This window comes from Bacillus sp. V2I10 (assembly GCF_030817055.1).
In the GTDB taxonomy this organism is placed as follows: Bacteria; Bacillota; Bacilli; order Bacillales; family Bacillaceae; genus Bacillus_P.
In genome coordinates this window covers 2182681-2413366 of sequence record NZ_JAUSYV010000001.1, presented here as the reverse complement: position 1 = coordinate 2413366, position 230686 = coordinate 2182681, and the positions used below count along the sequence as shown (strand labels likewise).

At 37.7% G+C, this 230686-nt stretch carries 185 protein-coding genes, 1 other RNA gene, 14 pseudogenes, 1 riboswitch and 3 other annotated features (1 of these 204 cut by a window edge); of the genes and pseudogenes, 44 read left to right on the top strand and 156 right to left on the bottom strand.

What is annotated here, in order from left to right; genetic code table 11:
• On the bottom strand, positions 1-180 hold the beginning of the coding sequence (locus QFZ72_RS12100) for a ribonuclease FAU-1 family protein (RefSeq protein WP_307439726.1). The gene continues 351 nt to the left of window position 1, outside the view; 180 of the gene's 531 nt are visible here — the first part of the coding sequence; the start codon lies at positions 178-180; its stop codon lies off the left edge, out of view.
• A gap of 834 nt (positions 181-1014) precedes the next feature.
• Entirely contained in the window at positions 1015-4236 is a 3222-nt protein-coding gene (locus QFZ72_RS12095) for a DEAD/DEAH box helicase (RefSeq protein WP_307433572.1), read from the bottom strand.
• Positions 4237-4560: 324 nt separating this feature from the next.
• On the opposite strand from QFZ72_RS12095, the pseudogene QFZ72_RS12090 reads away from it, so the two are divergent.
• Positions 4561-4902 (top strand): annotated as a pseudogene (locus QFZ72_RS12090) (DUF2690 domain-containing protein); the annotation flags it as partial.
• Between the two features lie 272 nt (positions 4903-5174).
• On the opposite strand, the pseudogene QFZ72_RS12085 reads toward QFZ72_RS12090, so the two are convergent.
• A pseudogene (locus QFZ72_RS12085) lies at positions 5175-6567 on the bottom strand (amino acid permease).
• 839 nt (positions 6568-7406) lie between these two features.
• On the opposite strand from QFZ72_RS12085, the gene QFZ72_RS12080 reads away from it, so the two are divergent.
• Entirely contained in the window at positions 7407-11144 is a 3738-nt protein-coding gene (locus tag QFZ72_RS12080; RefSeq protein WP_307433569.1) for a S8 family peptidase, read from the top strand.
• Between the two features lie 400 nt (positions 11145-11544).
• On the opposite strand, the gene QFZ72_RS12075 is transcribed toward QFZ72_RS12080, so the two are convergent.
• The 5 genes from QFZ72_RS12075 to QFZ72_RS12055 all read right to left on the bottom strand — a co-directional run bounded on the left by QFZ72_RS12075 (position 11545) and on the right by QFZ72_RS12055 (position 16837).
• On the bottom strand, positions 11545-12645 hold the full coding sequence (locus tag QFZ72_RS12075; RefSeq protein ID WP_307433566.1) for a glycerophosphodiester phosphodiesterase: 1101 nt from the start codon (positions 12643-12645) through the stop codon (positions 11545-11547).
• A gap of 166 nt (positions 12646-12811) precedes the next feature.
• On the bottom strand, positions 12812-14065 hold the full coding sequence (locus tag QFZ72_RS12070) for an efflux RND transporter periplasmic adaptor subunit (RefSeq protein WP_307433563.1): 1254 nt from the start codon (positions 14063-14065) through the stop codon (positions 12812-12814).
• Between the two features lie 8 nt (positions 14066-14073).
• Positions 14074-14742: a hypothetical protein gene (locus tag QFZ72_RS12065; RefSeq protein WP_307433560.1), complete on the bottom strand. Its 669-nt coding sequence runs from the start codon at positions 14740-14742 to the stop codon at positions 14074-14076.
• A 341-nt stretch (positions 14743-15083) separates the two neighbouring features.
• Positions 15084-16097, bottom strand: a complete 1014-nt coding sequence (locus QFZ72_RS12060; RefSeq protein WP_307433558.1) for an STAS domain-containing protein — start codon at positions 16095-16097, stop codon at positions 15084-15086.
• Between the two features lie 320 nt (positions 16098-16417).
• Positions 16418-16837: an NUDIX hydrolase gene (locus tag QFZ72_RS12055; RefSeq protein ID WP_307433556.1), complete on the bottom strand. Its 420-nt coding sequence runs from the start codon at positions 16835-16837 to the stop codon at positions 16418-16420.
• Between the two features lie 220 nt (positions 16838-17057).
• Between QFZ72_RS12055 and ppc the strand changes: the two genes are divergently transcribed.
• Together ppc and QFZ72_RS12045 are read left to right on the top strand one after the other, a co-directional pair.
• Positions 17058-19823, top strand: a complete 2766-nt coding sequence (gene ppc / locus QFZ72_RS12050; RefSeq protein ID WP_307433553.1) for a phosphoenolpyruvate carboxylase — start codon at positions 17058-17060, stop codon at positions 19821-19823.
• A gap of 312 nt (positions 19824-20135) precedes the next feature.
• The gene (locus tag QFZ72_RS12045) at positions 20136-20534 is read left to right on the top strand and encodes an SET domain-containing protein (RefSeq protein WP_252200887.1); all 399 of its coding nucleotides are present in this window, start codon (positions 20136-20138) and stop codon (positions 20532-20534) included.
• A gap of 425 nt (positions 20535-20959) precedes the next feature.
• On the opposite strand, the gene QFZ72_RS12040 is transcribed toward QFZ72_RS12045, so the two are convergent.
• The 20 genes from QFZ72_RS12040 to QFZ72_RS11945 all read right to left on the bottom strand — a co-directional run bounded on the left by QFZ72_RS12040 (position 20960) and on the right by QFZ72_RS11945 (position 65046).
• Positions 20960-21868, bottom strand: a complete 909-nt coding sequence (locus tag QFZ72_RS12040) for a nuclease-related domain-containing protein (protein WP_307439724.1) — start codon at positions 21866-21868, stop codon at positions 20960-20962.
• A 682-nt stretch (positions 21869-22550) separates the two neighbouring features.
• Positions 22551-23099 (bottom strand): 6-phospho-3-hexuloisomerase, encoded by a 549-nt coding sequence (hxlB, locus tag QFZ72_RS12035; protein WP_307433549.1) that lies wholly within the window; start codon positions 23097-23099, stop codon positions 22551-22553.
• Complete coding sequence (gene hxlA, locus QFZ72_RS12030) at positions 23086-23727, bottom strand: 3-hexulose-6-phosphate synthase (RefSeq protein WP_307433546.1); 642 nt, start codon at positions 23725-23727, stop codon at positions 23086-23088. Before hxlA ends, hxlB begins: the two co-directional genes overlap by 14 nt.
• Before the next feature lie 51 nt (positions 23728-23778).
• Positions 23779-24771, bottom strand: coding sequence for a LacI family DNA-binding transcriptional regulator (locus tag QFZ72_RS12025; protein ID WP_307433543.1), 993 nt, complete (start codon positions 24769-24771; stop codon positions 23779-23781).
• Between the two features lie 95 nt (positions 24772-24866).
• Complete coding sequence (locus tag QFZ72_RS12020) at positions 24867-25526, bottom strand: bifunctional 4-hydroxy-2-oxoglutarate aldolase/2-dehydro-3-deoxy-phosphogluconate aldolase (protein WP_307433541.1); 660 nt, start codon at positions 25524-25526, stop codon at positions 24867-24869.
• 20 nt (positions 25527-25546) lie between these two features.
• The gene (locus QFZ72_RS12015; RefSeq protein ID WP_307433538.1) at positions 25547-26833 is read right to left on the bottom strand and encodes an MFS transporter; all 1287 of its coding nucleotides are present in this window, start codon (positions 26831-26833) and stop codon (positions 25547-25549) included.
• A 12-nt stretch (positions 26834-26845) separates the two neighbouring features.
• A complete protein-coding gene (locus QFZ72_RS12010) occupies positions 26846-27793 on the bottom strand; it encodes a sugar kinase (RefSeq protein ID WP_307433535.1) in 948 nt (315 codons plus the stop codon).
• Positions 27781-28560, bottom strand: a complete 780-nt coding sequence (locus tag QFZ72_RS12005; RefSeq protein WP_307433532.1) for a sugar phosphate isomerase/epimerase family protein — start codon at positions 28558-28560, stop codon at positions 27781-27783. The genes QFZ72_RS12010 and QFZ72_RS12005 overlap by 13 nt, the downstream gene beginning before the upstream one ends.
• 153 nt (positions 28561-28713) lie before the next feature.
• Positions 28714-29010: a putative quinol monooxygenase gene (locus tag QFZ72_RS12000; RefSeq protein ID WP_307433529.1), complete on the bottom strand. Its 297-nt coding sequence runs from the start codon at positions 29008-29010 to the stop codon at positions 28714-28716.
• Positions 29011-29064: 54 nt separating this feature from the next.
• Positions 29065-29700, bottom strand: a complete 636-nt coding sequence (locus QFZ72_RS11995) for a nitroreductase family protein (protein WP_307433526.1) — start codon at positions 29698-29700, stop codon at positions 29065-29067.
• 46 nt (positions 29701-29746) lie between these two features.
• A complete protein-coding gene (locus QFZ72_RS11990; protein WP_307433524.1) occupies positions 29747-30178 on the bottom strand; it encodes a MarR family winged helix-turn-helix transcriptional regulator in 432 nt (143 codons plus the stop codon).
• Positions 30179-30745: 567 nt separating this feature from the next.
• A complete protein-coding gene (locus QFZ72_RS11985; RefSeq protein WP_307433521.1) occupies positions 30746-31309 on the bottom strand; it encodes a peptidoglycan-binding domain-containing protein in 564 nt (187 codons plus the stop codon).
• A 634-nt stretch (positions 31310-31943) separates the two neighbouring features.
• Positions 31944-44192, bottom strand: coding sequence for a non-ribosomal peptide synthetase (locus tag QFZ72_RS11980; RefSeq protein ID WP_307433516.1), 12249 nt, complete (start codon positions 44190-44192; stop codon positions 31944-31946).
• A complete protein-coding gene (locus QFZ72_RS11975; RefSeq protein ID WP_307433513.1) occupies positions 44176-47331 on the bottom strand; it encodes a cyclic peptide export ABC transporter in 3156 nt (1051 codons plus the stop codon). The genes QFZ72_RS11980 and QFZ72_RS11975 overlap by 17 nt, the downstream gene beginning before the upstream one ends.
• Before the next feature lie 23 nt (positions 47332-47354).
• The gene (locus QFZ72_RS11970; protein WP_307433511.1) at positions 47355-51836 is read right to left on the bottom strand and encodes an amino acid adenylation domain-containing protein; all 4482 of its coding nucleotides are present in this window, start codon (positions 51834-51836) and stop codon (positions 47355-47357) included.
• Positions 51837-51840: 4 nt separating this feature from the next.
• Positions 51841-56088: a type I polyketide synthase gene (locus tag QFZ72_RS11965; RefSeq protein WP_307433509.1), complete on the bottom strand. Its 4248-nt coding sequence runs from the start codon at positions 56086-56088 to the stop codon at positions 51841-51843.
• Positions 56078-61846, bottom strand: a complete 5769-nt coding sequence (locus tag QFZ72_RS11960; protein ID WP_307433506.1) for a non-ribosomal peptide synthetase — start codon at positions 61844-61846, stop codon at positions 56078-56080. The genes QFZ72_RS11965 and QFZ72_RS11960 overlap by 11 nt, the downstream gene beginning before the upstream one ends.
• Positions 61827-62555, bottom strand: coding sequence for a thioesterase II family protein (locus QFZ72_RS11955; protein WP_307433503.1), 729 nt, complete (start codon positions 62553-62555; stop codon positions 61827-61829). Before QFZ72_RS11955 ends, QFZ72_RS11960 begins: the two co-directional genes overlap by 20 nt.
• Positions 62556-62747: 192 nt before the next feature.
• The gene (locus QFZ72_RS11950; RefSeq protein WP_307433500.1) at positions 62748-63761 is read right to left on the bottom strand and encodes a fatty acid desaturase family protein; all 1014 of its coding nucleotides are present in this window, start codon (positions 63759-63761) and stop codon (positions 62748-62750) included.
• A 256-nt stretch (positions 63762-64017) separates the two neighbouring features.
• Positions 64018-65046, bottom strand: a complete 1029-nt coding sequence (locus QFZ72_RS11945; protein WP_307433497.1) for a serine hydrolase domain-containing protein — start codon at positions 65044-65046, stop codon at positions 64018-64020.
• Positions 65047-65427: 381 nt separating this feature from the next.
• Between QFZ72_RS11945 and QFZ72_RS11940 the strand changes: the two genes are divergently transcribed.
• Positions 65428-66144, top strand: a complete 717-nt coding sequence (locus QFZ72_RS11940; protein ID WP_307433495.1) for a 4'-phosphopantetheinyl transferase family protein — start codon at positions 65428-65430, stop codon at positions 66142-66144.
• 144 nt (positions 66145-66288) lie between these two features.
• Here the strand turns inward: QFZ72_RS11940 and QFZ72_RS11935 are convergent.
• The 5 genes and pseudogenes from QFZ72_RS11935 to QFZ72_RS11915 all read right to left on the bottom strand — a co-directional run.
• A pseudogene (locus tag QFZ72_RS11935) lies at positions 66289-66460 on the bottom strand (FAD-binding oxidoreductase); the annotation flags it as partial.
• A gap of 2 nt (positions 66461-66462) precedes the next feature.
• The gene (locus tag QFZ72_RS11930; protein WP_307433489.1) at positions 66463-67566 is read right to left on the bottom strand and encodes a GerAB/ArcD/ProY family transporter; all 1104 of its coding nucleotides are present in this window, start codon (positions 67564-67566) and stop codon (positions 66463-66465) included.
• Between the two features lie 77 nt (positions 67567-67643).
• On the bottom strand, positions 67644-68846 hold the full coding sequence (locus QFZ72_RS11925; RefSeq protein WP_307433486.1) for a Ger(x)C family spore germination protein: 1203 nt from the start codon (positions 68844-68846) through the stop codon (positions 67644-67646).
• A gap of 131 nt (positions 68847-68977) precedes the next feature.
• Positions 68978-69211 carry a hypothetical protein gene (locus QFZ72_RS11920; protein WP_307433484.1) on the bottom strand — a complete coding sequence of 78 codons (234 nt, stop codon included), beginning with the start codon at positions 69209-69211 and terminating at the stop codon, positions 68978-68980.
• Positions 69212-69290: 79 nt separating this feature from the next.
• Complete coding sequence (locus QFZ72_RS11915; protein WP_373464484.1) at positions 69291-70877, bottom strand: spore germination protein; 1587 nt, start codon at positions 70875-70877, stop codon at positions 69291-69293.
• A 302-nt stretch (positions 70878-71179) separates the two neighbouring features.
• On the opposite strand from QFZ72_RS11915, the gene QFZ72_RS11910 reads away from it, so the two are divergent.
• Positions 71180-72289: a GerAB/ArcD/ProY family transporter gene (locus QFZ72_RS11910; protein ID WP_307433481.1), complete on the top strand. Its 1110-nt coding sequence runs from the start codon at positions 71180-71182 to the stop codon at positions 72287-72289.
• A gap of 78 nt (positions 72290-72367) precedes the next feature.
• On the opposite strand, the gene QFZ72_RS11905 is transcribed toward QFZ72_RS11910, so the two are convergent.
• From QFZ72_RS11905 to QFZ72_RS11880, 6 genes and pseudogenes are all read right to left on the bottom strand, one after another.
• Complete coding sequence (locus QFZ72_RS11905; protein ID WP_307433480.1) at positions 72368-73081, bottom strand: metallophosphoesterase family protein; 714 nt, start codon at positions 73079-73081, stop codon at positions 72368-72370.
• Positions 73082-73342: 261 nt separating this feature from the next.
• On the bottom strand, positions 73343-73519 hold the full coding sequence (locus QFZ72_RS11900) for a hypothetical protein (protein ID WP_307433477.1): 177 nt from the start codon (positions 73517-73519) through the stop codon (positions 73343-73345).
• A gap of 314 nt (positions 73520-73833) precedes the next feature.
• Positions 73834-74574, bottom strand: a complete 741-nt coding sequence (locus QFZ72_RS11895; protein ID WP_373464685.1) for a DUF2935 domain-containing protein — start codon at positions 74572-74574, stop codon at positions 73834-73836.
• A gap of 386 nt (positions 74575-74960) precedes the next feature.
• Entirely contained in the window at positions 74961-76004 is a 1044-nt protein-coding gene (locus QFZ72_RS11890) for an SDR family oxidoreductase (RefSeq protein WP_307433472.1), read from the bottom strand.
• Between the two features lie 330 nt (positions 76005-76334).
• Positions 76335-77199: pseudogene (locus QFZ72_RS11885) on the bottom strand (pentapeptide repeat-containing protein).
• 88 nt (positions 77200-77287) lie between these two features.
• Positions 77288-77962, bottom strand: coding sequence for an HAD hydrolase-like protein (locus QFZ72_RS11880; RefSeq protein WP_373464483.1), 675 nt, complete (start codon positions 77960-77962; stop codon positions 77288-77290).
• A gap of 766 nt (positions 77963-78728) precedes the next feature.
• Here QFZ72_RS11880 and QFZ72_RS11875 point away from each other — a divergent pair.
• A complete protein-coding gene (locus QFZ72_RS11875; protein ID WP_307433468.1) occupies positions 78729-78890 on the top strand; it encodes a hypothetical protein in 162 nt (53 codons plus the stop codon).
• Between the two features lie 317 nt (positions 78891-79207).
• Here the strand turns inward: QFZ72_RS11875 and QFZ72_RS11870 are convergent, their stop codons facing one another.
• The 7 genes from QFZ72_RS11870 to QFZ72_RS11840 form a co-directional block, all read right to left on the bottom strand.
• The gene (locus QFZ72_RS11870) at positions 79208-80602 is read right to left on the bottom strand and encodes a M20/M25/M40 family metallo-hydrolase (protein WP_307433465.1); all 1395 of its coding nucleotides are present in this window, start codon (positions 80600-80602) and stop codon (positions 79208-79210) included.
• Positions 80603-81264: 662 nt separating this feature from the next.
• Positions 81265-82383 carry a chitobiase/beta-hexosaminidase C-terminal domain-containing protein gene (locus QFZ72_RS11865; protein WP_307433462.1) on the bottom strand — a complete coding sequence of 373 codons (1119 nt, stop codon included), beginning with the start codon at positions 82381-82383 and terminating at the stop codon, positions 81265-81267.
• 260 nt (positions 82384-82643) lie between these two features.
• A complete protein-coding gene (locus tag QFZ72_RS11860) occupies positions 82644-82964 on the bottom strand; it encodes an AtuA-related protein (RefSeq protein WP_307433459.1) in 321 nt (106 codons plus the stop codon).
• Positions 82945-84279: an acyclic terpene utilization AtuA family protein gene (locus QFZ72_RS11855; protein WP_307433457.1), complete on the bottom strand. Its 1335-nt coding sequence runs from the start codon at positions 84277-84279 to the stop codon at positions 82945-82947. The genes QFZ72_RS11860 and QFZ72_RS11855 overlap by 20 nt, the downstream gene beginning before the upstream one ends.
• 10 nt (positions 84280-84289) lie before the next feature.
• Positions 84290-85588: a CitMHS family transporter gene (locus tag QFZ72_RS11850; RefSeq protein ID WP_307433454.1), complete on the bottom strand. Its 1299-nt coding sequence runs from the start codon at positions 85586-85588 to the stop codon at positions 84290-84292.
• A gap of 422 nt (positions 85589-86010) precedes the next feature.
• The gene (locus QFZ72_RS11845; protein WP_307433451.1) at positions 86011-87435 is read right to left on the bottom strand and encodes a sigma-54 interaction domain-containing protein; all 1425 of its coding nucleotides are present in this window, start codon (positions 87433-87435) and stop codon (positions 86011-86013) included.
• 393 nt (positions 87436-87828) lie between these two features.
• On the bottom strand, positions 87829-88401 hold the full coding sequence (locus QFZ72_RS11840) for a GNAT family N-acetyltransferase (RefSeq protein ID WP_307433448.1): 573 nt from the start codon (positions 88399-88401) through the stop codon (positions 87829-87831).
• Positions 88402-88459: 58 nt separating this feature from the next.
• Between QFZ72_RS11840 and QFZ72_RS11835 the strand changes: the two are divergent.
• Positions 88460-88660, top strand: a pseudogene (locus QFZ72_RS11835) (GntR family transcriptional regulator); the annotation flags it as partial.
• Between the two features lie 58 nt (positions 88661-88718).
• Here the strand turns inward: QFZ72_RS11835 and QFZ72_RS11830 are convergent.
• The 13 genes and pseudogenes from QFZ72_RS11830 to QFZ72_RS11770 all read right to left on the bottom strand — a co-directional run.
• Positions 88719-88811, bottom strand: a pseudogene (locus QFZ72_RS11830) (hypothetical protein); the annotation flags it as partial.
• A gap of 69 nt (positions 88812-88880) precedes the next feature.
• Positions 88881-89180, bottom strand: a pseudogene (locus tag QFZ72_RS11825) (immunoglobulin-like domain-containing protein); the annotation flags it as partial.
• A gap of 286 nt (positions 89181-89466) precedes the next feature.
• The gene (locus QFZ72_RS11820) at positions 89467-95847 is read right to left on the bottom strand and encodes an immunoglobulin-like domain-containing protein (RefSeq protein WP_307433445.1); all 6381 of its coding nucleotides are present in this window, start codon (positions 95845-95847) and stop codon (positions 89467-89469) included.
• Between the two features lie 20 nt (positions 95848-95867).
• Entirely contained in the window at positions 95868-96863 is a 996-nt protein-coding gene (yjfF, locus tag QFZ72_RS11815) for a galactofuranose ABC transporter, permease protein YjfF (protein ID WP_307433442.1), read from the bottom strand.
• Positions 96860-97882 (bottom strand): ABC transporter permease, encoded by a 1023-nt coding sequence (locus tag QFZ72_RS11810; protein WP_307433439.1) that lies wholly within the window; start codon positions 97880-97882, stop codon positions 96860-96862. The genes yjfF and QFZ72_RS11810 overlap by 4 nt, the downstream gene beginning before the upstream one ends.
• 4 nt (positions 97883-97886) lie before the next feature.
• Complete coding sequence (locus QFZ72_RS11805) at positions 97887-99401, bottom strand: sugar ABC transporter ATP-binding protein (protein ID WP_307433436.1); 1515 nt, start codon at positions 99399-99401, stop codon at positions 97887-97889.
• A gap of 103 nt (positions 99402-99504) precedes the next feature.
• The gene (locus QFZ72_RS11800) at positions 99505-100521 is read right to left on the bottom strand and encodes an ABC transporter substrate-binding protein (protein WP_307433434.1); all 1017 of its coding nucleotides are present in this window, start codon (positions 100519-100521) and stop codon (positions 99505-99507) included.
• Between the two features lie 257 nt (positions 100522-100778).
• Positions 100779-104585, bottom strand: a complete 3807-nt coding sequence (locus QFZ72_RS11795) for an immunoglobulin-like domain-containing protein (RefSeq protein ID WP_307433431.1) — start codon at positions 104583-104585, stop codon at positions 100779-100781.
• A gap of 171 nt (positions 104586-104756) precedes the next feature.
• A complete protein-coding gene (locus QFZ72_RS11790) occupies positions 104757-109277 on the bottom strand; it encodes a family 43 glycosylhydrolase (RefSeq protein WP_307433429.1) in 4521 nt (1506 codons plus the stop codon).
• A gap of 764 nt (positions 109278-110041) precedes the next feature.
• Positions 110042-113239 carry a glycoside hydrolase gene (locus QFZ72_RS11785; protein WP_307433426.1) on the bottom strand — a complete coding sequence of 1066 codons (3198 nt, stop codon included), beginning with the start codon at positions 113237-113239 and terminating at the stop codon, positions 110042-110044.
• A 547-nt stretch (positions 113240-113786) separates the two neighbouring features.
• Positions 113787-114467, bottom strand: coding sequence for a YknW family membrane protein (yknW, locus tag QFZ72_RS11780; RefSeq protein ID WP_307433424.1), 681 nt, complete (start codon positions 114465-114467; stop codon positions 113787-113789).
• Between the two features lie 133 nt (positions 114468-114600).
• Positions 114601-119049, bottom strand: coding sequence for a beta-L-arabinofuranosidase domain-containing protein (locus QFZ72_RS11775; RefSeq protein WP_307433421.1), 4449 nt, complete (start codon positions 119047-119049; stop codon positions 114601-114603).
• A gap of 124 nt (positions 119050-119173) precedes the next feature.
• Positions 119174-120193 (bottom strand): ABC transporter substrate-binding protein, encoded by a 1020-nt coding sequence (locus tag QFZ72_RS11770; RefSeq protein WP_307433418.1) that lies wholly within the window; start codon positions 120191-120193, stop codon positions 119174-119176.
• A 250-nt stretch (positions 120194-120443) separates the two neighbouring features.
• On the opposite strand from QFZ72_RS11770, the gene QFZ72_RS11765 reads away from it, so the two are divergent.
• From QFZ72_RS11765 to QFZ72_RS11755, 3 genes are all read left to right on the top strand, one after another.
• Complete coding sequence (locus QFZ72_RS11765) at positions 120444-122144, top strand: methyl-accepting chemotaxis protein (RefSeq protein WP_307433416.1); 1701 nt, start codon at positions 120444-120446, stop codon at positions 122142-122144.
• Positions 122145-122213: 69 nt separating this feature from the next.
• A complete protein-coding gene (locus QFZ72_RS11760; protein WP_307433413.1) occupies positions 122214-123956 on the top strand; it encodes a sensor histidine kinase in 1743 nt (580 codons plus the stop codon).
• A complete protein-coding gene (locus tag QFZ72_RS11755; protein ID WP_307433411.1) occupies positions 123953-125512 on the top strand; it encodes a response regulator transcription factor in 1560 nt (519 codons plus the stop codon). The genes QFZ72_RS11760 and QFZ72_RS11755 overlap by 4 nt, the downstream gene beginning before the upstream one ends.
• A gap of 349 nt (positions 125513-125861) precedes the next feature.
• On the opposite strand, the gene QFZ72_RS11750 is transcribed toward QFZ72_RS11755, so the two are convergent.
• Complete coding sequence (locus tag QFZ72_RS11750) at positions 125862-127364, bottom strand: malate:quinone oxidoreductase (RefSeq protein ID WP_307433410.1); 1503 nt, start codon at positions 127362-127364, stop codon at positions 125862-125864.
• Between the two features lie 312 nt (positions 127365-127676).
• On the opposite strand from QFZ72_RS11750, the gene QFZ72_RS11745 reads away from it, so the two are divergent.
• Complete coding sequence (locus QFZ72_RS11745; protein WP_307433407.1) at positions 127677-127934, top strand: HPr family phosphocarrier protein; 258 nt, start codon at positions 127677-127679, stop codon at positions 127932-127934.
• 441 nt (positions 127935-128375) lie between these two features.
• Here the strand turns inward: QFZ72_RS11745 and QFZ72_RS11740 are convergent.
• Positions 128376-129251: pseudogene (locus QFZ72_RS11740) on the bottom strand (ATP-binding cassette domain-containing protein); the annotation flags it as partial.
• A 211-nt stretch (positions 129252-129462) separates the two neighbouring features.
• Positions 129463-129507, bottom strand: coding sequence for an erythromycin resistance leader peptide (locus QFZ72_RS29460; protein ID WP_152551248.1), 45 nt, complete (start codon positions 129505-129507; stop codon positions 129463-129465).
• A gap of 392 nt (positions 129508-129899) precedes the next feature.
• On the opposite strand from QFZ72_RS29460, the gene QFZ72_RS11735 reads away from it, so the two are divergent.
• Both QFZ72_RS11735 and QFZ72_RS11730 read left to right on the top strand, forming a co-directional pair.
• On the top strand, positions 129900-130820 hold the full coding sequence (locus tag QFZ72_RS11735) for a S66 peptidase family protein (protein WP_307433405.1): 921 nt from the start codon (positions 129900-129902) through the stop codon (positions 130818-130820).
• A 603-nt stretch (positions 130821-131423) separates the two neighbouring features.
• Positions 131424-131789 carry a YuzC family spore coat inner layer protein gene (locus QFZ72_RS11730; protein ID WP_307433402.1) on the top strand — a complete coding sequence of 122 codons (366 nt, stop codon included), beginning with the start codon at positions 131424-131426 and terminating at the stop codon, positions 131787-131789.
• A gap of 367 nt (positions 131790-132156) precedes the next feature.
• On the opposite strand, the gene QFZ72_RS11725 is transcribed toward QFZ72_RS11730, so the two are convergent.
• Both QFZ72_RS11725 and QFZ72_RS11720 read right to left on the bottom strand, forming a co-directional pair.
• Complete coding sequence (locus QFZ72_RS11725) at positions 132157-132447, bottom strand: cupin domain-containing protein (protein ID WP_307433400.1); 291 nt, start codon at positions 132445-132447, stop codon at positions 132157-132159.
• Between the two features lie 186 nt (positions 132448-132633).
• Positions 132634-133197: an NADPH-dependent FMN reductase gene (locus tag QFZ72_RS11720; protein ID WP_307433398.1), complete on the bottom strand. Its 564-nt coding sequence runs from the start codon at positions 133195-133197 to the stop codon at positions 132634-132636.
• 74 nt (positions 133198-133271) lie between these two features.
• Between QFZ72_RS11720 and QFZ72_RS11715 the strand changes: the two genes are divergently transcribed.
• On the top strand, positions 133272-134363 hold the full coding sequence (locus QFZ72_RS11715) for a low temperature requirement protein A (protein ID WP_307433397.1): 1092 nt from the start codon (positions 133272-133274) through the stop codon (positions 134361-134363).
• Positions 134364-135246: 883 nt separating this feature from the next.
• Here QFZ72_RS11715 and QFZ72_RS11710 read toward each other — a convergent pair.
• Both QFZ72_RS11710 and QFZ72_RS11705 read right to left on the bottom strand, forming a co-directional pair.
• Positions 135247-135657: a GNAT family N-acetyltransferase gene (locus tag QFZ72_RS11710; RefSeq protein ID WP_307433395.1), complete on the bottom strand. Its 411-nt coding sequence runs from the start codon at positions 135655-135657 to the stop codon at positions 135247-135249.
• Between the two features lie 128 nt (positions 135658-135785).
• Positions 135786-135929, bottom strand: coding sequence for a hypothetical protein (locus QFZ72_RS11705; RefSeq protein WP_307433392.1), 144 nt, complete (start codon positions 135927-135929; stop codon positions 135786-135788).
• Between the two features lie 542 nt (positions 135930-136471).
• Here QFZ72_RS11705 and QFZ72_RS11700 point away from each other — a divergent pair.
• Entirely contained in the window at positions 136472-136804 is a 333-nt protein-coding gene (locus QFZ72_RS11700) for a cupin domain-containing protein (RefSeq protein ID WP_307433389.1), read from the top strand.
• Between the two features lie 233 nt (positions 136805-137037).
• Here the strand turns inward: QFZ72_RS11700 and QFZ72_RS11695 are convergent, their stop codons facing one another.
• Both QFZ72_RS11695 and QFZ72_RS29765 read right to left on the bottom strand, forming a co-directional pair.
• On the bottom strand, positions 137038-137607 hold the full coding sequence (locus QFZ72_RS11695) for a dihydrofolate reductase family protein (RefSeq protein ID WP_307433386.1): 570 nt from the start codon (positions 137605-137607) through the stop codon (positions 137038-137040).
• Between the two features lie 314 nt (positions 137608-137921).
• Positions 137922-138116, bottom strand: coding sequence for a Rok-like winged helix domain-containing protein (locus QFZ72_RS29765; protein ID WP_483862252.1), 195 nt, complete (start codon positions 138114-138116; stop codon positions 137922-137924).
• A 342-nt stretch (positions 138117-138458) separates the two neighbouring features.
• On the opposite strand from QFZ72_RS29765, the gene QFZ72_RS11690 reads away from it, so the two are divergent.
• Together QFZ72_RS11690 and QFZ72_RS11685 are read left to right on the top strand one after the other, a co-directional pair.
• Positions 138459-139475, top strand: a complete 1017-nt coding sequence (locus tag QFZ72_RS11690; RefSeq protein ID WP_307433383.1) for a DUF3231 family protein — start codon at positions 138459-138461, stop codon at positions 139473-139475.
• Between the two features lie 2 nt (positions 139476-139477).
• Positions 139478-139942, top strand: a complete 465-nt coding sequence (locus QFZ72_RS11685) for a hypothetical protein (RefSeq protein ID WP_307433380.1) — start codon at positions 139478-139480, stop codon at positions 139940-139942.
• Between the two features lie 379 nt (positions 139943-140321).
• On the opposite strand, the gene QFZ72_RS11680 is transcribed toward QFZ72_RS11685, so the two are convergent.
• From QFZ72_RS11680 to QFZ72_RS11650, 7 genes are all read right to left on the bottom strand, one after another.
• A complete protein-coding gene (locus QFZ72_RS11680; RefSeq protein WP_307433377.1) occupies positions 140322-140825 on the bottom strand; it encodes a DUF2798 domain-containing protein in 504 nt (167 codons plus the stop codon).
• A 439-nt stretch (positions 140826-141264) separates the two neighbouring features.
• Entirely contained in the window at positions 141265-142254 is a 990-nt protein-coding gene (locus QFZ72_RS11675; RefSeq protein ID WP_307433375.1) for an ornithine cyclodeaminase family protein, read from the bottom strand.
• Between the two features lie 55 nt (positions 142255-142309).
• Entirely contained in the window at positions 142310-143623 is a 1314-nt protein-coding gene (locus QFZ72_RS11670) for an MFS transporter (RefSeq protein ID WP_307433373.1), read from the bottom strand.
• 33 nt (positions 143624-143656) lie between these two features.
• Entirely contained in the window at positions 143657-144337 is a 681-nt protein-coding gene (locus tag QFZ72_RS11665) for a FadR/GntR family transcriptional regulator (RefSeq protein ID WP_307433371.1), read from the bottom strand.
• A gap of 269 nt (positions 144338-144606) precedes the next feature.
• Positions 144607-144822 carry a hypothetical protein gene (locus QFZ72_RS11660; protein WP_307433368.1) on the bottom strand — a complete coding sequence of 72 codons (216 nt, stop codon included), beginning with the start codon at positions 144820-144822 and terminating at the stop codon, positions 144607-144609.
• Between the two features lie 2 nt (positions 144823-144824).
• Complete coding sequence (locus QFZ72_RS11655) at positions 144825-145307, bottom strand: GNAT family N-acetyltransferase (protein WP_307439720.1); 483 nt, start codon at positions 145305-145307, stop codon at positions 144825-144827.
• 99 nt (positions 145308-145406) lie between these two features.
• A complete protein-coding gene (locus QFZ72_RS11650) occupies positions 145407-145997 on the bottom strand; it encodes an MFS transporter (RefSeq protein ID WP_307433365.1) in 591 nt (196 codons plus the stop codon).
• 241 nt (positions 145998-146238) lie between these two features.
• Between QFZ72_RS11650 and QFZ72_RS11645 the strand changes: the two genes are divergently transcribed.
• Positions 146239-147009, top strand: a complete 771-nt coding sequence (locus QFZ72_RS11645; RefSeq protein ID WP_307433363.1) for a hypothetical protein — start codon at positions 146239-146241, stop codon at positions 147007-147009.
• A gap of 528 nt (positions 147010-147537) precedes the next feature.
• Positions 147538-148014, top strand: a complete 477-nt coding sequence (locus QFZ72_RS11640) for a divergent PAP2 family protein (RefSeq protein WP_307433360.1) — start codon at positions 147538-147540, stop codon at positions 148012-148014.
• Between the two features lie 324 nt (positions 148015-148338).
• Here QFZ72_RS11640 and QFZ72_RS11635 read toward each other — a convergent pair whose 3' ends face one another.
• A complete protein-coding gene (locus QFZ72_RS11635) occupies positions 148339-148965 on the bottom strand; it encodes a superoxide dismutase family protein (protein ID WP_307433357.1) in 627 nt (208 codons plus the stop codon).
• A gap of 132 nt (positions 148966-149097) precedes the next feature.
• Entirely contained in the window at positions 149098-150966 is a 1869-nt protein-coding gene (gene thrS, locus QFZ72_RS11630; RefSeq protein WP_307433354.1) for a threonine--tRNA ligase, read from the bottom strand.
• 51 nt (positions 150967-151017) lie between these two features.
• Positions 151018-151229: a binding site (T-box leader), on the bottom strand.
• Positions 151230-151260: 31 nt separating this feature from the next.
• Positions 151261-151472, bottom strand: a binding site (T-box leader).
• A gap of 31 nt (positions 151473-151503) precedes the next feature.
• Positions 151504-151723, bottom strand: a binding site (T-box leader).
• Positions 151724-151919: 196 nt separating this feature from the next.
• On the opposite strand from thrS, the gene QFZ72_RS11625 reads away from it, so the two are divergent.
• Entirely contained in the window at positions 151920-152900 is a 981-nt protein-coding gene (locus tag QFZ72_RS11625) for an HD domain-containing protein (RefSeq protein ID WP_307433352.1), read from the top strand.
• Between the two features lie 171 nt (positions 152901-153071).
• Here QFZ72_RS11625 and QFZ72_RS11620 read toward each other — a convergent pair whose 3' ends face one another.
• The 4 genes from QFZ72_RS11620 to QFZ72_RS11605 form a co-directional block, all read right to left on the bottom strand.
• Complete coding sequence (locus QFZ72_RS11620; protein WP_307433349.1) at positions 153072-153692, bottom strand: hypothetical protein; 621 nt, start codon at positions 153690-153692, stop codon at positions 153072-153074.
• A 79-nt stretch (positions 153693-153771) separates the two neighbouring features.
• A complete protein-coding gene (locus tag QFZ72_RS11615) occupies positions 153772-154581 on the bottom strand; it encodes an alpha/beta fold hydrolase (RefSeq protein WP_307433346.1) in 810 nt (269 codons plus the stop codon).
• A 50-nt stretch (positions 154582-154631) separates the two neighbouring features.
• Entirely contained in the window at positions 154632-155318 is a 687-nt protein-coding gene (locus tag QFZ72_RS11610) for a hypothetical protein (protein ID WP_307433343.1), read from the bottom strand.
• Between the two features lie 27 nt (positions 155319-155345).
• Positions 155346-156143 carry a toll/interleukin-1 receptor domain-containing protein gene (locus tag QFZ72_RS11605; RefSeq protein ID WP_307433341.1) on the bottom strand — a complete coding sequence of 266 codons (798 nt, stop codon included), beginning with the start codon at positions 156141-156143 and terminating at the stop codon, positions 155346-155348.
• A 277-nt stretch (positions 156144-156420) separates the two neighbouring features.
• On the opposite strand from QFZ72_RS11605, the gene QFZ72_RS11600 reads away from it, so the two are divergent.
• Entirely contained in the window at positions 156421-156561 is a 141-nt protein-coding gene (locus tag QFZ72_RS11600) for a hypothetical protein (protein WP_307433338.1), read from the top strand.
• Between the two features lie 880 nt (positions 156562-157441).
• On the opposite strand, the gene QFZ72_RS11595 is transcribed toward QFZ72_RS11600, so the two are convergent.
• The 4 genes from QFZ72_RS11595 to QFZ72_RS11580 form a co-directional block, all read right to left on the bottom strand.
• Positions 157442-157642 carry a cold-shock protein gene (locus QFZ72_RS11595; RefSeq protein WP_070877768.1) on the bottom strand — a complete coding sequence of 67 codons (201 nt, stop codon included), beginning with the start codon at positions 157640-157642 and terminating at the stop codon, positions 157442-157444.
• Positions 157643-157960: 318 nt separating this feature from the next.
• A complete protein-coding gene (locus QFZ72_RS11590) occupies positions 157961-158092 on the bottom strand; it encodes a YjcZ family sporulation protein (protein ID WP_307433329.1) in 132 nt (43 codons plus the stop codon).
• A 108-nt stretch (positions 158093-158200) separates the two neighbouring features.
• Positions 158201-158971, bottom strand: coding sequence for a GNAT family N-acetyltransferase (locus QFZ72_RS11585; RefSeq protein WP_307433326.1), 771 nt, complete (start codon positions 158969-158971; stop codon positions 158201-158203).
• A 4-nt stretch (positions 158972-158975) separates the two neighbouring features.
• Positions 158976-159362: a VOC family protein gene (locus tag QFZ72_RS11580; protein ID WP_307433323.1), complete on the bottom strand. Its 387-nt coding sequence runs from the start codon at positions 159360-159362 to the stop codon at positions 158976-158978.
• 112 nt (positions 159363-159474) lie between these two features.
• Between QFZ72_RS11580 and QFZ72_RS11575 the strand changes: the two genes are divergently transcribed.
• Positions 159475-159768: a hypothetical protein gene (locus QFZ72_RS11575; protein ID WP_307433319.1), complete on the top strand. Its 294-nt coding sequence runs from the start codon at positions 159475-159477 to the stop codon at positions 159766-159768.
• 112 nt (positions 159769-159880) lie between these two features.
• On the opposite strand, the gene msrB is transcribed toward QFZ72_RS11575, so the two are convergent.
• Together msrB and msrA are read right to left on the bottom strand one after the other, a co-directional pair.
• On the bottom strand, positions 159881-160291 hold the full coding sequence (gene msrB / locus QFZ72_RS29455; RefSeq protein WP_373464684.1) for a peptide-methionine (R)-S-oxide reductase MsrB: 411 nt from the start codon (positions 160289-160291) through the stop codon (positions 159881-159883).
• 72 nt (positions 160292-160363) lie between these two features.
• Positions 160364-160828 (bottom strand): annotated as a pseudogene (gene msrA, locus QFZ72_RS29450) (peptide-methionine (S)-S-oxide reductase MsrA); the annotation flags it as partial.
• Positions 160829-161009: 181 nt separating this feature from the next.
• Between msrA and QFZ72_RS11565 the strand changes: the two are divergent.
• Positions 161010-161435 (top strand): MarR family winged helix-turn-helix transcriptional regulator, encoded by a 426-nt coding sequence (locus QFZ72_RS11565; RefSeq protein WP_307433312.1) that lies wholly within the window; start codon positions 161010-161012, stop codon positions 161433-161435.
• Positions 161436-161513: 78 nt separating this feature from the next.
• The gene (locus tag QFZ72_RS11560) at positions 161514-161762 is read left to right on the top strand and encodes a DNA alkylation repair protein (RefSeq protein WP_307433309.1); all 249 of its coding nucleotides are present in this window, start codon (positions 161514-161516) and stop codon (positions 161760-161762) included.
• Between the two features lie 892 nt (positions 161763-162654).
• Here the strand turns inward: QFZ72_RS11560 and QFZ72_RS11555 are convergent.
• Positions 162655-163455 carry an alpha/beta fold hydrolase gene (locus QFZ72_RS11555; RefSeq protein WP_307433307.1) on the bottom strand — a complete coding sequence of 267 codons (801 nt, stop codon included), beginning with the start codon at positions 163453-163455 and terminating at the stop codon, positions 162655-162657.
• Positions 163456-163604: 149 nt separating this feature from the next.
• On the opposite strand from QFZ72_RS11555, the gene QFZ72_RS11550 reads away from it, so the two are divergent.
• Together QFZ72_RS11550 and QFZ72_RS11545 are read left to right on the top strand one after the other, a co-directional pair.
• Positions 163605-164366, top strand: a complete 762-nt coding sequence (locus QFZ72_RS11550; protein ID WP_307433305.1) for a DUF4397 domain-containing protein — start codon at positions 163605-163607, stop codon at positions 164364-164366.
• A 169-nt stretch (positions 164367-164535) separates the two neighbouring features.
• Positions 164536-164790 carry a hypothetical protein gene (locus QFZ72_RS11545; protein WP_307433302.1) on the top strand — a complete coding sequence of 85 codons (255 nt, stop codon included), beginning with the start codon at positions 164536-164538 and terminating at the stop codon, positions 164788-164790.
• Positions 164791-164838: 48 nt separating this feature from the next.
• Here QFZ72_RS11545 and ypmT read toward each other — a convergent pair whose 3' ends face one another.
• The 5 genes from ypmT to QFZ72_RS11520 form a co-directional block, all read right to left on the bottom strand.
• Positions 164839-165036, bottom strand: a complete 198-nt coding sequence (gene ypmT / locus QFZ72_RS11540; RefSeq protein WP_307433299.1) for a protein YpmT — start codon at positions 165034-165036, stop codon at positions 164839-164841.
• 13 nt (positions 165037-165049) lie between these two features.
• Positions 165050-166165: a S1C family serine protease gene (locus QFZ72_RS11535; RefSeq protein ID WP_307433296.1), complete on the bottom strand. Its 1116-nt coding sequence runs from the start codon at positions 166163-166165 to the stop codon at positions 165050-165052.
• A gap of 60 nt (positions 166166-166225) precedes the next feature.
• Positions 166226-167374: an FxLYD domain-containing protein gene (locus QFZ72_RS11530; RefSeq protein ID WP_307433294.1), complete on the bottom strand. Its 1149-nt coding sequence runs from the start codon at positions 167372-167374 to the stop codon at positions 166226-166228.
• A 474-nt stretch (positions 167375-167848) separates the two neighbouring features.
• A complete protein-coding gene (locus tag QFZ72_RS11525; protein ID WP_307433291.1) occupies positions 167849-168433 on the bottom strand; it encodes a YpmS family protein in 585 nt (194 codons plus the stop codon).
• A gap of 26 nt (positions 168434-168459) precedes the next feature.
• Positions 168460-169254 (bottom strand): SGNH/GDSL hydrolase family protein, encoded by a 795-nt coding sequence (locus QFZ72_RS11520; RefSeq protein WP_307433289.1) that lies wholly within the window; start codon positions 169252-169254, stop codon positions 168460-168462.
• 394 nt (positions 169255-169648) lie between these two features.
• Here QFZ72_RS11520 and QFZ72_RS11515 point away from each other — a divergent pair.
• A pseudogene (locus QFZ72_RS11515) lies at positions 169649-169993 on the top strand (cupin domain-containing protein); the annotation flags it as partial.
• Here QFZ72_RS11515 and QFZ72_RS11510 read toward each other — a convergent pair.
• From QFZ72_RS11510 to QFZ72_RS11495, 4 genes and pseudogenes are all read right to left on the bottom strand, one after another.
• Positions 169988-170179, bottom strand: a pseudogene (locus QFZ72_RS11510) (cupin domain-containing protein); the annotation flags it as partial. The pseudogenes QFZ72_RS11515 and QFZ72_RS11510 sit on opposite strands and share 6 nt — an antisense overlap.
• Positions 170180-170324: 145 nt before the next feature.
• On the bottom strand, positions 170325-170897 hold the full coding sequence (locus QFZ72_RS11505; RefSeq protein ID WP_307433286.1) for an SCO family protein: 573 nt from the start codon (positions 170895-170897) through the stop codon (positions 170325-170327).
• A 110-nt stretch (positions 170898-171007) separates the two neighbouring features.
• The gene (locus tag QFZ72_RS11500) at positions 171008-171202 is read right to left on the bottom strand and encodes a hypothetical protein (RefSeq protein WP_307433284.1); all 195 of its coding nucleotides are present in this window, start codon (positions 171200-171202) and stop codon (positions 171008-171010) included.
• 61 nt (positions 171203-171263) lie between these two features.
• Positions 171264-171959, bottom strand: a complete 696-nt coding sequence (locus QFZ72_RS11495; protein ID WP_307433281.1) for a nucleoside hydrolase — start codon at positions 171957-171959, stop codon at positions 171264-171266.
• Between the two features lie 111 nt (positions 171960-172070).
• On the opposite strand from QFZ72_RS11495, the gene QFZ72_RS11490 reads away from it, so the two are divergent.
• On the top strand, positions 172071-172577 hold the full coding sequence (locus tag QFZ72_RS11490; protein WP_373464477.1) for a PCYCGC motif-containing (lipo)protein: 507 nt from the start codon (positions 172071-172073) through the stop codon (positions 172575-172577).
• Between the two features lie 41 nt (positions 172578-172618).
• On the opposite strand, the gene QFZ72_RS11485 is transcribed toward QFZ72_RS11490, so the two are convergent.
• The 4 genes from QFZ72_RS11485 to ilvA all read right to left on the bottom strand — a co-directional run bounded on the left by QFZ72_RS11485 (position 172619) and on the right by ilvA (position 175601).
• Complete coding sequence (locus tag QFZ72_RS11485; protein WP_307433280.1) at positions 172619-172801, bottom strand: hypothetical protein; 183 nt, start codon at positions 172799-172801, stop codon at positions 172619-172621.
• A gap of 154 nt (positions 172802-172955) precedes the next feature.
• Positions 172956-173798: a DegV family protein gene (locus QFZ72_RS11480; RefSeq protein ID WP_307433276.1), complete on the bottom strand. Its 843-nt coding sequence runs from the start codon at positions 173796-173798 to the stop codon at positions 172956-172958.
• Positions 173799-173979: 181 nt separating this feature from the next.
• On the bottom strand, positions 173980-174231 hold the full coding sequence (locus QFZ72_RS11475) for a DUF2535 family protein (protein ID WP_307433274.1): 252 nt from the start codon (positions 174229-174231) through the stop codon (positions 173980-173982).
• A gap of 101 nt (positions 174232-174332) precedes the next feature.
• Positions 174333-175601, bottom strand: a complete 1269-nt coding sequence (ilvA, locus tag QFZ72_RS11470) for a threonine ammonia-lyase IlvA (RefSeq protein WP_307433271.1) — start codon at positions 175599-175601, stop codon at positions 174333-174335.
• Positions 175602-176092: 491 nt separating this feature from the next.
• Here ilvA and QFZ72_RS11465 point away from each other — a divergent pair, with 491 nt between their 5' ends.
• A complete protein-coding gene (locus QFZ72_RS11465; protein WP_307439716.1) occupies positions 176093-177202 on the top strand; it encodes a sigma 54-interacting transcriptional regulator in 1110 nt (369 codons plus the stop codon).
• Positions 177186-177827: a PAQR family membrane homeostasis protein TrhA gene (trhA, locus tag QFZ72_RS11460; RefSeq protein WP_307433269.1), complete on the top strand. Its 642-nt coding sequence runs from the start codon at positions 177186-177188 to the stop codon at positions 177825-177827. Before QFZ72_RS11465 ends, trhA begins: the two co-directional genes overlap by 17 nt.
• A gap of 57 nt (positions 177828-177884) precedes the next feature.
• On the opposite strand, the gene QFZ72_RS11455 is transcribed toward trhA, so the two are convergent.
• The 3 genes from QFZ72_RS11455 to QFZ72_RS11445 are packed head-to-tail and all read right to left on the bottom strand — an operon-like array spanning position 177885 to position 179922.
• A complete protein-coding gene (locus QFZ72_RS11455) occupies positions 177885-178367 on the bottom strand; it encodes a dihydrofolate reductase (RefSeq protein WP_307433266.1) in 483 nt (160 codons plus the stop codon).
• Positions 178364-179158, bottom strand: coding sequence for a thymidylate synthase (locus QFZ72_RS11450; protein WP_307433264.1), 795 nt, complete (start codon positions 179156-179158; stop codon positions 178364-178366). Before QFZ72_RS11450 ends, QFZ72_RS11455 begins: the two co-directional genes overlap by 4 nt.
• A 53-nt stretch (positions 179159-179211) precedes the next feature.
• Positions 179212-179922, bottom strand: a complete 711-nt coding sequence (locus QFZ72_RS11445) for an anthrax toxin lethal factor-related metalloendopeptidase (RefSeq protein ID WP_307433261.1) — start codon at positions 179920-179922, stop codon at positions 179212-179214.
• A gap of 161 nt (positions 179923-180083) precedes the next feature.
• Here QFZ72_RS11445 and QFZ72_RS11440 point away from each other — a divergent pair, with 161 nt between their 5' ends.
• Positions 180084-180245 carry a hypothetical protein gene (locus tag QFZ72_RS11440; protein WP_307433258.1) on the top strand — a complete coding sequence of 54 codons (162 nt, stop codon included), beginning with the start codon at positions 180084-180086 and terminating at the stop codon, positions 180243-180245.
• A gap of 52 nt (positions 180246-180297) precedes the next feature.
• Here QFZ72_RS11440 and QFZ72_RS11435 read toward each other — a convergent pair whose 3' ends face one another.
• The 17 genes and pseudogenes from QFZ72_RS11435 to QFZ72_RS11355 form a co-directional block, all read right to left on the bottom strand.
• Positions 180298-181074 carry a TerC family protein gene (locus QFZ72_RS11435; protein WP_307433255.1) on the bottom strand — a complete coding sequence of 259 codons (777 nt, stop codon included), beginning with the start codon at positions 181072-181074 and terminating at the stop codon, positions 180298-180300.
• A gap of 197 nt (positions 181075-181271) precedes the next feature.
• Positions 181272-181796: a phosphatidylglycerophosphatase A family protein gene (locus QFZ72_RS11430; RefSeq protein ID WP_252201136.1), complete on the bottom strand. Its 525-nt coding sequence runs from the start codon at positions 181794-181796 to the stop codon at positions 181272-181274.
• 16 nt (positions 181797-181812) lie between these two features.
• Entirely contained in the window at positions 181813-182397 is a 585-nt protein-coding gene (locus QFZ72_RS11425; RefSeq protein WP_307439714.1) for a YpjP family protein, read from the bottom strand.
• Positions 182398-182700: 303 nt separating this feature from the next.
• Positions 182701-182826, bottom strand: coding sequence for a YuzL family protein (locus QFZ72_RS11420; RefSeq protein WP_307433249.1), 126 nt, complete (start codon positions 182824-182826; stop codon positions 182701-182703).
• A 27-nt stretch (positions 182827-182853) separates the two neighbouring features.
• The gene (locus QFZ72_RS11415) at positions 182854-183636 is read right to left on the bottom strand and encodes a class I SAM-dependent methyltransferase (protein WP_307433247.1); all 783 of its coding nucleotides are present in this window, start codon (positions 183634-183636) and stop codon (positions 182854-182856) included.
• A 63-nt stretch (positions 183637-183699) separates the two neighbouring features.
• Positions 183700-184134 (bottom strand): BrxA/BrxB family bacilliredoxin, encoded by a 435-nt coding sequence (locus QFZ72_RS11410; protein WP_307433244.1) that lies wholly within the window; start codon positions 184132-184134, stop codon positions 183700-183702.
• A gap of 72 nt (positions 184135-184206) precedes the next feature.
• Entirely contained in the window at positions 184207-185919 is a 1713-nt protein-coding gene (ilvD, locus tag QFZ72_RS11405) for a dihydroxy-acid dehydratase (protein WP_307433241.1), read from the bottom strand.
• A 206-nt stretch (positions 185920-186125) separates the two neighbouring features.
• Positions 186126-186873 (bottom strand): annotated as a pseudogene (gene map / locus QFZ72_RS11400) (type I methionyl aminopeptidase).
• 23 nt (positions 186874-186896) lie between these two features.
• Positions 186897-187616, bottom strand: a complete 720-nt coding sequence (locus QFZ72_RS11395; RefSeq protein WP_307433238.1) for a class I SAM-dependent methyltransferase — start codon at positions 187614-187616, stop codon at positions 186897-186899.
• A 1070-nt stretch (positions 187617-188686) separates the two neighbouring features.
• The gene (locus tag QFZ72_RS11390) at positions 188687-189808 is read right to left on the bottom strand and encodes a conserved virulence factor C family protein (RefSeq protein ID WP_307433235.1); all 1122 of its coding nucleotides are present in this window, start codon (positions 189806-189808) and stop codon (positions 188687-188689) included.
• A gap of 78 nt (positions 189809-189886) precedes the next feature.
• Positions 189887-190537: an HD domain-containing protein gene (locus QFZ72_RS11385; protein WP_307433233.1), complete on the bottom strand. Its 651-nt coding sequence runs from the start codon at positions 190535-190537 to the stop codon at positions 189887-189889.
• Between the two features lie 11 nt (positions 190538-190548).
• On the bottom strand, positions 190549-190821 hold the full coding sequence (locus QFZ72_RS11380) for a DegV family protein (protein WP_307433230.1): 273 nt from the start codon (positions 190819-190821) through the stop codon (positions 190549-190551).
• 20 nt (positions 190822-190841) lie between these two features.
• Complete coding sequence (locus QFZ72_RS11375; RefSeq protein WP_307433227.1) at positions 190842-191396, bottom strand: DegV family protein; 555 nt, start codon at positions 191394-191396, stop codon at positions 190842-190844.
• 61 nt (positions 191397-191457) lie between these two features.
• Complete coding sequence (locus tag QFZ72_RS11370) at positions 191458-192321, bottom strand: amidohydrolase family protein (protein ID WP_307433224.1); 864 nt, start codon at positions 192319-192321, stop codon at positions 191458-191460.
• A 45-nt stretch (positions 192322-192366) separates the two neighbouring features.
• Positions 192367-192855 (bottom strand): glutathione peroxidase, encoded by a 489-nt coding sequence (locus QFZ72_RS11365; RefSeq protein ID WP_307433222.1) that lies wholly within the window; start codon positions 192853-192855, stop codon positions 192367-192369.
• Positions 192855-193355, bottom strand: coding sequence for a hypothetical protein (locus QFZ72_RS11360; RefSeq protein WP_307433220.1), 501 nt, complete (start codon positions 193353-193355; stop codon positions 192855-192857). Before QFZ72_RS11360 ends, QFZ72_RS11365 begins: the two co-directional genes overlap by 1 nt.
• On the bottom strand, positions 193355-195040 hold the full coding sequence (locus tag QFZ72_RS11355; RefSeq protein ID WP_307433217.1) for a formate--tetrahydrofolate ligase: 1686 nt from the start codon (positions 195038-195040) through the stop codon (positions 193355-193357). Before QFZ72_RS11355 ends, QFZ72_RS11360 begins: the two co-directional genes overlap by 1 nt.
• Positions 195041-195171: 131 nt before the next feature.
• On the opposite strand from QFZ72_RS11355, the gene metA reads away from it, so the two are divergent.
• The 3 genes and pseudogenes from metA (at position 195172) to QFZ72_RS11340 (ending at position 198451) form a co-directional block, all read left to right on the top strand.
• On the top strand, positions 195172-196080 hold the full coding sequence (gene metA / locus QFZ72_RS11350) for a homoserine O-acetyltransferase MetA (protein ID WP_307433214.1): 909 nt from the start codon (positions 195172-195174) through the stop codon (positions 196078-196080).
• Positions 196081-196241: 161 nt separating this feature from the next.
• Positions 196242-197388 (top strand): annotated as a pseudogene (locus tag QFZ72_RS11345) (diglucosyl diacylglycerol synthase).
• 52 nt (positions 197389-197440) lie between these two features.
• Positions 197441-198451, top strand: coding sequence for a metal-dependent hydrolase (locus QFZ72_RS11340; RefSeq protein ID WP_307433211.1), 1011 nt, complete (start codon positions 197441-197443; stop codon positions 198449-198451).
• A 56-nt stretch (positions 198452-198507) separates the two neighbouring features.
• Here the strand turns inward: QFZ72_RS11340 and QFZ72_RS11335 are convergent, their stop codons facing one another.
• The 3 genes from QFZ72_RS11335 to QFZ72_RS11325 all read right to left on the bottom strand — a co-directional run bounded on the left by QFZ72_RS11335 (position 198508) and on the right by QFZ72_RS11325 (position 200170).
• Entirely contained in the window at positions 198508-198684 is a 177-nt protein-coding gene (locus QFZ72_RS11335; protein WP_252201161.1) for a hypothetical protein, read from the bottom strand.
• A gap of 95 nt (positions 198685-198779) precedes the next feature.
• Positions 198780-199475 carry an AIM24 family protein gene (locus QFZ72_RS11330; protein ID WP_307433208.1) on the bottom strand — a complete coding sequence of 232 codons (696 nt, stop codon included), beginning with the start codon at positions 199473-199475 and terminating at the stop codon, positions 198780-198782.
• Positions 199472-200170 (bottom strand): class I SAM-dependent methyltransferase, encoded by a 699-nt coding sequence (locus QFZ72_RS11325; protein WP_307433205.1) that lies wholly within the window; start codon positions 200168-200170, stop codon positions 199472-199474. The genes QFZ72_RS11330 and QFZ72_RS11325 overlap by 4 nt, the downstream gene beginning before the upstream one ends.
• Positions 200171-200289: 119 nt before the next feature.
• On the opposite strand from QFZ72_RS11325, the gene QFZ72_RS11320 reads away from it, so the two are divergent.
• Together QFZ72_RS11320 and QFZ72_RS11315 are read left to right on the top strand one after the other, a co-directional pair.
• Complete coding sequence (locus QFZ72_RS11320; RefSeq protein ID WP_252201167.1) at positions 200290-200517, top strand: DUF3892 domain-containing protein; 228 nt, start codon at positions 200290-200292, stop codon at positions 200515-200517.
• A 12-nt stretch (positions 200518-200529) separates the two neighbouring features.
• Complete coding sequence (locus tag QFZ72_RS11315) at positions 200530-200682, top strand: hypothetical protein (RefSeq protein ID WP_252201168.1); 153 nt, start codon at positions 200530-200532, stop codon at positions 200680-200682.
• 470 nt (positions 200683-201152) lie between these two features.
• On the opposite strand, the gene QFZ72_RS11310 is transcribed toward QFZ72_RS11315, so the two are convergent.
• The 3 genes from QFZ72_RS11310 to QFZ72_RS11300 all read right to left on the bottom strand — a co-directional run bounded on the left by QFZ72_RS11310 (position 201153) and on the right by QFZ72_RS11300 (position 202017).
• Entirely contained in the window at positions 201153-201344 is a 192-nt protein-coding gene (locus tag QFZ72_RS11310) for a hypothetical protein (RefSeq protein WP_307433200.1), read from the bottom strand.
• Between the two features lie 78 nt (positions 201345-201422).
• Complete coding sequence (locus tag QFZ72_RS11305) at positions 201423-201689, bottom strand: phosphocarrier protein HPr (RefSeq protein WP_252201172.1); 267 nt, start codon at positions 201687-201689, stop codon at positions 201423-201425.
• Between the two features lie 76 nt (positions 201690-201765).
• Positions 201766-202017: a hypothetical protein gene (locus QFZ72_RS11300; protein ID WP_307433198.1), complete on the bottom strand. Its 252-nt coding sequence runs from the start codon at positions 202015-202017 to the stop codon at positions 201766-201768.
• A gap of 238 nt (positions 202018-202255) precedes the next feature.
• Between QFZ72_RS11300 and cspD the strand changes: the two genes are divergently transcribed.
• On the top strand, positions 202256-202456 hold the full coding sequence (cspD, locus tag QFZ72_RS11295; protein WP_029280415.1) for a cold-shock protein CspD: 201 nt from the start codon (positions 202256-202258) through the stop codon (positions 202454-202456).
• A gap of 56 nt (positions 202457-202512) precedes the next feature.
• Here the strand turns inward: cspD and QFZ72_RS11290 are convergent, their stop codons facing one another.
• Positions 202513-202719: a hypothetical protein gene (locus QFZ72_RS11290; RefSeq protein ID WP_307433187.1), complete on the bottom strand. Its 207-nt coding sequence runs from the start codon at positions 202717-202719 to the stop codon at positions 202513-202515.
• Positions 202720-202926: 207 nt separating this feature from the next.
• On the opposite strand from QFZ72_RS11290, the gene QFZ72_RS11285 reads away from it, so the two are divergent.
• Positions 202927-203193: a DUF2564 family protein gene (locus QFZ72_RS11285; protein WP_223436123.1), complete on the top strand. Its 267-nt coding sequence runs from the start codon at positions 202927-202929 to the stop codon at positions 203191-203193.
• 42 nt (positions 203194-203235) lie between these two features.
• On the opposite strand, the gene QFZ72_RS11280 is transcribed toward QFZ72_RS11285, so the two are convergent.
• A complete protein-coding gene (locus tag QFZ72_RS11280; RefSeq protein ID WP_373464682.1) occupies positions 203236-203421 on the bottom strand; it encodes a zinc-finger domain-containing protein in 186 nt (61 codons plus the stop codon).
• Positions 203422-203426: 5 nt separating this feature from the next.
• Entirely contained in the window at positions 203427-204092 is a 666-nt protein-coding gene (locus QFZ72_RS11275; protein ID WP_307433183.1) for a reverse transcriptase-like protein, read from the bottom strand.
• 173 nt (positions 204093-204265) lie between these two features.
• Here QFZ72_RS11275 and QFZ72_RS11270 point away from each other — a divergent pair.
• The 3 genes and pseudogenes from QFZ72_RS11270 to QFZ72_RS11260 all read left to right on the top strand — a co-directional run.
• Positions 204266-204417: pseudogene (locus QFZ72_RS11270) on the top strand (queuosine precursor transporter); the annotation flags it as partial.
• Between the two features lie 54 nt (positions 204418-204471).
• On the top strand, positions 204472-204867 hold the full coding sequence (locus QFZ72_RS11265) for a reverse transcriptase-like protein (protein WP_307433180.1): 396 nt from the start codon (positions 204472-204474) through the stop codon (positions 204865-204867).
• Positions 204868-204869: 2 nt separating this feature from the next.
• Positions 204870-205772, top strand: coding sequence for a DMT family transporter (locus tag QFZ72_RS11260; RefSeq protein WP_307433178.1), 903 nt, complete (start codon positions 204870-204872; stop codon positions 205770-205772).
• A gap of 180 nt (positions 205773-205952) precedes the next feature.
• Here the strand turns inward: QFZ72_RS11260 and QFZ72_RS11255 are convergent, their stop codons facing one another.
• The 7 genes from QFZ72_RS11255 to QFZ72_RS11225 form a co-directional block, all read right to left on the bottom strand.
• Positions 205953-206228, bottom strand: coding sequence for a DUF6123 family protein (locus QFZ72_RS11255; protein WP_307433176.1), 276 nt, complete (start codon positions 206226-206228; stop codon positions 205953-205955).
• Positions 206229-206307: 79 nt separating this feature from the next.
• The gene (locus tag QFZ72_RS11250) at positions 206308-206970 is read right to left on the bottom strand and encodes an oxidoreductase (RefSeq protein WP_307433174.1); all 663 of its coding nucleotides are present in this window, start codon (positions 206968-206970) and stop codon (positions 206308-206310) included.
• A 67-nt stretch (positions 206971-207037) separates the two neighbouring features.
• Positions 207038-207934: a 5'-3' exonuclease gene (locus tag QFZ72_RS11245; protein WP_307433171.1), complete on the bottom strand. Its 897-nt coding sequence runs from the start codon at positions 207932-207934 to the stop codon at positions 207038-207040.
• Positions 207935-208062: 128 nt separating this feature from the next.
• On the bottom strand, positions 208063-208206 hold the full coding sequence (locus QFZ72_RS11240) for a hypothetical protein (RefSeq protein WP_223436135.1): 144 nt from the start codon (positions 208204-208206) through the stop codon (positions 208063-208065).
• Positions 208207-208275: 69 nt separating this feature from the next.
• The gene (locus tag QFZ72_RS11235; RefSeq protein ID WP_307433166.1) at positions 208276-208551 is read right to left on the bottom strand and encodes a DUF2533 family protein; all 276 of its coding nucleotides are present in this window, start codon (positions 208549-208551) and stop codon (positions 208276-208278) included.
• Entirely contained in the window at positions 208535-208735 is a 201-nt protein-coding gene (locus tag QFZ72_RS11230) for a hypothetical protein (RefSeq protein WP_252201190.1), read from the bottom strand. The genes QFZ72_RS11235 and QFZ72_RS11230 overlap by 17 nt, the downstream gene beginning before the upstream one ends.
• Positions 208725-212303: a dynamin family protein gene (locus QFZ72_RS11225; protein ID WP_307433163.1), complete on the bottom strand. Its 3579-nt coding sequence runs from the start codon at positions 212301-212303 to the stop codon at positions 208725-208727. Before QFZ72_RS11225 ends, QFZ72_RS11230 begins: the two co-directional genes overlap by 11 nt.
• Before the next feature lie 177 nt (positions 212304-212480).
• Between QFZ72_RS11225 and QFZ72_RS11220 the strand changes: the two genes are divergently transcribed.
• Positions 212481-212873, top strand: a complete 393-nt coding sequence (locus QFZ72_RS11220; RefSeq protein WP_307433160.1) for a sporulation protein — start codon at positions 212481-212483, stop codon at positions 212871-212873.
• Between the two features lie 233 nt (positions 212874-213106).
• On the opposite strand, the gene QFZ72_RS11215 is transcribed toward QFZ72_RS11220, so the two are convergent.
• The 7 genes from QFZ72_RS11215 to QFZ72_RS11185 all read right to left on the bottom strand — a co-directional run bounded on the left by QFZ72_RS11215 (position 213107) and on the right by QFZ72_RS11185 (position 219077).
• The gene (locus tag QFZ72_RS11215; RefSeq protein ID WP_307433157.1) at positions 213107-213733 is read right to left on the bottom strand and encodes a metal-dependent hydrolase; all 627 of its coding nucleotides are present in this window, start codon (positions 213731-213733) and stop codon (positions 213107-213109) included.
• Positions 213734-213969: 236 nt separating this feature from the next.
• Positions 213970-214605 carry an FMN-dependent NADH-azoreductase gene (locus QFZ72_RS11210; protein WP_307433154.1) on the bottom strand — a complete coding sequence of 212 codons (636 nt, stop codon included), beginning with the start codon at positions 214603-214605 and terminating at the stop codon, positions 213970-213972.
• A 271-nt stretch (positions 214606-214876) separates the two neighbouring features.
• Positions 214877-215317, bottom strand: coding sequence for an SgcJ/EcaC family oxidoreductase (locus QFZ72_RS11205; protein WP_373464475.1), 441 nt, complete (start codon positions 215315-215317; stop codon positions 214877-214879).
• Between the two features lie 490 nt (positions 215318-215807).
• A complete protein-coding gene (locus QFZ72_RS11200) occupies positions 215808-216365 on the bottom strand; it encodes an isoprenylcysteine carboxyl methyltransferase family protein (protein WP_307439712.1) in 558 nt (185 codons plus the stop codon).
• Positions 216365-217465, bottom strand: coding sequence for a type III polyketide synthase (locus QFZ72_RS11195; RefSeq protein ID WP_307433148.1), 1101 nt, complete (start codon positions 217463-217465; stop codon positions 216365-216367). The genes QFZ72_RS11200 and QFZ72_RS11195 overlap by 1 nt, the downstream gene beginning before the upstream one ends.
• Before the next feature lie 345 nt (positions 217466-217810).
• Positions 217811-218347: a GNAT family N-acetyltransferase gene (locus QFZ72_RS11190; protein ID WP_307433145.1), complete on the bottom strand. Its 537-nt coding sequence runs from the start codon at positions 218345-218347 to the stop codon at positions 217811-217813.
• A gap of 76 nt (positions 218348-218423) precedes the next feature.
• Entirely contained in the window at positions 218424-219077 is a 654-nt protein-coding gene (locus QFZ72_RS11185) for an MtnX-like HAD-IB family phosphatase (RefSeq protein ID WP_307433142.1), read from the bottom strand.
• Positions 219078-219180: 103 nt separating this feature from the next.
• On the opposite strand from QFZ72_RS11185, the gene QFZ72_RS11180 reads away from it, so the two are divergent.
• The gene (locus tag QFZ72_RS11180) at positions 219181-219939 is read left to right on the top strand and encodes a L,D-transpeptidase family protein (protein ID WP_307433139.1); all 759 of its coding nucleotides are present in this window, start codon (positions 219181-219183) and stop codon (positions 219937-219939) included.
• Between the two features lie 28 nt (positions 219940-219967).
• Here QFZ72_RS11180 and QFZ72_RS11175 read toward each other — a convergent pair whose 3' ends face one another.
• The 12 genes from QFZ72_RS11175 to QFZ72_RS29445 form a co-directional block, all read right to left on the bottom strand.
• A complete protein-coding gene (locus QFZ72_RS11175; protein ID WP_307433137.1) occupies positions 219968-220264 on the bottom strand; it encodes a DUF3219 family protein in 297 nt (98 codons plus the stop codon).
• A 120-nt stretch (positions 220265-220384) separates the two neighbouring features.
• Positions 220385-221695, bottom strand: a complete 1311-nt coding sequence (locus QFZ72_RS11170) for a nucleobase:cation symporter-2 family protein (protein ID WP_307433134.1) — start codon at positions 221693-221695, stop codon at positions 220385-220387.
• A complete protein-coding gene (locus QFZ72_RS11165) occupies positions 221692-222285 on the bottom strand; it encodes a xanthine phosphoribosyltransferase (RefSeq protein ID WP_307433130.1) in 594 nt (197 codons plus the stop codon). The genes QFZ72_RS11170 and QFZ72_RS11165 overlap by 4 nt, the downstream gene beginning before the upstream one ends.
• Positions 222286-222512: 227 nt before the next feature.
• Positions 222513-222614: riboswitch (purine riboswitch) on the bottom strand.
• Positions 222615-222753: 139 nt separating this feature from the next.
• A complete protein-coding gene (locus tag QFZ72_RS11160; protein WP_307433127.1) occupies positions 222754-223134 on the bottom strand; it encodes a VOC family protein in 381 nt (126 codons plus the stop codon).
• A 56-nt stretch (positions 223135-223190) separates the two neighbouring features.
• Positions 223191-224660, bottom strand: coding sequence for a carboxypeptidase M32 (locus QFZ72_RS11155; protein ID WP_373464681.1), 1470 nt, complete (start codon positions 224658-224660; stop codon positions 223191-223193).
• A gap of 516 nt (positions 224661-225176) precedes the next feature.
• Entirely contained in the window at positions 225177-227114 is a 1938-nt protein-coding gene (locus QFZ72_RS11150; RefSeq protein WP_307433122.1) for an ATP-dependent DNA helicase, read from the bottom strand.
• Positions 227115-227288: 174 nt separating this feature from the next.
• Entirely contained in the window at positions 227289-227480 is a 192-nt protein-coding gene (locus QFZ72_RS11145) for a hypothetical protein (RefSeq protein WP_307433119.1), read from the bottom strand.
• Positions 227481-227539: 59 nt separating this feature from the next.
• On the bottom strand, positions 227540-228691 hold the full coding sequence (locus QFZ72_RS11140; RefSeq protein ID WP_307433117.1) for a THUMP domain-containing class I SAM-dependent RNA methyltransferase: 1152 nt from the start codon (positions 228689-228691) through the stop codon (positions 227540-227542).
• 143 nt (positions 228692-228834) lie between these two features.
• Positions 228835-229228: RNase P RNA component class B (gene rnpB / locus QFZ72_RS11135), an RNA gene on the bottom strand.
• Between the two features lie 73 nt (positions 229229-229301).
• A complete protein-coding gene (gene gpsB / locus QFZ72_RS11130; RefSeq protein ID WP_070876299.1) occupies positions 229302-229607 on the bottom strand; it encodes a cell division regulator GpsB in 306 nt (101 codons plus the stop codon).
• A 76-nt stretch (positions 229608-229683) separates the two neighbouring features.
• Positions 229684-230250, bottom strand: coding sequence for an SLOG family protein (locus QFZ72_RS11125; RefSeq protein WP_307433114.1), 567 nt, complete (start codon positions 230248-230250; stop codon positions 229684-229686).
• 67 nt (positions 230251-230317) lie between these two features.
• Positions 230318-230557, bottom strand: a complete 240-nt coding sequence (locus QFZ72_RS29445) for a CotD family spore coat protein (RefSeq protein ID WP_373464680.1) — start codon at positions 230555-230557, stop codon at positions 230318-230320.
• Between the last annotated feature and the right edge of the window lie 129 nt (positions 230558-230686).

The following is a 230686-nucleotide window of genomic DNA, read 5'->3' as shown; positions in this document are numbered from 1 at the left end:
ATAACTGCCTCTAGGAATGGTTAATTTAGTATGGTTTGCTGTCATCGTAAAGGATTCAAGTATTTTATGGAAAAGCACGACATTTTGATTTTTTGCTTTAAGCAGTATACAGCTATGTTCTACAATTTCTGAGTCGTACTTTATTTTTCTTTCTATTATTTTTACCAAGCGTTTGGCCATCGCTTTCTTTTCTCCTTTCAAATTAGTTTTCTTCTCCAGAACAAATCTTAATTAAAATTATATCATTAGGAATTTGGCCTTCCATTGTTTTAGCCGTTTAGGCAAATCACTGATTTTGGCGTCTGATAAAGCCTGCTCATTTCATATAAACGAGAATTAGCCAACCACTTCTCTATGTAAATGATCGAATACAAAAAAGACGCATTCATATAAAAGAATGCCCCGATTGTAGAAGTAGATTCACAATAATATTAGACTATTGAAGCAGGTTTAAAATATTAACAAACTTCCGATTGTTTAATAGAAAGGCAGAAGCCCTTGTTGCCAGCAGTCATTCAATAAAATACATCTTTCCATTCACTTCAAGAGACAGCTCCAACATTGCCACTCCTTTTTATTTAATAGTTTTGTAAGCAAAACAATTGTGAATTTCTATCTATGATTATAATTACAATGAATAAATTTTTCATGGTAAATTTTTACTGGATTTCAGTCTAGAAGATTCAAGGAAAGAAGCTGCCAGAAAATAATCTTCGGACTAAGTTGTTTTAAATGAATTGAGACCACTTCTTTTTACATAATAGATTTAATGTTGAACTTTATTAAAAAGGGACCTTCTTAATAAGAAGGTCCGAACTTTGAATGTGAATTATTTTTTTCTCTTGCTGTATTCATTCCAAAAATCTCATATATTTCTTCGTCATAATCATCAAAAATTCTTTTATCTTTGGAGTTATCAAAGAATTTTTTTGCTTGCATGGCAAATGAAACTACTTGGTTTATATATTCAGTTCACCATGTTTCTAAATCCGCTTAAAATCCACTTAATTCCTTCTATACCATCAATATCTCCCGTATGTCCTCTTCAGTAAGAGAGGAAGACCCTTTTTCCTCAGAATCGATGATTTCTTCAATCAGATGTTTCTTTTTCTCTTGAAGTTGATTCATTTTTTCTTCGATTGTGCCTTTGGCAACAAGCTTGATTACCTGTACACGATTTGATTGACCGATGCGATGGGCTCGGTCAGCTGCTTGTTCCTCGACTGCAGGATTCCACCAGATATCATATAAAATAACAGTATCAGCACCTGTCAGATTGAGGCCTGTACCCCCTGCTTTCAATGAAATGAGAAATAAATCATGTTCTCCTGCATTAAACCGGCGGCAAATTTCCACTCGTTCTTCAGAAGGAGTTTGTCCATCGAGATAGAAATAAGAATGCCCCTGAATCGCTAATTCTCTGCCTATAAGCTCAAGCATTTTCGTAAACTGGGAGAAAATCAGCACCCTTCTGCCAGAAAGCTTTGATTCTTCTACAATCTGCATCAGCTGTTCAAATTTCGCAGACTTCCCTTTGTAGCCTTCCACAAACAAGGCGGGGTGACAGCAAATCTGCCGTAACCTCGTTAAACCAGCGAGGATTTTGATACGATTCTTACGGAATGTATCCTTATCCAGATGCTTTAATGTATCGTGTCGCAGTTTGGCCAGATAGGCAGCATACAGCTTCTTCTGATCAGGAAGCAATTCTGCAGATTCCATCGACTCAATTTTTTCAGGCAGCTCTGGAAGGACATCCTCTTTCAGCCTTCGAAGCAAAAATGGCCTGATTCTTCGGGCTATCGTTTTTCTGGAGAGGTTACTGTATTCCTTTAATCCCATAAATAGTTCGGGAAAAACAACGTGAAAAATGGACCATAATTCCTGTAATGAATTCTCCACCGGTGTACCAGTAAGAGCGAACCGATAAGCTGCCTGGATCCTCTTCACCGATCGTGCTGTTTGTGTCATAGGATTTTTAAAGACCTGAGCTTCATCAAAAAACACAGTATGAAAGGCATGTTTTTCAAGCCGCTTTATGTCCCTGCGCAACAATGGATATGAGATAATGACTACATCCTTATCCATTAAATCCTTCTGTATCTTGAATCTTTCTGTTTTAGTGCCATCAACGACAATGGCCTGTACTTCCGGTGCAAATTTGCTGATTTCACTAAGCCAGTTATACGTCAATGATGAAGGTGAAACAATCAGGACCGGGAGCTTTTTTTTACGGATGGCAGGAAGCTCTGATAGAATAAACGCAATGCTCTGCAGCGTTTTACCCAATCCCATATCATCTGCAAGAATCCCTCCAAAACTATAGCGGGCAAGTGTTTTCATCCATTTAAAACCACGTTTTTGATAGTCCCGCAATATCGCTTCTAAACTCTTTGGCACCTCGAATTCCAGACTGTCCGGATTGCGGATGTTTTCCAAGAACTGACGGAACGATTCCTCTAACTTTAATAAAGAACGATCATTAATAGAATCAAGAAGCTGAATCCCCCGGACAATTGGTACATTCAAGCCGCTCTCCAGTTCTTCATTTTGGACCGGAAGTTCACTTAGAAAACGATTAATTTCTTCAAATTCCCTGGTCTCCAATGAAAGAAGCGAACCGTTCTGCAAACGAAAATACTTCCGTTTTTCCTCTAGAGCCCATAGAACCTCTCGTATTTGTTTTTCAGGAATGTTATCCATTTCAAATTTGAATTCCAGCCAATTAGTCCGTTCTTTATTAATCTTTACCCTAAATTGCGGACGAGAATTACCTTTGAAAAGCCGATTTCTCACTGCGGTGGTTGCATATATCTGTGCAAGCTTTTGAAGTTTGGGAACCATATGGTACAAAAACTCATATTCCAGCTCTTCATTATGCAAAAAATAGCCTCCGTCCGTCTTTGCAAACAAGCTATCCTCCATCAGCTTCAGGATGGCATCTTCCTTTTCCACATCCCTAATAAGCTTGGAGCCTGCGTGGAGATCCTTATTTTCCAATGGATTAATTATTATATTTTCATAATGAAACTCAAGTCCAGCGAGCAAGCGATTTTTCACGCGATCCAAGTAGAGCTTGGTCACTAAAGGTGTCTTCATAAACTGTTTGGATATAGCTCCGGATAACTGGACTTCGCCAAGTCTTTTCAAGCCTGGAACCACTTTTTCCATAAAAAAATCAATTTGCTCCTGAGGAATCGGAATTTGATTCGCTGCTGTAGCATCCAGCATCTGTTTTAGTTCTGAAAGACGATTACAATCTTCCATTTTCATCTGTTTTAGTTTTCCTTCAAAGAGGACTGACCTATATGAATTCATTATCACCATTCGATTAAGCCCTCTGATTTTAAGTAGATAGCCTTTACCCTCACCTGCAGCAAATTGGAAGTGTAAAGGCAATGGTTCATTTGATAAGCGAAGACCCTCATAATTATTAGAGTCATACATCACCTTTACCATTGCTGTTTTCTCAAGTAAAGGAAAAAGCCTGTCCCAAGAGGATGGAGGAATCAGGAGTATATGTTTACCGCATACATCTTCTGATTTCTCTGACATCTCGTCAATGTACGCTTTTTCATCATGGATTACTTGTATGAGCTGTTGAATCACAGCATCAGTTTCATTTTGAAAGCAATGAAGACTTGGGACGTAAATGAATGAAATGGAAAGCGAGCTTGAAAGACCTTCTTTCACATGCTTAAGAAAATCTCGTATATTTCGTACAATTGTCTGGCCAATCTTAACCTCAATTCCGAACATGTATCGTCCCTTCCCTAGATTTACAGGTTTACAAATAAACTCTGCATCAAGTACTTGTCTTTTTTCAAAGTGCAGCTGATGGCCCGTTGATCGTTTAGGCTGATCATTAAAAAGGGTCAGCAATCCTTCTGTCAGTGCTTGACTTGTTGAAGAGTCAGAGTTTTCAACTCCTAAACCAATAGGAAGTGTTCCTTGTCGCTGGTGTTCGTAAATCGACAGTAAAACGGCTGCTATATGCTGGCAATCATTTTTATATGAAGCTAGCGTAGGGCAGCTGCATTTCGTGAGCAAGCCTCCGCTCTCATCCTTCTCAATCAAGACATGAAAATCTTCCTTACCTATAACCGTGGCTTTACAGCCATCAGGACAGTAATTTTCAAATGTCACGTTATTACTTCGATTAAAAGAGTCTCCTTTCTTGAAGGAGACAGTACCGCACATTTCTTTTATGATTTTTTCATTTAATTTTATATTCAATTGCTTAGCTCCTTCTCTAGGATACATCTCTTATGGCATTAAGATGATGAAAAATATGATCATGTATGAGATTTTGCGTTCTTTCCCCTGATAAAATATGTATCACCATTGTATCATTAGGGTGAAATAATATCCTGCACCCGATTGTTTAGGATCCATGAAAGGCTGCCGCTTCTTAAAAGAAACACCCATAAAAAACGTTCCTTACAATATTGTAAAGGAACATCATTATTAATATCAAAATTTGATTTCTTCAACTAAAAATTATTTATGTAAAGAAGTTCTGTCCTTTTCTGCAGAAATGATTAAAAACATAGGCCTCCGAGTTGCGCAAGTTCTGCTGTGACAAAAGATAAAGTGTGGATTGATTCCGTTTCTTATGTAGAATTAAAATATAGTACCACTTGTAAAACTGCCTGGGCAAAAGTTACGGTTACTAGGCCGGCGGTATACAACCATGAAGCAGACGCAAGAATTATTCGAAGCACAGACGGCAAAGCTTATACGTGTAATAGCTCAGAAGGGAATGGGGTTGTAAATAAAGGTCAAACCTCTTGTTATACGCCAATGGTATATGACTTAGACCCGCGAAAAGCTCAAGCTCAGGGAATTCACGCCATTCCCAATAGTGATGCCTATAAAAAAGCAGTAACGATTTGGTATTAGGAAAATAAAGCTTATTTACCTCAAACAAGAAAAACCTCCGTTCACTTACAGAACGGAGGTTTGCGTGTTTAACAACAAAAAGAAAATAACATTTCATTAGCATGCATTTTTCATTAATATTATTGGTTGGTTCTAAACGTAATGGATTTTCGGAAATCATCCATTTTCTTTTAAAGTATGAAAATGCGTGCGAAACACTGCAGCTTCGCACGCCTTGGACCAAAAATCTGATAGATAAAATTAATTTCTTTCATTTAATCAAACAAAGTGAATTATCGGTTAGTCACTCCATCATCTGTTTGAGTATCTACTGGGACACGCTTGCTTATTCCCAAAGCGTAATAACTAATCACAACGATGCCTAGGAAAACAATCCCTACTATAAGCGATATACGCGTTTCATCATTAAACCACATACCGATTAATACCATCATTAAGAAGGCAATTGTCAAATAGTTTGTAACAGGAGCAAAAGGCATTTTAAATGGATGTTTGGCCATTTCAGCCCCTTTTTCTCTTCTGAATCGAATTTGACTAATAAGGATGACAAACCACGGGATCATACCCGGCAGAACACTTGCACTGTATACGTACACAAATATCTTTGGCGGTGCAATATAGTTTAAAACAACACCAATGGCTAATCCGATCATTACTGCAATCGTTCCATATAAAGGTACACCATTACGAGAGATTTTCGTAAAGAATTTTGGCGCTTGACCATTCACTCCCAATGTATAAAGCATGCGGCCGGCACTGAATATACCACTATTACAGCCAGACATTGCTGCTGTAATTACGACAAAGTTAATAATACCTGCTGCTGCTGTAATCCCAATTTTCGCAAAAGTTGAGACAAACGGGCTTCCAAGAGTATCAAGCTGATCCCAAGGAAAAACAGTTACAATAACAAAAATAGCACCAATATAGAAGATTAAAATACGCCAAATAATACTTTGAATCGCGCTTGTGACCGTTTTTTGCGGATTTTTTTGCTTCTCCAGCTGTAATCCCGATGAGTTCGACCCCTTGATAAGCTGCAATAACAAGAGATAGTGCAAAGAAAAATCCTGACCAGCCACCTGTAAAGAAGCCGCCATGTGCCCAAAGGTTAGATAATCCGATTGCGTCTCCTCCGTTGCCAAACCCGAAGAAAATAAGACCAATTCCTGCAATAATCATCAAGATTATTGTAACGATTTTAATCATCGCAAACCAAAATTCAAATTCACCGAATGATTTAACGGAAATTAAGTTCGCTGCACCAAGAATGACCATTGCGATGATACCTGGTATCCAAGCGGGCAGATCCGGGAACCAGTACTTCATGTATGCCCCAACCGCTATAATTTCTGACATCCCTACGACAATCCACTGGAACCAGTTACTCCATGCAGTCATATAACCTGCTAATGGATGTATGTACTTATGGCCGAATGTCGCAAATGAACCTGTACTTGGCTCTAAATAAAGCATTTCTCCCATTGCACGCATAATAAAAAATATAAATATTCCGCAGATTGCATAAGCAAGCAGTACTGACGGACCCGTCCATTGGATCGTGCTTGCCGACCCCATAAATAAACCAACACCAATAGTACCGCCCAAAGCAATCATCTGAATATGACGTGATTCCAAACCTCTCTTCAGTTCTTTGTTTGCCATTCCATTTCCTCCCCTAACATCTATTAATAACGCAAATTTTAAGCAAGATACGATCAAACTCTCACTATTCGGGATCAAATGAAGAAGCAGGCGTCACTTTTTTTTAATCTATTTTAGAAGCTTGCCCTAAAAATCATTCTTTACTTCTCGTAAATCTCCATTCCTTATAGTTTGAAAGATTCATTATCTTAATGACGATTTTTAATCACCTGATTATTTATTTTATAATAATAAATTTACTTAAAAAAAACAAATGTTTTTTTCAGGAAAACACTTTTCTACCAATAGTAAAAATCCATTATTTACAAAACAGTAAATGGAATAAAAAATATTTTAATACAATTATAATTTAATGAAATCTCTTTAAGAATATACTTTTCATTGGACTTAGTTAAGCAAGATCCATTATCTTTTTATGAAATATGACTACGCGTTCATAGAATTTCCAAATAAACAATACCGCAATTTAAACCCCAATTCAATTTCAAATAATTAGCAAATGAATAGATCTATTTACACTTTTTCCACACTTAATTTTAAATAGATAAGATTCCGCTAGAAAAATATGGGTCAAAAATCCTCTAAAATTACCCCAATTGTTATTAAATTCATCTCACTATAAAATTCTATTAAATTAAGTGCCTCTTAAAAATCATCTGATCTTCAGCTAGAATTACACACTCCCTTTCAGAATTGCTGATTAATTGGCCTAGGAGGTGTTTCTGCTCTATTTGCTGATACTAATTTCCCTTTTTTATGAACGATTTAGAAATTAATTCCCTGCACCAGAGACATTCCACATTCTAATTAACCGATTAAAGCTATTAGGAGGAAGTATATTGAAAAAATTGAATATGAAAACGGTTTTAGCTGCCTCTCTTTCCACAGCTTTACTTGCTTCACCCTTTTATAATGTAAAAGCATCCGATAAAACGAGTCTTGATAAGGCTTTAGAAAGTGCTGCCATTGTAAACAGTATAAACGGTCCTGATGTTCAAACCATCACCCTTATCACTGGGGATGTCGTTGAAATACGGACAATTGAAGGCGGAAAGAGCGTCATCAATGTAAAACCTGTTGACCGCAATGGGGCAGGCGCACAAGTCCTGACTGTTGGTGATGATACCTATGTTATTCCAAGTTCAGCCATGCCTTATCTAGCTGCTGACAAATTAGACAAGGATTTGTTTAATGTTACAGAGTTGATTAAAAATCGCTATGATGACAAAAACCTCGCTTCTTTACCAGTTATCGTAGAATATAATGAGTCAAAAACCCGATCTGATCAAGAAAAGAAATCCGCCCCTAAAGGAACACAAATAGTACGAGTATTAGAAAGCATAAATGGTGCTGCCCTTACAGCTTCCAAAAAAGAAACGGATACGTTCTGGGAAGAAATTACTCCTGAAGATTCATCAACAAAAAAAGCAAAAACAGATTCATTACAATTTGAGCAAGGTATCGAAAAGATTTGGCTCGATGGCCGTGTAGAAGCAACATTAGATAAGAGTGTGCCCCAAATAGGTGCACCGACCGTATGGGAATCAGGTTTTACAGGTAAAGGGATTAAGGTAGCGGTACTAGATTCAGGCATTGACAGGAATCACCCTGACGTTGCAGGACAGTTAGACGAGGCAGTAAGTTTTGTACCAGGAGAAACCGTGGATGATGGGAATGGTCACGGGACACATGTCGCCTCGACTGTATTAGGAAACGGAGCAGCTTCAGATGGAAAAAACAAAGGTGTTGCGCCTGAAGCTCGTCTAGTTGTAGGTAAAGTGTTAAATGATCAAGGAAGCGGCTTAGATTCTTGGATTATTGACGGGATGGAATGGGCTTCTGAGCATGCAAAAGTAGTGAATATGAGTCTTGGAACCTCAGAACCTTCTGACGGAACGGACCCTATGTCACAAGCGGTAAACAGAATCAGCAAGGAAAAGGGCACACTATTTGTTATTGCTGCAGGTAATAGAGGTGCTGACGGCAGTATCGGGTCACCTGGTGCGGCAGATTCCGCTTTAACGATTGGAGCAGTTGATAAGTCAGACAAGCTTGCTTATTTCTCATCAAAAGGACCTCGATTCGGTGATATGGGGCTTAAACCTGACTTGTCAGCACCTGGTGTTGGTATTGTCGCAGCTCGTTCCAATTTTGCACCGGGAAGCGGTTTTTATTCTAGTAAGGATGGAACATCTATGGCAACTCCACATGTAGCTGGTGCCGCTGCTATCCTTCTGCAGAAAAATCCTGACTGGACGGGTTCTCAACTAAAAGAAGCATTAATGAGCACCTCCAAGAAACTAAATTACTCTGCTTATCAAATTGGAGCTGGAAGACTGGATGTACCGGCAGCGTTAAGCGAAATAAGAGCAACAGGTTCATTGTCTTTCGGATTCTTTAAATGGCCTCATGATCAAGCTGAGCCAGTACAAAAAACAGTTACCTATACAAACGATAGCTATGAGGCAGTAACATTAGATCTCCAAGCTGATTTTACAAATACAAATGGTCAAGAAGTACCAGCTGGAATGTTAAGTGTATCTGAGAGTCAAATCACTGTTCCTGCAAACGGAAAGAAACAGATAACAGTAACCCTGAATTCAGCGCTAGGTGAATTAGGCACTCGTTATCAAGGGCATCTAACAGCAAAAGATCTTTCCGGCAAGCAAGTCGCACATACTTCAATGGGCATGGTGAAGGAAGAGGAAAAATACTCTCTTACATTCAAAGCCACTGATCGAAAAGGTGCCCCTGCCCTAACGTATGTCGGACTAGTTAACAAAGATATGGATGTTGAATTCGTTGCTGTTAACGGAATAACAGAAGTTCGTTTACGACCTGGAACGTATTCTGCTATGTCCATGATGGAAGTGGATACAGATACAGACCAACATGGCATAGCTTTGGTGGGTACTCCTGAAATCAACTTAGACGGCCCTAAAACGGTAGAACTCGATGCACGAAAAGCAAAAGAAATTACTACAGAAGTGCCGAAGAAAACAGAACCAGCCTATCAGCGTATGGAGTATTATCGTTCCATTGAGGGGAAAACTTTAAATCATATCTATTTAATGCCTGTTTGGATTGATAAAATGTACGCTGTTCCAACAAAGGAAGTAGCGACCGGAGAGTTTGAATATTTAACTAGATGGCGATTAACGAAACCAATCCTTGAAATTAATTTTAAAGGAAAAGTACTGGATGATATTCCACTCTCAGGAAGTACACCTCTGGATGGGAAATCTAACTTATCAACGGTTTATGCAGGAAAAGGTAGTTCTTCTGATTATGAGCGCCTGAAAGCGAAAGGAAAAGCAGTTGTCGTGGATCGCAACAGCGAGGTTTCAGCATCTGAACAAGCCATCGCAGCAAATGCAGCAGGTGCTAAGCTTCTTATTATCGCAAACTATGAAAATAAGGAATTTAGTACGTATGCAGGAAATTCAGATTTTACGGACTTGCCTTTGGCTGTTGCCTCAATAAGTAAAAGAGAAGGTGACAAGCTCATTACTGCTGCACGTTCAGGTAATCTTAAACTTCAAGTTGAAGGTGAAGTAAATACACCTTATGTATATGATTTAATGGATGTTCATGAAGGCAGCATTCCAAAAGATTTAACTTATGCACCTTCTAACAATGAATTAGTCAAAATTGATACTCGTTATAAATCAGACCGCGAAGCTCCTGGCGGAGAGTTCCGCTATGATTTGCGTCCGCATACAAGAGGAGCGGTAGGATTTTTATACAAATTAGCCTTGCCTTCCGTTCGGACAGAATGGGTGTCAGCAACAGAAGATACAAGATGGTATCACCAGGCAAATGTCATCGACAGCCACTGGGAAATCCGTCAGCCTGCCGTTACTTATAAAAAAGGACAAAAACTAGAGGAAGACTGGTTTTCTCCAGTAGCTAGACCTAGATTAGGTGTAGGATATTGGACTCCTTTCCGACAAGGGAATTCTTTCCAATTCAATATTCCGGCCTGGGCAGATTCAGGAAAAGGACATACTGGCGGTGCCACTTATGATATTTCCGTTAAAAATCAAACGCTCAAGCTATATAAAGGAGACACTCTTGTAAAAGAAGGAAAAGGTCAAGCTCTAAATTTATTCAGCGGAGTTTCTGAAGAACGCACACAATATCGTCTAGTAAGTGATGCAATGCGTGATGCAGAGCGCTGGTCAACATCCGTAAGCACACATACGGAATGGACGTTCTGGTCACAGGAACAGGATGAAATGCGCAACAGCCTCCCATTTTATTCACTTGATTATAACGTAGAGACAGATATGAATGGGAACGCACTGGCAGCTCCTTCCACTGTGCTGGATTTATCAGTGTCTAAACTGGATGGTGCAGAAGGCTATGGCAACATAGCAGGTGCCACTTTAGAAGTTTCGTTTAATGAAGGAAAGTCATGGAAAACAGTGAAACTTGAACAAAAAGCAAATGATCAGTGGACAGCCAAAATCAACAATCCAAAATCCAGTAAATATGTTTCCTTAAGAGCAGCAGCATGGGATGATCAAGGCAATAAAATTTCTCAAGAAGTCATCAAGGCATACGGTTTAAGATAACATATTAAATAAAGTAAGAGTTCTGAAGCATATCCACATTAGATGGGTATGCTTTTTTTAACTAGTTTTAACGCTGGTACAGCAAAAAAGAGCAAAATCACTAAAGATCCTGCTCTTACTATCACTGCTATCTTTTTAAGAAAGCCCTATCGCCCTCTGCCGGAGCCTTTTATGTATCGTAAAATCTTCTTAATTGCGTTCATGCGAATTCTCCTCACATTCGTTATTTAACATTTTATATAAATAAAATCCTTTTATTTCCTCCTAAACCATATCATATGACTCAAGAAAAATGGTTAATTATCTTTTATTTTTCTATATCCAAATAAAAAATGCAATCCCGGTCCATGGACTGCATTTTTATATTCATGAATTATTCCTTCTTGAGAACAGACTCCTATTAGTTATTTATAGTTAGGTAATTACTTTTTGGCGCTTTATATCTTTTAGGCATCTTAAAACCATGCTGAGACATGACTTCACGAAGACGGTCAGGATAATCAGTGATAATACCGTCGACCCCATCCTCTACTAGCTTGTTCATTGTTGGGGTATCATTTACTGTCCAGGGAATCACTTTCATTCCGGCTTCGTGAGCTTCTTCCACCATTTGGTTTGTTACGTATGGTTCGTAGTTTTCATCGGTGATTTTTCCATTCTGTGGAAAACCGTGTACTGGCGAGATTGCATCTGCTCCAAATGATTTGACGGCTGCCACTAAGTCTCCGTCAAAAGCGTCGATATCGATTCCACCAAGCCATGGTGATGCTCCCGGCTGTCCTGGCTGCAAAAATTGCGGACCGTTTGTCAGCGCTATGATAGGCAGACTTGGCTCAACTTCACGCATGCGCATAAGTGAACCCCAGTCAAAGCTTTGAATGGATACTCTGTCAAGCATTCCTGCCTCTCGGACCTCTCGGGCAACGATTTGAACAAATTCTTCACGCGGGGCGGTTTCATGAGGAGCACCCGCTTCTACCTTTGTTTCAATATTCATTCGGACCTTTTTTGCGTTGTAGCGTTTGACCAGATCGAAAACTTCAGTCAGCAAGGGCATCTTAGCTCCTGGACTTGTCTCCTGTCCAGGATACTGCGGCTTTGTTTTTGAACCGCAATCAAGAGTGCGGATTTGTTCAAGCGTTAGATTTTTTATGTATTTTCCGACATATGGGTACTCGGGATCACCTGAGAATACCGGAGCTGTATCCTGACAGTTTCCGCCTGAAATCTTGCGGTCATGTGTCACAACAGCTTGATGATCCTCAGTGATCTGCACATCAAGCTCAAGGGTGTTCACTCCGAGTTCAAGAGCTTTAGAGAATGATGCAATAGTAGATTCAACTGTAAGCCCCATTCCGCCGCGGTGTGCCTGGAGATCAAATTCAGTTGATCCATAGCCAGTTCTCTTTGCCGCTGAAACAGTCTGTCCATTTCCAGTTGAAACCATAGTACTCATTATCAGTGCTGCAATTGCTGCGTATAAAAACTTTTTCCTTTTCATCTGACATCTCCTTTATACTCTTAAAAGTATTGTACGAATAAAGTATAAAGAGATTTTGTTAATTCAAGTTCATACAAATAATAAGAAAATATAAAGAAAAACAGGTAGAATGACATAGTCGTATAGACCCGGCCACTCCCCCATTACATTGATCAAACTCTTTATTTTAATGAACAAATCCTCTTAAAATCAAACGAACCCTCTGTTCATTCGAAAATGTCTTTAGTGTTTTCTTCTCAACATAACGATGATTAATCGGCATGAAAATCTCCATCTTATCTTTTAAATCTTTCGATGGATGACTGACGATTCTCTCACCTTTTGCTAACCCTTGCAACACCTCATTGCGATTGTTTACCTCGAGCCCAAGATTTATTTCCCTTTTTTCCAGTCTTCCATTTTTAATAACGTAAACATTGTTTTTCCCTGCCTTTTTTTGAATAACGGAATCAGGTATGACGACAACTCCATTCCGCTCTTCGAGGACGATGTCAAGACTGATGTGATATCCGTGATGCCATGTTTCGTCAGCTTCAATCATTTCAGCTCGAAATGGATAAAAGCTTTCTTTTTCTTCAACGGATGGCACTCCGATTGGATCCATTTTCAATTCTTTTACCGTACCCTCTTTTTTCAGATCAGGCAAAACGTTTGCGGAAGCGATTACTTTTTGTCCCTCTTTCACTGTGGCTGCTTGTTTTTCTGAAAGCTTTCCTTCAATGAGAAAAGGCTGAATTGAATTAATTGAGACTACTGCTTCCTTCTCACTTTGTGGATATGGATTGATTTCAGTAACTGTCCCATCCATTTTGCTGGTAATCGTATATTTTGCTTTCTCTCCTTGCAATTGGGTGATTTTTAGATTAATCCCGTCAATCTGCAAGTTGAGATCCTCAATTTGATCCTGTTTGTCGCCTATTTGATTGCTTATCACTTCTTCACTATTATCATTATTATCATTATTATTATTATTATTATTTTCTGTATCAAATAGATCAGGTGTGGAGTCCAATTTCGCATCACTCAGCTGCTGTTCTAAAGAGGACAAATCAGATTCGGCTGAACTCAGCCTGGCAGTCAATCTGCTGATCTGCTGTTCTAGTCCCTCAATTTCAGCATCTATGTGGCCAGTTTGATATTCAATGAGAATGTCCCCTGCCAAAACCGCATCTCCCTCGGACACCTTTACTTCATTAATCGTTCCTAACGATTTATCATAATGAATGGAATAATTCGAAGAAGGAATCACGACTCCTTTAGTAGAAAGCAGGTTCTTTAAGTCCCCATTTTCAGTATTGGAATACGAGTTTAATGCTTTAGACCTCTCTATGTGATCTGTGCTCAATATGATACTTATATTTATTATGATGAATGCTAGACTTATAGTGATGATAATCCCGATCAACGTTTGCTTTTTCATATATCCCCCTACAACGAAATTCCCAGGTTTTGCGTTAATAAAACGAATGCAGCAGTAACCAAAATGAAAATGAAATAAGCAAAGAGCACGATGCCTATGATTGATTTCATTGTTTTATCAGACATCTTCTGCAAAGCTATCATTTGGATCCAAGCACTCCATACCAAAAAGATTGTGACATGACTTAGTGCATTCACAAGGAATGACTGGTTTGAAATTAACTGGATAAGGACACCTAAACCGAATGGAGAGGATTCAGAATTAATTCCTAAATAATAGAAGAGCGGGAAGTTAAGCACTTTTTCTATGAATAACAGAAATGCGGGAAACAATCCGATTGTAAAAAGCTTGGCCCACCCTATTTCATAAAAAAACACTCTAAATACTAATGTAAAAAATAGAAGAGTGAATATAGGAGTAAGTAATCCCGATAAAAGTCCGCCAATCCCAAATAGAAGCTTAGCGAATTCCAGCTTCTCCCTTCCAATCGTATCCATCAATTTCATAATTTCTTCCGTATGTATGCCTAAATAAGCGCTGCCTGCAGCAAGCAGGAGACTTAATCCAATGAGTAAAGCAATTCTTAACGAGAGACCCTTCACTTTTTCTGATTGATGAAGCTTTTCAAAATGTGTAATTGGATCTAGTAAGCCTTCAAGTATTCGAACTTGGTGCATGGTAGTCCTCCTGTCAAAAATAAAAACGGTTACTAGAAATTTATAGCATATTTTCACACTTAATAACAGTTACTTCCGGAATATAACATGAGAAAATTGAAATTAATTTTATTTAGATATATATAAAATTAAAACTATATTTAAACATTATTTTTAATGGAGAAGAAATCGGATGGATAATACCATTGGCTCAATAATAGGATATATAATATTAATCAGTTAAATAAAACCTATAAATTTAATCAATAATTTCTTAATTTAGATTTTTGGCCCCACTAATTTCACTATATGTAAAAAAAATGCGACTCTTCTTTTTTTGAAGGATCGCATTTTTTTTATGATTAAAAGATCTGACGACCGATTTGCCCTAAAGCATAAAGAATTCCGTGCTGCAGAGTTTGGAAACAATCAAATTTAGAAAAATCAATTTCCGATAGAGTGATTTGCATACTTAGCTCAGGAGAAATTCCCACAAGAACTGTTTTCGTGCCTGTAAGATTTGCTGCAGATCCGATTCTTGAGATAAAACTTGTTGTGTGCTCGCTAAGATCGTTATCTAAACCTGTCAGATCAAGGATAAGGTAATTTGCTTGATGTGATGGAAGATTCGTTAACGTTTTTTCACAAAGTTCTTCTGATCGTTCTTCATCATATTTTCCAATTAACGGAACAACCACAATACCTTCAAGTACGGGAATGATTGGAGAAGAAAGTTGTTTAACAAGTGCTTTCAATTCTCTTGTTTTATCTTCAACTAAAGCTTCTAACTGTATAATTTGTTCGGTTTCCTTTTTTCTGGCTAATTGGTGAATGTTATTTGTTATAGTAATGTCTGATGGAAAGTATTCAATCTCACTGTATGTGTATCCTTCTAGTTGATGCTGCACGACTTTGTACCATATATTTGCACCAAAAAGTCCAGTAAATATTCCTGCATAGTGTGCAGGAAGAAAATTGCCTCCCTTGGTCTTTCCTTGCTCAATATTAATCTTATGTTCCCAACTGTCTTTAAGTTCAACTGTCAGTGTTTTTAAGTCTAAATGAAAATGTTTAATTTCAGCACGGCCCCAGCCAGCTGAAGCATATGTATTAGTAATTAACTCTGTCGCTTCTAAAATACTGACATTTTTCATTTTTGCAAAGTATTCTCCAACCACTAGCCCCTGCCTGAATCCAGTAGTCTCAAAAACTAAATTAGATGCTTCCTCACCAGAAATTTCTTCAATGGTATCAAAGAACGTTTTCATTGCACTAGAGATCCAGAAGAGAACGGCATCTTGTTCCTCAAATAAAAATCGACCTTTTTCCAAGTCCCATTTAAAATCAAGACCGCCTATATTAATAGAAGAGTTCATTATTTTCCCCTTTTCGAAAAAGTACCATGTATTTATATGTAAACTATATATATAATAGCATACAACCTTTGAACAGGAGCAGAGAGTGAGTTACTTCCTTAAATTGTGAATTATCATTATCTTAGTCCCATATTTCACATCTGTGGAAAAATGCTTTTTGCTTCGTGTATTAAAAAGTTCCTTCTCTTAATTACAATACCCGACTTATCCCCGAAGCTATCTTTCTTTTTTTTTCATATTTTTTTATAGAATGTAATAATTGCAAAAAATAAAGGAAGACTCATGAATATAATGAGCCTTCTCTAATCGTTTAGTAATAATCAATTCCTTCTGAGTATATAAGGAATTTCATTACTCCATTCCAGCTGTCCTGCTGAAAGATGAAGATATTGTGCTGCCGACTCAGCATCCATCCAAGTGATTTCTTCAATTTCTTCCGGCAGTAGAATTTCTTGTTTTCCACCGGTTATTCGGCCAATAAAAGTAAAGAAAATGACATGATGCCCTCTTTCTTCAAGAAATGCTTCGCTTACACTATTGATTCCATTAACAGAAACCTCTAACCCCGTTTCTTCTTTAACCTCTCGAATTGCAGCTTGCTCAAGGGTTTCACTATTCTCAACTGCTCCACCCGGTAATGTATAATAGGAGGAAGAAGATTTCCCTTTATTTTTGACCATCAGTATACGGCTGTTCTTGTCATCGTATAAAAGAACGTACGCCACATCTACTCTTTTCATTTATTCACATCACCTTTTAATCTAGTTAATATTTATACCGGAAAAAAGCAAATATAGTAAGCATTACACTATTTTAACATGAAAATTCTTAAAATTAGAACAATATAAATGCGGATACTATGCATTTTTATACGATTCATGGTAAACTTATCATTATTTTAATTTTCAAAAAACAAATGGTAAAAAGATGGAATCCATTCCAGTAAAAGAGGTGCATAGAATGACGGTAAAATCAGAAACCATACAAGATCGCAATCATAACGCGGCACTGCGCCGCGATGTAAAGTTCCTTGGAAACATGCTGGGAGATGTGCTCGTTCACCAGGGCGGACAGCAGCTGTTAGATAAGGTCGAAAAAATCCGGGAGATGACAAAATCTCTTCGCAGTCATGCGGATGATTCTATATATGCCGATTTAAAAAGGGAAATAAGGACGCTTGAACCTCCGCTTAGAAAACAGGTTATCAGAGCCTTTGCGGTCTATTTTCATTTAGTCAATATCGCAGAGCAGAACCACCGAATCAGACGAAGACGCGATTATCAATTTCAGGAAGAGTCTGTCAAACAGCCAGGTTCATTGGAAAATGCCGTTGCTTCATTAAAAGAGAATGGCATCTCTGCGGACGTTATTCAGAATCTGCTCAAGACCCTTTCGCTGGAGCTGATTATCACAGCACATCCAACAGAAGCGACAAGACGAAGTGTCCTCGAAATTCATAAACGGATCGCTGCGCTGCTTAATAGTCTGGATCAGCCGATTCATACAAAGCGTGAACGGGCAGAGCTTGAGGACCGACTATTTAATGAAGTCGTAATTTTGTGGCAGACGGATGAGCTGCGAGACCGTAAGCCTACAGTAATGGATGAAGTCGCAAATGGGCTGTATTATTTTGATGAAACATTATTTGAAGTGCTGCCTCAAATTCATCAGGAATTGGAGGATTGTCTGCAGACTCACTATCAGGAAAGTGAGTGGCAGGTCCCTAACTTTCTCCGCTTCGGATCGTGGATCGGCGGAGACCGAGACGGAAATCCAAATGTAACGGCGGATATCACTTGGAAAACGCTGAATAAACACAGAACACTTGCTGTCCGCAAATACAAAGAATCACTGAAGCAATTGAGAAAGCGACTGAGCCAATCGACAAAGCGTGTGACTGTCAGTGATGAGCTGCTTAATTCAGTGCGCAATGAAGTTTCTCTTTTAAGCAAAAAAGAAAGATGGCAAATTGAGCATGAAGTGTATCGCTGTAAATTAACGATTATGCTAAAAAAATTAGATCCGCAGAGTGATTTTGGCTATAAAGCTTCTGATCAATTTTTAGATGATCTGAAGCTGATTCAGAAAAGTGTTAAGCTTCATCATCCTAAAGGCTATGAGCTGAAAAGTCTGCAGAAGCTGATCCGTCAGGTCGAACTGTTCGGCTTTCATCTTGCAACCCTTGATATCCGCAATCACAGCGGCGAGCATGAGGCTGCAATTAAAGAACTTTTCCATTACGTAAAGCTTGCTGAGGATTATTCGAGCCTGTCAGAAGAAGAAAAAATGAAGCTACTCGGAGATGTTCTGCAGGATCCAAGACCTCTTGTTTCCTTTAAAGAGGATTACTCAAAAGAAACTCAGGATGTTTTGGAAGTATTCCATATGATCCGCAACGCACACAAGGAATTTGGCGAGAGGTCAATTGAAGTGTACTTAGTGAGCATGACGCAATCAGCGAGTGATTTGCTTGAAGTGATGGTTCTTGCCAAGGAAGCAGGCCTTTATCGTCTGCACCCTGATGGACGGATTGAAAGCAAGCTAAATGTCGCTCCCCTGCTTGAGACGATTGATGATTTGATTGCAGGTCCTAAAATTATGGAGAAGCTTTTCCAATTGGATTTTTACCGCAAGCATCTGCAGGAGCAAAACAACCTGCAGGAAATCATGCTTGGCTACTCTGATGGAAGCAAAGATGGCGGGACACTTACAGCCAACTGGAAGCTCTACAAAGCTCAGCAGGAAATTCATGATATGGCTAAACAGTACAGCATTCGTCTGAAGTTTTTCCATGGACGCGGCGGTTCGCTTGGACGCGGCGGCGGTCCTCTTAACAGAAGTCTTCTTTCTCAGCCGGCTGAGACCCTTGGAGACGGAGTCAAAATTACCGAGCAGGGAGAGGTTCTCTCATCGCGCTATGGTTTATTTGACATAGCTTACCGCAGCCTTGAGCAGGCAGCTTCAACACTCCTTACAGCTGCAGCGCATGTTTCAAGTGAAGCGGAACAGTCAGATATCCGCACGAACGACTGGGAAGAAGCCATGGATCAGATATCTTCTGTGTCACTGAGTAAATATCAGGAGCTTGTATTTAAAGATCCAGACTTCTTAACTTATTTTAAACAAGCGACTCCGCTGCCTGAACTCGGGGCGCTCAATATCGGGTCCCGCCCGATGAGCCGTAAAGGAAGCGAGCGGTTTGAAGATTTGCGGGCCATTCCATGGGTGTTCGCATGGACACAGAGCCGTCAGCTCCTCCCTGCCTGGTATGCAGCCGGAACTGGATTACAAAGAGGGATAAAGGATGCAGCAAACCTGGACCGCCTTCAGCAAATGTACAAAAGCTGGCCGTTCTTCCGTTCAACCATCGACAATCTGCAAATGGCTTTATTAAAAGCCGATTTAATGGCAGCAAAAGAATATCTCGGCATGGTTGACGATCAGCAGGCAGCTGAACGGATCTTTAACGATATCAAGGCAGAATACAACAGAACAAAAGAAATCCTCCTCCACATTACAGAGCAGACAGAGTTAATGGATCACATTCCAAACATCCAGGAATCTGTAAGGCTCCGAAATCCTTATGTGGATCCATTAAGCTTTTTTCAGGTTGAAGTGATTTCGAAACTGCGCGAAACCGGAGATGATCGCCCTCATGAAGAACTGTTAAGCGAAGTGCTGCTGACGATAAACGGAATCGCTGCAGGACTCCGGAATACAGGCTGATGTAAGAAATCGGACATGTTATGTGTCCGATTTTTTCTGCTTTTTATATAAAGAAGATCATGATGATCAATAATCCCCCCCGCGAGTAAAGCCATTTTGAAAAGCTCCCAATTCTGTTCATTTTCATCTCCCCAGTTATTTGTTTTTCATTTAATGTACCATTTATCTGCTATTCAGCTGAACTTTAAATGTTTTTAGATTTCCAACTAAAAAAATGAGGACAAACCGTGAAAACAGTTGCTTTTCTCCCAATGAACTGTCAAGCTTATATAGGTAAAAAAACTTAACAGGAAAGATCATACAGGTGACGAAATGATTGAAATCAAAACATCTTCCCTTAGCGACGGGGAATTTAATAGAGGCGTTTTCGCTACGCGAGACATCGCAAAAGGGGAAATTATCCACGAGGCTCCGGTTATTCCATATCCAAATGCCGAGCATGTTCATATCGAAAAAACAACCCTTGCTGATTACGCATTTGAATATGGCCAGAACCACACAGCCATCCTTTTAGGCTACGGCATGCTTTTTAACCATTCCTACACTCCCAATGCCACATACGAAATCAGCTTTGAAAACCATACTTTTATCTTCAGCGCATATAAAGACATAAAAGCAGGAGAAGAAATTCTCATTAACTACAATGGCGACGAAGAAGACCAAGAGCTGCTTTGGTTTGACCGGGAAGATGAAAAAAAAGACAGCAAATAATGAAAAAACTGACTCGGGTTGAGTCAGTTTTTTTGTTGGCTGCTTAAGTATGATCCCTTTTATGGTGCGTATGAATCCCCTTTTTAGGCTCATTGCTGAATTTAGGTACTTATTGCTTGCGTATGATTCCTCTCTTTTGGCTCCATCCTGAATTTGAATACTCATTGCTTGCGTATGATTCCTCTCTTTTGGCTCAATCATAAATTTGGGTACTCATAAAGTACGATGATCCCCTTTTCTGGCTCAATGCTGAATTTTTGAGTACTCATAGAGTGCGTATGATTTCCAATTCCAGCTCACACCTGGATTTTGCGTAATTATAGTGATTATGAATATCTCGACCCCAATACTGGCTCACTCTCTGAAATCGGAAAAGTATATAAGCCAAAAGAATCGCAAAATAGTGAAATCTGAAATTACGGTATTCAAAGATTTTCAACATAATTAGCTGATTTCCCATGTCCTTCTTTTTTAAAGTTCTTAGAAAGAATTTTCCAAATGAATTTTTTATTTTTTATGATACTGCACCAATCATGTATTTGGTTTGTAGTAATTTTGGATTTTGGAAAAAGCATTCTAAATTCTTCCGTGCTCCGTAAGACAGCGCTTTGGTGCCTCTCTATCCCCTTGCAACAATCGCATATTAGTGCCGTTTTGTTTAACGACCTATAGAATGTATAGCACACTGGACAGAGAATTCCTTTTTCAAGTTGATCATAGCAATAGTTAGGTAGGCGGTAGTATGGAGACTCGGTTAGATGAAGAGATAACAATTTATGAGCTAAGGTAGTATGAACTCCTTTTAGTTTGTTCGATTTTTTCGTTATTTTTTCAGCAAAACGATTTAGCTGTGAAGGTAATATGATTGGGAGATTTAGAGGTGTTTGATAGAGTTGAAATTCGGGGTTGATAAAAATTAGATAAGCTTCAACCTGAAATATAAATTTATGCTCCTGGAGTAATCGCCGTAATAAGGATTCATTTCTTTTTAATTGATGCATGGGATTTTTAATTTCTAATTTTGAAGATAAATACCATTTATCCTCTTCGATAAAAAAATCACCCTCATAATTTTTAACTTCAAAAAGATAAATCGTGTTTGATGAAACATATAAAGAATCGATTTGAAATAAGGAATGGTTCGTTTCGAATAATAAATCATTTAAAATCACCCCCTCACCTGCAAGGTCCTTCATCCATTCGTCAAACTTCTGCTCCCCTTCAAATCCTTTTTTGAGATTGGTATAATGATTTTTATCCTTTGCAGGCAAATCTAAACGGGCATTTAAATACCTCAAAATTCTTAATTCTAATGATTCACAGCGAGGTTTCATGATCAAAGCATTTCTCCTTTCACCTGTCCCTAATGATAAAGCGCCTTAAAAATAACAGCAAATCTCAAAAAATTAATTTTATGTTGCTCTATCTTTGTTGATGAGCGCCACTTTGCCCATAATCAGGAAAATTATTAGACTTGGGTACTTATAGAGGCTGATTTATTCCTCAAAACTTGCCCTATTCCTAGACTTAGATACTCATTGAGCTGGTTAGACTCCTAAAACCGGATTATTCCTAGACTTGGATACTCATTGAGCCGGTTTGATTCCCCAAATCAGGATTATTCCTAGACTTAGATACTTATTGAGCCGGTTTGATTCCTCAATACAGGATTATTCTTAGAATTCGCTACTCATTGAGCCAGTTTGATTCCCCAAAACAGTTTTATGCATAGACTAGGATACTCATTAAGCCGGTTTGATTCCCCAAAACAGGATTATTCCTAGACTTAGCTACTCATTGAGCCGGTTTGATTCCACAAAACAGTTTAACTCCATATCATGTGTACTCATAGAGTGATCCCGCCCATCTAATCAAGACAAATCGGTTTAATGCCCGTTTCCTCTGATTTAATAATCCGCAACTTATGAAGACCTTTGATGAGCGCAGTGCCATGCTTTCATTTTAATGAGAAAAGAGCTTGGGCCAGATTGGACACAAGCTCTTAATTTTATCTTCCTACTCCATATTGCTGTGTTTCTGAAATGCCTGTTCATTGCTGATTTTTTTCTTCTCTGCATATTGCAGGCAAATGCCGTCAAATAGAAGATGGACACATTGATCAAATAAGGATCCCAATGGCTGAATCGTTGGCTGTTCACCTTCTTTTCGATATTTAGTTGCTGCTGGTACATGAAGAATATGGGTGGCAAGTGCAGCGAGCTGCGCTTCTGGATCAGCAGTTACAGCAATAACCATACAGCCGATTGATTTTGCTTTTTCTGCCGTCCAGACAACATTTTTTGTCGTACCGGACCCTGATACAGCTACTAAAATATCATTCTTAGATATACTCGGTGTGATTGTTTCGCCTACAACATAGACTTCTGCTCCCAAATGCATCAGACGCATTGCGAAGGATTTTGCCATCAATCCTGAACGGCCTTCACCGATGACGAAAATACGCTGATCATTTAAAAGCTCGCTGACAATCGGTTCAATCTGCTGGGAGCTGCTTCTTTTAATGACTGTCTTTATTTCAGATAGAATGGTTTCAAGCTGTTCCATGTGATTCCGCCTTCTTTCTCTCAATAATTTCACGTAATGCTTCAGCAGTTTTTTCAGGCTGTGGGGCTTTTGTGATTGCTGATCCAATAATGACGATTTCAGGAAGCGGTCCTGCCATATTTTGAATAGATTCTCCTGTTATACCTCCTGCAATTGCCCAATGCAAAGACGAATCAAAAGTAGCTGAAGCTGTGTTATTCAATCCTGACTTTTCTTGTACATCTTTACTGACATGATCACAAAAAATAGCCTCAGTATAAGGAAAAATAGCTGTTTTTTGTTCTTCTGTTGTGTTTAATAAATCAATCATTGTTTTTTTCTGATGCTTTGCAGCTGTTTTGAGGGACGTTTCAATTGTCTGAAGCGGGCTTACTCCCATGACAGTCGCCATGTCAGCACCAGCTTCAAAGCATAACTGGAATTCATATATAGCATTATCCATGGTTTTCATATCTGCCAATATAAGTTTATCTGGAAAGGCTTCTTTCAATCTGGAGATGCTGACGATTCCGTATTCCTTAATCAGAGAAGTTCCTACTTCTAAGATGTCTATAAATTTTTCAGCCTGACCGGCTATCTTAATGGCCTCATCAATCGATAAACGGTCCAATGCCAGTTGAATTTTCATTCCATCTCCTCCTAAACCGGTTTAGTAATGGCTTAAAAAAAAGAGAATCGCTTACGATGATTCTCTAATTATGAGTTCACAAGGGAAAACATGCTCGTGAACCTCGTTCCATTCTTTGTTAATTTGCTTCAGCAGGATTTCAGCTGCTTTTTGTCCCATTTCATAGCCTGGCTGGTCTATGGTGGTCACTTGTGTTTCAGCTAAATGAGCAAGCGGGATATTATCAAACACAATTAACGCTGCATCTTTCCCAATTTTCATCTGCTTGTCTTTAAAAAATTCAAGGATCTCAATAAAAACTAAATCGTTTCCGGCAAAAAGGGCTGTTGGCGGCTCTTTTAATGCAAAGAGCTTTTCCAATTCATGTTTCATCTGCTCCCGATCTGCATGTATCATATACTCATTGATGAGCGGAATACCCTCTTCACTCAGCGCCTGCTTGTAACCTTTCAGCCTGTCAATCCTTGGACTGATTATCAGCGGCTGCGTAGCGATTGCTATTTTAGTATGGCCGCGGGAAAGTAAATGCCTAATGGATTCTTCCGTTGCATCACGGTTCGCTGCCACTACATAATTGGCTTTTAATCCTTCAACTTTACGGTCCATAAAAACGACAGGATATTCTTCATCTATCAGCTTCTGATACAGGTCCAGGTTTTGCCCTGTCGGAAAAATAATCAGTCCGTCTACTTGCTTCGCATGAAGAACTTCAATATATTTGCGCTCTTTTTCAGGGTTGTCATCGGCATTGCATAATATGGCGTGAATATCATGCTTATGACAATAGTCCTCAATCGAACGGCTGACCTCTGTTGAGAGCCTGTGCATGATGTTTCCGACGATAATGCCGATCATCGATGTTCGTTTCTGCTTTAAGCTTCTTGCCAGGTAGTTGGGCTGATAACCAAGGAATTTGATCGCTTCATCAATTTTTTTCTTGGTATCTTCACCCATATATTCATAGCGTTTATTTATAAATTGAGAGACCGTGCTTTTAGAAACTCCGGCTTCTTTGGCTACATCAGCCATCGTCACTCTTGCCATCTTATCAACTCTTTCCAATCTGTCCGTACCAATCATTTTATCGGATAAACAGACATTAATCCACTCTCCTCTTCATTAACTAAAAACGCAGCCGCTCAAAACCGAGCGGCCATTTGGATTTCTTCTCTTGCCTTCTTTACTTCATTGATAAAATCTGCAGCTTTTTCTTTTATATTAAGAAGAGCTTCTTCCGTTAATGGTTTTTTCGTATTCACAAGGGTACTTCCTACCCCAACCGCAACAGCTCCTGCTTTCATATAATCAGCAGTGTTATGAAGATCAACCCCGCCTGTCGGCATCAGCGGGATATGCGGCAGCGGTCCTGCAATATTTTTTAAATAGGAAGGTCCAAAAGCATCAGCAGGGAAAACTTTAATTAAATCTGCTCCATATTCATAGGCAGTAAGAATTTCCGTCGGTGTAAATGCCCCTGGTACACTAATGACGCCATAGCGTTTAGCCATAGTAATTGTTTCTTTACGTACAGTTGGTGAAAAAATAAATTCTGCTCCTGAAAGTATGGCCATCCGTGCAGTTTCCGGATCGAGGACGGTCCCTGCTCCAACAAGCACTTCGTCTCCAAAGTATGCCGCTGCAGCCTCAATAACAGACGCTGCTCTTGGCGTTTCCATTGTAATTTCAAGGGCAGTGACACCGCCGTCTTTTAAAGCATTGCCAATCGAAATAATGGATTCAGGCGTTGCTCCTCTTATGACAGCTACAACCCCGCGGTTTCTGATTTCAGTTACTCCCATTTTCTCCACTCCCCAGTCTATTATGAAATATTCGTATTAATGTTGGACTGTCTTATATGCTTTACTTTTGCCTGTTTCGTTGCAATAATTGTTAAAATGGCGGACAGCAGCAACGACCCGGCCATAAAGATGTAAGAAGCCGCGAAACCCCCGGTAGAACCGTTCAAATATCCAACGACATAAGATCCGACAAATGATCCGAGCGCACCCATTGAATTGATTAAGGCCATCGCACCGCCAGCCACATTTCGCGGAAGAATCTCTGGAATGATCGCGAAAAACGGTCCATATGGAGCGTACATTGCGCCTCCAGCTATAATAAGCAAGACGAAGCTGACCCAGAAGTGATCCGGTCCAATCAAGTACGATGCATAAAAGGCAATTGCACCGATAAACAGGAACGGCCAGACAAATTCTTTCCGTTTTTGCAGCTTATCTGAAAAATGCGAAGCTGTAAGCATAAGGATGACGGCCAAAACATAAGGGACTGCTGATAGCCAACCCGTTTGAACAATGCTCATATTCGGGGCTGCTTTTATAATAGAAGGAAGCCACATGACGAATCCGTAAAGTCCAACACTCCATAGAGCGTATTGAGCAGCCAGTAAAATAACAACTTTCGATTTGAACGCTTCTCGGTAGTTTTTAACGGGTTTGATCCCTTCCTGTTCTTTTTCAAGGGCAGCCTGAAGGTCGGCTTTTTCTTTTGCGCTCAGCCATTTAGCATCTTTAGGATGATCAAACACAAGCTTCCACCATAAAAAGGCCCAAATAACCGCTGGAAGTCCCTCAATAATAAACATCCATCTCCAGCCATACGCTTCCAATAAATAACCTGAAACGATCGACATCCATAAAACAGTTACCGGATTTCCAAGGATAAGGAATGTATTGGCACGTGAACGTTCTGCTTTAGTGAACCAGTGACTTAAAAAGACAAGCATAGCCGGCATTACAGCACTTTCTACAACTCCTAGCATAAATCTGATGATAAATAAGAAATTAACATTTGAAACCATTCCTGTTGCGGTTGCAAGTGCCCCCCAAGCAATTAACGACCAGAAAATCAGGACTTTGGCACTTTTCTTTTCGGCATAATGAGCTCCGGGAACTTGGAAAAAGAAATAGCCTAAAAAGAAAAGAGATCCAAGCAATGAGGAGATGGCAGGAGTAATCTGGAGATCCTGCGCCATTCCGCCTGCAGCGCCGAACGCATAGTTCGCCCGGTCTAAGTAGGCAAGGCTGTATGTGATAAAAACAACTGGTATTAACCGGATCCATCTTTGTTTTGCCAATGTTTGCTTCATCGTAAGCCCTCCTTAAATAGGTAAATTCATATAATCGATTAGTGTCTGACGATCAGGGTATCCGTCATTGTCTCCAGGGGATTGAACGGCCAAAGAACCAATGGCATTCCCCCTGAGTACAGCTTCTTTGAGCGATAGCTCCTCAATCAGACCGCTGATCAGGCCGACCGCAAATCCATCTCCCGCTCCAACTGTATCAACCACTTTTTCAACTTCAAATGGCTTCACTGTGCCTTCTTCTGAATGGTTTTTATAAAATGCACCTTGTTCGCCAAGCTTGATCACAACAAGACTGACTCCTTTTTCTAAATAAAAGGAGGCTATATCACGCGTGCTGCTGTATCCTGTAAGTAGTTCACCTTCTGATATGCCGGGAAGGACATAGTCAGCTTTAAAAGCAAACTCGTTCACTACTTCAATCATTTCCTGCTGCGAGGCCCATAATGTCGGTCTCAGGTTAGGATCAAAACTGACAGTGCGCCCCGCTTCTTTCATATGAGTTAAAGTTTTTTGGGCAAACGAGCGAGTATGTTTTGAAATAGCGAGAGGGATTCCAGTCATATGAAGATGCCTGGCGCTGCTAAAATAGTCCTTCTGAAAATCATCAGCACTCATAAAGCTTGCAGCTGAGCCTTTGCGGAAATATTGAACCGCAGGATCTCCCTTCAATGCTTTTTCTTTGAGCTGAAATCCCGTTGGATAGCGGTCATCTTTAAAAACATGATCAACATTCACATTCTCTTCTGCAAGCCTTTTCATAATAAAAGTTCCAAAGGCATCAGCTCCAACCTTGCTTGCCCAGCCTGATTTCAGTCCGAGTCTTGCGAGCCCAATCGCAACATTGGTTTCAGCACCAGCGAGCTCCCTTGTAAAGTGCCGGACTTCATCTAACGGTCCTGGATTTTCTGCCATAAACAGTGCCATCGCTTCACCGAACGTGACTACATCTAACTTTTGCATACAGCCTCACCTTTCCTTTTTGATATTTTGGTATTGACCATTTCTATAAACTCTTTCAGACGGCTGACAGGATGAATCGGAAATTCCAGTGCTCTAGGAAGATTTTCCGGCAGCTGTTCTGCCACCTTTCGCCAATCAGCAGTTTCACTGTTTGATAGTTCAGTAGTAACTAATCCCCTGCCGGTTTGAACCACATCCTTTAAATGCAAATAGGATACATAATCTTTCAGCATTTCGAATGCTTCAATCGGTTTTTCATTCGTAAAAAACCAGTTTCCTGTATCGAATGTCATCTTAACTGGAACGCATGCAATAGAAGCGCTTTCAAAAAAGGACCTCAAGGTTTCCACATTCCCCCCATGCAGCGTCTGATCATTTTCAATCAGCAGTTCCAACGAATTAAACTGATCTAAAAATTGATTCATTTTTTCTAAGTCAGATACGCCTTTTATGTAGTGGCCGAGCGATACTTTCACCCATCTCGCACCAAGCAGCAGGGCCTCCTCTTTGATTATCTGAATCTTCTCATCATTAAGAGATCCATCCATTTTCCAGAGTTCAACAGGAGCGGAATAGACAGTAAACAAAGAACCTGCAATCTTTTCCCTCAGCTGTTTCAAGGGTATATCTTGTTCAGAAAATAATTCTCTTCTGATCTCAACGCCGTAAGCTCCCGATGCTTGGATGATGCTAATATACGAAAGCTGCCCATTCTCTAAAACTTCTTTTCTATCAAAAGCATTAAGCGGAATGATTACATGATTCAAAGAAATGCTCCTTTCTTTTTAATAAATCGGTTTAGTAAATCGGTTTATTTGAATTATAATGTTTATGAAAGCGTTTTACAACCCTTTTCAAAAAAAAGAATGAACCTCCGAAGCGGTCCATTCTTTTTTCTTATTTTGTATCTTATCAGTTATTTATTTTTCTAGCGGTTTACCATCAAACATTTTCACTTGAAGCGGAGCTGCCATAAATTGTGGAGCTTTGCTTACAAAATCAGTGAAGTGTGCGGTTGTATTATGAGCTTCCACTGCTTCACTATTTTCCCATACTTCCACCATTGTGTAGGCACAATCTTGTTCTGTATCTTTTAATAAATTATATGTTATATTGCCGCTTTCAGCTCTTGAAGCTTCAATTAAAGTGCGAGTTTCTTGCAGAAAATCATTTTCTTTCTCAGCTTGTACTTGAAGACCTGCATGTATAATAATCATCTTTTTTATTTCCCCATTTCGTTTTTATTAGTCATTCATACGCTTCTAATATAATTACTTCCATTCAGTAATGACATCAATAGGCAGGCGTACAGATTTGTAGCCCTCTTCAGCAGCTTTTCCGATTGACAGCAGCATTACAGGATAGTAACGGCTCTTATCTAAGTCAAAAGCTTCAGCAATTTTATCTTTTTCAAAACCGCCGATTGGGTTCGTGTCATAACCATGTGCACGAGCGACCAGCATCAGCTGCATCGATACTAAACCTGCATCAATCAAATTCATTTCTTTCGTTTGTTCAAATGTCATCGCTTCAATGGAAGCTTTTATTGCAGGCACTTGCTGATCTCTTACTTCTGAAGGCATGTGCCCTTCTTCCACTGCTTTATTATAAATTTCATCCAAGAATAAATCACTTTGCATATCTGCAAAAACAGCGATTACAGCTGAAGAAGTCTTAACTTGTCTTTGATTAAATTTAGCCAGTGGAGCAAGTGTTTCTTTTCCTTCATTCGTGTCAATGACAACAAAACGCCATGGCTGCAAGTTAACAGATGACGGTGCAAGCGCAGCTTCTGTCAACATTCCTGCCATTTCCTCTTTGCTGATTCTCACGCTTGGATCATAGCTGCGAATGGATCGGCGTCCAGTTACAATTTCCTTAAAATCGTTTACTAATGTTTTATTCATGGTTCATTCTCCTTTTATGTCATGTCTTGATGAGTATAGTTTTTTTCTACTGAATCTTCTCTACATTTCCTTGAATACGAGTAAGCATTTTTAAAAGAGAAGAACGTTCTTCTTCTGAAAAGTCCTTTAAAACATTTGAAATAAATCGCTGTTTTTCTTCTTTATAAGCAATCATTTTCATTCGGCCATCTTCAGTCAGCTTCACAAAAGTAACTCGGTTATCAGCAGGATTTTTTCGGCGTGTAACCATTCCTTTTTCTTCGAGCTGCTTTAAATGCCTTGTTACAGCCGCATTATCAATGTTTACTTTCTTTTGCAGGTCAGTCTGGCTGATTTCATCTGCTTCATAAAGCTCATTCAAAAGTTCCAGCCTTGATTGGCTGATCCCTGTACACCGCTCAAACTTAGGCATTGTAAGCTTATTTATTTCAAATAATCGATAGACTATTTTTTCATTCTCATTGCATGAGTAGGACAAATGCACCCTCCTCCTTTTTAAAATTAGTTGATGGGTCAATATTTGACCTATCAACTAATTTACTGGACTTTCTTTTTAAAGTCAAATAAATGAATTTTAGAGCTTGCATATTAAGTGAAAAGTAGAATAAATCAGCAAGTTAAATCCAATTTTCTTTATAAATCTTCTATGTATTTTTGAATTCTAATTGGCTTTTTTCTATAAGTTTTTTACCCCTAATTCCTTTTCAAGGCTATCGGCAAATTCCGCCTATCAATATATACGGATATACATATTGGTGATTTATAATTTTTTTCTTAAAATTATATTTAAGAGATAGATATTTCTTTTATATGGTTTTTGCATAAAAAAAAGAGGTGAAAATCACCTATTTGTGTGTATCTTTCTTTTTTTCTTTATATTTTTTTTAGCAAGGGTTTGGCATTTTTTATTCCAGACTCCTTAATCCTAGACAGGTAACCACATACCATTCTAGATAGATTAATGTTGTCATTACCTGTGATAATTTCCAAAATCAAAGGTTAGTTAGGTAAACCAGAGTTTCATGAAAGCATCTTCACAGTAAGGCTATTCTTCATAATTAAATAGAATGTCCCAGGTTTCCGGCCCAACAATTCCATCTACTTTTAGTCCGAATTTTTTTTGAAACTCCTTCACCTTTTGTTGAGTGTTTGGACCGAAAATACCATCCACTTTAATCGAACCCCCAGCGTCATTAAGACGCGCTTGGATTTTCGTTACATTTATGCCGCGATCCCCAATTTTAACGACATAACCAGGATATGGGAATTCTGTATGATAAAGCGCGGTCCAAGTTGAGGGACCTACTACCCCATCTGCTTTCAAATGTCTGCGCATTTGAAATTCTTTTACCTTTTTAAGCGTTGTTTGACCAAATATGCCATCTACATAAATTGGGACGTTGTTTTTGTTTAGCCGATCTTGTACTTTACGCACATTAGGTCCTCGATCCCCATATTTAATGACATGGCCAGGATATGGGTCGCTTACTGCTTTTATTTCATGGGTCGATTGAGTGGACTTAGATGCCTCAGCAATTGTTAATGGCAGAGTTTGAAATGCAATGATTCCAGCTGCTGACAAACAGAAAAAGGATTTTTTAAAATTCATAATAAATTTCCTCCCTTAAATTAAAAAAATAAATTTAAACAATTTAATTTCTTTATAATTATTCTTGATGCTGTTATCCTTTGCTAACGCTTAAGGACATCTCAATATCTCACTTTTTTAGGGAAATATGACCGATGTCCATCGTTTCCCCCCCCTCTATTACTTGGCGGATAATCTTATTATTTATTTTCAATTGTTTAACGCAGTGAAAAAGGAAAAAGTTTCATAATAATACTAACAATCATTATCCTTTTTGAAAGCTTCCCAATACGCAAATACGGAATTCAACAAAGCAGCGAACATCAAATTTATTAAAATTTATAAAAAATAAGTTTAATAATAGTGGTAATTTAATTTTTTGACTGATGTTAATCGCTCTTAGTATCTATTCTAAATGAACAGAGCGTTGAATTAAGATCACTCCAACATTAACTGTCTATGCGCGCCCTGCATCTTATCGAGTATTTAGCTGAGATGGCTGACTATTGACTCGTAAAATGGCTCCAGGATAGGAAAAAAAATCGTTCCTTTCGGTTAATCAGTCATGGTAATTTAATTTATTGTATAAAAAAAGAGGCCTCCAAAAAGTCATACTTTAGGGACAGCCTCAATGATAACTACTTAGTTATTAGTCTTAGAAATGAAAAGTAACATTTTCAATTTCAGTGTTTTCAACTACTAATCCTTCAATCTTAATCTCTTCTAATTTTATTTCCCTATTGAAACTAACCTTGTCCAGAATAAATAGAAAGTCATTCGCGAATTTTTTAATCGTTTCAATTTTAAACAAATTACTTGCAAATTCAAGTTCGAAAGAAATGTCTTCTTTCCCGTTTTCCACAAATAGCGATAGATCAAATTTAGAAATTTTATTTCTATATTTAATAGGAGTCAATTTTATGTTTCCAATGGTATTCTCATTGACTTGAACATCTTGAAGAGCAAGCATTGTAGAAAATATAGGGTTTCTTCCTGGCTCTCTCTTTATTTTCAATTTATCTAAGAGCATATCAAACTGATAATCCTGATTATCATACGCTTTAAGCAACTGCTCTTTAACCTCCGTTAAGAACGTTGCGAAAGATTTATTCCCATTAGGGAAACTTCTTATTGCAATAGTATTGGCAAACATGCCGATGGTATTTTTTAAATCAGAATGTGTTCGTCCTAAAATAGGCAAACCTACAATAATATCTTGCTGTGAGGAATATTTGGCTAAAAGAATACTAAAAGTTGCCGATAAAACCATAAAAAGTGTCGTATCTGTTTCCAAACACAGCTTATCTAAGCGTTGCTTTAAGTCCTTTCCTCCTTCAAAAATAAAACGATCTCCTTCAAAGCTTTGCATGAGTGGTCTAGGGAAATTCGTTGGCATATTCAATACTGGAAGATCTCCTGAAAGTATATCTAACCAATACTCTTCCTGCTTTTTTGCAGCACTAGTTTTCAAAAACTCGTTCTGCCACCCAGCAAAATCTTTATATTGGATACGATTCTTCTGTAACTGCTGTCCTTGATACAACTTTGATAACTCGTTTAACATAATACTGACTGAATACCCATCTGAAATCAAATGATGCATATCCGTCAGCAGTACATGTTTATCACTACGTAAACGAATGACCATAATTCTGGCCAAAGGTGCTTTGCTTAAGTCAAAAGGCGTTATAAATTTATCAATTAAATTAATAAATTCAGCAGCAGGTTCTCCCTTTGAATTAGGAAATAAGTCTCCGTCTAGAACAGAATATTTGATTTCAACTTCCGCATTCTCTTGAATTCGTTGTTTGGGTTCACCTTCGACTACTTCAAAAGAAGTACGCAATGCCTCATGCATCTTTACAATTTTACAAAAAGCTTTTTCTAGTTTATCCAGATCGATTTCGCCCTCTAATAAAGTTGCTCTCGGCATATTGTAACTTGTACCAATCCCCTCCATCTGATGCAGTGTATACAACCTTTTCTGCGCTGATGAAAGTTCATAGTATTCATTGTTTTCTAACGGTTGAAGCGATGAATATATATTTTCTGATGCTTTCTTTACATACATGCTCATCTCTCTAACTGTTGGTGCTTTGAATGATTCTCGCAACGGGATATTTACATTAAATTGCTTATGAATCTCCGCCGTTAATAGCATTACTTTCAATGAGTTTCCGCCCAGTTCAAAAAATGAGTCATTCATGCCAATTTTTTCAACATCAAGGACTTGTTCCCATATTTCTGAAATCTTTTGTTCAACTGAATCTCCAGGAGTTTCGTATTCAACTCTCATTAATGACTCATCCGCAATTTCTGGAAGGGCTTTAACATTTAGTTTTCCGTTAGGGGCCAATGGAATTTTATCCAATTTGATAAAGCTGGACGGCATCATGTAGTAAGGGATTTTACTAGAAAGATACTCTCTTATTCCCGATCCATTCTCACCCACTTTTAACACAATATAGGCACAAAGAACATTGTTACCCTCTTTATCTTCTTTGGCTGCTACAACTGCATCCACTACCGAATCATGCTGTAGGAGTACCGTTGTCACTTCTTCCAGCTCCACTCGATAGCCTCGAATTTTCAACTGATTATCCATTCTTCCGAGGAAAATAACTTCTCCATCACATGTGAATCTGCCTAAGTCCCCAGTTTTATACAGTTTGATTTTTTCATGGTCAAGAAATGAACCTTCAATAAACTTGTTGGTATTCAGTTCAGTTTGATTCAGATATCCTTCTGTCAATCCTACTCCGGCAATACATATTTCTCCGGTTACTCCGATTGGCACAGGTTTCTGATGCTTATCAAGGATGAATATTTTTACGTTATCGATCGGTTTTCCAATGACCGTTCCCTGAGATAATGGATTAAGTTTGGCAAAATCGACCTTTTGGGCTATAGAGCCGATAGTAGTTTCCGTTGGCCCATAATGATTCATTACTTCAGTATTAGGGTACAAACTGTTAAATTTCTCGATATCAACAGCTTTCATTTCTTCTCCACCCAAGACCACCAGCCTTAATACCATACGGTTTTGGTCTTTCTCAATCATACTGTTGTTCACTAGGTGGGTGAATAGTGAAGGAGTCAGTTTTATAAAACTTATCTTCTGATCTTTTAAATACATTAGAAGAGATTCTGGAACTGTAAAACATTTCTTTGGAGCTAAGTGCAGTTCACACCCATTCAATAATGCCGTATACAAACTAGTGTATCCTAAATCAAATGCGAAGGAAGATAACAGCATTGTTTTATCGCTATAAGTTATATTCGCTTCTCGTGTAAACCATGAAATGTAATTGACCAAGCTTTGATTTTTGATTGGTACTCCTTTCGGAGTGCCAGTAGTGCCAGAAGTATAGATGATGTATATTGGGTCATCAAATGTACTAATTTCTAATGGGTTTGAAGTATCTTCAGAAAGTAATTCTTTATTTTCCAATTCCATAACCTCACAAGCATAATCATTGGAGGTTAACAAATGAGACTGAATCAAAAGAGCAATGGAACCACTGGATTCAAGCATAAAATTTATACGTTTATCTGGAAACTCGGGATCAATGGGCAGATAAGTTGCTCCACTTTTAATAATCCCCCATAGTCCAACAACCATTTCAATAGAAGGCTCCGCCAAAAGACCAATCACAGTATTCGGTCTTGCGCCCTTCTTGATCAAGTACTTAGCCAGTTGATTCGCTTTCTCGTTTAATTCCTTATAAGTTAGCTTCCTGTGACCAAACACTACTGCAGTACGATAAGGGTGTTTTACAACCTGTTCTTCAAATATACTTTTGATGGTTTTTTCTTTTGGGAACAGGGTACCGGCTTCATTAAAATCCATTATTATCTTTTTTTCTTCTGTTGTTACTAGGTCAATCTCCCCGATTGAAATAGTGATGTCATCTGCGATAATCTCGATAATTTTAACAAAGTGTTTAGCCATTCGTTCAATTGTATCTCTGCGAAACAATCCAGTACTGTATTCAAAAACAAAGTGAAGTTTACCATTCTGTTCGGTTACTTTTAGCTCCAAGTCAAATTTAGTCGTTCGATTGGTATATTCATATGGTGTGATCTCAAAATCATCAATATGGGCCTTTGCCCCATCAACGTTTTCAAATGCAAACATGACATCAAACAAGGGATGACGGTTTAAACTCTTTCGTAATTGCAGCTTATCAACTAGCATCTCAAATGAGTATTCTTGATGTTCAAGAGCTTGAATTGTTTGATTGGCTACTTCTTTCACAAAGTTTTCAAGCGTCATTTCGGAATCGGGATAATTTCTAAGAGCAAGTGTATTTACAAACATACCCACCATATTTTCAAGTTCAGAATGCAGTCTTCCAGCTACTGGAGTTCCAACTACTATATCTTCCTGTCCGCTATATTTAGACAGCAAAACGTTGAATGCAGAGAGTAATAGCGAGTACAGAGTAACCCCTTTTTCGATTGAGATTTGGTTTAATTTAGATGTTAAACTACCCTCTAAATTAAATTGCATACCATCACCTTCAAACAGCGGTTCATCCAATCTGCGATAATCGGTTGGTAGATTTAACAGTGGGATTTCCTCTGAAAATATTTTAAGCCAGTATTCCTCCTGAGACTTTAATAAACCAGATTCTATCGCGCGGTTCTGCCAGCCTGAAAAATCTTTATATTGGATTCTTACATTCGGCAAGGTATTTCCTTGATATAGACAAACAAACTCTCTGATCAAAACCCCTATCGATAAACCATCGGATATAATATGATGCATATCATAAACAAGTAAGTATTTTGATGGTGACATTTCTACAATTGCCGCTCTGAACAAGGGACCTCGCTCTAAATCAAATGGTTGAATAAAACCTTCGACAACACTGTCCAGATTGTATTCATTCGCATACAGATGTTCCATGTTCCACTCCAAGTTCTCATGGACTTTTTGAATAATGTGCCCATTCGCCTGTGCAAATGATGTTCGTAAACTTTCATGCCGAATGATTAAAGCTTGAAATGCCCTTTCCAGCTGTAACACATTGACTTTGCCATCAAGAAATACAGCTCCAGAAATATTATAGTTGGTACTAGCACCGCTCAAGTAGCTGACGATATACATTCTCTTCTGTGCAGCGGAAACCTTATAGAAATCCTGCTGCTCTACTGGAGAAATAGTTTGATAGGTTTCTTTCTTCTCCATCGTTTCTTCAATAAGTAAAGCCAACTCTTTGATGGTAGGAGACTCAAACACTTTCCCAAGTGGAATCTCTACTTCAAATACCCTGTGAATTTCTGAAACAAGCGTAATCGCTTTTAATGATTGACCTCCGATTTCAAAGAAATGATGATTGATACCCACACCATCAGTTCCCAGTACTTTTTCCCATATACGTACGAGTTTTTGTTGTATTTCATTGTAAGGTCTTTCATATCCGCCATCTATATCCACTTTGATTATCGTATTAGTAAGCGACTTTCTATCAATTTTCCCATTTGGACTCATTGGCAGTTTTTCCAGCTGTATGAAAAAGGAAGGGATCATATACTCTGGGATATTATTTCGTAAAAACTTCCTAATACTTGATAAATCATTTGTCATATGTGTGGCTGGGACGTAGAATGCAACAAGGTACTTCTCATTCGTCTCACCATTCTTCACTACAACTACAGAATCTTTTATGTTATCGCAATGGTTTAAAACAACTTCAATTTCACCAATGTCAATTCGATGACCTCGAATTTTTGTTTGGTCGTCCTTTCGTCCTAACACCTCTATGTTTCCATCACGAAGAAATCTGCCCAGATCCCCGGTCTTATAAAGCCTGTTTCCGTAATCTTGGTAATAAGGATCTTGAATAAACTTGTCCTTTGTCATCTCAGGATTTTTCAGATAACCTCTTGCCAAAGGCAGACCACCAATAAATATTTCTCCTTTTACACCAATGGGCAGTGGCTGCATGCTTTCATCAAGGATATAAACACGTCTATTTGCAAGTGGCCTTCCAACCGGGATATACCTCAAATTGGCACTCTTAGTTCCATTACCAGATACTCTATACAAAGTGCTTGTCATTGCTGTTTCAGCAGGTCCATAAGCATTTAATAGAATTACGTGGTCTAAAGATAAGCTTTCCCATATTCCCACTTTTTCCGCTGACATTTGTTCCCCACCGACTATAACAAGTCTGAGCTTACTATCTGGGATCATTTCAGGACTTATATGCCATTCTTGTATAACTTCGCCCCAATAAGAAGTAGGAAGATTCACAACCGATAGCCCGAGTTCCACACACTTTCGAGAAAACTCGTGAGGAGTCCATATATTCTTATCACGCAGAACGAGAGAACTTCCCGCAGCAAGCGTCGTAAAAATCTGCTCAAGCGAAATATCAAAACTTATTGAAGAAAACTGAAGAACCCGATCCTCTGGTGTAAGCTCATAGCGTTTAACAATATCAATGGAGTGGCTTACAACGGCTTCATGCGGCATCATTACACCTTTTGGTCTGCCAGATGAACCCGAAGTGTAGATGATATATGCCAAATTATTAGGTTCAACCCGAGAATTTGGGTGGTCTTCAGGCTCTTTAAGCAATGAATCCCATTCCGCATCAAGGCAAATAGTGTGATATTCATAGCTTCGTATCTTTGGTCCGAGATTGGTTTGGGTAAGCAGCACAGGTACTTGAGCATCATTCAACATCATATTTACCCTATCGCCAGGATAGTCAGCGTCAATGGGCAGGAAAGCTCCTCCAGCTTTTAGAATACCTAGAATCCCTACAACCATTTTGATTGAACGTTCGACGTACAACCCAACAGGCACCTCAGGCCCAACCCCCAGCTTTATGAGTCTATGAGCTAATTTGTTTGAGAGTATATCCAACTCTTTGTAGGATAAACTTTCATCATTCTGTATAATTGCAGGCTGGTTTAACCGTGATTTCACTTGGGCTGTAAATAAATCTTGAAAACACTTTTCTTTAGGATAATCCATCGATGCAGGATGGCTGTCAATTAAAATATGTTTAAGCTCTTTCTCCGATAACATCGAAATTTCACCTAGTTGACTATCTTCACTTACGATCATATCCCATAGGATGTTAATTAAATGTGCAAGTATCTGATTTGCTTCCGTTTCATCTAAAAAGTGACTATCAAACAGAAGCTTGAAATGGAGTTCGGGTTGTAAGTTACAATAGACAACCAAAGGGTAATCCAATTGTTCCTCTACACGTATTGATTTTACGTGCAGAGAACCAATTCCATCTTTTAGAGCAGCGTCAAAAGGATAGTTTTCAACTATTACAATACTTTCATACAGATCATATAAGGCAGAATTCCTTGGTACATCACTCCAACTTCGTATATCGGCTAAAGAAGTATACTCATATTGACGCATTTCAGCTTGTTTCAATTGCAAATCCTTAAGCCATGGTATCAAATCTATGTTCGATTTTACTTTTACTCTGAAAGGGAGGGTATTCATAAAGCATCCGATCATAGCATCAGAATTTTTCAAATCAGCTGGGCGACCAGATGAGGTAACACCAAAAGTAATATCTTTTTCTTCAGAGTAGCGATTTAAAAGAATAGCCCATGCTCCCTGAACCAAGGTGTTTAGTGTGATCCGGTGCTTCCTAGCAAAGTTTTGGATCTGCTGCTTTTTCTCTTGTGTCACTTCATATACAACATCTCCAAAAGCGGATAACTCATCTGAATCTGCTTTAACAGGGAAAATGTTATCAAATCGTATGGGCGTTTTGAATCCTTTTAACGCTTTTCTCCAAAATTGTTCCGCTTTCTTCCTATCTTGTCTACGTAACCATTTGATATAATCCTTAAATGGAAGTGCATTTCCCATTTCTATTTTTTCACCAGCACAATAGGCTTTATAAAACTCTCCGATCTCCTTAAGGAGTATACTATTACACCAACCATCCAGCTGAAGATGATGATGTGTCCATATCACGTCATAGACAGAATCGCCCCTTTTAACTACCATAATTCTCATTAGCGGCGGTTTAGTAAGATCAAATCCCCTCTTACGATCATCCTTTATCAATCGTTCTAATTTCTGAAGTCCCTCAAATTCCGAAAGATTCGTCCAATCCAAGACTTGAAAAGGAACTTTTATATTTTTATGAACAATCTGAACAGGATCTTTCAGTCCCTCCTCCCAGTGGTATGAAGCCCTCAAGCTTTCATGCCGATCTAGGATCGTTTGCCATACCCTTTCAAATACCTCGATATCTAAGTTTGATTCTATCGAGAATACGGTTTGCTCTACCGTTACTGATGAATCAGGTGAGTAGATATGATGGAAAATCATGCTTTGTTGTACAGGTGAAAGTGTATAAATATCTTCTACGGTTTTATATTTCTTACCCCATTCGTCAAGCTTCTTTTGATCGATAGAAGCAAGCGGGAAATCAGATGGAGTAAAATATATATTTTCATTCGTCTGGCAATACTGGATTATATGTTTCAGATTATGAACAAAGTCGTTTGCCAATTGTTCAATTGTTTCAGGCAAATGTTTATTAGAACTATATTTCCATTCAATATATAACTTTTTATCAACAATCATACAATCGATTTCAAGTAAATGGCTCCTTATTCCACTCAAGTCGCGGCCAGGTCCCGTATTCACCTCAGAGATCTTAAATAACTGATGTTTCTTAAGTACTTGTTCAAACTGGCCTAAGTAGTTAAAGCTTACTTGTGCCCTTGTCTTAGATGCAATTTGTTCTCGTATACTCTCTTCTGCCAAGTAGTATAAAATCTCATACCCAATTCCACCTTTAGGTATACCACGATACCGTTCTTTCACTTGTTTCAATACATCTTCCACATGTTTCACAGGTTCAATATCTCCTAAGATCATCGGATATACGCAGGTAAACCAACCTACGGTTCGAGAAATATCATGCTCTTTTAATAATGGGTGTCTCCCATGTCCTTCTAGATCGACTAGGGTTGTCCCGCTCCATTTTGCTAAAGAACTAGAAAGCGCGGAAAGTAGAATGTCATCGATTCTTGTCTTGAATGATTGGTGAATATCACGCAATAAAAAATCTGTCTCATCCTTCGTCAACATAAGAGAGAATGTACGAGCCGACTCTTCCGTATTTAACCCACCTTCTATATCAACAGGTATAGGTTTGGAGGCAGGTGGCGTATTCATCTGCCAATAGGCGAGTTCACTTTTTAGCTGATCCGAATCTGCATACTCGTAAAGATACTCAGACCACTTCTTAAATGAAAGGCTTTTCAATGGGAGTTGAACAGTGTCGCTATTTTCAAGCTGTTCATAAATAGCTTGTAGATCATCTATTATGACCCGCCATGAATATCCATCTACTACAAGATGATGTGCTGTTACAAACATCCTTCCTTTTTCCTGATCTCCAAAGTCAAAATATGCTGCTCGGATTAACGGTCCATCCGTGATATTCAACCCATACTGCAGTTTTGAGAAGATTTCTTGCATTTGATCATCTCGATGGTCAAAACTATATACATCAAATAATACATGCTCGTTAGCTTCTGAATATACTTGCACCCACTCTCCGTCTCTTTGGTAATACCGGAGTCTGAAGCTATCGTGATAGCTTGTCAGGATGTGAAAACTTTGACTTAACAGTGCAGGATTTATACCGGGCTGCGTTTCCAGCAGGATTGATTGGTTCCACTGATGATAGTTTTCCAAGTCTTGTTCAAAGAACCACTTTTGAATCGGTGTAAGGAGCACTTCTCCTGTCTCTGGCGTTTTAGTCCCTTCTTCACGCTTATTCTCTTTGCCGTCCACAACACCTGCTGCGAGCTCCGCTATGGTCTGATGCTGAAACATCTGACTTACAGTAATCTCTATATCCTTTTGCAGCGCTTTACCTACTATTTGGATACTTAGAATTGAATCTCCGCCGAGCTCGAAGAAGTTATCTTCAATACTGATTGTTTCTTGTTCAATGCCCAATACAGAAGACCAAACATCTAGCAGATCTTCCTCAATCTTATTAGTAGGAGCAACATACTTTTTGTTTGTTTGGATTTTCGGTGCCGGCAGCTTCTTTCGATCAAGCTTGCCTATCGATGTTAATGGTAGTTTTTCTAGTTGGATGTAATAGGAGGGAACCATATAATCTGGCAATTCTTCAGATAAATATTCTCTTAGACTTTTCGAATCGATCTGGGCATTTGAAACAATATATGCACAAAGCACTTTTTTGCCCTTATCATTTTCCCAATCAATTACTGCTGCATCTTGAATGTGAAAATGTTTTAATAACAGATTATGAATTTCTGCAACTTCAATCCGGTATCCTCTGATTTTGATCTGGTGATCCGATCTCCCAAGAAACTCAATTTCTCCATTTTGATTCCATCTCCCTAAGTCACCTGTTTTATACATCCGCTCATTGGGTATAAAAGGATCATTCATGAATTTGTCATTTGTAGATTCGGGCAGATTCAAATATCCTCTGGCCACTCCGGCTCCCGCGATATACAGCTCGCCAGGAATACCAATTGGGCTAAGGTTTTGGTCTTTATCCAAGATGTAGCATCTCACATTTGAAATTGGTTTCCCTAAAGATACATTTTCTTCAGAACACTTTATGCTTAAGGCATCGACTGTTGTTTCTGCCGGTCCATAATTGTTATACAGTTCATAACCTCTATAAATCAGTTCATCTTTCAATGATTCTTCCAGTCTTTCACCACCGGAGATGACTGTGCGTAAACTCTTCAAGTTTCGATTTGTACATAATAATTCTTTTAAAACAGTTGGTATAAAATTAATAATATCGATTTGATGTTGGTCAACATAATCACAGAAGCTCTCACTGTTTAATATTAAATTCTTTTCGGCTATATGTAATGTCGCTCCGTATAGAAGTGTCCCAAAAAAATCTTCAATGCTCGGATCAAATACATAATTTGTTAATAGTAATAGCTTCCTATTTTCCGTCATATTAAAAGTATTTCCAAACCACTGAATAAGATTAACCACACTTTGATTCTCTATCATTACACCTTTAGGTTTTCCTGATGTGCCTGAAGTGTAAAAAACGGCAAATAAGTCAGCAGGACTGGGATTCACTCTTGGACTTAGCGTCTCACCTGAAAATAGACTGGTATCATCCAACAAAAGAATACAATCTTTATGAAATTCCTCGATCAGGTAGTTGTTTTTGTTCATTAAATTTTCATCAGTCAGTATGAACCTGGTTCCACTATCCTGTACCATAAATCTTTTCCGCGGTTCAGGATATTCCGGATCAACAGGTAAATATGCGGCTCCCGCTTTTAAAACAGCAATGATTCCCACAATCATTTCAATGGACGGTTCTGTCATTATGCCAACAATTTCACCTTTTTGTACTCCTTTCCTAAAGAGCACATTTGCCAGGCTGCTGGACATCTCTTCTAGCTCTTTATAAGTAACAGCTCTCTCTTTATATATCACTGCAATATTTTCCTGTGTTTTCATCACTTGATGTTCAAATAATTGGCTAATCGTGTACTCATTTGAATATGTTGTCCGGGTATTATTGAAATCCGAGAGGATTTGCTTTTTCTCTTCGGCAGGTATAATTTCGATTTGTTCTATCTTTTTATCAGGGTTTTTTATTACGTCATCTGTGATTAAAGTAAAGTGTTGTGCCAACCGCTTAATTGTAGATGAGTCATATAATTGTTCATTGTAGCTGAAACATACTTCAACATCATTTAACACACTTATGCTGATAGATAAGCCATAATTCGTCATTTCAGTTGCGGAGTAGGAGTTGAAAGCAATATCACTTTTTTTGTTTAAAACTGATTGATCTAGAGGATAGTTTTCAAAAACGACGATTGTGTCAAAGAGATCCGTTTTCTCATCCAACTCACCATGTCTTTTAATATCCGGTAAAGAAGTAGTTCCATACAATTCCCAGTTCTGTAATGCGCTGTTTACCGCTTTGATAAGTTCTATAGATGTTTCCCCAGAAGATCTTCTTATTCTTAATGGAATTGTATTGATAAATAATCCAACCATTTCTTCAATTCCATTAAAGACTCCTGCTCTGCCGGAAACAGTTGAGCCAAAAACAATATCATTACTATTAGTGTTCTTTTGTAGTACTATCCCCCACAAGCTATAGATAAGTGCGGCAAGGGTAATTTCATTTTTTGTTGTGAATCCTTGCAGTTCATTCTTAGAGAATCGAATCCGATAATGACGATCGTTTCGAATCGATTGATCTTTTCTCTTTTTCGACTCCAGCCTTGGTTGTGGGTCAAACCCCTTTAAATAACCTTGCCAGAATATTTTTTGCTGCTCTTTATCCTGATTTTGGATATGTTTAATAAAATCCTTATATTTCTTCTTGATAGGAAGATTGTATTTTTCTGAATTACTGAAGCATTGGTAAGCTTTTAAAAACTCTTTCAAAATGATCCCATTACTCCAGCCATCATATAAAATGTGATGATTACTGATAATCATTTCATATTTTTCTTCCGCTAATTTGCACAAGGTGATCCTGAATGGTACATCTCGAAGATCGATTTTTTTTTCTCGATCCTTGATTATTATTTCCTCAAGAAGGGCACTTTTTTCTGTGTCATCCTTATGGTGTAGATCGATTATTTCTATATAGGGCTTATGCTCTTTCAACACGATCTGAACGGGAGCTTTTAATTTTTCCCACCGAAACAATGTACGCAGCTGCTCATTTGTTTGGATAACGGATTCCCATGCTTTCATAAAGAATGACTCGTTTACGGCTCCTGAAATCTCTAGGCATATCTGTTCGAAGTACACATCGCTATGCGGATCTTTTAAATAATGGAACAAAATCCCCTCCTGTATTGGTGTCAGGCTAAGAATGTCTTCCACATTTTGTTTATCCAATTTTGCCATCAGTAAGCTCCTCCTTTAGATGATCATGTTGCGCTTCATCCACAACCTTTCCACTTTCCATCTTGATTACCTTATCTGCAAGATGGAAGTACCTGTCGTCATGAGTAATAGCAATGACACATTTTCCTTTGGCCTTTAAATCAGGCAATAGCTCCATATAGAAAAAATATCTAAATTCGGGATCCTGATCAGCTGCCCATTCATCAAATAGATAAATAGGTTTGTCTTCCAAATAAGAGATTAACAAGGCTAACCTTTTCCGCTGACCCGTAGAAAGTTTCGTTGTACTAAATTCCCCATTCTGAATTTGTATTTTTTCATCGATACGCAGTATTCTTAAATACTTTTTTATTTCTTCTTGTTTCGAGCTACAATCAATTCCATAGACTTTTGTAAACAAGTAGTAATCACTAAATATCGCCGAATATAGTTCCTTTAACTCTTTTTGGCTTATTTTTTGATTGTTGACGAATATGTCCCCGCTCTTGTTGGTATACAGACCAGTAATCAGTTTTGCAAGAGTTGATTTGCCGCTTCCATTCCCGCCTGTTATGAAAACAATCTCGCCTGATTTGAATTGGAGGTCAATTGGTCCTACCCGGAAAGATTCTCCATTCTCACTATCATATTGATATTCTAAATTTTCGAACTCTATTTTCAGTCTTCCAGGAGTTTTCAAAATACTGGTTGCTTCTTTTTTATCAGCTTCATCCGCATTTAGATTCTCAGAAAGACCTTTTATCCGCTTCCAGCTGATTTTCATCTGAATAGCGTTTGGAATTGCATTAAGTATGCTATGAATAGGACCAGTCATATAAAGAAAAACAAATACATAACTCCTTAAGAACTCGCTTTGTACCTCTTTAAACAGAATGGGAAAAAGGAATGTGACGGCCCCGATCACCATAACAAACAGCAATTCACCAATAATAAAGACATTTGCAAATTTAAGGCCGCCCTTAATCCGTTTGTCCTTATACTCACCACAGCTTTCTTTCATGTCCTCTCTAAACTCTTCTCTTTTTGACTTTCCGATACTCAATTCTTTATAACCACCAATGAGGTCGTTGATATATCTAAAAAAGGTGTTTTGAATATTCCGTGTTTGTTCCCAAAGATTATTGGCTGATCTTCCGGCTACATAATACATGCCTGCTGCAACAAGAATGACCGCAATTGAAATAAGAAGTCCAAACACATTAATTACTCCCAGATAAACCAAGCAACACAAGAGTGTGATTGAATCGGTCAGACCAGTGATAATTGTAGGAGCATGGTTACTGATTGCTTCTGTGTCATTATTTAATATGGTCTGAATTTTTTCTGACTCCATCCGTTCGATTTTCTCATATGGGTTATTTAAGATTTTGTCTAATAGAATAAGCCTTTGTTCATAAATCAGATTATTTGTAAGAGTGATTAACTGTGTTCGAACCAGCTTTTGTGCAAGTACATAAATAATGATTCCCAGCACAAAATATAAAAAGAGACTATTGTTTGAATCGTTGCTACTATTTAAAGCTTCATTGATGATAAATATGATCATCGCATTTCCAAAACCACTAGTTACGCTCAACACAAAGAGCGGGAATAAATTCTTATTTTTATATAACGGAAAGATGGTTATAAGCGACAAGTAAATTGAAAACAATACAATTCCAATTAGAGTAGCCCAAGCCGCCAAACTCATGCTGTTAGGTGCCCATACGTTTACAAAATCCCAAGTAAGCCCTGTAAAAAATACAGATGGAACTTTAAAAAGAGAATACCCGGCAAACAAAGAAAACACGACCATAATAAATGGAACTCCAATGCGTTTAACTCTATTTTCTTCCAGATTCCTCTTTTTCTGATACACCTGAATGATTATTTGAAAAATAAAATATAGGGTAAGGCACGAAAAAGGAATCATAAACAAAAGTAAGGTAAAAGAAAAAGCATCAATGCTCTTATACATATCTTTTGTATTATTTACTAATTCCTTCTCTGTGAGAATATCGATGATTCCTTGGCCAATGTTTTGAGTATAAGAGGAGTTCATGTTGGCCATGACTGCAACACCTATCTTTTCCTGAGGACGAAATACAATAAAAGACGAAAAATTAGGATTGCTTCCAGCATGGGAGATCTCGCCGGAACCGTTTTGGTATACTTCCCAACCTCCTGCATAGGATGAGCCATCCGCAGAAGGTGGAACCGAGCGGTTAGGTATATGCGTCTTTTGAATCGCCTTTTGCTGGCCATCGCTTAACATATGCGTCCCAAACTGTATACGAAGCCACTTTTCCATGTCTTCTGCATTTGAAATAAAATAACCTGCTGGTGTATTCCCGCGATAAATAGGTGCATTGAACTCTTTAGGCCTTAAAAAATTAATTTTGTAACCCTTAGACATTTCATATTTGGCAGCCTTTTCTCTGAACAAATAGGTATTATCCATTTCAAATGGGAGTAATATGTTATTTTCAATGTATTTCTCAAATGATTGGTTCGTTACTTTTTGTATAACCAAACCTAGAATGTCATAGTTAATGCTTGCGTAAGTAAATTGCTCTCCTGGGTAAGTCTCCAATTTTTTATTTATCAGATCTCTAACGGTGTTTTCCAGGGCATCACCGTCATTTGCGACTGGTATGTCTCCAATCGTTTGAAACGGAATTCCACTCGTATGATATAAAAGCTGTTCAAGTGTTATTTCAACATTCTTATTGAGCTGCTGACCTTTATACTCACCCACAAATTTCATTTGAAACCAAGGCAAATACTTTTTGACTGGTTCTTTCAAATCTATTAAGTTTTTTTCGACAAGCGTATAGATCGCTAAAGCTGTAAATGACTTACTATTCGAGCCAATTTCATATAAAGTTTGATCGGTTGCTGGTTGTTTTGTTTTTATGTCGGAATACCCAAAACCTTTTTTATATACAGCTTGGTCACCTTTAACTACTACCACTGACATCCCTGGAATTTTGCCTTCCTTCATTTGCTTTTTAATGAATGAGTCAAGCTTTTTTCCATAGTCATCGGATAAACCGGCAGATACTCTATCATTCTCTGCATTTCCTATCTGTATTCCAGCAGTCATTTGCAATTGCAATAAGACTACAAGGGCAATCAAAACGATTTTTATTCTAATCATGACTGAATCATTCCTCCCCTGCCTCATAGGTTAAATATATTTTCCAGCTCTTCACTTGAGAGGTTTGCAGTTTCGAAATCAGATGGAGTAAATTCAGTATGATTCCTTTTGCAGCAATGTTGAATCAAATCTCTTAATTGACTCGTGTAAGCTCTAACAAACTCCGATATGGTTTCACGTTTAAATTTGTTTCGGCTATACGTGATTGATATATTTAACTTTTTATCCACTGTGTATGCAACGATATCCACCAAACAATCCATGACATTTGCATTACAGTTATCTCGGCCAGAGTATTCCTCTGCAAATTCAAATATTCCATTTGAAAATGAAGCATTAAAATCACCAAGATAGTTAAATCGGACGTATTTTTGATTGTCAAACCTTAATTCATCCGAAATGTATTTCAAAACTCCATGGCTCAAACCTTTACTGGGAATACTGCGCAATTGATCCTTTAATTGCTTGATCTGCTGCGATATATCTGTATTTTCTACCTTCATCAGAATCGGATATAAGCTCGTAAACCATCCAACAGTTCTTGATACATCTATTTCATCAGATAAGTCTTCACGCCCATGCCCTTCAACTTCAATGATCACTTCATTCTTTTTGATATAGTCAGACATCACCATTGACAGTGCTATAATCATCAATTCGTCAGCTTTTGTTCGATAGGCTTCATTTGCTTTTTGAAAAAGTTGTGCCGTTTCTTCTGCTGTTAATTTTTGATCCAATGTCTCGCAAAACTCCATGCGATCAGGTCCTAAGTCAAAGTCTAAAAATGTTTCCTCCCGAGATTGATAAACATGATTCCAATATCGTTTTTCCTTGTCGGGGATTTTTTCGCTTAATTTTTCCAATTCAATTCCCCAATCTTGCACCGAATTGTCTTTTGGCGGCAATAAAGCAATCTCCTTATTCTCCATCTGACTATATAATCTGTTCATATCTTCAAAGATAATACGCCAAGATATCCCGTCTACAGCCAAATGGTGTGCTGCCATCAAAAACCTTTTACCCTGATTCCCCAGATCGAATATACACGCTTTAAGCAGAATATCGTTTTCAATATTAAAGCTCGATTTTAACATTTCTCCAATTTTTGCAATATGATCGATCTGATCTTGCACCGAATAGCATGATAAATCAAAGAATTTCAATTCAAACTTATGATCGAGATGTTTCTCGTTATAATATAACTTCTCCGTTTGGATCATATAATTCAATCGGAAAGAGTCATGATGGCAAACCAATATTTGTAGAGCAAATTCAAGCATTTGCATGTTAATATCATCTTTCACCTTCAATAATACAGACTGCGTATAATGATGGATGTTATCTAAGTTTTGTGAAAAAAACCAAGAAGCAGATGGAAGTGACTGAATACTGCCAACGCATGGTTGATTACTCCCATGCCATTTTTTACCGGTTGTTTCTAAGTGTAAAGCCATGTCTTCAATTACAGGATTAGACAAAATATCTTTTGTTTTTATTTTTAGTCCTTTCTCACTTAGCCTGGAGGCTATCTGAATTGCTTTGATTGAATCTCCACCTAGATGATAGAAGTTGTCTCGCATACGCACTTTATCTACATGTAACACCTGACGGATGATACATACTAGATCTTCTTCTATTGCAGCTTCAGCTGCTTGGCGTTTCGCAATTACAGGTTTAGGTAAAGCATCCCTATCAACTTTTGCGTTAATTGTAAGTGGAATTTCTTTCAATGGAATAAAATGCGAAGGAATCATAAATGCCGGCAAAAATTTTTTTAAAAATCTGAATAATTCAGAATCTGTAACCTCTTTTTTCTCTATGTAATAAGCACAAAGATAATTTCCATCATGGTCTTCCCGATCGACCACTACTGCATCCCTGATACTCGGATGGTTTAATAAATTTCTTTCAATTTCGCCTAGTTCTATGCGAAAACCGCGGACTTTAATTTGATTATCCGCTCTTCCCAGGAATTCAATCTTGCTCTCATCGATAAACCTGGCTAAGTCACCTGATCTATACATCCGCTCTCCTGAAGAAAATGGATTCGGTATAAATCTATCACGTGTCAAATCTAGTTTGTTTAGATAACCCCTCGTAACGCCGTCTCCAGAAATATAGATTTCCCCAACAGCACCCATTGGAACATGACGGAGATCAGAGTCTAACAAGTATATCTTCGTATTTTGTGCAGGCATGCCAATTGGTACCGATGTTCCTATATCCTTTTCGATATCGAATTGATGAATCATACACCCGACAACTGTTTCTGTAGGTCCGTATTCATTGAATATTTTGATATCTTTACCGAAGCGATTCTGAATGCTTTTAGCAAGGCTTACCGTTAAATCTTCTCCTCCAACAATAAACTTTTTGATAGAACTTACCCCTGACTCCACATCTTGTAAGAGGGATAAATGGGATGGAGTTAATTTTATAATACTTACTTTGGCTTCCCTAAATATTTTATATAGAACATGTTCGTTTTCGTCAGCGGGATAAATGACAATCCGATTCCCGCTAATTAGCGGGGTAAATATAGACGTAACCGTGAGATCAAAAGCAAGTGAAGAATAGAAAGGAAACACTTCGTCTTGACTAGATCCCACATATACGTTCTTCGCCCAACAAGTATAGTTAACCAATCCTTGATGCTCGATCATCGTACCTTTAGGAGTTCCAGTTGAGCCCGATGTGTATATGATGTATGCGAGGTCAGAGGGGTCACTCAGAGCCTTAAGATTATATGACTTACCCATATATAGATTTGCTGAATGAAGCTGAACAACTTCCACTTTGTGTGGGGAAATGTTCCATCGATTTGAAGTGTCAAAGTTAGTCAGCAGCATAGAAATACCCGAATCTTCCAGCATATAATTGATTCGTTCAGATGGATAGTCAGGATCGAGAGGTAAGTATGCTGCTCCCGCTTTCACTACCCCTAGAATTCCAATGATTGTTTCCAGTGAGTGCTTGGTTGATATTCCGACAATTGTACCTTTTTTCACATTTTTCTTTAATAGATACCTCGCCAATTGATTCGATTTTTCATTTAATTCACGATAGGTAAGTTCCTCGTTTTCCAAGCTGAGAGCAACTTTGTCAGGGGTCCTTGCTACCTGCTCTTCAAATAGCTGGTAAATAGTCTTATCCTTGGGGTAATCCGTATCCGTTGCATTGAATTCGTATATTAATTTATTCCTTACCTTTTCTGATAAAAGTTCCAGTTCCCCAAGCTTTCTATCAGGAAATTGAAGCATTTGATCTGCTAAATGGGTGAAGTAAAGATACATTTGGTCTATTTGTTTTTCTTCATATTTTTGGATCTTATAGTCGATATCTAAATTGAATCCTCCTGATTTAGACCACTCTCGAATAATCAGCTGGAGCGAATAAATCTGATTCCTGTTGTAGAATTCTTCATTTTCTACTGGAATACCATCAAGTTCATTCGGAAGGTTTGTGTTGTAATAATTAATACATGTATCAAACAAATCACCATAGCCTTTTTTCTTCAATTCCAAATCTTGTACAAGTAAATCGTAAGGATATTTTTGATGGTAATAACAGCGAATTAATTCACGGTTAATATCCTTGATAAATTCTCGAACCGTCATTTCCACATCGACATAGTGTCGGAAGGGCATAGTACTCGTTAACATCCCTACGATATTTTTTTCTATTTTCCCGGATCGATTAAGTACTGGCATTCCAACAATCAAATCCTCCTGCTTCGTTAATTTTTGAAGGTAGATATAATACAAACCAACAAAAAAAGCATAGACAGAAACATTGTGGTCAGCAGCAAATTGTTTGATTCCATTAGATTGTCTATTCGGAAAACAATATGTCTTTCTATTCCCCTCTGCACATTCTAACTCCCTCTTCTGGATTGGAATTGGAAGTGTGTTGAATTTCTCATTCCAAAATTGTTTATTCTTCACAAATCGCTCAGATGCTAAGTATGTTTGTTCTTTTTTGAGACAGAGAGTATAAGAGTCTCTGTATTGATCGGTTATTTTTTCACCTTTCAAAAGCCTCATATACGTATCGAAAATCTGTTCCGTTAAAAGATTCATAGACCATCCATCAGAAATTATATGATGAACCTTAACAAAGTAACCGCCATCGTTGGTATCTCGCACTTTAAACATTGCAAAATCGAATAGGTCGCAATCATGAATAGAGAAAGGTTTCCCCGCCTCTTGTTGAACCCAGGCGTCCAAATCCTCCCGACAATTAAAAACAACATTAAGCACGTCTTTCTTATGGTATTTCTCCACATATTGGCGTACTTCCCCATTTGTTTCTATAAAACGATGTCTGATTCCGTCGTTATTTTTCACAAAACAATGAATTGCTTTCTCCAGGAAGATAAAATCCAGCTCCCCTTTTATCGTTACTACTCCACCAATATTATGCAATGGCTGATGAGGGTTGATTTTCTCCATATACCAAATTCTTTTTTGGGGATGAGTTAGCGAAAAATACTCTGGACGATTCATATAATCACCACTTTATTTTTTTTGATTTAGAGAAGAAGTTCACCTGCTGACCATACTCTATCATTTTTCTTACCAATTGATCATTTATATCATTCCATATAAAACCAGTTCTGCTTAGCAGCATATTTGTTTTATCAGCAGTGATATGGAAAACTGTTTGCTCAGCATCTTCAACTATTTCCAATTCTTCTCCTATGGTATGTAGCTGTAAGTTATAAATAGCTGATGCATGTCGATCGACTTGCTTTTCATCAAAGATAAAATCTATAAATTTGTCAATTGACGTTTCTTTCACATCAATATTCAATTCAGGAGTAGTTAGAAGATCCGATAAACTCATATGATTGGGATTAAAGATATGGTGAGTTTCATTCATTAATTCTTCTTTATCAAACAGTCTGATAATTGCTCGACTAACATCATCAACGCAAGAAAAATCTGTATCTCTTTCCATTTCTGGAACCAGACCAATTTCTATATATGATTTCATCATAGAATATAAAGCGTTCTGCTCTATGTTCTCTTGAAACCTGCCAGATTCAGAATCAAAAACGATATTTCCTACTCGAAAAATGTTTACGTTTACTCCTTTTTCCCTTGCCTCAATAACAATCTTTTCAGCTTCTAGCTTTGTTTTTGGGTAAGGATTTTCAATAATTTGTCCCAAATCATTATCGTATTCCGTATACAATATATCTTTTTTATTTTTCACTGTACCGGAAGCTACAGCCAATGTAGAAATATGGTTAACATCTTTCTTTACTCCCGTGAGTGAAAAATCGATTAAATTTCTCGTAGCCAATACGTTCGCTTCGAAGGATTTATCGTAGTTTCCATAATGACTAACATTACCAGCTGAATGGATAACACATTGGATCGTTTCACTAAGATATTGATAATTACTCATATCCAATCCCAAATCATTTCTTGCCAGGTCACCACTGTAAACAAAAATTCTTTGTTTAAACTTGTCATAAAAGTATGGATCAAAATAAGAACAAATTTTTTCTTTCATGCGATTTTCTGCTTCTATCTGATTCTTGCTTCTTACAATGAGGTGAACATTGCTATCTGATTTCGTTAATAAATCACGCAGCAAGTAAACTCCCAAATAACCTGTAGCTCCTGTTAATAGAATCTCTTTATAGTTCAGTTGATAAAAAAGATTTGCTTCCTCATATCTTCTGTTTTTGTCATCATATAAAAAGCGTGTTTCTTCAATGTCCCTAATTTTATCCTCAACTAGGCGGTGCCTTTCCCTCCTCGCAACAAGGTAACTTGTTAACACATGTTTATCGACCTTATTCTTCTCTCCCTTAAATGTAATATGCTGTGCTAGATCAGACGCACTGGGATATTCAAATAAATGATTAATAGAAATATCAAAATCCTTCTGTAATCTGGCGACAACATTGACTGCGGTAAGTGAGCTGCCTCCTATTTCAAAAAAATCAGCATGAGGACTTATATTTTTCAAACCAGTAACTTCCTTATATGATTCTATAATTTTTTGCTCTTTATCATCTTTATGGGCAAAAGGTTGCTTCGAATCTCCTACAAGTTCACTTTGAGGTAAGGACGCACTCTCTCGGCTTTTTAAATCCTTAGAAATACTAAAGAACTGCCGATCAAAAGGATATGTAGGTAAAGGAACCCGATGTCTTCTTTCTTGTGAATAGTATTTCGGCCAATCTATCTTTACACCATAAATGTACAGCTTACCAATATTTTGAAGCAAAAACTTATCATCGGAGACTCTTTCTTTGGAATGCCGTACAGTGTTTACAATCGCAAGTTCTGATTCTTCCTGCTCTTGTTGTCTAACCAATGCACTTAAAGCTCTTCCAGGTCCGACCTCGACAAAAATGTTTTCCGAACCTGTTACTAGATGCTTGATACCGTCAGAAAACCTAACTGTTTGTCGCAGATGATTTACCCAATAATCGGAGCTGGTTGCTTGGCTTGCGGTAATCCACTCTCCTGTGATGTTAGAAATAAATGGGATATTTGGATGATGAAGATCAATTTCTTTAATCTTCTCTTTATAAGCAGCTAAGATCGGATCCATCATGGATGAGTGAAAAGCATGAGAAGTTAACAGTTTAATATATTTAAAACCTTCACGATTCAATTTGGTCTCCAAAATGTTAATTTCTTCATCAGAACCCGAAACAACACATGATAATGGACCATTCACCGCGGCAAAGGATAAATCACGACTCATTAATGGTAAAATGTCATTTTGCGAAGCCTTTACGCTTACCATACTTCCCTTAGGTAATTGCTGCATTAAGATCCCACGACCATAAACCAACTTAAGTGCGTACTTTAGGGATAATACACCGGACAAGCAGGCAGCTACATATTCTCCTATACTGTGCCCGATCATCCCATCAGGACGAATACCCCATCCTATTAACATTTTTGCCAATGAGTATTCAAAAATAAATATTGCAGGTTGAGTATTGGCTGTCTGATTGATCGCGTCACTTGCTTTAGCTTCTGGATCCGAGGGATATAATAATTCCATCCAATTGACGCCACTAATTTCCTCTAAAATTTGACAGCAGCGATTAAGTTCTTCCCGAAATATCTTTTCTTCTCTGTACAAATCCAACCCCATATTTACATACTGTGCTCCTTGTCCAGGAAACATGAATATTATTTGCTTACTGGCGCCATCATAAATTTTGGTCTGAACTTTAACAGGGTTCATACTGAAAAGTTCACGCTTAGCTTCCTCTATATCAGAAACTACCAACATTCTGCGATGTTTTAAACTTTTTCTGCCGTTTAAAAGAGTATAGGCCACATCGGCCAAATTCACATTAGGGTCTTGATTCAAGTAATCTGCCAACTTTTTTGTCTGTTCCTCAAGTGACTTTTCCGTTTGTGCAGACAAGGAAAGTAATTGATATCTTCTTCCTCTATCTGAAGCCTCTATATCCGGTGCTTCCTCAAGAACTACATGGGCATTTGTGCCTCCCATACCAAACGAACTTATTCCAGCTCTTAAAGGAAACTCGGAGTTCTTCCATTCCGTCAATTTATTGTTTACGTAAAACGGGCTATTATCAAAGTCAATTTTCTCATTTGGTTTCTCGTAGTTAATATTTGGTGGAATCATTCGGTGTTTTAAAGAAACGACCGTTTTAATCAAACCTGCCACACCTGCGGCGTTATCGAGATGACCAATATTCGCTTTGACAGATCCGATGCCGCAAAACCCTTTTTTTCTTGTGTTAAACGCCAGTTTTAAAGCTTCAATCTCAATTGGATCGCCTAACATGGTTCCAGTACCATGGGCCTCTACGTAAGATATGCTTTCGGGTTCCACTTCTGCCATGAGATGGGCTGCCTTGATAACGTCAGCTTGTCCTTCTACACTGGGTGCGGTAAAGCTGACCTTATTTGAACCGTCATTATTTATTGCAGATCCTATCACGATAGCATGGATAAAATCTCCGTCAGCAACAGCATCTTCTAGACGTTTCAATACAACGATTCCAGCGCCATTACCGTTAACCGTTCCCTTAGCATTTGAATCAAAAGGTCTACAATGCCCATCTGGTGAAAGAATCATACCATCTTGATAGAAATGGCCTCTTTTCTCAGGTAATGTGAGGGAGACGCCACCAGCCAAAGCCATGTCACAATCACCACTTAAAAGAGCTTGACTTGCCAAGTGGACGGCAACCAAGGATGATGAACACGCAGTTTGAACGGTGTAGCTTGGGCCTTTCAAGTTCAATTGATGAGACAATCTTGTACTGAAAAATTGTGAACCATTCAACAATTCTGCTTCTTTTATAAAATCACGTGCTTGATGGTAAACCGTGTCAATCCAATACAAGTTTGTTGAGCTTCCAATATAAGTACCCACCAGTCCTTTAAAGGTATCGGAACAGTAGCCGCTGTTCTCCAACGCTTCCCAAGCACATTCGTGTAAAATTTTTAACTGTGGATCCATTACTTCTGCTTCCCGGGGAGAGTACTTAAACAAATGAGTATCAAACCATTCTGTGCCAGTGATGGACCCTCCAGCCTTAACGTAATTGGGACTCTGGATTGTTTCTTGGTCAATTCCTGCTTCCCGCAGCTCCTCATCTGAGAAAATGGATACCGATTCTTTGCCGTTTTTCAAATTTTCCCAGAACGCATTTATATTATTTCCCCCGGGAAATCTGCATGACATCCCGACAATAGCAATTTCCATACCGTTTCTAACCGATAGTTGCGGACTATGATTCATTCCAATCCCTCTTTCTTCGCCTTCTGTCCTTTAGCCTGTTTCTCGATTCCTCCATCACTTGTACTCGATCTAGATTCGTTTTCTCTGGTTCCGCATTAATCAATTTTAATTGTTGGGCCAAAGAATAAATGGTGGTGTGTCTGAATAACGCCACTACAGGTAAGTCGATGTTTAATTCTTCTTTCAACCGCTCATTTACTTGAACAATATTAAGGGAATTTCCACCAAGCTCGAAAAAATGATCATGGATACCTACTTTGTTCACACCAAGTACCTGTTTCCATATATCCGCTATAGTTATTTCTATATGTGTTCCAGGTGCCTTATAAGAGGGTCCTGACAACATATAGTCCTCGTCTTTTCTTTTTTGCAGCGCTCTAACGTCAATTTTGTCACTGTTCGTTAGGGGCATACTTTCCAACTTTACAAAATGTGATGGGATCATGTAATCTGGCAGCTTATTTTTCAAGTATTCTCTTAATTCTGCGGTTTTTACATCTTGAATTGTAATCAAATACGCACACAAGTAACTTTCATCACTCTGATTCTGTTTTGCAATGACAACTGCGTCCTTAACGGAGCTATGGTTTAAAATATGCTCTTTTATTTCATCCGGCTCTACTCGGACTCCTTTAATCTTTACCTGGTGGTCAATTCTTCCGATATACTCAATGTTCCCATTTGGAAGCCATCTAGTAAGATCCCCAGTTTTATACATTCTTTTACCTGGAACAAATGGATCGGAGACGAAACGTTCATTTGTCAAATCTGGTTTATTGATATATCCTCTACCTACGCCCGCACCAGCAATACATAACTCCCCAGTTGCACCTATGGGTACGGGACTATGATCTTGGTCTAAAATATACGCTCGATAGTTGTTTAAAGGTTTACCTATAGGCAAGCACGAACCTTCTTCATTTTCGTTGCAAATATAAAGTGTTGAAAAGATCGTTGTCTCGGTTGGACCATAAAGATTTATAATTTGATCGGCATTAACAGTACTTCGTAATTCATCGTAAAGATTCTTTGTGAAGACCTCACCTGCTACAAAGACGTAGCGAAGACGCTGATTTGTAGAGGTACTATTTATCAAAACCTTCAAATGGGCGGGTACAGCACCCAGCATATTGATTTTGTTTTGCTCAATAAAACTCCAAAGTTTACTCGGTTCAGCAACCAACTCTTCCTCAGGAATATACAATTTTCCTCCTGACAGGATCGGGAGAAAAATCTGCTGTACGGAAACATCGAAAGAAACTTTTGCAAGCAGCAAATGATGAAACTCTTGGTCAAACTGCAAGTTTTCGATCAACCCAACCAGCTGATTGACAAGATTTCTGTGCTCGATCATAACTCCTTTTGGATTCCCAGTTGTTCCGGACGTATAAATCACATATGCCAAGTCGTCGGTTTGATTTATGTTTTCAAGGGTGGAATCATCTTCTTTACAGATCGTTTCATCATCCAGTCCAACAACTTCCTGTTCAAAAGTAAACTTTCCCTTCAAATGATGCTGCGTCAGGATTAACTGACAATTACTGTCTTTCAATAGATATTCTATCCTGCTTATCGGAAAGCCGGGATCGATTGGCAAAAATGCGCCTCCTGCCTTTAACACCCCGAGAACTCCTATGACCATTTCCAAGGAAGGCTCAGCAATAATTCCGACGATGTTATTTCTTTGCACTCCTTTTGTTCTAAAAATGCGGGCCAGTTGATTGGCTTTCGAATCAAGCTCAGAGTAAGATAGTGTAATCTCCTTACATACGACAGCAGTTTCCGATATTGTCTCTTTCACTTGATTCTCAAATATCTCATGCACCGTCATTTGATGATATGAGAATTCTGCATCCGTATTGTTGAATCCTGAGAGAATGGTTTGCTTTTCTAGTTCGGACATTATCTGAATATCCTGCAACGGCATATTCACAGTTTGGGTAACTTCATCAAGCAAACGCATAAAATGGTCGGCCATTCTTTGTATTGTTTCTTTCATAAATACATTCGTACGAAACTTGAAATTAAAATCAATGCTATTGTTCGTTTCTATTGCATGAATGAACATATCAAATTGAGTCATGCTGCTTTCTATCGGTAATTTATGGAAGGATAATTTTCCAGTATCCTTGAAGAAATTCTCATTGCTGTCTAGCGAAAACATAATGTCAAACATCGGATTTCTACCAAGATTTCGCTGAACGCCTAATTGATCTATCAACACTTCAAATGGATATTCTTCATGATCTAGAGCTTTCAGTGTAGTATTCTTCACTTCATTCAAAAACTTCCGAAATGTTTTTTCACGACATGGAAAGTTTCTCATTACCACAGTATTAACAAACATGCCGATAACACCTTCCAAACCAGGACGGGATCTGCCTGCAGTCGGTGAACCAATTGTAATATCTTCTTGACCGGTATATTTGAAAAACAACACATTTAAAGCAGAAAGTAACACCATATATAGGGTTGTCCCATTCTCAGCTGCTACTCTTCTTAAGCGTGATGTCAAATCGTGTCTTGCAGTAACTAATACATGATCCCCATCATAATTTTGCAGCGGAAGGCGCGGGTAATCTGTATTTAACTCTAGTATGGGAATACCGTCTTTAAACAGGTCTAACCAATACTCCTCTTTGCTCTTAAAATCATCAGTCTGAAAAAATTCCTCCTGCCATACTGCGTAATCTCTATACTGTATCTTAGCCTTGGGCAAGACTTTATCTGAATAGTAATCAGAAAATTCCTCCATAATAATATCCATGGATATACCATCAAAAACGATATGATGAGCATCAGTCAACAGCAAATGCTTATTTTCTCCGATTTTCATAACCGTTACTCTAAAAAGAGGAGGTTTTTCCAGATTAAAAGGCTTGACTAAACTCTTTACAAATTCCATTAGTCTATCTTTAGGGGCTTCCACAAAATCTACAATAACATCTAATCTAGGATGAACAGACTGTACCAGCTGACCATCGACAAAAGAAAATGATGTGCGCAAAGATTCATGACGATCAACGAGGTTCTGGAAAACTATCACCAACTTATCAGGATTAAGATTACCTTCTATAATTATTGAAGATGGCAAATTATAGGCCACTGAGTCTCGATTAAGCTGCCACATGATAAATAATCTTTTCTGCTGTGATGAGACGGGATAGTATTCTCTTTCTTTCACTGGTAAAACGGCTGAGCTCTTATGTTGTTGCATCTTAGTAATTTGACTGACAACTTCTTTTATGGTTGGTTGTTTAAACATTTCGCTTAATTGCAGATTTGTTTCAAATACTTGGTTTATCTTCAGTATAATTGAAGCAGCCTTTAACGAATGGCCGCCTAATTCAAAGAAGTTATCATAAACTCCTATTCTTTCAATTTTAAGAACTTCTTCCCAGATACCCGCGATAATTCTTTCCAGTTCACCTTCAGGTGCGATATAACTTGAGCTTGACGCGTTATCCATTTCAGGCACTGGCAGTGCTTTTCGATCAATTTTTCCATTTTGATTGAGAGGCATTTTATTCAGTTGAGTGAAATAAGCTGGGACCATGAAATCTGGCACCCTTTTAATTAAGAAATTTCTTAATTCCGCATTCGCTATATCCCCCTTGGCAACAAAATAAGCACTTAACTCTTTTGTACCAAGAGTATCTTCCATCGCAACAACAACTGCTTCCTCCACATCATGATGTTTCAAAAGGCAAGTCTCAATTTCACCTACTTCTACCCGAAAGCCTCTTATCTTTGTAAGATTGTCTTTTCTTCCAATAAATTCAATATTCCCATCAGGCATCCACCTCGCCATATCCCCAGTTTTATAAACTTTTTTCCCGGGAATATGCGGAAACTCCACAAACTTTTCTTTAGTTAAAACTGGTGCATTGTAGTAACCCTGTGACAATCCGATTCCAGCAATACATAATTCTCCTGTTACACCAATAGGCAGGAGGTCCATTTCTTGATTAACAATGTATAGTTCCACATTATTGAGTGGCTTTCCGATAGGAATTGTCTTCTGTTGTTTTAATTCTTGATTGCTGACTCGGTAGAAGGAGGCAATATCCGTGCACTCAGTAGGTCCATAAGTATTTACTATTTCACTATTGAAGTTAGATGACTCCGCCAATGGTTTCAACTTTTTACAATTAATAGATTCACCGCCTAAGAAGACATGCTTCAGTGATGTTAACCTGCTGTAATTCGATTCTTCATTATAATCAACCAATGGATAAAAACCACTTGGTGTACAATTTATAGTTGTAATTTTATAAAGGTCAATATAATCTGACATTTTATTATAATCGTACATACCCGGCTCAAAGAGGTGTAATCGTCCTCCTCTTATTAATGGAGCAAATAAATTCTTATGCGCAGTGTCGAAACTTATTGGGGCAATTAATAATAAATTGCTGGCTTCATTTATATCAAATTCATTAGTATACCAGTAGAGCAGGTTTACAAATGAATTTCTTTTTACCATAACCCCTTTAGGCTCACCAGTACTTCCCGAGGTGTAAAGAACATACATTAAACTTTCAGATGAGATTTCCAACTCTGGATTTTTTTCCATTGCTACTGGTGTACCCTTGCCTAAAGTTGTATCGATATCAATAAATAGAGTAGTCTGATTAATATACTCATGGTGATCATGACTGCATTTCAAAATTATATCTACGTTGGAATTTCCTATAATCTTTTTTATACGTTCATTTGGATAGTTTGGATCAATGGGTAAATAAGCTGCTCCTGCCTTTAAAATTCCTAATATACCGATTGGAAGCTCGAGCGATCTATCCAACATACTTCCTACTACACAATTTTCTTTAATCCCCAGCTTAACCAATTCATTTGCTATATGATTCGCTTTTATATTTAATTCCTGATAAGTTAACTTTTGACCTTGATAAACGACAGCTGTCTCATGAGGAGTTTTTGACACTTGTCGTTCAAACAATTCAACAACCGACTTGTCTCTAGGAAAATCTGTAGTAGTGTTGTTAAACTCATTTAAAATTTGATTCTTATCTTTGGATAAAATATCGATTTCAGAAAGGCGTATATTAGGGTTGTCCACCACTGCTCTAAAGAAATGAGTCAGTTGATCGGTAATTTTTCCGATCAATTCTTCTATCGTTTCTTTATAAGTTATAAAGCATTCAATCGTGCTTCCATGCCAGGTGAAATTGAAGACCGTGTCGGCATAGGAATAGTAATTTGAACTGTTGGGTTGAATATTTTCAAGCTGGACAACTGTAAGGGGGTTCAGTCTATTAGAGGTTGCAGAATCAAAACCTAATAATTTTACTAATTTATCATGTGATACTTTCTGGTTTTTATTGGCATCTGAAATGTTTTGCTGCACTTTAAATAGAAGCTCTTTAAATGACATTCCGCTATGTATGTCACTTCGTATGATCAGTTGATGATCTTGATAAGCTGCCCCAGACTTTGATTTTATTACTGGGGTTCCGATTGAGACATCTCCATTACCCGTATATATCGAAAGTAAGTATTTTACCCCGCTCATCAGAATGATGAATAACCCATATTCAGATTGATCGCTCATTTTGAGGATTTCACGGGATATTTCACCTGGTAATTTATATGTAAATAACTTACGTTTACGATCTTCTAAATCAACTTTATTATTATAATTAGTAAAGCTACTCATGCTTAAATTCGCGGATAGTTGACTCAACCAAAATTTTTCTTCATCAGTTAACAAATCTTTATTATAAGTATGATGGATCATAAAAACCGCCTCTCCCAACCAATGTCAAATTGATCAGATCTATGATATCAATATAATTTTCATTAATAAAAAAGTGTCCTCCTGGATAGCCACGGACTTGACTATCTTTTGAAGTAAAGTCAGTCCATTTTTTCATATCTTCCTCAGTAACGTCATCCTGCTTACCGTACATGGCAGTAATACTAGTGTTTAATTTGTACCCTTCTTTACTAAATTCATATTCTTCTATCAATTTAAAGTCAGACCTTAAAATCGGTAAAAATATATCCATTAACTCCTGATTATTAAGAATCTCTTTTGGAGTACCATTTAGTTTAAATATTTTTTCTTTGAATTCTTTTTCAGGTAAATTATGAACTTTCTTGTCTCTTATATAGTTGGGAGGTTTTATGCCAGACAGAAAAATATGAACAGGTGAATGAAAGCCTTCGCTCACCATTTTTTTACAAAGTTCATAGGCGATAAGTCCTCCCATGCTATGTCCAAAAAAGGAATATTTACTTTTGTTTATATACGGATTTATGTTTTCGAATATATCATTTGTGATATCCTTCATATCATGATAGCAACATTCTTGAAATCTACTTCCTCTCCCTGCATAGTGAATAGGATGCAGCTCAATGCTAGGATGTAAATAATTGCGCCAATTATTATATATTGACCCAGATCCTCCAGCGTAGGGAAAACAAAAAAGAACCAAATTACTCATTCATTATCCCCTTCCCGAATAAATTGATTTGAATACTAAACTAAAAGGCTTAATAGAGATTAATAAGTTACCCGACACCTCCCAAGGTTTTGTTAAACTTGCCCCCTACTTATATTTATAGAGTGCAATCAGGAAAAACATCTTTGGCAAACCATTAAATTTCTATAAAGCCTATATAAAACGCGTATGAAACTATTTGTTCTTTAATTTATTCCAAAATGGTATACGACCTTGAATATCATCAATTACCGATGAAAACCCTGGTGCAGAAGACAAAAAGAAGCCCGTACAATGGTGTGCTTTTTGATATTCTGAATCTTCTAATAATATTAGATGAGCCTTCTTTATATTGTAATGCGGAACAGCAGGGAAAAGGTGATGAACTAAATGGTATGAATTTCGGTGAGGGTGGATTAGACTGCGCTCAAACCAATTCCCAAAAGAATTTCTTGATGCAAATATCTCCTGTTCAGACTCTAGCCCAGCGTGTTCGGCCATTTCTGCCCAATACTTTAACACTTGGAATGTTGTTAAAAATGGTACAAACCAGAAAAGGATTAACTCTTGCCAAAAACCAAAAATAATTGAATTAATTATGATAACACCCCAATACACAGTTCGGATTACCTGATCCAAACGAGGTTCATCTTTTGCATATGCGGTTACTTTAATCATTCCGATTAAATAGTTGGGCACATGCACCAATAACAATGGTTTTAAGCAATGATGAATAAAAAACTTCATCCTATTTTCAGGAGGTTTATCCAAACCAACTATTTGATACCTTTGTTTATCAGGATCTACCTCACTCCACAAGTATTTGTGGTGACTCATATGACTCTTACAGTAAGCTTTATGAGAAATCATAATCGGATAGGCTGCAAAAAAACATGCAACCCACTTATTTAATTTACGGTTTTTAAACAGCATACGATGACTTGACTCATGCATCATGATATCCAAACCACGCATACGGCTGCCGATGATAACGAGACTAATTAAATACATCCAAACAGTTGGTATAAAATAATTGAGAACAATTGCCAAGGAGATGATAAACCAATCCAGTCCTATAGCAAAAAAATTATACCAATTATTACGTTGTTGTAAGTCGCGGATTTTTAACATAATTTCTTTCGAAAAACGGTGCTTTTCTAACTCTTGTGGGGGGTTCGTCGCTTCTAATTGGTTAATTTCACTATTCATGTTATTAACTCCTTTTAATAGAAATCAATGATCTTGATTTACGACCTGAATCATTTATTTATAGTTTCTTTATAAATACCAATAAACTTCCGAATTTCATCAAAACCCAGAACTGTCTATTACAGATCCAATTTTCTAACCATACCCCCATTATTGTTATATACATAAAAGATACCAATAGATAAATAGTCATATATTTCCTTATTCTTTAGGCATCAGAAGAAAGAACATATTTTTTCCAAAATGAATCCTAAATCTATTTTTCAGAAATCAGTTTATCAATCCCAGTTACAATAGGAACTACACTTTGATCAATATTCGACATAATATGAGATTGTATCTTCGATTTTGCATTTACAGAGGAATGAATTCTAACACCTGGATCAAATCCAAATATAAAATATTTGAGCACATCATCATTGTTCATTGAAATCCAAACCCCATATCCATAATAGATATCATTGTTGCTCTTAACATAGGGAGTTAATAACCTATCCGTATACTCTTTACCTAATAGTTTCGCATTTAATAATCCATTCCAAAACTTTGCTAAGTCTAACACGGTTGTAAATGCTCCCCCATCTGGACCTCCTACTATAGGAACGGAATAAATATTTGTTCTCCAATCGTTACCTTCTTCGCTATCAATATATCCTAGTGCCGTCCGTTCAGGCAGTTTATCCATCCGGAAATACCCAGAGTCTGACATATCACAAACTCGAAATATATTTTCCGTAACATACTCTGGAAATGTCATCCCTGTCATTCGTTCTACAATCAACCCAAGTAAAATATATCCTGCATTACTATAAGAAAACTTACTCCCACTATTAAACTTCATAGGATGATCCTGGAACATAGGTAAAAAATCTTTTGGTGATTTAATAGAATACATAGGGACAGCTTTCCATAACTCTTCAAAATCACTCATCACTTCTTCATCGAAATAATCTGGTACTCCTGAGGTATGTGTTAATAGGTGGTGAATTGTAACATTTGGATGGAAATGTGGAAATGAGATATCCAGACAATCTTTGAGACAGGTATCGAAAGTTAAAATCTCCTTCTCAACTAGTTGACATATCGCTACTGAGGTGAAAACTTTACAACCAGATGCCATTCCAAATCTGGTCCGTGACGTAATGGGGATATGTTCGCTTCGATTGGCGTAGCCAAATCCACCCTCAAATATCTTTTTTTCATTTTGAATTAAGATTGCGCCAGAGAATCGTAATCTATCATCATAGTTCATTACAAATTCTTTAATTCTTTCAGAAAGCTCCATTAAATCCGACCTTCCTCATTTTAATATTTACAAATATTTCTAATGGTAATTTTAACCTTATCCCCTCTTGCTAGCAAGAGTTCTAAAGACCCTAATTTGTCCAGCTTCAACATTACGATTTGAAAAGTCCTGGGACTTTGTTCTGCTGTCTCCAAATTAAATCAGAGGATATACAGTCACCTCAATGGTTTTAGACTTGACCTTGAGATTGGAGAACCTGCATGTTGGATTTAATCTAATTTTTTCATAATGATCATCCCTCGATCTCCTAATCAGTCATATGTTACTTTAAATAGATCTCATGATAATTGAAATATTAGACAACTAATTATAAATTAAGAACATATTAAAACCATTTATACTGATATTAGTGAGGTAGTCATGAAGAAAATTGATAATAATTTAGAAGTTATTGCATTTAAGCTGGGCGATCCACTCCCACACAAATGTATTGAACAGAAACTTAAAGAATTGCCAAACGATGAGAGACAAAGAATTTTAAGATTTCACAAATTGGCAGATCAGCAAAGAACATTATTGGCCAGTTTATTTATCAGAAAACGTTTACAAAAATTGTTGGCTTTACCATTGCCTAATCTTCTTATTAGGAGAGATCAAAAAGGGCGTCCATTTCTGGCAGATTTTCACGAATGGGAAGGAGATTTTAATATATCCCATTCCGGCGAATGGATTATTTCTGGAGTTACAACAACTGGGAGAATTGGCGTAGATGTTGAAGAAATTCAACCCATAGATCTGTCCATAATCAAATTATGCTTAACTCAAGAAGAAATCAATTATTTACAAAACATCCCTCCCGAAAAACGGTTATTATTTTTCTTTGAAATTTGGACATTAAAAGAGGCATTTGTTAAGGCAACTGGACGAGGGCTCCAATGTTCTATGGATAGTTTTGGGTTTGATATGGACGCTTGGTCTCAAAATAAAATAACACTAAGAAAAAATGATCTTTCTAGTCAATATTATTTCCGAATATATCAATTAGAGCCAAATTATAATGTTGCTGTTTGTTGTACGGAATTAGAACAAATTAATAATTTAAGAATAAAAATAATGGATCGTTCTGACTTTCTGTAATGTTTAAAAAAAGAATTAAATAACCAACCACACCAAACGATTAATTAATAATTTCGATTAACAAAAAAGTTCCAATAATAATCAATTATTGGAACTTTTTTAAACCTGTGCAGTCTATGACGGTTAAGCCGTTGACAGGTATTATCATGTATTTATTCTACTATTGAACCTGCCGTTTGGGTCCCAAGCTTCTTTGATTGCTTTAACTGAAGTTGTGTGTCCTAACTCTTTTTTCATATAGGGTGCTTTTAATATTCCAATGCCATGCTCTCCTGAAAGAGTTTCACCTAACTCGGATAGCCGCATCAAATATTTCTATTATTTGATACTGGCTTTACGCTTTTTCCTAATCAGCACAACAATAAACAACAGCAATGGAAGGCCTGTTTGTAATGGAAGATGCAGATAGACAGGAACGATTTTTAGTCCGATATAGATGTGTTCCTGGAAGTTTTCTGCATTAAAATAAGATGCTGCCAGAGTTAATAGACATATAACAGAAACAATGCCGGGATGCTTTCGCTTTTTGAACATATCAGCTGTTCCAATAACCGCTGCATAAATAAAAATGGAGATTTTAACGAAACAGCCAATAACTAATATCGAAATGACGAGCGCATCTAATCGCTGAAGAAAATCACCAATGTTTACCTTGCTGACGGTTTCAAGCAAAGGAAAAATGGATGTTTGCATCATTTGCGGTCCAAGAACCGCAATATCAATGGCAGATATATAACTAAGAATGACTCCGCATACCAGTATTGAAAACAGGCCGGTCTTTAAATTTGAATCTGGCCGATTTAAATAAGGCAACAACATGGTAAACACGATCACCTCTCCGAATGGGAAAGTAAACGTCAACGGAAAAGCCGTTTTCAAAACAGGCTTCCATCCATCTTCCAGTATAGGTAATAGATTTTTTGGCTCTATTAAATCTGATGCGAAAATGAAAAAATTGCCCGATATAAGAAAGAAAATAAAAATGTAAAAGAAGATCTCTCCTGCTCTAGCTAATGGTTCTATTCCAAGATAATTTGCATAAGCGATAATTAAGATAACCAATAAATTAATTACCAATAAAGGTGTTTGGGTCAATGTAGAAATGACTAAAAGGCTGCCTAAATCCCTCAATACTCTTGAAGCGATATATATAAAATAAAGAATGTATAAGACGGCCACTGGATATCCAATTATTTTCCCGAAAACTTTAGGGATATAACCAGTCAAAGGAAGATCAGGGTATTGACGAAAGAGGTAGTGGTATATACAAAAAAGAACCATGCCGCCAAGCATCCCAATTAGGATGGCAATCCAGGCATCTTGTTTAGCATTTACCCCCAACCCTACTACCACAGCACTGCCAAGTTCAAATAAAATAATGAGGGAAAACAATTGAAAAGGACTTATTTTTACTTTTTCCATTTTAAGGACCATTCCCCTTGTTCTTTGGTTTTCAGAATGAACACATCCCCTCATTCCTTTTATAATAAATCCTGCCATTATTTTAATTCTTCCATAAATGAATTACCAACCGTTCCTATACGCCGTATTTTTGCTTCAACCTTGATATTCACAGGTAATTCTTCAAATTCCTTATTCCAATTTTTTTTTAGTTTTTTCCAAGCTTTCGGGTCTGCTCGATGAACGGCTTCACCAAAACCAAAAATATCTACTTCAAACTCTTCCTGAACTTGTTTGATAGACTGTTCGAACATTTTTTTTGCTGTTTGTTCCTCTATCTTCTCTAATTTGTCAATAGTTTCCGGTTTCGTTAGATCAATATTACACGCTACTTCCCCGACGTTATATTCTCTGTGAAATTCAATATCTATTTCAGGTTTGCCATTCTTTACTTTGCCTTTTACTTTCGCTTTTGACTGAAGGAGCTGTAAAACGGCATTCCCCTCTTTAGGACATGATATTTTCACAACTGTACTTTTGACTTTATTTGTAACGGCGTTATAAGTTCTGCTCTGTTTATCCTCAAGCCAGCCTATTAATTTATCCTTATCAAATACCGCTAAACCGTCAAAAAGCAATCGTCCCGGGGAATCGATCATTTCTTCATTCCTTTTGCTTAAAGCGGCCTCTTCATTTCCTTTTATACGTGCCTCTATTCCAGTTAACACAGGTTGCTTACCGTCGCTTACCAAATCTGCAATCAGGTCGTCTAATGTAACAGAACTTGTCACTGACCATGCCTTTTCTGATACTTTAAGAGTATCAAACAAACTATTGGCAGGTATTTTTTCTATAGTTGTTGGCACCTTTAGGATATCTTCTGCATTCATTCCCTTTGCTACGGAAATATAAAAATCTGAACGCAGTTCCCAGTCCCTAAAAAGCAAATCTAACGGCTTACCAATTCCTTCTTTTGCTAATGACTCTCCAATCACCAGAATTCGAAGGTGTGAAGGATAAATTCTTCTTGGTGATTCCCTTGTCATTTTTCGGAAAGCCTCAAATACGGTTTCACCTGTAGCCTGATAGATGACAACTGATGAACTACCGGTGCCTCCTTCTGCGGCTACTTCTCCTGGGTTGACTACTTGAGCGGTTAAAAGATATTGACCATCCATAGTCTTATCTAATCCAATGGCCAGAGTAATGGCAAGTTCGTTTATCTCACGACGGTTCCAGCAGCCTGTTGTGAATAAAAGAACGATTATCAGTATGATAAATATTTTAAAACTCCATTTCATAGATTAATCTCCTATCGAACTTTTTCATCATAAGTGTGCCTAAAGGGTATCCGCCATTTATTCTTACTTAAAATTTAAATCCTTACATTTTTTCCTCTTCAATGCCTTTAAATCTTTTTTGTATACTCTCATCACTTTAATAAAGTTTCAATCAAATCGGAAAGCGGCTGATAAATAACTGTAATCCAATCTACCGGATTGGGAATCTTGATTTGTAAAGCTTGAGCTATGCTTAATGATGTTCCGATTAGCAGAAGGATGAAAAATACCCATAGCTCCTTCTTTTCTTTTTTTCTTAACAGAGAAGGAACATCGATCGCGATGATCACACCGACAATAACAAGGATTCCTGCAACAGCCACCACTTTCGTTGCTCCTTTCTTCATTTGCTATATTTAAGTTCCCGATAGTGTATTTTAATATGCTGCTTTAAAAACTTAACAATTAATCAGCGTTCCTCTGCCGATTCTGTTTCAAAGTTTGTTCACGTCTAATGTTTTTCTGATTGATTAAACGGGGGCGAAAAAACATCCGTCCTCTTGGAACGCGAATAATTGTATCGTTAATGTCGTCCTTAATAAATGGACCAAATGGACTCATATAAGGAACCCCGAAGGAACGCAAGCTGCACAAATGAAGAATTAGGGCAATAAACCCGATAAGTATCCCGAACAAGCCAAACGAAGCGGCAAGAGCCATCATCGGGAACCTGAGCATTCTAATTGACATGGACATGGCAAATGCAGGAAGGACAAAGCTTGAAATTGCCGTGATCGCGACAACGATTACCATGGCAGCCGAAACGATTCCAGCCTCTACTGCAGCTGTACCAATCACAAGTGTTCCTACAATAGAAATAGCTTGTGCAATAGCCTTAGGCATTCGTAAACTGGCTTCACGCAAAATTTCAAATGCGGTCTCCATCATAAGTGCTTCAATAAATGCCGGAAAGGGAACCCCTTCACGTTGGGCAGCTAAACTTATTAGAAGACCCGTTGGCAGCATTTCCTGATGAAAGGTGGTGATGGCGATATATAGAGAGGGGCCCAGTAAAGCAATAAAAAGACTAAAAAAACGAAGCAAACGAATCAGGGTGCTGATATCTGCCCGCTGATAATAATCTTCGGCGGCTTGTATAAAAGATACGAAAAGAGCAGGAACTACCAGAACAATTGGCGTTCCATCCACTAAAATGGCCACTTTTCCTTCCAAAAGCTCGGCAGCAATCTTATCAGGCCGTTCCGAATAAAAGACAGTCGGAAAAGGACTTAAAGCTTCATCCTGAATCAATTCCTCAATATAGCCGCTTTCGAGAATTCCATCGATTTCGATTCGATCCAAACGCCTATGCACTTCTTTAATAACCTTATCATTCGCAATTCCATCGATATACATGATCGCTACATCTGTGATTGTCTCTCTGCCGATTTTTTTCGATTCCAGCCAAAGATGAGGGGTTTTTATTTTCCGGCGAATTAAAGCCGTATTAGTGCGCAAATTCTCCGTAAACCCCTCCTTCGGTCCGCGAACAACCGTTTCCGTAGTGGATTCCATTACACCGCGGTCCTTCCCGCCACGCATACAGATTCCGAAACCTTGTGAATACCCATCCACTAAGAGGATAACATCCCCTGATAACAGGGAATTCATTAAAGAACTGAATTCAGTTACATCTTGTATATCTCCAACTGTCAGGATTCTATCTTTCAATACTTGTACAATATTCTGTTCTGATGACAGCAATAGATCTTGATCGTCTAACATGAGCGATTTCATGATATAGTTCTGAATGGAATTGGTATCCACCAATCCATCTGTATAGAAAAGACATGCTTTAAAAAGTCTCCCCTTGCCAATTTGTATTTCACGAATCACAAGGTCGCTGCTGTTCCCAAGCAGTTGCTTAACATGCTGAATGTTTACATTCAGGTTTGTACTTAACATGTCTTCATTTATCTCATTTCGTTCGTCTTTATGATCTATTGAAGATTGGTTTATACTTTTTTTTATTTTTTTCTTGAAAAAACTCACACATATAATCCCCTCTCATTAATGGTTTGCTTTTTTTGGGGAATCGGTCCTTAACATCATTCATTTGAGCAAATAATAAACGTATCTGACTCTTCTATATCGCTCCATTTAATGATCATTTTTTACCAATTTACAATGATTTAAACATAAATAGGTTCTGGCGAAGGAATTTTATGTAAAGAAAATAGAAAGATTGGTTAATAAGCATCTGATATACTCAACGCATTTAATATTGTCCGGAGTTTATTCCAACAAAACAAGGTCAAGAATAGAGATTATAACCATCGATAGGAAGTTGGATTATGGAGAAAAATCATAAAATTAGTGCGCGGCAATTTGCAATACTAGTTATTTTATTTACTATTGGCACTACCATCTTGGTGATTCCTGGCGACCTTGCTCAAGAGGTTGAACAAGATGCATGGCTTGCAGCTGTAATCGGTACAGCTTTAAGTTTCATCCTGGTGGTATTATTCATAGCAGTTGGCAGGATGTTCCCCAATATGACAATTGTTGAAATCAATGAAAAACTTCTTGGAAAATGGTTAGGAAAGGCTGTCTCTCTTTCATTTGTTTTTTTTTCACTTTATTCCACCTCTTCATTATTTCAAATAGTAGGCAGCTTCTTAACGACACATATCATGCCTGATACACCAATCGAAGCAATACATATTCTTTTCGCATGCATCTTATTTATGGGAATCCGCCTCGGTCTTGAAACATTAGCCCGTGCTGGAGAAATTTTATTTCCATTTTTTATTTTTCTTTTCATTATTTTAGCAGTTTCTATTTCTCCCCAGATTGATTTTCAGAACATGCAGCCCGTTCTTGAAACAGGGATTAAACCGATGATCAGAGCTGTTTTTCTATTTATTAGTATTTTTTCATTACCTTTGGTTGTCGTACTAATGATTTTCCCTGTTTCAGTGAATCGGCCAAAAGAAGCTGAAAAAACTCTTTTAATCGGCATACTCATAGGAGGACTCTGTTTAATCATCATTACCCTTTTAGCTATTTTAGTTTTTGGCCCTGAAAATAGCGCAAGACATATGTATACAAGTTATGCATTAGCCAAAAAAATAAACATAGGAAACTTTCTGCAGCGGATAGAAGCCATTTTGGCGATTATGTGGATGATAACAATCTATTTTAAGGCTTCGATTTATTTTTACGCATCTGTGGTAGGACTTGCAAAAACATTGAATATGAAAGATTACAGGTCCCTTACGCTCCCATTTGGAATGATTGCCGTTTCCCTTTCTTTAATCATCCATCCAGATGTGATCCACTCATCCACATTTGATAGAGAAATTTGGCCATTATTTGTTTCAACTTTCGGACTTGTTCTTCCGATACTCTTATTAGTAATAAATGCAGTCCGGACAAAAATACTCAGAAAAAAAGGAACGTGAACGTTCCTTTTTTTCTGAGTTCCCGTTCCCGCTGTCAGGAAGCTATTTTCTGCTCAATAAAACTGCTTTAATAGAAAACTACATCTTATTTTTGCTCATAACATGATGCTTTTTTATAGAGTCGTTTCTTATTTCCAGACAATTAAGCTGCCCTCCATATGCACATGATCCATCAATCCCTATTTTATTATTGCCAATATAGATATCATTGCTTTTATGTATAAGAGTATTAGGTGTATGTCCATGTACAATAGTATGATTATGGGTATGATCATTAAATAAAAATTGATCTCTTATCCACATAAAATCTTTTTCATCCGTCATTTTCCAATTTTTCAGATTGGGATTAATTCCTGCATGTACAAAGATATAATCTTCGTTTTCATAAAAGTAAGGAAGTTTTTCGATGAATTCCAAATGAGTTTGATAGTGATCTTGAATGTGCCGCTTTGCTTTTTTTACTAATTTATTATCATAGCCAATTTCTTTAAACCACCCGTGGCCAACATAACTTGTAATCGTTGCATAACCGCCGTTTATGAAAAAATGAAGATCATTTCGTTCATTGTCCATTTGAATCCAATCATAAAACATTTGATCGTGATTTCCCCGGAGAGCAATTGCTCCTTCATCAACCAGGCTTATGACTTTGCATAGTGTTTCCTTGCTCATTGGTCCCCTATCTAAGTAATCACCCAGCAAGATTAATTGGTCGCTTGCAGGATTGTATTTAATCAATTCCAGCAACTTAAGGAATTCATCGTAACACCCGTGTACATCACTTATCGCCAATATTCTTTTGATGTGAATCGACTCCTTGTATAACTTTATTTATAATCTTTTTCCACTTTTGGCCAATCAATCCCTTCTTTTTCTTTTCTTATTCCAACTTATCGTTTTATGTAAAAAAGCGCTTCTTCCTTTATGAAGAAACGCCTCTTATAAACGAAGATAACTTTTAGGAATCTTGCTCCTTAATTCAGGTTGTAAAGTATGACATCACTAAATAAACAATGAAACACAAAATGGATCCGATTAGAAATGGACTGATTTTTATTCATGTTTAGGTTCATATTGGCCACCCATGGATGTATAAGCAGCAAACTCTGCATTTTTAGAAAGTAAATCCCAAGAAGAGCCTATTAAAAAAGCAAAAAAGATAAAGAAAGCAGCTCCAAAAAACATCGTAGTTAATAAATCTGCATCAAAGTATTTAGTTAGTCCAAACAATTATTCCTAGTTCAACCACAAGAACAAGCAAAACAAAAAGCAGGTACCTTATCATGTAACCCCCATCGGCTATTTCAGTATGGATATATATACGAATAAAAAATGGATAAGTTTCAGAACATTCATATTCTTACGCGAAATTCCAATTCCAGAATAGATTATTGAATCATCTAATCGGGTTGCTCATTATGCTGCTGCCGTTATTGTGAAGTTAGGCTCACTCTATTACATTAAAAAAAGATTAAAGAGGATTAAATGGGCTAAATTTAAATCTCTTTTTCTTTTTATTCCTGAAAACCCAAGAAAATCTTCATTCAATGAAAATCTGAATGAATAGGACTGCAATTTGGAGCCTTAGTATTAGATGATTCAGCCAGTTTTATCAGGTAGTAGCACTCTTCTCTCATCATATGGTCTGCCATAAGTGCCGAGAATGAGCTCAGCATCTGATTTGAAATTTCTAATTCTTCAATTTCGCTCAGGAATAATTGAAACAACTCTATCTCAAGCTTCACCTCCTTGTTCATTCTGGCCAATGCAGGAAAAGAATTGAGGTTAGTCCTTAAATAACCTGTTAATTCTACTGCCTTCAGGTAAAATTGTTCAAAATGCTTCGTAAACTCATCACTCTTATTTTTTAATTTTTTTTCGACGGCATCCAGGGAATCTGATATGGCTCCGGCATGGCCTGCTGCATCTACTGTCCATAATAAATGGTGATGAAGCTCGTGAAAAACAGGCGGTATTTCCCCTTTTTTTAAGTATTGAATGATCAATAGGTATTCCTCTAATTCATTTACCATATGGTTTAGAAAAGTTGGAGTTAAATGAATAACAAACTGGCTTGTCAATTGTTTTTTTAGAATATCCAGCTTAAATTTCCTTAACTCCTCAGTGAGTTTTTCCGCCTCGAGTGTTAATGTCTGATACTCGCTGCTGCTGTTTGCTTTATCTCTGAGTTCTTTAAAGCTTTCAACAAAACGTTTCGCAGCTGCGATCTCACTTTTCTCTTTCTCAGCCAATGCTTCTAATATAAATGTTGAATGATCCGCCATTACCCTAAGCCAAAATCCATGTTCAAAGGCAGCCTTTTCATTAAATACAGCCAAGAAGATCACCTCATATTTTTCAAGTCTACTTATATATAGATGTATGAAATTATTTATTATTCCACTTAAATTTATGACTGATAATAAGGTGAATCCTCCTTAGTAAAATAAAAAAGAACCCGCTTGGGGTTCTAGAATTGTTCGATTGATTCCACTGCAGCTGTCAAGCATATTTAATTCGTTCCAATTTGTTTGCATGTCCCGCTTCAGTTTGTCCTGCCGTTATTAATTTTGATCATCACTTTAATAAGGGCAAGATTCGTTAAGGCCTAACGGCCAAATGTTTTTTTAATAATTTCAGTATCTGAAGGCAGGCATGCGGTTATATCCCATCACACTGTCTTCTTTTTCTCTTTTTGAAACCAAGACTGCAGCAGCTCCAGTTCTCTTTCTTGTGAGATCCCCGCTTTCAGTTCTTTAGCCTCTCTTTCTTTCTCCCATTGATATATATCAATGATAGTATCTGCAAGAGGTCGGAAGGAAAGGCCAGAGTTAACAGCTTTTTCTACACTTATGGAAAAAGTGCCTTTCCAAGGTTCTGTTTCTCCCTCTATCGGGAAATGTTCCGGAATCCACAATGGCATTTCCGTCCATGGCTGTACTTTATGCTCCATTAGAAATTGTTCATCTGTCCAAATGAATTCGGCATCACTGTTTGTAACAGCTTTACATGTGTTTAATAGCTCTTCTATAGTCAATTCATCTTCCGGGCCTGTTACATTGAATGTGCCTGCTTTTCTTTTTTCCGCCATATTGAATACCCATACTGCTATATCTTTTACGTTAATTAACTGAACTGGTCGATCTATTCGTCCCGGTACCAATACTTTTCCGCCTTTGGCTACACGCTTAACCCAGTACGGAAGTCTATCTGTATAATCAAACGGGCCAACAAGCAGTCCTGCTCTTATATGCAAAACACGCCCTGGCCAATGGTTTTCTGCTTCTGTTTCACATAGTACTTTCAACGCCCCGTAATACTCGTAAGGAGAAAGTGTTCCCTCCTCAACGGCTTTCAATTTATCCGCCGGCATGGTTTGTAAATGATAGTGTTCCTTAATATTGTTGGGAATCCAATCTTTATATACAGAGATACTTGAGATATATGTGTAATGCTCGATGTTATCCCCGAGTACGGCTGCTATTTTTTTAATTTGATGAGGAGCAAATCCGCATGTATCCATTACAACGTCCCATTTCCGGTTTTTCAGTTGTGATACATCACTGTCTCTATTTCCGATTAGCTGCTCCACTCCAGGAAAAGCCCCAATGTTTGTGCCGCGATTAAATAAGGTAATTTCGTGCCCTCTTTTTAATGCTTCTTCTGTCAAAGCTTTTCCTAAAAAACGTGTACCACCCAATATAAGGACTTTCATAATTTTCCCCCATTCAATTAAATAGTCTGAAAAAAACCTTTCATTTTATAAACGGTTTTCCTTAGTAAAAAGATACGGATAGGTATAAAAAATCATGACATTAATTAAGAAAGGTGCGATTGTTGAATGATACTTGTGTTAACTGATCTATTAATTTAGAGCATTACCAAAGCAAATATGACCAAATTCAGCAAATTGAAAATATAAAATATAAACATTTTTTTAAAAAAGAGCCTAATGGCTCAATTCAATAGTAAAGTTATTTAGTTAATGCTGCACTCAAATTTACACTCTTTAATCAGGTCAGCCAAGCCCTCTTAATACATTAAATTATCTTCCATTTTCAAACCAATGATCTGGAACCCTTAAAGTTCCTGGTAAATTAGTGTTCCTATCCCCTTTTGCCGAGTTCATTTGTGCTTGAGTGAGAAAAATACTTTCTGTAAGATCTGCACCTCTAATATCAGCGTCTCTAAAATCTGCACCAATTAGATCAGTCAATCTCATGTCAGAGTCTCTGAGATCCGCGGTAATAAGCAGAGCGCCTCTTAAATTAGCTCCTCTAAGATTTACACCTCTTAAATTTGCACCGATGAGATCACTGCCCCTACCTATTTTATGATATTTATTTTGAATCTTTTTTTTCTTATGGCGAGCTTTTGCCCTTACAAATTCACTTGTACGCAGAAGCAACTCGTTAACGGCCATTCTATGGGCTTGAATATTTAGATCAAGGATAGACTTTGGACTTAAATAAGTCAGTGATTTCGTCTCATCATGCGCAGCCTGTAAATCTTTATGTATAGATTTAGCCTCGTTTAAACTAAGGGCTTCATTTAAGAAGTAAAGCATTTCATGAAGCTGCTGCATAATAGGAAATACTTCGAACATTTCTTTTGCAGCTGCTGGATGATCTCTCCAATCATACCCATCATAAGTTACTTGAGATACGTGCTGACCAGCGCCAAAGCATTCATAAACAGCACATCCCCTAAATCCTTTTTGTCTAAGATTTTGATGAATTCCACACTTAAAATCTGCTTGCAGGTTTGGACAAGGATCTCCGCCATTCTTTATTGAGAGCAAAATCAGCCGATTGTGCAAATGGTAAAGCCGTACAGCACAACCCGAAGCAATTTTCACAGTCTGAGCTTAAATTAAGATGATTGATATTGTTTTTTAAAGAATTAGACATTTTATTACTTTCTTTTAAAGATTTCTTATTTAAATCAATCGCTCCATTCAAAGATGGAAAAAATCCAATAATAGTCAAATCCAGCGACTCAAATTGATAGCCTATCTGAATGACAGCTGCTGATAATTCTCTCAACATTCAGCAGATCATCAATGATATAATCAGCTTGAGATAGTTCTTCTTCCTGTGCAAAGTCGAATCTGCAGCCTATTGAAATTAGATTATTATCTTTAGCGGCTAAAAAATCTGTAAGCCTGTCCCCCACCACAAAACCATTTTTCAGATTATATTTTTTAACGATTTTGCCGACTAACTCTGATTTGTTTTGTGATGCTATTTGCTGAATACTGAACATTTCTGTAATCAATTCTTGAAGACTATAATAATGAACAATTGCATCCAGATATTCTGTCTGCCCATTGCTGGCAATAAAAATAGGAAAATGATTTTTTTTTAGTTTTTGAAATATTTCAAGTACATTCGGGTATAATTCTCCCCTGCCAGAATGAATATTGCCTATTAATTGCTTTTGAAAAAAATCATTGGCCAGATTTCTTGTATCTATAGAGTGGTTTGGGAGCAGAGTTTCCCACACTGCAGGCAGCGGGACACCCATTATCCTTCTGTATTTGTCTATCGGTGTTTCTTTATCCCACAGATTTTTTTCCCTTAATAACTCAAACGTTACATCGAGTGATAATTCAAGAATCCTGTTGGTTTGAAAAAGTGTGCCATCCATATCAAAAATAATTGCTGTAGACATAATTCCTGCTCCTTTTTTACAATTTTTCATGCAGCATCAAAATCTCTTTTTTCTCTCCTCATATTCTCTTAATAAAAAATAAAAAAACCCTATGGCATTAAATACATAACCAAAAAGGAAATTCGATTCAATCTAGTAAAAATGAGAGCTTCTATACTATTTTCTTCCATCTGAATAATTTCGTTCTCTCTTTAATAATTAAAATCAGTGAGGTATAGAGTAATTCTTTCCAGCACATCCTCATCCATTTATTGATAATTATAACATTTTGCCCTCTTAAATATTTCAAATTATTCATGTAAGTGATTGCTGCACTTAGAACGATCCAACCATAAACTAAATTAATAATTTATGAAGGAAAAAAATCTTCATATAATTGTCTTTTTGAAGTTAACAAGTTTAATTGTAATGAATGATTTTCTATGCTGTAGGAATGCATGCTATATAGAGGGAAGAATAGAATGAAGTCTTCGGGTGAAATCACTTAAAATAATGAAGGAAACCTTTAGTGCTCTATTGAATATATATTAAGCAAAATCGGCGCTACATGGAAAACCGTTATTTTGCGGCATTTAGGAGAAGATGGAACGATGCGGTACAGGGCGCTCCGCTGAATACTGACCTGAGATGTCGCAAAGACTTAATCTTCAGTAATACACCATCAACAACTGAAAAAGGAAAAGACCCTTATTCAGCGCCTTCAGCAAATCCATTTACGGGGGACAGCACACTGGGGTGTATCTGAAGAAACTGGGGAGGAATGATTATGGCCTGGCTGATCGCTTTATTGCTTGGAGTATTAGGATTAGCTTTTGTGATTGATGTAAGAAGGAAGAATACCTTTAACAGAAAAACAGTCAGACACCATCCGGGGGAAGACAAGAATATAACCATGGGAGATAACCGTTATTCGAGCGGTGGAGAATAATGGAATTGATGAAATGGTTAGCAAAATGATAATTGATAGTTGTTTGTTCTCAACGAATGTCACCTATGGTAAACTCAGATTGTCAAATTTCACAAATTAAAGTTAGTTAGAGCTTCTTCAACTAATACGAGCGTAGCAGGATAGATAAACAAGAGGGCAACAGCCCTCTTGTTTATCCCTTTTTAGAAATTCTTATAGGGAATCAAACATTACAGAAGGTTCCCTATTAAGTTGTCTGGAACCGCATCATAATCTGGTATTATACAGACAATGTAGTCTCTATGTCTCTATAAACCCTTTTCACACCAGAACCAAAGTTAGTTAGTTGTGCTTTTGTACTCTGGTAGTAGAGGTTCCGAGATACCATCTACCCCCACAAGACCAAGCATAGTTAAAAATGCTCTTTGTGGTCCTTGATAAGCATCAGTTGGGTCAAACCATTCATCAGGGGAATGAGCTAATCCACTTTTACCCCCTCCTCCTAACACTAATGAGGGGATTCCTAGGCTAATTGGGAGATTTGCGTCCGTACTACTGGCCTCATTAAGGGTAGGAGATAAATTAATTGTCTGAGTAGATGCCCAAGCAGCCTGAACATTTAATGCATCATCAGGCTGAGTTCCTGCAGGACGATCACCAAGTAATTCAATTTCAGCTTTTATACCTTTTTCAGCTTTAAACTTCCAGCGTTTATTTTCAGCTTTTGCTGCATTTTTTGCAAGACGTAAGATTTTGTTTTCTAATTCTACTAATTCATTCTCATCATTTGATCTCATATCTACAAGCATGTTAGCTTCGGCAGCGATTGCGTTAACAGATGTTCCACCTTCTACAGTACCTACTGTAAATGTAGTCTTAGGATTCTTTACTGTTTTTACATTTGAGATGTCAGAAATAGCTCGTCCTAAAGCATGTATTGCACTAGGTGTACCAAATGCTCCAAAACTATGTCCGCCTGGTCCTTTATATGAAATTTTATAACGATGACTTCCAGTTGCCTTATATGTAATCCCTGTTGCACTTGTGCCATCTAATGAAATATACCCGTCTACTTCAGGGTGTTCTTTAAAAAAAGCTTTGACTCCTCTTAGATCACCTAATCCTTCTTCTCCAACCGTTCCTCCAAAGATAATGTCCCCTTTCGTCTGAATACCTGACTCATTGAAGGCCCTTACTATGGAAAGAAGTGCTGCTAATCCTCTTCCGTCATCTGATATTCCCGGCGCATATAATATCCCGTCTTTTTCTATGACCTTAGTGTCAGTACCTTCTGGAAAGACTGTATCTAAATGTGCTGAAACAAACAATACAGGACCGTCCCCTGTTCCTTGACGAACACCAAATACATTGCCCTCCTCATCCATTTGCACATCTTTTAGTCCTACCTCTTCTAGTCGTTTCTTGTAATCTTCAGCACGTAGTTGTTCTTTAAAAGGCGGGGCTGGAATCTCTGTGATTTCAATTTGTTCAGCGATTGTTTGTTCATGGTCAGCTTTAATGAAATCTAATCCTTGTTTAACTTGAACATTTGCTGAGATTTGCTCATAATATTTTTTTACTTCCGGTGATAAATTGTACGAGGTATCCTCGTTTTCCCCTTTACTTTTACTATTGGTTTGATCTTGTAAAGATGCGTTGTAAGAAAAGGCAGAGAGACACAGAACTGATGTGGTCATAATAATTGTTACTGCTTTCCAAGAAAGTTTTTTCATTACTCGTATTCCTCCTTGTTTTGATTAAAATTTAGAAATTCTAAATTTATTCATTTATATTATAGAATATTCTGATTTTTTTAAATAGAATACATGTTAACGGGCCAAAAGAAGGATCTTTCTTACAATCTTCTATTCAAGCTAAAACCTGCGAATGATGAGAGGGAAGCCGTTCCCGCAAGCCAACACTTTATGGAGTACAGTCAGGAAAACGCGGATTTACAACGATAAGCAGTTAAGAAATAAAAATTTCGGTGTTTTAACAACGTTAAGGTTTTTGAAACAAGTCTAATGAGGCATTGTGAAGACTAATTCAGTAGTATTCCTACAGTATATCAATAGGCTGTAGGTAGAATAAGAGAAGGTAAAGTAGCAAATGGAAATTCGTAAGTTGATTACATATGAGTTAGCAGCAAAGATCAAGTTGAAGGTCGATAATTAGTAGAAAATGTTCTAAAAAGTGTATAAAAAATGACGAATGTTCATAAATTGTTTTTACATTTTTACAAACGTCATTATAAGGGATTTCACAGAAAAAATCCCCTCAGGTAGTAGTGTAACATCCACGGTTGTTCGTGGTCTTTTACACTTACTATCTTAAGAGGATAATATCATCCTACATTAGAGGTAAGCTTGCCTTTTTACAAATGTGTTCATTCTTTTTAATTTGAGGATTTCACCTGTTGGAATACCCACTCTATCATTTCTTCATTTTCATAAGCAGGTACCCATGATGCATGATCATACTTCATTTCTTCCGGGTATTCAGTGTAGATTGGATTTCCTCCAGCGTATTTAATAGCATTTATTATATTTCGTGAATATGAAACAGGAATAACCGAATCATCTTCTCCGTGAAATGCCCATATTGGTTTGTAAGTAAGTAAATGGGCCTTAGCCGGATCAGCGCCGCCAGCTATGGGAACCATCGCAGCAAACAAGTCAGGATGTTCTAGGTTTATATTAAATGTACCAAACCCACCCTGTGATAAACCAGTTGAATAAAGGCGGTTACTATCTATATTGTATTTTTTTCTTACATGTTGCAGGACTTCATATGCCATTTTCAGGTCTTCTGAAACTTCAAATACTTTGCTTAAATTAATATTATTATTGGAATCTCTAGTAACAGTAAATCCACCACTAGGTACATTTCTTGCTTGGGGAGCCAATACAAAAGCAGGATGTTTGGCTTGATTTTCTGGAGCTGCCCAGATTACAGCACCGTCATTCGCAATTAGCTGTTTTTCATTATCATTGCCACGTTCCCCACCTCCATGTAAAAATAAAACAAGGGGATAAGACTTAGTTGGATTATAGTTTTCCGGTACATAGAGACGGTAGGGCATTGTTTTATAAGTAAATGATAAGAATTTAGAAGCCAATGATGGTCTACTCTCAAATGAGTAAGTGAACGTCGCTACATCACTATAAGTTTTTCCTTTATTTACGCCTAATGCTTTACTGTTCACATTCCCTCTTACTGCTATTGCTTTAAGTGTTGTATTTTTATTAACGATGATTGGTCCAGTATACAACGTACTTTTATTTGTTGGAGAATTTCCATCTGTCGTGTAGTAAATTTTCACACCCGTTGTAGTTGAATTTAAAGTTATTTTCTGCTCTCGGTAGTACGTTCCTGATACTGAGGAAGCAGTTGGTTTAGCTACTTTGCTATTATTGTTCTCATTTTTTGCGAAAACAGTTGTATTAAATACTGAGATGATAAGGATAGTAACCAAGATACTGCTTAATAATCTTTTATTTGAGGGTTTTTTCATTGTTTCTTTGACCTCCTCTAATCTATTTAAGAATAATTAATAAGTGTCTAGATGTATCTTGAATTGAATAACTGTTAAACAGAATACAATTTTTAAATTAACTAAGATTTGCTTAAGTTAACTTTATATATAGATTTTCAATTTTAACCATCAGATATTTCTCCTTTAAATATGGCTTCTTCAAATCATACAAGGGATTAGTATTTTTCTTGAATTCATTATTAGTAAAGAACTAATTTTCACGATGTGTACGAATTCAGCTAGCTTATCTCTACTTCTATTTCCATCTCAAGCAATGCATAACTTAAGCTCTTTCCATGGGTGTCCATTCCTAAGGAAGTAGTCACACCACCAAGCAGAGCTTGATGACAGACAAACTGGAGTGCTGCTATATTCGGAACCTCATAACGAACGATATCCCCTTCCACAATCTCCTTTAAATGTTTCTTAACTGCTGTCGCTGTAACCTTTTCACATAACATCGAGTAATCTTTTTCGTTATATGGAATGAGAGATAACATGAGCGTGTTTCCCTTATCACCAGCACGGCTATGAGCAAGTTCATATAATTTTTTCTTCATTCCTTAAACTCTCCTTTATCGTAATACGTGTATCTATTTTGTCTCGTGGAATTAAGGTAGAAATTACACCAACTACTTCATTCGTATACTTTCGTGCTCCCCCTCCACCTGCTGGTCCATTCGTGTAGAGAGCTTCCACTTCTTCTCCAATTTTTACTGCCTCTTCTAGCGTAGACCCTTTACCTGCAATTCGCAGTCGTATTTCATAAGGTGAAGAGTGCTGAAACGACGCTCGATGAACGGAAGATATGCCAATATAATCAATTCGAAGATCTGGAAAGTCTTCTTTCAATCGAAGATATACGACTTCTCCAGCTAACTTAGCTCTACCTAAAGCATTGGATCCAGCGTAAGAAATTTCCCCTTCTCCTATAAATCCTGCTTCATAGCCTACACTCACTTTTAGATTGTCAGGTCTACGTATACCTTTCCCACCATAAATCTCAATGCAATTTGGTGCAATTTCGCGTACATGAACGGAAGTAAAATCAGCAATAACATCGGGTGTTATATACTGGTGTGGATTCATTACTTCATAAAGAAGTTGCTCTTTTACTGTGGCTAAATTAATCACTCCCCCTGTACCTTCTACTTTACTGATAACAGCTGCTCCATCTGCATTTACCTCAGCGTAAGGGAATCCTAATTGGGAAAAATTCGGCACATCTTTTTTGCCTGGATCAGCAAAATATCCACCAGCAATTTGGCCTCCACATTCTAATAAGTGTCCAACTACTGTTCCCTGCGCCATACGATCTACATCATCTAAGGACCAACCAAAATGGTAAACCATAGGGGCAAGAAACAAGGAAGGATCAGCTACCCTACCAGTAATAATAATGTCAGCACCTGTCTCCAAGGCTGGTAATATGGATTTCACACCCAGGTAAGCGTTTGCAGAAATTACATCCCCAAAGGTTGATATTGATTCATTCGTCTCTAAAGCAGGTTCATCAGAGCTAATGAACTTTAGAACATCGTCTCCCGTTACAGCCGCCACCTTTATAGAAACTTTAAGGCGTTTGGCGATATCTACAATCTTTTCAGCAGCACTAATGGGATTTGCAGCTCCCATATTCGTAATAAGCCGAATTTTGTTTTTACTAATTACGGGTAAAAGAAGTTCCATTCTTTTTTCTAATAAGGGATCATAACCCAATGAAGGATTTTGACGTTTTCGCTTTTGTGCTAGAGCAATCGTTCTTTCAGCCAAACATTCTAGCACAAGATAATCTAACTTTCCTTTTTCTGCTAATATAACAGCTGGTTCTAGTCGGTCTCCCGAAAACCCTGCTCCAGATCCAATTCTAATCATTTTTATCACCTCAAATAGTAATAGCTCCTGTTATTAATGCCATGATGGTCATGATAATTGTTGTTCCAAATGCCCATTTAAAAATAAATCGCTGATGATCACCTAAAGTAACTCCTGATAATCCTATAAGAATAAACGTAGAGGCAGTTAGTGGACTTAATGGAAATCCAGTTGTCATTTGTCCCAATATAGCTGCTCGACCGATTTCAATCGGATCAATACCGAAAGTAGAAGCTGTTTGACTAATAATAGGAAGAACTCCAAAATAATAGGCATCAGGTGTAAAGACTAAGCTGAGAGGCATACTCGTAATGGCTACCAGGACCGGCAGATAGGCAGCCAACGATTCAGGAATAATAGAAACCATAGAAGAAGCCATCCCATCAATCATTTTAGTTCCTGTAAGAATACCAGTAAAAATTCCTGCCGCAAAAATCATTGTAGAAACCATTACAACGTTGCTTGCATGACTTGATATTCGTTTTTGTTGTTCTTGAGGATTTGGAAAATTCACTAAAAGTGCAATGGCAAAAGCAACAATAAATAAAATAGGGAGTGGTAACCATACCTTGATTAAGGCTATTAGAAGTATGACAGTTAAGATAAGATTAAACCAAAAAAGCTGAGGGCGTTTGACCTCTAAAGTTGCTGCATGTTCTGTTATTAATTCCGCATAATCCTCCTCCATTTCAACAATGCCTAACCTATGCCTCTCTTTTTTTCCAAGCCAGAAAGCTGAAAACAATACCCACAAGATACCGGCAACCATGGCAGGTAAAACCGGATTAAATAGTTGAGCAGAATCTGCATTAAACGTTGTCATCGCTCTTGCAGTGGGGCCACCCCATGGCGCAAGATTCATGACTCCAGCACCCAAGGCAACAACCCCTGATAATATGAGAGGATTCATCTTTAACCTCTTATAAAGAGGAAGTAAGGCTGTAACAGTGATCATAAAAGTAGAGGCACCATCGCCATCTAACGATACAAGCATGGTAATTACAGCTGTGCCTATAACAACCTTCAATGGGTCTCCTTTAACTAAGCGAAGCATTCGAGAAATAATGGGATCAAATAAACCAGTGTCAATCATCAACCCAAAGTACAAAATAGCGAAGGCGATCATAATCCCTGTAGGAGCAACTTTTTCGATACCAGCTAACATCATTTCTCCTATTTCCAGACCAAATCCACCAATCAAAGCAAAAACAACAGGTACAATAACCAAAGCAATTAAGACTGATAAACGATTTGTCATAATTAGGTAAAGAAAAACACCGATAGTTAAAAACCCTAATAAACCTAACATCTAATCCCCCCAACTAATCATTCAATATTCACAAGCTCAACTAAAAATGGGATTTTTGATAGAGAAATAATAGTAGGTGATATATCTCCTCCTTTTTATAAAATGGATATTTTATACCTTTAATCATTGCAAGATTCATGCCAGAAAATAGATAAAATGAAACAATCTTGTTTTAAGTGCATTCTTATTAAGGATTTTTTATATCAAATACTGATTTACTGGTAATTAGAATAGGTAATTAAGAAAAATTTTCAAGAAACAAAAAGAAAGCGTTGTCAAAAAAACGCTTTCTTCACTCACTTTTTTATTTTTTAATTTCTAATATTTTAGAAATGCTGCCCAACTATTTCTTAGAAGAATCTATCATTATGGTGTATCTAATTTATTTCTAAAAAACTAGAAATCTTTCTAACAATTTAGAATTAAACGGTAATGTTATACCTTTTAATTTTATTATACAAGGTAGCCAAAGAGAGCCCTAATTTCTTTGCTGCCTTTTTCTTTTCTTCAATATCATTTCCAAATTTGCTTAAAGTCTCTTGAATGAATTTACGTTCCGTTTCTTCCATTACTTCCTGCAATGTTTGGCTAGATTCCAATTCTTTTTGAGTGGAAAATAAAAGGTTCTTTTCTTGTTTTATCATTAATTCTGGAAGATGATGAAATTTTATTTCTGTGCCTTCGACCATGCATGTTGCGTAATCAATAACATTCTTTAATTCCCGAACGTTACCAGGCCATTCATATGATTGCAGAAATCTTAAAGTTTGTTCATCAATAGTATATATAGAAGAATCTGTAGATGAATGTGTTGCAGACGATTGAATTAACGAATCAACAAGATCAGGTATATCCTCTGACCTTTCTCGAAGAGGCGGTATATGTAACCGTATCACATTCAATCTATAAAATAAGTCTTCGCGAAATTGATTTTTATTTACAAGTTGTTGCAAATCGCGATGTGTTGCGGCAATAACCCTTACATCAATATCACGTTCTATCGTTTCTCCAACTCTTCGGATTTTTCTCTCCTGAAGCACTCTTAACAACTTCGCTTGAAGATCATATGACATATCACCGATCTCATCTAAAAAAATTGTTCCATGATTAGCTATTTCAAATATTCCAGTCTTGCCACCCTTTTTTGCGCTTGTAAATGCCCCTTCACCATATCCAAACAACTCGCTTTCTAACAGTGCCGAAGGTATAGCTGCACAATTTACCGGAATAAAAGGTCGACCTTTCCGGCTACTTTTATTGTGAATAGCTTGGGAAAATAGTTCCTTCCCTGTACCACTTTCTCCAGTGATTAAAATAGGCAAATCCGATTCAGCTACTTTTCTCGCAACATAAATAACTCCTTTTAATCCCCCATTTTTACCGATAATTTGGTCAAAGGTATACTTTGCTTCATATAGAGAACCCATTTGTCTTTCTAATTGCTTTAATTTTTCACTTTGTTTTTTTAACTCTTGAGAGAGTTTATGTACTTCATTCAGACTTTTACAAACAGATACAGCTCCAATGACTTCACCATTAACAATAATAGGAGCCATATCAACCATATACTCTCTATCCTCCGTTTTCCGATAGACTCCCACCCTGCATTTTTTATCTTTCAATGTATCAGGTAATTGGGCACCAGGACGATATTCCCCTAATGGTTTTCCAATAATTTCAGGGGTGACCCCTGTAATTTTGGTATACTCAGGATTAATTAATCTAACAAGGCCTTGTCGATCGATCACAAGAATACCGTCATTAATAGAATTTATGATGCCATTCCACCACACTGCTTCTTTTTCTGAAGTAAAATCTGTTGAATGGTTTCCAAATGATTCATACATTAATTAACAGCTCCTTTCCCTTTTAGTATTTAATTATTTTCTTTATGGAATCCTTTTCATTTATATATACAATATTCTATTTGAATTAAAAGGGAAAGGTTTGGATAATCAAATTTATTACAATTACAAAGAAGTTCCCAGGAATTCATTGTAGAGGATCCCTTAATAAGAATGAATGCACAACGGGTTCAAGTCCCAGGGCGCCCGAACCTCCTACCCCGACTCCTAAAGAAAAACCTGTAAAAAATAGGCCAACCAGAAATGACTGGTTGACCTTATAAGCTATTGGGCCGTATAACGGAAGATCGTTCTGCAGCAGCTGTGTCCTGATATAGCAGAATAGCCCCCAATTATTAAATAAGACTATAATCATTCTCCAACTAATCGTGTCCCTTAATTAAGTAAATGTTCTTCGAAATGTTTTTTCACTTTGGTCCATTCATCCTTAATGACACTATACAGGACAGTATGACGAATTTTCCCTTCTTTTCGAATCATATGATTTCGAAGAATGCCTTCTTTTACCGCTCCAATCCGTTCTATCGCTTTTTGTGAACGGTAGTTTTCATGTCCTGTTTTTATTTGTACACGGTTAAGGTGCAGTTCTTCAAAACAATATTTCAATAATAAATATTTACAATTCGTATTGATATTTGTTCGCCAAAAATTAGGGTTAATCCAAGTTGATCCGATTTCAAAGCATTTGTGTTGTTTTGAAATATCGAGAAACCAAGTCGCACCAATTATTTTCTCTGTTTTTTTATTTACAATTACAAACGCAATATCAGTACCATGCTCACGTTTTTGTAAGGCATCTTGAACATATTGAAGGACGCGACTTTTCTCTGTTAAATCAACTGACATATGCTCCCATATACGTTTATCTTGCGTTGCTTCATAAATTCCTTCGACATGCTCAAGTTCCATTGGGATTAACTTTACAACATTATTTTCTGTTTTTTTCATTTTCATCACTCCTTGGATCTATTAAACCCTTTTTCTGGTATGATAAAAATAACCAAAAATGAATTTTAATATAATACCAAGGGATGATGAGATGGAACTTCAAATTCTGCTAACGGATGATAAAACAAAATATATGCAAATTTATGAACAAATTCGACAAGCGATTTTGGAAAAAACTCTATTAGCTCATTCTAAGCTTCCTGCTAAACGACGTTTGGCTGAACAATTAAACATAAGTATCATGACTGTACAAATGGCTTACGAACAACTACAGAGTGAAGGATACAGTTATTCTGTTGAACGGCAAGGATATTTTGTTGAGCGAGTTTACGACGCCCAACATCACCTTGTTTTGACCACTCAGTAAATTTTGGTACAACATCCATCTGTAAAAGTTGAATGATGATCGAACAGTTAGCACGGAAATAAGTATAGATATAACCTTTAAAGTCTTCTTGTTGAATAGCTTTTATTACGACTATATCAAATACCTTTTCACTAACTTCTCCATTAAATTGAAAGACTGCCGTTAATTTTACATTTTGGTCTGTAGATTGGCGTTTTACAACACCTAATGGAATCTCTCCACTTTCCCCTGTAGCTTCGTCAGTGATGACATTTGGATTAGAAGATTCCCATGTGATATTCACCTTATTTCCATCTACAACTATTTCAGTTGGTAATGTAATATTTCCACGGATATTCTTTTCATTTGGTATAACTACTCTCGATTTAGCTTCTACTAAAATTAGATTTTCCCCCTCCGCTTTTACAAGCAAACTCCCCCAATAACATGATACAAATTACTAAGTACGAAGTTAAAAATTAAGAAAGTTATAAGTATTCTTTTTACCATTTTCTTCATTACCTTCTTTCATTTGTTGATAATAGTTTATACTCACTTTTAAAACGCTTTCATATTTATTGAAATTTTAATTTTTTCGAGCTAAGTTTCGACCATATTGTATAAACTAGTTATAATATTTACCAATGAAAAAACTAGCTTTCTAGTCTAAGACTTGAAAACTAGTTCTTCTATTTAAACATTACTTTCAAAGTATGAATCTACTTCAATTGTTTTACTAAATTTATCAATATTTTTGTATTTTCTTCAGAAATTGATTTTCCACTTTGAGCTTTCAATTGGTTTTCATAAGCATTTAATTGACCATTCATCGCCTGATTATTATCCTTTGCTGCTGATTCTTTCGCAGATTGAAGCTTTTTCGCTAGTGATTCAGCGACTTCTTCTTTTGTGACTAAAGCTTCTGTTAAACGACCTAAACTATCAAAGTCAACAGTCACTGTAAATTCAATTTCAGCTTTCGCTGTATTGCCAGCGTTATCAGTTGCTGAAGCAATAACTTTATTTATTCCTAGCTCAAATTCATAGGCTGGCCCTTCAACATTTTCGCATTCTTTTGAAGCAATACCAGACAGTTCATCGCTTATACTGCAAGTGATCTTAATTGTCGAATCAACGGAATAAGTTTCTTGATGACCTGTAAATTCTATCACTGGTGCAGTAGTATCAAGAGTTATCTTTTGTTGGTATGACTCGCTGATGTTTCCAGCATGGTCTTTAAATTCAACAAAGACTGTTTTCTCTCCATCACCAGCTGGCAATGTTAATTCTTTTGATGAGTTAAATTCTTCCCATTCACTCCACACTTTTGCATCAGTTGAATAACGAACTTGATGAACACCGCTTAAATCATCCTTGGCTTCTAGAGATAAAGTGACAGTTGAATTATTCGTAAACTCTAAACCGTTATTAATCGTAAACTGACCTTCTGGTGGTGTAGAATCTTGTTGTTTCTCTACAGTGACGACACTAACTGCCATTAAACCGCCATCAACTGTTGTTGCACTAATTTTCGCGTTTCCTTCCTTCAGGGCAGTTACTTTCCCGTTTTCATCAACAGTAGCTACTTCTTCATTATTACTAGACCATACAACAGCTTTATTGACTGCGTCATTAGGTGCAACTGTTGCACTAAGCTTTCCTGTTTGACCCTCTGACAACGTCAATGTTTCCTGATCAAGTGTTACACTTGTTGGATGTTGTTCAGGTCCTGGGACTTTAACGGCTGGAACATTTGCAAGTATTGCCTCATGCTCAGCTTTTGTAACAGGGATTACTGTTCCATGACGCGGCCGTGCTGGTAAGTCATAGTCTTCAGACATTTTCCATTCACCTGACTGCAAATCGGTTGTTTCAAAAGGAACATAACCTCTACCGCCAAATTCATCAATAAACATATACCATTTTTCTTCTGTATTCGATTTGAAGATTGTAGGACCTTCACCTGCGCCAATTGAGCCTTTTCCAATTCCTTCTTTAATAAGCTCAAAGTTAGGGTCAAGTACGGAATCCCCTACCTCTTGGAAAATAAATTTACCGTTTGGTGTGGATGTTGTATTGTTTCTTTCATCCTTTGATAATCGATAAACTTTATCGTCATGTTCGATCATCGTTGTATCAATAACTGAGTATCCACGATCAATATATACTTCAGGTTCTGTAAATGTATAGAAATCTCGTGTTTTACTGTACATCATTTTGTTATAAGTGGACCCACTATGTTCTTCATTCTCGTATAGCTTTGAAGCCCAGAAAACGACATATTCTCCAGTTGAGTCATCATAAAAGATTTCAGGTGCCCACGTATTTCCTGCCTCTTTTGGTGCTACATCGACCATTCTTTGCTCAGACCAATTAATCAAATCAGTGGATTCCCAAACCATGATCGATCTACTTCCTGATCTTTGTGCTCGATCCCAATTCCAATCTCCATTGATTTTTAAATCTGTTGCAATTAAATAGAATTTATCTCCTTCAGGAGAACGAATGATAAACGGATCTCTAAGTCCCTTTTCCCCTAATTCAGACGTGATTGCTGGTTCTCCATTATTTAACTCATTCCATTTAAGTGGATTGTTCCCTTCACTTAAGGAGAAATAAATTTGCTCACCATTCGTGTAGCCTTCGCCTGTAAAGTAACTGAAAACGTAACCTTCATATTTTTCTTTTTTCGGCATTTCTTTGACATTTGCTAAAAATGCCTTTGTAATCGTTTCGTTATTTAATGTGATCGTTGCTGTTAACTTAACTTTAGTATTTCCTTCACCATGTTCAGGACGTTTTACCTCTCCAGTAGCTGTTATGATCTTTGAATCACTTGATTTCCATGTAATCGTTGACCCATTTTCTCCAGATGTCGGTAATGTTAAATTTCCGCGAACATCATGAATGTTACGCACCTTTAATGCTTCTGCATCTGTTCTGACTGCGACAGAATCATGCGGTTTCTTTACTACAGTTACTGTAAATTCTTTTGTTGCCTCGTTCTTTCCGTCTGAAATAGTTCCTGTAATAGTTACTGCTTGGTTTCCTTCTTCAAATGAAGGTCTAGTAACTTTACCTTCATTTGTAATAAAGTCCTGATTTTGTGATTCCCAAGTGATGGTTGTTCCGTTTGCTCCCGTCTTAGGGAATGATAAATCTGTTGTGATTTCATCTTTGGTTTCGTTCTTATTAATAATAGTTGAGTAGTCTAATTGTTTAATTGCATTTTGAAGTAGTAAACCATTCATTTTAGCAATTTTTGTATCTGCTGCTTCTTTTAATTTACTCACCTCTGATGCCGTTAAGGCTCCATTATATACTTCAAAATCAGAAATCATTCCGCCAAAGTATGGATCACTAGAATAGAATGATCGTCCGATAAATCCGCTTAATCCATTACCATTGTTTATCTGTGCTAATGTATAACCATTTGTAGATCCAGTTGCAACTTCAACACCATCAATATACAATTTCAATGTTTTATCTTCACCAGACATAACGGCTGTAACCAATTTCCACTCATTTGACTTTAAGGCACCAGTTGTTGCATTTGCCCCAGCCTCATTTTGCCAGCTTGTGATTCCAAGACCTACACGTGCAGATCGGTCACCTGAATTACGTTTTGGAGTCGTAAATAAATATTTATTGCTATCCTGACCTAAAGCAAATATCCATTCAGCCTCATTTTTGCCTTTCCAATTCACTAATGAAGAAACGGTCACACTCTCTAACCCGTTTAGTACACCTCGAGGCATCTCAATATACGAGCTTGTGGAACCGCCTTTAAAGCCGATAACTCCTGTCTCATCCCCTTTAATCAGTTCAGCGTTCTGAGGATTGACAAGCTTCCCTTCAAAATTACCTGTACCATCTACTACTTTTGTACCTTCAATATTGTTCATATCATAATCAAGAATTAACTCAGCTTTTTCCGGCTCCTCAACTGGAGGTTCCGTAACCTCTTCATCTGCTAAACTAGCAACTTCTTCAGCATTAAGAGCACGGTTATAAATTCTAAAGTCATCAAATTTCCCGTTAAAAAGACTGTGATTTTCATTGCTAGACTTACCTAAATAGTTCATCGTTGTTTCTAAAAGCATTCTTGGCTCTACATTATAAGTTGAGCTCCTTGAGACTTCTTTTCCATCTACATATAATACTGCATCAAATCCTTCAAGCGTCATCGCTACGTGATGCCAATTTGCAGTAGTAAGCATTGGAGCTCTCACAGCATATTTATAGGTACTTCCTAAAAGAGAATTTTGATTTGCAAATTTTTCGGTGAAAGGTGTAACAATTGCAAATTCCAAGTTACCTGAATCACCCTGTGTACTTAAATACATCGTATTGCGGTTTGCAACTCTCCCAGTATTAGAAGAAAAATCAAAAATTCGTTGGTTTGCTTGATCTCCCTGTACTTTAACCCACGTAGACATTGTCATACTTTCTAGATTAAGGTCTTTAATTGTATTTTCTGGTAACTCAACATATCCCGAACTTCCATCTAACTCTACTGCTCCTGTTGATTGACCTACTGTGTCAGTTGAATCAATCTTAGTTCCACCTACTAATTTTGCATCAAAACCATTATTGGAAACATCTTTTACAGTTGTTCCATCAATATCATCCTGATCAAATGTATAATGTACTACAGGTTCTTTAGATTGCTCTGGTGCAGGCATGCCATATTTATCTTGAAGGGCATTATATTCCGCGCGGGTGATTGGAATAACCGTACCATGTCGTGGTCCTGGTGGTAGCGCATATTCAGATTCTGGAAGTAAATTGTTGACAAATTGTGATCCATCTTCCAGATCTGTAGACCAACGAACATGATATGGCCAAGAATCTAAGAACATATACCATTTATCATCATGGATGTCTTTAAATATTGTTTGACCCTCATTGTTTCCTTGATGACCGATAAGTCCTCTGTTTCCATCTTTTGTACCTGAAATCACATCGTATTGAAATCCATTTTCCTTGATTCCATCTTTATCATTGAAGATATCTGTTGCTTTCTCGTAATACACTCTGTAATTCACTTCTGATTTTGTAAATCGATAAAGAGTGTCGTTATTTTGGACGATGCTTGTATCAATCGTAGGGAAACCTTCATCAATAAACACTTTCGGTTCAGAGAACGTATGGAAATCCCTAGTCGTTGCATAATACATAACATTGTACTGTCCTGCTGGTCTTCCATTAGGGTAATTACCATATGTTTCTTCATTTTTCATCGATGAAGCCCAGAATACAACGTATTCGCCAGTTTTTTCGTTATAAATAGCCTCAGGTGCCCAAGTATTTCCACCAGTTTTAGGAGCAACTTCTACCATTCGTTGTTCGCTCCAATTTACAAGATCGTCCGACTCCCATATCATAAGGGAATGACTTCCAGTTATTTGCGCCTGGTCAAAATTAGTGCTCTCACCCATTTTTAAGTCAGTTGCCAACATATAAAATTTATCTCCTTCAGGAGATCGAATGACAAATGGATCCCTAAGCCCCTTTTCACCCATATTTGACTGGATAACGGATTGACCATTATTTAATGCTCGCCATTTTAATGGATCTTCTGCTGTAGCGAAGGAAATTTCCTCTCCACCTTCATATTCTCCAGTGAAATAGGAGAAGAAGTAAGCATCATAAGTCAATTTGCCAGGATCTTTTATTACGTTAAGATTGAATTCTTTTTTCGTTTCAGCTTCTCCATTAGAAATTGTTGCTGTTAATGTAACCTTTGTATCTACTTCAGGTCTTGTTACCATGCCAAGTTGATGCGCATTATCAGTTGCTTCTGCAGATCCTTTAACAATTAATGGATTGGAAGATTCCCATGTAATGGAACTCCCATGTTCACCTTTTACTGGTAAACTTAAGTTTCCTTTTACTTGATTTACGTTTTGTAAAGTTAAGTTTGAAGCATCCAGCTGTACTATTTGTTCATCCGCATACTCTTTTAAAACGGTTACAATAAATGGTTTCTTTGTTGCAAGTCCTTCATAAGAAATAGTAGCTGTTAATTCAACTTCTACATCCGATTCTGTTTTATCAGGACGAGTAACTGTTCCGTCATTTGCAACGACTTCAGTGTTACTTGAACTCCAAGTAATATCTACTCCATGCTTGCCCTTTGTAGGAAGTGCGAGATTATTCGTTATTTTATCAGTGCTTTCATCACTGCTATCTAAATATTCAGCAATATCAAGAGATTCTGAGGCATCATTTATAACAAGCTGATTGATTTTAGCTATTTTACTAGATGTTTCTGTATATAAATCAGTCACCTGTTCATCTGATAATGCACCATTATATACTCGGAAATCACCGATCATCCCTTTAAAATATGGATCATTTTTAAAGATTGATTTTCCAAGAAAACCAGAAAAGTCTGCTGATGGATCAATAATCTCCGATAACTTTTTCCCACCTGCTGATCCTGTTGCTACCTTAATTCCATTTACATATAATGTCATCGTATTCGATTTTTCTGAGAAAACAACAGTTGCAACTTCCCATTTTCCTGCTCTCATTGTCGATGTCCCTTTGACTAGTGATTCATTTCTCCATCCAGCTTTGGAAATCCCTGTTGCTGCTACATTTCCTGAACCATGTCGGGGTGTAACAAAGAAATATTTATTCCCATTCTCCGCATCATCTGTTGCTGCACCTAAACCAAAAATCCAACGGTTTGCTCCGTCATTATTCCAATTCACAAGTGCTGAAATGGTTACATCTTGTAAACCAGTTAATAAATCTGAACCATTCTCACCTTTTGGTATTTCAATATATCCACTTTTTGAAGTTGAACTTCCACCATTAAAAGAAACATATCCAACTTCATCATTATGAACCAAATGACCATTTTCTGGGTTTTTGAATGTTCCATCAAATGCTACATCATTACCTGATACATCCTTCATAGTAATTTGATCACCATTTTTAACGTTTGATTTCATATCATAATGCAGAATCAATTCAGGGGTTGTAGAATTCAATTCTTCCGCAAATGATGATTGTGGGACTAATCCTGACAAAGTTTGAAAGATCATAATAGATAATAGAAAGATAGAAAATCTTTTTCTATTTTTCATTTTTTCACTCCTTTACTATATTAGTGTGACGATACTGATGTTTGATTCGTCTTACTTCTAGCTACTATTACTCTTTGCAATACAATAAACAATAATAATAATGTTCCAATTGCAATCTTTGTCCACCAAGAGCTTAACGTTCCCTCAAATACGATAACGGTTTGGATAATACCTAAAATAAGTACCCCAACAACACTACCTGCTACATATCCTGCACCACCTGTGAGCAATGTACCACCAATTACAACAGCCGCTATCGTATCAAGCTCTAGACCGTTTGCATGAAGTCCATATCCTGATAACATATAAAAAGTGAAAATTATGCCAGCAAGGGATGAACAAAAACCACTAACTGTATAAATTAAAATTTTTGTTTTCCTTACAGGTAGTCCCATTAATAATGCAGATTGTTCACTTCCACCTAATGCATAAACATTACGTCCAAATTTAGAGAAGTGAGCAACAAAAATTGCTGCAATTACTACTAGCATAGCGATTATTACACTTATGGAAATAAAATTCCCTCCACCAACTGGGATTCGAGTACTAGCCATAAAACTAAAAAATTTATGGTCGATCGTAATTGATTCAACACTAATTAGATAACATAGCCCTCTAGCAAGAAACATTCCTGCAAGTGTAACGATAAATGGTTGTAAATTAAAATATTGAATCAGGCATCCCATACAAAAACCAAGTACTGTACCGACAAGTAGACTTATTGGAATAACAAGGGCTGGTGATAGTTGGGTATTCATTGTAAGACTGGCTGCTACCATACTTGTTAACGCAATGATGGAACCAACAGAGAGATCAATTCCCCCTGATAAAATAACAAATGTCATTCCCACTGCAACAACGATCAAGAATGCGTTATCAATAAACAAATTAAGAAAAACTTGTGTTGAAAAAAATCCAGTATATCTAAGTGAGCCAAAAATAAACATCACGATAAACAATCCGATTGTTGCTATTAAAGGGAGATGTTTAGAATCTAATTGTAATTTATTCGTCATGATACCGACACTCCCTCACTTTTCTTTTCTGTTTTTTTCGCAGCAAAAACACCAAATACTTTCGTTCTAAACTCAGGTGATTGCAAAAGACAAACAATTAATACTACAATTGCTTTTACGACAAGGTTTATTTCTGGAGCAATTCCAATAGAATAAATAGTAGTGGTTAAACTTTGAATGATAAGAGCACCAATGACTGTTCCCATCAAGTGAAATCTACCACCATTCAATGATGTTCCTCCTATTACTACAGCTAGAATAGCATCCAACTCATACCATAGCCCAGCATTATTTCCATCTGCGCTTGCTACATTTGAACTTAAGATTAAGCCAGCGATTCCTGCACATAATCCGGAAAACACGTAAACCATTAATAAAATATTTTTTGAATTTATTCCTGAAAGACGGCTTGCTTCTGGGTTAGTACCTACTGATTCAATAAATAACCCAATTGCTGTTTTTCTAGTTAAGAGTGAAGCAACTGCCAACACAGCAGCTACGATAAAGATTGAAAAAGGTAGCATTAACAGGTATCCACCGCCAATGAACGTATATGGATCATAATATACTGTCATTATTTGACCATCTGTAATTAATTGTGCAATACCACGACCTGCAACCATGAGGATCAATGTTGCAACGATTGGTTGAACCCCAATTCTGGAAACAAGTACACCATTCCATATACCAGTTAATACAGAGATACCAATAACTAAACCAATTGCAGTAAATAGTGGCACTAAACTATCTCCACTTGCACCACTTACTGTCATAGCACCTACGGCACCAGCCATTGCTATGACGGAACCAACTCCGAGATCAACTCCTTTTGTAGCAATTACAAGAGTCATTCCAATAGAAACCAATAACAATGGAGCCCCTCGATTAAGAATGTCTATTAGACTACCAGTTAAATAGCCATTTTTCACTTCAATTGAAAAGAAGTTTTTATCAAAAAAAAGATTGATTAATAGAATGATTAATAAAATGACTATTGGCCAAAATAATTTTGATTTCATCACGTCATCCCCCAGCCATTGCCTTCATTATGTCTTTTTGTGTAATTTGCTGATCATTCACAATTTCGGAAACTTTCTTATGATCTCGTAGGACAGCAATTTTACGACAAGTACGTAACACTTCTTCTATTTCAGAAGAAACAAATAAAATCGACATACCTTCTTTACTTAATGAAAGCATTAATTTTTGAATTTCTGCTTTAGCTCCTACATCAATTCCTCTTGTAGGTTCATCTAAAATTAATAATTTAGGGTTCGTAATCAACCATCTAGCGAGCAAAACCTTTTGTTGATTTCCACCACTTAAATTTTTAATTAATTGCTCTGGATTTGGCGGATTTATATTCAATAGTTTGATATATTCATCTGCAATTTCAATTTGCCTTTTCTTTGGAATATATTTAAACCATCCTTGGATTCCTTGCATAGCTAGGATCATATTTTCTCTTATTGTTAGGTCAGCAATGATTCCCTCTGCTTTGCGGTTTTCAGAGCAAAAAGCGACTCCATTGGAGATAGCTTGTTTAGGGGAAGAAAGATTTGTTTTACTACCATTTATTTTGATTTCACCGGTATCAGCTTTATCTGCACCAAACATTAATCTTGCTAATTCCGTTCTACCTGAACCAAGGAGTCCTGCAAGTCCGACAATCTCACCTTCATGAATATCGATATCAAAAGGGGCAATTTTACCTTTTTTTGAAATGTTATTTCCTTGCAAGAATATCTTTTTCTTATCAAATACATTCCTACTAGTTCCTCTTTCTGCGCTTTTAAGCTCATTTAGGTCTTTACCAATCATCTTAGAAACTAATTCAAGTCTTTCAATTTCATTTGTCTTATATTCACCAATCCATGTACCATTACGTAAGACCGTTAGTCGATCTGTAATTTCATAGATTTGATCAAGGAAGTGACTAACAAAAACAATTGCTAAGCCTTCTTGCTTTAATTTTCGAATTACATTAAACAATTGGTTAACCTCATTTTGATCAAGGCTTGATGTTGGTTCATCCAAAATGAGTACTTTTGCAGATACTTTTAGGGAGCGCGCAATCGCTATCATTTGCTGGATTGCTACAGAATAGGATGACAATAGCTTAGTCACATCGATACTTAAGTTTAGTCTTGTTTTCAATAACTCTTTTGCCTGTCTAGTCATTTCTTTCCAATCGAGACGGCCTCTTTTCGTAATTTCTCGACCAATAAAGATATTTTCTACTACTGATAAGTTTGTACATAAATTCACTTCTTGGTATACCGTGCTAATTCCTAAGTTTTGCGCTTCAAGTGGATTTGTAACGCGAATGGATTTACCTTCTAGAGTTACTGAACCTTCATCAAACGTATAGACACCTGTTAATACTTTAATTAATGTCGACTTCCCTGCACCATTCTCCCCCATCAATGCATGAACCTCACCAGGATATAGTTTTAACTGAACATTTGATAAAGCTTTAACTCCTGGGAACTCCTTTGTTATTCCTTCCATTATAAGTACCGGAGTCTGTTTCTTCACAATTTCTCCTCCTACAATCTCTTATTTTAAGAGCCACTAGTTAGTTAATAGTAAAGGATATACTACCTATCTAGTGGCTTTATTTGTTATTTTATTCCCTAGTTTAATACTCTCGTGTTGGGAGTAATTCCTCAGCTTGATCCATTGTATACATGCTTTCTTCTACAGCTACACGCTTTTCAATCTCTTCACCAGCTAAATGTGCTTCAATTAAATCGACCATTTGCGGACCAAACAATGGGTTACACTCAACTGTTACGTTCATTTTACCTGCTGCCATTGCTTCGAATGCACCTTTTACTGCATCAACACCAATGATTTTAATATCTTCACCTGGTTTTAATCCGTACTCTTCAATTGCTTGAATCGCACCAATTGCCATATCATCGTTATGAGCGTATAAAACATCAATGTTGTCTCCATCTGATTTTAAGAACGCTTCCATTACCTCTTTTCCTTTTGCACGTGTGAAGTCACCTGTTTGAGATTTGATGATTTTAAGATTTGGGTGATCTTTGATTACTTCTTCAAACCCTTCTTTACGGTCAATAGCTGGTGCTGAACCTACTGTACCTTGAAGCTCAACGATATTAACATCGCCTTCTTCATCCTTAGTTTCTTCCACTAACCAATTCGCAGCTTTTCTACCTTCTTCAACAAAGTCTGAACCTAAAAACGTTACCCAAAGTGAGTCATCTTCAATATCAACAGAACGGTCTGCAAGAAATACTGGAATCCCTGCATCCTTTGCTTCTTGTAACACCGTTTCAAATCCTGTTTCAACAACTGGAGAGAAGACAATTGCATCTACTTTTTGGGCGATGAACGAACGAATGGCCTTAATTTGATTTTCTTGTTTTTGTTGGGCATCTGAAAATTTTAATTCATGACCTGCAGCTTTAATGGCTTCTTGCATTGACTTCGTGTTTGCTGTTCTCCATTCACTTTCAGCACCGACTTGTGAAAAACCTATTACTAACTTATCACTAGACTTAGAATCTCCTGAACTAGCACCAGATTCTGTTTGCCCCCCTGTACCAGATGAGCTACATGCTGATAATAAGAGCATAAGTGCCATCATAAGAAGTAAAATCATTTTGCCTTTAACTAACTTTTTCATAATATGAAACCTCCCCTTCTTCCTACAATTTTTTAATTTTTTTGAATTTGTATAATCTGATTATAAAGCGTTTACACACTATAGGTGAATGGAATAACTTTCGAAAAAATTGTAAATTCATTTTGTCTTTATTAATCTTAGACTATTTTAAACTTCAAATTCTTTTTAAAAATTGCATTATTTTTCTCCTAAACTCCTGAAAATGAAAAAAATCCCCATTAAAAAGTTCAGGATTCCAAATCCTGAACTTTTTTAATTTATTTAATATGATCTACTAAAGATATTAATAATTTTGCCTGTTTCTCAGTCAATGATTTACCAATTTGGGCATTCAGATGATGTTTATAGGCTTGAATTTGGCCATTCATTGCCTTTTCATTCCCTTTAACCGACGACTCTTTTGCAGTATGAAGCTTGTTGGTTAATGAATTAGAAATGCCTTTATCTGTTACAAATGCTTCAGTTAATCGACTTAAGCTATCATAGTCAACTGCTACTAGAAATTGAATGTCGATTCCTGCTTTATTACCAGCTTTATCAGTTGCTGCAGCAGAAACCTTATTGACTCCTACCTCAAAGCTATATGCTGGTCCTTCAACACTTGGACATTCTTTAGAAGCTACTCCTGACAACTCATCGACTATATTGCAAGAAATCTTAATAGACGAATCGATTGTATAAGAATCTTGATGACCCTTAAATTCGATTACAGGAGCAGTAGTATCTAATATGATTTTTTGTTGGTATGTTTCACTGACATTTCCAGCTTGATCTTTAAATTCAACATATACTGTCTTCTCACCATCACCAGATGGTAACGTAAATTCTTTTGGTGTTGTATACGCTTCCCATTCTGTCCATTCTGTTGCGTCAGTTGAATAGCGAACTTGATGAACTCCACTACTGTCATCGGTAGCTTCAAGTGATAAGGTAACAATTGACTCATTTGTGTATTCCTCGCCAGAATTAATGGTAAAGTGACCTACTGGACTTTCTGTATCTTTTTGTTCTGGTTCCCCTACAATTATGGTAGCAGTAACCGTTCTATTTTCAGGAAGAATCTCTCTTTCAGGTATCATATCTAAAACAGGTGTACCATCAGCTGCCCAATGTACTATTCTTGCAGATACATTTCGTTGACCGCCCCCAGCAGGCATCGTGTGATAAATGTTAACCAAATTTCCATACTCATCTAGTGTATATGAATTATGCCCTGGTCCATATTCTCCAGGTACAGATTCTGAGTTTAGAAGCGGATAACTATTTTTCGTCCAGGATGCAGGGTCTAATAAATCACTATCTTCATTTGCTGTTAACAAACCTATAGAATAGGTAGTATCTACTCCTGAAGCTGAATATGTGAGATATACCTTATCTCCATGTTTTAGGACAAATGATCCTTCTACTACTTCTGTTGTCAGACGCTCCCATCCATAATTAGGTTTGTTTATAACAACAGGATCGGTCGTTAACTTCCATGGCTCTTCAGGATTAATTTTCGCAATTAAAAGGGTAGAAATTTCATCCGGAGTTCCCGCCGGACCTCCATAATTATAAATGACATAATGTTCATTTTTATGCTCTAAATAGGTCATGTCATAAGTAAGACCTGATGTTGAAAGGAATTCACCATCTTTTTTGAGTACCCTTTTTGGTGTTTCCCAGTCTGATGGTGAGATTGGATTTCCACCATCCTTTAACTTCATTACATAAGATTGAACGGTATACCAATGCGGACTGCCGCCAGCAAAGAATACATATAAATCACCATTAATGGTATGGAATTCAGGTGCCCATAGAGAACCAGATAACTCTCCTGATGGATTACGGTTGAATATTGTATTAACTGGTGAATCTTTTAAGCCTAATATTGTGTCAGCTTCCCGAACATCTAGAGAAGTAAAACCGCTTTCATTAGTAGCGATTAAATAATATTTACCGTTATACTTAATGACACCTGGGTCTGCATATCCTTTTATCATCTCTTTTGGATAATTTGTTTGTTTTACAGTTCCGCTAACTGTATAAGTACCTGACTCGCTAAAATCAATTTGATTAAACTGCTCCTCACTCCAATTCACTACTTTATCTGCTTTTGATCCATCACTATAAGAAGCAGTAACTTTCATATTTTTGAGATCATCAAACGTAAATTCTTGATTGTTTTCCACGTTAACCTCAATGTTCGAAACACTCGTATTGGTTACCTTTGCTAGCTTATTTGTAATTACTTTAGCTTCTACCTTTGTAACTACAATGCGATTACTAGGAATTGAATTATCAATATTTGTATTTACTTCATTTATTCGAATCTTAGCTCCTTCTTTTGGCTCACTAACAGTCATAAAATCTTGTGTTGTATTATAGTAGCTCTTTCCAGTTGAAGTTTTCCATTCAATACGATACTTATCTGAAGAAGGGTCATATTCAACAATTGGCTTAACGACTGTTTCATTTGTGTTTAATGATATTAAACCTACTTCTTCATATGAAATTAAATCTTCTGATTTAAATAATAAAATAGATGACTTTTCAGCTTGGCTTTGAGAACCACCCTTGGTGGATCTAGTAGCAATTACACCAAAATTTCCGTCCTTCATTCTAAAAGTGTAGGGATTCACTAATTTTTTTGTTAAACCTTCTTTTGCACTCCCAGCATTAAAATCAGCATTTGCAAATAATACACCCGTATTATTATTTAGAGCAGTATAGCTCTCTCCATCTTCACTATAACCCATGTGCATAGCATCTGTGACAACACTGCCACCAGCACGATGATAGCTTAGAATATAAGATGCAGATGATTCAATCACTTTTACATGGAATTCTTTTTTTATTTGTTGGTCTTTATAAGAAATCGTTGCAGTTAATGAGACTTCCTTCATGCCTTCTGTAGGTGAATGAATGTTCCCATCTTTGTCAATAACCGACATATCACTGCTTTCCCATGAAATAGACGTTAGGCCACTAGTAGTAGGTAACTCATCATCCTCTGTAAGTACATATGGAATGAATAACTTATTTCCAATCGTTTCAATAACATTGGCTAAAGAAACAAGAGTTACAGTAAATTCTTTTGTGGCTTTGTAACCATTTATTTCAAGAGTTGCTGTTAATTTTGCTGTCTGTTCTTCATCACTTAATGTAATGACACCAGTATTTGAAATGATACTTTCATTACTAGACTTCCATGAGATGGTCGAACCATTACTTCCCGTGGCAGGTAAGGTCAAATTACCTACAACTGCGGAAGTATTACCCAAAGTAAGATTTTCTTTGTCTTGTTGTAGTGATAACTGGCTAACAGACTCCTCATATACGTTACCTACATTCATATCGTCTAATGCTTTACCATAGATACGTAGATCTTGGTAGGAACCTGCAAACGTATGGTCATTTAAATAATTAGATCTCCCTATATATGCATTTAATCCAGTACCAAAATCACTTGTTGTTCTCGTTTTATTTACAGTGCCAATCTTCTTCCCATTGATGTATCCTGTCACAGAGGTAGGTGTGATCACTGTTGTATAGTGGGTCCACTTCCCATTGTTAGCTGTTGTATTTGTGGATGTAACCCCCACTTCAGTACTCCAAGGGGCACTGCTGTTTAAAGAGTTGGTAAATACCGATTTAAATTTGCCACTTGGATTGGTTGGATTGAATAACCAATAATCCCCAGGAACTCCACTTGCATTTGCCGGTGTTCCGAAAAACAATGCAGAATAATTTCCACTACCTGTATTACTTTTCAGCCACGTAGAAATAGTTAAGCTATCTTGATTATCAAACAATCCATCTGGTAACTTAACGTAATTTGTATTGCTATTCGTTCCACCAGGTAAAGTTAAACCATCTGTAAAGGTGATATTCCCAACAGCTTCTCCATGTTTTTCGTTACCTGAAACATCTTTAATATCTTCAATTAAAGGGTAGTGTGCTAAAAGGTGTTCGTCATTACCTACTGTCGATTCTTCTGCTGCTAATATAACCTGTTGAGAAAACAAACTACTCAACAGTAGTATTGAAGCTAAGACTAATAGTTTACTATTTTTGAAAATCACTCTATTTTTACCTCCCCAAAGTAATATATGTTTATTTACATACTTTTTTATTTGACAAAAAGGTATAATTTCAATAAAAAACAGATAATAAAGGGAAGCGCATTTCTTCTATAACAATATGTGCTTCCCCTCAGTTATCGTATTCGTACCAATTGAATCTACCTAAATATATTAATTTTTTAGTAGATCAGCAAAAGATCCTAATAGATCGCTATTTTGTTCTGTTATGGATTTTCCACTTTGAGCCTTAAGTTGATTTTTATAAGCATTTAGTTGACCAGCCAATGCCTCTTTATTTTCCTTGGCTGCTGATGCTTTTGCCGATTGAAGCTTTTTCGTTAGTGAATCTGCAACTCCTTGTTTTGTTACAAAAGCTTCTGTTAATCGACTTAAACTATCAAAGTCAACTGTCACTGTAAATTGGATCTCTTCTTCCGCTTTATTACCAGCTTTATCAGTTGCAGAAGCAGTGACCTTATTTACACCTACCTCAAAGCTGTATGCTGGTCCTTCAACACTTGGACATTCTTTAGAAGCTACTCCAGACAACTCATCGACTATATTGCAAGTAATGTTAATAGTCGAATCGATTGAATAAGAATCTTGATGACCCGTAAATTTGATTACAGGAGAAGTAGTATCCAGTATGATCTTTTGTTGGTATGTTTCACTGACATTTCCAACTTGATCTTTAAATTCAACATATACTGTCTTCTCACCATCACCAGATGGTAATGTCAATTCTTTTGATGTTGTATACACTTCCCAATCTGTCCATTCTTTTAAGTCAGTTGAATAGCGAACTTGATGAACTCCACTACTGTCATCCGTTGCTTCAAGAGATAAGGTAACAGCTGACTTATTTGTATACTCCGCGCCAGAATTAATTGTAAAGTGACCTTCTGGACTTTCTGTATCTCCTTTTTCTACATAAACTGGTTCAGTTATCCCTTTTAACGTTGGTTTGACTTGTTTTATCGTACCATCTTCATTAAATTCCATCTTATCAATGACAACTTCACGGTTGAAGCCATTACCATCAGGAATTGCATGTCGGGCATAAACAATATAATAGTCATCAGTGTTCGGTATATTTAATACTGAGTGATGACCAGGTCCCTTAATTCCAAGGCTTAAATCTTTACTAAGAATGACGCCTTTCTTCGTCCAAGGACCCATTGGAGAAGTTCCTGTTGCATAAGCAACCTGATAGTTCTCACTACCAGTATCATCCTCTGACCACATTAAGTAATACTTACCGTCACGCTTAAAAACAACAGGAGCCTCTCTAAAATTCGCAGGTGTCATATTAACTGGATCCTGGGAAAATGAAACCATATCATCGTTTAGCTTCGCACCAAATAAATTTCCATTCCCCCAATAGAAGTAATACTGTCCATCATCATCTTTAAATACATATGGGTCAATCGCTTGACCTGGATATTTTCCACTTGGCACTAATGGTTTGCCTAAAGCATCTTTAAACGGTCCTGTTGGAGATGTGGATGTTGCTACACCTATGTTGGCGTCTGCAGAGAAGTAGTAGTAATACGTCCCGTCTTTGTCTGTAATGGTAGGTGCCCAAGCACGGTTATCTGCCCAAGTTACATCATCTGTTGCAAGATCTAAAATGACACCTTCATCCTTCCAATTGATTAAATCCTTTGAAGAAAACGCTTTAAATTGTGAGCCTGACCAGCCATCAAATCCATCTGTTGTAGGATAAATATAATACGTATCACCAAAAACAGCGATTTGTGGATCTGCATAAAGTCCTGGCAATGTACCTGATGGATACATCTCCAATTTCACGGTCCATTCCTGCTTGTTTCCATCTTTGTCTGTCACTGTATATGTAACAGGGTTTGTAAAATCTTGTGTTTCACCTGATGCTGGAATCACTGTAGAACCAGGTAAAAGAGTAATAGTCGGTGTTAACTTTGTTATATCTATATCTTGTCCCTCTTTAATATGAACAGCAATTGTATTTGCTTTCTTATCAATCTCAGCTTGACCTTTTTGACCAGGAACTTGGAAGTTACCAATACCAGTCGGTTCAATGGTCATTTCAAGGATCTCAGCTTCTGAGAGAGCACGATTATAAACCTTTACATTGTCGAAAGATCCTTTAAAGTATTGATCTCCTGAATAGAAGGATTTTCCTAAGTATGCTGATAAATCTACTCCTAAGTCCCTCATTGCCACTGTTACATTGTTATTCTCAGCTACAAGAATACCATCCTTATACATCTTCATACTTGTAGGTGTCATGACAAGTTTGATATTCATCCACTTGCTCTTAATGGAAGATGTACTCGTTTTAACCTCTTGCTCGCTAGACCAACTGTTTACCGTAATGGCATTTCTTATTTCACTATCACGTGTTCTTAAGAACATATATTTTTGGTTATTCTTACCTACTGTAAAGGTAAAGAAGTTTCCTGATACTGTTTCAGCTTTAATATCCATAGAAATGGATACTGTATCTCTTCCATCAAAGAAACCGGTCGGGAAGGCAGCAAACGTATTAGTCGTACCATCAAGAGATAATACGTTAGAGTCCTTTTCTTCATCCTTTATATAAGTTGCATTGCCATTCAATGTACCAGTATAGTTGTTGCCTGAATCATCCTGAATCTTGTTGTCTGTTATTGTTTCTTCAAAATTGTACTCAAGGATTGGCTCTTTTTGTTCTTCTTCGTCAGGTGATTCGACCACTTTGTTCCATTTTGCCATGACAGCTTCGTACTCTTCTTTAGTTATAGGTAAAACAGAACCATGTCTCTTTTTGTTAGAGTCTAAGGAATAGTCTGAAGTTGTTAACTTAGTAAATTCACCACTTGTTAGATCAGTCGTTAGTAACGGAAGATAACCTTTTCCTGTTGCATACTGATCGACCATTAAATTCCATTCTTCTCTATCATTAAATTTAAAAATTAACGGACCTTCTACATCATGCCCTGTTAATCCTGTTGAATCTTGAATTGTTCCCAGCTTTGACCATGTGCCAAGTATTTGATCACTTTTTTCGATCGTAATTTGTCCATCACCTGAGTAACGGTAATACATATCATTTTCTTTAATGATCGTTGTATCAATTATATGAGTATCACCTGGACGGTCAATAAACACCTTTGGTTCGGTAAACGTATAGAAATCTCTAGTCTTTGCATAATAAATATTATGTGGTTCAAATACCCCTTGTTCATTACGAATCGTAGAAGCCCAAAATACAACATATTCGCCTGTTTTTTCATCATAAAAAGCTTCAGGTGCCCATGCATCGCCTGCTTTAGGAGGAGCTACTTCAACCATCCTAGGTTCAGACCAGTTTACTAAATCAGTAGATTCCCAAATAATAAGAGATTTACTACCGGCAGTTTGCGCTGCACCCCAGCCTTTTCCATTCGCAATACGTAAGTCTGTTGCGATGATATAGAATTTATCCCCTTCTGCTGAACGTAAAATATAGGGATCACGCACACCTTTTTCACCAATATCAGATGTTAATACTGGATTACTTTCATTTAAATCTTTCCAGTTTAATCCATCTTCACTACTAGCGAAATAAATCTGTTCCCCGATATCGTGTTCACCTGTAAAATGAGTCATTAAATAATTAGTGAAATTCTTTTTTTCCGTTTTCGCCTTAACAGTAAGTAGAATTTGCTTTGTATCACTTACTTGACCAGAATGAATAGTCGCTGTTAATTTTACATGTGTATCAGAGTACTGTCTTGTTACAACACCAGCGGGAATATCATCATAATTTTCATTTTCTTCATTATTTACACTTACTACATCGGGTCTGTCTGTTTCCCACGTGATTGATGCTCCTTTATCAGAACTTGTAGGTAACGTAATATTGCCGCGGATGTCATCTGCATTTGGGATTATTAAGTTAGCTTTTGCTAATTCAACAATTTCCACATCAGTTAATGTTGCATTTTGTTTCACCTCATCTGCCGATAATGTATAGTTGTATACTTTAAAATCAGCTAATTTTCCAGTAAAGGCAGCATCAGGTTCAAATAGTGATTTCCCAATAAATCCAATAGAATTTGCTGTAGGATCAACACCTTCTTTCAAAATGTCCATGACTGAATAAGTATGTGGGAGAGTTCCAACTGGTTTCCCATTAAGATAAAGAGATATTTCTCCTTCTTTAAAAGTCGTTGTGAATGTATTTTTTTCTCCTGAATGAATCGTTGCATTTTGAAATAGAAGCTCCTTATCGGAGTTCTTAATCCCAAATCTAACAGAACCATTTCCTTGTTTTGGATTTAAAAAGATATAATTTTTCACATTAGGCCAAACACCTGTCTTATTACCAATACTATAAAGCCAATGTGAAGCACTTGTGCTTGTGCTAAATGTTGTTTCAATGGTGAATGTTTCATCATCAATAAGCCCCAAAGGTAATTTTACATATTTAGACTTATTACCAGTGAAGTTTAAGACCTTATCGTTTTCTTCTTCTAAGAAGTCTCCTTCAGTAAATCCAACATATTCTGCATCAAATCCACTGTTCGTCACATCTGTTAACTTACCATTAGCTATTGACATATCATAGTGTGCAATTAAGCTGTCTTCCACATTAACAATCTCCTCTGCTTGAATCACTGGTATTGGGAGAAGTGAAATTATTATTACTATTGTCATAAATAGTGATAACCACTTTTTACCCTTCATAGCACTTTACCTCCTTTTCTAATAACGCTTAACGATCTGTAAGAAACTTAATAATAGAAATCTCTCTATTATTTATTTATAGACCTTACTTTTTTATGACATCACCTCCTTCACATTAGGAATAAAGTTTAAAAAGTTTCCCTTTTAAGTATTGATTTGTATATTACGAAATGGATGTAGTTCTATAAAGATAAGTAGAATTCAATTAATCTACTTATTAACATGAGAAAGGGTGCTTTTATTAGATGAATAGAGAAGATCTAAAGAGGTAGATGAAACTATAAAGATAGTATTTTGTTCGTTGTTATTTTTACTGGTAAGTAAAAAGGCAAGTAATTACTAGTAACTTAAATACGGTTTACAAATGATCTCTTAAATAAACTGTTCCCTCATGAACTTGATACCCTCCTAATTATAAAGCGTTTACATACTTGAGGTTAATGGAGTAACTTTCGAAAATATTGTAAATTCATTTTGTATTTTTCGATTTAAGCGTTCAAAAACTTCAAAATTTTTTGATGCATTGCAATTTTTTTGTAACTAAAATGGGAAGGGGAATAAAATTCCCGAAACTGAATGGACTTCTAAAAAAAAAGCTTAAAGAACCAGGAAGGCAAGCGCTGAACTTTACTATCCAATATAGTTGCAACAAATCCGCAATAAATTTCAAAAGGAGGTAAGAATGAGAACATTCGAACCCCCTTTTGTAAACAAATTGTGAAGCCATTATCTTTGTTTTGTCTAAAAGTTATTTCTAGTTTTCTCTAATTTTTCTCACTAAATGTAACTGTATATTTTGCATGATTCTTCCCATCTTCTGAGTTAACCGTAATTATAGCCTCACCATTTAACGAAGATGGTGTTTCAATTTGATAGGTCGCAAATAAATCATTTGTAACTGTCTCAATAGTCGGGATTTCTTGCTGGTTCTTCGTTATCTCAACATGATAATTATAGGTATCCTTATCAAATTCTTTTACTTGCTTCCCATTAATGATAATAGATTCTAATGTTGCATCACTACCTTGTCCTGGAATTTGGTTTTCACCAATCCCCAATACCTCCATTTCTGAAATGGCTATACAAGCACCTTCTTTGGCCTTCATTACAGCACGAATATGTTTTGTTTCAATTTGGATAAAGTCAATTGTTAGCTCCTTGTCTTGAACATCTGTTTGTGTCCCTTCGATTTCTTTCCACTCTGTTCCATCCAAATATTCAAGTCGTAAAGAGTCTGCAGGTCTTGTGCCACCATTGTCATCATAGAAGTGAAATTTCACTTGTGATACTGTTTCCGCTTTGTCGAATTCAATAGCAACCCAATCTTCTTCTCTCCAGCTATTTGGATCCCAGTTCGTCCATCTTGCACTAGAGATAATTCCATCGTTGACATTACTCGTGCTATCCCATTGACCAGTAAAGGAAGCGCTCACTTTCGGATACTCATTTTCTGAACTAGAAGGCTTTACAGCTAAATTTTCTAGAGCGGGTTGTGTAACCTGGATATTGGCAATTGCTTTAACTGGACTTTTCGATATTGATCCTTTCACTGAAAACTTGCCAAAATCCGCATACTGATTTTGATCAATTTCATTCCATTCAACAGGTACTTTTCCGAATGTACCACTTTTTAGTTTAGCTGTTACTTTACTAGGTAAAACTGGTGCTTTACCTGGAGTTGTTTTTATTTTAATAGGTTGAATACTTTCAATTTTACTTACTGTTATTGTTGCTACTGCCTTAATCGTTGTTCCCTCAACAGTGCCTTCAACTTTAAAGATATTTTCATTTGCATATAATTCAGGATTGATTGTATCCCAAACTACTTTTTTCTGAACCTTTTCACCATCTCCGTAAATTGTCGTTACCTCATCAGGTAATTCTGGTGCAGTCTTTTTCTTTGTAACGACGACATCAACTGGCTCTACTTTGGTAATTCCGGCTTTTACTAGTTTCCAAATCTGGTGGTTACCTGCTGTTGGTTTCCAGAGGCCAACTTTAGCTCCTTCCTCCTTTGATTCACCCCCAACTTCTATTAGGTTTTTGCTTTGAACATTTATAAATGTGTATTCTCCATTCCCATAGGTTGATAGCATCCATTTTTGATTTGACTTATTTTCATAGTCTTGGAGAGTAATGGAACCATTAATATCACTAAGTACACTTCCACTATCAATGTTGACAATTCTATAGATTTCTTGTGTACTATTTCCATCCGTTATTTTTTGGATACTAAAGTTTTGACTTTCCTCATCACGAATATTTGTTTTTTGAACAATGGATTTTCCATCTTGTCCAATATCAAGCACTTTCCCACTATTTTTATTAATGAATTTGTATGTTTCGTTATTATTCAAAAACGCGTGATCCTTATTCACTCCTGATACACCAGATACAACAAATGTCGTAATTGATTGGGGCTGAACAACTGCTGAGAGCTCGTTACCTGAGATCATTACATCTGACTTTTGGGCTAAATTTTCTGTATTTGATGTCACATAAGGGGTTGCTTTTGCATTCGCTTCTACAGTTTCAAACCCAGACAAATCAAAGTTGATTGCTTTCTCTTCTGTGGTTGAATTTGTATAGATAACAACAACTGAATTGTCATCTTTATTAATTGCGGCTAATGAATCGCTGCTATTTGAACTAATGACTTGGTAGCCTGGTCGAATAAACTTACTGTAATTCCCCATTGCATAGTACTTTTTATTTTTATAGATTTTTACGTTTTCAAAATCAGCTGGATCAAAATCAACTTGGATAAGTCCCCAGTTGCCATTTTCATGTTCTGGGCTCATATTCACTTCGTCTTCAATTGACTGCCAAAGCACCCATGCTTCTGATTCCAATTGCTGAATATCAGTCGTAATTCGCTGTGATAATGCAAGACCTGGTTTTATATCTTCATGATTTTGTGCACCAGAACTAAGATCCACCTCAGACATCCACAGTTTTTTCCCTGCTCCCTTTGCAATATCTCTTGCACCAATCTGCTGTGTAGGACCGTATGTATGCACGTTTAACTGTCCAATGTTATTTCTCGTTATGCTATCATATTGCTCCCAGTTTTGTCTGAATTTTTGTGGATTCGTTTCGTCCATTCCTGATACAATTGTACTAAGACCTTTTTCATCCAATTGCTTTTTTACTTCATTAATAATTTTAGCTTGTGAAGCTGGAGACCAGTTTGATCCTTCCTGTCTGCCTTTTGCTCTCCAATAGCCAGTATTTGGCTCATTTACAGGTGAAAGAGTTTGAAATTCAACATCCATGTCCTTTTGTAAATGCTCTACTATTGTTGTTAAGTATGAAGCAAAATGTTGAAATTGATCTGGTTTAATATTGTCATCCCATGAATTCCAGTTACCTGATACATAACCACTTTGAGTCATAAAATATGGCGGTGAGTTTGAAAATGCTTCAAAGGTATCAGCTCCCCTGGCTTTAGCAGCACTAACCCACCAGCGTTGGTTAGCATCAGCTTCCAAGTTCCAATGCTCAGGATTTTCCGGATTCCACCAGTTTTCCTGCTCTGTCCATTCATCTGTGTTACCTTCTGGTGGGCTGTATTCTGCTGGACGATTCCAATATCCTGGAACTGCTGCACCTTTACGCATATAAGGCTCTGTCTCAGGAGAATCACCACCACCAATATTATAGCGGGCAATATTAAAATTCAGTCCTTCCTTACCAAAGAGATCATCAGCAAGCTCATTTCTTAATTCATCAGGCCATCCACCTGTAACATTCGCGAACCATACAAGAGCTGTTCCCCAACCATCAAATGGTTCATGTTGATAACTAGGATCTAGTTTTATTTGCTCTGAATCAAGAATCAATTCATTCTCCCCCTCCTCTGCATTAGTCATAGTAGGTAGGACAGGTAAGATACTTCCTACTACAAGGACTAAGATCAAACAATTAATTAGTAATCTCTTAATAAACATTTCTTGCAACATTAAATTATGTCTCCTTTCTATTCTATTAACTTTTCATGTTAAGATTTCCAACAAATACATTACATACAAGCTTGTATTTCTCAATTACCTCAAACTATTAATAAATCAATCACCCCCTTAAAGGAAACGCTCTCAATTATATTTACAAGTTTTTGGTTCTGTAACTTGATGGATAGGAAGGGTTAAAATGAAAATGTGTTGCTAAACCTGTAATCGTAAGTTGTTAGCATAATGTTCCTCTATATCGTTTTAAAATAAGAATACTCGGAACGATCAACGTCCTGAATAGTTCATGACTTACCACTAAATACATCCAATCAGGTATTATTGTTTCTACCCAAGAAAAAGTGAAACCGGTGTCATTTTTATCTATACAATATTTTATTCTGTGTTTTTATAGCAGTTTTAACTTCTCGTAATGTATATTTTTACAGCATTTCACTAACTGCTCATAAAACATATGAAAATTAAAATCTGGCTTCTAGATGGGCCACTGATACAGAAGCTTCTGATTCTAGCTTTCCGTCAACACTATATAACTTAACTTTTACTCTCCACCTATAATGTGTTCAAAATGATACTCTTCCATAGCCCCCTGTACTGAAGTGAGAATAAGGAGTAAACAAAAGAAAATAATAGAAATTGAAATAGACATTCTATTAGATAGCTTAGCTATTTTTATAAGACCTATTGAGAGTAGAATATAATACCAAATACTGAACAATTCTATTACTCCTAATATCTCGCCTAATACACCATTTGCTCCAACAAAATAATTTAAACTTGTCAGTAAATGGTCTTGATCTCCATTGATCGCTACAAGAATCATTTGGTTAATGCTCTGTCCTATCACACGAATAAAACTTATAAAAATGATTAATGAGAACATTTGTTTAAATGTAACAGTTGATTTCGCCTTTTTTGCAATCCCCCATAAAATGACAGCATATAAAACATAACCAACTGGAAGACCGATTAAGGTACCTAATGCTCCAACAATCGTTCCTACCATTTTGGCTACTTTTATATCTTTCTCAGTCATACCGAAACTAGGAATATAATCAATATTTATTGCTACAAGAATTGTTACAACCATTGAAATCAAAGAGAGAATAATTAATGGGTACCAAATTATTGGATGGATTTGAATTCGTTTGAACTGTTCATTAGGATTTAAGATCATTCCAATAAGTACTGGCTTTTTTAATTGATTTTTTTTCTCCTTCATAACAGTTCCTCCAATTTATTATAAGAGCAAGACCCAATTTTAAAGATGCCTCGGGCTAATCAAATCTTTAACCGCGAGGCATTTTAGTAAATACTTTAGATTAAGGTCTATAAAAATTTCAGCATGTTTTAATTTAGAGCTTTCTTAACAATGAAATTAAAATTTTTGCCTGTTGGTCAGTAATAGATTTTCCGCTTTGAGCATTTAGTTGATTTTCGTAGGCGTTTAGTTGACCAGTCATCGCTTTATTATTACCCTTTACAGCTGATTCCTTTGCTGATTGTAGCTTTTCCGTCAATGAATGAGCTACTTCTTTTTTCGTAACAAAATCTTCCGTTAGTCTACTTAAACTATCAAAATCAACAATCACTGTAAATTTGATGTCAACTTTCGCTGTATTACCAGCGTTATCAGTTGCTGAAGCAGTTACTTTATTTATTCCTAATTCGAATTCATAGGCTGGCCTTTTAACATTTTCACATTCTTTTGAAGCAATACCAGACAACTCATCGGTTATACTACATGTCATATTAATAGAAGAATCAACAGAATAAGTATCCTGATAGCCAGTGAATTTTATCACAGGGGCAGTTGTATCAAGTATAATCTTTTGTTGATAGGTTTCACTGATATTTCCAGCCTGATCTTTAAATTCAACAAATACTGTCTTCTCACCATCGCTAGACGGTAACGTTACTTCTTTTGTCGTTGTATACGTTTCCCAATCTGTCCAATTCTCTGAATCTGTTGAAAAGCGTACTGTATCAACTCCACTTGTTTCATCCTGTGCATCAAGTGTCAAAGTTACCTTTGGGTTATTTGTATACTTAGCTTCTGAATTAATTGTAAAATGACCTTCCGGAGGTGTAGTATCATTTTCACCTTTAACAATATGAATGGTATATTGTTTTGAAGTCTTATGATCTTCTGCTTTTGAAGTAATCACAAGATCGGTTGTGTTTTCTTTCAATGATATATTGCGTTCCATTTTATCATTTATCAGAATATCCCCAACATAAACTAAGCCATATTCGTCTTGCGGTGCTACAGACATATTCACAGAATCTGCTGTTGATGGAACAGTTAGTGTATATTCTGTGACTTCAGGATCAAAAGACTTCGATAAAGTTCCTTGATCAAAGGACAAACTCTCTAAATTAGAGTTAGTTTTATAGTCAGTGATAACTCTGAAAATATCGAATATTCCGCCAACAAAACCTCCATTGCTAGCAAATTTAACCGTGACATAATGAATTTCTCTTTCGACAGGATTTCCGTTATTATCTGTTTCTTGAACGATCTTTGTTCTACTTTTATCAACTAATTCCTGTGTGATTTTATGTGTTTGAGTATAAAAGTCACCTGGATTTTTATTCTCAATAACCTCCGTTACTAGCTTTTTATCATCAACAAAGATATCAAATGTTCGTCCTACATCACCACTAAAGTAAGTTGAATATATATAGTTTGCAGATTCTGGGTTAACTTCCATATCATAACTAAAATATCCACCTGCTCTTGCATCTCGGTATGAACTTCCATTATGAATTCCAGTTGTCGAATTCAGAGTTTGACGGTTTGCAGCCAACTCATACTGATCATTAGCCACAATGACAGAACTGATCGTGGCATTCTCTGCTCTGCCTTTTTCCTTTGAAAGGAGTATGGATTTTTGATAACTTTCTGAATCAGCAGTAATCAGTTCAAAATAGATACCATATCGGTCTTCATATCTTTCATAATGAGGTGTAAAAGTAAGGATGCCATCATCTGCATCGGTTCCTCTTAATGTAAATTCAAGTTTGCCTTCTGTTTTGACAAGATTCTTTGTGATATTCTCTTTCCATGTCTTGATATCTGTGCCTTCAATCGTTATAAAATCTCTTGCAGCAGTATCTTTGTTTGGTTTTAATACATTGACACCATGTTGACTAGTAGTCATATTATTTGTACCTAATCCTGCACTCAAAACAACTGGACCATATTTAAAGGCAACTGTGTTTTGATCATCTGGAAGATCATATAATTTAACTTCCATTGGAAAATCTAAAGTTACGATAGAGCCATCTGTCCAATTTTGTTTTAATACAATATAACCTTCATCAATCGTATAGTCTGTTATAGGTTCACCATTGATTTCTAGTTTAGGGTTAGACGAAGCCCAATCAGGAATTCTAAACTTTAACGCTGTATTTGTAGAACCATTGGTATTGATCGTGAATGTAACTTTCCCAGTTGATTTATCACCGGCACCAGTATTCGGGAGCTGAGATTCTTGGGTTAGTTTTAAGTTTTTGTCTTTCAATGTGAGTACTGAAGAAAGATACATATTCACATAAACACTATCTTGGTCAGTAAAATAAATACTGTCATTTAGTTTTGTAAAGTTCTCCATACCTGTTCCTGTACAGCACCAGAAATGATAGATTGCACTGCTAAACACTTTAAAGAAACCTGTAGCCATAGGTTGGAAGTACATCGACATTCCAGTTTCTGGGTTTTGGGAAGCCATTATGGCATTGGTATGTGCATTTTCATAGTAATCTGCGTATTTTTTATCTTTTGTAATTTTGTATAGCTCTCTTGATAATTTCAACATGTTATAAACATTACAAGTTTCGTTGTTTACATTTGTACGCTCTGTATTTAGGATTCCAGGTTCGCCAAAATGCTCATTTTCACTATTTCCACCTGTAAGATAAGAATGATTATTAACTACCATCTCCCAGAAGTTTTCAGCAACTGTTAAGTAATACTCTTCACTTTCAGCTTCCTCTAAAGCAGTGTAACGTTTTAATGCTCCAATTACTTTTGGAATTGTCGTATTGGCATGCTTGCCATTTAAAACATCTTGATTATTATAAAGAGAATCAAAAAGGCTATCCTCATCGAATTTCTCCGCTGCCTTCAGAAAATGGTCATTTCCTGTAAAGATGTATAAATCATATAGACTATCATTCATTCCACCGTATTCTACCTTAAGTACTCTTTCTTTCTTTGCTTGATCCCAAGTGGAGGTACGGCTATAAATATATTCGCCAAATCCTTCTGCAACCTCTAGAGCTTTTTCATTTTCACCATATTCGGCAACACTTATCAAACCAGCTAGAACCTTGTGAATCGTATACCATGGAACCCAAACTGCCTGACCATTTTCAACTCGATCTAAGAAGGAAGTTGGAAATGCAGATACATAGCCATTTCCATTTGCATCCTGAACCTCTGCCAATTCGTTAATCATATAGTCCATCCGCTCTTTTAAAAGAGTTTTGTCCTCTCCTGTTGCATTTACATAAGCAGTAGAAATAGCAGAAAGATAATGACCTAATGTATGACCACGTATTTCTGTATCTTCCCATCCCCCATAAATTGACGCTTTTGCTTCAAGTCCACTAGTTGTTCGGAATGCACTCAGTAGTTTGTCAGCTTCCAAAGATAATAAATAGTCTATTTCTTTATCAAATGCATTCGTATAATACTCGTCAGTTAGAATAACATTAGTCATCTCAACTTCCTGTAAAGTATCTGATACTGCCTTTGCAGGTACTATTACTGAAAAATTCTTTGTAACAGACTTATTCTTATAAGTGACAGTCGCCGACAAGGTCACCTCAGCATCACTCTCACCTGCTGCAGGTCTATGAACGGTTCCACTTGATTCGATTACTTCCTCATTATCAGATGTCCAAGTGATTGTTGAACCAGATGATCCTTTTGAAGGAAGAGGTATATTAACTGTTGCTTTTTCTGGCACAGAAATTGCTTCTGCATCCTGTTTGGCAATAAGTTCATAATCAAATGTGGTTCCTGACTGTTCTTCATACAAAGAAATAATATCTTCATTACTTCCTGCATGACTGTACAGTTCAAAATTATCAATTGAATACTTACCATAAGCACCATTATATGTCGGACCATTATAACCGATAGATTTTTGTGTCGTTTCGTCTGAGGTTATGATGCCATCTGCTCCATCTTTACCATATGAATAGTCAACGGTAGTTTTTTGTTTAATACCATTTCTGTAAATACTAACATTTTTTGTTTCACTATCATAAGTAACTGCCACATGTGTCCAAGCATCAACAGGAAAGAACTCTGCTCTTGAACCGATAACGCTTACTTTATATGGTTGTTTATTTGCATCGGATGATCCTAGGGACATAACAAGTGGCTTATTATCATTTTCTGATCCTAAGTACCACCCATCACTATACCAAACGGTTTTATTCCACATAATCATTTGCTCACCGGTCATTTTTTCATTTGGCTTAAACCAAAATGACGCTGTTACATCTGATGGCTGAAGTGTTGCACTTTTCCCAAGATTAACAGCAGTGTTGCCACTAAGCTTTAATGCTTTTCCACCATTTACTCCATCTACATAAGAATAATTAGATCCAATTATCGTTCCATTGTTTCCCTCTCCAGAGCTGTCTACTAAATTTTCTTCGAATGGAAGGGAAAGTACTTTTGAAGCTTCCAAATTGTCTGCTGCATATGTAGCTTGACTAGTAAATAAACTAGACCCTAGCATTAGAACAGATAGTGTAGAAGCTGTTATTTTTCGGTAGTACTTCATCTTCTTACCCCCATATTCATCTGATTTCCTTCAATAGCGAAATAAAATTATTCTTAAAAAATCAACAAAAGCCACTAGTTTCAATCCGTTCTATGATTCCTAGTGACTTTTATGTTTTACTTCATTAATACTCTCGAGTTGGTAGTAACTCCTCAGCTTGATCCATTGTATACATGCTTTCTTCTACAGCTACACGCTTATCAATCTCTTCACCAGCTAAATGTGCCTCAATTAAATCAACCATTTGCGGACCAAACAATGGGTTACATTCAACTGTTACGTTCATTTTTCCTGCTGCCATTGCTTCGAACGCACCTTTTACTGCGTCAACACCGATGATTTTAATATCTTCACCTGGCTTTAATCCGTACTCTTCAATTGCTTGAATCGCACCAATTGCCATGTCATCATTATGAGAATAGAGAACATCAATGTTTTCTCCATCTGCTTTTAAGAACGCTTCCATAACTTCTTTTCCTTTTGCACGAGTAAAGTCACCTGTTTGAGATTTTGTGATTTTTAAATTTGGATGATCTGCTATTACTTCTTCAAAGCCTTCTTTACGGTCAATCGCAGGTGCTGATCCGACTGTTCCTTGAAGTTCAACGATATTGACATCACCATCTACATCAGCTGTTTCCTCAACTAACCAATTTGCAGCTTTTCTACCTTCTTCAACAAAGTCTGAACCTAAGAATGTTACCCATAATGAATCATCTTCAATATCAACAGAACGGTCAGAAAGAAAAACTGGAATCCCTGCATCCTTTGCTTCTTGTAACACCGTTTCAAATCCTGTTTCAACAACAGGTGAGAAGACAATTGCATCTACTTTTTGGGCGATAAACGAACGAATGGCCTTAATTTGATTTTCTTGCTTTTGTTGGGCATCTGAAAATTTCAATTCATGACCTGCAGCTTTAATGGCTTCTTGCATTGACTTCGTGTTTGCCGTTCTCCATTCACTTTCAGCACCGACTTGTGAAAAGCCTATTACTAACTTATCACTAGACTCAGAATCTCCTGAACTAGTACCAGTTCCTGTTTGCCCCCCTGTACCTGATGAGCTACATGCAGCCAATAAAAGCATGAGCGACATCATTAACAAGAGCACTGTTTTTCTCTTGAATAATTTTTTTATCATTTGATTCTCCCCTTATCTTTTTCAATTCAATAATATTTTTCAGCATATTACTTGAATTGGATTACTCTAATTATAAAGCGTTTACATTTTATAGATGAATGGAATAACTTTCGAAAATGTTGTAAATTCATTTTGTTTATAGAGTACTTTTCAATTTAAAAACTATAAAATTTTTCAAAAAAGTGTAAAATATTTTTATCTACTTTTAACTCTTACTATAGTAAGATAAGTCAAGGAAGGGGGATTTGAATTGAAAGCGCATTCAATGTTATCTGATCTATCTTTACGAAAAAGATTAATCCTTGGTTTCATGGTCATTTTATTATGGCTTGCAACAATAAATTGCGTACAAATCTATCTTTTCCTCGGGTATGTTCATCAATATAATGCAATGATGGAAACAATCACATTGACGAATTCAATTAATGGTTCACTTAAGCAAAAGCTAGATGAGGAAATTAGGGATATTGCATATGGAAAAGTACTTTTTGAAAATGGTACTCAATATGATCATCTAAACAATATGTATCAAAACTTAGATAAAATTGAACGCGATGATAAAAATGGCCAATTCACTAAGGAAATTTCAGAAGTTCGCCAAACATTAACGACTACGACTGAATATATTGACAAGCTTGGAGAGCAAATCCAAGAAAATGTTCCAGCAGATTCACGAAATATCACCTATGAATATATTACAATTCTTACAGACCTCATCGATGAAAAGGTTCAGTCACTCTTACAAAAAACCCTTTTGGTAAAAGGGGAATCACAGAATATCATTTCTACTAACTTAACAAGAGACATAACTATTTATATTTGTGCATTTATTGCCGTTATCATAATTTCATTATTATTTGCAATATATATATCAGGAAGTTTTGTAAAACCTATTCGTAGTTTAGGACAAAAAACAAATGAAATTGCAGAAGGAAACTTAACGATAGGAGCAATAGTAAATCTGTCTAAGAATGAAATAGGAGAATTATGTCGTTCTTATAATCGAATGTTTCATAATTTAAAGGATATTATCTTAAGCGTGAGAAATACAAATGATTTAGTCGTTTTAACTTCAAAGGATATTCACCAAAGTATTCTTGAAAACCGACTTGCTGGGGAAGAAGTTGCTGAAGCAACACAAACAATTTCGATCAATCTTCATACACAAGATAAACTGATTCAAAAATCAGTAACTACATTTGAACATTTACTTTTTAAATATAACGAAGTACTAGGTAAATCAAATAAAATAAACCTTCAATCAAATGAAACCTTGCATATAACAAATGAAATAAGTCATGAACTTGTAACCTTCCATCAGCAACTTGAGCAAGTAAGCCAAACTATATATCAAGTAAACAGTGATACAGAAGAACTTCAGAGATTGTCAGGGGAAATGAATGAATATTTACGATTAATTAAGCTTGTTGCACGAGAGTCTAGTTTATTGTACCTCTCTCTAATAAATGAAATTCCTAAAAGTTCAATAAATAAAAAAATAGAAAACGCTTTAACTCGTATAAAAGATGTTTCTGATGAAACAAACAAGGTTTCACAAGACTCCGATTACAAAGTAAACCATATCATGAGCCTAACAACTTCAATCAGAAACCAAAACTCTGAAACTCTAGAAAACATTCAACTTTGCAGATTAAAAACTGAGCACGTAAAGAGTCAATTCCATACTATTCGTTCAATTAGAAATAGACAGCAAGTTGAAATTGAAAGCATAAAGCAAGACATGCAGGAGGCATTTGATCAAATGCTTTCTATTCGCCAAATGATCTCAGACATTGAGCAGAGCTCGCAAATTACGAATGCAGAAGTTGCTGGAATTGCAGCTATGGGTGAAGAACAATTAACTACTCTTGAGGAAGTTTCTGATGCATCTTATAAACTTGTAGAACGAATTCAAGAAATGAAAGATAACATAAGGCAGTTTAAAATATAATAACCAGACACATATTAACATTTATTCGAATAAATCTTCTTATAATACTACTGACAGGTTGGTTAGATTATGAAATTCAAAAAATGGATAGTTTCAAGTTTACGTACAAAACTTCTAATGATGTTCCTTTTTTTAACGGTAATACCTCTCATCCTTGTTGGGGTGATTTCATATATGAAATCTTATAATATTGTTGCCGAAAAAACATATTCATTAGCTCAAATCCAAGTAGCACAATTACGCAGTGAATTTGATGATGTACTTCAAGATATTAAAAGATTTACTGAAGTTGGGAAAAAGGATAGTACTGTTCAATTTTTAATTGACAAACATAATACGGCTGAGGAATCGAAAAGTATTTTAGGAATGATAAAGCTTTACAGAGAAAGTTATCAATATAGTGATAGCATCATGAATATTAAAATTATAGGTCTTGACGGAAAAGCGGTTAGTGAAGACCGTGGGGTTCATCAATTAGATGATCAGGTGCTCACTAAACCTCCCTATGTGAAACTATTAGATCAACCAACTAAAACACTAATAGAACCAATCTATAAAAACAGTAATCCAGCACTTTCTATGACAAGTACAATTATTTCGGATAATTCCAAAGAAGTAATTGGATTCATAAATATTGTTATTAAAGCTTCGGTTTTTAAGAATATTCTTCACGAAGCTTCATTAAAAACTTCCAGTACAATTCAAATTGAATCTGAATCGGGTAATATTTTATTTTCACATCCACAATTTGCAAAAACTTCACCTCTCTTAGATAGAAAACTAATAGAAGAAAACCACTCTGGCTATTTTACGAAAGGTGCAACATTTTTCGTCTTTGAAACATCTGAATTGACTGGTTGGAAATTCCTTAGATATACACCGTTATCAGATATTACAAAAGAAGCAAATGAAATAAGAAGTCTAATTGTATTAACTGTAGGCTCAGTTTTAATTTTCACCATTGGATTATATTTCTTTATCACTTCAAGATTAATTCTTCCACTTCGTATTTTAAAAGAGAAAATGAAACAAGTTTCACAAGGGAATCTAGATGTGCAGCTCGTTAATAAAGGTACTGATGAGATTGCAGACCTAGGTGAAAATTTTAATAGTATGATTATGAAAATAAAGGCTCTACTAACAAAAAGTGTTAATGAACAAAAACAATTAAAAATTGCAGAATTACGCACTATGCAAGCCCAAATCAATCCACACTTTCTATATAACTCACTTGAAACAATTATTTGGATGGCAGAAGCAAAAAAAAGTCAACAAGTAATTGAAATTACAAAGGCATTATCACACTTTTTTAGAATTTCTTTAAGCAAAGGAAAAGATTTAATTCTTTTAGAAGATGAGATTGATCATATTCGAAATTACCTAATCATACAAAAAATGAGGTACCAAGATATTTTAGATGTAACTTTTCATTTAAATGAGGATATTTTACAATATGAAATTATTAAATTAACACTTCAGCCAATCGTTGAAAATGCTATATATCACGGCATAAAAAATAAACGCGGTAAAGGATTTGTCCGAATTAAAGGTGATTTTACTCCAGAAGGATATATTTCTATTGATGTGATAGATAACGGGATTGGCATTAAAGAAGACAAGTTAAAAGATATTCGATTTCAATTATCCCAAGGTGTCCCATTTGAAAAGGATCAAGGAGGCTTTGGTATGGTAAATGTTCATAATCGGATTCTCTTACATTATGGGGAGCCTTTTGGTTTAACAATCAATAGCTGGTATGGTTCTGGCACGCGTGTAAGTATAATCATTCCAGCAGAGAGGGGATATAAATGAAAAAAGTATTCTTAGTAGATGATGAAATGGCTATCCGTGAAGGGGTTGGGAAAAGTATTGATTGGAATCGAGAAGGGTTTATTTTTTGTGGTGATGCTTCAGATGGCGAAATTGCTCTTCCTTTAATTGAAAAACACCAACCTGATATTGTCATTACGGATATTAAAATGCCTTTTATGGACGGTTTGGAACTCAGTCGTATTCTACGCGAAACAATGCCCTCAATAAAAATAATTATACTTAGTGGACATGATGAATTTGAATATGCAAGAGAAGCAATGCGCATCCAAGTTACTGAATATTGCCTAAAGCCTGTTAGTTCACAGGATTTACTTACTATATTAAAAAAAGTTTCTGCAAAAATTGATGAGGAAGAAATGAACAATAAAAGATTAAGTGACTTAGAAAATCAAGTATTGCAAAATAAATCTGCTTCTAGAGATAAATTTTTATATGACCTCTGTGAAGGGTTGTATACTTTTTCAGAGGCAGTTAAAGAAGCTTCAAAGTTAACTATTAATCTTATCTCAAGTTATTATTATATCGTCATCATAGAATGTACAATTGATTCAGATTCCATTAACTGGATAGAAGCTGAATATAATTGTTTGCGATTTAGTAGAAAATTGAAAGAATCGATTTTTATTATGATGGGAGAATCAAAACAGACTCTTGAACGGGAGTCCGAGATAATAAGACAGCGCTTGCTGTCACATGAAGAACTACAACCTGAGAACCCATTGATCTTTGGAATCGGAAGAGTAGAAAGCCGTATTCAAGGTATTACCTTATCTTTCGCGGAAGCCGATGAAGAGAAAAGCTATTCAACTATTATTCATAAGTACAGTTCGAAGGAAACTGAAATAGACATAGAGTCCAAAAAGGAATTGCAACATTTTAACCGACGAGATTTAATTGACTTTCTAAAATTTGGACTATTAAGCGATATTTCTAGTTTTTCTCGTTCTTATTCATCTTATCTAGAAAAAGGAAATGTTCGATCTCCTTTTACAACGTATTATTTTTTAATGGATTTTACTATTACGATTTCACATTTTTTGAAGGAAATAGAAATGGATAATCTTGAAGTTATGCAGGAAATTAATCAATTGGAAATGAAAGCAAGCTGGATTAGGAATTACAATGAGGTTCTAACCTATATTGAAGAAATGCTACACATCGTTACTACAACTAGAGATCGTTTAACTACAAAATACTCTTCATCAGTTCAAATGGCGTTAGGCTATATTAACGAAAATTTTACTGACTCTCAGTTATCTCTGCAAACTGTTGCAGACGCAGTGAATGTAAGCCCCTCCTATTTAAGTCATATGTTTAGTCAGGAAACAGGTAAAACATTAATCGAATATTTAACGAACACCCGAATTGATATGGCCAAAGATCTTTTGAAGACTACAAATAATAAAACATATGAAATTGCCCATCAAGTTGGCTATATTGATTCGCATTATTTTTGCAGAACTTTCAAAAAAGTAACTGGATTGACAACAAAACAATATAAAAATCAAAAGCAAGTTTTTTCAGTTAATTTATAAAGGATGACTCGCCAAACTTTGTTGCTATTTACTAATTAATGATGTGTGGTTGATTGCAGCGAGAGTTATTAGCTGCTGCATGGAAAGGTTAGTCATTTTTCTGGTTGGCCTTTTTTATGAGGTTTTATTATACCCTAAAAGCGTATGCACTTAAGTCTGCATGACTAATTAGACATTTTCGGTCACCGCAGCCTCCCTAACTGCGAATTTTGAAAAAAGAACCTTCAATCCAAAGATAGATCAAAGGTTCTATGTTTTATTTTCAATGATATTCTATTATTTACTCAATTCTTTAAGTGAATTTTTTTTATCTCTTTTTTTCAATCATTGCCTTTTTACATCCAAAGAATTAACTATAGGCTAGCTCTTTTTCCCTTAGACCAAGCGTCTCTGCTGTTGAAGTATGAATTTCGTGCAGCAGCTCTGGATTTTCCATTAGTGACACGCCATAAGAAGGAATCATTTCTTTAATTTTTGGTTCCCACTCTTTTATATGTTGCGGAAAGCATTTTTCAATTATCTCAAGCATAACGTGAACAGCAGTAGAAGCACCTGGAGAAGCACCTAGTAATGCTGCAATCGAGCCATCAGCTGCAGTAATAACTTCGGTGCCAAATTGAAGCGTTCCTTTGCCGCCTTCATCAGTATCTTTGATAACTTGTACACGTTGGCCAGCTACTACTAAATCCCAATCCTCGCTCTTAGCGTTCGGGATAAACTCTCGTAACTCTTCCATACGCTGTTCTTTAGATAACATAACTTGCTGGATCAGGTATTTAGTCAATGACATCTCTTTTGCGCCTGCCGCCAACATAGTTAAGACATTATTCGGTTTTACGGAAGTTACTAAATCGAACATTGAACCTGTTTTTAAGAACTTTGGTGTGAAGCCGGCAAACGGTCCAAATAGTAACGATTTTTTATTGTCGATATATCTTGTGTCAAGATGCGGAACAGACATTGGAGGAGCTCCAACCTTAGCTTTGCCGTATACTTTTGCATGATGCTGCGCTGCAACTTCCGGATTATTACATACCATAAATATTCCGCTTACTGGGAATCCGCCAATATGTTTCCCTTCAGGAATACCAGATTTTTGTAGTAAATGCAGGCTTCCGCCACCGCCTCCGATAAAGACGAATTTAGCAGTATGGTGTTCTACGCTGCCATTATCGACATTACGCACTTTTAATTCCCAAGATCCATCGCTAGTACGGTTAACATTATCAACACTATGTTTGTATTTGATATCGACGTTTTTATTCTTTAAGTGGTCAAACAACATGCGTGTTAAAGCACCAAAGTTAACGTCTGTACCAGAGTCGATTTTTGTTGCAGCTATAGGTTCATTCGATGGACGGTCTTGCATGATAAGCGGAATCCATTCCATCAGTTTTTCTGGGTTATCGGAAAATTCCATACCTTTAAACAAAGGATTATTTGAAAGCGCTTTAAAACGTTTCTTCAAAAATGCTACATTTTTTTCCCCTAGTACCATACTCATATGAGGTAATGGCATGATAAAGTCTTGCGGATTATTAATCAGCTTACTGTTTACGAGATAAGACCAAAACTGCATTGAAACTTGGAACTGTTCATTAATTTTAATAGCTTTGCTAATATCCATAGATCCGTCAAATTTTTCGGATGTATAGTTAAGCTCGCACAGTGCAGAATGACCCGTACCCGCATTATTCCATTCGTTAGAGCTTTCTTCTCCTGCGTTTGCGAGCTTCTCAAACACTTTGATTTCCCATTCCGGTGCTAACTCTTTCAGTAAGGATCCCAAAGTCGCGCTCATTACTCCGCCGCCAATTAAGATAACGTCTGCTTTTTTCTGTATGCTGCTCATTATAACCTTCCTTATCCCCTTTATTTGCAAAAAAGATGTAAGAGCTCCTGCTTAGGTGTCACAAAAAACCAGGCGTGACCTAAGAACACACCTTTTCTGTCTCAATTATATCATAATCTATTATAATTATTTGTTAAATTATAGTTTGTGTGAAGAAATGAACTTAACCAGACTGCCCGTTAGCTGATGAGATGAAATAGGCTGCTTCATACAAAAAATTAACATTATTATGTAAAAAGATTCATATATAAGACAGAGGGAATCTTTGTATTCATTCTTAAAAAGGATAAAAGTTATTAAGGAGGTCTTTATATGATTCAACAAACAGTTGAACTGAACAGTATAGGGGGGTTGTATGGACGTTCTGCTACAGAATTGATTCGGACCGCCTCTCGTTATAGTTCTGATATTTTTCTAACTTATAAAGGACGCAGGGTTAATGTAAAGTCCATATTGGGTGTTTTATCACTTGGAATACAAAACAAGGCAGAATTAAAATTAGAAGCTTCCGGACGTGATGAAGAAGAAGCTCTCCAACAAGTAATTAAAACTTTAGCATCATTAGATTGAGTTAAAAAAGACATCCCTTATATGTTAATAAGCCTTTGCTCCGCTTGAGCAAAAGCTTTTTTTTGATGAGTTTCTTTTTTTTAATATTGCTATTTTAATAGATTCTACTGAAGATCTTCACATATTAAATCAATTTCATAAACCTGAACCTAGGCGGCCCAACGGTTTAAAAGCATAAAAAAATGACCGGAAATTTCGGTCTATTTGTGCTATACATTCAGATCTCTTTTTTTATAAAAAACATAGGTAATAATCGAAAGTGAAAATTACGGCCGATCCTTCAGAAAAACGAAACTGTTACTCTCTAACTGTAGTTTTTTTAATAAAGTTTGATTAAATTAACGCTATAAATCTTTATACAAGAGCCAATAGAAAAAGCGTGTTTTGAAAATTGATCAAAACACGCTCTTAATATATTCCCTTCTCTGCCTCTTTCTCTGATTAGCTTCTTAATTTTAGTTGCTGGTGTTCAATAACATATATACGATCTGCTACACGTTTAATAAACATGTGATCATGCGTTACAAGAAGGACCGTACCTTCATAGCCTTTTAAAAAGCGTTCTAACGCTTCAATACAAAAAACATCCAAAAAATTGGTTGGCTCATCTAAAACCAGTACATTGTATTTTCCCAAAAAAAGTTGACACATTATTAGACGGATTGCTTCTCCACCGCTTAAATCGCACACATTCTTTCTCAAGTCATTTCCTGTAATGTTCATTGCATGAAGGACTGCACGGATCTTGCTTTCATCGTAGTCGCTTCTTTCTTTCATATATGCTATTACAGTTTCAGTATTTTCAAATTGATAGCTCATTTGTTCATAAGCCCCGATGACTGCTCTAGGAGATATGATAATCCCTTCTCCATTCTGCAAAATGTGGCGCAGGAGGGTTGTTTTCCCTGAACCATTATTTCCTGTAATTGCGATCGTGCTGCCTAATGGGAATTGGAAACTTGCTTCGTTGAGCAGAGTTTTGTTCCCTGCCTTTAGTGTTAATCGATCAGCCATTATTGGAAACTTATTGTGCAGCTTGAGAGCATTTGATTGATGAAAACGCAGTGTTTGTTCTTTTTCAGGAGCCTCCACTGCATCAAGTTGTTCCACACGCTGTTCAATCTCCTTTGCTGCGCGTTGAACCGCTTTTTGGCTTGTATCTTTTGATTTCGTCATAAACATTTTATTTGCCTTTGCTTTCGTTTCTTTTTTCGATATATGTCCATTTGCCTGAGTAATTTTATCAGCCTTTTTCATCTTCTCCTCTGCAGCTTTGATCAGTCGAGTTTTTTCTTTTACATACTTTTCATGCTGTTTATTTTATTAGGAGGGAAGCTTAGATAGCCGTCCACCAAATAAACCTTCCTTTTGTTATGCAGATGGAAAATTTATACAAAAATAAAGAAAGGCAGAATGATCCGCCTTTCTACACTTTACATATTTACTATGCGAAATGAAGATTATTAAAAAAGGACAGACTTATGCCGTTTACTCTGCATACACAAACAGAGCCTTTGAACGTATTTAACTACTTGTTCAAAGTTGGGAATCGAAGTCTCATAGAGTGTGTCATTTTTGCCGTTGAAGATTAATAATATATTTTCTGATAGTAGAGAATTAATATTGAGCTATAAATTAGTTATTGAACCCCTAAATCAATATTTGTCATAATGACTGCACAAGTCTACAAATATGGATACGCCACTATCAAACATTGAAATCCTACACCCCAGCCGAGTAAAGAAATTTCAAGTTCTTGTTCAGACCCATTTAGAAAACCCCTATAGTTTTCATTAATAAGACATATATCAGATAACCTTCTAATACCTTTAATTATCATAAATTATAATTGAATCGTTTAGAAAAACCCCTATAGTTTTCATTAATATGACATATATCAGTTAACCTTCTAATACCTTTAATTATCATAAATTATAATTGAATCGAATACAGGGAGAGGAAGATATGGCAATAAGACCTCCGATGCTGCAAAGAGGGGATACGATTGGGTTGGTTACACCTGGCAGCCCTCTTGATGCAAATATTATTAATGCGCGAGTACAATATTTAAGAGATATTGGCTTTAATATAATTTTTGGCAGCCACGTTTATTCTTACGAGGGCATCACAGCTGCACCTGCTGGGCAAAGAGCAGAAGATGTAATGAATATGTTCAAAGATCCGAGCGTCAAAATGATACTCTCCACACGAGGAGGGACTGGGGTACAGACCATTCTTCCTTACTTGGATTTTGAAGTCATAAGAGAGAACCCTAAAATTATATCTGGTTATAGTGACATAACAGTATTACTAAATAGTTTGTATCTATTTAGTAATTTAATTACGTTCCATAGCCTAATGCTTATTGATTTTAGAATAGAGACACCTGCTTATAATTTCAATCAATTCTTTGAAGCAACTTCTACATTGACTTCGCCCAGGATTATCCAAAATCCTTCGACCATGCCTCTGAAGAGTTTAGTACCAGGAAATGTAACGGGTCCAATAGTAGGTGGAAATATGACTTCTCTAGTTAATACCCTTGGTACGCCATATGAAATTAATACACAGGGAAAAATACTTTTTCTAGAAGAGATCCATTCACCTACTACAACGATTTTTCGGTATCTAACTCAATTATTGATGTCAGGTAAATTTCAAGATTGTCTTGGTATTATCATGGGAGAATGTACAAATTGCCTTGTATCTTATGATACAACATATGATGATTTAATTAATGATTTGTTAGTCCCCCTAGGAAAACCACTGATGGTCAACCTTGCTACAGGGCATGGCTTTTATAAAGCTGCTATTCCAATAGGTGCTAATGTTAATCTCAATTCGACAGATAATACATTGACTGTGCTTGAACCAACTGTTTCTTAGTGATATTAAACGAAGTATTAGCAATCTCATCATCTATACCCAAATAAAAAATCTCTGTTATTCCTAATTAAAAAATTGTGTCAAATAAGCAATACTAGACAAACAGATTTCTTATTCCTTTCAGGATTATAACTAAAAAAGACACAATTCCTTATACAAGAATGCGCCCGATTGTTGAAGACCGATTAATTAATTCAACTGGTGTTCATTGCAGAACATTATAGAATCAGCTGTTTAAAAAATTATAAATTTTCTTATTAGCAATGAAAAAAGGATCTTCGATTGGAAGGATCCTTTTGATTATTCAGCTAAAGCCACCCAGCTATTTTTTAGCATTCCGTCCTCTTGAACAATTTTTTTATGTGAAAGAATATTCAAAAATCCCCATAAATTCATCACCATATATGCTACGAACAATGGTCATGATTTCAATAAAATCAGGAAGGTTGGGAGCTTTTTAAGGTGCACAACCTCTTTTTTTACCATAACCATCCAAAACTGTGGCTTTATCTAGTCATCTACCTATACATAGGATATTTAACTATCATAACATGGTCTAGAAATAGTTAATTGTATGTATTTTTCAAGGAGGGAAGCCTGTTCATGTATTATTTATATCACCATAGCTACTATCAGCCCCCTTATCGCAATACTACTTATTGGCCAATTCGTCAATATCCACCTGTTGACCCTAATCTTTTGTATCAATCAGCGAATCAATCTAAAAAACTCATGAAAGATGCAAGCATGGTTCTTAATAAATTATCTGAGGCAAAAGAATTTGATGCTAAATTAATGTATGCTGCAGAAACTTCAGATATTGAGGAGGTTAAGCGCTTAATTCATTCTATAGGAGTTACGTCAGACGTAGATATTAAATACAATCCCGATAGTATACGGTTAGAATTTACATCAAAAGTAGCCAATTTGGACTGTTGCCGGTTATTAATGGCATTACGCTGGCGTTAGAGTACGAAACCAGCTTGGTGTAAAAGGCATTTCTCATGCAGAATTTCACAAAGCAATGTATATCGTATTCCATTCTAGTTAACATAATACCAGCTATAAAAAGGTAGCAAAAAAGCCAATCCCATACGTACCAAAGGATTGGCTTTTATTCATTTTTTAATCATTTGTACAGGTTTTTATATCGTTGAAAATCAAAATTTTTGGCTTCTTCAGAACCTGTTAATTTCATAAAAACGGAGAATTTTATGCAACGCTTTTTTTCAATAAATGGCCCGATTGCGGAACATGAAAAAACCCTGCACATCAATTTTTTTAATCAACTTTTTTATAAACGATCAGTCTCTTTTATAAAGTATCGAACATTATTTCAAAGCCAGCTAACTGAATTGATAGAGTCAATTACTAGAAAATAGCAGCATTCTATGTCGAATATGTTTATAAATCGGTGTTCAGTATCCGCGGCAAAATAGAATGAATCACCTTCTCCTAATTCTTCTATAAAAGCGCCATTACCTAATTCCACTCTTAACTTGCCTTGGGCAACATAGATAATTTCTTTTACACCAATATTATGTGCAGGAAACACTCCTGACTCTTTTTGCGGAGGGACAATATTTAAAATAAATTCAATTCCTCTAGACGGAAAAGATGGTGACAATAAGTGCCTTTGAAATCCTGATTTTTCATCACGATAAACAAGTCTTATCTAAAAAATTGAGATAAGTTCTTTTGTATAAGGGTGGCGTTCCTCCTTAGACGTTCTGTGAGGTATAAGAAAAGTGGCCAAGATTAAGTTCATCCCTATACTGAGCGTATCGTCCAATCAGTGAATCCTTTTTCTTTATTATTTATTTTCAAAGGGAGTATGGTCGATCCAAAGCAAAAATTGTTGCAGATAATTCTGAAGATATCGCTTTGTTTTATCGTCAGTAAGCACTTTCTGATCGGAGTCAATCTTTTCATGTACTTGCGAAATTAATACTTTTTGAAACGGAAGAACTTGAGCTTGTATGGCTTCTAGTGTTTGTCTAATTTGCATTTGAGAAAAAGCCGTTCCTAATCCCCCAGGGGTTGCTCCTATCACACCTACTGGTTTTCTATGAAGAACCGATGTCTTTGGAGGTCTTGAAGCCCAATCTAATGCGTTTTTTAACACACCAGGAATGCCTGAATTGTACTCAGGACTTACAATAATAATGCCGTTAACTTCTTGAATTGCTTTTTTAAATGATACTACCGTTTCCGGTCCGCCGCCGACTTCTAAATCTTCATCAAATAAAGGAAGATCTTTAATTTCAATCCAGCGAAATTCAGTGCTGTCTTCCATGTCTACTAGGGATTGTGCAATAATCCGATTATAAGAACTTTTTCTTAAACTACCACAAATTAGCCCAATTGTTTTGGTCATATCGATTTCCCCTTTCAATTTCTAATCATTTCCATCATACTATAATCAATTAGAGGATGGGAAGGAGTGCAGAAATGGAAGAAAAGAAAGTTACTTGGTTAGAGCTTTTTTATGATTTGTTATTTGTGGCGGCTGTTGCGGCTGCAACCCATGTTTTACTTCATATTGAAGATGGATATATCCATTCAGAGTATTTATTAAAGTTTGTGTTAATTTTCATTCCTATCTGGTGGGCTTGGGTAGGGCAAACTATGTTTATTAACCGGTTTGGACAAGATTTATTTCATCAACGGCTATTTTTGATACTGCAAATGTTTTTTGTCCTAATTATGACATCAAGCTTAGCAGTTGATTTTGATCCATATTATCTTTCTTTTTTAATTGGTTATATTGGCTTAAGAGCAGTGACTGCGATCCAATATCTTGTTGTCCAGCGTATAGAAGAGGGATTTCGGAAAAAAGCAGCACTATATTTGGGAAGGTATTTTTGGATTGGAATCATCATATCATTATCCTCCGTCCTTTTTGATTCTTGGATTCGATATGCTGTGTTATATACGGGTATTATTATTGATATTATGGTCCCAATATTTGGACGAAAATATTTAGTTAAGGTGCCCACAAATACGGCGCACTTATTAGAGCGATTTGGTCTATTTTCTATTATTCTCTTTGGTGAGGCTCTTGTCAGCACCCTTGCCGTAATTCAACCTAAACAAGGAAATTGGAATTCAATCGGCTTTTCGATCATTTCATTTATCCTAATTATATCGATGTGGTGGCAGTATTTCGATAATGTGGAGAAGAAAGTAAACAAGTCGATACAAACAGCCGGCCAAATCATTATTTATGGTCATTTGTTTATTTTAATGTCTTTGAGCATGATTGCAGCATCTATTAGACTATTATTTTTACATGAGGTTCATTATTCATATATCATACATTTTGTTTTTGGTGCTGTATTGCTCTATTTCCTGTCAACTACTTTTGTTTTCCACCAATATAGACATGAGCACCACAGATTGAAAATTTATCATTTAGCGTTATTTTTAGGGATTTTAGCAGTCTTTTTTATTATTAATTTGATTGTAGTAGTACCAAATATTGTGGTAATAGGGGAATTAACCCTGTTTTTTATCATCTATGCTAAATTAACAACAACTTAAATTTGATCAAGTTTCTTAAATGTCATTTGATAAATTTTTTGAGTTTTCCCAAGTTGCCAAACAAATTAGTAGTTGAGAGTTTATCTAAAAAGATATCTCGTTCGTTGAGACCACTTTCCAGCATAGCTTGAAACTTCTGTCCTTCATTTTGGTGTCTTTGCTGCTTACTTGTATGTATCTAAATTTCCAAACATTCATTTTTTACTCATTATCCTAATTCTTTCTCTAATTCTAACAAATCCGTTCGAATAGTATTTTTAAACTTTAACGAACAAAAAAAAGAAAGAAATAAAAAAAATAACCCGTTCGAAAAAGTGTATACTTTTTCAAACGGACCTTCATTTTTCTATACATCTTATTATTTTTAATTTTGCATTTCGGCTTGTAATATTTAATAAAACAAATTATCTTCTTCTCAACATTAAACCTTGATAAAACTAAGGGAATAATTAAAATTAAATAGTAAACATTAAAAATATTAAATGTAATGTAAACGCGAAAAGGTCTCAGAGTAATTACCTCTGAGACCTTCCATTAAACCTCCTATTCTTGAACAAAGAAACTAGCTTAAATGTAGATCAACCCCATACTTGTATAAGTTTACTTTCCCAACAACAGTTTGCGAAGAAAAGTTATCCCAGGCTGTTTACTATGTAGTGGCTGCAAACCTAATTGTCTCACTTCATTCGCCCAAAGCAATTACACAGCTAGCAGCATAACCATAACCTTGATACAATTCCAAAGTTTCTGCGCTTGCTTCAGCACCTCTCTTACTCTTTCTTGCACTGCAACAGACAGAAGCTGTATTCCGTCTTGAATAATGGCATAAATAGGTTGTCTCCATTCAAACTCCATTAACGCCCCAATTGCTGAAAAGCATTGTTTAATCAAATTTTGCAAATGATACTAAATCGCCCTTATCACAAGATGAAAATCCGTGTTTTTCATAAAAAGTTCTTACATCTGCTGCATCATTGGTCAATAATACTTTTTGTCTAACGTCTTTATAATTTGATAAAAGTAATTTAAGAAGTTGAGAGCCGATTCCTTTATTATGATATGCTCTTAACACCAATATATCTTGTATATAAATAATTGTCTTTCCATCTCCAACCACTCTAATTAACCCTACTAACTTTCCATTATCCCAAGCAGTGATAACCTTTAAAGAGCATTTAATCGCTTCCATCAACCTGGGCAGATCACTAGTGTAGGAAGACCACTTCACATCATCATACAATGCTTTGACTGCTTGAACTTCTAGTTGTGTAGTTTCTTCAAATTTGATTGTCATACTATCACCTTCTTATATTTCACTTTTTGCAGGAGGCATTTTTTTACTGTTATTAAAAGCCATAATCAAGAGTTTAAAATAGAATTCAATAAAAAGAGTGTCAACCCCTTCTTGAATAAACTCTCCCTTTAATTGAATAACCATTGATAAAAAATATAAATAACCAATATTCCAACAACAATAAAACCACCAATAGTGGGACTTCCATAAAATGTTCTATTCCAACCATCGTCCGAATTATTAACTTTCCTTTTTTCTTCATCCTTTTTCATCTATTCACCTCAAGGTAGTTAGAATTATTAATATATATTCTTTATAACCTCCCATATGTAAAAAAGCATCACTTGTTGCAGTAAAGCCCCCGATTGTTGAACAGCATTTCTATTTAAGCTTATTTTCCAGCCTTTTTCACTTTTCCAATAGTGTACGGGGAATTTAGGTCAATACATGCAAACGGATGGAAAAAAATAGTTCACTTTATTGAAGTGATTGATTTTTTCTTTCTTTACTGGCTTTTTAAAGGTAAATAACCAAGAAACGAATTCAATAAGAACTAACATAACAAAAGCCTGTATAACATTCGGTCTCCATTGAAACACTTTTTCTTTCTGATAATCAAAATATATTGAAACACCTAAAAGACAAAAAAATGTGAGCGCCCTTTTCTTGAATAAGCTATATATAATGGTAGCGAACTGTTCACTAACTTCTTCAATCAATCTCCTGTTAAAAGTTAATTTTTATCTATTTCTATTGTTTAATGATACAATTTACATAGCTTAATAATTCTTGTTTCAGAAAGGAGAAAATATACTTGGAAAGTTTATTTCAAAAAGTTAATTTATTAGATTTAGTGTCTGATATAACTGAATATAAGAATTTTGTCGTGTCTGAAATTAATGATCATGTTTTAAGAATTGCTGTGATTGATGGAGAATTTCATTGGCATGAACATGGCACAGACGAATTATTTATGGTACTCGAAGGAGAACTCTTAATTGACTTAGAAAACGATAAAACAATTAAATTACTACCTGGTGAAATTTTCAATGTACCAGCACATATACAACATAGAACACGATCTAATGGTAGAACTGTAAATCTCTGTTTTGAGAAAAAAGATAACGATATAAATGGATCTTCTTAAGTACCAATATTTTTGGCGCTTTTTTAATGCACAGTTTGTGTCAAATATGAAATTAGGCAATCCCTTGTTAAAGAAAAGCACCCGATTGTTGAAGATCGAAAAATTTAAAAGAGCTTCAAAAATTGATCTTTAGTTATTGTGCTAACGCTCCCATTCGTTGAAGAAGTGACAATTACTACCGAGTATTTCCTAATGATATTTATTGTATTTTATCTTTGGAATGTACAATATTATTAATTCCCATTCAAATGATAGATTAGTTGAACAACGCCAGAGGAAAACCTTTTTGTATTAACCAGTTTTAGATTCAATCTCTGCTTTATGTCAATAAACAAGGGTTTTCCTTCTCCCAAAATAACAGGGTGAACAGATAATCTAAATTCATCAACAAGCCCTAAATTGATAAATGTTGTAATAAGACTTGCTCCGCCATATAGCCAGATGTCTTTACCAGGATTATTCTTTAATTTATTTACTTCTTCAAAAATATTATCATTTATAAATATTGCTTTATTATCAGTCCCTTTTTGCATTCTGGAAAACACATATTTTTCTTTACTATGAACTAATTCCCAAATTTCTTTTTCAGTATCAGTATCTTCAATTTCTGGATTAAATTGTCCCCATAAATCGTAGCTTTTTCTTCCATATAAAATAGTATCAATTTGATTTAAGAAATTAATAAACCCCATCTCAGAGTCCATGATGCACCAATCAACTTCCCCATTTTTCCCTTCAATAAAACCATCTAAAGTAACTGCTAAATCTAAAATTATTCTTCTTGGTCTTACGTTATCGGACATAATTCTTCCTCCCTATAATCATTTAGATATTGTTTCTCCCCAAGTTTTTTTATATTTCCATTATTTACAGCATTTATTTCTGAATAAAGTTATTTATGTTACTAAACTGCACCTATAGTTTAAGTACAATTTTTCACAAACACCCTACTATCATTACTATATAAGTATTCAATTTCCCTTGAGATTCTTCCTCCATTAAATGGCCCGATTGCTGAACAAGAAAAAATCCTGCACATCAATACAGGATTTTTAATCAACTTTTTATAAACGATCAGACTCTTTTATAAAGTATCGTACATTATTTCAAAGCCACATTAATCTCCACTATAAAGGTATTGATTCAACGATTGTCCTTCGTAGATATTCTGGCCCCTATACGGTTTTTTCACAATGGAATAAATTGTCATTACCCGATTCATAAAATGAGTAACATTCCCAACTTTTTTGCATTTGGTCTTTTCAACGGTGGTCGCTATTTCCTTACCGAGACAAATGAAATATTGAATCAAGCTCTTAACGTACTTAAGGAATAAAGTATAAAAAAATCCTTAGCCTATGTTTCTTAAGTTAAGAAACATTTTTCCCTACTAAATAAATAACTGAATTTTCATTGGAAAACTGTAGAGAGATAAAATTTTCGTTTTAGGGTTAATTAGGTTCCTTACCTTGATAAGCATGTGGTGGTGCTACCCTTTTAAGTTCAGAAAAAAGTTGGCGTCTCTTCAAAGTATGATGAGATGCTTTTTCTTTAGTTGCAGTAAAGTATCTTTTAGTTACTTAACTAATCTTTTACATATTTCGATGTTTTAGAGGGAAAATAAATTGACTTCAGAATAGGAGGAATTAAAGTCATGGAATCAGAACATAACGTTAATTTAACTGCTTCAGAAATTTCACAACTTTGGTCAGCGTACATGAATAGCAGCATGTCTAAATGTGTTTTTACATACTTTTTAGAAACTGTTGAAGATAATCAAATCCGTTCATTATTAGAACATTCTTTAAAACTTGCTGATTCACATTTAAAAAAGCTTACTGAAATATTTAATAAGGAAAGTTATCCAATACCCCATGGTCTTAATGTTAAAAATGACGTAAATATGACTGCTCCAAGGTTATTTTCAGATAGTTTTGTTCTATATTTTATAAAAAGCATGGGTGAAATAGCTTTAAGTTTTTATGCTGCCTCTAAGATTTTAGTTGTACGTTCAGATATAGATCAATACTTTTCTGAATGTCTTACTGAGTTGAACAAATTTGATACGATGGCAAAAAACTTTTTATTATCTAAAGGCTTATTTATCCGATCCCCTTACATGAATCCACCCAAAGAAGTCAGATTTATTGAGCAACAAAACTTTTTAGCCGGGTGGTTAGGAAAGCAAAGGCCTCTAGCAGCTATAGAAATTACAAATATATTTGCAAATTTACAAAGAAATGCCTTAGGTATTGTAACAATGTTAGGATTCAGTCAAGTAGCAAAATCTACTGAAGTAGCCAGGTTCATGGTGAGAGGAAAAGAAATTGCTTCAAAACATGTTGAAATATTTGGCTCTTTATTAAAAGAAAATGACCTGCCAGTTCCAATGACCTGGGCTTCTAATATAACTTCCTCAAAGGTCCCTCCATTCTCAGACAAAATGATGATGTTTATGACGACAGCTTTAATTGCTTTGAGTATTGGATTTTATGGAGCAAGTATGTCAATAAGTCCCAGAAGGGATATAGCTTTCCAATATGTGCGTTTAACTGCTGAAATAGGGGCATATGCTGAAGATGGTGCAAACATAATGATAAAGAACGGTTGGCTTGAAGAACCGCCGCTTTCAGAAGACCGCAATAAATTAGCAAATCATAAAAAGGGATAAATATGATTGGATTATTGGCAAGTATTTTCCTCTTTCTCACTATCGCATTTAGAACAAATAGAAATTTAACAAGAAATCAAATTGTTCATATTTGGCTATTTACGATTGCGTTTCAATCAACTTTTGACGTATTTGTAGAAATTAAATATGATGGCTATTGGTATTTTGATAAAGATATTGAATGGTTCGATTTACTTCCTCATCTTTTTTTAATTCCACCTGTTAATATGATGTTTTTGAATTGGTATCCATTTAAAAGGTCAATGTATAGAAAGGTATTTTATATATTCTGTTGGGTTGCTGGAATTTTAATTTATGAATCACTCACCCTTCTTCCACAGCCTTTTGGTTATTTTAATTATGGATGGTGGAAGTTATTGTACGCAGCTATTCTTGACCCCTTATTATTTATTTTCTTGTTGCTGTTTTATAAATTTATATGTAAGTTAGAAAAAGAATCAGGTTAAAAATAGGTAAAAAAATCTTTAATTCTTCTTCAACTAATAAGAAAGGTAGTTGAAGAAGAACATGGATACACCCTTTACTTGAATAATTCATAAAACCATCCGTGAATAACGAGCTTCATACTTTCTTAAGGCGCGATCCTATCGAACATTAACACCTACTACTAATACCTTCATAAAAAACCTCCTGAAAAATTAGTTCTAATCATTCCTTATCGTAGGTTAACAATTTAATCAAAGACCTAACTTTAGCTTACTTTCTAAAAGGACACCTTTTTTCTTCCTTTCGGACCATAACATTGACTATACGATTCTTACTTTAGCTAATGTATGAGGAGGTGCTATCCAATTTGTCCTCTCTTTCAAATGGATCATAATCAGCTCACAATCCCCTGCTTACACTACCAGATTCTATAATCCTTTGAGCTTTAACGAATTTAGTAAATAAAAACCGCACTAAAGGTCCCATGACTATGAGTTGTAGAGGGAGAGCAAAAATAAAATTTTTGAAGGCTATCGAATAGTAATTTTCAAGTAAAGATTCTTCACCTAGGCTGTTAAAAAAGCAGGCAGTCACCAATCCATAAAAAGACATAAAAAGAACCATTCCAACCACTATAAAAAATGAAATAGATAGTATCACAAAAATACCCTTAGATTTGTCATATGGCAAAGAAAATGCAATTTTATGTGCCGCTGGACCGACAATGAATAACTCCAATAGGAAAGCAATAATAAAGCCCAGGATAATTTGAATAAGTATTCCCTTTAATGGTACGATGCCAATCAAGCCATTTATAAATAGATTATAAAATGTCATAAATACGACCATCCCAAAGCACATCATCATTCCAAAATAAAAATTTTCTTTCTTAGTTGTTGGCAATTTTCATCATCCCTTCTTTTGATACTTTGTTATTATAGCGATAGTGCAAACTTCCTCATAAGTGAACATTTTGTGAACAATTGTTTTATCTATTTCATATTTGATTCATACATGCAGCGTTTTTCTTCTTTAACAAACCTCGCTCTAAAAAGCTCTGCTCTTCTCCCAGCCTGGTATGTATGTTAATACAAGGTCATCAATGTTATCTATGTAACTACATAATTGATTTAGAGAATTCCATATATTATACTCACTAATTCGCTAACATTAATTTTACATATTCAAATTGGTAATGTGACAAATTTGTAATCTTCAGGACTGCAGGCTTTATTAGCATAGATTGAATAGGATCGCTGGCCCACAAACTTTTCAAGTGTTATTTTTTTATGAGCAAAGGAAAAGCTCCAGTTATAACTGGAGCTCCTGTTTCTGCTTATTATTAAATAGAAAAGCTTTCACCAACACCAGCTTCAATCGCTTTTTTAAAAACTTGAACAGCAACCATCGTATCTAGATAGCCGATGCCAACGGACTTGTAAAATGTAATCTCGTCATCGTTCTTTCGAGCTTCTTTTTCTCCACAAATGATTTCCCCAATTTCACTATAAATAGATTGTGGATTCCAAGATCCGTCTTTCATTGGAACTAGAAAATCTCCAGTTTCATGTAGTGCTCCTTCAATGGTATCAACAACGATTTTGCCGCTTTTTTTCAGCGTGTGAACATCTACTTCCTGCATATGCGGCTGATACGAGCCAATCGCGTTAATATGAGTTCCCGGCTTTAGCAGGTTCCCATTAAACAGCGGGGTAGTAGATTTGGTGCTGCAAATGATGATATCAGCTTTCTCAACAGCCTTGTTTGCATCACTTTTGAAAACAATGTTTCCATTCCAATTGGGATAAAGTGCACGAAGTTTTTCACCTAATTGTTCTGCTTTTTCTATCGTCCGGTTATAGAGGATAATCTCTTCCAATTTTCTAACTGCCATAATAGCTTGAATTTGTCCCAGCGATTGAGCACCGCAGCCCAGAACAGCACAAATCCTGGATCTTTCGCGTGCTAAATATTTCGTTGCAACTCCGCTTGATGCTCCGGTCCTGAGTATGGTCAAGTAACTGGCATCCATCATCGCTACGTGTTCTCCTGTAATCGCATCTGTTAATAAAATGATGCTTTGCAGCACTTTTCTCCCTTGTTTAGCATTATTCGGAAAAATGCTTACAATCTTAACGGCTGTGTAGTCCTCTGATTCAATATACGAAGGCATATATAGCGTTTCTGCTGACATCTTCTTGTGAGGGATAGACATCCTGATTGGAGCAATTGTTTTGCCTTCTTGTCCATAACGGAATGCTTTTTCTACATCATCTATACAATCTCCCATGGAGTACAACTCTTTGATCTTTTGTTCATTTAATAACAGCAATTTTTTCACTCCTTGGTCTTTTAACGGATATCTTCCCCATTCAATCGTATTTTTTTTACATGGCTTTGCTTTGCGGCTGACCATCCGTATCAATTGGTCTTGTTTCACGGGTAAACGAAACCGCAATTAATGAGATGATTGACGCAGCGATTATATAAAGGGCAACGGGAACAAATGAATTGTCATATGCACTCAGCAATGCAGTTGCTATAAGTGGAGCTGTACCGCCGGCAATTGCAGCCCCCAGCTGATAACCGACTGTTACACCTGTATAGCGGACACTTGTTGAAAAAATTTCCGAAAACATCGTTCCCAATACAGCAGTAATAGGTGCCCAAATGATTCCAAGACCAATAATTGTTGCGACTGTTAACCAAAGGACAGAATCTAATGATAGTAAGTAAAAGTACGGGAAGGCGAATAAGATCATGGCTACGGTTCCACCTATATACAGCGGCTTACGGCCGACCTTATCTGATAATTTACCCATAAACGGAATCATGATCGTAGTGACCAGTGTTGCGATTGTAACTGCATTCAATGTAGAGCTTCTTTCAAACCCAAGGGTACCGGTAGCATATGAAATAATAAATGTTCCAAAAATATAGAATGGTGCTGTTTCAACTACTTTGGCCCCTACCGCAACAAGGACTTCTTTCCAATGATATTTGAACGTGTCAATAAGAGGCACTTTAGAAATATTGCCTGATTCTTTTGCTTCCTGGAATGCTGGAGTTTCGTCTATGCCGTTACGAATCCATAATCCTATAAATACTAACAGCGAGCTTAAAATAAACGGCACCCGCCATCCCCAGGCTTCAAATTGTGCATTAGGCAATAGGGTCATGAGCGATATCGATAATGTTCCAAGCAGCAAGCCGATAGTTACACCCATTTGTGGAATGCTGCCGAAAAATCCCCGTTTTTTAGGAGGTGCATACTCTGTAGCTAATAATAGTGCTCCCCCCCACTCACCGCCAATACCCAGACCTTGAATTAAGCGCAAGGCGATTAATAGAATTGGAGCCCATATACCGATCGCTTCATATGTAGGCAGCAAGCCAATTAATACAGTAGCTCCTCCCATTAACGATAGTGTCATGACAAGTGTCTTTTTCCGCCCAATTTTATCCCCAATGTGACTGAAAATTACTCCGCCTAACGGGCGAATGAAGAAGGGAAGAGCGAAAGATGTGTACGCTAGCATTAATCCGACAACCGGATCACCTGATGGGAAATACAACTTGCTGAAAATAAGTGCAGCGATTGTTCCGTATAAAAAATAATCATACCACTCAATAGAACTTCCTATTAAACTAGCTATCAAGGCTTTTGTTGCTATTTTTTTATCCCCTTTGTTTTGAGCCATTTCGACACCTCTCCGTTTTATATTTTTTCCCCTTTAAAATAATTCTTTTACTCTTGATTCTACGACATCTATCATTTGGTTTAATGCTAATCTGGCAAGTTCTGGCTGTTTCTTTTTTACGGAAAAATAGATATCTTCATGAAAGTGATAGGTATCTGCAAAAATGGAATTAGAATTTTCATTTTTTCTCCAAAATTCATTAAACGATTCGTATACAGTGGCAATCATCTTGTATAAGACAGGATTGTGTGATGCTTCATAAAGAGTTTGGTGAAAATCTAAATCTGCTTGAACAGAATCTTCGCTTAAGATTTTGACATTTTCAAAAATTTTCAGATTTGTTTCCATTCTGACCAACTGTTCCTCTGTTGCTCTGTTGGCAGCAAGTTCTATTGCTTGCCCTTCAAGCCCCCTTCTTACTTCACATAACTGAAGCAAAAAGGTCAGCTCACTTTCAATAAATATACGGGTTTGAAGCTGATGAGCGTTTGCATCCTTTACAAAGATCCCTTTTCCATTCACAATTTCAACGAAATGTTGAGCCTCAAGTTGTCGAAGTCCCTCTCTTATGCTAGTCCGACTAACGCCAAACTTCACTGCAAGATCAGCCATGGATGGCAGTTTATCACCCTTTTGAAACTTGTTGCCTTGAATCAAACTTTTAATTTCTTCTGCTACTAATTCATGTACCAATTGTTTTTTAACTAGAGGCATCTTCCTCCTCCCTTCATATGCTATCTACCTGTCATATAGGTCATTATATAATGAATTATTTAAATTTTGCAAATTTTATTTTTATTAGCACTTAAGATTAAATATACAAAAATAACGGAATCCATATAAAATCAATCATGATTAAAATAAATGACCCCTGTGCGATACTGGAGTCATTTATTAACTACTTAAGTTTTTTATGACGAGACAGCTGCTTCGCCAATTCGATTTCAAGAGTGGCACCTCCGCAGCCTAAATCTAAAATGTGCTTACCGCTTACCTCTCCCAATAATCCAAGCAGTTAGGGTTTTTCTAAAATGGAGTTTGGACTTTGCGGTCTGTGCCTTCTTTGCATAAAACGATTGAAAATTCCCTATCATCGTAAGCAGCTGACCCTTGCTTTCATCAAAACCTTCAGCAACTAAAATCCGGTTGTTTTTTTGAAACGGACAAATAACTAATGGGCGAATGATTCCCTTCCTCATGCTTACTCCTTCATACTTATTCTTTTTACAAACAGAACACGATCCTTGTTTTCCCCGTCGTAATTTGCCGTTACATGTACACCATTTACGGTCTTGTCTCCATTTTCAATTTCAAACCCCATCTTCTTGTGAAACTGGATAGAACCTGTATTTACGGGAGATGTGATACAGCGGACAGTCTGGCACCCATGCTGCTTTACTAATTTGAAAAACTCATTGTAAAGCTGCTGTCCTACCTTGTTTTTTCTAAAAAGCGGATGGACGCCGACAAAGTGGATATATGCTTCTCTTTGCTTTGATTGAGACAGAAACCCAATTAAAAAGCCGATGATTTGTCCGTTTTTCTCCATGATTAAACTAGTATCTTGAAAATGATCAAAAAACAGCTTGGGAAGCATATATGTCATCTTTCTTCCGCCCCACCACTCATCTAGCAAAGGAGAAATGAGATAGAAATCTTTTGAAGACACATACCGGAGTTTCACATTTATCACCTTTCTTTCCTCGCGAAAAAGGCGCCTTTATAAAAGAATCGCCATCGTTTAATCAAAAAATCGAACTCATGAGTTCAACCTGAAATAATATCAGTTGTTTCTTTGAAGAAATGTGTTAGAAGGGATTATCACCGTAATAAAAAGAATGGCGGCAAACAAAACACTAATGGCTGAAAAAATCTGGCACACAGTCTGCAGCGTGAACCATTCTGCTGTAAATCCAAGAATCAGCGTTAAAACAATTTGAATGATCCCCTGGATTATCTCCGCAACACTTCCGAAGCGTCCCATAATCTCAACTGGCACATTGTTTTGAAAAAAAGTCGCATACCCTGTGCTGGCAAATGCCATGAAAAAACCTAAAAAGATAAAAGAGAGTGTTGCCGTTAAAAAGCTGTATGAACTGTAAAAAAGCAAATAACCGACTGAAGTCAGCAGCATCCCTGCCCCAATATAAAAGTTTAGCTTCAGTTTATTTGCCGCGAGTGCTGCAGCTCCCGCACCTGCAAGTGAACCAAGACCCGTCAGACTCACGATGAGTCCATAATCTTTGTCTGTGAGATTCAGATGCTGTTTTATGAATGTAGCCTCTTGAGAATCAAGGGCAAATCCGATAAGCATGGCTGTTTGATATAATAGATAGACTGTTATAAAAAACACAGCACCCTTTTTTTTAGACAATCCTTTAAGCTCCTCATAAAATTCACGTTTAAGAGCTTCCATTGTGGTCTCAAATTCGGTACCATCAAATTCAATCTTTCACCTGGCAAGACCCACAGCGCCCTATTGCCACTTCAGATGTTCCGATCCTGGTTCTCATCCATTCCCCCTCCAATTTCTATTTTTATTTCAGTCACATGATGCCATTCGCTTTTTTTCCTTTAAGCCAGCCTGTACAATAGAGGGGAAAGGACGTGAGAGCATGGCAGTCATTTTGCCTCATATTGAAGACGCCAACTTAACGAATTATATTCCTCCCGCTGGAGAGTATGAATTATTTGATGATGAAGCCCATTACGAAGATAAAGTGAAAGAATGGGGCCTGAGAGTAAAAAAAGAGTACTGGTATAAAGACAGAACCCATCAGAGGATTGTGACTATAAAAGGGTATCAAACATTTGGAAACACCTCCTCTAATCATACAATCATCATTGAATTTCAGGACGGCAATCTTTCTTGTATCCACCCTGCTTACTTAAAAGAAATGCAGTCCTCAAATTTCGGTAAAGAATTGAAATCGGAGCCTGAAGCTGAAAAAGCGGAACTTAAAACTGAAGCTCCTGTCAAACCAGCTGAACCTGCATTAGTGACAAAAGCTCCTGCAAAGGCTGCTAAAGAGAAAAAAGAAAAACCGGCCAAGCTTGTTCTGCCTGATGACAAAGTTCATTTTACAGGCAAAGTGAAGCAATTTGCCCTTAGCTGGAACCATTTTAATGAAGAAAATGATGAAGTGGTTGTACTTGAAGATGTGCATATTGATGGAGATGAACCGATTGAAGTCGGACTTGCCTGGTGTTCACACAGCAAAACACTGAAAAAGTTTGAATTGTCTCCTGGAGACAATCTCGATTTTAACGGTAAAATCGTAAAGAAGAGCCTTCCTAAAGGGAAAGATGTCGAAGACGAAGCATTTCTCCTAGATGTATCAGTCCCTTATAAAATCAACAATCCCTCTAAAATTGTGAAAAAGTAGAAGCACACCAATTTCCGGTGTGCTTTTTGGTTTGGTTACAGCTTTTCAACCGATTTTCATCTTTTATCGACCGAATCTGATTCTCAAAAGATAAACATTTTGCATCCAATGCTTCCTTAAGCTGCCCTATTGCTTTCGGCCCATGCCATGCAGCTGCAAGAGATCAGCTTCACTTTTTGAATGAAATCTGTTCGGGCCGTTTATATCCGGCACCTTCAAGCGCCCGGCGTGCAGGCTTTGCTAATTTCCATGGCAGATAGCTATCTTGTATTTGGTAACCTCCTTCATTTAAATCCTTGGATCAAAGATTGGCTTTATTGATTATTCTTCAGCAAATCCTATTTTCCCTTCCTGCCCTTTTATACACTGCACATTTTAAAATTTTATGACAAGCCTCAGCTTAAATAATTATCACGAATTAGAAAATAATAACGTTTAGAATAAGCCGCGAGGGGTATTTATGCTACATCAGAGTATTAGCAATACATACAGCGAACTTACTACTAATAATGAGGTGAAACCCAAACAATGAAGAAGAAAAAGAAGATGAACAGAGGGATCATTACAGCTATCAGTGCAATTGCAATCGCACAAGGCATTAAAGTATTTACTTATAAAAGGCTATCAGGAAAATGGGATATCAAACAGGTAGTGACTACAGGCGGAATGCCAAGCTCGCATTCAGCAGGCGTTGCAGCACTTTCTTCTTACGTTGCCGCTAAAAATGGAACATCTTCCATTGAAACAGCGATTGCGGTTATCTTTGGTATCATCGTGATGTATGATGCCCAGGGAATCAGACGCCACACAGGAGAAATTGCCAAGCTGATAAACGATATTGACGGCGAAATGGCTGTTATTTCGGAGCACCTTCCTGGTCTAGGACATATTAAACGAACAGAAGAATTAAAAGAAGTTCTTGGCCATCAGCCTTTAGAGGTAGTAGGCGGAGCCGTTTTAGGGGTTTTGCTTGGGCTGGCAAGCGCCAAGCTTGAAGATGCTTAGGTCAAGAAAAAGACACCATTGACAATGAAATTGGTGTCTTTTTTTGTTGAAATAAATTGTTAGAACGCTTTAGCATTATTTTAAAGTACAAAACCGATTTGTAAAAAAAATTAACAATAACAATTATTAATTCTCTTCTTATATAATGATGAAGAACGATAAAATAAGCCTGATCATTAGAATAACCGTCAGAATGATAGGAATTAGATTTAAACCCCAAAATTATTTATTTACTACGATTTATACCGCATAAAAGTTTCATAATAAAAAAAGAGAGCCGAATCCATAGTGATCGCTCTCATCAGAAATTTAATCAAGTTCTCTTTAGCTTTCGTCCACACTTTTTATAACACCGCAAGCCTGCCTGTCACCTGCATCACCTGTTTTCATCGTTTCTTCATCTGGACCCGGTTTTCCTTCAGATTGATACCGGTCAGGAATATTTGCAGCGTTATCCGGATTTGCATGAACAATAATGGCTTTTTCCTGTTCCATTAACTGATCCATAGTTACCCTGTCAAATGCTGCTGAAAATTCTGCTTTTCCATCTTCATTTACAAATAAAGAAGGCATATCCCCAGCATGTTCAGAGTGGCTGCTTTCATCAGGATTAAAGTGACCTTCAGCTGTTGTAAATGGACCTCCTTCTGCATCAGGCTCACACACACCCTTTTCATGAATGTGGAAACCGTGATATCCAGGTTCGAGCCCTTCCATGTTTGCTTCAATAATCATATGATTGTCATGCTCAGAGAACGTAACCGTGCCGACATTTTTATTTTCCGTATCCTTTATTTCAGCAATTGCGCCAGATTTCAACTCTTCATTAGCTGTTTTTGCAGCTTCTTCCATGTTTGTTTTTTCAGTATCCTCCATAGTCCCGCTTGAACAACCGATTGTCATCACCATTGCAAAAAACGGCAGCATCCATTTCCACATTATTTTTGACATTCTCTCACTCCTCCTTACTATCTTTGTTCCACTTAATTGGGAAGTTAAACAATATCAGCTAAAGATGAGAGAATAGTCTGAAAACCCCCCTGATCCTTTAGGTCTTATTCCTTTTACCAGATATAGAACTCTTTACCCGAGCTCCCGCTTAGCTATTTTTTCTAAAAGCATGTTTTTAAACCGCTCAACGTCCATTGCTTCTGAGCTCTTCCCGCCATGTACTCTTACATTCACAGCATTTTTTTCAATCTCCTGATCTCCAATGACAAGCATATAGGGAACCCTGCTTTTTTGTGCCTTGCGAATTTTAAAATTCAGTTTTTCGCTGCTTCTGTCAATGCATACTCTTAGCCCGCATTTCTCCAATTGATTTTTCAGCTTTTCGGCATAGCCAAGATGAACTTCAGCCACCGGGATTATCGCAGCTTGAACAGGAGCAAGCCATAATGGGAAGCAGCCGGCAAAATGCTCAATCAAGATACCAAGAAATCTGTCTAGAGAGCCTGATATTGCCCTGTGAATGACGACAGGTCTTTGCTTTTCATTTTTTTCATCGATGTAGCTTAGATTAAATTTCTCAGGCATTTGAAAATCGAGCTGCACTGTTGCACACTGATGGCTTCTTTTCATTGCATCTTTTATTTGAAAATCAATTTTCGGACCGTAAAAGGCTCCATCACCTTCATTTAATTGATAAGGAAGGTTTAAATCTTCAAGCACGTGTTTCAGTGATTGTTCGGCCTTCTCCCAAAGCTGATCAGAACCCATTGAGTTCAGGGGTCTAGTGGATAGTTCAACAGAATAATCAAAGCCGAATGTACGATAAACCTTGTCTATCTGAAGAAGCACACTTTTAATCTCATCTTCAATTTGATCTGGTCGGACAAACAAGTGGGCATCATCCTGACAGAAAGTGCGGACTCGGAGCAGCCCATTCAGCGCTCCGCTGTATTCGTGCCGGTGAACCTGGCCGAATTCTGCGAGTCTGACGGGAAGGTCCCGGTATGAATATAGCTGGTTTTTATAAATAATCATGTGCCCCGGACAATTCATAGGCTTTAATGCAAACTTCGCTTCATCCACATCCGAAAAATACATATTTTCATGATAATGATCCCAGTGCCCTGACTGCCTCCACAGCTTTTCATTCATCATTAATGGAGTCTGCACCTCTCGATAGCCTGCTTCCCTTTGAACCTCTCGAAGAAAATTCTGCAGCTCATTTCTCACCAATTGGCCGTTTGGCAAAAAGAATGGCATACCAGGAGCCTCTACCGAAAACATGAACAGCTCCATTTCTTTTCCAATCTTACGGTGATCCCGCTTTTTTAGTTCCGCAAGCTCTTTTAAATGGAGTGCTAATTCTTTTTTACTTGAAAAGGCAATACCTGAAATCCTCTGCATGACGAGATTTTCTTTATCTCCCTTCCAGTAGGAACCGGAAACAGCATTTAACTTAAATGCTTTAATAAATTTTAATGAAGGCAAATGAGGCCCGCTGCATAAATCAATAAATTCTCCATGCTTACTGATGGAAATTAGGTTACGTTCCTTTTGTTCATGAAGAAGCTCCAGTTTCAGTGCCTCCCCTTTTTCATAAAGAACAGCAGCGGCTTTTTCATATGGCAGCTCCAGCTGTTCGAGTTCCTGCTTTTCATTCATTATTTTCTGCATTTCCTGTTCGATCATCGGCAGTTCTTCTTCACTGATGCTGTGAGGCAGCTGAAACTCATAGTAAAACCCGCTGTCCTGATAAGAGCTGCTTCCCAAAATCGCGCCTTTATACAATCTCTTTACTGCCTGGGCAAGAACATATGAACAAGTATGATTCAAGAAAATCTGACGTTCATCAGACTCAATTGTAATAATCTCAACTTCTGAGATGTCATCCACTATGTCATGTAAACTTAAGACCTCTCCATTTACCTTCCCTCCAATTACCTTATTATTTTCTTGATTGCGATGATTGGCCAAATCCTTCAACAAAATTTTATTCTCCATTTTAAACACTCCTTTTTACTCTAAAAATATAAAAAACGCACTCATCCCTAAAATAGGGACGAGTGCGTTTACCCGTGGTTCCACCCAGCTTTCCATTCTAAAAAAAGAATGGCTCCAGCGCTATAACGCAGCGTCTGCGGCACGGCATTTCCTCCGTGCTGTTCCAAGGCGGTAAGTTCATTTTCCTGCATTAGGAAGTTCTCAGCTTTCCTTCCCTCTCTGTAAACCGGCAAAATGACTCGTGTCCTTATCTGTACTTCTTTTATGAAATTAAAAAAACGCACTCATCCCTAAAATAGGGACGAGCGTGTTTGCCCGTGGTTCCACCCAGCTTTCCATTCTAAAAAAAGAATGGCTCCAGCGCTTTAACGCAGCGTCTGCGGCACGGCATTTCCTCCGTGCTGTTCCAAGGCGGTAAGTTCATTTTCCTGTATTAGGAAGTTCTCAGCTTTCCTTCCCTCTCTGTAAACCGGCAAAATGACTCATGTCCTTATCTGTACTTCTTTTATGAAATTAAAAAAACGCACTCATCCCTAAAATAGGGACGAGCGCGTTTGCCCGTGGTTCCACCCAGCTTTCCATTCTCTATTTTTAAAAAAGAATGGCTCCAGTGCTTTAACGCAGCTTCTGCGGCACGGTATTTACTCCGTGCAGTATCAAAGGCGGTAAGTTCATTTTCTGCGTTAGGAAGCTCTCAGCAATCCTTCCCTCTCTGAAAACCGTTTAAAATGACTCATGTCCTTTTCATCACTTTTCAAATAATTATTTTCGATTTTACAATACACTCCATTAGAATTCAACTATTATTTTACAATATTCATCGAATTTTGTTGTGTTCCAACTTTGGTGATAAAATCTTTAAGACGATTTCAATGTCTCGCTTCTTTAAAAACTCTTTCCGAATGAAGCAGCCCTCTATGGTAATCTATTAGCGAAGCAAAGGAGCTGATATCATGATCATTACTGACAGAATTTATGGAGAGTTTCAAGTAGATGTCATTCTGGAAGATATAATAAATAGTAAACCGATGCAAAGGTTAAAAGGCATTCATCAGGGCGGTGCAAGCTACCTGGTAAATCCAAAGTGGAACGTGACCCGATACGAACATTCCATAGGTGTCATGCTTTTAATTAAAAAACTTGGCGGCTCTTTGGAAGAACAAATTGCAGGTCTGCTTCACGATATTTCTCACACGGTTTTTTCACATGTTATAGATTTCGTTAATGAAAATGATGAAGAAGATTACCACGAAAAAATAGTTAAAACTGTTATTGAGGGATCTGACATACCATATATTCTCAATAAATACGGCTATGATTATAAAGAAATCGTCCTCGATGATTCAGCATGGACTATTCTTGAACAGAAAGCTCCAAACTTATGTGCAGACCGTGTAGATTATACGCTTCGTGACATGAGCGCGTATGGTCAAATCTCACAACTGGATATAAGTCTGTTTCTTGAGAATTTATCTATAAAAGACGGAAAAATGATTCTTCATAACATTGAAGCAGCAGAATGGTTTACAGAAACCTATTACAAAGAAGTCATTGATTTTTTTATGCATCCATTAAATATCTATGGTTATGATCTTTTAGCAAAAGCATTAAAGATCGCCATCATGAAACAGGTCATAAACCTTGACGATCTGCTTAGGACAGACGATGAGGTAATGGATATTCTTCGCTCTTCTGGGGATCAAGAAATCGTGTCTATCATTAGAAAAATTCACCCAGGGGTGATTGTTAAAGAAGATTCCTGCTCCTGGGATTTACATCGTAAAACAAAAATAAGGATCATTGATCCAGCAGTGCTGCATGAGAGCACCCTTTCAAAATCATCAGTCCTATCACAAAATGTCAGAGCAATTGGGGAAAAAATCTTAAAAAAAGCAGCGGAAGGATCGTTTGTCAGAATTGTATCGGATGAATAAAGGGAATCAGATAGTTCATAGGCATTTTCCGAAAGTTAGATCTCAAGTTTAAGATAATTAAAAAGTGATTTCAGATAGGCGGAACATGATTTCAGCTAGTTTGATAGCCGCCGCAAATCCTTTTCAGCTTAAAAAATGGAACAAAAAAACACCAATCCCATGATTGATGCACTAAGAAGCAAAAAAAGTTTCGTTATTCTTATAAATCAAGTATCGCTGCAAGCCCCGTGTTTGTTCAAAAGCATTTTCCGCATGTTTTTTAGCTGAAGTTTTGTTTCCTTGTTTATGAGAAATTTCAGAAAGGACGCTTTCTTTCATCCAGCCTTTAGGCAGCTGCTCTGCCAGTCTTTTCGCCCCTTCATATTGTCTGGATTCAGCTGCGATTAAGGCCTCATAATAGGTTCTGTAAACAGGCGGTTTGATAGAAACGGCATGTTTTTTAGCTTCGGTTATATCTTTTCGGTAGAGTGCAAATGTTGTATTCATTAGTGCCTGCCGGTGAGAGTTTTTGTATTTGGCATTAAATTTAGCCAGTGCTGCTTCTGCCTCATCGTCCAAGTTATTGGCAATAGCATAATAAAAATGATACATCGGGTTTTTCTGATGCTTCAGGATGAATTTTTCTGATTTATGAACATCCTTTGAAAACAGAATCGGACTGATTTGAACATACATATACCAGCTCATTGAGATGATCAGCAGTAATGCAATCAAATAGAATGGAGCCTGTATAAATCCGAGCAGAAAGCATAACAAAAAAACAAATGAATAGAATAGTACGTGCTGTTTCAAAAATGGTGCCCCCTCTTTATGTACTCTAACCTTATGATACTTACTAAAGAGGAAGGAATCAATGTGCAAAATGCAGCTCCTATTCTAAAAACCTTACAAGCTCTCGATTGAATTTCTCAAGCTCGTCATAAAACAGACCGTGTCCGCTGTACTTAAAGGGAATAATTTCTGAATCTTTTATCCCCTCATTCATAAGCTTCGCAAAAATAAACGGACATATCAGGTCTTTCATTCCGTGGAAAATAGCTGTGGTTACGTTAATTTTCCCTAAATCCAAACGGAGATCCTCATCCCGGAGCGATACAGCAGTCAGAGCTGTGCCATGGCCAGAACCTTCAAGACCAAGATTCTGGAACCAGTTTTTAAAGCTGTCGGTAAGATATTTTGAAAAGAAAATTTGACCAAAACCAGCTAGCATTTCCGGACGGTCCTTAAAGGTTTGGTCTATCAATTTGTTTACCTCTGATTTCGAAATGCCGTAAGGATAATCAGGCCGCTTTGTGAATGACGGCGCAGCTGCCCCAAATAGGGCAAGCTTTGAAACTTGGTGTTCTCCATGTCTGGCCATATAGCGAATCGCAATCGCCCCGCCCATTGAAAAGCCGGCTAATGTGATTTCTTTAAGCTGAAGGGAATCTATCACGGCCCGGACATCATCTGCGAGTCTGTCATAGGAATAGCCGGTCCACGGCCTGTCTGATTTCCCAAAACCCCGAATATCCATTGCAATGCACCTGAATCCAAGACGCGGCAGCTGGTTCATCTGATACTCAAACATTTTATGATTAACGGGCCAGCCATGAATAAAAAAGATGACACGGCCTTCTTTTGGGCCAAGGTCCTCTACAAATAAATTGACATCTTCCTCTGCTTTTATATAATACCCCACGTTTTAATCCCCCTAAAAACCTTTTCTCACCTTATAAAATGAACTGCTTCCTATGAGAAAAAGCCTTTTTCCTTATTCTTTTTCAGGGCAATATGGCTTGGATAATTTTGCTCTGTCATCGATATCCACTCAGACACTTCCTTCAGCATACCCTGCACTTGCTCCCGTGTTAATCCTTCCTCAGCAGCCCTGTACCAAATATCCTCCATAATCGAGCTTAAATTCCTGGGATAGGAAACATGATCATGACGGAGAACATAGCTTAATATTGGTTCAGCATCCCGCCCTCCCTGCTCACTTTGAGACATGTGCTTGATGAGCCAGCCTTCTTCGTTGCGAAGCAAAGTGTACCGGTCATGCTCCCCCCATTTCCGTGTAAAAACATCCAGATAAAAGGTCTCTCCAAGGGTGTGGTCAACCGGTTCATCATTTGCATGTGTATCGTCCAAATAATTCAAGAGCTCTTCTACTGGGCGAATATGGTGATAGAATTCCGGGTGCTCAGGCTTCATTCCACGCAGACGGAGGGTTTCACGCTGAAGCTTCGGTTTTGGATCGAGCGTCATATGCAATTTGTGAGCTGCTTTCCCCATTTCTGTATACACTTTTTCAATTTTTTCGTAAGACTGTTTTTGCCGTTCTTCTCTAGTTAAATTAAGAAAATGCACAATGACATCCAGTTTCTCTTCTATTAGCTTTCTTATTTTTTTCTGCTCAGGACTTAGTTTAACTTTCATCGCCATACCTCCAATCAAATCAAGACCTTACCAGACATCCCTGCTGAATTTTAAATCTATTTTTTCACTTTGATGCAAATAAGGTTCATATTTTGAATCTCCGATTTTTACTGATAGAAAAACAATTTTATTTTCCAGGCTGTACAACTTAATATCTGCCGGGTTGAGCGTATAGTTAAAAGAAGCCCCATTTTCATCTTCTACCTCTATTTTCAATACATCCAGATGAATATCATGCTCCTCAGGGTTCTTCAGACGCAGCCTTATCTGGAGGCAAAGACTGTCTTTAGGATCGATCCGAATTCCCTCTAAACTGCAGGTGATCAATTTACTGTCTCTTTTTTCATCATCTGCAAGTTGATTAACGTTGCGAATCGCCTGCTCACATATTTTCACCAGAAATGTACCGGGAGGCTTCTCAAGCTTAAAAACTTCTCTCGCATTCTCAAGAAATTCATACAGCCGGTCCAAGTCATTCAGTTTGAACGAAATCTGATTTGGATTTATGGCTCCTTTCATTTCCTTATAATCAAAAGCCGGCGTTAATATGGCCGTGTATTTTTTATTCAAAATCCAGCAGGCGCCCATTTCGTTCAAGCATGCAGGACTTCTGTAGTAATGTTCAGACAGCACATAAATGACCCATGAATTACCGCTTAGTTTTTTGTGAAGATAATCATATATATCCTCATCATTTGGAATGTGATAACCAGGATACGAACTGCATACAATATTCGGGACCTTTAGCATCGTCAGTAAATTAACCAATTCCCGCACGTATACTTCATCACGGTGAGCATGACTAATAAATATAGTATCGATCAAAAGCAGGGTCTCCTCCCCTCATATAAATCCTTCTGCGGCTTTGTGCAGTCACTTGAAATTATATTCGCTCTAGTAGAGAGATATGAACGATTGCATGAGAATCCTCAGGTGAAAATAGCGTTCTTCAATGAGAAGAACGCTAGGGGAACTAATAGATTTCAACTAAAACCGACTATCGGTTTGTTTTTTAGATCATATATGACATCGTTCTACAATTTAATTCTCAGGGAAATCTCTTAAAGAGCCTTCGTATTGACCTTCCCATGAGGCTCTCTCATTGGATGTCAATACATTCGGCCTTCCGAATACAGTTCTTAAACTTGGCAGCAGAGGCAGTGAAGTTTTAAAACTGCAGCAAGGCTTAAATGAAATTGGTTCAGGCCTTATGGAGGATGGTGTGTATGCAGCGCTTCCCTGATTTAGCTGATGATGGGAATTTACGGACCTAAAACAAGAAGCACGCTTGAGAAGGTATTGAACGACTAATTAGGTTTCTCCCGCAAAAAGATCAGTGGATAACTGTTAAAGATCAAGCTATTACAGAAATGGCCATAATATGTTCGATTATTTTCTTTCTGACGGATGAAGGGTTGAGGGTAATAGACAAACAAGTGTTTCAGCCTTGTTTTAAAGATTGGGCATAAAGATTGTGGAATTATAAAGGTGCGCTGCTTATTGCTTGCGCACCATTTTTTATTTTATTTTTAAATTATTCTCCATCAATTCAGCTATTTTTATTTCAGCCAGAATTTTGCAGGTAAAGTCTTTGTTCGTTTCTTTCATCTGAAATCCTTCTTTTTAAGCTGAAGTCTACTGCATTTTCTTGCATAGCGGGACAGCGGAGAGATCTTAGGCAGCAATGGCCTGTCATTTAATCAATATCACTCTCTTCAGCTGCATTCGGTTTTGATCATTTAGCCAAATTTATAAATTTTATAGTCAAAATCAGAAATGTTCTAGCCAATTTCCCCTTTTATCTAGCCGAATTCGGCATTTATTTAGCCGGCCGCTATTTCCTAATAGCCAGAAATTATATTTTTTAACCGATGTTCATTTTTACTAGCTAAAATACATATTTGTTAGCTGAAACCTTAAGTTTATCAGCAGTAACTTCTTCTAAAAAAAATTCAATGCAGCTGCATCCCTGTTTTAAAACCTCTTTTTGGAAAGGCCTGGATCTTCTCATATAGCAAAAAAACTTCCTTTTTAGCCAAGCTTTCAATCTAAGCCGGTTCGATTTTAGCAAAAAGCACAAAAAAACAGCCCTGAAATAAGGGCTGCCCGGACGTTTATATGGATTATGCTTTGCGAACGTTAGTTGCTTGAAGTCCACGTTGACCTTGCTCAGTTTCAAATGTAACTGATTGGCCTTCTTCTAATGTTTTGTAGCCTTCGCCTTGAATAGCTGAGAAATGAACGAATACGTCTTCTCCACCTTCAACTTCGATGAATCCAAAACCTTTTTCTGAGTTAAACCATTTTACTTTACCTTGTTCCATGTTATGTTGCCTCCTAGTGTGTAAACACACAATGTATTACTATTCTTGTTCATGTTCAGTTCAATCAAGACGTATGCTTTTTGAAACTTGTACTGCGAACAAAAATAATTCTCCTTCATCATAACAGTTCGACAAGTGAATAGCAATTTTATTTCAAATTTTTCCTATTAAAACACAAAATGAGGAATTAATTCCTATATTTATTCATTTCATTTCATAATTTTGCACTTCTATTATACCAATACAGGATCAGCATTTCATCCTGCACTTTTTTTACATAACGAAAAAAGCCCCGTATGAGAGGCTTTTTTCTTTCAACTAGCAAATATAAGCTGAACCCACAATAATTAACAAAATAAACAAGACAACAATCAATACAAAGCTGCTTCCATACCCGCCGCATTGAACAGGGTAAGAAGGATAAGAACATCCGCAGTCATAACCGTGCATAAACAAACACCTCTTCATTTTTGATTTTCTTTACAGTGTTACTTTATGAGATAGGTGGTTGTCCCGTATGTGCATTCGCCCATTTACGCAAAAAAGAAAAAATAACCATTAAAGCAAATTTTTAAAAATATTCTCCTGCTCTAGCACTTTTACGAATCCAAGCTTTTCATAAAAAGCTCTGGATGCTGCTTCATTGACCGTTATAAGGTAAGCGCATGCAGCTCCGAGTCGCTTTGACTCATTTAAAAGACATTTCATAAAAGATGAGCCATATCCCCTCCGCTGATATTCATCCAATATCGCTACCTCTTCAATTTTTGCAATGTTTGTGACAGGGGAAATGTAAAGCTCCGCGCTGCCGATCGGCACTCCATTTTCATAACAAACGTAAAGTCGTATTTCTTTTGAAAGATAAAAAGGTTTTTTCCGCTTCATTTTATTTTTTGCGAATGACGCGCTAATATGTCTGGCATCATAAAGCTCCATGGCATGACATGCATCATGAAGGGCATCACCCTCACCAAGCTTTGTTATGACTTTGGTGCAGGTTTCCAGATGTTTCAAATCATGATAATAATATAAGTCAAGATCGCAAAAGTAGTCTTCAGATGTTAAATAGGACAGCATTTTTTTATCTACCCTTGCATTAAGAGGGAGCTTTACATGTATGAAACTGCGATTTAATGCCTGCCTGGATGACGAGAGCACTTCTCTTAATAGGATGGGGTGATAAGGAGTCGTCATTTTAGCAAAATGATGACTGTACATCCCTTTTAGCGCATCATCCTTGAATGCTTTATAAAGCGCAGTTTCCGTCACGCGGCAAAATAAATGCAGATACTCTTCTTCCGCTGTATCCAGCTCTTTGGAAAAATTCATCATCCTAGCCATTCATCGGTTCGAAATACTCAATCCACTCACCATCTGGACCTTTAAAAAAGAGATATTTCGCTCCATTTGGCAATGTTGTGATTTCGTCATAAATAAATTTGGCACCAAGGCTGCGCAGTCTTTCCTCTTCGGATTCGATATTGCTTACCTTAAAAGCAACATGATGCACTTTTCCTTCTGCAGGAAGATTTGAATTGTACCCTTCTATCAATTCGACGATTATGGAATTATTTATACCTAAAAAAGCAAGCTTCATATTCCCGTCAGTATGTAAAAATCGATCCATCAGTTCTAATCCTGCGACAGATTGATAAAACTCAATTGATTTCTCTATATCCGCTACTTGTATCCCAACATGTTCAAACCCTTTAATTGTCATAGCGCTATCCTCCTCTTGCATTTGTTTATAAGATTATATCAAATTCCTATGATTCTATCAGAAAAGGTTGATTTTTCCGAAAAAAAACTACATCACATTCAGTGCATTAAATATGTATACATTTTTTTCTTACCCTGTGATTGCAGTGGGTCTAGCTGGCGGCGAGCCTGCATTGTTTTTGCCCGCATATGGACTATTTTCAGTTGGAACAATGTGGATTTTTATCCTTACGTATAAATATTTCTTGCATTACATCACAGCTAATATCATTATGGATGCTTTTCTTTGCTTCATTGGACTGTCCCTTCTTACGAGACTTGGAATTGCAACGTTTAAAATTGGATTTTGGCTGTATTTTCTTATTGTCTTTACCATTTCTTTCATCATTTATAGTTACCAAAAATAACAGGAGAGTATTTTTACTGGAAATAGCTTTTATAATCAGTAACATTTTCCTCAATCCGCCAAATTGCACTCCAATTAAAAAAGGACAGCCCGCAGGCTGTCCTCTTACATTTCTATTGAAATAGCACCAAATATTTTCCGTATCCCTCTTTTTCAAGATCTTCTTTAGGAACAAATCGGAGTGCTGCCGAGTTAATGCAGTATCTGAGGCCGTTTGGACCTGGTCCGTCATTAAACACATGACCGAGATGGGAATCGGCTGATTTGCTTCTGACCTCTGTACGGATCATGAAATGAGAAAAATCTTTTTTCTCTACAACTTCATGATCGGTAATTGGCTTGGTGAAGCTTGGCCAGCCGCATCCTGCATCGTATTTATCTGTTGAGCTGAAAAGCGGTTTACCTGAAACGATATCCACGTAAATACCGTCTTGTTCATGATCGTAATACTCATTTTGAAATGGACGCTCCGTACCATTGTTTTGAGTGACTTCATACTGAATAGGCGTTAGTTTTTCTTTCAGATTGCTTTTGTCCCAATGGTCTTTTATATATGCATCGCGGCCTGAGCCTTTGCGGTACTGATTATATCTTAGAGGACTTTTTTGATAGTATTGCTGGTGGTAGTCTTCTGCTTCGTAAAACGGTTTGGCCGGCAAAATCTCTGTAACAATCGGCTTTTTAAAGCGTCCGCTTTCTTCAAGCTGCATCTTTGATTCTTCCGCAAGCTGCTGCTGCTTTTCATTATGAAAGAAGATGGCTGTGCGGTAGGAATCTCCTCGGTCATAAAATTGACCGCCAGCATCCGTCGGATCAATTTGCTGCCAGTAAAGTTCAAGCAATCTCTCGTACGGAAAAATATCAGGATTGAATGCAATTTGCACGGCTTCATAATGACCGGTTGTCTCACTGCAGACTTCTTCATACGTTGGATTTTCTTTATGTCCGCCAGTATAGCCTGAAGTTACACTGATTATGCCAGGCAGTTCATCAAACGGCTGAACCATGCACCAGAAGCAGCCACCAGCAAATGTGGCAAGCTCTGTTTTTTTCTCAGTCATCTTATTTCCTCCTCCTCGAGTGAATCTATGTTCCAATTATATCATTTCCAGCTTTAAATCCCAGAATTCTGCTCTCTTCCTCCGTTCTTCTTGACAATCTATGTTTGTTTCATTACATTTAATGAATATTTATGTAGATGAACGATGCCGTTCTCTATTGTTCTGCCCGGGAGGTTTGGAAGTGGAAAATCGTGAACAAATGATGTATGAAATGGAATCCCTAATGAGGAATATCGTTCGGCAGCTCAGAAATGAAATTAACCATGTGCTTAGCAACGTATTGTCGCGAAACGAATTTATTGTTCTGAAGAGCTTAAAAGATAACGGCCCGTTAAATTCAAGCGTATTGGCTAAAGAGCTGGATGTTTCGGCAAGCCATATTACAACCGTAACGGATTCTCTGATTGCCAAAGAGCTGATTACAAGAAAAAGGTCTCCAAACGACCGCCGCATCACCGTCATTGAACTCTCTGAACAGGGACATCTTGTATTAGCAGAATTTGAAAACAAGAAAACCGAATTTTTTTCAAAGCGCTTTCAGTGCTATACAGATGAAGAGCTTTATCAGCTGATTCAGCTTTTCGGAAAACTCGACCGCTCCAAATAGAGTTCAGTAATCTCGGACAAATACATAATCTTCCCTTGTAATGGAAAAAATACCACCATAACAAGAGGAGGTTTCAATATGACTGCACCTTATCTGTGTCCGAACTGCAAAACGAATCGAACAAGGTTTAATTTAATTGAACAGACGGCAAAGTCCGTTAAGCTTGATCCTCAAACCGGAAGCGTTGTTCAGGAATTTTCTCAAGAAGCACTCGATCCTTTTCATCTAGCCTATAAAGGCCCGCATTACAAAGTTCAATGCGGCGTGTGCGGATTGATTGAGGATGAACTCACGTTTGTGAAGCTTGCTCAATTGAATCAGAATTAAAAAAACGCTTAGGTTCATTTGGATGAGAAAATCCATATAATTAAACATTAGAAAACGCTTAGTGATTCTTTCTAGGCGTTTTTTTGTGTTATTATCTTTTTTCTTGAGAAATAACAAACACAACTGCAATCATAGAGGCAGTTTGAGTCCTCAAACTGGACTACTCCCGGTTTTTTGGGACTCATAGAGCGCGGTTGAGTACTCTAACTGGACTACCCCCGAGTTTTGAGAACTCATAGAGCGCGGTTGAGTACTCTAACTGGACTACCCCCGAGTTTTGAGAACTCATAGGGCACGATTGAGTTCCCTAACTGAACTAATTCGAGATTTTGAGAACTCATAGTGCGCGGTTGAGTACTCTAACTGGATTACTCCTGAGTTTTGAGAACTCATAGGGCACGGTTGAGTACTCTAACTGGATTACTCCTGAGTTTTGAGAACTCATAGGGCACGGTTGAGTACTCTAACTGGATTACTCCTGAGTTTTGAGAACTCATAGGGCACGATTGAGTACTCTAGCTGAACTACATCGGGATTTTGAGAACTCATAGATTGCGGTTGAGTACTCTAACTGAACTAATTCGGGATTTTGAGAACTCATAGAGCGCGGTTGAGCCCTCATACAGTCTTTCTCCCGAGTTTTGGGAACTCATAGAGCGCGGTTGAGTACTCAATCAGGCTAACTCCCGGGTTTTAGGACTCATACAAAGCAGATGGTTCTTAAAAATAGGATTACTAAATGGTTTTGGATACTCATAAAGTCCAGCCAGTACCCCAAATCTGTCTTACGGCTAATCCATAAAACAGCCCAACCCCATTTGAGCATCAAGTCATTAAAACAAAAATAAAAAATGGTTACTAAATTGAACATCAATTTAGTAACCATTTCCATCTATATTTTGCCGTTTTTTTCAAGGAATTCAAAGATGATTTCCGTTAATTTTTCAGGCTCCTCAAGCATTCCCATATGTCCGCTGTTTTCAAGCAGGCGTTCAGTTATATGAGTTCCCTTATGTAAAAACGTTTTTTCCTTAGGAATAATTTGATCTTCTCTGCCTGCTATAAGCAGAATGGGCAGTTTTTCTTTTTTCAAAACCTCCTGGAGGTCAGCCCTGTTTTTCATAGCATCTAATGCACCTATAGCCCCGTACTGAGAGGTTTTAAAACCGATTTGTTTTGCTGACTCCACTTCACCCTTTAATCTCTCCAAATTTCCTGGAGCAAAAAGCTTTGGAATTAAGTCTTCAACAAATCTTTCTATCCCCTCTTCCTCAATCCGTTTCATTCCCTTTTCACGATTAGCTTTTCCGCCTTCATCATCAGGAAGTGCTGTTGAATGCAGAAGCGAAAATGAGTGAAGCATTTCTTGGAACCGGTTTGCAAATGCAAGCGTTACATATCCTCCCAGAGAGTGGCCGATCATGGTCACTTTGTCAATTTCGAGAACTTGAATCAATTTAGCAATATCGTCTGCCATGTGTTCAATCCTGTAATCACCTTTAGCCGTACTTGAATGGCCATGTCCTCTTAAGTCAACAGCAATAACGCGATGCTTTTTTGACAGTTCTGGAATGATTTTTTTAAAGTATTCGCGGCTGCCGCAAAACCCGTGCAGCAGAATAATACAATGTCCGGCTCCATCATCTGAGTAAGACAGTGTGACTTCTCCAACGTTTTGATCATAATGCTCCATTTTAAATTCCTCCAGATTTAGACGTCAAGTGTAACCTACCCTACTTGCTGCAAACTAAAACATGGTTTAGTGGAATAAATAAAATTAGTGACATTCACCTATCTCCCTTCATATGTTAATGACGAATGAATAGATGGGAGTGCGCTAAAATGAATGGGAAGAATAAATATGCCGAAAAAGCCATGATGTACGATATGCTTGCCCAATTTTACAAGTACAGCGATCCTCAGAAGCATGTCATGTATTATCAAAAACATTTAAATGAGATGCAAAAATGGATTTATAGCATGCACTATCAGGCAGCACGTTTGCCGCAGGCTCAATTGGAGCCCGGAATGTCAAGAGTCAGAGTGATTCATGCATCGCCAGACGCTCCAGCTGTAGATATTTACATTAACGGGAAACTGACTCTGCAAAATGTAAAATACAAAGAAATTAGTGACTATCTCGAATTTCCAGCAGGACAGTACAGGGTAGATCTATATGCTGCCGGAACAACAAACCGTCCTGTTCTGACAGACATGTATATGCTTCTGCCGGGAATCACTTACACAATTGCGGCAGCAGGAAATCTATCTGCACTCAGGCTGATTCCATTTGTTGACAGAACGTTCGTGCCGGCAGGAGAATCAAGTGTTAAGTTCGTCCACTTATCTCCCGATGCTCCTGCTGTTGACATTTCAGTTAAAAATGGAGACATCCTTTTTAAAAATGTTCCATTTCTCGAAGCTACCAAAAACATTAAAGTAGCTCCAGGAAGAGTAGATTTGGAAGTTCGTATTGCCGGAACGGACAATGTCGTCCTGACTGTTCCTAAAGTTCAATTTAAAGCAGATACAGCCTATACAATTTTTGCTGTTGGATTTGCAAATGGTACACCACAGCTAGAAGTTATAGTCACTATTGGATAAAAAATCTTTTTTTTAACAAATTGTAAAATTAATAAGCGAATGTAAAAAGCATGTTCAGTTTTCGTAAAAATGACATTTTTCCTTCAAAAATCGATTATGATGAGTTTGACCAGCAGACATGCAGGTTAAAAAATCTCATTCAGATAGGTTACAAGGGAGGAAAAAGAAAATGAAGAAAGATATGCTATTAAAAGTTGGGGCTTCTTTATTGGCAATCTCATTAATGACTGCTTGTAACGACACAGAAACGGACGCACCTGAAGAAGACAACATGGAAGAAACAGAAGGTACAGAAGAAGAAACTACTACTGAAGAGGGTACTGAAGAAGAAACTACTGAAGAAGCACCTGAAGAAGGAACTGAAGAAGTACCTGAAGAAGGAACTGAAGAAGCACCTGAAGAAGGAACTGAAGAAGGCAAATAATAATTCGATAGACAAAAAGGAGGCATATCGCCTCCTCTTTGTAATGGATTAATTGTTTTTCCGTCTTTTCTTTTCATCTTTTAAATGAAGTGAATAAACGGCTGCACTCAGGAAAATTGCACAATATGAGACATTCATAAACACCTCATCCGTTTTTTCCTCTACATAGGCAAAATAAGCAATCCCTCCAAAATACATGGAAATGAATAAGCCTGCCACACTAAATAACATAAATACATCTTTCATTCACATCACCTCTTCATTTTTTCTTTTCTTCGATTATTCTGGCCTGTTCATTTTCATATGCCACTATATAAGAAGCTTTATATTTCTGCTCAGCTTTTTTGCCGTTTTGTTTGATCTCAGCGATTACGTCTGCATAAACATGAATCTTTTCACCTTTTTTCTCTGTATTGAGATGTTGAATTTTGATAGACAACAAATCGTTAAACTGCTTTTTAAAGGCTTCATATGACATTTCAGTCTGCAAACTGCTCCCTAATAATGAATAGGCCGTTACATAGTCGTGGAAGTCAATACTTTCTATGTAGTAGCTGATTAAATAATCAGCTGTTTCTAACTTTTTATTTTCACTTATTTCCTCTGAAACGTCAAGACCCAGATCTGTTGGAAGTGATTTCATCGGGTTTTGTGACCAGCTTTCTGCAAGTGGAAGTATATCTTCAATAGGTATGCTGAATCCGATTTCTCCTTCTTCCATTCTGGCGGAATTCATTCCGATGACTTGTCCATCTTTTCGTTCCAAAAGGGGCCCCCCGCTGTTTCCTGGTGCAATAGGCGCAGAAATCTGATGAACTCCCGAATACTTGTAGGGAGGCAGATCAAAATCTCGATTTGTTCCGCTGATGATCCCTGTAGTAACAGTATTTTGCAAACCAAGCGGACTTCCAAGCGCTAGTATTTCCTGTCCAAGCTCTGCATCATGATGCTTTGATATCCGCACCGGCTCCTGATTCCTTAATCCTTCTACTCTCACTAACGCAACATCTGTTTCAGTGCTGATTCCAATCACTTTCCCGCCAAATCCTTTCGCATCGGTGGTTCTGACTTTAACATCTTTAACACCTGCTACGACATGCGCGTTTGTAATAATGTCTCCCATTTTATTATAAAGAAACCCTGAACCAACTGTTCCATCTGCAAGCTCCACCATGACAACCTTCTTTTGGGCTTCCCTGATAATTTCTTTTAATTCAAGTTCTGTCTCCTTCTGTTTTTCCTTGTTTTCAAGGAGGATTTCTGACTCAGCGAATACATTTTCTGCTGCAGAATACTGAATGCGGAAATAGCCAAAAACCCCTGCTGAAATAATTAGAATAGACAATGTGATGCTTATTATCCAGTTTTTTTTCATATTCCTGCCTTTCTTATCCTTTAATAAATACTTCACAAAGCTGATTGCAAAAAAAAACGATTAGTCTTGGTATAACATGATATTTTCAATAGTGAAAACAACATCATCATTTACGCCATATGTGATGTGTTCGAAGGCTGCGTCTTTTCCCGGTTTCAATTCATTCGGATAGACGTTTGTTTTGCCTCTTTCAATCTCTTTTCCATCTTTGTCAGAAACCGTGAATTGGACGGTTATAGAGTGAATGGCAGATTTAGAAGTATTTTTAATTTTTCCTGAGGTTTTTGCATCTCCGAATTCATCTACTGTCACTTTTGTTTCTAAAACCTTAACAGCTTCATCTTTTAAGCGTTTTTCCTCTTTTGCAGCTGTAACAGCTCTCTCTATCCTTTTTTGTTCAGCCTGTTCGAAAACCGTTTTTTCAGATAGGATTTTATCTTTTAAAGACAATAGCTTTTCATTGTCCCCATCATATTGCAATGCTTTATCCACTGTCACAATGGCTGAGTTGAATTGCTTTTGAGTTAAATCCTCCTCAGCATTCGATGAACCAATCATCACCATTTTAGATTTGATTTGTTCTTTCACTATGTCTGCTTCAGCTGCGTCAAGCACAGTGACCTCTTTAAGTTTTTCAGCTAACTGATCAATGGAATTCAGTTCATTTATTTGTTCTTTAATTTCTCCGACCGTCACATTCAAATCTGCTTTGGTGAGTTCAGACTGCAGGCGGCTGTAAAGTGGAGATTTATGTCCGCTGATGATCCTGGTTAATAAATCAATCTCTGTTGAGGCTTGTTCATAGTTGTTTTTTTGAATATGTTCTTTAATTTGTTCTAAATCCTGATTATATTCCTGAATCAGCATAATCAGCTCTTTTTCCTGTTTAAGCACATCATATCTACTTCTTAATTGGATGCCCTTTTCAGCATATTGAAGTGCTTTACTGTATTCTCCTGCTATAGCTGATTGCTCCGCTTTTTTTTGAAGCGTAACTACTTCTTCATTTTTTGCTGCTTCATGCTCGTATACAGCAAATAATAGACTTGAAACTAAAACAAAACTCGCAGCAGGAAGTATGTATAAAGAACGTTTGGATAAACGATAGAGTTTCCGTTCCCTGTCATTCATAAATAATTTTTTTCCGCAATGCGGACAGTAGTTTGAGAATTTTTCAATCTCTTTTTCTCCGCAATAATCACATTGCATTGAAGTTGCCTCCTCTGCTGGCAAGTCCTAATCGCCTAATTTCGACTAAATCTTTCATAAGTATACATGCTTCATTTTGATCCTACTACTATCATTTATTCTTATTAATCCACTGAAAACATGACTTAATTCCTATTCATCGAACTAAGGAATCTGTGAAAGGGTTTGCTTTTTAAAATGAAATTCCCATCATAAATAGCGTTCTTTCATTTTTACAGCATTAAATTCACTTGCTGGGAATCATTCGGTGACTTTTGAATGATTTTCATAAGAAAAGCGGAAGCGCCCGTTTAGCTCCGACAGACAGATAAGAATCCGGCAGAAAAGTCCGGGTTTGACTTTTTTGCCGGATTTGTTCTGGCCGAGGAGTTGGGCAATGGAGCTAGACACCAAGGCGCAAAATTATATGCTTTCCTATTCTTTTATAAAAATAAAACACCATATTCAAGTCAGAATATGGTGTTTTTAACGTAATCAATTTTGAATATCCATTGGAACATACAATTTAAATTTTATATCGTCATTTTTCAGGTCAAATGATTCTGCTTTTGCGCGCAGGTTATTTTTAAATTTAAGCTCCGTAATTTGAACATCAATGCTTTCATTTTTCGGATCAATGTATACATATTCCGGCAATGGATAGGTCTTTTTAATATAGCTCATCACGTACGGAACAGGTATAGTCAGACGGCCTATAGATAATTGCTTCACTTTAAGCAGCATATTGCCGTCCTCTTTCACTTGAGGATCGAAGGAAAGAGTAAGATCAACGTCTTTATTGAATGCTTTTACGGTTCCGTATAAATTCACTTCTTCGTCAAGTTCTACGCGGTAATTCAGCTCTTTTGCTTTTGCTTCTTTAACCAGGTAATAATTAATCAGCAGATTTAGATCTCTTTTTGAAGAACTCACGGTAAAAGGAATCGTATCTGAACTTGTCAGCTCTGCTGACTCCGTCTGGGGCCGTTCAGCAGGCAGAAAAGGCGATACGATGATAAAAAGCAGAAAGATGAGGTTTAAGCTGAGTAAAATAATAAAGGCTGTTTTCCATTTTCTCATACAGTAATCATCCAATCTTTTTAAATCTAGTCTGAGAGGCTTGAGTATACCCTGTCTGCTATTAATGAATACCCTGTTTCACTCGGATGAAACTCATCAATATATAGAAGTTTCCCAACCGATTGATTAGAAAAGAGGTCTTGGGTAGGGACAAAAATGGCATTTCCGTCTTCCATGATAATGCGGTTTGATGTCTGATTCCATTCTTCTACAATCGTGTCAATTTCACTGAGCTCAGGGAGCATAAATTTAAAAGGGTTATATAAGCCTGTATATACAATGACTGCATCAGGATTTGCGGTCCGGACCGTCTTCATGATTTTTTTGAACCGTTTTTCAAAAAGAGGCTGTTCCTCGCGGTATGGTCCAAGTTTAAGGTTTATAATATGATTGCGTGTAACCTTCATAATATCATTTCCGCCAATTGTCATCAAAATGATATCGGCATCTCTCAATTTTTCAATGACTTTTTCATTTCCAAGAACTTTTATCAAATCGGTCGTTTTATGACCTCTGACTCCAAAATTGGACACATCTACAGACGAAATGTTTTCTTCGCGCTGCAGCAAATCGCTGACATCTCCGACGTAGCCTCCATTATTATCGGCATCTCCTACTCCGGCGGTTAATGAATCACCTATAGCAACTACATTTAAATTACTTGGGACAAAGTTTTTGGGGATGGGTTCCTTCATCAGATATTCTTTATTATTGACCGGTTTTGCAGCCATATCAGCAGGATTCCCTGATAAAGCATTACAGCCGGATAGCAGCATCAGTAATCCCATGAGCAAAATAAACAGATTTCGTATCGTAATCATCCCCTTTCACCGTTCTTTTAGCCTATGATTATAACATGTATTTGCGTACAGTTACAGCAAAAACAGATGAGTATCAGCACTATTCATTTATGCTTCCATACAATTAACATTGATGCTTCATCTTGACAGATTATCCTGTATACTTCCGACAGTGAAATTGAATCTTAATCTGAACCCATCAGGAAAGCTGTTTTTTCATCATTTTCCCTGTATTCAATTGATTATCAAATAAATGAAGGTACCATCTATGTAATAAAATAAAAAACGCTATTTTTCCTCTCAGAAAAATAGCGTTTTCTCTATCACTTATATACTTAACATCTCATACAGTGATTTGCGCATATATTAAAAAGCAGATTAAAAAATAGAGCAGTTGATGAAAGGAGCAGGTATTATGGAATCTCCGCTCTCAAAGAGATCCATTCTTAAAAATATTCCCCAGCCACTTAGAGAAGATGGTGCCGGCGCTACAGATCTTGGTCCGCGGGACATCATGCGAGACATTGAAAATCCTGATTTACTGGTTCCGCCTGTAACAGATGCTGGAAGTTTGCCGAACTTAAAATTCTCTTTTTCTGACACACATATGCAATTAAATCATGGGGGCTGGTCCAGAGAAATCACAATAAGAGAACTGCCGATTGCCACTACACTCTCAGGAGTCAATATGCGTTTGACGCCGGGCGGAATTAGGGAATTGCACTGGCATCAGCAAGCAGAGTGGTCTTATATGATGATAATGCGGCTCCACAACATTTCGAGCACTAAGAAATATATCAAGCAGAGATAACTTTCCAGACTCTCTAGCTGTTTTATCCCTAATACGTTAATATAATTGCTGCTGTCCTTTTTAAATAAGGTGCTTTTATTTACGTGTAAACGTGTATTGAACGGATGGAGAAGTATAATCCATATATGAAACCATATCTTTTTCGCTTCACCTCTTTGATTTGATTTTCAATTTAGGTGTATTGTATTCTCAGTAAATCCAATAGGTGAATATCATGATTAGTATCGAAACATTATCTGTAATGGAGCAAAAAAATCCGCAATCTGCGGATTTATTTTCATTACTGTATCTTTTTTACATCATCAATTATTTCATCATATGATACATTTTCTACTCCGTCATAGTCTTTCATGACCTTGCCGTTTTGATCAATTAAATAAAACAATGTTCCGTGAATGACTTGATCCTGTCCTTCAGGCTTTTGTACGATCGTTTTAAAGCTGCTTTTTGCAAAGTTGTCGATTTCCTTTTGAGAATACCCGGTCAGGAAATCCCAATTTTCAAGTGAAAGAGGATATCTGCCTGCAAATTCCTTTAATTTCTCTGGGGTGTCCACTTCAGGGTCAACACTGAATGAGACGAGCCGTACATCTAATCCAGCTTCTTTCAACTGCTTCTGCAATTCTGTCATATGCGCCGTCATTGGCGGGCAAACCGTATCACAGCTTGTAAAAATGAAATTAGCTACCCAGATTTCCCCTTTTAGATCATTTAAACCGACTGGCTTTCCATCCTGATTTATGTAGGAAAAATCAGCAATTTCATAATTAAGAGCTCCTTTTATTCCGCTGGAACCGCATCCTGATAAGAGAGTAATAGCAAGTAAAAGTAATAGTATATAGTGTTTTTTCATTGCAGGGAGTCACCTTTCCTAATAATCCAATATGAAAAGTTTAACAAAACATTGAGAGATTGGGAAGCACATGCTTGAAAGTGGTTACACAGTTCAAATGATTGACACAATTATCCTCCCTTCATGATGCTCTCAAAATCAGCAATAAAAGCGTCATAGTTAAACTTAACCGCAATACCGTGAACGGGGTAATCAGCAAGGGTTTTATAAGGTCTGAAGTCTGCTATACTCTGTCCTCTCGCAAATTCAGATTCTAGAATAATTTTAACAGGCTTTTCTACAAGAGTTATCTGCTTTTCATTCACTGCACCCCATAAGGTCAGCAGGTCGTGCAGAGGTCCTCCCGCTATTTCGGGGGTGTTTTTTTTAAAAATTCGTATAAAAATCAATCATCGGTTTTAGCAGCATTCCTACTTCGTCATTTTTCCGCCGATAATAGTGATCTAAATCCGCTATAATTTCCTCGGGTATGATTGCATAATTGGTGACGTTCAGCGGGAAAATGGTGACTCGTTTTGCGATTGTCATCACAAGATTTGCTGCAGCGGGATCGCCGTAAAAATTCGCTTCTGCAACTGGCGTGACATTTCCCGGATAAAGAAAGGCCCCGCCCATAATAAAAATCTCCTTAACCTTCCCAAGCACAGTCGGAAATAAAACAAAAGCAGTGGCAAGAGATGTCAGGCGCCCAACGTTCACAATGGTTAAATCATAATGGTGCTCAATAATGAGTGAACGGATCAGCTCAAAGTTTTCAAAGTCTTCCTGTGAAACTTCAATCTCCGGAACAATTGGACCCAATCCTTGCTCTCCATGAATTTCAGGATAAAAGACAGGAATTTCACCAGTCAGGGGTCTGGCTGCTCCCCCGATTATTGGGATATTATTTGTCTTTGTCAGCATAGTAAAATAACGTGCGCTGTTTATTGCAGTCTCTTTAGACACATTGCCATAATCTGCGACAATTCCAATTACATCTATCTGCTTATTGTAATAGCTGTACATCAAAGCGACAATATCATCCACCCCAAAATCTCCAAAGAACAGGACTTTTTTAGCCATCCCCTCACCCCTTCTTTAATCTATATGAGATGGGAATTCATAAATTGTTCAAAAGTTCCATCGCGCAGATATGATAGAGTATGAGTAACTAATAAAAGCAGGTGAAGTGCCTTGAAAACCAAAGTTCAATTCGTCATGACAGCATTTTTAGCAGGTTCCGTTTTACTTGCCGGATGTCAGGAATCCGCCAGCAGTGAAAAGAAGCACGAACACAGCAGCCGCCTCTCCTTTAAAGATAATGGTGATATTCAAGAAGAAACGAGGTCAGCAGATGTCCTTCCTTCGTTTCTTAATGATCAGCCTGATGAAATTAAAACCCTGTATACGGCAGCCGCAAAGCATGAGGAATTATTAAGCTATATGCCTTGCTACTGCGGGTGCGGTGAATCTGCCGGACACAAGGATAATGGAAATTGTTTCATTAAAGAACGCAAAGAAAACGGAGGCATCGTCTGGGACGATCACGGGACAAAATGCGGAGTCTGTCTTGAAATTGCAGCCAAAGCTATTATCGAACATGAAAAAGGCATGTCAATGAAAAATGTCCGCGATTTAATTGATGAGCAGTATAAAGAGGGTTATGCGGAACCAACAGATACTGAGAACCCTGAAGTTTGAGCAGAAAAAAACGGATTTCCCAAAGTGGAACATCCGTTTTTTTAAATCGAGAATGAGTTTCCGTCTCCTCCATTGCTGTTCATTGCATTTGCATTTCCTGAAAGAAAACCTGAATGCTCATCCTGTTTTGAGTGTTCAGGAAGACTCATTCCGGATACTTTGTCAAAATAGATGGCGAGGGCAGATAAAAGGAGCAGTGGTGAAAATAGTATGATCCAAAGCATTTTTGATCACCTGCTTCATAGGATACTTTCTATTGATATATACGTTTGTCAGGATGAAAGGTTTCAATTTTCTGAAAACAGATCTCGCATTTAATGAACTACTCAAAGAAAGAACTCATAAAAAACGCATGGATTTTCCCATGCGTCATTAACTCTATTCAGCAAAATACATAAATCCTATGGCACCTGGACCAGTATGTGTTGAAATAACAGGCGTTGTGTAGCATATATCAATTGGATAGTCTGCATTCATTTCGAGGAGAGCATTTTTTAAGTTTGTTGCAAGCGCTAATGAATCTGCATGCACGATGCCAACAGCTTTTACTGTTTTGTTTTTCACATCTTCCGCGAACTGTTTGGCCAGAAATTTCACAATTTGTGAGTGGCTCCTCACTTTTGTGACAGGGGTATAAACGCCATCTGCAAGCGACGCAATCGGCTTGATATTAAGAAGTGAGCCGATCATCCCTTTGCCTCTGCCGATTCTGCCGCCTTTCACCAGGTTTTCAAGTGTATCTACTGTTACGAAAAGCTGGCTGTTTTTGCGAATGTGTTCAATCCGTTCGAGAATTTCCTGTTTGGAGGCACCTGCCTGGGCCATTTTTGCAGCTTCAATCACTTGAAAGGCCATTGCCCTTGAAATAAACATGGAGTCGATTACGGTAACATCTGCATCTGTCATACCCGCTGCACTTTCGGCTGAACGAACGGTGCCGCTCATGCCCCCGGTCATATGTATAGAAATGATACTGCTGCCGTCTGCACTGAGTTCATCGTAAACTTGTGCAAACTTTCCAACAGGTGGCTGTGAGCTTTTGGGAAGCTCGTCCGCTTCTTTCATCTTTTTTATAAATTCTTCCGGCTCTATGTCCACACGGTCAAGGTAAGATTCATCGTCTATCACGATCGTCAGCGGAACTACTTTAATATCGTATTTTTCAATCATCTCATGACTTAGATCTCCTGTGGAATCAGTCACAATTTTAACGCTTGTCAACGGTATCACTTCCCTATTAATCTAACTATCTTGTATTATACCCTCAATTAAAGATGTTTCAATCTTATTTGCTTACAATTCTTATGTAAAACCCTTTCCTAGCTTTTTAATAATTTGGATATTTTATTCTCATTTTAACAAAAGAAAAGACCGCAAGTTGTTTATGCGGTCTTATGGCGTGCTATGCGTTATGTTTTAAAATGACAGGTTGATAAATGGCTTCATAATCTGGCCACTTTATTGATTTTTTCAAGTAATCCCTGAACGAATAAATATCGTTTGGATGATTCTGTGCTGTGATCTTTGATAAAAACGTCTGCAGTCGGATTTGAACGAGAAATCGGTATTGATTATCTTCCTCCAATACTGGAATATCTGTGATTTTTACCTTATGTCCATTTAACAGCTTGAACTCTAGGCTCTTGAATAACAAGTTATCAATCCTCTTTTTCACCCGTTTCTTATATTATAACCCAACTAAAAGCAGAAGTCTGTCTAATTGTGTCAGTAAAGGCTAAAATTTTCATTCAAAAATTAAATGAAAAGATGAAATAAACTGCTGTCTTTTTTCACTTCAGTAAATGGAAAACCTTTTCGCTGCATTCTATTCAGCAAACCCGTGTAGTCCTCTTTGTTTTTCAGCTCAATTCCAACAAATGCAGGTCCGCTGTCGCGATTGTTCTTTTTCGTATATTCAAATCTGGAAATGTCATCGTTTGGACCAAGCACTTCATCGAGAAATTCTCTAAGTGCGCCGGCGCGCTGAGGAAAATTCACAATAAAGTAGTGCTGCAGCCCTTCATACATCAGCGAGCGCTCTTTCATTTCCTGCATGCGGCCAATGTCATTATTCCCTCCGCTGATAATACAGACAATGTTTTTCCCCTTGATTTCGTCTCTGTAAAAATCAAGGGCAGCGATTGGAAGAGCACCTGCAGGCTCGGCAACAATTGCATTCTCATTGTACAGGCTTAAAATCGTGGTGCAAACTTTTCCCTCCGGCACAAGGATATGATCATCTACAGTCTGTCTGCAAATTGAAAAATTATGATCTCCAATCCGCTTCACTGCTGCTCCGTCCACAAATTTATCAATATTTTCAAGCTCCACCACTTCTCCGGCTGTAATCGATTCCGCAAAAGAAGGTGCCCCCTCTGGTTCAACTCCAATGACCTTCGTGCCCGGGGAAACTTGTTTAAAATAAGTCCCGATACCTGATATCAGTCCTCCTCCTCCAATACTTGCAAATACGTAATCAAGCTCTGCATCGCAGTCATTAAGAATTTCAATGGCAATCGTTCCCTGTCCGGCGATGACCTCTAAATCATCAAATGGATGTATAAAGGCTCTATCCTCTGACTCGCTGCATTCTCTTGCCTTTTTATATGAATCATCAAACGTGTCGCCAGTAAGTATAATCTCAACGTGCCCTCGTCCGAAAAGCTCTACCTGAGATACTTTTTGTCTAGGGGTAGTGGATGGCATAAAGATTTTGCCGTGAATATTCAATTGCTTGCAAGAATAGGCTACTCCCTGCGCATGATTCCCGGCGCTGGCACAAACAATGCCATTAACAGTTTCTTCTTTTGTCAGCTGTTTAATTTTGTTATAGGCGCCTCTTAATTTGAAAGAACGTACTATCTGAAGATCTTCTCTTTTCAAATAGACGCTGCAATCATATTTTTCAGAAAGGCGTTCATCTTTTTGAAGAGGTGTATGAATGACAACATCTTTTAACAAATGGTGCGCCTTTAAGATGTCTGCCACATGAATAGCGGGTTCAAGATTCATCATTTGTTTCATAGGGTAAAATCCTTTCTCAATCAATGATTTAATTGGAACATTATATCATGAATATTCATAATTAAAAGTTATTATTAAAATTTTCTCATAATTTCTTAACATTGGTGGTTATTTTCTTGGAATTTGAACTTAAGTCTGCCGGGGAAGCATTCCTTGTTTTGTTGCAGCAAATGAAGACAATGGCCGTTTTATGATCAGAATGAGGATATGGGCGGCAAGGTTTTCAACCCCGCACACAAATGAACACAATGGATCAGTTAAAACAGGTCTTTGGATTAGTTAGAAAGGGATTGGTGTTTGATGCCTCAATCCTTTTTCAACTTGGGAAGCGCCTTTTTCCTCTAGCACCATTCCATTTCATCCTCGGGTAAACCTTGTTCATTCAACTTGCCTGTCCCTTTCATCTCAAAATTTTCTAAAAAAATAAATCTTATTGGTTCCAATTAGTTGTGTTTGGGTGTTATAATAAACCCAATTAATCATTTAAGGAGCTGAAAATCATCGAAAAACATGCACCCGCTTATTATTTTGATGATATTATTGGAGACCATCCTCTTTTCATTGAAAAAAAATATATAGCAAAAAAGCTCGCAAAAGCAGATTTGCCGATAATTATCGAAGGTTCAACCGGAACCGGCAAGCAACTGTTTGCGAATGCCATCCATAATGGGTCAGAGCGGGCACAAAAGCCGTTTGCGGCAATAAACTGCAGTACATATTCAGAAGATGTCCTTGAATATGAACTTTTCGGCAATGAACACGAAAATAAACAAGGGCTTATTGAAAAAGCTGATGGCGGAACTGTTTTTCTAAAAGAAATTTCAGACCTGAGTATAAAACTTCAGGCGCAATTGCTTCGTGTTCTGCAGGATAAACAAGTGCAGAGGATTGGATCCTCAAAGCCTGGAATAGTGGATGTACGAATTATTGCCTCATCAACCGTTCATTTAAAAGCATTAATTGATGAAGGCAGCCTGCGCGAAGACTTCTACTATTATCTTAACGTACTAAAGCTGACACTGCCGTCTTTAAACGAACGGAGCAGCGATATTCCTATCCTTTCCGCTTCATTTATAAAGCAGCGGCGCCAGGACGTCCGCATGGATAAAACGGTTTTGGACATTCTAACGAAATATCAATGGCCAGGAAATGTGCTGGAACTTAAAAATACTATTGATTATTTACTAACAGTCTGTGACGGCCGTTCCATTCAGCTGCACGATCTTCCTAAAGAACCATTTATGTCGCAGGAGTCTGCAAAACAGAAAAAAGAACCAAAAAATCAAAAGGATAAGCCGCTTACTCTCATGGACAAACAAGAATATCTTTTTATTCTGGAATGCATCCGTTCAAGCAATGAGGAAGGGGAGCCTGCAAGCCGGAGAATGATCTCTGACAGCAGCAAGAATTCTCGTCACCCTCTAACACCTCAGCAGGTTAGGCATCGACTCGATTTCCTCGAGAAAAATGATTATGTGACAAAAGGACGGGGACGTGCGGGAACGAAAATTACACTTGAAGGCCTGGATTTTCTTCAGTCCTTAACGGAAAATCTTCAAACGATAAATAAGGAGGCAGCGCAAAATGGAGTACTCGATTAAAGAAGAAATTGCAAACGCCATAACACATGGGATTGGTGTCCTGCTAAGCATACCCGCATTGGTTTATCTTATCATCTTTGCCTCTAAATACGGTGACGCCTGGCATATTGTCAGCTTTTCAATCTTTGGCGCAACCATGATCCTTTTATATCTTTTTTCAACCTTGCTGCACGCAATTCCTCACCGCAAGGCAAAGGATGTTTTTGAAATTCTGGATCATTCCGCCATCTATTTGCTGATTGCAGGCACATATACGCCGTTTCTGCTCGTTCCTCTCCGGGGAACACTTGGCTTTACCCTGCTTGGTATTGTATGGGGACTTGCAATCGCAGGAATCGTGCTGAAAATTTTCTTCGTTAAGAAGTTTGTTATTTTATCAACACTTGCCTATATCCTGATGGGATGGCTGATTATTATCGCTATAAAACCACTATATGAATTTTTAAGTCCTGAGGGATTTGCGCTGCTACTTACTGGAGGACTGCTGTATACGATCGGAGCGATCTTCTATGTATGGCGAAAAATACCCTATCACCACGCCATCTGGCACGGCTTTGTTCTAGCCGGCAGTGCAGCTATGTTTTTCTGTGTCCTGTTCTATGTACCAGATGTACCATTTATATAAGGTATAAAAAAAAACTCTCAGAGGGCTCAGCCTTTGAGAGTTTTTGAGATGCATATTCTATTTTTCATAAACAATAAATTCAAAATCATACGGATTTTTTTCATCTTTTGGACCTTTTTCCCGATGAATGATTTTGTAAAGGTCTTCTTTAAACTCAGGAAAATAAGTATCTCCCTCAAATGTTTCATAAATTTTTGTCACATACAGTCTGTCTGCGGACTGAAGACACGCTTTAAAAATTTCAGCTCCGCCGATGATAAAGACATTTTGATCTGCATAAGCTTCATTTACGAGCACTTCATCCAATGAATGAATGACTTTAATTCCCTCATGTGAATACTGCTTATTTCTAGTAAGAACGATATTCTCTCTGCCAGGCAGGGGTTTTCCGATCGAATCAAACGTTTTTCTTCCCATTAGAATGGGATGTCCCATCGTAACCTTTTTAAAATAAGCCAAATCTGCCGGTATCCGCCAAGGAAGGTCATTATTACGCCCTATTAACTGATTTTCATCCATCGCCACAATCATTGAAATCATACGCTGACTGCTCCCTTAATATGAGGATGCGGGTCATAGCCTTCTAATGTGAAATCTTCATATGTGAAATCAAAAATTGACTTTACATCAGGATTCAGTCTCATTTTTGGAAGCTCACGTACATCACGGGTTAACTGAAGGTCTATCTGTTCTAGATGATTTTTATAAATATGCACATCTCCAAATGTATGAACAAACTCTCCTGGTTCTAAATCTGTCACATGAGCCACCATCATTGTTAATAATGCATAGGATGCAATGTTAAATGGGACACCAAGAAAAACGTCTGCAGAACGCTGGTAAAGCTGGCAGGACAGCTTTCCGTCAGCTACGTAAAATTGAAAAAAACAATGACATGGAGGCAGTGCCATTTCATCGACATCTGCAGGATTCCATGCACTCACAATGAGCCTGCGTGAATCAGGATTGTTTTTAATTTGGCTAATCAGCTTTGAGATCTGGTCAACCGTCTGACCGTCCGCCCCTGTCCATGAGCGCCACTGATGTCCGTATACAGGACCAAGCTCGCCATTTTCATCTGCCCATTCATTCCAGATGCGCACTCCATTTTCCTGCAGGTATTTTACGTTCGTATCTCCCCGCAAAAACCAGATTAGTTCATGTATGATTGACTTCAAGTGAAGCTTTTTCGTTGTCAAAAGAGGAAATCCTTCTTTTAAATCAAATCTCATTTGATATCCGAATGTGCTGATTGTTCCAGTTCCTGTCCGGTCTTCTTTTACGGTTCCAGATTGCAGCACGTGTTTGCATAAGTCCAAATATTGCTTCATTTAAAGACACTTCCTTCGTTTAGATACTAGAGATAATTGTATAGGAAGTTTCTCTAGTTTTCTACCGTTTTATGAAGTTTCGAAATAAATCTATAAGACAGCGGAGCCTTATGAAGCAGCTCATCTTTTGTTTTTTCATTCAAATAATACATGGCAAAAATCTCTGCAAAATATTCTTCAGGAAAACGTTCAAAGTATGTTTTACCTGAAAAGAGCAGACCGGCCTCCTGCTTCCATATATTCAAATAAAAAGGATTGCTTCTTATGTTTGAAAACACATTCCGATCTGCAGCATGTGCAAACTCATGAAGCTCAAGCGAGACAGATCCATGTCCCTGGCCATATTGACTGTGGCCAATTTTGACAAAGACTCTATTATCTTCCGTCATTCCAGGCACGGTGTCCCAGACTGATTCCGTTCCATAGCCCCGGGGAGTCAGTCCTGATAAATGCTCAAGGCCCTCCTCATCAGTTAACTTCCCTGTAAACAATTTAATTGTCACGTTTTGCTGAAGAGCTTTTGTCAAAATGATAGGGTGAACATGATTTAAATGGTTCAGCATAACTTCTGCATCTTTTTCTGAAAAGGAATGATCTGGTACATAAACCATTTTGTAAAGCGCTGAGCTTGATGATAGCGAGACCTTAGAAGAAAGCGAATGATCTTTAAGAAGACTGCCTGACGGAGCATCTGCAAAAACAAATTGATAGATAGAAAACATCGATATAAGCGAGATGAAGAGAACAAGCATTTTGATTTTCATAATATATGTATAACTCCTTGAAGGATTTTCTGACTGTTTCGAACAATATATATATGAAAATAGTAACATATTAATTTTGTGCCGAACAGATATTGGAATCTGTAACTTTTATGCAAACTTCACCATATGATGGAAATTATCATGGAAATTGGGTGAAAAACATGAGGATGCTATTAAACAGGAATATTCCTTATCAACAGCGGCAGCAGCTGACACAAGAAGTGATTGAAGTTATGACGCTTAAAAGCTACATGGTTCTCGACGGACTCACATCAATCGGACTAATATCCATTTTTTATTTATATTTCAGAGGAATCCTATAGAAAAACGAGGACAAATAAAAAAAGCCGCAAATGCGGCTTTTTTACTGACGGATCAAACGCCAGTGCTGTTGCTTTGGCTTGATTTTTTGCGGTAATAGTTAAGAGCAAATGTACCTGCGAACATCACTAGAATGATGATGAAGAATACGGAGTGCTCAATATGAACACCTGCAACACTTAATCCCATTTTGATAGCGATTAGAGCAATAAGAATATAAGCAGTTGTTTCAAGTTCAGGAACTCTGTCGATCAATTTAAGGAAGACACCTGCAACTCCTCGCATCATAAGAACCCCAAGAACTCCTCCGAGAAGAAGGACCCATACCTGCTCACTGACGCCGAACGCTGCAAGAACGCTGTCTACAGAGAATGCAATATCCATTAATTCAACTGCAACAACTGTTCCCCAGAATGTTCCGAAGAGGCGGATAAGAAGGCCATTTTTATTCATGCCGCCGTGCTCTTCATCACCTTCAGCATTTTCTTTTGATTTATCCATGAAGTATTTGACAGCAAGCCAAGCGAGATAAGCGGCACCTAATATTTTGACCCACCATAGTTTAATTAAGAATACACCGACACCGATAGCAATGAAACGGAAGATGTATGCTCCAAGCAAACCGTAGAATAACGCTTTTTTTCTTTGCTTTTCAGGTAAATGTCTTACCATTACAGCCAGTACAAGAGCGTTATCTGCTGATAATAACCCTTCGAGAATAACTAATGTACCAATAAGTCCCCATGAAACCGGATCTGTAAGGACTTGTCCCCACATTTCCCAATTGAAAAATTGTGCGTACGTGTCAAGCATTCCTTGCAAAATTGACATCTACCATTTCCTCCTAAATATTACGTTAACTTTTTCATTATACTGAATAAAAGATTGCTTGTTAAGTATTTTGATTATTAGTCATAAAATATACATCTTTATTTATTCAGCCTTCCGAAGTTTAATACGTTTGGGCGCAAGAAAAGTTTCAGCTAAAATAAAAAAAGCCCATGATATAAAATCAGGGGCTTTAATCTTTATATAGTAGCCTGAGTCTGTCTGCCATCTGCAATATCCCGGGCCCGGTGTGCCATTCTGCTTGCTGCAGCAGCGGCAAGTGCTGCAACCAGGTCATCAAGAAATGTATTCACGCGATTTCCGCTGTGTTCATCCAGAGCTTTGATGATTCCGAATTTTTCTTTATCCAAATAACCGAAATTGGTCAATCCGATAGAGCCATATACATTTACGATGGAAAGCGGAATGATTTCATCAATGCCATAAAGAGGTTCATCTGTTTCAACAAGATGCTGCAGCGGCTGCGGAAGCAAGTTTTGTTCAGCAAGCTGATCAAGGGCAAGACCAGTCAGCACGGCATGCACAATTTCACGTTTATTAAGGACCTTCTCTACATTTTCAACACAATCTTCAAGTGTAATATTCGGGATGTATTTTCGCTGAAGTGTCATCACAATATCAGCGATATCCTCTAATGTAACACCCCTGTCATTCAGCATTTCTTTCGTCGTTTTTACCATTTCATCGATTGTGTATTTACTCAATGGCCATTGCACCCCTTTAATGTGTCATCCAATTTGGCGGCATGTTCTGATTCCAGTAGATGCTGCCAAGTTCATGATGCTTTTGAAAAGAATCGTGGTGCGTATGATAATGAAAATTAAACCAATACCCCTGCTTTGGCGGATGATCGCGGCGGACATGAAATCTAAGTACATCCTGTCCTGTCTGTTTGTTATACAGGTGAAAGATTTTCTCGCCTTTGCCGTCTGCAGGTTTTTTTGAAATGGCCAAATCCTGAATATCTTCATCAGAGTACTCATCAACATATTGTTTTATGGCTTCTTCTATTTTCGGAAGAATGATCTGCCTGAATTCATCCTCAATGACGGTTCCGATTCTGTCTCCGAATTTTTGAAAGGACTGAACCTCGGCTGCTTTAACAAAAGTTGAGATGGAGGACTCTTTAGGCTGTTGCCAGTAAGCGGTTTCATCAGTAAAAAAGTGTTTGTCTGAGTTGGTTAATTTAGCAGATGAATCTTCAGAGGAATGTTCCTCGACTGTGAGGGCAGCTGGAGGAGCGACCAATCCGAAGGTTGCAATAGTAAATAAGATGACAAGCGTTTTCCGCATCCATTTGTTCATCATGTTCTCTATTCCTCCCAGTCTTCCTATTATAATATTATTCTATCATAGATAAATTCTAAATTTATAGAAATTTTTCGCAAAAAAAGAAAATCTAGTGCCTTAAAAGGTTTTAAAAAGAGATGAAAAAGTTTACACTAAAGAAGAGGTTGGAAATAAAATACTTTCACACTATTGGAGTGAATCAGAATGGGTTTTGAATCAGTGTTTATTATTGCATCATTCGTGACTCTGGCATATTTTATTTTCGCAGAAATAACAGATTAAAAAAACTCATGGCGCTCGCCATGAGTTTTTTACTTATTACTGTTTCTGCTTTTTATTTGCTGAAGATTGCTTGCGGCCTGTTTCACTTGCTGTTGTCCCCTGACCTTGAACTTCCGGAGAACCAAGCTGTGATTTTGATGGATCACTCTTGCGTTTTGACATTAGATAAGCACCTCCTCATCCTATTTTTCACGAATCTTTTATTTCTATCACACCAAAATGGAATTTCGCTGATTTTCGTTTATAAACATGAAAGCCAAGTTTTTCAAAAGAGGCACTTTTGTAGTGGTTTTTTAAAACAATTCTTTTTTTAGCCACCCGTTTAGCTTCTTTGATAATGTCTTCTGTAATCTCCTGATGCACACTCAGTGACCTTAAGTGTTCGATCCCATGTGATTCATCTATTTGCTCCTCAAACATTGGGTCAAAATAGACAACATCATATGAATTTGTGTCTAAGGATTGTAAGTATTCTGCATGATTCATTCCTACAACTTGGATTCTGCGCATACTTTTATCAAATTCTGCCATTCCTGTTTCCCATTTGCTGAGACCTTTTTCAACGAGGTAAGCAACGAGTTGATTCGCTTCAGCTGCTGTGATCATTCCTGTTTCACCAGCCGCGTAGCTTGCTATTATACTGTCGGATCCAAGTCCCAATGTGCAATCTAAAAAACGATCTCCTTCTTTTAAATCTGATGCAAAAATTAAAGGATCACTCTCCCCTTTTTGCAATCGTTTCAGACGGAACATGGCTGAATTAGGATGGAAGAAGAAAGGATCGGTGTTCCCTGCCTCATGGAGTTCCAGCCGGTTCTGCCCAACGACGAGTACATCCGAATTATATTCTTCCTTCATTTTGGCTATGGATCGTTTTTTTCGGGCTTTATATTCAGCTTTTAAATCAGAAGAAATCTCTTCCGCGAGTTTGATCATCTCAAGATTTGTCCTGCCTGCTGTTGTTACAATCAAAGTCTTTCACTCCGTATCATTCTTCATTCATAAAAAAGGATGCCCTAATAGGCATCCTTTCCATTATTTATTAACTTCAAATGCATTTAATAAATTTTCCATGATATGTTCAATTGAGCTGCCTTCAATTTCGTGACGAGGAATAAAGTGAACCACATCTTTTCCTTTAAGAAGTGCCATAGAAGGAGATGAAGGTTCATAGCCTTCAAAGTACTCTCTCATCGCAGCTGTGGCATCTTTATCCTGTCCAGCGAAAACTGTCACAAGATTATGTGGTGCATGCTCAGCCTGCATAACAGCCTGAGTGGCAGCCGGTCTTGCAAGTCCTGCTGCACAACCGCAGACAGAATTCACAACAACCAATGTCGTACCTTCAGCACGTTCCATAAATTCTTTTACGTCTTCTTCGGTTGTTAATTCGTTAAACCCTGCGTTCGTAAGCTCAGCGCGCATTGGCTTCACCATTTGACGCATGTATTCTTCATATGCCATTGACATAATCATTCCTCCTAAACCTTCGCATGTAGTAAAAGAATACTACAGGAGGAATGACAATTCAACAAACGAGCCTCAGTGTGTTTTCTGCGATTCCTTAACATCTTCAAATGCATCTGTAACTGCACCCTGCGAAGCACATGAAACAGTTCTTGCATATTTTCCTAATACTCCGCGCTTTCTAAGCGGCGGAGCAGACCAAGTAAGTCTTCTTTCTGCTAATTCTTCATCAGAAACATGGAGACGAAGCTCACGGTTATCACTATCAACCGTAATTAAGTCGCCTGACTTCACAAGAGCGATCGGTCCGCCTACTTGAGCTTCCGGAGTGATGTGGCCTACAACAAGGCCATGAGTGCCTCCAGAGAAGCGGCCATCTGTTAGAAGAGCAACACTCTCTCCTAACCCCTTCCCTACAATGATAGAGGAAAGAGACAGCATCTCAGGCATTCCAGGACCGCCCTTTGGCCCTTCGTAGCGAATAATCAGAACGTCGCCTGCAACTACTTCATTTGTTAATACTGCTTCTGTTGCTTCCTCTTCTGTATCAAATACTTTTGCTGGACCTGTCATTTTCGTTACTTTTAGACCAGAAACCTTGGCAACTGCTCCGCTTGGAGATAAATTCCCTTTTAAAATAACAAGCGGGCCATCTTTCCTTAATGCCTGCTCAAGGGGATAAATGACTTTTTGACCCTCTCTCAGGCCTTCCTGCTCTCTAAGATTTTCTGCAATTGTTTTTCCTGTTACCGTTAAACAATCTCCATGAATCAAGCCATGCTCAAGCAAAAGCTTCATAACAGCAGGCACACCACCCGCTTCGTGCAGATCCTGCATCACGTATTTTCCGCTTGGTTTTAGATCAGCAATGTGAGGAACGGTTCTTTGGATGCGCTCAAAGTCCTCAAGAGATAGATCTACATCAATGGAATGGGCAATAGCCATTAAATGAAGAATGGCATTTGTTGATCCACCGAGAGCCATAACAACTGTGATAGCATTTTCAAATGCTTTTTTAGTCATAATATCTTTTGGATAAATGTCTTGTTCAAGCATGCGATAAACAGCCTGGCCTGCTTCATAGCAATCATTTTCTTTAAATTCTGATTCAGCAGGATTAGATGAGCTGCCAGGGAGGCTCATTCCCATTGCTTCAATAGCTGATGCCATCGTATTTGCTGTATACATTCCTCCGCAGGAACCCGCACCAGGACAGGCATGGCATTCAATCTGATGCAATCCGTCGCTGTCAATATCACCGTTATTAAATTTCCCTACCCCTTCAAATGCAGAAACGATATCAATGTCTTTGTCGTTTAATCTTCCAGGTTTAATCGTTCCGCCGTATACGAAAACAGCCGGAACCTCGGCACGCGCAATTGCGATCATACAGCCCGGCATGTTTTTGTCACAGCCTCCGATTGCAACAAAGGCATCTAAATTCTCAGCTCCGACAACTGTTTCAATCGAGTCTGCAATGACTTCACGGCTTGGAAGAGAGTAGCGCATACCCTCGGTTCCCATTGAGATACCATCAGAAACAGTAATTGTTCCGAAAATAAGTGCTGCACCACCAGCTGAACTGGCGCCTTTTTTAGACAGCTCTGCAAGCTTATCAATATGTATATTGCAAGGAGTGACTTCGCTCCACGTAGAGGCAATGCCGATCATCGGCTTTTGAAAGTCCTCATCCTTAAGTCCTACCGCACGAAGCATGGCGCGGTTAGGCATTCGTTTCATATCATCGCTGATTACTTTACTTTTGATTCTAAGATCTTTTTTGCTCACTTTCTTCACCCCGTTAAATTTGTATTGTTATATACTATAGTCCGAATTCATTAGTATTTCAACAATATTCGCATAATTTATAAAAATAATATGTTAAAAAAGCTAAATTCACATGAATTGTCAATCTGCTCCTTCATCAAGCCTCCTTGATAGAAAAAAAGCAACCTCTGTTTAAGGTTTACAGAGGTACGCTTCATTCCTAGATCTTATTGTTCTGTTAAAATAAACGGGCCGTTTTTTGTAATCGCAACAGTGTGTTCATACTGAGCAGACAATTTCCCATCTACTGTCCGTGCCGTCCAGCCGTTATCATCCATTTTAGAATACCATGTGCCTGCGTTTAACATTGGCTCTATTGTAATGACCATCCCTTCTCTGAGTCTTAGCCCCTTGCCTGGTTTGCCATAATGAAGCACGGTCGGCTCCTCATGCATCGTTTTCCCCGATGCCATGACCTGTAAAGTCTCGTACGACAGAAAATGATTCTCCTTCTGCGTAAGACTGAATCGCATGACCGATGTCACCGAGGCGGTTGCCGATGACTGCCTGCTCAATCCCTTTATACATGGCTGTTTTAGTAACATCCATTAACTTTTGCGCTTCTTCGGATATAATGCCTGCAGAATGTGTCCAGGCAGAATCAGCCAATGCTCCATTTAAATTAACGACGAAATCGATTGTGACAATATCACCGTTTTTCAATGGTTTTTTACTGGGAAATCCATGACAGATTTCATCATTTACAGAAGCACAAGTTGCATATTCATACCCTTTATAGCCTTTTTGCTCTGCTGTTGCTCCATGTTTTTTTAGATAGTCATCTACGAAAGCGTCAATTTCAAGTGTCGTGACACCTTGCTTAATTAACTTAGCCACTTCTTTATGACATGAAGCGAGCAGTTTGCCTGCCTCATGCATTTGGTTAATTTCTCTTTCGCTTTTTAATATAATCATTAATTTTATCTCCTCTTTTGCCCCTAATCTTCCATTTTTCTTGATGTTGCTTTTATGATAAGAAAATGAGGGTTTGTCATAACATATTCATAGTTCGCTGGATGATTTTTCTTAAAGCTCTCTGTACCCCTTGGTTCAGACAGTTCATCTATAACAAAAAAACGGCTTGTTTCGGTTACAATTTTCTCCATCGGTTTACGGTAAAAGCTGACCTCAAAAGATGAACCCGCTTTCTCCCAAGTGTCATGAAGCAGCACTTCTTCAAAGTAGTTTTCACATTTAAAAAGTTTAAAATCCATAAATGGATGATGCGTGGAAAAGACAAGCCGCCCTTTTGGCTTCAGTACTCTGCTGAACTCTTTAAAAATAGGAAACCAGTCTTTACAGTAATGCAGAGTGAGTGAACTGACAATCATATCAAAAGAATGATTTTCAAATGGAAGAGGCTGATTTAAATCATGACAAATAATACGGGCTGCGCCTCCCGTTCTCCGTCTTGCAGCCTTCGCCATTTCTGGGCTGATATCTATAGCTGTTACGTCAGCGCCTTTTTCAAGAAACGTTTTTGTATACCAGCCTGCTGAACAGCCAGCATCAAGGATAGCCAAGCCGTCCAGTTGTTCTGGAATCATGCTTAGCATCGCAGGGCGTTCGTAATCCGTATTGTATGGGCTGTCTTGATCTACTTGCCGTTCATAAATACCGGCTAATTTATCAAATGCAGCCTTAGGGGAATGTGTCATTCGCTCATCCATCCTTTTTCCAAAATTAGTGCCAGTGTTCATAATGCATGTTATTCATTCAGGTATAAAGTTTCATTTCATGCTTTTTTCAAGGCAAAAAAAGCTGCTTCTTTACATAACAGCAACAAGAGGATTACCCGATTTATGGGTTTGGCACAATACGGCTCTATGCTTACCTAATGCCTGGAGTTGAGCTGGTTAAGGGTCTCATACGTACTTTATGATTATCCAATGCTTGGATTTGGGCTGGTTTAGGGTCTCATTCGTGCTCTATGATTACCTGATTCCTGGATTTAAGCTGGTTTGGGACACCATACGAGGTTTATGATTACCCAATGCCTGGATTTGGGCTGGTTTAGGGTCTCATTCGTGCTTTATGATTATCCAATGCTTGGATTTGGGCTGGTTTAGGGTCTCATTCGTGCTCTATGATTACCCGATACCTGGATTTGAAGCTGGTTTAGGGTCTTATACGTACTGTATGATTACCCGATGCCTGAGTTGAGTTAGTTTGTGGCACCATACGAGCTCTATGATTACCTAATGCATGGATTTGAGCTGGTTTTGGGTTTCATACAGGCTCTATGATTACCCAATGCCTGGAGTTTAGCTGGTTTGGGGCACCATACGAGCTCTATGATTACCCTATATGCATGGATTTGAGCTGGTTTAGGGTCTCAAACAGGCTCTATGATTACCCAATGCCTGGAGTTTAGCTGGTTTGGGGCACCATACGAGCTTTATGATTACCCAATGCCTGGATTTGAGCTGGTTTAGCATCTCATACGTGCTCTATGATTACCCAATGCCTGGATTTGAGCTGGTTTAGGGTCTCATACGGACTCTTTGATTACCCGATTCCTGGATTCGAAGCTGGTTTAGGGTCTCATACGTGCTCTATGATTACCTGATTCCTCGAATTGAGCTGTTTATGGGGATTCATACAGGCCCCCAGAACCCAGGTATTTCAGCTACCCCAAAGCATCTTGCGACCTTTTAGGTTGCTTAAAGAGCCTTTTTTACTCACAAAAAGACTAAATCAGTTTAGATGATTTAGTCTTTTTTTCTAATTACTTTCTGCTTTCCGTCATTTGCTTCCAGACAGAGCCTTTCGCTTCTTCTCCGCCTTCAATTCGTTCGATCGCCATTTTGATTTGAAGGCTGACTTCAAACTCAGGGTCATTTTCAGCTTGTTTTAAGGCTTCCAGAGCACTTTTATCGCCTACCTCATATAAAAACATGGCCGCTCTCCATCTGACAAGCTTGTTTTTATCCTTTAAGGCAAGCATCATTTCCTGCATGGCACTTGGGTCACCAATGTCTGAGAGACAATCTCCCGCTGTTCTGCGGACCGTTACGGATTTATCTTTCAATGCTTTGTAAAGGTATGGAAGAACAGCTGGTTCCTCAATCATTCCTAAATAGACAGCAGCAAGTCTGCGTATGGACGCTTTCTCGTCATTCAGCGCTTTGTCTAAAACGGGCAAATCACTTTCTTTCGGGTTCATCTGCTCCAGATGCGCATACCGGACAGTCCAATCGGGTTCATCAAGCATACTCGTGGTAACTTCATACGATTTGCGGGCAGGAACCGGTTCTGCTTTATCTTTTTGCAGTAGTGCTTCTGTCATTTTTGTTAACCGTTCATCGCTGTACGCAGCCTGAAGCTCTTCAACAACATCCTTGCCGATTTCATCCAAATCTCCGTATCTGACGCCTTGTTCTTTCCACTTTCTTTCAAGAACGACGTTATCTGCATTTTGCTGTGCCTGCAGGACGGCTTTTTGAAAGCGTTCCGGCAATCCGAATCTTTTTTCAGTCTCCCCGTCCGAAAGCTTTACCTGCATCGGGATTCCGCTGAACATTTGAATGTGCACATTCACTTCTCCAAAATGTTCGTTGATTTGAGGTTTGTTTTCTGCTCCCGCTTCAACACTTTCACCAAAGGCAGCGCGGACTTTAGGGAGAATTTCTTTCCAGTCAAATTTCGCATTGCGCTCTACAGCAAGGAAATCTGCAACATGATAAACACCTTTTACACCTTCAACTTTCAGGATTTCCTGTATGACTTGAGGCGCTCCTTCTGCAGTTTCTTTTTTATAATTATTGCTTTTTCCGCCTGGCAGCTCTTCGTCTAAAATAACTTTCATCGTATTTGGACTTGGAGTCGGTTCAATCGATTTAATATTCAAAGCCATGTCACTCCCTGTTTAATCTCTGCAATCATTCTAACATAGCTGAAAGAGTTCATGCCATTTCGAGAATCCGGCTTATAGCCCTCTGTTTGGTCCTTCCCATTCAAGAAAAAATTGAGACAAGTAGTCGACCATGAACTGGTGACGCTGCAGCGCGACCATTTTGCCTTCTTCCGTATTCATTAAATCCTTGAGCTTCAGCAGTTTTTCATAGAAATGATTGATTGAAGTTGATTTAATTGTACGGTATTCTTCGTAGGTCATGCTGTCACGTACTGGAATGGCAGGATCATAGATTAGATTTCCTTTTGAACCTCCGTAAGAGAAGACTCTGGCTATGCCAATTGCGCCCATCGCATCCAGCCTGTCTGCATCTTGGACAATCTGTGCTTCTATTGAAGAAACCGCTCTCCTTTTTCCGCCTTTAAAGGAAATGGTTGAAATAATGGTCAGGACTTCCTGAATCGAATCAGGATCGAGTCCTTCTTCTCTCAAGAGATTTGCAACCTCATCCGTTTTCATCCGGATGTCATCACTCAGTTTGTCGTCGATTAAATCATGCAATAAAGCGGATAGTTCGATAATCGTTAAATCACACGAGTATTTTTTTGCAAGGTTTAGAGCTGTTCTGCGGACTCTGTCAATATGGAGCCAATCGTGCCCCGTCCCCTCTGTTTCAAGGCGGGCTTTAACAAACTTTTCTACATTTTCTGCTATTTGTTTCACATTGACACTTCCTATTCTTCAAACCATGTCACGCCCACGACATCCTCTCCTGTATGAACTCCAATTGTTGTACAGAGCGGAACAAGTTTGATATGGATGTCAGGAAATTCTTTTTGAAGGACTTCATACAGTTTAGAAGACTTGTCGAGTTTGGAGCTGAATAAAATTGCTATTTCATGAATGGAGTGATTTTGATTTCCTTCTTTAATTAGATTGATAATATACTGAAACCCTTTTTTCTCTGATCTTACTTTTTCTGCTGTGGTAAGCTTGCCTGATTCCACGCGGATAATTGGCTGGATGTTTAATAGACTTCCAAGATAATATATTGTGTCCCTGACATTCTGCCGCTCTTATGGAGCCTTGTTAAATCGCCGATCAGGACATATGTGCGGTGATTTTCACGGAGCGTTTTAAGCTTTGATGCAATATCATCAGGTTTTAGCCCGGATTCATGCATTTTTACCGCTGCCTTAACCAGCCTTGTCAAAGGTTCTGATAATGTCAGAGAATCGACAACAGTTACAGGAATGTCTACTTCAGCAGCAGCCTGTACAGCAGAAGTATATGTACCGCTAAGCAAACTGGATAAGTGGATAGAAACAATTTCATCATAGTCCTCTGCAAGCTTAGTATACAGCTCAATAAATGCACCTGGAGGCGGCTGTGAGGTAGTGATGGCATTAGATGAATCCTTTAATAAAACATATAGATCATCAGCCTGAAGATTTACTCCGTCAAGATATTCTTCATCATTTATGCAGATCACCATCGGCACCCAGAAGACGTCTGGATGATCTTTCAGCTCTGCATCTATGCTTGCGGTGCTGTCAGTTACCCATGCAATTTTGCTCCTCATATATGACTACCCCTTTGTTTAGTATTTAAACTATCCCTATCCTTTTATTAAGCATCCGCAATTAAGAATCCTCTTTTAAAACAGTATTTAATTTTGGAAATAATGTCAGCGCATTCTTATAAAAAAAGTTTTCGTGATGCTCCTCAGGAATTATTTCTTTATACAAATCTATAAACGGTTTGACTCCAATTAATGGCCAGTCCGTACCGAATATAAGCTTTTCATAGTGTTCACAATATGATAAGGCATGCATCAGATGATCAAAAAACCTTGTTTTCTTTTTATCTGAAATATCCTTTTCTGTGCCGACAATCAGTCCGGATAAATCTGCAAACATATTGTCATTTTTATTGACAACTTCTGCCCCGTCCAGCACCCACGGATCTCCCAAATGCGCCATCATAAACTGGATATCGCGGTTTTCGACTGCCACTTCGTCAAGTGTAAGCGGATGACTGTATTTTAATAGTCCGCGTTCTGAGTATGTATCTCCCGTGTGAAAGACAACTGGAAGCCGGTATGCCTTTGCAAGCTCATATACAGGCCCATAAACTTTGTCATAGGCGTAATAAGGATAATACCCTAAATAGATTTTAATTCCCGCAGTCTGCGGATCCTGAAGCGATTTTTCAAGCAATACCAGGTTCTGATCATTCAATTTATTTGGATTTATACCGGGACAATAAAAAAACTCTTTTGGAACCGGACCATCAAGATCAATTCCCATTGGCGTTTTTGCATCGGGATCAGGAAAACCCCCAGGCTTTGTTTCTGTTACACCCATGGCAACTGCAGCGACAACACCCTCTTCTTCATATTCTTTTTGCAGGCCGGCAATCGAATAGTCGACAAATGATAATGTCTCAGCCGTGTGCTTAAAACTTTGAATATTTGAGATATGCATATGAGCATCAATGATTTTCATGAAAAATCCTCCTAAGCCAAAGATATAAGAAAAGAAGCCGATTGCTCAGGCTTCTTCTTTTAACAATTGCTGAATTTTCTCTTCCATTTCCTTAGGATCCGTATTAGGCGAAAACCTTTCGACTGCTTTTCCATGTCGATCTAAGAGAAATTTCGTAAAATTCCACTTCACAGCTTTTGAACCTAAAAGTCCAGGCGCTTCTTTTGTTAAATGTGTAAAAAGAGGATGTGCATCAGAGCCGTTTACATCAACTTTTGCAAACATTGGAAAGGTTACACCGTAATTCAATTGGCAAAAGCTTTTGATTTCTTCTTCGTCTCCCGGCTCCTGGCTCATAAACTGATTGCACGGAAAGCCCAGGATTTCAAGCCCCTCGTATTGATAGCGTTCATAAAGCTCCTGCAGCGCCTTATATTGCGGAGTGAAGCCGCATTTACTGGCTGTGTTTACAATGACAAGAACCTTGCCTTTATAAATACTCATAGATTGTTCTTCACCGTTAATGGTTTTTATTTTTATATCAAATATACTCATCACTTTGCTCCTTCTTTTATTTTTTCGAGAGTATCGATGGCATGATCAGTCATAGTGATTAAGTCATCTACTTGTTCTTCTCCTATAAGCCGGTTGAAATGCACTTTAAATGTATGGTGATAGTGCTCAAAAGGAACTTTGTATGAAATCTGATGGGTAATTGAATAAACACCCCAAAGCTCTTCAACTATAGATTTGATAGGAGTTTCAGCAAATGATGAACATGATTGGAAGGTTAAGATAACTTCGCACTCCGGAACAGCACTTGTTTTTAATAGTTCTCCGGATAATTGAGATAGGCTCATGGATAACTGAAATTCAGCGGAAACCGTTTTATTTCCTTCTTTTAACTGAAACGTATTTTGATAGCATCTTGACATGGCAGCAAGATCTACTAGGTCTTTACGGCCGATTACGGTTATGACGCCGCCAAGATCTGCGTCGTAAATAGCCCCTTCCAGCACAACCTTCAAGTTATCAAAAGCAGTCGGATCAAACATTAAAACAGCCCTTTTGCCTTCCCTTTTTCATCTACATTCATCGAAAGCGCAGCGGGTTTTTTCGGCAGCCCCGGCATTGTCATAATATCTCCTGTTAAACAAACCAGGAACCCCGCGCCAATTGATGGCTTAAGTTCACGAATAGTCAGTGTAAAATCCTTCGGTCGGCCAAGAAGCTCAGGCTGGTCAGAAAGGGAGTATTGAGTTTTCGCCATGCAAATCGGCAAATTTGACCAACCGTACTGTTCAAAATCCTTTACTTGTTTCAATGCCTTTGAAGAAAAATCAACGGCTTTAGCTCCATAAACGGCTTTGGCAACTTTTTCAATTTTGTCCTTAATACTGTCATTTAAGTCATACAAGTAATCAAAGTGATTTTCTGTGTTCTCGATTGTTTCAAGCACTTTTTCTGCAAGCTTAATTCCTCCGGCACCGCCTTTTTCCCAGACCTCCGTGAGAGCTGCAGGATGAGAATGAAGCTCACACCACTTCATAAGAGCATCGGTTTCTTCCTGTGTGTCTGTCACAAAACGATTAACGGCTACTACATAAGGAAGTCCGAATTTTTCAATCGATTCTATATGCTTCGCGAGATTCTCTGCACCTGCAAGCATTGCCTCTTTGTCTGAGATGCCAAGCTGGTCTTTTGGGACGCCGCCATGCATTTTTAAAGCCCTTACAGTTGCAACAATGACAACTGCAGCAGGTGAAAATTCTCCTGCACGGGTTTTAATATGCAGAAATTTCTCTGCGCCGAGATCCGCTCCAAATCCTGCTTCCGTCACAACATAGTCACCAAGCTTTGCAGCCATTTTTGTTCCCAGAAGGCTATTGCAGCCGTGAGCGATATTAGCAAATGGCCCGCCGTGGATAATGGCCGGTGTATGTTCAAGCGTTTGAACAATATTCGGTTTCAAGGCGTCTTTTAATAAAAGTGTAAGAGCTCCTTCAAATCCCAAATTGCCGACTGTTACAGGTTCCCGCTGATAGGAAAAGCCAATCACAATTTTAGAAAGTCTGCTGCTTAAATCATTGAGATCAGATGCCAAACACAGAATGGCCATAATTTCAGATGCAACCGTGATGTCAAAATGATCTTCGCGCGGTGTTCCATTTGCAGGTCCTCCAAGTCCGATTACTATATTTCTAAGTGCCCGGTCATTTAAATCCATTACCCTTTTCCAAGTGATTCTTCTCGGATCGATCCGGCATTCATTGCCTTGATGTATATGATTGTCAATCAGTGCTGCCAACGCATTATTTGCTGTTGTGATTGCGTGAATGTCACCTGTGAAATGCAGGTTGATTTCTTCCATGGGTATGACTTGTGAGTACCCTCCTCCGGCAGCTCCTCCCTTGATTCCCATTGTAGGTCCAAGTGAAGGCTCCCTTATAGCAATGACGGCTTTTTTCTTAAGCTGATTAAGCGCCTGGCCAAGCCCGACAGTTACAGTTGATTTTCCTTCTCCTGCAGGAGTGGGATTAATGGCCGTCACCAGTATCACTTTTCCGTCAGGTTTCATTTTAACCCGATCTAAAAATTCCAAAGATATTTTCGCTTTAAATTTTCCGTAATAGTCAATTTCATCTTCTAAAATATCAAGACCGCCAATAATCTCCTGAATCGGCTTGATTGGTGCTTCCTGAGCGATTTCAATGTCTGATTTATGTTTAATTTTTAACACACTGCGCCCTACTTTCTGCTTATAAATATAGATTCCACGCACAATTGTAACACAAAAGCAAATTGAATTATTATTCTAAACTTTCTATAATAGAGAAAACTCAGAATGATAAAGAAAGTTGAGGTACTTCCATGCCTATTAATATTCCAGCTGACCTTCCCGCCAAAGAAATTCTTGAAAAAGAAAACATCTTCATTATGGATGATGCCAGAGCCTATCAGCAGGACATCAGGCCTTTAAATATTGTGATTTTAAATATTATGCCCGAAAAACAAAAAACAGAGGTGCAATTATTGCGCCTACTTGGAAACTCGCCGCTTCAGCTGAACATTACCTTTTTGCGTCCTGAAACACATGTTTCAAAAACAGAAAAGCAGCAGCATCTTCAGCAGTTTTATACGACGTTTAATAAAATCCGCCATAAAAAATTTGACGGAATGATTATAACAGGGGCTCCGATTGAGCATCTGGAATTTGAAGAGGTGTCCTACTGGGAAGAGCTCAAAGATATTTTTGAATGGACAAACCAGAATGTCACTTCAACTCTGCATATATGCTGGGGTGCACAAGCAGGACTTTACTATCATTACGGCGTAAATAAATATAGTCTGAAGGAAAAATGCTTCGGTGTTTTCAAACATGATATTTGTAATACTTCTGTAAAAATTGTCAGAGGCTTCGATGATCAATACTATGTGCCGCATTCCCGGCATACGGATATAAAGAGACAAGATATTGAGGCGGTTGAAGCACTGGACATTATCAGTGAATCTGCTGAAGCCGGGGTTTGTCTGGTCTCTTCAAGGGATGCAAAGCAAGTATTTCTGACAGGTCATCCAGAATACGATTTGTTTACCCTGAAAGAGGAGTATGAACGAGATCTCGCAAAAGGCAAGAACACCGCCATTCCGCTGTCCTATTTTCAGGATAATGATCCGGGGAGAAAGCCGGTACAGAAATGGAAATCCCATGCACATCTTTTATTTGCAAACTGGCTAAATTATTGCGTCTACCAGGAAACACCTTACGAATGGGAATGATTCTGAAATAATGCTTACAATAATTGGATTATTTTGTTAAAATTAAGCGGAATTTAATTTAAATTTTATGTAAACTTTATATTTCTTAAACATTCATATGATACGCTTGTCATAGTTAAACATGTTTCTTTGTTTTTCAGATTAAATTTGAGGTGAATGCATTGTTAAAAAAACCAAAAGTTCTGATCTTAACTGCAAAATACGGGAATGGACACGTTCAAGTCTCAAAAACACTTGTAAAGCAATGCAGGGAACTGGGCATCGAGGAAGTGGTTGTGTCAGATATTATATGCGGAATCGAATCCTGTATTTACAGAGATTACTCAGTACCTCTATTTAAAAAGCTTTACGATCGGAAAGCAATTTTACCGCATGTTTTACTATGGTGTAGATAAAATTTACAACAAGAAGCTGCTTACCCTCTATTTTAAGCTGGGCAACAAAAGACTGCACGAGCTTATTGAAAAAGAGCAGCCTGACATCATTATTAATACGTTTCCGATCATTGTCGTACCTGAATACCGCAGGCGCACGGGAAATATCATCCCGACTTTTAATGTTCTTACAGATTTCTGCCTTCATAAAATATGGGTTCATAAAAACATAGACAAATATTATGTCGCAAGCAAAAGAGTAAAAGAAAAAGTCATGAGTCTTGGAATTCATCCCGCTGCCGTAAAGGTAACAGGCATTCCAATCCGCTCTCAATTTGAAGAAAATTTAAATGAAGAGACTATTTATAGAAAATACAACTTAGATCCAGACAAGAAAACGCTGCTAGTCATGGCGGGAGCGCACGGAGTTTTAAAAAATGTTAAAGAGCTGTGCGAATCATTTTTAGAAGAAAAAAACCTGCAGACTGTTGTTGTCTGCGGTAACAACACTGCATTAAAAGAAAGCCTGGAGAGCATTACCGGAAAGAACAAAGAGAACCTAAAACTCCTCGGCTATGTTGAGCGTGTTGATGAATTGTTCCGAATCGCTTCCTGCATGGTGACAAAACCAGGCGGCATCACCCTGAGCGAAGCATCTGCAGTCGGTGTGCCAGTTATTCTTTATAAACCTGTGCCAGGCCAGGAAAAAGAAAATGCTCTCTTCTTCCAGGAAAACGAGGCGGCTCTTGTCGTAAACCGTTCAGAAGAAGTATATGACGCTGTCAGCAGCCTGCTTCAGGATGACAAAAAGCTGAGAAGAATGAAGAGGAATATTAAACGGCTTCATCATCCAAACTCTTCGCTTACGATTATGGAAGATATCGTAAAAGAGGCTGCAATCTTTAAAGAGAAAAAATATATAAAAGCGCAGTGACAATCTGACCGCTTTTCAGGATGAAGGGGAATAGAATCCTGGAGGTCACTATATGGATACAAGCACACATATTACGATGGGATTTGGTCTTGCGGGTCTTGCTTTTATTGACCCTGCAGTAGCTTCTGGCACAGAACTTGCATCAGCTGTTCTAATCGGTACTGTACTTGGGTCGAATGCTCCTGATTTTGATTACGGAATCAAGATGGTAAAAGGAAATGGAATGTATACAGAGCATCACCGCGGTCTGTCACATTCTATCCCTGCATGGTTTATATGGACTGGTTTGTTAACTGGCATTATCTATCTTTTTCATTCGAATCTTTCAACACTTGAGCTGATGCATTTATCCGGGTGGATCTTTCTTGCCGTACTGCTTCATGTCATGTTTGATATATGTAACGCATACGGCACACAGGCAGCGAGACCCTTTACGAAAAAATGGCTTTCACTGAATTTTATTCCGCTGTTTGACCCGCTTATTGTATTTTTGCATTTATTAGGATTTGCTTTATGGGTTTTGCTTGATTCACCGGGGATCATTTTCCTGTCGATCTATTCAACAATTGGACTTTATCTTTTAGAACGATTTTTCAGTTCCAGAAGAGCATTGACTATGGTGAAGAAGAAGAAATTAGGCGAAATTGGATCAATCACAATCATTCCAACCATTCTCTGGTCCGTCTGGCATATCGTCTCTGAAACAGACTCCTGTTTAAGATCTTTCGAACTGCGGTCGAAAGATCTTAAATTGATTCATACTTTCGAAAAGTCAGATCCAGAGTCTTCTATCATAGCTAATGCAAAAAAGGATCAGAATATAGGCCACTTTTTAAATAATTCAAAGCACGTTCATACTGTAGTACTCCCAATCCCTTCTGGCTATGAAATCCGATTTTTCGATTTGAGGTTTCGCACGAAAAACCATTATCCTTATATGGCCGTCTGTCAAATGACTAAAGACGGAATGATCCTCTCCTCTTGTACAGGATGGTTTCATCAGGCAGATAAATTTAAAAGCAAGCTGATATCACACGATGGGAAAAATCAATTAGAAGCCTAGACAAAAAATAAAGGATGAACTAATGAACGCTAAGTGCGTTAATAGTCATCCTTTTTTTATTGATTTTTGTTTAATTCTTCTTCAAAATAAAAGGTTGATGGGTATTCCTTCAGAATGTATGAGTAACGGTTCATATTTTTTATATATTTTGATTGCATGACAGTGACACTTTCCCCTGTTTTCACAATTTGGACAGATTCACCATTTTGAAACTTGCTGGCATTGCTCTTCATTCAGCACTTCCTTTCATCTTATCCCTATTATACCATAGCTTCCATGATTTTTAAGGAGAGGAGAGGAGAAAAGAATGAACAAAGCATTTCTCCCGTCAGCTTGTCGTTTCTCTAAAATACACCTCTTCAAAAGGCTGGACAATTACAAAGCCTTCTCCTTCAAATTTCATTTGTATGGACTCTCCGCTGCCGCGGCCTAATATGGTTTTCAAAGAGATATCTGTTACAAATTCTGGAGTTAAACTGCCGGACCATGCGACAGTTGCATTTGGATCCGTAAAAACCGGATCACCCGGCTTCACAATCAGTGTTAATGGCTCATAATGAGAGGTAATGGCAATTAGCCCTCTTCCTTCAAGCTTCACATTAAATAAACCGCCTGAGAGCATGCCTGCAATTTTTCTCATCATTTTAATATCCCACGAAATAGATGGTTCAAATGCAAGCAAATCATTACCATTTACATATAATTTTTCCCCATTAAGGTTCAAAATCGAAATCTTTTTCCCTTGATCCGCTAAATACAGCTTTCCATTTCCAGTCGCCTTCATTAATGAGGTGCCCTCTCCAGTAAACGCTTTTTTGAACATCTTGCCGATCCCATGCTCAAGTATGCCTTCCCGTTCATATTTAATTTGCCCCCGGTAAGAAACCATTGCTCCAGATTTCGCCCAAATCTGTCCATTTAAATTGATTTCCAGCAGTCTCTCTGTCTCAAGTTCAAATAAGCCCTGTCCTTTATCCTGCTGCTCAGTCTTTTCAACAAACTCTTCAATAGAATATCGATTCATTTGATCTCTCCTTCTTTCTTTTGAAGCATAAACAGCCATAAAAATGAAAGGGACTGTTTTAATTCTGATGATAGGACGCGGGTCATCTCTTCCGTTACTCCTCGTTTGTAAACTCCCTGACTTCCCGCCAGTTCCCATCCGTTCTCAATGGCCAATTTTTCGAATTCCCACGGCATCATGGTGTTGCAGATGACAGGCTTCCCATAAAGTCTGTCAAAACTGTTCGTCCGCGGATGGGCTGTGGGTCCTAGAATAGCAATGCACAAATAGCCATTCGTTTTGACGGCACGTTTCAATTCGTTTAATGCAGCTAATGGATTCTCCGTCCACTCTATACAATTAATCGTAAGCAGAGCATCTGCTTTTTCATCCTCAAAAGGAAGCTCCATCATATTCGCTTGAATAAATGTAAGCTTTCCCTCTTCTTCATGCTTCTTAGCGAGCTTAATCATCTCAGGAGAAAGATCTACTCCCGTAACCTTCAGCCCCTCTTTCATCAATAAAAAAGACCCATATCCGTCTCCGCAGCCAATATCAATCACTTCTGCTTCCGGTTTCACATACTTCGTAAAAAAAGACACAATGGAACTTCTGCTTCCAGAGTCCCACATCTCCTTGCTTCCTTTATTCCAGAATGCAGCACGTTCATCCCACTTCTTTTCAGCTTCTTTTTCCCAATTATATGTATTCTTCATTTTTCAATCAGCTCCATATCTTATCATCTTCTACTATTTCTAGAAAATCAGCGGAAATCCTTTTCTGAGGAATAATTGATATAAATGGTTGAACACTATGAATGAAAGGAGTGCTGAAGATGGAAAAAGAATCTTTTGTTGCTGCACAGAAAAATGGAGACGGAGATCTCGTCTCATTCAAAACATCAGCAGGAAGAACGCTCTCCTATCAAGAAGCACTGATGGAAATCGACAAAGGTGCGATTGAGGGTGTAAATACCTTTAAAGGAAAAGACGGAGAGATGTATATACGAAGCAATCCGGATCACAATAAAGCAAATAACCTTGATTCATTACCACCATTTTAGGAGGTCATCATTATGACAAAGAAATTTAACAAAGGCAGCGAAAACGGCAACTCCCCTAGAAAGGGACACTTTCAGGAAGAATTCGGCCAAGAAATCATTTCTGGCGATAACAGCAAAGGAAACAAACGAAATAAAGATCAAAAATCAAAGACTTCAGAGAAGTAAATTTCCTAGCCGGCTGCATGAGCAGCTGGTTTTTTTATAAAAGGTAGATGTTGCCTTTGATCCCTCACTCAATTTGGTTTTGACCGCTCAACTTAATTTTTTTGTGACATCTCATAAACGGTTTCTTTCCGTTCGAACCGTTCTATGACCATTAATCCAATTACTTCCATATATAACTACCCAAGTCTACTTTTTCTACAGTAAGGCACTTTTTCTGTTCCATTCACCGCTTTGTTGCACTTTTTTCTACAGTAAGGTGCTTTTTCTGCTTCATTCACCGCTTTGTTGCACTTTTTTCTTCAGTGTGGCGCTTTTTCTGTTTTTCTGCTCCATTCACACGCTTTGTACACTTTTTTCTTCAGTGTGGCGCTTTTTCTGCTCCATTCACACGCTTTGATGCACTTTTTTTCAGTATGGTGCTTTTTCTGCTTCATACAACAAAAAAACTGCAGACAACAGCCTGCAATTTTTTAGTCTTCCTCATCAAATTCAGCTTCATCATTTCTGCCTCTGTCAATTGTAACAGCGGCTGTTTCATTATTCATATACAGCGGTATTTGCATCTTTTCGTCATTGTCAAAAAAGGCTTCATTGATTTTTTCGTTCGCCCACGACGTTTCTTCACTGCCCAGATAAGATGATTTATCCTTTTTCCAGTTCATTAGCTCGCCTCCATTCATATTTATCATCCCCCATGAAATAAAAAAAATCTCCCTGTTCAAGGAGATTTTCGGCAAGGCTTAAGCACCTAATTGTTCTGCTATGATCACACGCTCTACAGCCTCAATGGCGTCTTTTTCATCGCTGCCTTCTGCTGATACCACAATTGTTGTGCCTTTTGATATGCCAAGAGACATGACGCCCATGATTGATTTTAAGTTTACTTTACGGCCGTTTGCTTCTAAATTCACATCAGCTATGAATGAGTTGACTGCATTTACTAATGAAGTTGCCGGACGTGCATGGATTCCAGATTCACTTGTAATTTCAAATGTTTTTTGTACCATTGCTTACTTCCCCTCTCAAATTGTTAACAAACAATATTATAATCGTTTTAGGATAAAAGAAAACTGTTTTTTGGAGTTATGCAAGCTTTATGATTTCATCGTGCAGAATGTAGCTGTGAAGATAAATAGTGCATGTTTCTGTGCTCTTTTTTTCAATAATAATTGTATTTTGGAGCGGATCTTTAATCAGAATGAGCCGTTCGCGCTCAAAATCCAGCAAGGACTCAAGTGCCTCAAGCTGACGGCATGCTAGCAGAAAACGCTCGTCACTCATTTTACGGTCTTTTTTAAAAATAACCTGCTTATCTCCAATGCTTGTTTTGTACACGTTTTCCACATCCCTTTACAAGTTATTCCACCTTATATTTAAAATATCTGAAATTTCAATAAAAAGCTATAGGTAACTTGACGACAAATTTTCAATAGTGTATATTAAAATCATCATTTAGCTAATAGTCAGTGAATCATTGTTTTAACAAACAATGGTTGCGCATACATATTCGCTGTATGATAAATATTTCCAGGTAGCTACACCTTGTGCTACAGTATTAGGAGGATAAAGTACTATGCAAAACGGTAAAGTAAAATGGTTCAACAACGAAAAAGGTTTCGGTTTTATCGAGGTTGAAGGCGGAGACGATGTATTTGTACATTTCTCAGCTATCGAGGGAGACGGCTACAAGTCTTTAGAAGAAGGCCAGGAAGTTTCTTTTGAAATCGTTGAAGGAAACCGTGGACCACAAGCTGCTAACGTTGTGAAATTATAATTACAAACGTACATTATATTTGATCATATACGATGCAAGAAAGAGGCTGAGTTATCTCAGCCTCTTTCTTTCGTGAAATCCTGGCTGATCATTAAGTATTCCACTGCCTTTATATTCTGTTTAAGCTTTTTTTCGATTCTGCTTACTTCAAACTGATTAAAAACATTTCCGTTCTTCGCCATAAACAGCAGCATGTCCAAATCTCCATATATCTCATAAAATGCATTTTTAACATTTTCATTTATGCTGACCCTGCTTCTCATGAAATGCTCTCTCCCTCCTTCCACAATCGTCCATCTAGTCTAAAAGATTCAATTTATATTCTACATAATTCTGTTATAAGGAACGAAACCCCTTCTTTTTAACGAATATTTATTTATTCTGAAAATTCTTTTTGTTTCTTTAGACTCATTTTTCCGATGTATATTTTAAGAAAGGTGTCGAATGATAAATAAGTGGAGGTGACTAACATGGACCAGATAAATCATACAGGCCTTATCAGCGGCTTCAATAATCTAAAACAATTAGAAATGGCTGTAGCAGCAGCACAAAAAATGACAGGATCTGCAACGATGAGCATGGATCCTGAGGCGATTCAAAACGCGGAAAAAGCACTTCAGGATGCAAAAGCTATCTATCAGACTGCAGGGGATACAGGAGTTGACCAGGACTTTCTCAGCAATCAGAATGAACTTCTTCTGCAATGTGAGCACCAGCTAAACGAGGCAAAACAATAGTAAGCATATAAAAATCCGCTGAATTTAGATGTCAGCGGATTTTCATGTCAGCTTCTTGCCGTATTCTTTTATTTTTTGACCGACCGTGCATTCTTCAATACAGAAAGAATGAGCATACTTTTTCCCGTATTCCTTGCGAAAATGCTTCTTTAATAAGCAATCCGTACAATAGGTGTCAAGCAGCTGGTCGATTTCACAAACAACTTGTTTTTTCTCCAATTCATTCATCTCCATCAATCGCTGTCAAGCTTCCATTCACTTGCAATAGTCATTCCTTTTAATCCTTGTCCTGCAAGCTTATCCGCTTCTTCATTTTCTTTTCGAGCAATTGGCATGCATATTGGACGCACTTTCATTTTTTTAAGGGCTGCTTCAATTTTATCAAGCCAGCGGGTGTAAGCTTCTTCATAGACGGGCCACTCTCCGGACAGCTGGTTGAGCACAACTTGCGAATCTCCTTTGAAAGTTACGTCCTGATAACGTACGCCGAGCTCATCAAGTTTTTGCACCATAAAGTAAACAGCCATGTATTCTGCTTCGTTATTGGAATCTGCACCATCTGCTTTTGCACTGAATCTCATTCTTGTTCTTTTCTCGTTTATTGTATAGTAGATCACAGCGCCAAGACCTGCTTCTTTTGTTTGTTTATTGTAGTTGCCGTCAAAATAAGCTTCAACGTCGACAGGCTCATGCACGACTTCCAATTTTAATTTCTTTAATTCTTTAAGCGACCATGCCGTGCCGCGTGTATCAATAAATTCTATTGATTTCACCCTGCCGGTTTTTTCGAGATCATCACCAATCAGAATGGCTGAATCAAGGTCTGTTTCGTTATCAGATGTAAAAAGTAAGTTCTTTTTTTTCGGGCTGATGTACATCCAGTGTATTAGATATTTCACCTGTTCCACTCCTAATCGGCTGAGCTATATATGCAATAGTTTTGCTCATACCATCAAATGTATTCACTGTGCTATAATCATATTCGATAATTAACCAAGGCGCTTGCTGTGTTATCAAAAAAAGCCTAAACGAAAGGAGCTTGACTAAATATATAAGCAAGGAAACAGACTGTATCCCAAATGAAAGCTTATGGCTGGTTTTGCGTTAATCAATTTTATCATTGTTCTTTTGTTTTATAAACTATCCAGCACAAGCGGATTGCTTGTCTGGATTGGGTTTTCAACGGTTGCTTTGAGAAAGACCGCAACGATGGGGAATATCATGATATGGGATTAGCTGAAAAAATGAAACCCAATGAGTAAGGAGTTGAAGACATAGTTGATCGAAGTATATGTAGACGGTGCAAGTGCAGGAGATCCTGGGCCTTCAGGAGCCGGCATTTTCATTAAAGGGCACGGAAACGGGGAACAGATCTCAGTCCCTCTTGGCATCATGACGAATCATGAAGCAGAATACCATGCTCTTATAAAAAGCCTGGAAATTTGTCTTGAGAAAGGATTTACGATTATTTCAGTCAGAACGGATTCACAGCTTGTTGAACGTGCTGTTGAAAAAGAATATGTAAAAAATCCAGCTTTCGTCCCGCTGCTCGAGAAGGTTTTAAACTTAAAAAATAGATTTGAGCTGTTTTTTATTAAATGGATTCCGAGTAAACAAAACAGTGTAGCGGATCAACTATCACGAACTGCCATTCGGCTGAATGGAGATACATAATGATGAAGCTGAAAAAATCTTCAGTTGCCGATCTCAGCCTCCTATTCGTTGCTTTTATATGGGGATCTACTTTTGTGATTGTCCAAAAAGCCATTCACTTTATGCCGCCCCACTTTTTTAATGGCGTTCGTTTTTTTGCTGCAGCCATTATACTGACTATGATTAGTTTAAGAGTAACCCACTTTCGACTTTCAAAAGACACATTGCTTGCCGGAATATCGCTTGGCGTCTTTTTGTTTTTAGGATATGCCTTTCAGACTGTCGGATTGTTATATACGACCTCTTCAAAAGCTGGATTTATTACTGGTTTAAGTGTGATGATCGTTCCCCTCTTGTCCATCTGGCTTCTTAGGGAACGCGCCAGAAAAACCGTTTATTTTGCAGCAGGCCTTGGAACAGCAGGCTTGTACCTTTTAACCCTGAGTGATTTCTCTTCACTAAATATAGGAGATTTGCTTGTTCTCTTCTGCGCCGCTGCGTTTGCTTTGCATATTATCTTTACAGGGAGGTTTTCCAGCAGTCATGATGCTTGGATGCTGACAATCGTTCAGCTTGCAACGGTTTCTATCCTGAGTTTTCTAGCATCCGGGATATTTGAAGCTGGAAATATGAAAGAGAATTTCAGCAGCATGTTTACATTTGAAGTTCTGTTTGCCCTTATCATTACCGCCCTATTTGCAACTGCATTCGCCTTTTTCGTTCAAACAAAGCTTCAGCAGTACACAACAGCATCAAGAGTTGCACTCATTTATGCCTCGGAGCCAGTGTTCGCTGCATTAACCGCTTTTATATTCATAGGAGAGCGGCTGACAGTATACGGCATGATCGGCTCTCTGCTTATTTTGGCAGCCATGCTTACAGCTGAATGGAAACAAAATAGCACAGAAGAATCTCTTACCATATAAAAATCCCGGGATCCCCGAGATTTTTTTATTAAACGCAATTATAAAATTATATACTTTGATGGCAAGTGAAAGCGCCTACTCCTTCGTCAGAACGGCTCTCCAAAAAAGCCAAAACCGGACTTTTCCGTCGGAGCCTTAACTGCCATGCCTGCGCTGACAAAGGCGCTTCCGCTTTTCTAATTAGATCAAATTCAGTTTTTGTGCCACAAGAACTGCCTGTGTGCGGTTTTTTGCCTTTTCTTTTGTCAGCCTTTCAAGAAGGGAGACAAAAAATGAGCCGTCAAATTCCTTCTGTGCTTTTAATGTCAGCTCAATCGCAGCAATGACCAGCTCGTCCTCGGCACCTGTGTAATGTTTGCCGAATTCGATAAAGCCAAGAGCATCTTCCTTTAGCAGAAATCCTTTATCTTTTAAATGCAGCAAATAATCTGTAACCGACTGTTTCGTATGTAGCAAGCAGACCCCGCCTTAGGTGTAAAGTTTCATCCATCCCAATTTTAGCTGATGGATAAAAAAATTTCTATACCATTTCGCCTTAGTAATAACCTATTTCATGAATTTCATCTGATTGAAAAGTGATAACGAGCGGATCTTTATTTTGCGCTTCTTTAACCATTGCTTTTGCAACTGTTTTTGCATGGATCGGTTTCATTATTTTTAATTTTCCGATAAAAAGAAACCCAAGACTTTTAGCCATCCATACACCTATCTTTTCTCCGAAACGAAATTCTTCCCTGTCACCAAGCAGCAGAGACGGCCTGAACAGGATAACCGTGGGGATCCCGAGGTTCCTTAAGGCGTCCTCCATCTGTCCTTTTACTCGATTATAGTAAAACAGTGAATCGCAATCGGCTCCGATAGCTGAGACGGCAAGGACTTTATTAACACCTTGCTGTTTGGCCAGACGGGCTGCTTCTACTGCATATTCAAAATCCACTTTATAAAACGCTTCCTTGGATTTTGCTTGCTTCATTGTGGTACCTAAACAAATAAACAATTCATCTACGGCAAATTCACTGCTATACTTAGATAAATGATCAAAATCGGTTATAAATGTATTTTTATGTTTGGCATTTTCATGGGTTAAAGGCTTTCTTGTAATCGTCTTCACTTCTGAGTACTGCTTAGATGCAAGCAGGAGACTGAGCAATTCTTTTCCAATCAAACCGGTTGCTCCGATAATCAATGCTTTCTTCATGATCGCCACTCCAATCTTATACTTTGAATCATAAAGGAATTAGAGCAATTAATCAAAAAAGGAGAGGTCACATTGCCTCTCTCACTGCCAGGGCATCTGATAAAAACGTGTGCAGCCCTCTGAGTTCCATTTCTTCAATCATCTGAACAGCACGGTTATGCTCAACGTTCAGAAGGGCTTCATTAAGCGGGCACTCTACTGGAACATCACACGTAATTTCAGCAAGTTTCCTTGATAAATGAAGCATTTCAAGATCCTGTTCAATCTTAGATCGCTGAGCTTTAGTCAGCTCTTCTAAGCTGCTGAGCAGGCCTTCAATGGACTTGTATTTCGCAATCAGTTTATATGCGGTTTTTTCTCCAATCCCGCGAACGCCAGGATAGTTATCGCTGCTGTCTCCCATTAATCCTTTTACATCGATAAGATGAGCGGGAAGAATGCCTGTTTCTTCTGTGAAAAAGTCGTGAGTATAAATTTTATACTGCCCGATTCCTTTTTGCATAAGGACAACCTGTACATCCTCCGTTAATAACTGCAGCAGATCACGGTCACCTGTCAAAATGGAGACATTCATCTCCCCCCCGTAAAGTTTCGCAAGTGTGCCGATGCAATCATCTGCCTCATAGCCTGCAAGTCCAACATTCGGTATGTTTAAAGCTTCAACAACTTCTTTAGCCAAATCAAACTGAGGAAGCATTTCAACAGGAGCTTCGGGACGGTTTGCTTTATAGTGGTCAAACAATTCTGAACGGTACGTTTTGCTTCCCATATCCCAGCAGCAAATCACATGACTCGGGTTAAAATGTTTAATAGATGCCAGTAAATGCTTTAAAAATCCGTTCAATGCATTCGTAGGCACCCCTTTGCTGTTGATCATAAAATTGCCGTATACAGATGTTGCATAAAAAGCTCTAAAAAGGAGCGCCATGCCATCTACTATCAATAATTGCTGTTTATTTTTCATCTATTATCAAGTCTCCTATCTAAAAAAAATCAAGTACCTCTATCATATCATAATAAGTGGGCCAGACTGAAAGGGAAAAACATGAAAAAGACCCTCACCATTTGTGAAGGCCTTCTGTCTTTTGATAATTACTTAGACTCCTGGTTCTTTTTGCTGTTCATTTTTTTCACTTCTGTTTCTGCATAAGAAGCGAATTCTTCGTTAAAGCCATTTTTCTTTTTAGCATTGTTGTTGCGCTGTGCATTTGCATTTCCGCTTTTCGTTCTGCCCATTTGTAACACCTCTTTTCAGTTGTGCTAGTCTTAGGATTTCCGTTAAGCGGGTCTGATTACACGCAGAAGTTATTGGTTATCTACAGCGTATTTTCGCTGTACAAACTCACGGACCATTTCTTCCGAGACAAGTTTTCTTGTCGGTATGATGCCCTGTTTAGCGAGTTCATTGATATCAGCTGTAACTGCATTAATGCCGCCAACAGAGAATGGCTGTGAGTGTCTGCATTGCTGAACGGCCTGTTCAATAAGCGCTTCTCTTTTTTCTTCTAACGCCAGAAATGCGGAAACAATCGCGTGCTGTTTTTTACTGTGAGCTGAAATTTCTTCATGTACGTTTGTCATTGGGCAAGTCTCCTCTTTTTTTCATCAGGTTTAGGACTTTTTCAGTCGGTGTCCAGCAATCGAAAGAATAATCCGGTTTTGTTTCAAAACCGAGCCGGCCGCAGCGGTACATCATTTTTCCGCCGCTGCGGAAGCTTTGAAAATGAGTACACGCGGCACAAACCTGATATTGTTTACTGTTCATCGCTTTCAAGCTCCATCATAATTTGCTTTAGAGTCTGATTTCCTTTTTGATGCAGGGTTAAATCATTGTTTGTATAAGCAGATAAAAGAGCCTCGTAATAATTCTCTGCCTGATTGGCAAGGTTCTCAAGCAGCAGGCTGCATTCATTCATGAACTGCTCAAGATAATACGCGCCAAACTGATCCTCGTGAGCTGATAAGATATCCGTTATCGGCGTGTCGAGTTTTCCCTGCAGCTCGTCACTCATGGTTTTCTTTTCATTTTTTTCAAAAAAGGATTTCGTGTTTTTGAATTTTTTCAACGGCTGACGGATTTCCGCTGATTTTATGTCTTTTAATGCAGCTTGCAGCTTAGGTGTATGAAACTTGGTGAATTCCGGCAAAGATGTCCGGAGCTCGTTATTAGTCAATGCCATCTCCTTGGAATGACGCTTAAACACATTCTCAAGCAGCTTGCGGCTGTACTTTTCAAGCCTTAGTGTCGTTGCCTGCAGTTCTTGGAGAACATGAAATTGCAGCGATACAAGCAGGTCCTGCAGGCAGTTCTCAAGGATTTCTTTTGTTTGCTTAGAGGATCCTGCAAAAGCTCCCGGATGAAAGGCTTCTTTAAATAAGTCCGAAAACCTCAGCATCGTCCGCTGTTTGACATAAAAGAGCTGTTCTTTAATTTCCTGCAGAACCTGATTTTGCTCAAGCTGGTGTTCATCTGTACGAAGCTTGGATATAATCTCGGCACGTTCGGATGAAAGTCTCTGAAGTTCATGCTTTCTCTTCTCCTGATCATCATCTGCAGCGTTCAGGATCGATTCCAATTGCTGCTTTGCTATAGACAGCTCTACTTTGGCGGACATAATCATCGAAGCTGATAAATCGTTATTAATAAAGTGCATAAAATCATCTTGGAACTGAGTGAATTCAGATAAAGCAGGGTCTGACGTTTTTTCAAGCTCCATCAAACTTGATATGCCGTAAAGACGCGGATGGCGGATCTCATGGGAAAGCAGCTGCCCCGTAATATACTCTTTTACCATCTCAATTTCTTCCTTGCTCTCTGCAAGATCAATGGCGTTGATGACAAAGAACATCTTATCCATTGTAAATGTATCTTTCACGCGTCCAAGCTGTTTCAGAAATTCACGGTCTCCTTTGGAAAAAGGATGATTATAATACGTAACAAATAAAATGGCATCCGCATTTTTAATGTAATCAAAGGCTACTTCTGTATGCCTTGAGTTAAAGGAGTCTGCACCCGGTGTATCAACAATCGTAATGCCATTTCGAGTAAGGGGGCTGTCAAAATAGATGATGACCTCCTCAACTGTGCAAGCTTTTTCTTCATTAGCGACAAACTCTTTGTATTCCTCTCTCTCAACTGCTCTTACCGTTCCGCTGATTGAAGGGAAATGTTTTAGAGCATGAGTGTAGAGCGGGAGAAGTGATTTCAGCCTCTCATTCCATCCTTCTAGCTTCTCGAGTTTTGAAAGAGCTGAATGAACCGATTCTGCTTCTATCGAAAATAAATCGGCAATTTCCTTCAAAAATGCTTCTTCTGATTTAAACTTCACTTCAATTAAACCGTGCGGCTTATCCGCTGTCACAGGCACAATTTTGTTGATTGTCGCCGTTGTAGGCGTTGGAGAAGAAGGCAAAAGCTTTTCGCCGAGAAGCGCATTGGCAAATGACGACTTTCCTGCACTGAAAGCACCGAATAAAGCAACGGTAAATGTTTTATTTTGAAGCGATTGTGCCTTCTCTAAGAGAGAAGCTGACAGCATGTGAAAACCGGGAATATCCCGCATGGCATCTGAAGCCCTTTCAATCTGCTTTGAAAAGAAACCCTGATCGAGATGGTGATCATGTTTTGGCTGTTCTTCTGTGAGCTCATCGCTCAAGGCAGAAACGGGTTTATGAGTCTCAAGTACCCCTTCAACAGGCTCCTTCATAGGGTGCTTCTGCATCCACTCCGTAATATTGATGTCTGGAAAGCTTTGCCGATCCATCAGTTCAATTAAATCATTTTTCACTTGTTCAAATGAAATCATGCTGTGATAGGTCTCATTCAATTCTTCAAGCTGTTTGTTCGCTTCGTCAACTTCTTGTTCAAGGGCTTTTATCTGATCTGCACTCTGATTCTTCAGATGGCGTTCAATCTCTTCGATAAGAGGCAGGGCCTGCTGTTTGCACTCTTTTTTGACAGCCTCGCTTAAATCGTTAGAATAGGTCAGCGTATATTGCGAATTGACTGTTGCACCTTTATGGATTGAATCCTGCAGCAGCTGTGGCTGTATCTTTACATCAAACGATTGAATGTCATTTAAGATAACTGGATCATGAATGTCATATTCAGCACTTTTTTTCTTTAAAAGTTCAGACAAATGCCACGTAATTTGCGACTCCAAGTGACGTGTCATTTCTTCAAATAGGTCAGACTCGCGCTTTTGCCGCTCTTCAAGAGTTTTCACTTTAGAGAAGAGCAGGCCGACCTTAAATCCGGGCTGTGCAGCTGCAATAAATCGCTCCGCCTTGGATCTTGTTTCAAATGGAATCAAATTCGCATTTTTAAGGATATACTGAAGCTGTTCCTTCATATCAAAGACTGCGCTGTTCACTTTATCCAACAGGCTTTGAAGTGCTGAAGCAGATGCCTCTTTGTTTACTTGCACTGATTCTAATTGCTGAATTAATTCATCTGCCTTGATGTCTTTTATCTCCAGATCGTCCTCTTTCCACTTCAAAAATTCAATTACTAATGATTTCAAAGTGGATTGGGCATTCTGGATAACAAGATGATCTTCGGCGATTGTCTCACGAATGAGCTTTTTTACTGTCTGAAGCTGATTATGTGTATTTTCATGATCTACTAAAGATGTATAAAAGATATGGTTTTTAGAAAGACCTGCTCCTCCAAATGTCATTTCGATCTGTGATCTAAAATAAGAAAAAGAAACTTCTTCCTCTCTATGTTTATCAATTTGATTCACAATCAGGTATACATTTTTGCCTTTATGTATCATTTCACTAATAAAAGTCACATTCTCTTCAGATTGCACATGGTTATAGTCTGTAACATAGAAAATCAGATCTGCAAGATGCAAGGTTGATTCTGTTGCCATCCGGTGAGCGGCATCTGTTGAATCAATGCCGGGCGTATCCATTATTATCACGTTTTCAGGCAGAGCCTGATAAGAATCGCTGATCTCGACTTTCAAAATTTCTTCGCCCTGCTTACAGTAATCTTTCACTTGCTGAATGGAATATTCTCCGTTCAATTTCAGCAGATTCCCGTTGTTGTCATGCAAAATGACCGACTTGTCCCCTTTTTGAAGCAGCACCACATTAGCACTGGTCGGAATCGGACTTGTCGGCAGAATAGCTTCTTCAAGGATCAAATTGATCATTGTTGATTTACCGGCAGAAAAGTGACCGGTAAACGCAATGTGCTTTGTCTCTTTATGAACTTTATAAATAAGCTCTTTTACCTTATCTGCAGCGGCTTTATCCTCTTTCATTTTTTCGAAAACAGCAGCTGAACGCGGCAGAAGATGGTGTTTTAACGTTTTCGTGCTCATTGCCTAAACCCCTTTGTCTAGCGTATATTGCTATTTTACTTGATTTTTTGCCTTTTTCCCATCATATTATAAAATGTATGAATGGTTCTCTAGAAACCTGAAACTTTTTTTTGCCATGACTCGTATAACCAATAATTGCAAATAGTTTTTTTCACAAGCTGAAAGGTGGGCATTTTCTTGTTGTTTGGAAAGGTATTGTGTAAATTTGGAGTTGGCTCTGCAAAAATTGATCTTGTTCTAAAGGGTGATACATACTGCATTGGCGATATGATCAAAGGCGAATATATTATTAATGGCGGTGTTGTTGAACAGCGATTAAAACGAGTTGAATCAGATCTTGTGCAGGCAACTTCAGATGATGACCGCGAAATAGTGATTCATACGAACACGATTTTCTCTTCAGCTGTGATTTTGGCGCAGGAAAAAAAAGTGATGGGCTTCTCTTTTAAACTTCCCTCTTCCCTTCAGCCATCTGATCACCGTGTATCTTATAAATTTATTACACGGCTGGTTTTTACAGACGGCATCAGCAGTGTGGATCATGATGAAATTATCATTCAGCCGGATTAATCTGCGAAAAAAAGGTGACGTTATGCTCATGTCACCTTTTTATCTTTTCTAAATGTGCATCTATATATTAAATAACCTGCGGTTCACGGTCTAGCCGTGTCCATTCTCGTTCAGCAAAACCGGTATAATAGTCAATGACTGAATCCATCTTTCTTCCCCCTTTAATTGATATGAATATTCATAAATTATACCATTTTATTGTTTTTGCAATATGAAAAAACGCTCTATTAGTTCTAAAACTCTTTCGATGAAAACGGCAAAAAGTATTTAACCCCTCTTCTATTAAATGGCAGAACTTTCATATCTGCAATCAAATGACTTGCATACCCCGCTGTGCTGACAATAAAAGCAGCATCCACCCCGATTGCCTGCTCAAATTGAAACGCAATAACTGCAAAAAAAGCAAGGCCTGCAAGAGAATGCGTGTAGCTTCTATGGGGCACAAAGGAAGCAATCACGATAAATATTCCCAGCATGATGATCCAGCTCTCCTGTAAAGAAAGACCCCCAGCAAGAACCCCAATGCCTGTCATTGTCAGCATGTGTCTTTGCCTAAAAAAAGCAGAAAGAACGATAATGGCAGTGCCTGAACCCATTCCAATCCAGATTTCATTTCCTTTCCCTTGAAAAAAACTGTACATAATCATTAAGAAACCAATAATTTGAGCAAGTGTGCGAATAAACTGATGGGAAAAGGTGATCCGATTACTTAGTTTTCCGTCAATATCGATATCCGGCATAAGTGCAGCCAGTCCGCCAAGACCTGATAAGATCAATGTTGTCTGCAGGTCGGTCTGCATGGAGCTTGCAATAATAAATCCTGTTCCGGCCCCAATAGCCATATGTGATGTTCCGTTCATAGATGTTTCCAGTCTCCTTTTTTGTTAATCCTATTATTCTAATATAAAAAAGTCCTTCTGGGAGGACTTTGATGGAAAAAGTTTCTGTTTTATATTAGGACTACTTATACAGGTGACATTCCTAGTTAAGTTTTTAATACACGAAGCACAATTTCAAATAACCTTTTTTTCCTTGAACCAGTTGGGTCATTCCATTATCCAATAAAAAAAGATCCCCCTCAGGAGATCTTTAGCCATTAAAACGTATGAGCCAAGTCTTTAGCGCGTGCAATACCATCTTCTTTGATTTCTTGTGCTTTATCAGGCATTGCTGCATGACCTTCAATGAATAAGCCATCAAATGATGGAACTCCGAAGAAATTCATCATGATTCCAAGGTAACGGTGTCCCATTTCCATTTCAGCTGCTGGTCCAGTTGAGTAGATACCGCCGCGAGCCTGGATGTGAAGAGCTTTTTTGTCTGTTAATAAACCAACAGGGCCTTGCTCTGTGTATTTGAACGTTTTGCCTGCTACAGCTACTGAGTCAAGATATGCTTTCATAACCGGAGGGAATGAGAAGTTCCAAAGCGGTGTTACGAAAACATATTTGTCAGCTGAAACAAATTGTTCGCTCAGTTCAGACAGACGTCCTACTTTTGCTTTTTCTTCTGCAGAAAGCTCCTCAAAGCCTTTACCGGTTTGAAGTTTGCCCCAGCCGCTGAATACATCAGCATCGATATGCGGAATGTTCTCTTTATAAAGATCGATATGAACGACCTCATCATTTGAATTAACTTCTTTATAAGTATCTAAAAATGCTTTACCTGCTGCCATACTAAATGAAGCTGTGTCGTCATGCGGATGTGCTGTAATGTATAAAACTTTTGCCATTGTGTCATTTCACCTTTCCTTGTTTAAAATTAGAGACATTTTATTATTGTGTTAAATCGAAAGATTAAAACAATAAATTATGAATCTTTAAATTAAAAATCTTTAATTCGAGATAATGATATCGAATATTTTATTCTTTGTCAATTGATTTGAATTCAAATAAACAAAGAAAGGATTTTCCTTTTGGCATCTGAACTTTTTCGTAACAATAGACTCATGTCCATAAAAAATGACTGCCGTTCAGGACGGCAGTCGTTATAAACAGATATGATTATTTTATTAATTGACTTAACTCTTTTGTCATTTGCTCTGTCAGCTCTGGTCTGCCGTGAAACTTTGCTGGTGTATTCTGAAAAAGCTGAATGAACCATTTATCTTCTCTTTTTACTGCGACCAGCGTCTGGTGAGTATTAACATCCGGATTCAGATCTGTCTGCCCGGGCGGAACCATTCCTGCAATAGCGCGCAAAATGGCTGCTTCTGAATTGAGAAGCTGCACATTTTTCACTTTTGTTATAAAGGGGGCAGTTGGATGACTTTCAAAAATAGGGCTGAGATGCCCGTAAATATCGCTGCGTCCATTTGCCAGGCTGCCGTCAAATCCAATCATTTCTCCTTGTTCTGCAAAAAGATCGGCCATTTCACGTGCATTGCGATTATTCCAAGCTTCTATAAGCTGATGATAAAGGATATGTATCGTATTCAAGTTCATTTCCTCCTTGCGTTCGCCTTTATTTTGATTTTACATCAAATTATTTCTCATAGAAAACATCCAGAGTTCAATACAATATAAAAATGAGAGATAAGAATGAGATATAGTTGGGACCTATTCTTCGCTTAAGACTTCGATCTTGGCTTACCGCGGGAGTTCAACGTATGGTGATAAATCAACAAAAAAAACTGCCATAGAGGCAGCGAATATATTTAAGAAGCAGTATTTACCTTTTTAAGTATGTAACCAATTAATGCGCTGTAGACTAAGACGGTACCTAATAAAAATAACATTGTCATTGTCACACACAACCTTTTCGCTGAGAATGATTCTTAAAATCAGTGTAGCACGAATGAAAATCATTTTCAACAAGAAAAGCGGAATCGACAGCTCAGGATTCACAAACAGATAATGATCCGTCACAATAGGCACTTTTTGCCTTTACTGACGGATACACAAGATATGCGAAATAATCACAAAAGAAGGTGCTTCATGGCTCCTCTTTACCAGGAATAAACCTTTTTTTATTTATAAACGACTTCTTATAATCCGTATGCTGCATTAGTGCTTTTTCTTCTGCTGGAATCCGGATGGTCAAAATCGCGGCATTGAGAACGGTGAATAGGATGGCAGTAGCGTAAGCTTGAAAAAAAATTGGCAGAAAAAGAATTTCAACAGCCACTACTAAATAATTTGGATGCCTCATAAATCTGTATGGACCTTTTGCAACGACTTCAAGGTCCGGGACGATAATGATCTTTGTATTCCAAAACGTCCCTAAACTGAAGACCGCCCAATACCTGATTACCTGAGTGATTAAAATAATCGGCAGGATTATCATCCAAAGCGGTGATACTTCTTTATTTAAGACAATTACTTCTAGAGTGAATGAAAGCAGAAACAGCAGATGAACGGCTACAATCAGCGGATAATGATCCCTGCAGTGCTCTTCTCCTCCCATGCTTTTCATGTGTGCTTCATTTCTCCTGGCAATTAATAATTCAGAGACTCTTTGAACAATGATAATGATAAGGAAGAGATAAAAAATCATACAGCTTTCTTCCATTCAACTAGTAAAAGCTCTGAACAAAATCCTGGCCCGAGGGCTGCGATTATGCCTAAATCCGATTCCGCAGCAATCCGGCTGTTTAAGTATTCTTCAAGTACGTACATAACTGTAGCAGATGACATGTTTCCATGATTCTTCAGAACGTTTTTGGAGACCTGGAGCTGTTCATCAGCAAATCCAAGGCTTGATTGATAGGCTTGAAGCACTTTCTTCCCGCCCGGATGTGCTAAAAAATGCTTAATTTGCTGAAGCGGAATGTTTTCTTCTTGCAGGTATTCTTCAACCGTCTGTTTTAGCCAGTTTTTAATAATGCTCGGTATATCCCTGGAGAAAATGACGTAAAATCCATTATTTTTAATATCCCATCCCATGACGTCTTCAGAATCCTTCATAAAGGTTGAGCGCGTAGAGAGTGTTTTAGGGATTGATTTAAGCGAAGAGAGCTCTTCTATCTTAATTCCTTCTCCGGCAAGCAGCGTACATGCTACACCATCTGCAAACAAAGATGTGCCAATGAAGTTGCTTTTCGATAAATCATCATGCTGAAAAGTCAGGCTGCATAGTTCCACACAAACGACAATTACTTTAGCTAACGGATAGGCTTTGCAGTAGTCATGAGCTCTGGACAGACCTGATGCTCCTCCTGCGCAGCCAAGGCCCCAGATGGGCACCCTTTTTGTTGAATCCTTAAAAGGCAATTGATTCATTATTTTAGCATCAATGCTCGGAGTCGAAATGCCTGTGCTTGAAATAAAGAATATCGCATCAATTTCTTCGCAGCCAATGTCTCTTTTTAAAAATTGTTTTGCAGTTAAGCAGTTGACTATCGCTTCTGTTCCAAGTGTAACCGCTGCTTCAATATACGTATTATTTTTATCCTCAAAAGAATGATTAGAAGTATACCAGTCCATATTTTTCACGAACTGTCTGCTTTCAATGTCTCCATTTTTAAAAGCAGGCAGCAGTCTATTAATGTCTTTAAAGGTTCCTTCAAATAGTTCCTTTGCGAATTCAACGGTCGCATCCTGCGGCATTTGATTCGGCGGTATACTTTTACCTACCGACAAGATATATGCCATAAATACACCTCATTTTCCACCTAATAAGGGTACTTTTTCCATTCAGGATGCATTTTATGTAGGCCATTCAGGTGAACAAAAAAAAGCTCTTCCCGATAAATGGGAAAAGCAACGTTTTAAAGGAGTTGTTGTTGTGCTCTTTTATTATAACCTTAAAATCCTGTTTGAAAAGAAAAGATTGATTGGGAATTAATGTATGTTAACAAGAAAAGCGGAACCGACTGCTCAGACTCGGGCAGACAGATAAGAATTCACCCGAAAAGTCCGGGTTTGACTTTCCCGAGGGAATTTGTTCTGGCCGAGGGGCTGGGCTGCACATAAATGCGCAACTTTTTTTATACTCTCCTAAAAAAAATTGGCCATATGAACTTCATCATCATACTTTCCGTTTAGAATTACCTGATCACGCTGAATTCCTTCAATAACAAAACCATATTTTTGATACAGCTTCAGTGCAATCTCATTAGATGCAAAAACGGTTAAGCAAAGTTTATGGAGATTATTTGATCTGCACCACTCAAGCGCAGCACTCATCAGTTCTTTGCCAATGCCAAGTCCTTGAGCAGAATCTGAAAGCCATGTCCTGAAAAGTCCGGTATGCTTTTTCATCTCCAGTTCACCGCGGATGACTCTGGCAATGCCGACAATTTTACCTTTTAGTTCCACACCTAAGTAAAGGTTGTTTTTTTCTCTCATTTCGGAAATAAAGTCCACTTCTTCCTGAATAGTCCTCGGCCGTTCTTTTTGTATGTACGTCCCGGAATCAATAATGCTTTTTACGGCCTGGATAATATCTTCCGCATCCTCTTCTCTTATCGGACGCAAAGTGACCTGTTCACCGTTCTTTGCTGTAAATACTGTTTTTATCTCTTGAGTAATCATGATGTTCAGCTCCTTCGGTTTAGTATATCTCAGGTACCTAAGAAGTAACACATTATACAGCTTGATTCTCATTTTTTCAAAGTATAAGTCTGCCAGATTGGCGCAAATAAGCTTCAACTTCTTTAAAAGTGTTTACGCCAACGTATTTAATTCCCTTTTCTTCTAACAGCCCGCAAAGCGAATCCTTGGCAAAGGTTACATCCGCATAAGCAGCAGGGTGAGAGTCAGGTTCGCTGTCTCCAAAGAAATAAACGGTTTCGTATTTTTCCTTAAGCTTTATAATCACTTTCGATTTATCTATACCGTATCGCTCTGAATATTTCCAGTCTTCTTTGTCAATTTTCAAATGGATATTCCTGCCGTGGTAATATCCCTCATTCGAAAAAATTTCTACATCCAGAGCACCAATATCATCAAGAATATGCCGTATGTAGTAATCTGTACCTGCACTTAAAATGAAAAAATCTCCCCCGTTTTTTTGAACAAGCTTGATAAATTGTCCAATATGCTCATCCATAGGCATTGTCAGAATCGATTTTATCAGTTGCTCTTCCTCTTCATGGATTGAGGTGAAAACATGGCTTAAAAAATCAATATCAAGCATCTGTCCAGCCTTCCATTCTTTATAAAGATCCTCACCCTCTGGAAAGTAATTTTCTATGACATGATGATAAAAATCTTTTTTGGATATAGTTCCGTCAAAATCAGATACAAAAGCCCATTTTTTCATTGAATTGACCTCCGAGATTAATTTTCAATATTTGGAAATATATTGGGAGTATTCTCATAAGATGTAGTAATTGCTTTTTACTATTACATCAAAGGGGATGCACATGAAAAAAATACTGGTTATTTTCACCTTGGCGCTGATCATGTTTTTTGGCGCGGGAATCAGCAAAAGCTATGCAGCTGGAAATGATTTTATCATCATCAACAAATCAAAAAATCAGCTTGCCTACTATCAAAACAGCAAATTAAAAAGCGTATTCAGAGTAGCTACAGGCAGGCAGCCTTCCTACACCCCGGAAGGAAAGTTTAAAATTGTCAGCAAAATTGTCAACAGACCTTATTACAAAAAAGGCATTCCAGGAGGCGATCCCCGCAATCCGCTGGGCAACCGCTGGCTTGGAATCAATGCCAGAGGAACTTGGGGCACTACTTATGCTATTCACGGCAATAACAATCCAAGTTCAATCGGACAATACATCAGTGATGGATGCATCCGTATGTATGACAACGAAGTTGAATGGCTTTACAGCCAGGTGAAAATGAACACACCTGTTATTATTACCACTTCAGGCAAAACATTCGATTCAATTGCGCTTTCAAATGGCTACAAAGTCAGCGGAAGCAAAGCAGTCCCCTCTAAACCTGCTGCATCTTCCGGCCAAACTCTAAAAAAAGGCAGCCGGGGCAGCGAAGTAAAGCAGCTTCAGCAGCTGTTGACTTCAAAGGGCTTTAATACAAAGGGCATTGATGGAATTTTTGGAAACAATACTGATAAAGCGGTCAGATCATTCCAAAAGAGCAAAAAGCTTGTTGTTGATGGAATTGTCGGGCCTATGACTAAAAAAGCACTTAGTATGTATTAATAGAATAAGAGAGCCCTAAAAATCATTTTTAGGGCTTTTTTAATGAAATCTCCAGCAGCTCGAGATGAAAGTCACCTGTTGCATCTTTTTCATATAAATTTGTCAGCGATGCCGTGTAATTAGTGATGGTTCCTTTAAAAGAAAGATTTCGATCAGGAATATCCACATCAAATGTCTGATTATATAATAGTGTCGTAATGTCATGATAGTTTTCAGAGTGAACTTTAAAATCCATTGTTACTCTCTGTGCACCGTTTTCGGCAAGCTCTTCTTTTAAAAAATAGGGTTTGATCTCAGTTTGATTTAAGAAAACCGAATAAGTCATTTCCTCTGCATCTCCCGTAAGTTGATAGGGGAATGGTAACATGACTGCGTTAAAAATACCAAGAATACAGCTCGGTTTATAAATAAAAAACCCTCACACTTTATCGTGAGGGCCAGACTATTAGGAAGCATGTTTTTCATTTAATGCAACGATTCCGCTGTTCTTTTCTTTTCGCACGACATTAAAAAGAATATTTAATAGAATGGCTGTTAAACTTCCAGCTACAATTCCATTATTCGTCAAAATTTTAATGGATTCAGGAAGATTTGCAAACATATCCGGCACAGCTGTAACGCCAAGACCCATTCCAACGGAGCAGGCAATTATCAGCAGATTTTCCTGTGAAGCAAATTCCACTTGACTGAGCATCTTGATTCCATAGGCAATGACCATTCCAAACATGGCAACCATTGCACCTCCAAGTACGGCTTCAGGAATGATTGTCGTAAATGCCGCAATCTTTGGAACCAAACCCAGAACCATCAACATACCAGCTGCTGTGTAAATGACATTTTTAGATTTAACACCTGAAAGGGAAATTAATCCGACATTTTGAGAGTAGGCTGTGTATGGAAAGGCGTTAAATATGCCCCCTAATAAATAGGCAATACCCTCTGCGCGATATCCTTTAGCAAGATCCTCTTTTGTAATTTTCTGTTTTGTAAGATCCCCTAAAGCATAATAGACACCTGTTGATTCAACCATACTGACAATTGCAACTAAAATCATGGTTAATATCGGTGCAATTTCAAACGTAGGCGTTCCAAAGTAAAACGGTTTCCCAACTTGAAACCAGCTTGCTTCATACACTGGCTGAATATCTACTTTTCCCATAAAGGCAGCAGCTGCTGTTCCCGCAAGAAGGCCGATCAATATGGAAATTGAGCGAATAAATCCTGTGAAAAAACGATAGAGGAGAATGATGAAAAGTAATACACCAAATGCAAGTCCTATATTTGAAATCGAACCAAAATCAGGCGATCCCTGCCCTCCTGCCATATTGTTCATGGCAACAGGAATAAGAGTGATCCCAATAATCGTTACAACCGATCCTGTTACGACAGGCGGAAAAAATTTCGCGAGCTTGCCAAAAACAGTTGAAATTAATATGACAAAAAGTCCAGAAGCAAGAATCGCTCCGTAGATAGAAGATATGCCGTACTCCGTTCCAATCGCAATCATTGGTCCCACAGCTGTAAACGTACACCCGAGTACGACCGGCAAACCAATTCCAAAGAATTTATTCTTCCATACTTGAAGAAGAGTAGCCAGTCCGCACATGAAAATATCAATCGATACAAGGTAGGTAAGCTGTTCTCCTGTAAGTCCCAGTGCTCCCCCTACGATAAGCGGCACGATGATGGCACCTGCATACATCGCCAGAACATGCTGAATCCCTAATGAAAAAACCTTGAAAGTACCGTTATTCATACCGCTGCCTCCTCCGTTTCTTCAAGAAATTGAACTTCATGATTTTCGAGTGATTTTATTCTTGCAAGTGATTCGACGCGGAATCCTTTCTCGCGAAGAATTTTTCCGCCTTCTTGAAAGGATTTCTCAATTACAATTCCGATTCCTGCAAGCGTGGCACCTGCTTGTTCTACTATTTTTGCAAGACCAAGTGCAGCTTGGCCATTTGCAAGGAAATCATCAATGACTAAAACACGGTCTTCGGAAGTCAGATGCTCGCCTGATACAGCAATGGTATTTTCCTCTTGTTTTGTAAAAGAGTAAACAGTTGCCGTTAAAAGCTGATCTGTAAGCGTCAGTGACTTTCTTTTACGGGCAAACACAACAGGAACGTTCAGCTCAAGTGCAGCCATAACAGATGGTGCAATTCCTGAAGATTCAATTGTCACGATTTTTGTAATACCATCATTTTTAAATCGATCTGCAAATTCTTTCCCAACTTCTTTCATCAAGAATGCATCAATCTGATGGTTCAAAAAGGAATCCACTTTCAATACTTGGTTTGAAAGAACTTTTCCCTCCATATTAATTTTATCCTGCAATAGCTTCATGTTTAAAATCCCTCCAAATAATAAGAAAAGCGCAAGTGCCCGTTTAGCTCAGGCATGACAGATTTGTTCTGGCCGAGCGAGTTGGGCAATGGAGCTAGACAACAATGCGTTAATTTTATTTTCCTTAATACAAAAAACGGCATTGCCTCACATAGAGTGAGACAATGCCGCTATATCCGGAAAAAAGAAAAGAAATTCCCCATTCATATAAGGAACTTTTTCGAATAGAAACAACACTGCTCACTCATAGTCAGATGATTTACGGTCATCCGGTAGAAACTTGCAGGCCTTATCCCTGCGATTATATGAGTGCTCGTTTATTTGATTAGTTGCATTATAACAAGGATTTTATAGTATGTGAAGTACTTTAACGGAGAAAAAACGAATAATAGCGCATAAAAAGTTTTTAATTATTCGTTTTTTCAAACAAGTTAAACTATAATTTGGTGCGTTATGATCTATTTATGATTATTTATAACTCAGCTGCCAGGAAACACCATATTGATCTTGTACCCATCCAAACTTCTCGGTGACTGGAGAGGCTTCAAGCGGCATTAATACGCTGCCTCCTTTTGATAGTTTTTCAAAGGCATCTTCAATTTCAGCTTCACTGTCACAAACAACGAATAAGGAAATTGCCGGTGTAAAAGAAAAATCATGCTGAACGATGCTATCGATACACCTGATTTCCTGCCCTTTTAATTTGAATAAAGCATGCAGAACAGATCCGTTTTCATGATGATGGATGCTGTTAATTTCTGATCCTTCAAAAATAGATACATAATTATTCATCGCTTCTTCAGCTTTTCCTGTAAACATAAGAAACGGCATCACTTTTTGTTGATTCATCCAATTCTCTCCTTTAATAGAAAGACCGCACCTCAATAATGTGCGGTCTCAATGATTTATTTTGCGGCCTTTAATTGGTAAAGCTTTGCATATTTCGTTTCAAGATGCTCAATCAAATATTTGGCATTCAGGCCCTCACCCGTGACATCCTGAAGGATGTCAAGCGGCTGTTTCATTTTTCCATATTGATGGATGTTTTCAGTCAGCCAGTTTTTAATCGTGCCGAATTCTCCATTTTCAACAATCTCATCAAAATTCGGGAGGTCTTTTAGCATTGCATTCTTAAACTGGGCTGCATACATATATCCCAATGCATATGAAGGGAAATAGCCGAACATGCCGCCAGACCAGTGAACATCCTGCAGAACGCCTTCTCCGTCATTTGAAGGTGTTACCCCTAAGTATTCCTCATATTTCTCATTCCATATACGCGGAAGATCCTCAACTTCAATTTCATCATTGAACAGACCTTTTTCAATTTCATAGCGGATCATGATATGAAGCGGATATGTCAGCTCATCTGCTTCAATTCGAATCAGTGATGGTTTAGATTCGTTTACACCTCTATAAAAATCATCTAAAGAGACATCATCAAATTGACCTGCTGCATGCTGTTTTAATGTTTCATAGTAGCGTTTCCAGAAGCCGGGATTTTTCCCGATAAATTTTTCATAGAAGAGAGATTGTGATTCATGTATTCCCATTGAAGTTCCATCACACAGCAGCGTGCCTTCAAGTTTTTCAGAAATATTCTGCTCATAAATGGCATGCCCGCACTCATGAATGGTGCCAAATAACGCGGTGCGAAAATCTTTCTCTGCATACTTCGTTGTAACCCTTACGTCCCCGCGGTTTAAGCTGATTGCAAATGGATGCACCGTTTCATCCAAACGGCCTGCTTCAAAATCATAGCCAAGCTCTTTTAAGAAAAATTCAGAGATTTGACGCTGTTTTTCTTTTGAGATCGGCTCATATAAAAAAACCGTTTCAGGCTGATTGGGAGATTCTGTAATACTCTTTACGAGCGGAACAATGTGTTCTCTGAGCTCTCCAAATACACGGTCAAGCACTTCCACCGTTACACCAGGCTCATATTGATCTAAGAAAGTATCATATTTGTTTTCTTTATAACCCCAGTATTCAAGAAACTTTTTGTTTGTTTCAACAAGCTTCTTTAAGTATGGTGCAAACAAGCTGAAATCCGATTTTTCTTTTGCTTCCTCCCATACGGATTCTGCTTTTGATTTAAGAATGACGTATTCCTTAAATTCATCCTGCGGAATCACTTTACTCAGCTTGTATTCTTTCTCGCACTCCAGCGCTGCTTTATACACAATTTCTGAAACTTCATCTTTCACCTGTAAAACTTGATCAATATATGATCTCATCTTATCAGAGGTCGCCATTTGAAAAACTTCTGTAGACAGGACACCAATTGCCTGAGACCGCTGCTCAACAGCTTTCTTAGGCGCCCCTGTTCTAAGATCCCAGAACATGAGAGAAATTGCTTCATTATAGCTTTTCATTTTTTGAAGGTACTCTAAAAATTCTTTTTCAACGGATTGAATGGACAAACTGCTCACCCCTTGATTTTTTATGTAAATAAATAGTAATAATTTTCTAACATTTCCAGATTAAATGATGGGGAAGGCTTTTGTCAATCATTTTATCGACTGGATAGTCTGTTTTAAGAAAAGCGGAAACGACTGGTTAGACCCGACAGACAGATAAGAATTCACCCGAAAAGTCCGGGTTTGACTTTTTGGGTGAATTTGTTCTGGCCGAGGGGCTAGGAGGTGAAGCTGGACAATAAGAAAAGCGGAAACGACTGGTCAGACCCGACTGAAAGCGAATAAGCTCCGTTTTAGTTATTAACAGGCGGGTTGCACAATGTAAGGGCATTCAGAAATGGGACAATCGCTTCAAAATGACTTCCGAAATTCAGGGCATCATTTACAAGGCGCACACATATATGGGCAACCGGCTTAAACCTGTCATTATTAAAAATTCCATAAAAAAAAAGCGAAGGATTCCCTTCGCTTTTAAACGATTTCAGGATCAACCGGCAATACTGCTTTAACCTGATCCAATACTTTTATATCACGGTCGGTAGAAAGGTAAATCGAGATTTCCCCCTGATCAGTTCTAGTTCTGATCAATCGTCCGATGCCCTGCTTCAGTCTTAGAATCATGTATGGCATGTCTACGTCAGCAAATGGATTTGCCGTGCTGCTCCGTTTTGATTCAAAGACAGGATCAGTTGGAGGAAACGGGAGTGACCAAATGATCACATTAGACAGCGATGCACCTGGAATGTCTAGTCCTTCCCATAAATGGACAGCACACAAAATAGACGTTTCGTCATTTTGGAACTCAGATACGAGCTGGCTGATTTCCTGATCTCCTTCAAAAAGGAATGAGTATTCAGTGTTCTGTTCACTTATATATTGTTTAAAGACTTCGAGTTCGTTCATGGCACTGAACAGGATGAGTGCACGGCCGCCGGTCTTTTTAACTTTTTCCAGTGTCTCTGCACATTTCATTTTATTAAGTTCTTGTGAAGCTGATAGATCGTGAAGTTTTATTTTCATATTTTCTTCATAATCAAATGGCGACTCCACCGTGAGAGACAAGTAATCTTTAATACCAAGACTTCCGGCAATAAAATCAAAAGACTTATTATTAGACAAAGTGGCAGAGGAGAAGATATATGGTTTTTTCTGTGAAAATACTTTTTCTCTTAGTACTTCTTCAACAGTCCGCGGCATAATAATGAGCGAAAAATCCTGCTCTCCGCTTTCAATCCAATGAATGGCTCCACTCTGCTTATTAAAGAGAGAAATGGAGAATTCCATAGAATCCAAGTATTCTTCAACAATTTTAAGCTCGTAGGAATCAATGGTATACATTTCGCTTTCGAATACGAGTGCTTCCCCGATTTCAGCAAGCAGCCGGTGCAGCTGAATGCCCTGCTTTTTTAAAGTATTATTCATCATAATTTTTGAACGGTGCGAGCCTGGAACTTCTTCAGATGCATCCAGCAGGCTGTCGAAAAACTCTTCATTAACTACAAGTGTATCTTCTACTAAGTGAGCGAATTCCTCGCGGATATCATTTTGAAGAAGTCTTTCCAGCAGAATAGCAAGTGTGCTGCTTTTCACTCTGTATGTTAAGGCTTTTTGCGCCGCATATTCTAAAAGATGGCCTTCATCAAAAACGACAGAACTGTGCTCGGGAAGAAGCGGCAGCTGGCCTTCGCGTTTTCTGGAATCAAATGTCCAAATATGCTCCATGTAAAAATCATGAGAGCAGACAATCAGATCAGCTGCTTTTCTGTAATGATCTCGTGAAAGAGTTAGGCCGCAGCGATGTCTTTGATCGCATGACAAACAATCCTGAAACGAATCATAATTTACTGTGTTCCACTCATCATCTGATAGATGAGGGTATTCTTTCCGGTCGCCATAATGGCTGAATGATTGCATCCCCGTTTTTTCATGAACGAAGGATGGCAATGATTCAAATAAATCCAGATAAAGATCAACACCCGTGCGCTGTATCGTTTGATCCAGTTTCTTTAAACATAGATACTGATCCTGAGATTTCCCAAGACGCACATCAATATTCAAGTCCAAATGCTTGCGGAGCTTGGCAATATCGCCTTCATTTTTAACAAGCTGTTCGATCAGTGTTTCATCAGCACATGCAATGATGGCTGGTTTCCCTGTGTATCTTGCATAGCTTATAGCATAAAGCAAATAAACAAGGGTTTTGCCCGTTCCTACTCCCGCTTCAGCGAACATGACGTTTTTTTCCCGAAATGCGCGTTCAAGCTGAAACGCCATAAATATTTGTTCATCTCTAAGTTCAAAGCCTTTTTCAGGCAAAATATCATAAAAAACATCACCGATCCAGTTATTTAATCCTTCATAGAAGGTTTCATTCTTTGATACGGCAAAAGGCAGACGTGACGTCGGCATGTATCAGATCCCCCACATTCTTTTATACTCGAAAGGACATTATTTCACTTAACGCACTCATAGTCAAGATTTCATGCCTATGGAATAAACGCAAGTATAACTTTGTTTTTTTTAAGCGCATGCTGCCTTTGCGCACTAAAAAAGATAGGCTTTCATCATGAGAAAGCCTATCTTTTAACGGTCATAAAGTGTATCAATCAGTACCTTCTGATCAATAGCAGAGGCGTGGGCAACAGCTTTTAAAAAATCAGCGCGGGCATTATTTAACGATGCATGGGCTGCTGCGTCCTGGCCATTTTCTATGAGCGATAAATAGGAAGACGACAATGCCTTCGATATTAAGTTAAAGTCTTCGTTTACGTGCAAAAAGACCACCCCTTGAAATTTATCAATACTGATTCTATTGTATTCAAGGGAGGATTAATCTATACCTGTTCCTTATCACGCGGAGGGCGTTTCCCCCAAAATTGATAATAATCTGTTTCGATAAATCCGTTAAAAAGTTTTCGTTTTTTTGTAGCCTGTCTGCCGTAATATTGCTCAAATCCTTTATGAGAAGTCAGCATATAAATCGACCATGTATCATGAGGAGCCAGTGCCCGCCCTAAATCCTTATACATTTGTTCCACTTCTTCTTTTTCGCCCAGACGTTCGCCATACGGCGGATTGCCGACGATGACGCCGTATTCTTTTCTGGTCGTGAAGTCGCTTACCTGCATTTGTTTGAACTGAATAATGCCGCCAAGACCAGCTTCATCCGCATTTTCCTCAGCGATCCGGATCATTCGGTGATCGATGTCGTAGCCTGCGATATCAAGAGAAACATCGTAGTTGGCCAGGTCTTCTGCTTCTATTCTTGCATTGTTCCAGTGCTGCTTATCAATCCAGTTCCATTGTTCGGAAACAAATTCCCGATTAAAACCTGGAGCAATATTCTGTCCAATTAATGCTGCTTCAATAGGAATCGTGCCTGAACCGCAAAAAAGATCTGCAAATGGGCGGTCCGGTGTCCAGTTCGTCAGCATAACAAGTGCTGCTGCCAATGTTTCTTTTAATGGAGCTCCGCCCTGATCAAGCCTGAAGCCTCTTTTATGAAGCCCTGCACCGCTTGTGTCAATGGTCAGTGTGGCTACATCTTTTAAAAGAGCAATCTCCACTTTATAAAGAGGACCTGATTCCTCATACCAATCAGATGCGATATTATGATGGCTTTTGAGTTTTTCGACGATTGCTTTTTTCACGATCCTTTGGCAATCAGATACGCTGAACAGCTTTGATTTCACTGATTTTCCTGTGACAGGAAATTCAGCCTGCGCAGGAATAATATCTCCCCAGTTTAATGCTTTTGTTTTTTCAAAAAGCTCGTCAAATGAATAGGCTTTGAATTCTCCTACTTTTAATTTGACACGGTCTGCTGTGCGCAGCCACAAATTCACACGCGGTATGTCTTTAGCTTCTGCCTGAAATGTAACTTTTCCGTTTTCTGTTGTGCACTCATAGCCAAGATCACGCACTTCCTTTGCAACAAGTGCTTCAAGGCCCATTGCCGCTGTAGCAATTAATGTGACTTTTCCCATGAAAATCACCTTCTTTTCTGTAATATATCTGACAGTTATCGCAAACGTCTGTTAGCTTGTTCAGGCCGAATTTTTATGTAAATGAAAAGCTCTCATCTAAGTGAAGAGAGCCTGTTTCGCATTTATAGTAACCTGTAATAACGTTCTGTAAGCCATGTTTTGTCCCTTTGTACTGCAAACGGCCGGTATCGCCTCGTACTCCGGTGGTAATCATCTATCTACAGAAGCGTGTCGCTTCCGGCCTTCTCCTTGTTTAATTCCTAAGAGAAGGTGCCCCTACCTATATTTGGGTTTCTCGCTCGAGGGGTTTACCGCGTTCCACTCTTTCAGTTTCCCGAAAGACTACGTCACTGTGGCACTTTCAAGGTATTAGAGCCATATCCCGGATGGGACTTAGGCTTGTTCCCTGCCGTCAGCCAATATCTTGGCTGCCCTAGCTTATGACTTCGCTAGGCACGAACACTACGGGCATCTCAGCACCGTGCGAGCATGGACTTTCCTCTACAGCCCTAAAGACTGCAGCGATTACCTGAACGTTATTATTTTTTAAGAACAAATACTAGTATAGATAATTTAAGAGAGTATTGCAAGTGTAAATAAATGGAATCAATCAATCGTAAAGCTTACTGCCGAAAACGTGTTTCTCTAAGTTAGATAAACGTTTCAGAATATCAAAATTCGTCGTATTTGTTTGTACTGGCTGAGCCTGTTTGCGATTAAAAGAATCTTCAAGCTGCTTTGTCAAACGAAGATTTTCCTGCTGCAGCTCCTCAATTTCCTGATGAAACGTTTCATAATCTTTAATCACTAAGTCTAAAAATTTATCAACGTCTTCCTGCTTATAACCGCGCATACCCTGTTTAAATTCTTTTTCTAAAATTTCTTTAGCCGTTAATTTTATTTTATCAGAAAGCATCTCTTTCACCTCGTCACACTGAAATCATCTTTACATATTTTTTCACATCTTGATTGCAATTGTCAATTTCTCTTCGCTAACTTGACCAAAATCCATCCGATATACTCTGTTCTTCTTCTACAATCATTTGCAGATCTGAAAAAGAAATCATCATTAATGAATATTCGTTAGCTTCAGACTTTTTTTTGGCCGTCTCAAGCAAAAATTTTGGAGAACCCTGGTTTTCTTCATCATAAACAAGAAGCAAACCTTGACTCTTTGAAACAAAAAACTCATTTTTTAAGCGAAACTGGTTTGGATTTTCGTATTTTCGTTTTGTAATACTATCAACAAAATCAGCTTGAGACAGAATGAATTCATAATACTCTTTATTGTCTTCATTCCACTTCTCTTCCTGATCCAGAAAAGGTGTTAGCACACCCAGCTTTAATTCATCATACTCTAACTGTAAATCAAAGACAACCTCTGCAGCCCATAGTTCAACACCCAGCTGTCCGCTGATCAATACCCATTCTAAGCCGTCTTCAATCAGCGGCCTCAATGATTTTTCTATTGCCTTTTTAATATACCCAATAGCAGGATCATCTTTTTTAAAAACGCCCAGCTCAAATGGCTTGTAGCCTGAAACTGTTATTACTTTCATCTATGTATCGTCTCCCTTAAAAAGAAGATAGGAGCTGATATCTAGCATCAGCTCCTACTATCCGAGGTTAACGGCCGTAAGGACTAAATGGTGGTCTTGGACCGCCGCCGCAGTTGAATTGTTGATTTGAAGCATTATTTGCCATAGATTGTGTTTGAGGGAAATAATGTTTATGCTGAAAGTTCTGATGGTTGACTACAGTAGTGTGAACAGGATGAATGTGCGGAACGACTGTTGTAGAAAATGTGTGCTGAACACAGCATTTTGTAGGATGGACAATCGGCGGACACATTTTAGCAGGTCCCATAGGTCCCATCATGCTTGGTGACACCATGTTTGGAGCTGGCATATTCGGTCCCATCATACTAGGTGACACCATATTCGGCATATTCGGTCCCATCGGTGACACCATGTTTGGCATATTCGGTCCCATTGA

Bases quoted from the DNA above. Each gene is read 5' to 3' on its own strand.
- QFZ72_RS11585 (WP_307433326.1), bottom strand. From the start codon at position 158,971: ATGAATTTTTCCAAAGAGCTGGATACAGCGGAAGAAGAGTATCTGCAT.
- QFZ72_RS11865 (WP_307433462.1), bottom strand. From the start codon at position 82,383: ATGAAAAAACCCTCAAATAAAAGATTATTAAGCAGTATCTTGGTTACT.
- QFZ72_RS12010 (WP_307433535.1), bottom strand. From the start codon at position 27,793: ATGCAAAAGTTAGATGTAGTCACGTTCGGTGAAGCGATGGCACTGTTT.
- QFZ72_RS11745 (WP_307433407.1), top strand. From the start codon at position 127,677: ATGATTCAACAAACAGTTGAACTGAACAGTATAGGGGGGTTGTATGGA.
- QFZ72_RS11575 (WP_307433319.1), top strand. From the start codon at position 159,475: ATGTATACATTTTTTTCTTACCCTGTGATTGCAGTGGGTCTAGCTGGC.
- QFZ72_RS11960 (WP_307433506.1), bottom strand. From the start codon at position 61,846: ATGATCCATCATACTTATAATAAAGATTTGTTAACTGATGAAGAAAAA.
- thrS (WP_307433354.1), bottom strand. From the start codon at position 150,966: ATGGAGAATAAAATTTTGTTGAAGGATTTGGCCAATCATCGCAATCAA.
- QFZ72_RS11955 (WP_307433503.1), bottom strand. From the start codon at position 62,555: ATGAGTAATTTGGTTCTTTTTTGTTTTCCCTACGCTGGAGGATCTGGG.
- QFZ72_RS11520 (WP_307433289.1), bottom strand. From the start codon at position 169,254: ATGATTACGATACGAAATCTGTTTATTTTGCTCATGGGATTACTGATG.
- QFZ72_RS11375 (WP_307433227.1), bottom strand. From the start codon at position 191,396: ATGAGGAGCAAAATTGCATGGGTAACTGACAGCACCGCAAGCATAGAT.
- QFZ72_RS11320 (WP_252201167.1), top strand. From the start codon at position 200,290: ATGGAAAAAGAATCTTTTGTTGCTGCACAGAAAAATGGAGACGGAGAT.
- QFZ72_RS11505 (WP_307433286.1), bottom strand. From the start codon at position 170,897: ATGAAAAAACACTATATACTATTACTTTTACTTGCTATTACTCTCTTA.
- QFZ72_RS11290 (WP_307433187.1), bottom strand. From the start codon at position 202,719: ATGAGAAGCAGGGTCAGCATAAATGAAAATGTTAAAAATGCATTTTAT.
- QFZ72_RS11175 (WP_307433137.1), bottom strand. From the start codon at position 220,264: ATGACTTATTCGGTTTTCTTAAATCAAACTGAGATCAAACCCTATTTT.
- QFZ72_RS12045 (WP_252200887.1), top strand. From the start codon at position 20,136: ATGATTGAAATCAAAACATCTTCCCTTAGCGACGGGGAATTTAATAGA.
- QFZ72_RS11760 (WP_307433413.1), top strand. From the start codon at position 122,214: ATGAAATTCAAAAAATGGATAGTTTCAAGTTTACGTACAAAACTTCTA.
- QFZ72_RS11980 (WP_307433516.1), bottom strand. From the start codon at position 44,192: ATGGCAAAATTGGATAAACAAAATGTGGAAGACATTCTTAGCCTGACA.
- QFZ72_RS11215 (WP_307433157.1), bottom strand. From the start codon at position 213,733: ATGAACGGAACATCACATATGGCTATTGGGGCCGGAACAGGATTTATT.
- QFZ72_RS11850 (WP_307433454.1), bottom strand. From the start codon at position 85,588: ATGTTAGGTTTATTAGGGTTTTTAACTATCGGTGTTTTTCTTTACCTA.
- QFZ72_RS11735 (WP_307433405.1), top strand. From the start codon at position 129,900: ATGGCAATAAGACCTCCGATGCTGCAAAGAGGGGATACGATTGGGTTG.
- QFZ72_RS12000 (WP_307433529.1), bottom strand. From the start codon at position 29,010: ATGATTATTATACATGCAGGTCTTCAAGTACAAGCTGAGAAAGAAAAT.
- QFZ72_RS11635 (WP_307433357.1), bottom strand. From the start codon at position 148,965: ATGTCAAAAATAATGTGGAAATGGATGCTGCCGTTTTTTGCAATGGTG.
- QFZ72_RS12075 (WP_307433566.1), bottom strand. From the start codon at position 12,645: ATGAAAAGGAAAAAGTTTTTATACGCAGCAATTGCAGCACTGATAATG.
- QFZ72_RS11240 (WP_223436135.1), bottom strand. From the start codon at position 208,206: ATGGGCAGAACGAAAAGCGGAAATGCAAATGCACAGCGCAACAACAAT.
- QFZ72_RS11970 (WP_307433511.1), bottom strand. From the start codon at position 51,836: ATGAATCGTCCAGAGTATTTTTCGCTAACTCATCCCCAAAAAAGAATT.
- QFZ72_RS11930 (WP_307433489.1), bottom strand. From the start codon at position 67,566: ATGGAAAAAGTAAAAATAAGTCCTTTTCAATTGTTTTCCCTCATTATT.
- QFZ72_RS11425 (WP_307439714.1), bottom strand. From the start codon at position 182,397: ATGAACAAATGGATGCGGAAAACGCTTGTCATCTTATTTACTATTGCA.
- QFZ72_RS11225 (WP_307433163.1), bottom strand. From the start codon at position 212,303: ATGAGCACGAAAACGTTAAAACACCATCTTCTGCCGCGTTCAGCTGCT.
- QFZ72_RS11690 (WP_307433383.1), top strand. From the start codon at position 138,459: ATGGAATCAGAACATAACGTTAATTTAACTGCTTCAGAAATTTCACAA.
- QFZ72_RS11310 (WP_307433200.1), bottom strand. From the start codon at position 201,344: ATGAACTGGAAAAAGGATAAATCATCTTATCTGGGCAGTGAAGAAACG.
- QFZ72_RS12040 (WP_307439724.1), bottom strand. From the start codon at position 21,868: ATGAAACCTCGCTGTGAATCATTAGAATTAAGAATTTTGAGGTATTTA.
- QFZ72_RS11305 (WP_252201172.1), bottom strand. From the start codon at position 201,689: ATGGTACAAAAAACATTTGAAATTACAAGTGAATCTGGAATCCATGCA.
- QFZ72_RS11190 (WP_307433145.1), bottom strand. From the start codon at position 218,347: ATGATTACTCAAGAGATAAAAACAGTATTTACAGCAAAGAACGGTGAA.
- QFZ72_RS11610 (WP_307433343.1), bottom strand. From the start codon at position 155,318: ATGAAAGTTAAACTAAGTCCTGAGCAGAAAAAAATAAGAAAGCTAATA.
- QFZ72_RS11180 (WP_307433139.1), top strand. From the start codon at position 219,181: ATGAAAAAAATACTGGTTATTTTCACCTTGGCGCTGATCATGTTTTTT.
- QFZ72_RS11165 (WP_307433130.1), bottom strand. From the start codon at position 222,285: ATGAAGCTATTGCAGGATAAAATTAATATGGAGGGAAAAGTTCTTTCA.
- QFZ72_RS11685 (WP_307433380.1), top strand. From the start codon at position 139,478: ATGATTGGATTATTGGCAAGTATTTTCCTCTTTCTCACTATCGCATTT.
- hxlA (WP_307433546.1), bottom strand. From the start codon at position 23,727: ATGAAAATTCAACTGGCATTGGACCGTTTATCGATTGATGAGGCCATT.
- QFZ72_RS12025 (WP_307433543.1), bottom strand. From the start codon at position 24,771: ATGGCAAGAGTGACGATGGCTGATGTAGCCAAAGAAGCCGGAGTTTCT.
- QFZ72_RS11325 (WP_307433205.1), bottom strand. From the start codon at position 200,170: ATGAAGAATACATATAATTGGGAAAAAGAAGCTGAAAAGAAGTGGGAT.
- QFZ72_RS11205 (WP_373464475.1), bottom strand. From the start codon at position 215,317: ATGAACTTGAATACGATACATATCCTTTATCATCAGCTTATAGAAGCT.
- QFZ72_RS11925 (WP_307433486.1), bottom strand. From the start codon at position 68,846: ATGAAATGGAGTTTTAAAATATTTATCATACTGATAATCGTTCTTTTA.
- ppc (WP_307433553.1), top strand. From the start codon at position 17,058: ATGACGGTAAAATCAGAAACCATACAAGATCGCAATCATAACGCGGCA.
- ilvA (WP_307433271.1), bottom strand. From the start codon at position 175,601: ATGAAACAAATGATGAATCTTGAACCCGCTATTCATGTGGCAGACATC.
- QFZ72_RS12055 (WP_307433556.1), bottom strand. From the start codon at position 16,837: ATGAAAAGAGTAGATGTGGCGTACGTTCTTTTATACGATGACAAGAAC.
- QFZ72_RS11995 (WP_307433526.1), bottom strand. From the start codon at position 29,700: ATGAATAAAACATTAGTAAACGATTTTAAGGAAATTGTAACTGGACGC.
- QFZ72_RS11800 (WP_307433434.1), bottom strand. From the start codon at position 100,521: ATGAAAAAGTTAGTTAAAGGCAAAATGATTTTACTTCTTATGATGGCA.
- ypmT (WP_307433299.1), bottom strand. From the start codon at position 165,036: ATGAAAGATGTATTTATGTTATTTAGTGTGGCAGGCTTATTCATTTCC.
- QFZ72_RS11550 (WP_307433305.1), top strand. From the start codon at position 163,605: ATGAATGGGAAGAATAAATATGCCGAAAAAGCCATGATGTACGATATG.
- QFZ72_RS29445 (WP_373464680.1), bottom strand. From the start codon at position 230,557: ATGGGACCTGCTAAAATGTGTCCGCCGATTGTCCATCCTACAAAATGC.
- QFZ72_RS11770 (WP_307433418.1), bottom strand. From the start codon at position 120,193: ATGATAAAAAAATTATTCAAGAGAAAAACAGTGCTCTTGTTAATGATG.
- yjfF (WP_307433442.1), bottom strand. From the start codon at position 96,863: ATGACGAATAAATTACAATTAGATTCTAAACATCTCCCTTTAATAGCA.
- QFZ72_RS11750 (WP_307433410.1), bottom strand. From the start codon at position 127,364: ATGAGCAGCATACAGAAAAAAGCAGACGTTATCTTAATTGGCGGCGGA.
- QFZ72_RS12015 (WP_307433538.1), bottom strand. From the start codon at position 26,833: ATGAAGCAAACATTGGCAAAACAAAGATGGATCCGGTTAATACCAGTT.
- QFZ72_RS11560 (WP_307433309.1), top strand. From the start codon at position 161,514: ATGACTGCACCTTATCTGTGTCCGAACTGCAAAACGAATCGAACAAGG.
- QFZ72_RS11395 (WP_307433238.1), bottom strand. From the start codon at position 187,616: ATGACACATTCCCCTAAGGCTGCATTTGATAAATTAGCCGGTATTTAT.
- QFZ72_RS11870 (WP_307433465.1), bottom strand. From the start codon at position 80,602: ATGAAAAAACTTTCTTGGAAAGCAGTAACAATTATTATGACCACATCA.
- QFZ72_RS11245 (WP_307433171.1), bottom strand. From the start codon at position 207,934: ATGAAAAATAAACAGCAATTATTGATAGTAGATGGCATGGCGCTCCTT.
- QFZ72_RS11625 (WP_307433352.1), top strand. From the start codon at position 151,920: ATGATCATTACTGACAGAATTTATGGAGAGTTTCAAGTAGATGTCATT.
- QFZ72_RS11775 (WP_307433421.1), bottom strand. From the start codon at position 119,049: ATGAAGTACTACCGAAAAATAACAGCTTCTACACTATCTGTTCTAATG.
- QFZ72_RS11525 (WP_307433291.1), bottom strand. From the start codon at position 168,433: ATGAGAAAATGGAAAACAGCCTTTATTATTTTACTCAGCTTAAACCTC.
- QFZ72_RS11370 (WP_307433224.1), bottom strand. From the start codon at position 192,321: ATGAAAATCATTGATGCTCATATGCATATCTCAAATATTCAAAGTTTT.
- QFZ72_RS12020 (WP_307433541.1), bottom strand. From the start codon at position 25,526: ATGGGAGTAACTGAAATCAGAAACCGCGGGGTTGTAGCTGTCATAAGA.
- QFZ72_RS12060 (WP_307433558.1), bottom strand. From the start codon at position 16,097: ATGAACTCTTCTATTAATATAGGCGGTCTTGATTTTAAATGGGACTTG.
- QFZ72_RS11860 (WP_307433459.1), bottom strand. From the start codon at position 82,964: ATGAAGAAAAAATTATATGAACTTGCTCATAGCCGTGCTGGTGATAAG.
- QFZ72_RS11820 (WP_307433445.1), bottom strand. From the start codon at position 95,847: ATGAAAAATAGAAAAAGATTTTCTATCTTTCTATTATCTATTATGATC.
- QFZ72_RS11150 (WP_307433122.1), bottom strand. From the start codon at position 227,114: ATGCCGACGTCACGTCTGCCTTTTGCCGTATCAAAGAATGAAACCTTC.
- QFZ72_RS11985 (WP_307433521.1), bottom strand. From the start codon at position 31,309: ATGAATTTTAAAAAATCCTTTTTCTGTTTGTCAGCAGCTGGAATCATT.
- QFZ72_RS11660 (WP_307433368.1), bottom strand. From the start codon at position 144,822: ATGAGGAAGGGAATCATTCGCCCATTAGTTATTTGTCCGTTTCAAAAA.
- QFZ72_RS12065 (WP_307433560.1), bottom strand. From the start codon at position 14,742: ATGCACCAAGTTCGAATACTTGAAGGCTTACTAGATCCAATTACACAT.
- QFZ72_RS11420 (WP_307433249.1), bottom strand. From the start codon at position 182,826: ATGTCAAAACGCAAGAGTGATCCATCAAAATCACAGCTTGGTTCTCCG.
- QFZ72_RS11445 (WP_307433261.1), bottom strand. From the start codon at position 179,922: ATGAAAATCAAAATGCTTGTTCTCTTCATCTCGCTTATATCGATGTTT.
- QFZ72_RS11440 (WP_307433258.1), top strand. From the start codon at position 180,084: ATGAGGATGCTATTAAACAGGAATATTCCTTATCAACAGCGGCAGCAG.
- QFZ72_RS11810 (WP_307433439.1), bottom strand. From the start codon at position 97,882: ATGAAATCAAAATTATTTTGGCCAATAGTCATTTTATTAATCATTCTA.
- QFZ72_RS11895 (WP_373464685.1), bottom strand. From the start codon at position 74,574: ATGGCGGATCATTCAACATTTATATTAGAAGCATTGGCTGAGAAAGAG.
- QFZ72_RS11645 (WP_307433363.1), top strand. From the start codon at position 146,239: ATGGCAGTCATTTTGCCTCATATTGAAGACGCCAACTTAACGAATTAT.
- QFZ72_RS11285 (WP_223436123.1), top strand. From the start codon at position 202,927: ATGGACCAGATAAATCATACAGGCCTTATCAGCGGCTTCAATAATCTA.
- hxlB (WP_307433549.1), bottom strand. From the start codon at position 23,099: ATGGAACAGCTTGAAACCATTCTATCTGAAATAAAGACAGTCATTAAA.
- QFZ72_RS11185 (WP_307433142.1), bottom strand. From the start codon at position 219,077: ATGAAAAAATGGGCTTTTGTATCTGATTTTGACGGAACTATATCCAAA.
- QFZ72_RS11875 (WP_307433468.1), top strand. From the start codon at position 78,729: ATGGCCTGGCTGATCGCTTTATTGCTTGGAGTATTAGGATTAGCTTTT.
- QFZ72_RS11450 (WP_307433264.1), bottom strand. From the start codon at position 179,158: ATGAAGCAATATTTGGACTTATGCAAACACGTGCTGCAATCTGGAACC.
- QFZ72_RS11280 (WP_373464682.1), bottom strand. From the start codon at position 203,421: ATGAATGAATTGGAGAAAAAACAAGTTGTTTGTGAAATCGACCAGCTG.
- QFZ72_RS11210 (WP_307433154.1), bottom strand. From the start codon at position 214,605: ATGGCAAAAGTTTTATACATTACAGCACATCCGCATGACGACACAGCT.
- QFZ72_RS11160 (WP_307433127.1), bottom strand. From the start codon at position 223,134: ATGAATCAACAAAAAGTGATGCCGTTTCTTATGTTTACAGGAAAAGCT.
- QFZ72_RS11845 (WP_307433451.1), bottom strand. From the start codon at position 87,435: ATGTATGAATCATTTGGAAACCATTCAACAGATTTTACTTCAGAAAAA.
- QFZ72_RS11485 (WP_307433280.1), bottom strand. From the start codon at position 172,801: ATGCTTTGGATCATACTATTTTCACCACTGCTCCTTTTATCTGCCCTC.
- QFZ72_RS11720 (WP_307433398.1), bottom strand. From the start codon at position 133,197: ATGACCAAAACAATTGGGCTAATTTGTGGTAGTTTAAGAAAAAGTTCT.
- QFZ72_RS11945 (WP_307433497.1), bottom strand. From the start codon at position 65,046: ATGGAGCTTTCTGAAAGAATTAAAGAATTTGTAATGAACTATGATGAT.
- QFZ72_RS11840 (WP_307433448.1), bottom strand. From the start codon at position 88,401: ATGAAAAAAACAGAAAATAATGTTGTAAAGTTAATCCCAATGGAACTT.
- QFZ72_RS11230 (WP_252201190.1), bottom strand. From the start codon at position 208,735: ATGAACAGTAAACAATATCAGGTTTGTGCCGCGTGTACTCATTTTCAA.
- gpsB (WP_070876299.1), bottom strand. From the start codon at position 229,607: ATGCTTTCTGATAAAATAAAATTAACGGCTAAAGAAATTTTAGAAAAA.
- QFZ72_RS11580 (WP_307433323.1), bottom strand. From the start codon at position 159,362: ATGACAATTAAAGGGTTTGAACATGTTGGGATACAAGTAGCGGATATA.
- QFZ72_RS11755 (WP_307433411.1), top strand. From the start codon at position 123,953: ATGAAAAAAGTATTCTTAGTAGATGATGAAATGGCTATCCGTGAAGGG.
- QFZ72_RS11730 (WP_307433402.1), top strand. From the start codon at position 131,424: ATGTATTATTTATATCACCATAGCTACTATCAGCCCCCTTATCGCAAT.
- QFZ72_RS11315 (WP_252201168.1), top strand. From the start codon at position 200,530: ATGACAAAGAAATTTAACAAAGGCAGCGAAAACGGCAACTCCCCTAGA.
- QFZ72_RS11590 (WP_307433329.1), bottom strand. From the start codon at position 158,092: ATGCACGGTTATGACTGCGGATGTTCTTATCCTTCTTACCCTGTTCAA.
- yknW (WP_307433424.1), bottom strand. From the start codon at position 114,467: ATGAAGGAGAAAAAAAATCAATTAAAAAAGCCAGTACTTATTGGAATG.
- QFZ72_RS12070 (WP_307433563.1), bottom strand. From the start codon at position 14,065: ATGAAAAAGCAAACGTTGATCGGGATTATCATCACTATAAGTCTAGCA.
- QFZ72_RS11435 (WP_307433255.1), bottom strand. From the start codon at position 181,074: ATGTCAATTTTGCAAGGAATGCTTGACACGTACGCACAATTTTTCAAT.
- QFZ72_RS11545 (WP_307433302.1), top strand. From the start codon at position 164,536: ATGAAGAAAGATATGCTATTAAAAGTTGGGGCTTCTTTATTGGCAATC.
- QFZ72_RS11330 (WP_307433208.1), bottom strand. From the start codon at position 199,475: ATGAATCGATATTCTATTGAAGAGTTTGTTGAAAAGACTGAGCAGCAG.
- QFZ72_RS11790 (WP_307433429.1), bottom strand. From the start codon at position 109,277: ATGAAGGGTAAAAAGTGGTTATCACTATTTATGACAATAGTAATAATA.
- QFZ72_RS11705 (WP_307433392.1), bottom strand. From the start codon at position 135,929: ATGAAAAAGGATGAAGAAAAAAGGAAAGTTAATAATTCGGACGATGGT.
- QFZ72_RS11715 (WP_307433397.1), top strand. From the start codon at position 133,272: ATGGAAGAAAAGAAAGTTACTTGGTTAGAGCTTTTTTATGATTTGTTA.
- QFZ72_RS11155 (WP_373464681.1), bottom strand. From the start codon at position 224,660: ATGAAAAGCTATAATGAAGCAATTTCTCTCATGTTCTGGGATCTTAGA.
- QFZ72_RS11140 (WP_307433117.1), bottom strand. From the start codon at position 228,691: ATGGGAAAAGTCACATTAATTGCTACAGCGGCAATGGGCCTTGAAGCA.
- QFZ72_RS11950 (WP_307433500.1), bottom strand. From the start codon at position 63,761: ATGAATAGTGAAATTAACCAATTAGAAGCGACGAACCCCCCACAAGAG.
- QFZ72_RS11530 (WP_307433294.1), bottom strand. From the start codon at position 167,374: ATGCAATGTGATTATTGCGGAGAAAAAGAGATTGAAAAATTCTCAAAC.
- QFZ72_RS11640 (WP_307433360.1), top strand. From the start codon at position 147,538: ATGAAGAAGAAAAAGAAGATGAACAGAGGGATCATTACAGCTATCAGT.
- QFZ72_RS11695 (WP_307433386.1), bottom strand. From the start codon at position 137,607: ATGTCCGATAACGTAAGACCAAGAAGAATAATTTTAGATTTAGCAGTT.
- QFZ72_RS11595 (WP_070877768.1), bottom strand. From the start codon at position 157,642: ATGGAACAAGGTAAAGTAAAATGGTTTAACTCAGAAAAAGGTTTTGGA.
- QFZ72_RS11910 (WP_307433481.1), top strand. From the start codon at position 71,180: ATGGAGAAAAATCATAAAATTAGTGCGCGGCAATTTGCAATACTAGTT.
- QFZ72_RS11170 (WP_307433134.1), bottom strand. From the start codon at position 221,695: ATGAATAACGGTACTTTCAAGGTTTTTTCATTAGGGATTCAGCATGTT.
- QFZ72_RS11335 (WP_252201161.1), bottom strand. From the start codon at position 198,684: ATGAAGAGCAATGCCAGCAAGTTTCAAAATGGTGAATCTGTCCAAATT.
- QFZ72_RS11665 (WP_307433371.1), bottom strand. From the start codon at position 144,337: ATGCCTCTAGTTAAAAAACAATTGGTACATGAATTAGTAGCAGAAGAA.
- QFZ72_RS11410 (WP_307433244.1), bottom strand. From the start codon at position 184,134: ATGTCAATGGCATATGAAGAATACATGCGTCAAATGGTGAAGCCAATG.
- trhA (WP_307433269.1), top strand. From the start codon at position 177,186: ATGGAGTACTCGATTAAAGAAGAAATTGCAAACGCCATAACACATGGG.
- QFZ72_RS11890 (WP_307433472.1), bottom strand. From the start codon at position 76,004: ATGAAAGTCCTTATATTGGGTGGTACACGTTTTTTAGGAAAAGCTTTG.
- QFZ72_RS11235 (WP_307433166.1), bottom strand. From the start codon at position 208,551: ATGACAAACGTACATGAAGAAATTTCAGCTCACAGTAAAAAACAGCAC.
- QFZ72_RS11260 (WP_307433178.1), top strand. From the start codon at position 204,870: ATGAAGCTGAAAAAATCTTCAGTTGCCGATCTCAGCCTCCTATTCGTT.
- QFZ72_RS11535 (WP_307433296.1), bottom strand. From the start codon at position 166,165: ATGAAAAAAAACTGGATAATAAGCATCACATTGTCTATTCTAATTATT.
- QFZ72_RS11670 (WP_307433373.1), bottom strand. From the start codon at position 143,623: ATGGCTCAAAACAAAGGGGATAAAAAAATAGCAACAAAAGCCTTGATA.
- QFZ72_RS11360 (WP_307433220.1), bottom strand. From the start codon at position 193,355: ATGTTTGATCCGACTGCTTTTGATAACTTGAAGGTTGTGCTGGAAGGG.
- metA (WP_307433214.1), top strand. From the start codon at position 195,172: ATGCCTATTAATATTCCAGCTGACCTTCCCGCCAAAGAAATTCTTGAA.
- QFZ72_RS11340 (WP_307433211.1), top strand. From the start codon at position 197,441: ATGGATACAAGCACACATATTACGATGGGATTTGGTCTTGCGGGTCTT.
- QFZ72_RS11710 (WP_307433395.1), bottom strand. From the start codon at position 135,657: ATGACAATCAAATTTGAAGAAACTACACAACTAGAAGTTCAAGCAGTC.
- QFZ72_RS11975 (WP_307433513.1), bottom strand. From the start codon at position 47,331: ATGATTAGAATAAAAATCGTTTTGATTGCCCTTGTAGTCTTATTGCAA.
- QFZ72_RS11195 (WP_307433148.1), bottom strand. From the start codon at position 217,465: ATGGCATATATCTTGTCGGTAGGTAAAAGTATACCGCCGAATCAAATG.
- QFZ72_RS11455 (WP_307433266.1), bottom strand. From the start codon at position 178,367: ATGATTTCAATGATTGTGGCGATGGATGAAAATCAGTTAATAGGGCGT.
- QFZ72_RS11785 (WP_307433426.1), bottom strand. From the start codon at position 113,239: ATGTTGCAAGAAATGTTTATTAAGAGATTACTAATTAATTGTTTGATC.
- QFZ72_RS11365 (WP_307433222.1), bottom strand. From the start codon at position 192,855: ATGAGTATATTTGATATAAAAATAAAAACCATTAACGGTGAAGAACAA.
- QFZ72_RS11125 (WP_307433114.1), bottom strand. From the start codon at position 230,250: ATGAAAGTAATAACAGTTTCAGGCTACAAGCCATTTGAGCTGGGCGTT.
- QFZ72_RS11965 (WP_307433509.1), bottom strand. From the start codon at position 56,088: ATGAATCATAGTCCGCAACTATCGGTTAGAAACGGTATGGAAATTGCT.
- QFZ72_RS11855 (WP_307433457.1), bottom strand. From the start codon at position 84,279: ATGATTAGAATTGGATCTGGAGCAGGGTTTTCGGGAGACCGACTAGAA.
- cspD (WP_029280415.1), top strand. From the start codon at position 202,256: ATGCAAAACGGTAAAGTAAAATGGTTCAACAACGAAAAAGGTTTCGGT.
- QFZ72_RS11940 (WP_307433495.1), top strand. From the start codon at position 65,428: ATGAAGAAAATTGATAATAATTTAGAAGTTATTGCATTTAAGCTGGGC.
- QFZ72_RS11555 (WP_307433307.1), bottom strand. From the start codon at position 163,455: ATGGAGCATTATGATCAAAACGTTGGAGAAGTCACACTGTCTTACTCA.
- QFZ72_RS11250 (WP_307433174.1), bottom strand. From the start codon at position 206,970: ATGAAGAAAGCATTGATTATCGGAGCAACCGGTTTGATTGGAAAAGAA.
- QFZ72_RS11495 (WP_307433281.1), bottom strand. From the start codon at position 171,959: ATGGCTAAAAAAGTCCTGTTCTTTGGAGATTTTGGGGTGGATGATATT.
- QFZ72_RS11880 (WP_373464483.1), bottom strand. From the start codon at position 77,962: ATGTCTACAGCAATTATTTTTGATATGGATGGCACACTTTTTCAAACC.